The sequence below is a fragment of the Chryseobacterium oncorhynchi genome (genome assembly GCF_002899895.1).
Taxonomy (GTDB): domain Bacteria; phylum Bacteroidota; class Bacteroidia; order Flavobacteriales; family Weeksellaceae; genus Chryseobacterium; species Chryseobacterium oncorhynchi.
In genome coordinates, this window is the sequence record NZ_PPEI02000001.1 from 782,848 (window position 1) to 1,013,533 (window position 230,686).

The 230,686-nt window shown below is 36.0% G+C and carries 171 protein-coding genes and 1 pseudogene (1 of these 172 cut by a window edge); 82 read left to right on the top strand and 90 right to left on the bottom strand.

The features are described from left to right. Positions 1-24: 24 nt before the first annotated feature. The 3 genes from C1638_RS03690 to C1638_RS03700 form a co-directional block, all read right to left on the bottom strand. Positions 25-3,468 carry an RCC1 domain-containing protein gene (locus tag C1638_RS03690; RefSeq protein ID WP_109618286.1) on the bottom strand — a complete coding sequence of 1,148 codons (3,444 nt, stop codon included), beginning with the start codon at positions 3,466-3,468 and terminating at the stop codon, positions 25-27. 19 nt (positions 3,469-3,487) lie between these two features. Further along, on the bottom strand, positions 3,488-4,669 hold the full coding sequence (locus C1638_RS03695) for an autotransporter outer membrane beta-barrel domain-containing protein (RefSeq protein WP_123838328.1): 1,182 nt from the start codon (positions 4,667-4,669) through the stop codon (positions 3,488-3,490). 803 nt (positions 4,670-5,472) lie between these two features. Next, entirely contained in the window at positions 5,473-7,431 is a 1,959-nt protein-coding gene (locus C1638_RS03700; RefSeq protein WP_109618290.1) for a KUP/HAK/KT family potassium transporter, read from the bottom strand. A gap of 304 nt (positions 7,432-7,735) precedes the next feature. Here C1638_RS03700 and C1638_RS03705 point away from each other — a divergent pair, with 304 nt between their 5' ends. Continuing rightward, complete coding sequence (locus C1638_RS03705; protein WP_109618292.1) at positions 7,736-9,304, top strand: serine hydrolase; 1,569 nt, start codon at positions 7,736-7,738, stop codon at positions 9,302-9,304. Between the two features lie 144 nt (positions 9,305-9,448). Here C1638_RS03705 and C1638_RS03710 read toward each other — a convergent pair whose 3' ends face one another. Continuing rightward, positions 9,449-10,954, bottom strand: coding sequence for an amidohydrolase family protein (locus tag C1638_RS03710; protein ID WP_228428012.1), 1,506 nt, complete (start codon positions 10,952-10,954; stop codon positions 9,449-9,451). Between the two features lie 525 nt (positions 10,955-11,479). On the opposite strand from C1638_RS03710, the gene C1638_RS22240 reads away from it, so the two are divergent. From C1638_RS22240 to C1638_RS03720, 3 genes are all read left to right on the top strand, one after another. Continuing rightward, complete coding sequence (locus tag C1638_RS22240; RefSeq protein ID WP_165826492.1) at positions 11,480-11,635, top strand: hypothetical protein; 156 nt, start codon at positions 11,480-11,482, stop codon at positions 11,633-11,635. A gap of 200 nt (positions 11,636-11,835) precedes the next feature. Next, positions 11,836-14,790 carry a SusC/RagA family TonB-linked outer membrane protein gene (locus tag C1638_RS03715; protein ID WP_109618296.1) on the top strand — a complete coding sequence of 985 codons (2,955 nt, stop codon included), beginning with the start codon at positions 11,836-11,838 and terminating at the stop codon, positions 14,788-14,790. 8 nt (positions 14,791-14,798) lie between these two features. Next, the gene (locus C1638_RS03720; protein WP_109618298.1) at positions 14,799-16,262 is read left to right on the top strand and encodes a RagB/SusD family nutrient uptake outer membrane protein; all 1,464 of its coding nucleotides are present in this window, start codon (positions 14,799-14,801) and stop codon (positions 16,260-16,262) included. Between the two features lie 86 nt (positions 16,263-16,348). Here the strand turns inward: C1638_RS03720 and C1638_RS03725 are convergent, their stop codons facing one another. Next, a complete protein-coding gene (locus tag C1638_RS03725; protein ID WP_109618300.1) occupies positions 16,349-16,903 on the bottom strand; it encodes a hypothetical protein in 555 nt (184 codons plus the stop codon). A 495-nt stretch (positions 16,904-17,398) separates the two neighbouring features. Here C1638_RS03725 and bla point away from each other — a divergent pair, with 495 nt between their 5' ends. Both bla and C1638_RS03735 read left to right on the top strand, forming a co-directional pair. Further along, positions 17,399-18,292 (top strand): class A beta-lactamase, subclass A2, encoded by an 894-nt coding sequence (gene bla, locus C1638_RS03730; protein ID WP_109618302.1) that lies wholly within the window; start codon positions 17,399-17,401, stop codon positions 18,290-18,292. Positions 18,293-18,296: 4 nt separating this feature from the next. After that, positions 18,297-19,334 (top strand): serine hydrolase domain-containing protein, encoded by a 1,038-nt coding sequence (locus tag C1638_RS03735; RefSeq protein WP_165826493.1) that lies wholly within the window; start codon positions 18,297-18,299, stop codon positions 19,332-19,334. A 167-nt stretch (positions 19,335-19,501) separates the two neighbouring features. Here C1638_RS03735 and C1638_RS03740 read toward each other — a convergent pair whose 3' ends face one another. Continuing rightward, entirely contained in the window at positions 19,502-20,623 is a 1,122-nt protein-coding gene (locus tag C1638_RS03740; protein WP_109618306.1) for an acyltransferase family protein, read from the bottom strand. Between the two features lie 182 nt (positions 20,624-20,805). Between C1638_RS03740 and C1638_RS03745 the strand changes: the two genes are divergently transcribed. The 5 genes from C1638_RS03745 to C1638_RS03765 all read left to right on the top strand — a co-directional run bounded on the left by C1638_RS03745 (position 20,806) and on the right by C1638_RS03765 (position 24,945). Further along, complete coding sequence (locus tag C1638_RS03745; protein WP_109618308.1) at positions 20,806-21,870, top strand: sensor histidine kinase; 1,065 nt, start codon at positions 20,806-20,808, stop codon at positions 21,868-21,870. Then, on the top strand, positions 21,863-22,555 hold the full coding sequence (locus C1638_RS03750; RefSeq protein ID WP_109618310.1) for a LytR/AlgR family response regulator transcription factor: 693 nt from the start codon (positions 21,863-21,865) through the stop codon (positions 22,553-22,555). Before C1638_RS03745 ends, C1638_RS03750 begins: the two co-directional genes overlap by 8 nt. A 372-nt stretch (positions 22,556-22,927) precedes the next feature. Beyond that, positions 22,928-23,488 carry a hypothetical protein gene (locus C1638_RS03755; RefSeq protein WP_109618312.1) on the top strand — a complete coding sequence of 187 codons (561 nt, stop codon included), beginning with the start codon at positions 22,928-22,930 and terminating at the stop codon, positions 23,486-23,488. Between the two features lie 80 nt (positions 23,489-23,568). Next, complete coding sequence (locus C1638_RS03760) at positions 23,569-24,273, top strand: ABC transporter ATP-binding protein (RefSeq protein WP_109618313.1); 705 nt, start codon at positions 23,569-23,571, stop codon at positions 24,271-24,273. Positions 24,274-24,504: 231 nt separating this feature from the next. Beyond that, complete coding sequence (locus C1638_RS03765) at positions 24,505-24,945, top strand: hypothetical protein (RefSeq protein WP_109618315.1); 441 nt, start codon at positions 24,505-24,507, stop codon at positions 24,943-24,945. Positions 24,946-25,002: 57 nt separating this feature from the next. On the opposite strand, the gene C1638_RS03770 is transcribed toward C1638_RS03765, so the two are convergent. The 5 genes from C1638_RS03770 to C1638_RS03790 all read right to left on the bottom strand — a co-directional run bounded on the left by C1638_RS03770 (position 25,003) and on the right by C1638_RS03790 (position 30,656). Beyond that, entirely contained in the window at positions 25,003-25,803 is an 801-nt protein-coding gene (locus tag C1638_RS03770) for a patatin-like phospholipase family protein (RefSeq protein ID WP_109618317.1), read from the bottom strand. Between the two features lie 254 nt (positions 25,804-26,057). Continuing rightward, positions 26,058-28,001 carry a S9 family peptidase gene (locus tag C1638_RS03775; protein WP_109618319.1) on the bottom strand — a complete coding sequence of 648 codons (1,944 nt, stop codon included), beginning with the start codon at positions 27,999-28,001 and terminating at the stop codon, positions 26,058-26,060. 104 nt (positions 28,002-28,105) lie between these two features. Continuing rightward, positions 28,106-28,708, bottom strand: a complete 603-nt coding sequence (locus C1638_RS03780; RefSeq protein ID WP_109618321.1) for a hypothetical protein — start codon at positions 28,706-28,708, stop codon at positions 28,106-28,108. A 67-nt stretch (positions 28,709-28,775) separates the two neighbouring features. Beyond that, positions 28,776-30,164, bottom strand: a complete 1,389-nt coding sequence (gene lpdA / locus C1638_RS03785; RefSeq protein ID WP_109618323.1) for a dihydrolipoyl dehydrogenase — start codon at positions 30,162-30,164, stop codon at positions 28,776-28,778. Between the two features lie 228 nt (positions 30,165-30,392). Further along, a complete protein-coding gene (locus C1638_RS03790) occupies positions 30,393-30,656 on the bottom strand; it encodes a hypothetical protein (protein ID WP_228428014.1) in 264 nt (87 codons plus the stop codon). Positions 30,657-31,059: 403 nt separating this feature from the next. Between C1638_RS03790 and C1638_RS03795 the strand changes: the two genes are divergently transcribed. Further along, positions 31,060-31,941, top strand: a complete 882-nt coding sequence (locus tag C1638_RS03795) for a hypothetical protein (protein ID WP_109618327.1) — start codon at positions 31,060-31,062, stop codon at positions 31,939-31,941. 92 nt (positions 31,942-32,033) lie between these two features. Here the strand turns inward: C1638_RS03795 and C1638_RS03800 are convergent, their stop codons facing one another. The 11 genes from C1638_RS03800 to C1638_RS03850 form a co-directional block, all read right to left on the bottom strand. Continuing rightward, positions 32,034-32,981, bottom strand: coding sequence for a T9SS type A sorting domain-containing protein (locus C1638_RS03800; RefSeq protein WP_109618329.1), 948 nt, complete (start codon positions 32,979-32,981; stop codon positions 32,034-32,036). Between the two features lie 88 nt (positions 32,982-33,069). Next, positions 33,070-33,969 (bottom strand): TIGR01777 family oxidoreductase, encoded by a 900-nt coding sequence (locus tag C1638_RS03805; RefSeq protein ID WP_109618331.1) that lies wholly within the window; start codon positions 33,967-33,969, stop codon positions 33,070-33,072. Positions 33,970-34,034: 65 nt separating this feature from the next. Further along, positions 34,035-34,739, bottom strand: coding sequence for a YqjF family protein (locus C1638_RS03810; RefSeq protein WP_109618333.1), 705 nt, complete (start codon positions 34,737-34,739; stop codon positions 34,035-34,037). 46 nt (positions 34,740-34,785) lie between these two features. After that, positions 34,786-35,268 carry an SRPBCC family protein gene (locus C1638_RS03815; RefSeq protein ID WP_109618335.1) on the bottom strand — a complete coding sequence of 161 codons (483 nt, stop codon included), beginning with the start codon at positions 35,266-35,268 and terminating at the stop codon, positions 34,786-34,788. Between the two features lie 3 nt (positions 35,269-35,271). Next, positions 35,272-36,054 carry a fatty acid desaturase family protein gene (locus tag C1638_RS03820; RefSeq protein WP_109618338.1) on the bottom strand — a complete coding sequence of 261 codons (783 nt, stop codon included), beginning with the start codon at positions 36,052-36,054 and terminating at the stop codon, positions 35,272-35,274. Positions 36,055-36,065: 11 nt separating this feature from the next. Further along, entirely contained in the window at positions 36,066-36,878 is an 813-nt protein-coding gene (locus C1638_RS03825) for a DCC1-like thiol-disulfide oxidoreductase family protein (RefSeq protein ID WP_109618340.1), read from the bottom strand. 148 nt (positions 36,879-37,026) lie between these two features. Beyond that, positions 37,027-37,530: a GbsR/MarR family transcriptional regulator gene (locus C1638_RS03830; protein ID WP_076352193.1), complete on the bottom strand. Its 504-nt coding sequence runs from the start codon at positions 37,528-37,530 to the stop codon at positions 37,027-37,029. 208 nt (positions 37,531-37,738) lie between these two features. Then, positions 37,739-42,250, bottom strand: a complete 4,512-nt coding sequence (locus C1638_RS03835) for a TonB-dependent receptor plug domain-containing protein (RefSeq protein WP_109618341.1) — start codon at positions 42,248-42,250, stop codon at positions 37,739-37,741. Positions 42,251-42,253: 3 nt separating this feature from the next. Then, complete coding sequence (locus C1638_RS03840; RefSeq protein WP_123838329.1) at positions 42,254-45,022, bottom strand: hypothetical protein; 2,769 nt, start codon at positions 45,020-45,022, stop codon at positions 42,254-42,256. Positions 45,023-45,093: 71 nt separating this feature from the next. Further along, positions 45,094-47,337, bottom strand: a complete 2,244-nt coding sequence (locus tag C1638_RS03845) for a T9SS type A sorting domain-containing protein (RefSeq protein WP_109618345.1) — start codon at positions 47,335-47,337, stop codon at positions 45,094-45,096. A 13-nt stretch (positions 47,338-47,350) separates the two neighbouring features. Continuing rightward, positions 47,351-47,869 carry an RNA polymerase sigma factor gene (locus C1638_RS03850; RefSeq protein ID WP_109618347.1) on the bottom strand — a complete coding sequence of 173 codons (519 nt, stop codon included), beginning with the start codon at positions 47,867-47,869 and terminating at the stop codon, positions 47,351-47,353. A gap of 257 nt (positions 47,870-48,126) precedes the next feature. On the opposite strand from C1638_RS03850, the gene C1638_RS03855 reads away from it, so the two are divergent. After that, entirely contained in the window at positions 48,127-49,329 is a 1,203-nt protein-coding gene (locus C1638_RS03855) for a C1 family peptidase (RefSeq protein ID WP_109618349.1), read from the top strand. A gap of 108 nt (positions 49,330-49,437) precedes the next feature. Here the strand turns inward: C1638_RS03855 and C1638_RS03860 are convergent, their stop codons facing one another. Then, complete coding sequence (locus C1638_RS03860; protein WP_109618351.1) at positions 49,438-49,866, bottom strand: hypothetical protein; 429 nt, start codon at positions 49,864-49,866, stop codon at positions 49,438-49,440. 32 nt (positions 49,867-49,898) lie between these two features. Next, positions 49,899-50,405 (bottom strand): hypothetical protein, encoded by a 507-nt coding sequence (locus tag C1638_RS03865; protein ID WP_123838330.1) that lies wholly within the window; start codon positions 50,403-50,405, stop codon positions 49,899-49,901. Between the two features lie 251 nt (positions 50,406-50,656). On the opposite strand from C1638_RS03865, the gene C1638_RS22245 reads away from it, so the two are divergent. Further along, positions 50,657-50,815: a bacteriocin-like protein gene (locus C1638_RS22245; protein WP_165826494.1), complete on the top strand. Its 159-nt coding sequence runs from the start codon at positions 50,657-50,659 to the stop codon at positions 50,813-50,815. Between the two features lie 193 nt (positions 50,816-51,008). Here C1638_RS22245 and C1638_RS03870 read toward each other — a convergent pair whose 3' ends face one another. Next, positions 51,009-52,070 (bottom strand): NADH:flavin oxidoreductase, encoded by a 1,062-nt coding sequence (locus tag C1638_RS03870; RefSeq protein ID WP_109618355.1) that lies wholly within the window; start codon positions 52,068-52,070, stop codon positions 51,009-51,011. 165 nt (positions 52,071-52,235) lie between these two features. Between C1638_RS03870 and C1638_RS03875 the strand changes: the two genes are divergently transcribed. Then, a complete protein-coding gene (locus tag C1638_RS03875; RefSeq protein WP_109618357.1) occupies positions 52,236-52,619 on the top strand; it encodes a winged helix-turn-helix transcriptional regulator in 384 nt (127 codons plus the stop codon). Positions 52,620-52,629: 10 nt separating this feature from the next. Here C1638_RS03875 and C1638_RS03880 read toward each other — a convergent pair whose 3' ends face one another. Together C1638_RS03880 and C1638_RS03885 are read right to left on the bottom strand one after the other, a co-directional pair. Beyond that, positions 52,630-53,364 (bottom strand): HNH endonuclease, encoded by a 735-nt coding sequence (locus tag C1638_RS03880; RefSeq protein WP_109618359.1) that lies wholly within the window; start codon positions 53,362-53,364, stop codon positions 52,630-52,632. Between the two features lie 33 nt (positions 53,365-53,397). Further along, positions 53,398-54,132, bottom strand: a complete 735-nt coding sequence (locus C1638_RS03885) for a class I SAM-dependent methyltransferase (protein ID WP_109618361.1) — start codon at positions 54,130-54,132, stop codon at positions 53,398-53,400. Between the two features lie 163 nt (positions 54,133-54,295). Here C1638_RS03885 and C1638_RS03890 point away from each other — a divergent pair, with 163 nt between their 5' ends. Next, complete coding sequence (locus C1638_RS03890; protein WP_109618363.1) at positions 54,296-54,712, top strand: carboxymuconolactone decarboxylase family protein; 417 nt, start codon at positions 54,296-54,298, stop codon at positions 54,710-54,712. A gap of 55 nt (positions 54,713-54,767) precedes the next feature. Here C1638_RS03890 and C1638_RS03895 read toward each other — a convergent pair whose 3' ends face one another. The 6 genes from C1638_RS03895 to queA all read right to left on the bottom strand — a co-directional run bounded on the left by C1638_RS03895 (position 54,768) and on the right by queA (position 62,969). Further along, positions 54,768-57,200 carry an alpha-ketoacid dehydrogenase subunit alpha/beta gene (locus tag C1638_RS03895; RefSeq protein ID WP_109618365.1) on the bottom strand — a complete coding sequence of 811 codons (2,433 nt, stop codon included), beginning with the start codon at positions 57,198-57,200 and terminating at the stop codon, positions 54,768-54,770. Positions 57,201-57,609: 409 nt separating this feature from the next. Beyond that, positions 57,610-58,587: a polyprenyl synthetase family protein gene (locus C1638_RS03905; protein ID WP_109618369.1), complete on the bottom strand. Its 978-nt coding sequence runs from the start codon at positions 58,585-58,587 to the stop codon at positions 57,610-57,612. Positions 58,588-58,659: 72 nt separating this feature from the next. Then, entirely contained in the window at positions 58,660-59,538 is an 879-nt protein-coding gene (locus C1638_RS03910; RefSeq protein ID WP_109618371.1) for a hypothetical protein, read from the bottom strand. Positions 59,539-59,757: 219 nt separating this feature from the next. After that, a complete protein-coding gene (locus C1638_RS03915) occupies positions 59,758-60,702 on the bottom strand; it encodes a sterol desaturase family protein (RefSeq protein ID WP_109619075.1) in 945 nt (314 codons plus the stop codon). A gap of 76 nt (positions 60,703-60,778) precedes the next feature. Beyond that, entirely contained in the window at positions 60,779-61,813 is a 1,035-nt protein-coding gene (gene rlmN / locus C1638_RS03920) for a dual-specificity RNA methyltransferase RlmN (protein ID WP_109618373.1), read from the bottom strand. A 106-nt stretch (positions 61,814-61,919) separates the two neighbouring features. Beyond that, positions 61,920-62,969, bottom strand: a complete 1,050-nt coding sequence (queA, locus tag C1638_RS03925; protein WP_109618375.1) for a tRNA preQ1(34) S-adenosylmethionine ribosyltransferase-isomerase QueA — start codon at positions 62,967-62,969, stop codon at positions 61,920-61,922. Between the two features lie 244 nt (positions 62,970-63,213). On the opposite strand from queA, the gene C1638_RS03930 reads away from it, so the two are divergent. From C1638_RS03930 to C1638_RS03945, 4 genes are all read left to right on the top strand, one after another. Beyond that, the gene (locus tag C1638_RS03930; RefSeq protein WP_109618377.1) at positions 63,214-63,906 is read left to right on the top strand and encodes an AIM24 family protein; all 693 of its coding nucleotides are present in this window, start codon (positions 63,214-63,216) and stop codon (positions 63,904-63,906) included. A 207-nt stretch (positions 63,907-64,113) separates the two neighbouring features. Further along, a complete protein-coding gene (locus C1638_RS03935) occupies positions 64,114-65,511 on the top strand; it encodes a Gfo/Idh/MocA family protein (RefSeq protein WP_109618379.1) in 1,398 nt (465 codons plus the stop codon). Then, positions 65,501-66,409 (top strand): sugar phosphate nucleotidyltransferase, encoded by a 909-nt coding sequence (locus C1638_RS03940; protein WP_109618381.1) that lies wholly within the window; start codon positions 65,501-65,503, stop codon positions 66,407-66,409. Before C1638_RS03935 ends, C1638_RS03940 begins: the two co-directional genes overlap by 11 nt. Next, entirely contained in the window at positions 66,400-67,431 is a 1,032-nt protein-coding gene (locus tag C1638_RS03945) for a phosphotransferase enzyme family protein (protein ID WP_109618383.1), read from the top strand. Before C1638_RS03940 ends, C1638_RS03945 begins: the two co-directional genes overlap by 10 nt. Before the next feature lie 147 nt (positions 67,432-67,578). On the opposite strand, the gene C1638_RS03950 is transcribed toward C1638_RS03945, so the two are convergent. The 6 genes from C1638_RS03950 to C1638_RS03975 all read right to left on the bottom strand — a co-directional run bounded on the left by C1638_RS03950 (position 67,579) and on the right by C1638_RS03975 (position 74,527). Continuing rightward, the gene (locus C1638_RS03950) at positions 67,579-68,070 is read right to left on the bottom strand and encodes a DNA-deoxyinosine glycosylase (protein WP_109618385.1); all 492 of its coding nucleotides are present in this window, start codon (positions 68,068-68,070) and stop codon (positions 67,579-67,581) included. Between the two features lie 109 nt (positions 68,071-68,179). Then, complete coding sequence (locus C1638_RS03955; RefSeq protein ID WP_109619077.1) at positions 68,180-70,174, bottom strand: S9 family peptidase; 1,995 nt, start codon at positions 70,172-70,174, stop codon at positions 68,180-68,182. Positions 70,175-70,532: 358 nt separating this feature from the next. Next, entirely contained in the window at positions 70,533-70,877 is a 345-nt protein-coding gene (locus tag C1638_RS03960; RefSeq protein WP_109618386.1) for a phage holin family protein, read from the bottom strand. A gap of 113 nt (positions 70,878-70,990) precedes the next feature. Continuing rightward, complete coding sequence (locus C1638_RS03965; protein WP_109618389.1) at positions 70,991-71,413, bottom strand: PaaI family thioesterase; 423 nt, start codon at positions 71,411-71,413, stop codon at positions 70,991-70,993. A gap of 138 nt (positions 71,414-71,551) precedes the next feature. Continuing rightward, the gene (locus C1638_RS03970; RefSeq protein ID WP_109618391.1) at positions 71,552-73,102 is read right to left on the bottom strand and encodes a GMC family oxidoreductase; all 1,551 of its coding nucleotides are present in this window, start codon (positions 73,100-73,102) and stop codon (positions 71,552-71,554) included. An 18-nt stretch (positions 73,103-73,120) separates the two neighbouring features. Next, the gene (locus C1638_RS03975; RefSeq protein ID WP_109618393.1) at positions 73,121-74,527 is read right to left on the bottom strand and encodes an aldehyde dehydrogenase family protein; all 1,407 of its coding nucleotides are present in this window, start codon (positions 74,525-74,527) and stop codon (positions 73,121-73,123) included. Between the two features lie 103 nt (positions 74,528-74,630). Here C1638_RS03975 and C1638_RS03980 point away from each other — a divergent pair, with 103 nt between their 5' ends. The 3 genes from C1638_RS03980 to C1638_RS03990 all read left to right on the top strand — a co-directional run bounded on the left by C1638_RS03980 (position 74,631) and on the right by C1638_RS03990 (position 78,861). Next, positions 74,631-75,500, top strand: coding sequence for a helix-turn-helix domain-containing protein (locus C1638_RS03980; protein WP_109618395.1), 870 nt, complete (start codon positions 74,631-74,633; stop codon positions 75,498-75,500). 14 nt (positions 75,501-75,514) lie between these two features. Continuing rightward, a complete protein-coding gene (locus C1638_RS03985) occupies positions 75,515-75,937 on the top strand; it encodes a hypothetical protein (protein WP_109618397.1) in 423 nt (140 codons plus the stop codon). A gap of 314 nt (positions 75,938-76,251) precedes the next feature. Next, positions 76,252-78,861: a TonB-dependent receptor gene (locus C1638_RS03990; protein WP_109618399.1), complete on the top strand. Its 2,610-nt coding sequence runs from the start codon at positions 76,252-76,254 to the stop codon at positions 78,859-78,861. A 71-nt stretch (positions 78,862-78,932) separates the two neighbouring features. Here the strand turns inward: C1638_RS03990 and C1638_RS03995 are convergent, their stop codons facing one another. Continuing rightward, positions 78,933-80,432: a phage tail-like protein gene (locus C1638_RS03995; protein ID WP_109618401.1), complete on the bottom strand. Its 1,500-nt coding sequence runs from the start codon at positions 80,430-80,432 to the stop codon at positions 78,933-78,935. Positions 80,433-80,843: 411 nt separating this feature from the next. On the opposite strand from C1638_RS03995, the gene C1638_RS04000 reads away from it, so the two are divergent. Beyond that, positions 80,844-81,815: a helix-turn-helix domain-containing protein gene (locus C1638_RS04000; protein ID WP_109618403.1), complete on the top strand. Its 972-nt coding sequence runs from the start codon at positions 80,844-80,846 to the stop codon at positions 81,813-81,815. A gap of 108 nt (positions 81,816-81,923) precedes the next feature. Here the strand turns inward: C1638_RS04000 and C1638_RS04005 are convergent, their stop codons facing one another. Further along, the gene (locus tag C1638_RS04005; RefSeq protein WP_109618405.1) at positions 81,924-84,050 is read right to left on the bottom strand and encodes a type IA DNA topoisomerase; all 2,127 of its coding nucleotides are present in this window, start codon (positions 84,048-84,050) and stop codon (positions 81,924-81,926) included. A gap of 575 nt (positions 84,051-84,625) precedes the next feature. Here C1638_RS04005 and C1638_RS04010 point away from each other — a divergent pair. The 5 genes from C1638_RS04010 (at position 84,626) to C1638_RS04030 (ending at position 90,784) form a co-directional block, all read left to right on the top strand. Beyond that, complete coding sequence (locus C1638_RS04010) at positions 84,626-85,624, top strand: EamA family transporter (protein ID WP_109618407.1); 999 nt, start codon at positions 84,626-84,628, stop codon at positions 85,622-85,624. Positions 85,625-85,640: 16 nt separating this feature from the next. Next, entirely contained in the window at positions 85,641-86,669 is a 1,029-nt protein-coding gene (locus tag C1638_RS04015; RefSeq protein WP_109618408.1) for a methionine ABC transporter ATP-binding protein, read from the top strand. Beyond that, a complete protein-coding gene (gene metI, locus C1638_RS04020) occupies positions 86,662-87,318 on the top strand; it encodes a methionine ABC transporter permease MetI (RefSeq protein WP_109618410.1) in 657 nt (218 codons plus the stop codon). Before C1638_RS04015 ends, metI begins: the two co-directional genes overlap by 8 nt. Positions 87,319-87,453: 135 nt before the next feature. Then, positions 87,454-88,263, top strand: coding sequence for a methionine ABC transporter substrate-binding lipoprotein MetQ (gene metQ, locus C1638_RS04025; protein ID WP_109618411.1), 810 nt, complete (start codon positions 87,454-87,456; stop codon positions 88,261-88,263). Positions 88,264-88,522: 259 nt separating this feature from the next. Continuing rightward, positions 88,523-90,784 (top strand): glycoside hydrolase family 3 C-terminal domain-containing protein, encoded by a 2,262-nt coding sequence (locus C1638_RS04030; RefSeq protein WP_109618413.1) that lies wholly within the window; start codon positions 88,523-88,525, stop codon positions 90,782-90,784. A gap of 361 nt (positions 90,785-91,145) precedes the next feature. Here the strand turns inward: C1638_RS04030 and C1638_RS04040 are convergent, their stop codons facing one another. The 7 genes from C1638_RS04040 to C1638_RS04070 form a co-directional block, all read right to left on the bottom strand. Next, positions 91,146-93,317 carry an outer membrane beta-barrel protein gene (locus tag C1638_RS04040; RefSeq protein ID WP_109619079.1) on the bottom strand — a complete coding sequence of 724 codons (2,172 nt, stop codon included), beginning with the start codon at positions 93,315-93,317 and terminating at the stop codon, positions 91,146-91,148. Positions 93,318-93,642: 325 nt separating this feature from the next. Further along, positions 93,643-94,197, bottom strand: a complete 555-nt coding sequence (locus C1638_RS04045) for a DUF2652 domain-containing protein (protein WP_109618417.1) — start codon at positions 94,195-94,197, stop codon at positions 93,643-93,645. Positions 94,198-94,256: 59 nt separating this feature from the next. Continuing rightward, positions 94,257-95,669: an efflux transporter outer membrane subunit gene (locus C1638_RS04050; RefSeq protein ID WP_228428016.1), complete on the bottom strand. Its 1,413-nt coding sequence runs from the start codon at positions 95,667-95,669 to the stop codon at positions 94,257-94,259. Positions 95,670-95,686: 17 nt separating this feature from the next. Continuing rightward, positions 95,687-98,827, bottom strand: coding sequence for an efflux RND transporter permease subunit (locus C1638_RS04055; RefSeq protein WP_109618420.1), 3,141 nt, complete (start codon positions 98,825-98,827; stop codon positions 95,687-95,689). 9 nt (positions 98,828-98,836) lie between these two features. After that, positions 98,837-99,982 carry an efflux RND transporter periplasmic adaptor subunit gene (locus tag C1638_RS04060; protein ID WP_109618422.1) on the bottom strand — a complete coding sequence of 382 codons (1,146 nt, stop codon included), beginning with the start codon at positions 99,980-99,982 and terminating at the stop codon, positions 98,837-98,839. Between the two features lie 216 nt (positions 99,983-100,198). Beyond that, on the bottom strand, positions 100,199-101,113 hold the full coding sequence (locus tag C1638_RS04065; RefSeq protein ID WP_165826495.1) for an AraC family transcriptional regulator: 915 nt from the start codon (positions 101,111-101,113) through the stop codon (positions 100,199-100,201). Positions 101,114-101,303: 190 nt separating this feature from the next. Further along, the gene (locus C1638_RS04070; RefSeq protein ID WP_109618426.1) at positions 101,304-102,692 is read right to left on the bottom strand and encodes an MFS transporter; all 1,389 of its coding nucleotides are present in this window, start codon (positions 102,690-102,692) and stop codon (positions 101,304-101,306) included. 142 nt (positions 102,693-102,834) lie between these two features. Between C1638_RS04070 and C1638_RS04075 the strand changes: the two genes are divergently transcribed. After that, positions 102,835-103,305: an Lrp/AsnC family transcriptional regulator gene (locus C1638_RS04075; RefSeq protein ID WP_109618427.1), complete on the top strand. Its 471-nt coding sequence runs from the start codon at positions 102,835-102,837 to the stop codon at positions 103,303-103,305. A 691-nt stretch (positions 103,306-103,996) separates the two neighbouring features. Here the strand turns inward: C1638_RS04075 and C1638_RS04080 are convergent. Both C1638_RS04080 and C1638_RS04085 read right to left on the bottom strand, forming a co-directional pair. Continuing rightward, a complete protein-coding gene (locus tag C1638_RS04080) occupies positions 103,997-104,512 on the bottom strand; it encodes a phage tail-like protein (RefSeq protein ID WP_109618429.1) in 516 nt (171 codons plus the stop codon). A gap of 11 nt (positions 104,513-104,523) precedes the next feature. Further along, entirely contained in the window at positions 104,524-105,522 is a 999-nt protein-coding gene (locus tag C1638_RS04085) for a phage tail-like protein (protein WP_123838331.1), read from the bottom strand. A gap of 570 nt (positions 105,523-106,092) precedes the next feature. Here C1638_RS04085 and mnmE point away from each other — a divergent pair. From mnmE to C1638_RS04100, 3 genes are all read left to right on the top strand, one after another. After that, positions 106,093-107,478 carry a tRNA uridine-5-carboxymethylaminomethyl(34) synthesis GTPase MnmE gene (mnmE, locus tag C1638_RS04090; RefSeq protein WP_109618434.1) on the top strand — a complete coding sequence of 462 codons (1,386 nt, stop codon included), beginning with the start codon at positions 106,093-106,095 and terminating at the stop codon, positions 107,476-107,478. Between the two features lie 168 nt (positions 107,479-107,646). Further along, complete coding sequence (locus C1638_RS04095; RefSeq protein ID WP_109618435.1) at positions 107,647-108,528, top strand: AraC family transcriptional regulator; 882 nt, start codon at positions 107,647-107,649, stop codon at positions 108,526-108,528. 334 nt (positions 108,529-108,862) lie between these two features. Beyond that, the gene (locus C1638_RS04100; protein ID WP_109618437.1) at positions 108,863-110,326 is read left to right on the top strand and encodes a tetratricopeptide repeat protein; all 1,464 of its coding nucleotides are present in this window, start codon (positions 108,863-108,865) and stop codon (positions 110,324-110,326) included. 36 nt (positions 110,327-110,362) lie between these two features. Here the strand turns inward: C1638_RS04100 and C1638_RS04105 are convergent, their stop codons facing one another. Continuing rightward, entirely contained in the window at positions 110,363-111,667 is a 1,305-nt protein-coding gene (locus C1638_RS04105; protein WP_109618438.1) for a T9SS type A sorting domain-containing protein, read from the bottom strand. 651 nt (positions 111,668-112,318) lie between these two features. On the opposite strand from C1638_RS04105, the gene C1638_RS04110 reads away from it, so the two are divergent. From C1638_RS04110 to C1638_RS04130, 5 genes are all read left to right on the top strand, one after another. Beyond that, positions 112,319-112,960: a hypothetical protein gene (locus tag C1638_RS04110; RefSeq protein WP_109618440.1), complete on the top strand. Its 642-nt coding sequence runs from the start codon at positions 112,319-112,321 to the stop codon at positions 112,958-112,960. A 137-nt stretch (positions 112,961-113,097) separates the two neighbouring features. Then, the gene (locus C1638_RS04115) at positions 113,098-114,834 is read left to right on the top strand and encodes a phage tail-like protein (RefSeq protein ID WP_109618442.1); all 1,737 of its coding nucleotides are present in this window, start codon (positions 113,098-113,100) and stop codon (positions 114,832-114,834) included. Positions 114,835-114,880: 46 nt separating this feature from the next. Beyond that, on the top strand, positions 114,881-115,438 hold the full coding sequence (locus C1638_RS04120) for a hypothetical protein (RefSeq protein ID WP_109618444.1): 558 nt from the start codon (positions 114,881-114,883) through the stop codon (positions 115,436-115,438). A 284-nt stretch (positions 115,439-115,722) separates the two neighbouring features. Then, positions 115,723-120,213 (top strand): beta strand repeat-containing protein, encoded by a 4,491-nt coding sequence (locus C1638_RS04125; protein WP_123838332.1) that lies wholly within the window; start codon positions 115,723-115,725, stop codon positions 120,211-120,213. 62 nt (positions 120,214-120,275) lie between these two features. Continuing rightward, positions 120,276-120,809 carry a phage tail-like protein gene (locus tag C1638_RS04130; RefSeq protein ID WP_109618448.1) on the top strand — a complete coding sequence of 178 codons (534 nt, stop codon included), beginning with the start codon at positions 120,276-120,278 and terminating at the stop codon, positions 120,807-120,809. 439 nt (positions 120,810-121,248) lie between these two features. Here C1638_RS04130 and C1638_RS04135 read toward each other — a convergent pair whose 3' ends face one another. The 6 genes from C1638_RS04135 to C1638_RS04160 all read right to left on the bottom strand — a co-directional run bounded on the left by C1638_RS04135 (position 121,249) and on the right by C1638_RS04160 (position 127,185). Beyond that, the gene (locus C1638_RS04135) at positions 121,249-122,625 is read right to left on the bottom strand and encodes a serine hydrolase domain-containing protein (RefSeq protein ID WP_228428018.1); all 1,377 of its coding nucleotides are present in this window, start codon (positions 122,623-122,625) and stop codon (positions 121,249-121,251) included. A 31-nt stretch (positions 122,626-122,656) separates the two neighbouring features. Beyond that, complete coding sequence (locus C1638_RS04140) at positions 122,657-123,352, bottom strand: DUF1266 domain-containing protein (RefSeq protein ID WP_228428020.1); 696 nt, start codon at positions 123,350-123,352, stop codon at positions 122,657-122,659. A 24-nt stretch (positions 123,353-123,376) separates the two neighbouring features. Further along, positions 123,377-124,075: a hypothetical protein gene (locus tag C1638_RS04145; RefSeq protein WP_109618451.1), complete on the bottom strand. Its 699-nt coding sequence runs from the start codon at positions 124,073-124,075 to the stop codon at positions 123,377-123,379. 24 nt (positions 124,076-124,099) lie between these two features. Further along, complete coding sequence (locus tag C1638_RS04150) at positions 124,100-124,558, bottom strand: hypothetical protein (RefSeq protein ID WP_109618453.1); 459 nt, start codon at positions 124,556-124,558, stop codon at positions 124,100-124,102. A gap of 271 nt (positions 124,559-124,829) precedes the next feature. Further along, a complete protein-coding gene (locus C1638_RS04155; RefSeq protein WP_109618455.1) occupies positions 124,830-126,293 on the bottom strand; it encodes a serine hydrolase domain-containing protein in 1,464 nt (487 codons plus the stop codon). 151 nt (positions 126,294-126,444) lie between these two features. Beyond that, positions 126,445-127,185, bottom strand: coding sequence for a helix-turn-helix domain-containing protein (locus C1638_RS04160; protein WP_228428022.1), 741 nt, complete (start codon positions 127,183-127,185; stop codon positions 126,445-126,447). Between the two features lie 757 nt (positions 127,186-127,942). Between C1638_RS04160 and C1638_RS04165 the strand changes: the two genes are divergently transcribed. Beyond that, positions 127,943-128,425: a nuclear transport factor 2 family protein gene (locus C1638_RS04165; protein WP_109618459.1), complete on the top strand. Its 483-nt coding sequence runs from the start codon at positions 127,943-127,945 to the stop codon at positions 128,423-128,425. A gap of 19 nt (positions 128,426-128,444) precedes the next feature. On the opposite strand, the gene C1638_RS04170 is transcribed toward C1638_RS04165, so the two are convergent. After that, entirely contained in the window at positions 128,445-129,143 is a 699-nt protein-coding gene (locus C1638_RS04170) for a DUF1826 domain-containing protein (RefSeq protein WP_109619083.1), read from the bottom strand. Between the two features lie 562 nt (positions 129,144-129,705). Between C1638_RS04170 and C1638_RS04175 the strand changes: the two genes are divergently transcribed. The 7 genes from C1638_RS04175 to C1638_RS04205 all read left to right on the top strand — a co-directional run bounded on the left by C1638_RS04175 (position 129,706) and on the right by C1638_RS04205 (position 140,581). Then, positions 129,706-130,938: a helix-turn-helix transcriptional regulator gene (locus tag C1638_RS04175; RefSeq protein ID WP_165826496.1), complete on the top strand. Its 1,233-nt coding sequence runs from the start codon at positions 129,706-129,708 to the stop codon at positions 130,936-130,938. Positions 130,939-131,901: 963 nt separating this feature from the next. After that, positions 131,902-133,440 (top strand): phage tail-like protein, encoded by a 1,539-nt coding sequence (locus C1638_RS04180; RefSeq protein ID WP_109618463.1) that lies wholly within the window; start codon positions 131,902-131,904, stop codon positions 133,438-133,440. A gap of 294 nt (positions 133,441-133,734) precedes the next feature. After that, positions 133,735-137,886, top strand: coding sequence for a beta strand repeat-containing protein (locus C1638_RS04185; RefSeq protein ID WP_109618465.1), 4,152 nt, complete (start codon positions 133,735-133,737; stop codon positions 137,884-137,886). 68 nt (positions 137,887-137,954) lie between these two features. Continuing rightward, positions 137,955-138,467 (top strand): phage tail-like protein, encoded by a 513-nt coding sequence (locus tag C1638_RS04190; RefSeq protein WP_109618467.1) that lies wholly within the window; start codon positions 137,955-137,957, stop codon positions 138,465-138,467. A gap of 169 nt (positions 138,468-138,636) precedes the next feature. Next, the gene (locus C1638_RS04195; RefSeq protein WP_109618469.1) at positions 138,637-139,074 is read left to right on the top strand and encodes a transposase; all 438 of its coding nucleotides are present in this window, start codon (positions 138,637-138,639) and stop codon (positions 139,072-139,074) included. Between the two features lie 86 nt (positions 139,075-139,160). Next, positions 139,161-139,487, top strand: a complete 327-nt coding sequence (locus tag C1638_RS04200) for a transposase (protein WP_109618471.1) — start codon at positions 139,161-139,163, stop codon at positions 139,485-139,487. Positions 139,488-139,774: 287 nt separating this feature from the next. Next, the gene (locus tag C1638_RS04205) at positions 139,775-140,581 is read left to right on the top strand and encodes a phospholipase D-like domain-containing protein (protein WP_109618473.1); all 807 of its coding nucleotides are present in this window, start codon (positions 139,775-139,777) and stop codon (positions 140,579-140,581) included. Between the two features lie 73 nt (positions 140,582-140,654). On the opposite strand, the gene C1638_RS04210 is transcribed toward C1638_RS04205, so the two are convergent. Together C1638_RS04210 and C1638_RS04215 are read right to left on the bottom strand one after the other, a co-directional pair. Beyond that, entirely contained in the window at positions 140,655-142,520 is a 1,866-nt protein-coding gene (locus C1638_RS04210) for a T9SS type A sorting domain-containing protein (RefSeq protein ID WP_109618475.1), read from the bottom strand. Between the two features lie 76 nt (positions 142,521-142,596). Next, a complete protein-coding gene (locus tag C1638_RS04215; RefSeq protein WP_109618477.1) occupies positions 142,597-147,501 on the bottom strand; it encodes a PKD domain-containing protein in 4,905 nt (1,634 codons plus the stop codon). A gap of 483 nt (positions 147,502-147,984) precedes the next feature. Between C1638_RS04215 and C1638_RS04220 the strand changes: the two genes are divergently transcribed. The 11 genes from C1638_RS04220 to C1638_RS04270 all read left to right on the top strand — a co-directional run bounded on the left by C1638_RS04220 (position 147,985) and on the right by C1638_RS04270 (position 169,460). Continuing rightward, the gene (locus tag C1638_RS04220; protein WP_109618479.1) at positions 147,985-149,313 is read left to right on the top strand and encodes a putative hexosyltransferase; all 1,329 of its coding nucleotides are present in this window, start codon (positions 147,985-147,987) and stop codon (positions 149,311-149,313) included. Positions 149,314-149,408: 95 nt separating this feature from the next. Then, positions 149,409-150,422, top strand: a complete 1,014-nt coding sequence (gene glsA / locus C1638_RS04225; RefSeq protein WP_109618480.1) for a glutaminase A — start codon at positions 149,409-149,411, stop codon at positions 150,420-150,422. A 944-nt stretch (positions 150,423-151,366) separates the two neighbouring features. Beyond that, on the top strand, positions 151,367-158,410 hold the full coding sequence (locus tag C1638_RS04230; protein ID WP_109618482.1) for a type I polyketide synthase: 7,044 nt from the start codon (positions 151,367-151,369) through the stop codon (positions 158,408-158,410). A 19-nt stretch (positions 158,411-158,429) separates the two neighbouring features. Then, positions 158,430-162,695, top strand: coding sequence for a type I polyketide synthase (locus C1638_RS04235; RefSeq protein WP_109618484.1), 4,266 nt, complete (start codon positions 158,430-158,432; stop codon positions 162,693-162,695). Beyond that, positions 162,683-162,982, top strand: coding sequence for an acyl carrier protein (locus tag C1638_RS04240; RefSeq protein WP_002977699.1), 300 nt, complete (start codon positions 162,683-162,685; stop codon positions 162,980-162,982). The genes C1638_RS04235 and C1638_RS04240 overlap by 13 nt, the downstream gene beginning before the upstream one ends. Continuing rightward, positions 162,973-163,755: an alpha/beta fold hydrolase gene (locus C1638_RS04245; protein ID WP_109618486.1), complete on the top strand. Its 783-nt coding sequence runs from the start codon at positions 162,973-162,975 to the stop codon at positions 163,753-163,755. The genes C1638_RS04240 and C1638_RS04245 overlap by 10 nt, the downstream gene beginning before the upstream one ends. After that, on the top strand, positions 163,748-166,150 hold the full coding sequence (locus C1638_RS04250) for a glycosyltransferase (RefSeq protein ID WP_109618488.1): 2,403 nt from the start codon (positions 163,748-163,750) through the stop codon (positions 166,148-166,150). Before C1638_RS04245 ends, C1638_RS04250 begins: the two co-directional genes overlap by 8 nt. 3 nt (positions 166,151-166,153) lie before the next feature. Next, positions 166,154-167,437, top strand: a complete 1,284-nt coding sequence (locus C1638_RS04255) for a condensation domain-containing protein (RefSeq protein ID WP_109618490.1) — start codon at positions 166,154-166,156, stop codon at positions 167,435-167,437. Continuing rightward, positions 167,434-168,687 carry a condensation domain-containing protein gene (locus tag C1638_RS04260; RefSeq protein WP_109618491.1) on the top strand — a complete coding sequence of 418 codons (1,254 nt, stop codon included), beginning with the start codon at positions 167,434-167,436 and terminating at the stop codon, positions 168,685-168,687. The genes C1638_RS04255 and C1638_RS04260 overlap by 4 nt, the downstream gene beginning before the upstream one ends. Before the next feature lie 62 nt (positions 168,688-168,749). Continuing rightward, complete coding sequence (locus C1638_RS04265) at positions 168,750-169,235, top strand: hypothetical protein (protein ID WP_228428023.1); 486 nt, start codon at positions 168,750-168,752, stop codon at positions 169,233-169,235. A 54-nt stretch (positions 169,236-169,289) separates the two neighbouring features. After that, positions 169,290-169,460: a hypothetical protein gene (locus tag C1638_RS04270; RefSeq protein ID WP_317047555.1), complete on the top strand. Its 171-nt coding sequence runs from the start codon at positions 169,290-169,292 to the stop codon at positions 169,458-169,460. Here C1638_RS04270 and C1638_RS22605 read toward each other — a convergent pair. Further along, positions 169,458-169,565 (bottom strand): annotated as a pseudogene (locus C1638_RS22605) (XRE family transcriptional regulator); the annotation flags it as partial. The gene C1638_RS04270 and the pseudogene C1638_RS22605 sit on opposite strands and share 3 nt — an antisense overlap. A gap of 216 nt (positions 169,566-169,781) precedes the next feature. Between C1638_RS22605 and C1638_RS04280 the strand changes: the two are divergent. The 3 genes from C1638_RS04280 to C1638_RS04290 all read left to right on the top strand — a co-directional run bounded on the left by C1638_RS04280 (position 169,782) and on the right by C1638_RS04290 (position 174,212). Further along, positions 169,782-170,297, top strand: a complete 516-nt coding sequence (locus C1638_RS04280; RefSeq protein WP_109618495.1) for a hypothetical protein — start codon at positions 169,782-169,784, stop codon at positions 170,295-170,297. Between the two features lie 580 nt (positions 170,298-170,877). Then, the gene (locus tag C1638_RS04285) at positions 170,878-172,965 is read left to right on the top strand and encodes an McrB family protein (RefSeq protein ID WP_109618497.1); all 2,088 of its coding nucleotides are present in this window, start codon (positions 170,878-170,880) and stop codon (positions 172,963-172,965) included. Between the two features lie 5 nt (positions 172,966-172,970). Then, positions 172,971-174,212, top strand: a complete 1,242-nt coding sequence (locus C1638_RS04290; RefSeq protein WP_109618498.1) for an McrC family protein — start codon at positions 172,971-172,973, stop codon at positions 174,210-174,212. Between the two features lie 85 nt (positions 174,213-174,297). On the opposite strand, the gene C1638_RS04295 is transcribed toward C1638_RS04290, so the two are convergent. Beyond that, positions 174,298-176,769, bottom strand: coding sequence for a TonB-dependent receptor (locus C1638_RS04295; protein ID WP_123838333.1), 2,472 nt, complete (start codon positions 176,767-176,769; stop codon positions 174,298-174,300). Positions 176,770-177,422: 653 nt separating this feature from the next. Here C1638_RS04295 and C1638_RS04300 point away from each other — a divergent pair. From C1638_RS04300 to C1638_RS04315, 4 genes are all read left to right on the top strand, one after another. Continuing rightward, on the top strand, positions 177,423-178,556 hold the full coding sequence (locus C1638_RS04300; protein WP_109618502.1) for a 1-acyl-sn-glycerol-3-phosphate acyltransferase: 1,134 nt from the start codon (positions 177,423-177,425) through the stop codon (positions 178,554-178,556). Positions 178,557-178,869: 313 nt separating this feature from the next. Then, a complete protein-coding gene (locus C1638_RS04305; protein ID WP_109618504.1) occupies positions 178,870-179,898 on the top strand; it encodes a hypothetical protein in 1,029 nt (342 codons plus the stop codon). 3 nt (positions 179,899-179,901) lie between these two features. After that, positions 179,902-180,828 (top strand): hypothetical protein, encoded by a 927-nt coding sequence (locus tag C1638_RS04310; protein WP_109618506.1) that lies wholly within the window; start codon positions 179,902-179,904, stop codon positions 180,826-180,828. Then, the gene (locus tag C1638_RS04315) at positions 180,828-182,069 is read left to right on the top strand and encodes a hypothetical protein (protein WP_109618508.1); all 1,242 of its coding nucleotides are present in this window, start codon (positions 180,828-180,830) and stop codon (positions 182,067-182,069) included. The genes C1638_RS04310 and C1638_RS04315 overlap by 1 nt, the downstream gene beginning before the upstream one ends. Before the next feature lie 90 nt (positions 182,070-182,159). Here C1638_RS04315 and C1638_RS04320 read toward each other — a convergent pair whose 3' ends face one another. The 4 genes from C1638_RS04320 to C1638_RS04335 form a co-directional block, all read right to left on the bottom strand. Beyond that, positions 182,160-183,215 (bottom strand): serine hydrolase domain-containing protein, encoded by a 1,056-nt coding sequence (locus C1638_RS04320; protein ID WP_109618510.1) that lies wholly within the window; start codon positions 183,213-183,215, stop codon positions 182,160-182,162. Between the two features lie 107 nt (positions 183,216-183,322). Beyond that, the gene (locus C1638_RS04325) at positions 183,323-189,421 is read right to left on the bottom strand and encodes an alpha-2-macroglobulin family protein (RefSeq protein ID WP_109618512.1); all 6,099 of its coding nucleotides are present in this window, start codon (positions 189,419-189,421) and stop codon (positions 183,323-183,325) included. Between the two features lie 25 nt (positions 189,422-189,446). Next, positions 189,447-190,781, bottom strand: a complete 1,335-nt coding sequence (locus C1638_RS04330) for a toxin-antitoxin system YwqK family antitoxin (protein ID WP_123838334.1) — start codon at positions 190,779-190,781, stop codon at positions 189,447-189,449. A gap of 40 nt (positions 190,782-190,821) precedes the next feature. After that, positions 190,822-191,622, bottom strand: coding sequence for a tetratricopeptide repeat protein (locus tag C1638_RS04335; RefSeq protein WP_109618516.1), 801 nt, complete (start codon positions 191,620-191,622; stop codon positions 190,822-190,824). A 97-nt stretch (positions 191,623-191,719) separates the two neighbouring features. On the opposite strand from C1638_RS04335, the gene C1638_RS04340 reads away from it, so the two are divergent. Genes C1638_RS04340 through C1638_RS04355 form a run of 4 tightly spaced genes read left to right on the top strand, consistent with a single transcriptional unit; the run spans position 191,720 to position 194,355 of the window. Then, the gene (locus C1638_RS04340; protein ID WP_228428025.1) at positions 191,720-192,565 is read left to right on the top strand and encodes a WG repeat-containing protein; all 846 of its coding nucleotides are present in this window, start codon (positions 191,720-191,722) and stop codon (positions 192,563-192,565) included. Continuing rightward, on the top strand, positions 192,562-192,993 hold the full coding sequence (locus tag C1638_RS04345) for a hypothetical protein (protein ID WP_109618518.1): 432 nt from the start codon (positions 192,562-192,564) through the stop codon (positions 192,991-192,993). The genes C1638_RS04340 and C1638_RS04345 overlap by 4 nt, the downstream gene beginning before the upstream one ends. A 22-nt stretch (positions 192,994-193,015) precedes the next feature. Next, entirely contained in the window at positions 193,016-193,750 is a 735-nt protein-coding gene (locus tag C1638_RS04350; RefSeq protein ID WP_109618520.1) for a hypothetical protein, read from the top strand. A gap of 59 nt (positions 193,751-193,809) precedes the next feature. Then, positions 193,810-194,355: a membrane lipoprotein lipid attachment site-containing protein gene (locus C1638_RS04355; RefSeq protein ID WP_109618522.1), complete on the top strand. Its 546-nt coding sequence runs from the start codon at positions 193,810-193,812 to the stop codon at positions 194,353-194,355. Positions 194,356-194,433: 78 nt separating this feature from the next. Here the strand turns inward: C1638_RS04355 and C1638_RS04360 are convergent, their stop codons facing one another. Further along, positions 194,434-195,921 (bottom strand): serine hydrolase domain-containing protein, encoded by a 1,488-nt coding sequence (locus tag C1638_RS04360; protein ID WP_109618524.1) that lies wholly within the window; start codon positions 195,919-195,921, stop codon positions 194,434-194,436. A gap of 87 nt (positions 195,922-196,008) precedes the next feature. Further along, positions 196,009-196,590, bottom strand: a complete 582-nt coding sequence (locus C1638_RS04365; RefSeq protein WP_109618525.1) for a helix-turn-helix domain-containing protein — start codon at positions 196,588-196,590, stop codon at positions 196,009-196,011. 250 nt (positions 196,591-196,840) lie between these two features. Between C1638_RS04365 and C1638_RS04370 the strand changes: the two genes are divergently transcribed. The 3 genes from C1638_RS04370 (at position 196,841) to C1638_RS04380 (ending at position 199,192) form a co-directional block, all read left to right on the top strand. Beyond that, on the top strand, positions 196,841-197,476 hold the full coding sequence (locus tag C1638_RS04370) for a LysE family translocator (RefSeq protein ID WP_109618527.1): 636 nt from the start codon (positions 196,841-196,843) through the stop codon (positions 197,474-197,476). Positions 197,477-197,512: 36 nt separating this feature from the next. Continuing rightward, positions 197,513-198,388, top strand: coding sequence for an AraC family transcriptional regulator (locus tag C1638_RS04375; protein ID WP_109618529.1), 876 nt, complete (start codon positions 197,513-197,515; stop codon positions 198,386-198,388). An 81-nt stretch (positions 198,389-198,469) separates the two neighbouring features. Next, positions 198,470-199,192 carry a siderophore-interacting protein gene (locus C1638_RS04380; RefSeq protein ID WP_109618531.1) on the top strand — a complete coding sequence of 241 codons (723 nt, stop codon included), beginning with the start codon at positions 198,470-198,472 and terminating at the stop codon, positions 199,190-199,192. A 90-nt stretch (positions 199,193-199,282) separates the two neighbouring features. On the opposite strand, the gene C1638_RS04385 is transcribed toward C1638_RS04380, so the two are convergent. The 4 genes from C1638_RS04385 to C1638_RS04400 all read right to left on the bottom strand — a co-directional run bounded on the left by C1638_RS04385 (position 199,283) and on the right by C1638_RS04400 (position 203,580). Next, positions 199,283-199,861 (bottom strand): NAD(P)H-dependent oxidoreductase, encoded by a 579-nt coding sequence (locus tag C1638_RS04385; protein ID WP_109618533.1) that lies wholly within the window; start codon positions 199,859-199,861, stop codon positions 199,283-199,285. Beyond that, the gene (locus C1638_RS04390) at positions 199,861-200,883 is read right to left on the bottom strand and encodes a saccharopine dehydrogenase family protein (RefSeq protein ID WP_109618534.1); all 1,023 of its coding nucleotides are present in this window, start codon (positions 200,881-200,883) and stop codon (positions 199,861-199,863) included. Before C1638_RS04390 ends, C1638_RS04385 begins: the two co-directional genes overlap by 1 nt. 53 nt (positions 200,884-200,936) lie before the next feature. Beyond that, the gene (locus tag C1638_RS04395) at positions 200,937-201,503 is read right to left on the bottom strand and encodes a Crp/Fnr family transcriptional regulator (protein WP_109618536.1); all 567 of its coding nucleotides are present in this window, start codon (positions 201,501-201,503) and stop codon (positions 200,937-200,939) included. A 307-nt stretch (positions 201,504-201,810) separates the two neighbouring features. Further along, on the bottom strand, positions 201,811-203,580 hold the full coding sequence (locus C1638_RS04400) for an aminopeptidase P family protein (protein WP_109618538.1): 1,770 nt from the start codon (positions 203,578-203,580) through the stop codon (positions 201,811-201,813). A gap of 330 nt (positions 203,581-203,910) precedes the next feature. Here C1638_RS04400 and C1638_RS04405 point away from each other — a divergent pair, with 330 nt between their 5' ends. Then, entirely contained in the window at positions 203,911-204,348 is a 438-nt protein-coding gene (locus tag C1638_RS04405) for a DUF6526 family protein (RefSeq protein WP_109618540.1), read from the top strand. Between the two features lie 199 nt (positions 204,349-204,547). Next, entirely contained in the window at positions 204,548-205,657 is a 1,110-nt protein-coding gene (locus C1638_RS04415) for a DNA topoisomerase IB (protein WP_109618542.1), read from the top strand. An 8-nt stretch (positions 205,658-205,665) separates the two neighbouring features. On the opposite strand, the gene C1638_RS04420 is transcribed toward C1638_RS04415, so the two are convergent. From C1638_RS04420 to C1638_RS04480, 13 genes are all read right to left on the bottom strand, one after another. After that, positions 205,666-206,553, bottom strand: a complete 888-nt coding sequence (locus C1638_RS04420) for a helix-turn-helix domain-containing protein (RefSeq protein WP_109618544.1) — start codon at positions 206,551-206,553, stop codon at positions 205,666-205,668. 216 nt (positions 206,554-206,769) lie between these two features. Next, on the bottom strand, positions 206,770-209,016 hold the full coding sequence (locus C1638_RS04425; RefSeq protein ID WP_109618546.1) for a TonB-dependent receptor: 2,247 nt from the start codon (positions 209,014-209,016) through the stop codon (positions 206,770-206,772). A 184-nt stretch (positions 209,017-209,200) separates the two neighbouring features. Next, positions 209,201-210,088, bottom strand: a complete 888-nt coding sequence (locus C1638_RS04430; RefSeq protein WP_109618548.1) for an urea transporter — start codon at positions 210,086-210,088, stop codon at positions 209,201-209,203. 94 nt (positions 210,089-210,182) lie between these two features. Continuing rightward, positions 210,183-210,884, bottom strand: a complete 702-nt coding sequence (locus tag C1638_RS04435) for a hypothetical protein (protein ID WP_109618549.1) — start codon at positions 210,882-210,884, stop codon at positions 210,183-210,185. Between the two features lie 194 nt (positions 210,885-211,078). After that, entirely contained in the window at positions 211,079-211,867 is a 789-nt protein-coding gene (locus C1638_RS04440) for an urease accessory protein UreD (protein WP_109618551.1), read from the bottom strand. After that, positions 211,868-212,506, bottom strand: coding sequence for an urease accessory protein UreG (gene ureG, locus C1638_RS04445; RefSeq protein WP_106915183.1), 639 nt, complete (start codon positions 212,504-212,506; stop codon positions 211,868-211,870). Positions 212,507-212,588: 82 nt separating this feature from the next. Next, positions 212,589-213,278, bottom strand: coding sequence for an urease accessory protein UreF (locus C1638_RS04450; RefSeq protein WP_109619087.1), 690 nt, complete (start codon positions 213,276-213,278; stop codon positions 212,589-212,591). A gap of 4 nt (positions 213,279-213,282) precedes the next feature. Continuing rightward, positions 213,283-213,792, bottom strand: coding sequence for an urease accessory protein UreE (ureE, locus tag C1638_RS04455; RefSeq protein WP_109618553.1), 510 nt, complete (start codon positions 213,790-213,792; stop codon positions 213,283-213,285). Beyond that, positions 213,782-214,432: a hypothetical protein gene (locus C1638_RS04460; RefSeq protein ID WP_109618555.1), complete on the bottom strand. Its 651-nt coding sequence runs from the start codon at positions 214,430-214,432 to the stop codon at positions 213,782-213,784. The genes ureE and C1638_RS04460 overlap by 11 nt, the downstream gene beginning before the upstream one ends. 85 nt (positions 214,433-214,517) lie before the next feature. Then, on the bottom strand, positions 214,518-216,239 hold the full coding sequence (ureC, locus tag C1638_RS04465; RefSeq protein ID WP_109618557.1) for an urease subunit alpha: 1,722 nt from the start codon (positions 216,237-216,239) through the stop codon (positions 214,518-214,520). A 1-nt stretch (position 216,240) separates the two neighbouring features. Next, entirely contained in the window at positions 216,241-216,609 is a 369-nt protein-coding gene (ureB, locus tag C1638_RS04470; RefSeq protein WP_068944101.1) for an urease subunit beta, read from the bottom strand. A 12-nt stretch (positions 216,610-216,621) separates the two neighbouring features. Beyond that, complete coding sequence (gene ureA, locus C1638_RS04475; RefSeq protein WP_109618559.1) at positions 216,622-216,924, bottom strand: urease subunit gamma; 303 nt, start codon at positions 216,922-216,924, stop codon at positions 216,622-216,624. Between the two features lie 152 nt (positions 216,925-217,076). Then, positions 217,077-217,442 carry a hypothetical protein gene (locus C1638_RS04480; RefSeq protein WP_109618561.1) on the bottom strand — a complete coding sequence of 122 codons (366 nt, stop codon included), beginning with the start codon at positions 217,440-217,442 and terminating at the stop codon, positions 217,077-217,079. A gap of 410 nt (positions 217,443-217,852) precedes the next feature. On the opposite strand from C1638_RS04480, the gene pruA reads away from it, so the two are divergent. The 3 genes from pruA to C1638_RS04495 all read left to right on the top strand — a co-directional run bounded on the left by pruA (position 217,853) and on the right by C1638_RS04495 (position 220,422). Then, positions 217,853-219,478: an L-glutamate gamma-semialdehyde dehydrogenase gene (gene pruA / locus C1638_RS04485; RefSeq protein WP_109618563.1), complete on the top strand. Its 1,626-nt coding sequence runs from the start codon at positions 217,853-217,855 to the stop codon at positions 219,476-219,478. 324 nt (positions 219,479-219,802) lie between these two features. Further along, positions 219,803-220,009, top strand: a complete 207-nt coding sequence (locus tag C1638_RS04490) for a cytochrome C551 (protein ID WP_228428027.1) — start codon at positions 219,803-219,805, stop codon at positions 220,007-220,009. A gap of 209 nt (positions 220,010-220,218) precedes the next feature. Further along, complete coding sequence (locus C1638_RS04495) at positions 220,219-220,422, top strand: hypothetical protein (protein ID WP_109618567.1); 204 nt, start codon at positions 220,219-220,221, stop codon at positions 220,420-220,422. A gap of 404 nt (positions 220,423-220,826) precedes the next feature. Here C1638_RS04495 and C1638_RS04500 read toward each other — a convergent pair whose 3' ends face one another. Then, complete coding sequence (locus tag C1638_RS04500; protein ID WP_165826497.1) at positions 220,827-222,452, bottom strand: AraC family transcriptional regulator; 1,626 nt, start codon at positions 222,450-222,452, stop codon at positions 220,827-220,829. 293 nt (positions 222,453-222,745) lie between these two features. Here C1638_RS04500 and C1638_RS04505 point away from each other — a divergent pair, with 293 nt between their 5' ends. After that, positions 222,746-223,906, top strand: a complete 1,161-nt coding sequence (locus tag C1638_RS04505) for a thioredoxin family protein (RefSeq protein WP_109618571.1) — start codon at positions 222,746-222,748, stop codon at positions 223,904-223,906. Positions 223,907-223,991: 85 nt separating this feature from the next. On the opposite strand, the gene C1638_RS04510 is transcribed toward C1638_RS04505, so the two are convergent. Beyond that, positions 223,992-225,014 (bottom strand): 3-oxoacyl-ACP synthase III family protein, encoded by a 1,023-nt coding sequence (locus tag C1638_RS04510; RefSeq protein WP_109618573.1) that lies wholly within the window; start codon positions 225,012-225,014, stop codon positions 223,992-223,994. Positions 225,015-225,087: 73 nt separating this feature from the next. Between C1638_RS04510 and C1638_RS04515 the strand changes: the two genes are divergently transcribed. Both C1638_RS04515 and C1638_RS04520 read left to right on the top strand, forming a co-directional pair. After that, entirely contained in the window at positions 225,088-225,987 is a 900-nt protein-coding gene (locus tag C1638_RS04515) for a magnesium transporter CorA family protein (RefSeq protein WP_109618575.1), read from the top strand. Positions 225,988-226,073: 86 nt separating this feature from the next. Then, positions 226,074-227,660 carry a patatin-like phospholipase family protein gene (locus C1638_RS04520; RefSeq protein WP_109618576.1) on the top strand — a complete coding sequence of 529 codons (1,587 nt, stop codon included), beginning with the start codon at positions 226,074-226,076 and terminating at the stop codon, positions 227,658-227,660. A gap of 50 nt (positions 227,661-227,710) precedes the next feature. Here C1638_RS04520 and C1638_RS04525 read toward each other — a convergent pair whose 3' ends face one another. Beyond that, positions 227,711-228,241 carry an NAD(P)H-dependent oxidoreductase gene (locus tag C1638_RS04525; protein ID WP_109618578.1) on the bottom strand — a complete coding sequence of 177 codons (531 nt, stop codon included), beginning with the start codon at positions 228,239-228,241 and terminating at the stop codon, positions 227,711-227,713. Between the two features lie 91 nt (positions 228,242-228,332). On the opposite strand from C1638_RS04525, the gene C1638_RS04530 reads away from it, so the two are divergent. Together C1638_RS04530 and C1638_RS04535 are read left to right on the top strand one after the other, a co-directional pair. Continuing rightward, complete coding sequence (locus tag C1638_RS04530; protein WP_109618580.1) at positions 228,333-228,701, top strand: winged helix-turn-helix transcriptional regulator; 369 nt, start codon at positions 228,333-228,335, stop codon at positions 228,699-228,701. A 57-nt stretch (positions 228,702-228,758) separates the two neighbouring features. Next, complete coding sequence (locus tag C1638_RS04535; protein ID WP_109618582.1) at positions 228,759-229,268, top strand: hypothetical protein; 510 nt, start codon at positions 228,759-228,761, stop codon at positions 229,266-229,268. Between the two features lie 48 nt (positions 229,269-229,316). Here C1638_RS04535 and C1638_RS04540 read toward each other — a convergent pair whose 3' ends face one another. Together C1638_RS04540 and C1638_RS04545 are read right to left on the bottom strand one after the other, a co-directional pair. After that, a complete protein-coding gene (locus tag C1638_RS04540; RefSeq protein ID WP_109618584.1) occupies positions 229,317-229,862 on the bottom strand; it encodes a DNA-3-methyladenine glycosylase I in 546 nt (181 codons plus the stop codon). Further along, on the bottom strand, positions 229,862-230,179 hold the full coding sequence (locus tag C1638_RS04545) for a nucleoside triphosphate pyrophosphohydrolase family protein (RefSeq protein WP_109618586.1): 318 nt from the start codon (positions 230,177-230,179) through the stop codon (positions 229,862-229,864). The genes C1638_RS04540 and C1638_RS04545 overlap by 1 nt, the downstream gene beginning before the upstream one ends. 160 nt (positions 230,180-230,339) lie before the next feature. On the opposite strand from C1638_RS04545, the gene C1638_RS04550 reads away from it, so the two are divergent. Next, positions 230,340-230,686: the beginning of an alpha/beta hydrolase gene (locus C1638_RS04550; protein WP_109618588.1), read on the top strand. Its footprint extends 568 nt past the window's final position; the window shows 347 of its 915 coding nt (coding positions 1-347); it begins with the start codon at positions 230,340-230,342; its stop codon lies beyond the right edge, outside the window.

Consider the following 230,686-nt stretch of genomic DNA (forward strand, 5'->3'; position numbering starts at 1 on the left):
GATATTGTATTAAAATTTTAATGCTTATCGCTTAATCACTTTTACCGTTTTCACGAAGTCATTGGCTGCATTTACTTTTACCAAATAAACTCCTGATGGTAAAGCAGAAAAATCAATTGTTCCTTTAGTATCATTGATCGCTTTTGTAACTATCAGCTGCCCGGCAGCGTTGTAAACCGTTACCGAAAGAATCTTTTGATCAAAAGAAACCGTTAAGTCATTCTGTACCGGATTTGGATACACTTTCAGCTGATCCGACTGTGTTGAAACATCATCGACTCTCAAAACAGCACTCGTAGGACAACCAACAGGTACAAAAATTGTTCTATTAACAGTTATTCCATCTCCTATCTGACCGTAATCATTAAAACCACAGCCCGATAAAAATCCATTGGTACTTATTACAAGTGTGTTAAATGAATTTGCTGCAACAATTTTTCTATCAGTAGATGTTCCTATTTTTGTAGGAATATTTTTTGGAACTTTTGTACCATCACCTAGGTGACCATAGGTATTATATCCCCAACTCCAAAGAGTCCCATCTGTTTTGATTGCTATGGAAGAGCCATAATAGTCCCCTTTCACACTCTGCCAATCTGTTGCGGTTCCGATTTGTGTTGGATTCAATTTATCCGTTGTAGTTCCATCACCTAATTGTCCAGAGGAATTATCCCCCCAAGTCCAAAGTGTACCATCGGTTTTGATGGCAATAGTATGAGAAACTCCACCAGAAGCATTTTTCCAATTTGTAGCTGTTCCGACTTTTGTTGGAATAAGTTTTTCCGTTTTAGTTCCATTTCCCAGTTGTCCATTCGTATTACTTCCCCACGTCCACAGTGTTCCATCGTTTTTAGTGGCTATAGTATGATTTACAACAGCAGCTATGGTTTTCCAATCATTTGCTGTTCCTATTTGTATGGGGATAGTTTTGTTTATTTTTGTTCCATCTCCTAGCTGGCCATCTATATTAAGTCCCCAAGCCCAAAGTGTTCCATTTGATTTTAGCGCTACTGTATAATGATCCCCGGCAGCAATATTTGCCCAATCAGTTGCGGTTCCGATTTGTGTTGGAATATTTTTTGAAATTGTGGTTCCATCGCCCACCTGCGCACTTGCATTATATCCCCAACTCCATAGTGTTCCGTCAGCTTTAATGGCTACAGTGTGTGCGTATCCGGCTGCTATTTTTACCCAATTTTTTCCGGTTCCTAGTTGTGTTGGAGTAGTTCTCGTATTTGTAGTTCCATCTCCTAACTGTCCAGCACCATTTTTACCCCAAGTCCATAGCGTTCCGTCTGTTTTGATTCCTATCGAATGATAATTACCAACACTCACACTTTCCCAACAGCCAGTTTCAGTTGTAGGAAGTGTAGTAAAGGAACCTGCTGGTATCCAATTAACCTGACCAGATCCACAATTAGATGCCACCCACCAATAGTATGTAGTGTTCGGTAATAAATTTGTCAAATTGGTTGTAGCAGCAGGAGTAACTCCTTCTATACCTCCAAGAACTGAGTTTGTGCTATAAAGATACGAATAGCCTCCACTAGGAGCTCCAGTTGATCCTGTCCAGCTAAGAGTAGCCGTTTTTGAAGTAACATTTGTTGTTGAAAATTGTGTTGGAAGAGAGCAAATTGTAGGACAAGCAATAGAAATAAACGAATTTATATTATTATTAGCACCATTACCTAGCTGTCCAAAATAATTTTCTCCACAAACTTTTAAATATCCATCAATAGTCTTTACAAGAACATGATTCTCCCCCACAAAACTCTGCATATTGTCTGATGATGATCCTACTTGTGTAGGTAGCGTAGTATTAATACTTCCAGTTGTACCATTACCTAATAACCCTTTGGAATTGTTACCCCATGACCATAATGTTCCATTTGTTTTTGTGGCGAATGTAACACCGTTTCCAGCAGATATATTGTTCCAGTTTGTTTCCGTTCCTATTTGTATAGGTAAACTTTTATTAATGATAGTTCCGTCACCTAACTCACCAAAAGTATTACTTCCCCAAGCCCATAATGCCCCATTTGCTTTTAGTGCGATTGAGTGATAACTACCAGCAGCAGCACTTTTCCAATCCGTTGCTGTTCCGATTTGAACTGGAGACAATCTACTGACTTGAGTTCCATCTCCTAATTGGCCATAATAATTATATCCCCATCCCCAAAGTGTTCCATCTGTTTTGAGAGCAAAAGTATGCAGCGAACCTGGTTCTATACTTTTCCAATTAGTAGCTGTTCCTATTTGAGCTGGCACAAGCTTATTAGTAGTAGTCCCATCACCTAGTTGCCCATAATAATTATATCCCCAACTCCAGAGTGTTCCATCTGCTTTTATAGCAAACGTCTGATTGAATGAAACATGGATACTTTTCCAATCTGATGCAGTTCCTATTTGGGTAGGTACTTTTCTGTCTATTGTAGTTCCATCTCCCAGTTGCCCATAATCATTTCTACCCCAGCCCCATAATGTACCATCTGTTTTTAGTGCTATAGTGTGGCTAAAGCCAATACTAACGCTTTTCCAATCTGTTGCCGTTCCTATTAGGATCGGTGTATTTCTATCAACTGTAGTTCCGTTTCCTATTTGTCCAGAAGCATTGCTACCCCAAATCCATAAGGTTCCATCTGCTTTTATTCCTGCGGAAAACCCATTTCCTACACTAAGACTCTGCCAACATCCTGTAGGAGTTGGAGTTTCTACATTAATAACATTTTTAAAAACAGGCCCCCAAACACCTGCATTGTCTTTGATACGGATATTAAAGACGTGTAAGCCACTAGATGGCGAAGCAATTCCTGTTTTGGTCAGTTGCTCAAAAGAACTGTCAAAGTTCCCATCGGTAGCCAATACTGGAGTACCGTTTCCTGCTCCCGGATCGGTATCCCAGAAATATTCAGCCTGTGAAAGTGCCAGTAGCGTAGATGTTGGATTTTGCTGAACATCAATAACATTGGTAAAAACTGGTCCCCAAACACCCGTATTGTCTTTGATACGGACAGAGAATTTGTGCAACCCGTTGCCTGGTGTAGTAATCCCTGTTTTAGTAAGTTCTTCAAAAACGCTATTGAAATTACCATCAGCTGCCAATACAGGAGTTCCGTTACCGGCTCCCGGGTCAGTATCCCAAAAATATTCAGCTTGTGCAAGAGCAATTAGCGTAGAGCTCTGGTTTTGCTGAACATCAATAACATTGGTGAAAACTGGTCCCCAAACACCCGTATTGTCCTTAATACGGATGGAGAATTTATGCAAGCCGTTACCCGGTGTGGCGATCCCCGTTTTGGTGAGTTGTTCAAAGGCACTGTTGAAATTTCCATCAGTGGCCAATACAGGAATACCGTTTCCGGCTCCAGGATCGGTATCCCAGAAATATTCGGCCTGGCTTACGAACACTTGTGCAGGGCACAATATGACCATAAGCAAAGCGATGATACTATAGATATAATTCTTCATATTGTTATATCATTTAGTATTACTTAGAAAAACCGGATCCGTTAATATTCAAAGTACCACCATTAATAGATCTTGGAGTTACCAGATAGTTTATCTGTGGTTTATTGCCAACATTTGCCGGCCAATAATTTGCCCAACTGTTAGAGCCTCCATAATGTCCTGCATCGTTTCTCGTTAAATCTAAGTCTGTATATTTTATGTCAGGACTTCCCGCATTTTCATTCATACCTGTTAAAGTATAGGTCGTATTGTTAAAATTCATATTAACAGATCCTGAATTGTTGCTTTGGTTTATATTACCCTGTGTTACAAACGAATTAGTAAATACATTGTAGCTGGCTGTCACAGTCGCATTAGTACTGTTATTTTGAATACAAGCATTGGTTTGACCAACTGCAAAAGAAACAGCATTATTCATAATAGAAATATTTCCGGTAATTGTATTACTATTTAAACTAATGTACAAAGGAGCCACATCACCAATATTAGGGTCATAAACGGTATTGTTAATAATTTCGTTAAAACTGCCTGCTTTAATCCCATGAACAGAGATACGAGAGCAAAAATTATTATAGATTTTGAAACCATAACTTGTTTGTGTGTATGATAACACATTATCAACAGCATTACCATAAATCTCAACGTCAGATGTGGCTGGGCTGGTATCTACAGAAAGAGCATAAACGGCAATAAACTGTGCTTTGTTAGCAGTAACTCTTCCATGGGTAAAATTAATACTTCCTCTAACTGTACAACCTGAAATATTGGTGGTAGTATTGATTTGGTTAGTATAAACATTATTCAAATCACAGTTCAAAAGATTGATGGTTGTTCTTCCTCCAGACGTAGGTCCGCTAGCCGTGATATCGTTGATAGTATAATTCCCAGAGGTCAGATTACTGATGGTTACCACTCTCCCTACAGCCGGATTGATGGTAATGGTTCCTTTAATGAAATATCTATTATAATTAGTTTCTGAAACAAAAGTCAGCGACTTATTGATCGTGAGGTTTTCTATATAAGGGTCCCCATTTGTTTTGGGTTGAATGATAATACGATCTCCTTCTGAAGCCGCTGTGATGGCTGCACTTACCGTAGAATAAGCTCCGCCTGTTCCGCCATTTCTAACATATAAATCGGCTGCAAAAGCCATAGTACTCGATAGGCCTGCAAAGGCAACGATTAGTAGTTTTTTTGTCATAATAGTGTAAAAATTAAATGGTTTAATAATGATATTATCTGATTTTTAAATTGAATTCATACAAAAACAAAAGCTTTAATCAATGAATAAACGTTGATCTTAAAATTATTTTCGTCGATAAAATAGTGTTGTATCATACCTGGTAAAACAGCAATCTTCCTCACATCCTTTTTCTCTAATTGATAGCAGAATACCTGTCATGCTTTCATGGTTTAGTATTGCTTCCATCTGATTTGAGGAAATAATCAAATAAGCTATATTTTGGTTAAATACAACTTGTGGCTTTAAAGAAATTTTGAGGACTTACTGTTATTTCAAATTGTTGGAAACAATTAATGGTTACGAATTAGTAGATACCGTATAGTTGGGTTCATTTTCATGGTTTAATTAGTTTTCAGGTTTTGTTTTTAGTTTTAGTTTTTTGTAATAACAATATCATCAGTTATGATTTTATGTTATTGACTACAAAAGTATATTTTTCTTATTAAACATCAAATACTTAATAAAAAATAATAGCAATTTTATCATTATGTGGATATTATTACATTTTTAAAGGTTAAAATAAAAAGCTGATTTTTAAGGAGCCAAAAAATGGTCAGCCATGTGTCCGGCTTGTGGTATCTCTTCTGCCTCAACGTCTCCGTATTCGTACTTTACGAAAAGTTATCCTGTCTAACCATGATATACAATATGGAAAGTATGAAAAGATGGGATAGAAAGTAAAAAAGCAACTATATTTTTCAATACAGCTGCTTTTTTTATAGTTTATATTAGTAAGTTTTCTGAACTTTTAAGAATCAATTTTACATTTGAATCTTTCTCTCCAGCTTATTTTCTGCAAATGGAACAACAACCAATGGATATTGTTCTGTTTCAATATGGCTCTTATCCAGTCCAAAATTAATATAGTCTTTTACGGATAAATAGCGTAAATTATAATAGCCTTTCATGATGAAGTTTTTCCAAAATGGCATTCTGTTATCATAAGAAAGGAAGCTATCCATGATCATAAATTTAAAATCCCCTATTTTGTTTTGTTGGTATGCCTGTTCAAAAGATTCTTCGGCATCTACCTCATTATTTTCAAGCATATCATTAACCACCTGCTTGAAATAATAACCAATTCTTGGGTCTTCACGGAATCCTAGATCCAGTTGGATATAATAAACATCATTTCTGATCACCGTATCTACAGAATACTCCTGTCCATAGGGTACATCTAAAATATTAACATGAACAAACCAATAAATATCGGCACGTTTTGGAAGACCAAATTTTAAAATGGAATCCATTACTGTCTTTTCTATCTTTTTTTCTGAATCTGAAGTAGTGAGATAGACTAGATTAGTAGCATATTTTGGCAGATTTTCATCCGTACTCAGTTTAGTCAGTAACGGAAGATATTCAGACAGCTTCACAAAGGACTGAATATTGGACTTGATTTGTCTTCCTCTCCACCAAATGTACATCACTGCAAAAAGAGAAAGCCCTAGTATAATGGTTATCCATCCACCCTCTTTCACTTTTAGAAGATTGGCAGAAAGGAAACTTAATTCTATTGCTAAGAAAATTCCTGTAATGAGTATATTAAAAATAAAAGGAACTCTTTTGATACGCAAATAAGCATTAATCAAAATGGTACTCATCAGCATGGTCAGCGTAACACTTAAACCAAATGCGGCTTCCATTTTTGTGCTTTCTTTAAAGTAGAGCACCATTCCTACACAACCACACATCAAAAACCAATTAATTGCGGGAATATAAAGCTGTCCTTTCACATTACTAGGAAACAACACCATATGTTTGGGCCAGATATTCAGTCTTATGGCTTCGTTGATAAGGGTAAAGCAACCACTAATTAACGCCTGAGAAGCTATGATTGTGGCCAATGTAGCAATTCCTAAAGCCAGCCAGAATATTGACTTTGGAACAATTTGATAGAAAGGACTTAAACCACCTACTTCCTCTCCTACATGATCAAGAAGCCATGTAGTTTGGCCAGCATAGCACAAGATGAGTGCTACTTTTATAAAGATCCAGGTAAATCTGATGTTATTTCTTCCACAGTGCCCCATGTCGCTATATAAAGCCTCTGCTCCTGTGGTACAAAGAAAAATACTTCCTAATAACCAAAATCCTTTGGGTTCATTAACCAGCATTTGGTATGCGTAGTAAGGATTCAATGCTCTTAGGACTTCCCAATTGCTTCCTATCGCCATCACTCCTATTCCGCCAATAAAACCAAACCAGATGATCATTACAGGACCAAATACTTTACCTATTTTATCAGTACCAAATTGCTGAAACATGAATAATAGAATCAAGATTCCTACAATGACGGGAACCGTATCAAATCCTGGGACGACGGCCTGTACTCCCTCCACGGCTGACGAAACAGACATAGGCGGCGTAATAATACCATCAGCCATCAGAAAGGCGCCTCCTGCCATTGCAACAAAAACGAGCCATTTCCCACTGTATCTCCTAACCAGAGCATATAAGGAGAAGATACCACCCTCTCCTTTATTATCGGCCTGCAAAGTAATGAGAACATATTTGATGGTGGTCTGGAAAACAAGTGTCCAAAAAATACAGCTTAAACTGCCAAGCGCAATGGCTTCTGTGATGACCTTATGATGAAAAACGGCATTAAGCGTATACAGGGGTGAAGTCCCAATATCACCGAATACAATACCGATTGCGATCAGCGATCCTGCAAGTGTAATCCTCTTATGAAAATCCGAGGAATTATGTCCAGACATACTTTAGTTTTTTTTGCAAATTAAATCAAAATTTGCGTCGAAATGAGAATAGAAAATCTTTTTTTCATTCATGTCTCTAAAAGTAATCCAAAACCGCTTTATACAATGATTTGTAAAAAATATTAGTATCCGTAAGAATAATGCTTTTATATCTTACGTTCACCGAATTCTTATGCATAATTTAAAGTTGATTTAGTATTTTGAAGTTAGATTATTAATCGATAGCTTTGGTTCTGCTAATATCCACCCATCTCAAATCGTGAGGTTTAGTGGAAAATAAAACCATGATATAAAATAATCCATTATGACAAAAATAAAATTGTCTCTATTCATCATTACCATTACTACATTATTTGCAAGCAGCAATTTATCCGGCCAAATAACCTCTAAAGAAGTTGATGTTCTTGTTAACAACGCAATAGAAAAGTTCCATGTTGCAGGAGCAGCTGTAGCCATTGTAAAGGATGGGAAAGTAGTTCACAAAAAAGGCTATGGTGTAAAATCAATAGATACAAAATCACTTATTGATGAGCATACGAACTTTGAAATTGCCTCCAACAGCAAGGCTTTTACAACAGCTGCTTTATCCATTTTAGTAGATGAAGGAAAACTTTCCTGGGATGATCATGTTAAAAAATACATCCCTGAATTTAAAATGTACAATGATTATGTAACAGAAAACTTTACGATAGAAGATTTATTGTGTCACCGTAGTGGGCTTGGTTTAGGAGCTGGGGACTTAATGATGTTTCCTGATGGTACAGACTTTACCATTAAGGATGTAATAAAATCATTTCAGCATTTCGCACCTGTTTCTGGTTTCCGAACCCAATTTAATTATGACAATCAATTGTATCTGGTGGCGGGTGAAGTGATTGCAAGAGTAAGTGGAATGAGTTGGGAAGCTTTTGTTCAAAAACGTATTATGGAACCATTGCAAATGCAAAATTCTTTTAGCTCTATAAGCCAGGTAAAAGATATTAGCTTAATGGCTTCTCCGCATTCCTCAGAATCTGGTAGTATTAAAAAAATATCTTTATATGGAGCCATGGTAAATGGTGCTGCGGGAGGAATAGTCTCCAATGTTGATGACATGTCCAAATGGATGCTTGTTCAGCTAAACAAGGGTAAATATGGTTCAGGTTTAGACAAACAGCTTTTTACCAAAGAAAGACAAAATGAAATGTGGACCATCCATACTGTTGACCAGATTAATCCTAACCCGAGGTATAACCAACATTTCAATGGGTATGGTTTAGGCTGGAATTTATCTGATATGAAAGGAAATTTGAGTGTTTCTCACACTGGTGGCCTACCCGGAATGCTTTCTATTGTTACTATGATTCCTGATTTAAATTTGGGTATTATTATTCTTACGAACACAGAAAATGGGGGTTCCGGTGTTTTCTCATCGGTTAGCCAAACCATTATTGACAGCTATTTAGGACTTAATGATTTTGGCTGGGTAGATAAGTATGCCGCTTATTTTAAGTCTCAAAAAGAATCCGGAGATGATGTCACTAAAAAGGTTTGGGAAACGGTAAGTAAAGCAAAAAATACGACCCTAAAAAACGAGGATTTAATTGGGGTATATGAAGATAAATGGTTTGGAAAAATTGAAATCTTCTTAAAAGGAAATCAATTGTGGTTTAAATCGTATCGTTCACCAAAGCTAAATGGTCCCATGAGTTTTTATAAAGCAAATACTTTTGCTATTAAATGGGATTATAAAGATATGAACTGTGATGCCTTTGCCATGTTTAATTTAGATGAAGATGGAAAAGCTCAAAGCATAAAAATGAAAGGAATTTCTCCCAATATAGACTTTAGCTTCGACTTCCAGGACTTGAATTTACAAAGAATAAAAAATTAAACACAATTCAAATAAAGAAAACTAATATTGTAAAGTTTGCAGATAAAAAATAAGGTGAGTTTAGTAACTCACCTTATTTTTTATAGGTCTATCCGTTATTATTACAACAATTTTCTTATCATAAAAACATCTAGGTTTCTAATATTAGTTTAATTTCTTATTGGCTTGCTGGATAAAATCGTTCCACTCCTTATTCAAATGCTCTACTGCATTTTTTTTCTCATTTTTATTTAAAGAAGAATAATTAATTGAATTGAAAACAAGTTTTTTCAGTGCTTTTACATCCAGTTCCCAGTATACAAAAGCTACCCAAAAATCATAGCTAAGGCCATTGTACCCATACACAGACGGATCATCACTGCTAATGGAGCATTGTATCCCATTACTCATCAAAACTCTGGCAGGATGATTTCTTAAATCACTCACGTATCCTAAAACCTGATTACTAATAGGACTTACCTCAACCAGTTTATCTTGCTTTTTGATCAGCTCCATTGTTTTTGGAAAATAGATCAGATTAAGGCCATGTCCAATTCTCTGATTGTTCAGTAATGCAATATCCAGAACGTTTTTATTAAAGACAGAATTACTTTCGCCTGCATGAAGAAAAAGTGGCAGTTCTACCCCATACTTTTTATTGAGTTCATTGAGTTTTACCCAATTGTCCTGAAAGAAATTAATACTTTTTCCTGCGGCCTCATCAGCAACAAGATCAAAACCTGAGATCATATCCGGAAATTCTTTCTTGAGTTTGATAGCTGTTTCCAGTTCTTTTTCAATTCTTTCCTTATCGAAAAACTTAAAGCTTGAGTAAATTAATTTCAAGCTAAACTCAGGGTTCGACTGGTGCATTTCTTTAACAAGATCCCGTAAGTCTGTGATTGAAGTTTTTAAAGGATATTTTCCATGCTGAAAATCGTAGAGCTCTTCAAAAATATATCTGATTTCTACATGCTGCACTTTATCCTTTGCCAGATCCTGAAAGCCTTTTAAATAGTATTCTTTGAAAAAGGGACGGTAAGGTAAAAGCAGATTAATTCTTTGAAAACGTTTCTCAAACTCTATCCAATAATCTGTATAGGAACACAGGTTATCCCGTTTTAGGATAAGAAGGTCTGTTAATTCCTTTTCAAACTTAGGGTTTGAAGTGAGTTTCTGATTAAGATTTACAAATCCTTTTGGAACTTTTCCATTTTCGAAAAAAGCCATCTGACCAAAAATGAATTCTTTAGTATCTTCCTGATCATAAACATAACATTCTTTGTATTTTCTTGCTGCTTCAATCACCCATTTAGCATCTGCCAGACCTCCGCTATGGGTATGCAAAAGACCGCCTTTCGGCATGGTTTGAAAGAGACTAAATAGTTTACTGTCTTCTATTAATGGCTTTATTTCATTAAAAGAACGGTTATATATTGGTACTTTTTTCTTTTTCGTTTCATCAAGGAAGTCATTTCTTAGCTGAAATAGTTTTTTATCCAATATTATTTCAGCATCAGATAATTTTATATCGGCATCAAAAGCCATGGCTTCATTTTCTTTCTCTAATAACGTCCAGTTCTGTTGATAACCGGAATTTTCAATTGATCTATTTTGAGCCCCTAACAAAGGAAACCCCAATAGTAAAATATAAGTAAAGTATTTTTTCATAATAGTATTGAGCTTGCATTTAACAAAAAGCTTTGTAAATACAGCTATTCAAAAATATAATTATTTTTTTTTGTAAAAGAATTTCAATCTGAAAAACATATAACAACAACATTATTTGTAATCCATAAGCTTCTCCTAGCCCCGATAGTAACGGTTACCCCGCAACAGGCAGCAGCTTTCTGCATGGGCGTGAGGAGTATAAGTGGATAGCGGGATAAAGCTCCCTTATAATTTATTGGGCAACAAAATACGTAAAAAGTCCATAAAATCAATAGACTAATATTATTAATTTTTATTCATCTGTTAAAATCAATTTTTTTGAAATTTTATGAACATTTCCAACTAACAATGCAAAATATTGACAATCAACAAATTAATATATCATAAATTATTAAAATGCTTCATTTTTTCAATTACCCTACTAAATTAGTAGACTTATATGATATTTCTCATATGCCCTATTTGCGGGGGTTCACGAATAAATAAATAATTTTGACCCAGTTAAAAAAAATAAACTCTATTCTCATGAATAAGAATGACTTTAATTCTTACCTATACACTATCGTGGCTAAAGCGTCTGTTCAACTTCAATGTTGTACAGAAAATGGTCTTTCAAAACACAATATCAATTCTAAGGACATGTGTTTTGGATCTATGATGTGTAAAATGATGATGCCATAAATCCTCGAAGAAATATGCACATTATTGTAGGAATTAAAGCCCGATAAGCTCAAGGCCTATTTAATCCGGGTACACCTCCTCTATTTTAACATTTTCTTTCTATCACCTCCCTGAAAAAGGAGGCAGGGGATCTATTTTTCCTAATGGGGAAGATCAATAGCAATACACACATTCAATTTTTTAAACCTAAGATTAATATAATGAGAAAAAAACAATGCAAACTTGGTGTACTGGCCGTGCTCTTATTCGCAGAATATGGCTTTGCACAGAAAAAAGACAGTCTTTCTCAGGAGACCTCCATCAAGGAAGTGGTGGTGGTAGCCTTTGGGAAGCAGAAAAAAGAAGAAATAACAGGATCGGTACAGTCTCTAAAGACGAAAGACCTGTCTAATCTTCAAAATGGAAATGTTCTTCAGGGAATTGGAGGTAAGGTTGCCGGTGTACAGGTAATTTCTTCCGGACAACCCGGCTCCCAGCCTACGATAAGAATGAGAGGAATTGGTTCTATCAATGCTTCCAGTGATCCTTTAATTGTCTTGGATGGTATTCCTTACAACGGAGATCTGAACAGTATTTCTTCCTCTGATATTGAGAGTATTTCTTTTCTTGAGGATGCTTCTTCCAATGCATTATATGGTTCCAGAGGAGCCAATGGAGTTATTATTGTGAATACCAAGAGAGGTAAAAACAAAGGGCTGCATATTGAAGCGGATGTAAAAACCGGAGTCAATTTCAGATCCATTGAGGATTATTCAGTGTATACTTCTCCTCAGGATTATTATACTGCGTATTACAACAGAGCAAGAATTGGAGAGATTGCAAGGTTAACCCAACCAGGAGCAACTCCATCAGTCAATACACCCCATGAAGAGGCACTTAAAGCACTAAATGGTCTGGGATACAATGTATACAATGTTCCTTTTAGTAAATTAATAAGACAGGACGGATCCTTTAATCCAGATGCTCAGTTATTGTATCAAGATGACTGGAAAAAGTTACTTTTCAAACCTGCATTAAGGAGAGAAGCTACCGTGGGAATTAATGCTAGTAGTGAGCAACTGAAATCTTATACATCACTTAATTATCTGGATGACAAGGGCTATCTTATTTCCTCAGGATTTGAAAGATTCGGAATAAGGTCTAATCTGGATTATACGATCACTCCAAAGCTGAAATTAACAAGTGCTCTGTCTTATACTTATAGCCAACAGAACTTTGGAGAAACAGGTGGTTTTTCTAACCCGTTTCAGTTTGCCAGAAATATATCTCCTTTTTATCCTGTTTTCCTTAGGAACGACAATTATCAGATGTTGTATGATGCTGGCGGAAATCCCTTATACGATTATGGTGACGGACAAGGTCCCAATGGCGCTACAAGATCCTATGCCGTTTTTGAAAACCCTGTAGGGAACCTACAAAAAGATAAGTCTCAAACCACCAGCAATATTGCCAATATCAATCTGGGTTTAAACTATGAAATTGTTAAGGGGTTAGATTTCACTTATAATTTTGGAGCCTATCTTGAAAACTTAAAGAATCTTCAGTTTGGAAATACAGAAGGAGGAACTTCTTCATCTGTGGGAGGAAATATTTCTAAGGGATCTATATTTAAATATACTTTGAATCACCAGCAATTGCTTACCTATCAAAAGAAACTGGATAAGCACAGCTTTAATATTCTTATTGGTCATGAATTAAACAAGATAAAAAGTGAAGGATTCTCCGGAACAAAACAACAGCTTTTATTACCTAATTCATTGTCTTTTGATAATGCTGTAAAGATCACAGACCTCTCAGGAAATGGCTATGAATATGCTGTGGAAGGATATTTCTCCAGGTTACTTTATAATTATGATGGTAAGTATTTCTTTAATGCCAATATTCGTAGAGATGGTTCTTCTGTTTTTTCTCCGGAGAGCAGATGGGGTAATTTTTATGGACTAGGTGTGGCTTGGAACGTTACTAAAGAGAATTTCCTTAGAGACAACACTGTAATTAACAATTTAAAATTAAAGGTTTCTTATGGGCAGCAGGGAAATGACAACATCCTTCTGGATAGTACCACAAGAGACTACTATGCTTATCAGGATATTTATGGAATCAATAATTTTGGAGATGACAAACCGGTTCTGTCTCTTAAAAAACAAGGAAATAAAGATTTAAAATGGGAAACCTCTAAAAACCTGAATGCCGGTTTTGAACTTTCTCTTTTGAACAACAGAATCAACTTAAATGCTGATTATTTTGAGAGAAAAGTATCAGATATGATCTATACGCTTCCTTTGCCTATATCCAATGCGGGTTCTTATGTGAAGTATGGGAATATCGGGGACATGACCAACAGAGGAGTTCAGGCTAACATTAATGTAGATTTGGTTCATACAGAACAACTTCAATGGAATGTTTATGCCAATGCCACTCATTATAAAAACAAAATCACAAAGCTTCCTGCTGAACAAAGAAACACAGGACTTGTAACAGGGTTATTCATCTTAGCTGAGGGTGGAGACAGATATACCTATTACTTAAAAGAGTTTGCAGGAGTAAATCCTAAGAATGGAGACGCTTTATGGTATCGTACTTCCATCAATCCTACTACTCAACAGGCAGAGAAAACCATTACCAACAATTATAAGGAAGCAACCGATTATAATACAGGAAAATCAGCAATTCCAAAAGTATATGGTGGATTTGGAACGGATATTACCTACAAGAGATTCAGTCTGGCCGTTAATTTCGCCTACCAGTTTGGCGGATATGGTTATGATGATATTTACAGAAGCTTATTCCATTCTAATACTTACGGTTCTAATTACACAACTGATCTCGATAAAACCTGGACACCGGAAAATCCAAATGCAGCCTTACCCCGTGTTGACCTGACTTCTACTAGCCAGAACGAAAACTCAACACTTTATCTGATAAAATCAGATTATATCAGTCTTCAGGATGTTACATTAGGATATCAGCTTCCGGATGGTTTTGCTCAACAGGCGGGCTTATCAGGATTAAAGATTTATTTGACAGGAAACAATCTTTATCTATGGTCTAAAAGAAAGGGATATGATCCAAGAGCTTCCTTAACTGGAGTATCTGATCCATACAAATACTCTCTCTTATCAAGTGTTTCCCTTGGCTTTAAACTAACATTTTAAAAGAAATTATGAAAACAATAAAATACTTTATAGCAGCCATAGGTATCGGCCTCCTTACCAACAGCTGTGCCAATGATCTGAATACTTTACCGGAAAGTGATATTTCTGGTGAACAGCTGAATGACGATCAATCTAAACCTGAAAAAATCCTGGGCGGGATCTATCTGGATCTTCGAAGCAACGGAGCCGGAGGGACAACTCTTCATTCTGACTTTGGAATTATGGCTATAAAAGCAGGTGCAGACCTGATGTCTAATGATGTGATACAAGCTAAAAACCAGCACTTGGGAATGTTCTATAATTATGACGCCACCAATGCCAGTAATTCTGCCTCAGAGATCGTTTGGACCACTTTTTATGCAAGGATATTTGTAATTAATAAGCTTCTTGATGATTTAAAAAATGATAATAGTTCTAAAAATAGAGCCATTAAAGGACAACTTCTTGCCTTAAGAGCCTATTCCTACTTTTATCTCGTTCGCTTTTACGCCCATGATTATAAAGGACACCAGTCGGAACCGGGAGTGCCACTTGTTCTTACAAGCAGCAATCCTAATCAGGGACTTCCAAGATCAACAGTATCCGAGGTATACACACAGATTGCCAAGGACATAGAAGAATCTATTGTACTATTGGATAGCTTTGCACGTCCGTCCAGAGCCCAGATAGATCAAAGAACTGCAAAAGCCATTGCTTCTGAGGTATTTTTACAAACCGGAGACTATACTAAAGCAGGAAAGTACGCTGAGGAAAGTAAACAGGGTGTTGCTCTGATGACAGAAAATGAATACACATCTACAGGATTTTCCACCATCAATAATCCTGAAGTTATTTGGGGATTCCATAATACCATTTCTACGATGAGTATCGGAAACTATTATGCTTCTTTCTTCTCGATGTTTGATAATACCAATGAAGGATATGCCGGAGCTGCCCAAATCTACAAATTGATAGATAAGCGTCTGTATGAAGCCATTCCGGAAACAGATTATCGTAAAAAAGTATTCAATGGAAGTCAGGGAGCCAAGTATACATTTAACGGAAAAACAAAAAACTATCCTGCCTATGTAAGCTGGAAGTTTAAGGATCCTAGTCTTTTTGAGGGGGATTATATTTACATCAGAGCCTCTTCTTTATATTATGTACAAGCAGAAGCCTTTGCAAGACAAGGAAGAGAAGCAGAAGCTAAGCAGGTATTATTTGAAATTGCCTCCAAAAGAGATAAGGCCTATACCCTATCTTCAAAAACAGGAAATGAACTGATTAATGAAATCATCCTACAAAAAAGAATTGAACTTTGGGGTGAAGGCTACACTTGGTTTGATATGAAAAGACTCAATACTCCTTTAGAAAGAGTATATACAGGAACGAACCATACTTTTGGAAGATTTAACCTGACACCGGATAAATTCAGGTTCCAAATACCGAATAAAGAGATTAATAATAACCCACAAATCAAACAGAATGAATAGATAAAAATTAGCAAAAATTACAATTTTAATATATTTCAAGTAAGACACCATTTCAATACAAATGGTGTCTTTTTATTTAAATCTGGTTATTTTTCAGTGAGAAACCTGTATCGGACAATCAAAATATCAAGAATTCCAACACAGAAATAATAGAAACCACCAAACAGCATATTCATCAGGATATCCCTGTCTGAGTAAAATGTAAGCGAAAACATCGACAACAGTAAGACTACAAACCATAGCAACAGCTTTACAGCAAAAACACTGGCAATTCGTGCAATCATTTCTTCATCCTTTACCCTGAATGACTGAATAAGGCACTGAATCAATGTAATCACGTATCCGTAAAAAAGTTCTTTTTGTTCAAAAAGATCGAAAGTATAAAAATACAGAACCGGCCCTGAAAGAAGCAGAAGCCCAATAAGACCTTTCAGCAGAATGTTTGCTTTAAATTCCTTAGAGAAAATATAGGAAGCAAAAATAAATAAAGGATATACCAGAAAAACCGAATACAACATGTATTTATAAGTCAGAAGTTCCTCCGTTTCCTTTCCATCCGAAAGCCAAAATAATCGAAAATATAAAAACGAAAGGTAGAATGAATTCAACCAAAAAACAACTGACAACGGTCTATTTCTCATAGAATATGATCATAAATTTATGCATAATGAAAATAGTAAACGATCCTCAAGAAAGTTTGATCAATTTATAAAAAAAGATTATCCATAAAGCAATTAAATTTATAAAACATCTGTGGTTATAGGTTGTTCACAAAAAACAAATGACACCATTTATTTGAAATGATGTCATTTTATACAATCTTGATTATCAATAGAAATCTCTTTTCTCAATATCTATTGACTTTACAGCTACAAAATTTATAGCCACAACTATATTCATAACGCTTAATAAATGCTTTTCGTATTAGCATATAGAATTTTCATGGTTAATTATTCTGAAACTACTATTAAACATTGGCTTAATAAGTTTATAACTATGATTAATTAATTTACCATTAAAAACAAATCAAATCTATATTCAAAATTTATTCATAAAAATACCGAAGAACCATTAAAAGAAGAATAGGAAATACATATATTTGAAATCAAAAATCACTGTAAATAGCCATACACAAAATGAAGTCAAGAAAAATTATTTTCACCCTGTTTATCCTACTTTTAAGCCTACCCCTTTTTTCACAAACCCATACTAATCCGGAATTAAAAAAGATCATTGAGTCCATCATTGCAAACAAGAAAGCAGATGTAGGAGTATCCATTATGGAGGTTCCCCAGAAAGAGGTCGTACAGATTAATGGAAATAAGTTTTATCCCATGCTGAGTACTGTAAAGTTCCACATTGCCTTAGCCATTCTTCATAAGGTAGAAAAAGGTGAACTTTCTTTACAACAAAAGATTTATATCAAAAAGGATGAACTTTTGGAAAACACATGGAGCCCATTTCAAAAAGAACATCCTGAAGGTAATATTGAACTGACCTTAGAAGAAACAATGAAATGGATGGTTTCCTACAGTGATAATAATCTAACAGATATCCTTCTACGATTAATAGGTGGGCCTGAACCTGTTCAAAAATTCATTAACAGTAAAAATTTCGTCATTAAAAATAATGAAGAAGATATGCACAAGGATTGGGATTCGCAATTTATCAATACAATAACACCCAACGAAGCCACCAGATTACTTGAAAAATTCTACAATGGAAAACTTCTGAACAAAGAACATACAAAGTGGTTGTACACCGCTATGCTTAATAACGCATCAGGTGCCAAAAGACTTAAGGCCCATCTTCCCAAAAGCATTAAAATAGCCCATCGCACAGGAACTTCCTTTACCAATGAATCTGGAATGACAGGCGCTATAAATGATTTCGGGATCATTGAACTTTCAGATAAAAAAAGAATATACATTGCCGTTTTTGTACACGATACCTACGAAAAGTTTGAAAATGCAGAAGCCATCATTGCAGATATCTCCAAGGCAACCTATGATTATTACAACAAAAAATAAACCCATGATCAAAACAAAATTATTTTTCGCATTAACTATTTCTACACTACTATCCATCAATACAAAAGCACAAAAAAATAATCAATATTCTCATAAAATAGACAGCATAATAACCGCTTCTACTCCATTGAAATTTAATGGTGTTGTTTTCGTTTCTCAAAATGGAAAAACAAAATACCTGAAAGCCAATGGTTATAAGGATTTTGAAAAGAAAATTGCTTTAAAAACCGATGATCAGTTTGAAGTCATGTCGAATTCAAAACAAGTTACCGCTGTTTTAATTTTACAGGCAGCAGAACAAGGAAAGGTTGATCTTCAGACACCTATTAAAAAATATTTACCTACCATTACCCAATCCTGGGCAGATTCAGTAACCATACACCATCTTCTGAACCATACACACGGAATTGTAGATCTGGATAAACCCGTTGCATTCAAAGCCGGCTCACAATTCAAATACGGTAACTTATCCTACATGCTTTTAGGTGAAATTCTTCAAAATACCACCGGTAAAAGTTTTACAGAACTTGCAAGTTCTCTTTTCAAAAAGCTGAAAATGGAGAAAACATTTATTTATAATACTAAAAACAAGCAATCTCTTGTTCCGGGTTATATGAGTGATAATAATCAGTTCAAGAAAGTTGAAAATTCTTTTTTAAACGAGGACATTGCCCCTGCTGCAGGAGTTATTTCCACCGTTCAGGATCTTGCAAAATGGGATGATGCCTTATTTAAAGGAAAACTTCTTTCTCCAAAATTTCAAAAGCTGATTCTTACCCCTTCTACAACCTCTCAACATAATGTTTTTGGAAAAGAAAGCATGGGATTTGGATACAACATCAGGTTCATCAAAGAAGCAGGTCTTGATTATTATGCCGTGACAGGTCTTGGAGACGGATTTACATGCCTCAATGTATACTTTCCATCCACAGATACCAGTTTGATTGTTCTTGAAAATCAAATGCCAAAAAGTAGTGAACATTGGAGTTTTAAAGAAGCTGCCATCAAAAATACTGTTCTGAAAAGTATTACTTCAAAATAGTTCTGACAATAGATCAGAAACAACAATATAAAAAGGCAGTTCCTATCTTAGGGCTGCCTTTTCCTTATCTTAAATATTCTTATTTTACTACATTTCTACAATCCCTGCTGAAAATCAATGATTTTCTTGCGCCTTTGCGTTGATCCAAAAACAAATCTTTGAATAAATTACAGAAAATGATCTTTCAATACTTTTGACTTAATCACTGTAAAGGGCTTTTCAATCACAAACCTATACACTAAACCACCTGCAATACATGCTAGAAAACAGACAATCAAACATATACCATCCGAAGTCTGAATATCAAAACGGTCAAAAATATTCTGAACAATATGAATAATCCCTTTATGTGAAAGGTAAATAGCATAGGACAAAGCTGCCAATTGTGAGGTAATATAAAGTTTCTTCCGCGAAAGAAATGAAGATTCTGAAATAGCAGACATAACGATCATTCCGTAGCTAATAGCCACCAACGTGAACCCAAATACAGAAGCATTCTTTGAAGCCTGTTCATTGCAAACCCAAAAGGAAATTCCCAACAATACTACTCCCAAAAGAAAAAGCTTATTTCCTTGGCGATGAACGCTATTTTTAAAAAGCGAAGAATATTGCATTAAATACCCAATCAAAACACCAACTCCAAGTCCATCCAGCCTTGTATGAGTCGGATAGTATATTTTCATGTACCACAAACGCCAGAATTCCAAAGAATTATTATCCAAAACAGCAATAGTTTCATTCCAGGTTACCCACCTTAGCATCATCGAAAAGGCAATGAGAGAAACAATTAAAACAGCAAGATATTTAAACAGTTTTGTGGGCATTAAAACGAAGAGCAGTAAAGGAAGTATAAGATAAAACTGTTCTTCAATACACAAAGACCACGCATGGGAAAATGTTCCCTGATCAATGACATCTAACCCATAATTCTGAGTAAATGTAACAAACTTCCATAAAGGAGGCAATGCTTCTCTTTCTCTGAAAAAAGGAATGGTAAAATAAAGGAAAACAGTAAAAAGATAAGAAGGTATGATCCTAAAAAATCGTTTGATATAAAATGTTTTCAAACTGATTGCTCCTCGACTTTCAATCTCTCTAAACAGCTGACTCGAAATAAGGAAACCACTTAAAACAAAAAACAGATCAACACCCGTCCAGCCAAACTTCCCAACAGTTTCAACCCAACCAGGATGTTTAAAGGCACGATAATGATATAATAAAACCAGTAAAATGGCTAAAGCTCTCAGATGATCCAATCCGTAAAGCCTTTCAGGGCGTTCTGTTCTCATATTTTTTACTGCAAATATTATTAGATCTCTTTATATTTTTTAAATAGAGATACAGAAAGCAGCCCATCCAATGTCAATGGTAAAATATGCAGTCTGCATGCTAGTCGTTGTTATTGGTCATTATTTTGTTGTTCTTTACTCCATATTTATACACTTTATTTGAAGTTTTCCTATTTTTGAAGATGATGAAAACCGGAACAGGAACAGATTTTAGACAAACTTTATACTTCCAGCTATTCTTCTGGGTTGCTTTATTTTTGTTTGGAATTGCAAGATCCTATGGTGAATATAGTGATGGTATCCTTAAGGAATTGGTTATTTACAATTTCTGCCATTGGATTTTTCAGATTATAGGAGCCAATTTTATCTACTATATCTTGATTCGTCATTTTTTTGACCGAAAAAAGTATGTTGAATTTTCTATCGCACTTATAGCAAGCCTGTATGCTATTTCGGTGATCAACAGGGTTTTTATTGTTTATATGGCCGAACCTTTTTTCATCAATGAAACCAAAGATAGCCTTATAAGTATCTTTACAGACATTCAGTATCTTTTACTGCATTATACATTCCCGATTATCAGTGGAGCTTTTATCTTTATCTCGATCATGTTTTTCATACGGTATAAGGATGAAAAGGAAAATACCATAAAACTGCAAAAGGAAAAGACAGAACTGGAATTAAAATCTCTTAAATCCCAGCTTAATCCTCATTTTTTGTTCAATACATTAAATAACATTTATTCGCTTTCGATCACTAATTCTGAAAAGACATCCCAATCCATCAGCCAGCTTTCGGATATTTTGGATTACATTTTATACAAAGGCCAAAAAAAATGGGTTCCTATTGCTGACGAACTTACTATTATTGATAACTATATTGCCTTGGAAAGTCTACGGTATCCGGATAAAAGATTGAAAGTAACAAAACTGATCAATATAAAAACCTCTGGTTCCATCCCACCATTGCTTTATCTTACCCTCGTAGAAAATGCCTTTAAGCATGGTGCCGGAAAAAGTTCAGCGCAAACAGAAATAAAAATAGCAGTAGAAACCAATAACAAGAAGTCTATTTTTAAAATTGAAAATACTTTTGAGAGTAATGAAAACAGCAATGAAAGAGGAATTGGATTACAAAATGTAAAAAGGCAGCTGCAGTATCACTATCAAGAACATTTTATCTTCAATATTTCACAGGAAAACAATATTTTTAACGTTGAAATAATCACTCCTGCACACTATGATTAATTGCATCATTGTAGATGACGAACCTTTGGCAGCAACATTACTGGAAAACCACATTTCCAAGATTGACCATTTTAAACTGGTTGGAAAAGCGGAAAATGCCATGGAGGCCTATAAATTACTTCAGAACCAGGCCGTGGATCTGATGTTCCTTGACATTCATATGCCACACTTAAACGGAATTGATTTTTTAAGATCCCTTTCTCAGAAACCAAAAACTATTTTCACAACCGCTTATCGTGATTTTGCCATTGAAGGTTTCGAACTGGAGGCCATAGATTATCTTTTGAAACCTATTACTTTTGAACGCTTTTTCAAATCTGTAGAGCGTATACTCAGAAACGCTACTTCCAAAGATGATTTTATTATTCTAAAAACAGAGGGAATGCATCGGAAACTCGCCCTTTCAGAAATTGTTTATATAGAAAGCCAGGGAAATGATATTAAAGTAACAATGACATCCAATGTGAGCTTTATCTCAAAGAGTAAAATAACAGAACTGGAATCTGCTTTGGCATCAAAGGGTTTTGTAAGGATACACAGATCTTTTATTATCAATATAGAATTCGTTTCTGCTTACAATAATAATGAAGTTCTTCTGGGAAATCATCAGATTCCGGTCGGACGAAGCTATAAACAAGAATTTGATACTTTTACATCTAGTATATTAAAAAATAAGTTATTATAATTGTTTATTAATAACTTATAATTAATTATTAGAACATATTTAGTATTTAACTATTTTCAGTTCATCATTTTTTAATATTTCTTTAAATATTTTTTTATTTCACCCTTACAAAAATCTTTTTTCAAACTGTTTTTCAAGACATTACATTTAAAAACTTTCCATACATCTAAGTGGAAATATTCTAATACAAAAATATTCAAAACATTGATTAACAAACAATTAAATTTTAAAAACTCACTCTTTAATCAATCTTTACTATCTTATAGATATTAAAAAAAAGTATTACTTTTGTGTAAATGAATAAAATTGCTTTTTAGCATTTTTATTAGTAAATTTATGTGCACCAATTTATAAAACATTAAAATTCATCTTATGAGAAAAATAATTCTACTTATTACATGTATGTTCAGTATTTCAGTTTTCTCTCAGATTAAAGTGTTGAAAAATGAAAGTTTGGTGGAAATCGGCAAAGATAACTCTGTTGGTTTATACAAAAAAGAAGACAAATTTACGGTCAACTACCAAGACCTGAACACCAGCAACCTGAATACGATCAGATCTTTTTCTTTTCAAAACCTGAATGGAGACGTTGCAGGACTATATAAACTTATTCTGGACGGGTTTATCACTGTTCCTGATGAAAATGTAGTATTGGAGCTTCCCAATGATATTATTGAGCTTCATTATGAAAAGAACTACGGTCAACCAACCGTACAATTCATCCAATACATCAACAAAAACCGTAAATATGTTGGAAAATCACAGTTTCTAACACAAAAACAGGTTGATAAGATTTTTGGAAGAACCAACGGTAAGTATTCTATGTATGACAAGCCCGCTACCATTAACCAAGGTACGGCTACAAAAGGTACTAATACAGCTTCTACTGCTACCCCCGCATCTGGTGGGAGCAAGAAAAAAGCAAGAAAATAATTATAATTTAAAAATATTGCGAAACTCATTCCATCGAATGAGTTTTTTTATTTTATTTTTGCAGAAAGACATTAAAAATTATGCCGCTTCAGATTATCAATTTAACCAAAAAATTTGGTGAACAGACTGCCCTAAATAACATCAATATTTCTATTGACAAAAATGAGATCATTGGTCTTCTTGGCCCTAATGGTGCCGGAAAATCGACATTGATGAAATCCATTGTAGGAGCACTGAAAATTGATCAGGGAGAGATTATTTTTAATGACCTGAATATTTCCGAAAATGAAATCCAGAGCAAGAAGAAAATAGGTTTTCTTCCTGAAAACAATCCACTTTATCTGGAAATGTACGTAAAGGAATATCTTCAGTTTGTAGCCAACATCCATAAAATCTCTGAATCCAGAGTAGATGAAGTGATTGAACTGGTAGGAATTACTCCAGAAAAATCAAAAAAAATCGGACAACTTTCAAAAGGATACAAACAACGTGTTGGATTGGCACAAGCTATTATCCATCAACCGGATCTGTTGATTCTTGATGAACCTACCAACGGTTTAGATCCTAATCAGATTCTGGAAATCAGAAATGTAGTAAAAGAGATTGGCCAACAAAAGACAGTTCTGCTTTCCACCCACATTATGCAAGAAGTGGAAGCACTTTGCTCAAGAGTAATTCTTATTCATAAGGGAAATATTCTTCAGGACTGTCCTATTGATGAGTTCAAAGGCAAATTCAACAGCTTAGAAGAGGCCTTTGCCAGCTACACTGCTATATCTAATTAAAAATTCACCCTCTTTAAAAATCTTCTTTAACACTTAAAATTATTTAAGTGGCAACTCTTTATGTCCATAAAGCACATCTAAGTATTTAGAAATTAGACTTTATTCCTCTGAGGTTATAGCAAATCTTTCGATTTCACGGGTAATTATGTAGTAACTTTCTCATTATTATAATTCCAAAAAATGGCGCCATATTTGATGATGTTTGAAAAGTAAACCAATAACCATTATAATATGATTAAGTATTTCTTATTAGGAGCATTTTCTTTAGCTCAGTTTTCTTTTGTCTACGCTAAGGAAACCCCGAATGATTTAAAGATTGACAACATTTCTCTTCATTCTACTTTTCAAAAGATCCCTAAGACGGTAATTATTAAAACTAAAAAATTTAAGATTAGAATTGATAAACAGCCTAACGGTAAATATCTTTATCAATCCTGGAATGCCGGTGCAAAGATCACAGCTAAACCAAGCATGATTATCAGTGATGGGGAATTAATTCCTGATGGAACGGGAGGAAATTATTATATCAACTTCAATAATGACGGCCACAGCTATCAGGTTTGGAGAAATTACCTTACTGACTCAGCCAAAAAAGCGCCTTATACACTGGTCGTATATGATACAAATGATCAAGAAATTGTACGTCAGGACGGACAGGTTGTAAAAAATTAATATAAGATTAGTTTGAGCAGATGCTGGAAGAGAAACATCTTTTCCAGCATCTTTTTATTATGCGCCGGATTGGCTTAGTCCTATAAGAAAACGGCTGCCATCATAACTTTCTTTTGCGGCTTCATATCCTATATTAAAAATCTGTTCAAGACGGTCTTTTCCGCGTTCAAATGTTCCGTAGGTGGCCAGTTTTTGGGAAGATATAAACCAGTCACAGTAATCGAATTTTACCTTTTCTATTCTGTAAGAAAGGAGATCATAAGAACGGGAAACAATAGCCTTAATTGAATTCAGATCTTTGATTTTGGCTTCATTGGGTGGTGACACAAATACCCCAATAAGTTTATCACATTCATCTCTGATGATATCGGCAGGAAAATTATTCAAAACACCTCCATCACAGTACATTTCCTCTCCAATAATGTAGGGCGTTGTAATTCCGGGGATAGAACAAGAGGCTATAATGGCATCTACCACTTCAAAATCTCTATCAAAAATTTTCTGAGTTCCGCCAACCAGTTCTGTAGCTACAATCTTCACATCAATATCCAAATCGCCCAATTTCATATCATGAAAAATAGGCCTTAAATAGTTTCTGAAAATAACTGAGGAAACCAATCCCGGCTGGTTAAAAGCAAAATGCTTCCAATTGAAAAAATATACTGAATTGAAAAATTCCAGAATTTCATCCGGGCTTTTCCCGATGGCATGAAGACATCCAACAATAGATCCTGCACTACAGCATGAAAGAGTATCTATTTCTATATTTTTTTCCTTTAAGAATTTTAATACCCCTGCATGAGCGATGCCTTTGGTACCGCCGCCTGACAAAACTAGTCCTACTTTCTCAAAATTCATTGAATAAATGTATGAAAACAGCTTGAGATAATTAGGTTAATTTTTATAAATATGCTGATTTTAAAGTTATTTTAACAAAATCTCATTTTTAAAAATAAATGAAAATTACTTCTTTTTAAAAATTACTTAACTTAACTGATCATAAAATACACTGATATTTTGAGACAAATTAGTCATCAATCATAAAAAAACGCTCATAAATATTCAATCAAATATTCATGAGCGTAATGTATTTTATTTTTAGTCTAATACTCTTATTTCAACAAGTATTCCTGCATAAATCTGATCATTGCCAAACGCTGGAAATCTACATTTTCTTTTTTCCTGAATCCATGTCCTTCGTTTTTAGCTTCAAGATACCATACGGTTTTTCCTTGTCCCTTTAGCTTGTCACGCATTTGGACAGCTTCGGAAACAGGAACTCTTGGATCATTGGTTCCTTGTACAATAAACATTGGCTTTTTAATCTTATCAATATTATTGAGAGGAGCAATCTTAGTAAAGAATTCGGCCATTTTAGGAATTCTTTCATCCCCATATTCCACTCTTCTTAGATCACGTCTGTACTCTTCTGTATTTTTAAGGAACGTATTAAAGTCCGAAATCCCTACTACATCCATAGAGCATCTGATTCTATCAGCATATTCATACGCTGTAGCCAGTGTCATAAATCCGCCGTAGCTTCCACCTGTAATCATAATTCTATCCTTATCCAGTTCTGGCTGCTGCGCAACCCAATCTAATAAGGCTCCTATATCTTTCACAGAATTCATTCTCAGATATCCGTTATCTGCTGCGATATAAGTTTTTCCAAATCCTGAAGACCCTCTTACGTTAGGATAAATCAGGGCAATTCCCATTTCATTGGAGAAATAATTGGATCCCCCCAAAGAACTCGCCATTGATTGTCCCTCAGGGCCACCGTGAATAGAAATCAAGACCGGTCTTTTACCCGTGAACTTTGCTGACGCAGGATAATAAAAACCTGTAATTTTCATTCCGTCAAAGCTTTTCCAGTCAATCAATTTTGGAATAGCCATATCTGCGGGCTGCATTTCACCAAGTTCGCTTTCTGTCCATCTTTCAATATTCTGAGAAGCCATATCCATTTTATAGATATCCGAGCCGGAATTGGCTGTTGATTGTGAGAAATAAACCGTTTTTCCATCTCCGGAAAACTTACCTCCTCCGATAAGCCCTACAGGAATTTTACTCACAGCTGCATATTTCTGTGTATTTGTATCTAAAATATATAGTTTATTGATTCCACTTTCATTCGTAATAAAGGCAAGCTTAGACTTATCCTTGGATAAATCATAACTTTCAACATTCCATGGAATGGAAGTCGTCAGATAATTATTTTTTTTAGTTTTTAAATTAAAAACGGCCAGTCGACTGAACTCATTATCACGGTCTGTAACGTAGTAAATTTCATCCGGATTTTTCCCGAAAGAAGCATTAAGCTGAACAATTCCTTTTTCTTTTCGGTCTGTAATAGGCTCCAGTTTTTTTGTTTCCAAATCATAAAGATATAAATAGGAATCGTTAGCAGAAACATATTCTGTGATCAATAATTTTTTATTGTCATTAGAAATATCGTTGATTCCCCAACCACCACCTTTCAGTTCTAAAACAAGCTGGGTTTCTTCTGGTTTTAAAGGGTTCATATAATAAATATCACGATCTCCTCCATTTCTTTTGGTGGAAGTAAAATAAAGTCCGGAACCATCTTTTTTCCAGGTAATCCCACCGTTTTGAGACCTCCCGCCATCGGTAAGAAGTTTAGACTCCATCGTTTTCAAATTCAGGCTGTAAAGCTGTCCAAATTCATTCCCGCCTGTATCTTTTGAATACACAAGATATTCTCCTTTTATAGGCTCATAAGAACCCGTATTCACAGGCTCCTCAAAGAATGTAATTTGCTTTCTCGCACCCATTGGTGTAATGATCTTATGCAGCTGATTTGTTGAACCAAAACGAGTAACTGCAAGAATCTCTTTACCATTAGGATGAATATCTACAAGGCTTGCATTTCTTCCTTCTGAATATTTTTTAATGGCCTGACCTAAAGACTTTGGAATAGGCAATATATTTTCTGCAACGAGATTTTCGTTGGGAGTTACAAATTCATTTTTATTTTGTGCCTGGGAAAATATTCCCGCCAGCATAAAAAGGGCTATGATAGATTTATTTCTCATGTTAAATTTTTACCGAAATTAGTTATTTTTCACAAAAAAACCACAGATAAAATCTGTGATTGTGTGATTAGAATTTTTATTTATTTACCTTTCAAATAGGCACATTATTCATTATTATATAATTCAAGAACTTTGATAAGATCTTCATCTTTTTTTGATTTATCAACTAATGCCAGAAGTTCAGGATAATCTTTCAATTTTTCTTTAAGATTATTTTTAATACTAGGATTAAAAAAACCGGATTCATTGGTAAGCTTTCCATCTTTCTGATCAATTAGAAAATCTACTTTATTCATTTTGTAGCCAACCAGTCCAACGTAAAAGTAATCTCTATACCAACTTATTTTACCATGATATACTATTTCTATAAGACCAAAATCATTTTTAGCAAGATGAAGTGATGTTGAAGAAGTAAATTTTCTTATGACATTCTGAGGGTCTGTAACTTCCATATAATCAATATCAAATTCACTTATCACATTCTTATTTCCCAAAGAATCCAACATATTCACTTGTTTGATGTAAGTAGCGGCTGAAAATTTTTTGTTAGTAAAAATCCCAATATTTTGAACTCTTGTTTTGATCGTATCTGTAGAGTTTTTTAATACATATTTTACAGGAAAATGATTTTCTTTATACTGAAACTGCTTCTGGGAAAATACAAATACAAAGCAGAGTAAAGAAAATAAAAAGGTAATTTTTTTCATGAAAATCAATTAAAAAAGCTCAGAAAAATCTGAGCTTTTGTTATATAAATTTCTGTATAATTTCAGATTAGATGTGAATTACTTCACCGTAAGCTGCTGCTGCTGCTTCCATAATCGCTTCAGAAACTGTTGGGTGCGGGTGGATTGATTTGATGATCTCGTGACCTGTAGTTTCCAGTTTTCTTGCTACTACAGCTTCTGCAACCATATCAGTTACTCCTTCACCAATCATGTGGCATCCTAACCACTCACCATATTTAGCATCAAAAATTACTTTGATGAAACCATCTGTATTTCCGTTAGCAGTAGCTTTACCACTTGCAGAAAGAGGGAATTTACCAACTTTGATTTCGTATCCTTTCTCTTTAGCCTGCTTTTCTGTAAGACCTACTGAAGCTACTTCAGGGTGACAGTATGTACATCCTGGGATATTGCCATAGTCGATTTTCTCAACATGCATTCCTTTAATTTTCTCAACACAAGTGATTCCTTCTGCAGAAGCAACGTGAGCCAATGCCTGAGTTGGGATGATATCTCCGATTGCATAGTAACCAGGTGCTGAAGTTTCATACCATTCGTTTACTAAAACTCTACCTTTATCTGTCTGGATTCCTACTTCTTCTAAACCAATGTTTTCGATGTTTGCAGCAATACCTACAGCAGATAATAATACATCAGCTTCAAGAGTAATATTTCCGTTAGCAGTTTTAACGTTCGCTTTTACTCCTTCTCCTGTAGTATCAACACTTTCTACAGAAGCGTTTGTCATGATCTCAATTCCTGATTTTTTCAGAGATTTCTCTAAGTGTTTAGAGATTTCCTCATCTTCTACAGGAACGATGTTTGGCATAAATTCTACAACAGTTACTTTTGTTCCCATTGTATTATAGAAATCAGCAAATTCTACCCCGATAGCTCCAGAACCTACAACGATCATAGATTTTGGTTGTTCAGGAAGAGATAATGCTTGTCTGTATCCAATTACTTTTTTACCATCCTGTGGTAAGTTTGGTAATTCTCTTGAACGTGCCCCTGTTGCAATAATGATATGGCTTCCAGTATACTCAACTACTTTACCGTCTTTATCTGTAACAGAAACTTTTTTACCTTTCTGTACTTTTGCAGTACCAAGAATTACGTCTATCTTATTCTTTTTCATTAAGAACTCGATTCCTTTGCTCATTTTGCTGGCAACACCACGGCTTCTCTGAATTACATTCGGGAATTCAAAGCTAGCTTCCACTTTGTTTAATCCATAATCTTCAGCATGGTTGATATAATGAAAAACCTGAGCAGATTTCAATAAAGCCTTAGTTGGGATACATCCCCAGTTAAGACAAATTCCACCTAAGTTTTCTTTCTCGATAATTGCGGTTTTGAAACCTAATTGCGCTGCTCTGATTGCAGTAACATATCCACCAGGACCACTTCCAATAACAATAATATCGTAATTCATTACTTTAAAAATTTTTATGCGAATTTAAGGAAAAATATTGGATGTTTCATGTTTCTATAATCTGATCTTAAAATGTATAAACAAAGCTGTTTTTATTAAATTTTAAACAAAAAAAGAGAACACAAAACGCATTCTCTATCAATAAATGTTATTTTATATTGAAAATTTATCAAAATCTAAATTGGAAAAACAGTCGTTTTCAATTTTAAAAACTGTAAGAAATCTGTATTATTTAGCCTGTCTAAGCAATCGTTTTTCAGTGGCATATCTTTGATTTAAGGCTTTCATCTGATCTCTCTTCATCTGTTTGGTGGCAAGCGGATGATTAAGAATCAATTTTTTCTCAATATTGTATTTTTTGGTAATTTCCTGCATTTTAATATTTACCATTTCGCTTTTTGAAGGATGTGGAGGTTCTGGCGGACGTTTTTGGGCAGAAACATTCATCGATAAACCTAATAACAATACTGTTGAAATTAATAACTTTTTCATGATGTCTATATTTTTGAATGCTTTTAATCAATTTATGATCAATTAAATACATTCTGGTTTACATAAAATGTACATATATCATACCATTATTTTTTTTGTGGGTTAATAGCTCGATACAAATTCTTCTACTCTTTAAATTAAAATATGGATCTAACTGTATATGAAAATATACATAAAATGATGTAAAACAATTTAATTATCAGGAGTTATTAAATCCCATTTAATTGATATTTCCTATTAAAATTAGAAGATAAAAAATTTCCAACAAACAGATTCTAAACACTATAAAACATATCACTAAATAGAGATTACAATTAAAAGATTATAAAAAATCACTAAATAGTGTATTTTTAGATTATTTTTTTTATAATTTTGTTCAAACCCAATTAAAAATAAAAATGAAATGAAAAAATACATCTTGGTTCTTTTGCTTGGAAGTTTTTTTGTAAATGCACAAGTAGGCATTAATACAACATCCCCTAATAGTACTTTAGCAATAAACGGTTCACTAGGAGCTGGCTATAGCCAGGTTACAGCCACAAATTATACCATCCTGCCTACTGATCATTATATAACTTATAATGGAACAAATAATGCTACATTTACTCTTCCCGTTATAGGAACCGGGACTAACAGCTATACCGGAAGAATTTATAAGATTAAAAACATATCTACATTTGGTATTACCCTTCAGGCATCAAGTGGTAACACGCTAAGAATTGACAATACACCGGTTGCCTCGTTTGTAATTCCTACAGGAGCTTATGCTGAAGTAGTCAATAACAGTAATACCACCGGTGGAACATGGGATCTATCCTTTACGGTTCTTCCTAAACCTAGTAATGTGGAAATTTATGGAGCACAAGTATCCATCCCTCCTCATGGAAACGGATCACCTGGAGTTAATGACTGGTCAAACCATGCTGTTACTACTTACGACACAGGAACAGGAACCGATGTATGGTGGGTTATCAGTAAAGCCTCTGTAACCAATGCCCATACGGCTGCTTATTCTAATACAAGTAGAATGACTATTGTTTATGAGTATCAAGGAGCGCCATTCAATGTTACCAATATGTACCCTATTCTTACTGCAGGAAATAATTCCAGCTTCCCTGATGTATTTACGGCATCCTTTGTAAGTTTGGCCAACAATGGTACAAGTGGAAGAACAAGATTGACAGTGTCTGTTGCCCGTATAGACTTCGTTGGGACTAACGGAACTAATAACAGTAACTGGACAGGAACTTTCTTACTGAATCTTTTACTGGCAAGGAAATATTAGAGACTTTAATTACATATTTAACTATTACAAATACAAAAGGCTGCTTTAAAAGCAGCCTTTTGTATTAGGTATTGGTATAATAACTTTATTACCTATTTCTTAATGATCTTTTCTGTTGTTGTAAAATTATCCGTTGTTACTTTTATCATATAGTTCCCTGAAGAAAGGTTAGATATATTTACGCTTGATGATACAGCAGGTTTATCTACCACTCTTCCTGTCATATCCATTATTTCAATACTCTTAATATTTTTAGCATCAATATTAATGTAATCTTTGGATGGATTAGGATAAATACTTATTTTATTATTTTTTACAATTGTATGTTCTGAAGTATTTAAAGCTGCATCAGAAATTGCCTCGGTTTTATAATTATCAATTGTAAGTGATGCACTTGACATATGAATAAGTTCTAATCTTATTTTATTTTCCTTAATACTCTGATTAGGAATCACATTATATTGAGGATTGGAGGAGTTTAATATATAAGTATTTGTAGGAGTTTTCCAACTAACTTCACCTGTCTCAGAATTATAGGTATACGAAATTTTTACTGGATTCGATGAAGAGTTACTCAACATTACATCATAAGTAGTGACTGTATTATCCGATTTCTTTACAACCTTTGCTGTTCCATAAATAGGTCCATTGGAAGAGGCGCTTCCCGTCCAGATTCCAACTATTTGTTGACCATTGGTATCAAAAACACCAATGCTACCTGCCATATAAATATTAGAGTTTAAAATATCTATTTCTCCTTTTATGATATTATTACCTACCTGTCTATTATTCCATAAATTCTGAAAATTTTGGTTCTTCTGTATTTCCACTATATTCGGTACATGGCTATAAGGAACAGTGACCTTAAGAACTTTCTCTCCGTTTAATGGCAATGCTTCCAAAACGGGGGCAGGGTTTCCAACAACATACCAATCAGTAATTGTACCATTGGGATAAGAATTAAAATTTTCATCTTCCAATACTTGTGAATACCCTAAAGCTGATATCAAAAATGATAATAAAAAAATACTTTTTTTCATAATTAATTAGTTTTTTTTGTAAAGGGCCAAAGATAAATCTTTAGATACAAATTTCAAAATAATCTTTAGAGTTTAAAGGAAAAACTGACTAATTCTTAAACAGGTTAGCAACGACTTCTTCAAAGGTCGGATACAAAAACTGAAATCTGCTTTTCATCAGATTTTCAGGATAAACATTTCTACTTTTGAGTAATAACTCGGTTTCTGTTTTCAGGAATATTGATGCTAATTCCAACTGCCAGACGGGAGCATTCATTCCAAACGGAATGTTTATCTGTTTTCTAAGCTTTCCCATCATTTCTTCGTTAGATATTGGATTAGGAGCCGTTATATTGATTACACCGCTCATATTTTCATTTTGAATAATCCATTCTACGGCTCTGCAAAAGTCTTCAATATGAATCCAGCTTACCATTTGGTTTCCTCTACCCTGTTTTCCTCCTAAGCCTAATTTTGTAATCATTCTCAACTTCGGAAAAGCTCCTCCATTATTTCCTAAAACGATGGAAGTACGAAGTGCTACTTTTCGGGTTTCTTCATTTTTAATCTTAAAAAATTCTTGTTCCCAGCTTTTGCATATATTCATTGAGAAATCATCTCCAATAATGCCGTCATCCTCTGTATTCAAATGTTTTTCTGAATGCACGTAAATGGTTGCTGAACTCGCATTCAACCATACTTTTGGTTTAGCCGTACACAGATTCACTGCTTCCTGCAGCACTTTGGTACTTTCAATTCTTGAAGTATAGATTTCTTTTTTATTCTTTTCATGATAACGGCAATCCACTGATTTTCCTGTAAGATTAATCAGAACATCTGCTTGTTCAAGAATATTTTTCCATTCACCCATAGTTTTTGCATCCCAATAGATTTCATTTTTACGTTTGGGTCTACGGGTAAGAATATACACTTGACTTCCTTTTTCTGCAAAGTGTTTTTCAAGATTTTCACCAAGGAATCCGGTACCTCCGGCTATAATTATTTTCATTTCTATAGTTTTTAAAATTTGGGATATGAGAAGCAAAATTCTATCTAGAAATTATTTAAAACTTGTCATATAATATACTTCTTTGTTTTCACTTCTATTTCAGAACCTTCTGCAAGCATTACTGAAACAGGTTCCTGATGATTCAGACACTCAAAATTTTTTCCGTAGAGCTTATTGAAATCTATTTCTAATTGATGCTCTTTCACCTCATAACAATCCCATTTCGGGTGGCATACTTCATATTCGGAGGTCGTATTTTCCTTTTTGGTAAAACCAAAATAATGTTCTGTGATAAATTCAAATTCTGAGTTTTCCTCCATAGGCTTTGCCTCATTTTCTGCTTTAATCTGAATGGAATGCCAGCTTTTATCTTTCCAAGAGTATTTAATCAATAACTCATCTTCTTTCTCGTGAATCAGATTTTTCATAGGCATGGTATGATAATTTTCCTTGTACACAGAATTCGCCACAAAACTTAAAGCCGGTTTTGGAACAATTTCCTTGATGAAAACCACTCCTCTTTTCCAGATTCCGTTTTCTTTTTTCTTTACATAAAATCTGAGATTTACTTCTTCGAAATTGCGGTGAAAAGGGATTGGCAAACCTAATAATTTTGTATTTAAAAACATGAATCCTACTAAGCTTACGTAACATTTGCCTTCGTAGAAATCCAGTTCTGTTCCCTCAGGCAGGTATTGTAATAATAGGTCTGGGCTGATCTCGTAATTGATGATGGCTAGTTTTCGCCATTCGGCTTTTAAAAAATTCATAATTGGATATGTTTTGTAATTTGATGAAATGGTATTCTATGTTAGATTAAGTTATAATCTCTTGGCTGGTAGTCGTAGAAGTAGATTCTGCTCTATTTTTTATCAATTTATTTCTTTCCAACAGAAAATTTCGAAGATAGTTTTTAAGAAAAATTGTGTTGAAAAGCTTTCCCACAATTCCTAATGGAGATTCAAATTCAAAGATGTCTATCATAAGTGTCTTCCCATCTACTTTCTTAAAAATATGTTGATGATGCAAGGATTTGAAAGCTCCTTTCTGCATTTCATCGGTAAACTGGCTGGGTTTATCCATACTTATAATTTTTGTGGTAAGAGTTTGATAAACACCCAAATGTTTAGCTTTCCAGGTTACGGTTTCATTTTCTTCAATGAAACCAGATGTACGTCCTGCAATTGCTTTTTCATGCGTTCTAGAAGTTGATTCTTGGTGCAGATCGATATTTCTTGCCCAATCAAAAACACATTGAATATCAGCGTTGATTAGGGTTTCTAAATAAATTCTTGACATATCTCAAAAAGTTTGCTTTTTATTTAATTCAGGAAGTGTTCTGTCGATTCTCTCGGCCAACTCAGGAAGCTTGATGGTGGGAACTGCAGGAAAAAGATGATGTTCCATGTGATAAAACATACTGAATGTTAATTTATTTTTCCAGAATCCCCGTTGTGTTCTTGCTATATTGGGATCTTCATGGGTATCATGGTGAACGGTCCAGACTGCAAAAAAGGCCATTAAAAATTCTCCAAAAATCATTACAAATACATGGTAGATCAGAAAATGGATTTGAAAATGAAATACAAAGAATATAACAATAGCTATTGAAGCCAGTTCCAAAAACATATTTCTTCTGTACATTTTATTTGCTTTTTTAAAGGTTACTTTGTGAATCAGAAACATATGTTTGGGTCCATAAAGAATAGCTTCATACCATTTCATTGAGGCAGATTTCCCCTCATAATCTTCTTCAGAAAGGCAAAATTTATGATGCCTGATGTGATTGAATTTTACAGCATGAATGGATGCCATCATGGTAAGACTGTTCAAATACAGCGATAGCCAAGTTAGAAATTTCCCTGTTCCTAAAGAATTATGAAAACCATTGTGAACCTGCCTAAGCGCTGTCAGGAAATAAAATCCTGAGAATGGTAATGCCAGCCAATAATATTCATTGTAAGCTAAAAATAATGAGATCAAAAGCCATGGCAAACTGATATTGTTTTCGATCAGCATTTCTTTCACAGAAAGTTTTTTAAGGTCTTTCCATTCTACTGCTTTTATGAGTTCAATATGATTCATGACTTTACTATTTAAATGGTTGTTAAAATAATAATGGCTAGGGCTGTTATTCTGAATAAAATCCATGAAATGGTTGGAAAATAGTTCAGTTGTAATATCTTACATCTTCTTATATGTTCCAGAAACATAATGAATACTACTATTCCAAAGTAAATAAGGTAGAAAACAGGAGAAAAGCTTGTTATCAAGACTGGAATTAAAAGCAGCGTACCTATTAATGAAACCGTCATCATATTTCCAAGGTAATCCCAAATTTTTTCCTTTAAATAAGCCTTTAAAAATAGAGTTTGCCAAAGGATCTGTCCTAAACATACAGCAAATTCTCTGAAGAAATTCGGAGTTAGGTTCATCCCAATTTTTCCTGAAAACATACTTAAAATATAGGCTGAAAAAATTGCTACAAATGCCATGTAACCCAGTCTGTACTTTAAATTAAAATCCGGTACACAAGATTGTGCTGTATTATCTTTCTTTGAGGGAATGATCTGTTTTCGATTATAAGAAACAAAAGAATACATTTTTTTGAAAAACCAATATAGAGGTTGTATTCTGGCTATTTTTTCCAACAATGGAAATGAATTTCCAATGATTAAAAGCAAACTATCTAAACCGTAAGTCACTTTATTTTGGTTGTGATCTACTAAAGCTATCTCATTTTTTGCCCTGTCAAAATCTATCAGGCTTCTATTTCTGTAGGATAATTCCGTGAAAGCTTCCCTACCCTCCTCATCAAGCATTCCTGATTTTGTAAATCCTTTGGAATATATATTACACATCGGACATTCATTGTCATAGATTAATGTGTGGTTTTTGAGTGTTTTCATAGGTGATTATTTTAGGTTCTTCTATTTCTAAAGTAAAGGATCAGAAATAAATGGATAATAAAATTTTTCATAATTATTATTAATTTAAAACTTTCAGTAATTTTTGAAACTTAATTTGAAATAAAAAAGGACTTTCATCCTTTCTCATCTATTTCAGCAGGTTGGTAATCTTCCCTACCAGCCAGTGATCATCACTCTTTATGGCCAGATCCATAATATTGTTGATCTTCCCGGTTACAGAGCTGAAGTCATTCATTAGTTTGATAAATTCCTTGGCTTCCTCTGATTCGTCATCATCAATATTTCTTAGTTCTTCCAGAAAAGAAATTACCGGTTCAATCTCTCTCTTTCTACGTTCCTTGGTGATTTGTTTGAAAAGGTACCAAACGTCTTTTTCAGCGACAAAGTACTCTTTTCTATCTCCTTTTATAAATTCTTTTCTTACAATCCCCCAATCTATCAAGGCACGAAGATTCATATTAGCATTTCCTCTTGAAATTTCAAGTTGCTCCATTACTTCATCAGTAGATAGTGCTTTACCACTTGCCAAAAGCAAAGCATGCACCTGTGCCATGGTACGATTGATCCCCCAATTGGTAGCAAAGGTTCCCCAGGTCTGAATGTATTTTTCTTTTGCTTCTGAAAGTTGCATTTTGTATACTTTTAAGATTCTGATACAAATGTAATTATATTTTTTGAATTTTCAATAATTTTTGAAAATTAATTTAAAATTATATTTCTCTCTCCTAAAAGCAGACCGTTCAATCTTCTATAATAAAGATTTTCAACATATTCTACAGAAAGAATAAAGCCGTCTTACAGGTTGTAAAACGGCTTTGATTTATATTAATACATGTTACCTATGGATTAATTTTTGTGGTTATTCCCTGATTCCAATATTTTGATTCCGGCATATAATAAAGGTATACATTACTGGATTTTCCGGTATAGCTTCCTGCAAATTCTACCTTTAAATCAAGCTGAATGGTTTTGGTTTCTTCTGCATCGAAATGTTCCCAATATAACACAAGATAGTTGTCAAAAATCTCATAGTAAGAAATTTGTTTTTTATCAATCAAATCTTTTAATAGAGCGCTCTGCAAAGTCAATCCTGCAGGAATACCAATTTTGGCAACCGTCATTGGCAGTTGACCATTGATTTTGTTTTTAACAGTCACAGTCATCCTGTTTGTATCCCCCACTATAGACTTTTCAGATTTAAGCTTTGTTTCCAAGGTTAAAGGAATATCAGAACTTGCAGGAGCTTGTAAGGTATAATATTCATATTCTAACTTGTAAGGGAGTCCTTTTTTCTGTGGATAATAGTCTATATCAATCTGGTTTTGACCTGATTTATAAACAGATGCAATACTTATATTAGGTGATACAACTACATTATTTATTTTAATAGTAGGCTTATCATTTCCATAAAGTTTTTCATTTTTTGAAAAGAATTCGGATAGGGTTTGTATGGCTAAGCTTGTTGCCTGAGTGGAACCAAATCCGTAATGTCCATTATTACTCAAAAGTTTATCGACAGTTTCGATAATTCTTGGTTGATTTAGCTTTTCATCTTTCTGTAATGCTATCATATAAAGAGAAAGTGTTTCTGCATTGGCAGATATTCCACCTGAACCAGTAAATGTTGTTTCAGTTTTAAAATTCTGATCTTCAAATTGTTTATTCAAAATTATCATCAAATCATTGTATTCTTTAGATTTTCCTAAGTGAGCAGAAGCATTAGCCAACAAAGCCAATTGATAAGAGTCCTTTGTTGATAAAGCTCTTTTTAATGTCACCTGATATGTATCTTCAATTTCATTTTTAAAGCCAATTTTTGATAGTGCATACACAACATACATATTTCTGGACCATGAACGTTCAGAATAAGGAGCTGTTCTTGATTCATATTCCTTTCGTACTTCGAAAAGCCCGTTCCTATTTTTCTTTGACAAAATAAACGTGGAAAGTCCCTGAATAAGCTTTGGATCTACAACTACATACTTTTTCAGATCTGTAAACTCCATTAGAGCAAATGCAGAAAGACTTATGTCTGATTCAGCAGTACTGAAATATCCGATGCCACCATCCTTATTTTTATAGCTCAGCATTCTTTGGAATCCTTTTTTCAGATTTTTAATCACCAGATTCTCTGTAGAGCTATCAATTTTCTTGCTTGATTTTAAATAATCCAGAATAAAGATATTAGGATAAACTGTGGATGAAAGTTGCTCAAAACATCCATATGGTTCTTTTTTCAATCTTTCCAGATCCTCAAACATCTGCAGGCCAATATTCTCAAACACATAATAGGATGAATTGAAGCTACCGTTAATATATTCCGGAATACTGAACTTTATATCTTCAGTATTATTATTGATTTTTGAATAGTAATGTGGAAAACCTTTTTCTTCTACTTTCAATGGAAGAATCATCGTTTCCCGGAATTCTCCTGATCTTACTGTAAACTGAATATTGGAATTCACAACTTCATCGGTCTGCATTTTGACGAACAATCTTCCTGACTCCAAGGGTTTCAGAGTAATCAAACTGTCAGCTTTCATCAGTTTTACATAGTTGGGAACAATAACATCCATCGTCATTGTTCGTGTTTGCTGGGAATTGTTTTTAATAACAACAGGAATGGTGATTTCATCAGTTCTTGTAAGATATTGTGGGATTTTAGTATCAATTGAAATAAGACTTTGTGCCGCATACGTAGTTTCATCTCTTCCTAAAAGTCCGGATGCCGCAATTCCTTCTGTAATGACTCTAAATGTCGTGTTAGCATCAGAGTTATAAAATTCAATTTTTGCTTTACCATTTTTGTCTGTTTCTACTACCGGATTCCAGTAAAGGGCTTCTCTATAATCAAATCTGTAAGAAGTATTGGTAGTTTTATACTCAGGATAAGCAAATTCACGACTTGTTTCATAGCTGGCAATCTTATTGCTTGGTATTGCCATGATTGCAAAATAAGATTTGGGAGTAATATCTAATTGCATTTGTGTCAGACTATTCATAAAAGAATTAATGATAATAACACCATTGGCAGCCCTGCTTCCGTAGATGGATGTAGCTGCAGCATCTTTTAATACAGTAACACTATTAATATTGCTGGGATTGATCATTGTATTAAAATTTTCTACTGGTATTCCGTCTAAAACATACAATGGACTTTTGTTGGTTAATGAACCAATTCCTCTAATCCTAATATTTCCAGCCGACTCACCTCCTGTAGGTGTTATTGTAACACCAGCTACTTTCCCCTGTAATAAATATCCTAAATTAGGTTCATTGATTTCAGAGCTTTTGACAACGCTTACAGACGCTATAGTAGCTTTTTTATTCATACCATACCCTACAACAACAACTTCTTCAATCATTTTGTCACTATCCTTATAATAAGAAGAGTCAGATTTCTTAAATTGTGTAGAATTTTTTGTTAGTACCTCCTTTGGTTTCTCCTTGATTTCAGCTTCTTTTATGATCTCTTCTACATCTATATTGCTAAGCTTCTGTTTAACCAAAGGGTTAATATCCAGATTATAAGATAGAATTTTTATATTTATTTTATGCTTTGGCTGAAAGGATTTAGCTATTATTTTATATGAATCATTATCCCCCATGCCTGAGAAGTAGAATTTACCGTTTTCTGCCGTTGTTTGTTTAAGAATCTGTCCGTGGGATGTTTCTACAAGAAAAACATTGGCCTTTACAGGCTTTTTATTTTCATCCTCTACAACTCCGTATACTGTTCCTTTCTTTTCAGGAAGAAATTTGTATTTACCTGTTTTAAGAACTTCAGGGATAGGTTCAAAATATCGATACCCGTTGGTTAGCATGACAAGATCTAAACTTTTATCTGCTTTTTCTTCTTTTTTGTCAAAATAAAACTGCGGTTTTTCAATCTTCCCTCTCAATTCGGAATCCATCAGCAGCCACGAAAGGATATGATTTTGCTTATCATCAGCATATGTCCAAAGCTTATCATCTACCACACTGATTGCGAGGTTTGCCGGCAAAGGTTTACTGTTTTCATCTGTAGTTTCAATATCCAGAATTACTTTTTCCCTTGGCTGGTAAAATTTCTTTACTGGTACTATTCTTACATTCATTTGTTGGTTTTTATTGGTAAAAACAACACGTTCTGCAAGAGGAATATTATTTTCCAATATAGTAAATCTGCAAATTCCAATTGGAAGCTCTTTTTCCTGTAATTCAAATGAATTGATCCCGTTTTTTAATATCAATTCTTTGCTGTAAATTTCTTTTCCACGGAAATTTCCCTTTAAAACAATTTTCTTTTCGTGGGTAGAAACTATTTTAAATAAAAGTATATTGCGTTCTGTCCTGATGTTTAACGTTATACCATCATTTTTTACTACAGGGAGATTATAAACCTGAATTATGTTTTCCGGTCTTATTACTTTTGCGTAATAATTATCTCCTTTTTTAGGGGTAAAAAGGAAACTTCCCATTCCAAAATTATAAGCAGAAACCTCTTCTACTTTTTCATGATTCTGGTTGTAGATACCCAAAACAGCATCCACTGGTTTTTCAAATTCATCCAGAACTTTAAAGGCAATATTCTGCTCTATCCCGTTGATAAAAGTACCTCCTTCGGGCATGAATTTTACATTCAGATTATTCAAAACAATAGGTATATTTCTTGAAATAGATTCTGTAAACCCATCAAAATTGACCTTGATATTCAGAAGTACATCTGAAGATTTCAAAACCTTAGGAAGTTTAAACTTTAATAGAAATTTCCCTTCTTTATCTGTGATAATCTTTCCTTCTGAAACGGTTTCTCCATTATGCATCACCATATAATCTGCCTCATAGAAAGGAATAGGCAGATTATTCAAACTTCTCATGGAAAAATCTGCTGTCACTTCATCACCGGGCCCATATCCTTTTTTAGGAAAATCAAGCTTCATTAAAATTCTCGGTGATACAATTTTCTGTAGGGTAATTTCTTTTTCAAAGGCATTTTTACCGTCTTCATTCTGCATCCAGTTAGTATAAGCCCTGATCTTGTAAATTCCGCCTTTCATATCATCTGCGAAAGAAAAATTCCCTTGCGCATACCCGTTAATAACTTCATACTTTTCTTTTTTCAGGACACTTCCACTTGGATCAATGACTTCAAAATTAACAATCTTGCTGTCTTCTGCTGGAAGGTTGTCTGTACCTTTTACTACGTATATTTTAAAGTACATTTCTTCACCGGGCTTATAGAAGATATGATTGGTCTGAATGTAGGTTTTCTCTTTTTCAAAATCCTGAAATGAATGCTGAGCTTTCAAAAGTACTGATGAAAGCAACAGGTTCAGCAATATGATATATGATGTAAATTTGAGATTCATGGGTTAAAATTTAAATGAAACAATGCAACCAAATGTTTTAAAGGATGGAAGATTGAAAAAATCCAACCCTTTTCCATTATCTGTGTCATAAAAGTTCTGATTAGGATCCACTCCCTTATTGGCCTGCCAAAGCACAATGTTATTTATATAAAATGTCAACTTTAGAGACCTCCGGGTATTATTAATAGGAAAATTGGCAGATACAGAAATATTGTTGATCCTTACATAATCCGCTTTTTGTACATAGTTTTCTGCCACTCCCAAATAACCATATCTGGACCATTTGTTTTCCTGAACATTCCGATGAGGATCATAATAATCTACCGGAGTTTGATTGATATTTCCGTTAGCATGAACTCCCTGAAAAACATAATTCTTAATATTTCTTTCTTCTCCGGAATCATAAGAGCGGCCATAATAATCAAGAACTGCCTGTGTACCATTCCAAAGCTGACCTCCTTTTTTCCACTCCCAATTGATATCCAGTGAAAACTTTTTGTAAGATAAACTGTGATTGAATTTCATGACAAAATCAGGAGTAGGATCTGCTATAACTTTCATACCTTCTCCTCTTTTAGGAAAACCAGAATCATCAATAATCAATTGTCCATCAGGGTTTCTCTCAAAATAACTTCCCATTACAGCTCCCAAAACCTGCCCCTCTGTAAGGGTTTTATAAATATCCTGAAAACCAGAGACTGCGTTATTATTATAACCATAAGCAACTTGATTTACAATATCTTTATATTTAAAAAATGAAATTTTATTGGTAATAAAAAAATAGTTTCCTAAACGCAATCCATCATATGCAAAGTTGAATTCATACCCACTGTAGGTATGATCTGCCATATTTTTTATTTTTAACTGATTATTTTCAAATATGGGAAAAACATCATCTGTGATTTTCTTATTGAAGTACTCACCCTCAAGACTCATATAATACCCAAAGTTTAGTTTACCTCCAATCTTCCACTCTTTTGTATTGATATTGGATAGCCCTTTGAAACCTTCAGCTTCCTGTACTGGAAAATATTGATAATAATTTTCTGCTTTCAACAAAGTAGTTCCATAGGAAGCATATGATTTTGTAACCTCAGGTTCCGTACTCTGATGAATATAGCTTCCTGAAACTTTAAAGTCATAATTTCTCCAATTAAAAATATTATCAAACCTTATATAACCTGCAGCTTTTGGAAGCCAATAATTATTCCTATTTGAAGTATTGGAAATGTAAAATGAATTTCCAAGATTGAAATTAGCTCTAAAATCACCATCCTGAATTTCCATATTATAATTAAAAATATAATCCTGAGAAGTTCTTTGATAGATATACTTTTTATTGACAAAACTATTGTAAACATCAGATTTTATATCATTTAGGATAAAATTAAGATTAAATATATTATTAAAACTATAGTTCCCAAACTCATAGCTTGCTTTTATATTGGAATGATACAAGCTGTTATTCTGAGTTCTTTCGTTGGAGATTCCATTGATGAAACCATAGGTAGATGGCTGATATTGATCCAGATTCCAAAGAAAATTATTTTCATAGGATTGAATTATGTCTAATTTAAAATCTCCCCAGCTTTTATTAGCATTAAGACCAAACTGCCTCTGACGAGTTTGATAACGGTATTTATCATTCTGCATAGAAAGAAAAGATGGGTTATCAGCATATTGACTGTACCTCCTCTGCGATCCATCATTTAGCAATGCCTGCTGCTCGTTTGAAAACGAAATGGGAGTCAGTAATGAATTTTGATATATCCTATTAAAAAGCCCAATTCTATTGGCATTTGTAGCTTTATTTTCTTCATAATTAAATGAAAAGTCCACGATGTAACCTCCAAAATTTGTTTTGAGTTTTGTTTTAAAGGAATTAGTCAGATTAAACTGATCGATGAAATATAATTGATTTTTTTGCTGTCTAAGATCAAGTGTAAGCCTAAGCTTCTCGACATAATCTCTTTTAATGATGGTATTTATACTCAGTTGATTACTATTCCCAACCATAGCTTTAAACAGATTATTGTTATATCCTTTTGCCTGTTTAAGCCCATCAGTCCAGCTAATCAGCTTTCCATTCTGATCATACTTATAAGACTGGCCATCAAATGCCAGTGTAGAAATATCCGGTCCGAAACTAAACATTTCATCTGTTTCAGGGCCTTTCCAGGCAAGGTTGCCGTTCTCTGATCTTCCTTGAACATATCTGCCCTGGGTTGCCGGAATAGCATTATGGCTTTTAATATCCATAGAAGAAGTAAAGTTACCGTTCACTACTAATGTCCATTGACTTAGTTTTTTCAGGATATAAGTACTGTCTTTTCTTACCTTCAGTTTTCTTATGCCATTAAAGTCTTTGTCAGAATGTTTGCTTAAAATTGTTTTAGTATTATCTATGCTAAATTCGTCAATGTCTTTCTTTGAAACCTGGCTGTAGTATGCCTTGCTATAAATATTTTCAACCTTTTTATTATCTACCTGATTTTTCAGAATATTTTTTAATTCACTTAACTTATATGATGAAACTACCTCGGTATTCTTACCTTGATTCCATACTAAAGTATCGTAGGGTTTGGCAGCAATGATAGCAAACCCCTCAGCATCGGTAAATTCAGAGACTCCACTGTTTTTATTATAAACTTTTAGGAAGTTCTCTGCTTTATTTTTCTGGTTTAAAAATTTTCCTGAATAATATAAATTCGAGTCTTGTGCCTGCAATACCGTAATCGTAAACGGCAGCAGCAGTAAATAGTTTTTTTTCATCTTCATGGTAATGTTTCTCAAAATAAGGAAAAAAGAAATTCCCGGAGAAATTTCTTTTTCATTTTTTAGTATTATTTTTTAATGATCTTAAAGGTTTCCCAACTCATATTGGTCCGAATTCGGATCAAATAGATTCCCTCTGGATATGATGTCATATCAATAGTATTTTTGCTTTCATCTAAATTTTCCTTTTTCATAATAATTTTACCTGCAAGATCATAAATAAACAGTTCATCAATTATATTCGGTGATTTTATTTTGATCATTCCTTTTGTCGGATTTGGGAAAACTACTGTTTTGAAGTCTACTTGGTTGCTTATTTCCGTTTCCATTTTTTTATTGATATTTTCATTAGAAATTCCTTTGCTACACTCCGGAAGAGTTGCTCTTTGGAGGATTATCCTTAGTAATAGATCATTCAATTTTTCAACTTCATAGGAGTCGATAGTAGGTTTAATGTGATTATTTCCTATCCCACTATCATTGGTCAGAAATGTATAGGTTCCATTTGTGAGTAACGCAAAGTTTCTCATTAAATATTCGGTTTCCTTATTGGTACCACTTGCAGCTAAAGGAATAATGGTAATCCCTTTTTTAGCAGCATCTTTTATTTTATCATATAATTTTCGGACATTTTCTTCTGATTGGTGTGGCGGTGCATCCAAAATAAGGAACAAAATCTTGGTAGAATTTGTACTGCTCCATTTCAATTCATCAATGGAAACCTGCATTGCTTCTACTACAGCTTCCGGAGTATCTCCTCCCCCCGCAGCTTTTTGTTGCTTGATAAATTCTATTAGGCTCTCTGCTTTATCAGAAAAGTCAAATTTTCGGGTAATATATTCATCTCCTTTATCTCTATAGAATACAGAGCCATATCTTACTTCTGTATTTTTCAAACTGATTTCAACTTTTCTTAAGACATCCAACAACTCAGATTGTAAATAAGAAATCTCATCTCCCATAGAACCTGTTGCATCAACTACAAAAGCCAAATCCAATATCCTTTTTTCCAGACATGATTTATTCATAACAATCAGGTTTTGTCCATTTTTGAACTCCGTGACATCGTTATTTAAAATCTGGTCTGCGGCATCAGATAAATAATACTTTCGGGAATCTGAATTTTCGTTAGTCATCGGATTGATCCATAATTCTGCATTTCCTAAATTATCTGAAACAGCCTCCCAGATTACATTTTTCTTATCATCTAATAGCTTTATTCTTTCTCCTACAACCGGTTTCCTATCCTTATTTACCAATTGTACAGAAACTCTCCTATCAGCAAAAAACTTCCAGATATTTTTATATTGATCAAGGCTTGGTACTGCTATATCTTTCCAATAGTTCCATTTAGAAAAATCATTCACTTCTCCAGCGGTAAGTAGCCCTGCTTTTGGGAGCTCTTTTTCTTTTTCTATGGGTTTCTTTGGTAATTCCTCGATACTTTTTGAAGAAAGTTCTTCAAATTTTGCTTTTTCAGCTCCTCGTAAACGTTTTGTTCTTATAATAATTACCCCATTGCCTGCTCTGCTTCCAAATAATGCTGATGCCTCTTCATTTTTAAGAACTTTTATATCTTTAATCCTTTCCGGTTTTATAACACTTAAAGCTTCTGGATTTACAGGTAAACCATTCACCACAACCAAAGGTTTATGACTGCTTTCACTTATACTGCTTAGTCCTCTAATAGATACACTTCCATCTTTTCCTGACTTAGAAATGGATATTCCTGCAACATAACCACCTAGTTCTTTTGCTATGCTTACCTCACTAGAAGCAGTACTTATCGGTTCTTTCTTTTTACTCCCATATCCAGTGATTACAACCTCTTCAATAGCCCTATCTGAAGTTTCTAAATGGCGTTGAATAGGCGGCGGTAGAAATACAGATTGAGCACTTGGTGCTTTTAACGGTATGGGAACAGGATTACTATTAACCGCTAATTTCTCTACAATAGGATTAGACTTGTTTTTCTCTTTTTCTCTTTGAATATTATCCTTTGTTATGCTGTCTATAGTTGCAACATGGGTACTTACAACTTGTTCCTGTAAACTTCTGATCTCCACTATTGCAGGTTTTACAGACTCTACAGTATTATTTTTATTTAGAAAGTATAAGGCACCCAAACCAATCATCAAGCTAGCTGCAATCCCATATGGAAACCAGACAGGAATGATTCTCTTTTTTTCCTCTTTTTTATCCAGTTTTTCTTCAATCTTACCCCAAACTTTATCAAAACTGGGAAAAACCGTTGGTTCGTCTGAAAGCTTAGAAGCTTCATTGAATTTTTGATCTATATGATTATTTTCCATTGTTGTAAAAGTTTTAAATGTTTTGATTTACCAAAAGTTCCTGTAGTTTTTTTCGGGCAAAATTGAGCTGGGATTTTGATGTTCCCTCACTGATGGAAAGCATCGAAGCTATTTCCTTATGTGGATATCCCTCGATGGCAAATAGATTAAAAATTGCTCTACAACCTTCAGGAAGAAAATTCATTAGATTTAGAATATCTTTCTCAAAAGAAATATTTTCTACCGTTCCCTCTGAAGCACCCATAAAGTTTTCATCCAGGGAAATATGAAGGGCCTTATTAGCTCTTAATTTTTGAAGGCATTCATTAATTGCAATTTTCTTTGCCCAAGGTTCAAAGGTATCAGAATTCTGAAGCTGATTGATTTTTGTGAAGATCTTGTAGAATGTATCTGCCAATACTTCTTCTATATCTTCATCGTTTTTTAAATAGCGTCTGCAGACGGAGTACAGCTTGCCCGCCATTTTCTCATAGACTTTCCGCTGTGCATTGCGGTCGCTACGTTGGCATTCTAGTAATAATTCTCGTTCCATAGTCAGGAGTTATATTAGTATAGATGCTGGAACTTTCGTGAGGGTTGGAAACATAATAAACTTTTTTTGATATAAAATTGTAAAATCACAAAAAGAACAAATAGATTAATTCATATATTCTACCATTCTAGTCTTTATAAGATTTTGCCTTTCAGTACTTTTATTTTTCAACATTTTTTTAATTTCAAATTTAACTTTTCCTCTTGTAACAAATCTCTACTAGTAACGACTATTAATGAAATAATCTTTTTATAGTAATGAAAAATGCGAAAATTGCATCATTACTTTTTGTTTTGTCTGCAGGAAGTATGATGTTTGCCCAAGATGACTTAATCAATAAGTTAAAAAACAACCACTCACAAAATGCTAATTTCCAGTTCACCACACTAAAAGACGTTGGTGCAACTTCTGTAAAGAACCAAGGTTCATCAGGAACTTGCTGGAGCTACTCCGGAAATTCATTCCTTGAATCTGAAATGCAGAGAATGGGCAAAAAGCCTGTGGATCTTGCTGAAATTTTTACAGCAAGAAATTCTTACCATGATAAAGCGAAGTTATACGTTTTAAATAATGGAGCTATCAGTTGGGGTGACGGTGGAGAACTTCACGACGTTATCAATATGTACAAAAAATATGGTGCTGTTCCTCAGGACGCGTATTCAGGGTTGAAAGCCGGACAGACAACTAACAACTTCAAGGACATGCAGGGGAAATTAAAACCTGTTCTTGACAGTCTTGTTCAGGCTTCTTCTAAAGGAAAGCTTTCTGACAACTGGATGGATTCTGTAGATGCTATTCTTGATGAATATTTAGGAAAAGTACCTGCTAACTTCACTTATGAAGGGAAAAACTACACTCCTAAAACATTTGCTAAGGAAGTCGTGGGAATTAATCCTGAAGATTATGTAGAATTATCTTCTTATAAAGACTATCCATACTACCAGAAATTTGTAGTTCCAATTCCTGATAACTGGAGCCACGATTCTGACTGGAACGTTCCTATGAAAGATCTTACTGCAATTGTTGACAACGCAGTAAACAAAGGATATTCTATTGGTTGGGCAACAGACGTTTCTGAGCCGTATTTCTCATACAAAAATGGTGTAGCATATGTTCCGGATATGGATCTAGAGCAAATTAATGCAGAAAACAAACAGACTTTGTTTACAGAGCCTAAAAAAGATAAAACCATCACTGAAGATATGCGTCAGAAAGCTCTTAACAACCTTTCTACGACGGATGACCACGGTATGCACATCGTAGGTTTGGCAAAAGATCAGACTGGTAAAGAATATTATATGGTAAAAAACTCTTGGGGAGTAACGAATGACTTCGCAGGATATCTTTATGTATCAAGACCATATGTTGAGTACAAATCAACGGCTATTTTGGTTCACAAGAATGCAATTCCAAAGAGCATCCTTAAGCAATTAAAGCCAACCAAGAATATTGGTTTATAAGAAATCACTTCTGTCATTTTTGATGACAGTTTTAGATATTTAAATCTGTTAAAAACGCGCTTCCATAAGTTTGGAAGCGCGTTTATTTTTATGAATATGTCTTATAGGTTATTTTCCCGTCAGATGGAGAAAGTAATCTGCCAGAGAATATATTTTAGGCTTAGAACCTGCTTTATAATCAATGATCAACCATTTATTCTGAGATTCTTTTTTATCAAAAACATATTTTTCCTTTGGAAACTCAATTATTTTATGATCTGTAAAAATGATCTTATCGGGAGCTGCTTCATTTATTTCTGCAGAATAATAATTAGCATCATCAGCAATTGTATAGAAATTGTCTTCTCCCTGTTTTTTCTTAATATCTGCAATTTCCGCTTCATCAGGGCTCAGCATCAATATTGTAGAGCTAGTGATTATAGTATCCGCCTTTACTTTCTTATCTGAATTTTGAGTCAATGGTGACTTCCTTTCTGCTTTTTGACACGATAATAAGCAGGTTAATAATGAAAAAGATAGGCTTACGAAATATTTCATGGGCTTCATTTAAATGATTAAAAATTGTGTATTTATAATGTAATTGTATCCGGACATTTGATAAGGTGAGCCATTTTTTCTTTATGATTAAATGGATTTTCTATTTGAATATATTTTCCTGTCTTTTTATAATAAAAACCAAACCAGGTTAGGTTTATTCTGGATTCATCAATAAATTCAAAATAACCAACAGGTTTTTTTCTGTCCATGTTATCCCAATTTTTCATCTCTTTTGGTAAAGGGATAATGGGAGGAAAATCGGTGAAATAAAGTTCATATTTATTAATTCCCACCTTTTTAAGATCAGCATTCATAGAGAATCTTTCCAGTACAGTAAATTGAGCACTGGTGATTACTGATGAGATGTACACTCGGTTTCTTGCTTTACAACTTGAAGACCATACTCCTTCAATTGCCTTTACAGAAATCTCAGATATTGCTCTTCCTGCCAGTGGTACAGATTGTTGCTTTTCTTTTTGTTGGCCATCACAGGAAAATAGAAATAGTGACATCATTATTGTCAACAGTGTTTTCATCATAGTTTTTAATTTTTTAGAACCTCTTGAGCATAGTTTGGATTTATGCCATACTACAACAAAATTTTATTCCCTTTTTTTATTCTGAAAATTTATCTGAAATTGTTGCAAACTTATTTAAAGATAATGAGCCTACAAATAAAGGAAAAAATACATTACCATAAATCTCTTTATAATTATCTCACTAATTCGCGAAAAGTATTGCTGAATTATCAAAAAATACTACATTTGTAATGATCAACAAATTATTATAAATGAAAAATCTAAAGAAACTAGGAAAATCAGAATTGAGAAAAATCAATGGTGGAAATGCTCCTTCCTGTGAAGGCGGACAAATTGCTTGCCGTCATAAAGCTGAGGATGGCTTTCCTGCCTACTGGACCTGCGAATCTGCAGCACTTGGATGTAGGTAGATTTTAAAATTACAAAACCGGTCCTCAGAAATTCTGAAGACCGGTTCTTAATAAATAGGTGAAAATTAAATATAAAATAAAGTGAATTATGCTGATTAATATGATGGATGAATAATTAATTTCGCTTTACAAAAGAATAAATTATGCTGTAAAAAATTATCTGCAAAGCCTATTCATTCTTCTCCAATTCATATTAAAATAATACGCTCATACTTTCTGCTGAAAAGTCTAAAAGTTCCTCAACCTTTCCGTCCTTGATCTTTTTTACCCATTGGTGATCCTGTAAAATAGCACGTCCTACGGCAACAAGATCAAACTCCTCATTATCAAGTCTTCTCATCAACTCTGTAAGGTCTGTTTTTTCTGTTCCCTGACCTGCAAAAGCATTTAAGAAATCTCCGTTTAATCCTACAGAACCTACTGTAATGGTTGGTTGCCCTGTAATTTTCTTAGCCCAGCCTGCAAAGTTTAAATCAGAACCATCAAATTCCGGTTCCCAAAAACGACGCTGTGAACAATGGAAAATATCTACTCCGGCTTCTTTTAATGGTAACAACCAATCTTCCATTTCATTGGGTGTAAAAGCTAACCTAGTCTTATAATCCTGCTGCTTCCATTGTGAAAGACGGATAATAATGGTAAAGTCCTCTCCTACTGCTGCTCTGATAGCTTTCACTACATCTACAGCAAATCGGCTTCTTTCCTTTAAGGTTTTGCCCCCGTATTCATCAGTTCTTGTATTGGTTACTTCCCAGAAAAACTGATCAATGAGGTAACCATGTGCACCATGAATTTCAAGGCAATCAAACCCTAGATCTTTTGCAGATTTTGCAGAAGCTGCAAATTGTGCGATTGTATCCTGAATATCTTCAATAGTCATCGTTGAAGCCTTTTCCATTGGAACTAAAGGATAATCTTCAGACATTCTGGTATCTCCTACATGCCAGATCTGTGGTCCCATTTTACCACCATTCTGATGTACAGTGTCTATTACATTTTTCCAGCCGTTTAAAGCTTCTGTTCCGTAGAAATCCGGGATATTTTGTAAGTTTTTTGATCCTGGTCTGTTGATAACAGTTCCTTCAGAAAGAATTAGTCCTACTTCTGAGGCTGCTCTTCTTCCATAATAGTCTGCTATGTTCTGGGTAGGAACTCCATTGTCAGATTGTGCTCTGGTCATTGGAGCCATTACGATTCTATTTTTAAGCTCTAGATTCTTGTATTGAAACGGTTTAAATAATGATAATGTACTCATAATTTAAAATTGTATTTTATAATTGTTACACAAAGTAACTAATAATAGTTCGTTTTTGTATCTTTCATTGAAAAAATAGTGGTAACTTCGCAGTAACTTACATTAGTAACATTAAAGTAACGTATGAGATTTCGGTTTTATATAGTTTAAAAAAAACGTATCCCTATGAAAAAGAATGAATTAATGCAATACAGCTGTCCGCTGGGCAAGGCAATGGCCGCCTTGGGAAGCAAATGGAAACCCATCATTGTTCTGGTTATTAAGGACAGAAAATTACGCTTTGGAGAGCTTGCTGTACGCATTAATGTAATCTCCAGAAAGGTATTGACTGATCAATTGAGGGAAATGGAAAGCGATGGATTGATTATCCGTGAAGAATTTAAGGAACTTCCTCCAAGAGTTGAATATTCCCTTACCGAAAAAGGATTGGCATTGCTTCCAATTTTATATTTACTGGAAGAATGGGAGGCAAAATATCAAGTAAAAGGACTATACGATAAGGATTGTAGTCTGGTAGATAATAAAACGAAAAAGGCTGTCAATGTTTGATAGCCTTTTTCTATATAATCTTATTTTTAATAATTTGTCTTAATTTATCAATTGACATATCTTCTACATTTCGATGAAGCATTCTATGACAATTTGAACAAACAATTGCTAAGTCTTCTAATGCTGTTTTCTGTCTAGATTCATAAGTTGACAAAGGTTTTATATGATGACATTCAATAAATTCATATCCAATTTCTCCATATTTTTCATGAAAATCAAAATTACAAACTTCACATTCTAATTTTCCTTTTTCCTTTAGCACATTATTCTTTTTAGTCCTTATTAATCCACTATCTCTCTCCTTTAGTTTATGTAATTTATATAAAATCTCACCTTCAAAGCTTTCTTTAACAGAGCTATCAATCTCATCTTCAATTTTATAAAGCTTAATTAATGTTTCTTTTTCAAGGATTGAATCTAAAATCAAATTAGCAATTCGTTTCAATTCACTTCCTTTTTTATAAAATTCATTAAAAGTTTCTTCATCTAGCTTAGAATAACTGGATAGTCCTTGATTTTCATTATCTGCATCAATAGCCATAAAATTACTTAATTTCATTGCTACACCACTCGGGCTTCTGAAATTCAACTTTCTTTGTTCTTCAGAATATATTGGTAGTTTATTTAATCTTTCTGATAGCTCTATAACCTGAAAGTTAGTTTTGGTGAATAAATTAGAATCAAGCTCATAGTATAGATTTAAAGTTAAAATTAATTCATCTCTATGCCATCTAGGATTTTTCATGGAATATTTTTAAATGTAAAATTAGCTTATATATTATTTCTTTATAATCAGCATATTGGCAAAAGGTGTGATCTTTTTGTTCTCTGTTATTTTCAATCCGGAGGGCGCAATGGCGTTTTTCCATTGTTTCCAGCTTAAAAAGTGAAATGCTCCGATATTAAAGAAAATAAAATTGGTCGTATCTCTAAATTGCTCTGAAACAACAATGAGTCCTCCTTTCTTCAAAACCCTTTTAGCTTCCTTAAAGAACAAAACTCTTTTCTGGTGGTCCAGAACTTCATGGAGAGCGGTCACGGCAAGAATTACATCCTGAGATTCGTCTTCAAACGGTAATGTTTCTACAGCAATTTTTATTTCTTTGGGATTTGGGGGAAACGTTTTTTTAGAAACTTCAATACCACTTTCATGTTCATGTCTGTTTCCATAAATATCACAAACCGTAAGTTTCAAATGAGGATATTTCTCTTCCAACCGCATGGATAAAGGATCAAAACTAGCATGGATAAGGACTGCATTTTCAATTTTGTTCCAGTTGACGGTGTCTTCTAAATTATTGAGTTCATACAGATCAGAATGGTCATAAAGCCAATAAGAAGCAACTAGAGATGCTATAATATTTAAAACAATAAGAATACTCAATCCCCATAATAACCAGGTAAAAACATCGGAATGAAGCTGAAATGACAACATCAAAAGAAGAATGGAGACAACAACTCCAAGCAGGATTTTTTTATAGTTGAATAGAATAACTAATTTGGTAATTTTCATGGTAGTTTTTGATATCTCTTGATTTTCAAATTTACAAACTTATTCTGCAATAAAATTCACTTTATTTTAAAAAGCACTTTCAAAAAGGTAAGTATAGAACCAAAATGTAAGTATATGGTTTTTGAATTGTTTCTGATGCAACTTTGCATAAAAATTTTTCATTATGAATTATAAAGATATCGCTAAAGAAACCATTGGAAACCTGTATAAAGCTCATACAAGCATTAGGAAATCGGGCATTGATGAAAAGCTTATTGCCTTGGCAGAACTACGTGTATCTCAAATCAACGGATGTGCTTATTGTTGTAGTTATCATGCAAAAGAATTATCCAACTTTGGCTTTGATCAGGATATTATTAACAGGCTTCCGGGCTGGAAGCACACCAAAGTCTTCAATGATCAACAAAAGCTTGTTTTAAGCTGGGCTGAAGCTATAACCAACAATACTGATAATTGGCATGAAATCAAGAAAAAACTTACTGAACATTTTTCTAAACGTGAAATTGTAGAATTAACTGCCAGTATCACTTTAATGAGTACGCTGAATAAACTAAGGATTACTTTGGCTGAAGAAGATTAAAAAACAAAGGCTTTCAGAAATCTGAAAGCCTTTGTTGATATTATTTTAATCCCAATTAGAATATCGAAGGATATTTCTGAGGGTTTGTTTCATTAAACATTGCGTAGATCTTTTCTACCATATCGTCTGTAGATGGCTTGCTGAAATAATCTCCATCACTTGCATAGGCAGGTCTGTGATCATTTGCAGAGATTGTCAACGGATCTGAATCCAGATATCTGAAAGCTTTTTGCTTTTCAAGAATCTGCTGTAGGATAAATCCTGTTGTCCCTCCTTCCACATCTTCGTCAATCACTACTAATCTGTTCGTTTTCTTAACGCTTTCAGCAATTTCGTGAGATAAATCGAAAGGAATTAATGACTGGATATCGATAACTTCTGCAGAAATTCCTAGTTTTTCTAATTCATTAGCAGCTTCAGTTACCACTCTCCATGTAGAACCATAAGTAACTAATGTAACGTCTTTTCCTTCTTTTGTAACTTCGATTTTACCTACAGGCACAGTGAATTCACCTAGGTTATCAGGTTGTTTTTCTTTTAATCTGTAACCGTTCAGACATTCTACAATGATTGCCGGTTCGTCTGCCTGAAGCATTGTGTTATAGAAACCAGCTGCTTTAGTTAAACTTCTTGGAACCAATACTAAAATACCTTTTGAAAGGTTAAGAATTCCTGCCATTGGAGAACCTGAGTGCCAGATTCCTTCTAATCTGTGACCTCTTGTTCTGATGATCAATGGAGCTTTCTGACCTCCTTTAGTTCTGTAATGTACGGTTGCCAAATCATCACTCATACCCTGTAAACAGTAAAGAACATAATCCAGATACTGGATTTCAGCGATAGGTTTTAACCCTCTCATTGCCATACCAATCCCCTGTCCAAGAATTGTAGCTTCACGAATTCCTGTATCAGCAATACGTAAAGCACCGTATTTTTCCTGCATTCCTTCCAATCCTTGGTTTACGTCACCGATGTTTCCGGTATCTTCACCAAAAATTAATGTTTCAGGATATTTTTCAAAGATTTTATCAAAGTTATTTCTGATTACAACTCTTCCGTCTACATCTTCAGAACTGTCAGAGTATACAGGCTTAATTTCCTGAATATTTTCAGCTTTCCATTCAGATTGAGAGTATAGGTGAGATGAGTAGTTGTCTTTTTCTACTTCTGCTACTTCATTGTACTTCTGCATCAATTGGTTTCTCTCTGCAGAGTTTGTTCCTCTTGTAGCCAATAAAGCTTTTCTTGCTAAATGGAATACATCTTTCTTAGCTTTTGAAACTAATTTATTGAAATGAGTAATATAAGTTTCTACTTCAGCATTCTGCCCTTTAAGGTTTTCTACTAGAGGTAGAATAGACTGAACTAAATCCTTGATTGCGTTCTGATAATTATCCCAAGCTGCTTTCTGCCCTGTCTTAGCTTTCTTTTTTGCTTCTTCATCAATTGCATCTAATTCTTCGGTAGTAGCAATAACTTCTTCTTTTCCTTCAATTTCGATAGAATAGTTAAGAATCCACTCCCTGAATTTCACTAATCCATCAAACTCGGCTTCCCAAGTAAGACGTGCTTCATTTTTATATCTTTCGTGAGATCCTGATGTAGAGTGCCCTTGAGGTTGAGTAACATCTATTACATGAACCACTACAGGAACGCTTTCTGTTCTTGCAAAATGCTCTGCTTTAGCATAGGCATCTAATAATGCAGGATAATCCCAAGCTTTCACCTGAATAATCTCACATCCTTGGTTTTCTCCTTCTTTTCTTTGGAAACCGCTTAACATTTCGCTGATATCAGCTTTTGCTCTCTGGTTTTTTGTAGGAACTGAAATTCCATATCCATCATCCCAGATTGAAACGATCATAGGAACCTGAAGCGCACATGCTGCGTTTAATGTTTCCCAGAAATGACCTTCTGCTGTAGATGCATCCCCAATGGTTCCGAAAGCAATTTCATTACCCTCTTTTGAGAATTTTTCTGAACCGTCAAATTTCACACTTTTATAAATGGTAGATGCTTGAGCTAATCCTAATAACCTTGGCATTTGCCCTGCTGTAGGAGAAATATCTGAAGAAATATTCTTCTGTGCTGTAAGATCTTTCCAACTTCCGTCTTCATTTAAACTTCTTGTTGCGAAGTGTCCATTCATCTGTCTTCCAGCTGAAGCAGGTTCTCTTTCCACGCTTGTATCTGCATACATCTGCGCAAAGAAACTTTCTACTGTTAAGGCATCTATTGCTAATGCAAAAGTCTGGTCTCTATAATACCCTGAACGGAAGTCTCCATTTCTGAAAACCTTCGCCATTGCCAGCTGAGGAAGCTCCTTACCATCCCCAAAAATTCCGAATTTAGCTTTTCCGGTAAGTACTTCTCTCCTTCCGAGATAAGACATTTCACGAGAAATCCTTCCTAACTTGTAATCTTCAAGTATCTGATTTTTAAAATCTTGAAAGGATATTTGCTGTGTTTCAATATAGGTTGTTTGCATAGCTAAGTAAAAAAGTTTTTATTCTTCAAGTATTTTGCTAATATACAATTTTTAAATTAATTTTAATTTTTAATAATCTTTTTTAAAAATTTGATAATAAAAAAAATTGTAAAGATGGAAAAGAAATCACCTCATATACTGAACGCATCTAGTAATCTTTTAGGGTTTTCATTGATTATTATTACTTCTCTGAAAATCACTAAAATCAGCCGCAATACGTATTTAGACGAATTTGCAGGTCTTGCCTGCCTTCTTTTTGCATGCAGCTGCTTTTTTTCGTTCCTGGCTATCAGAACGAGAAATAAAAAGCGGGAATACACGTTTGAGACTATTGCGGATTATTTATTTTTAATCGCTTTATTTTGTATAGTCCTAGCTGTTATTATTGTAACCCTTAAAATTATTTAATTTAAAATTTTCGCTCAATTACATAATCCAGCATAATATGTAAAGATCTCCTTGCTTCAGAATCGGGAAATTCATTAAGAATATCCTTTGCTTTCTGCTGAAAATCTTTCATCACTGTAATCGCGTATTCCAAGCCACCGGAATTTTTAACAAATTCTATCAGTTCTTTTACTCTTTTGGGATTGTTATTATAACGCTTGATGGTATCAAAATAGTATTTTCTGTTCTTTTCATCCGCTACTTTCAAGGTATGAATTAAAGGCAGTGTCATTTTCTGTTCTTTAATATCAATTCCTACGGGTTTACCAATCACATTGGAACTTAAGTAATCGAAAAGGTCATCCTTAATCTGGAAAGCCATTCCTGTATAGGTTCCGAAATCTAACATTTTTTTAGCAAGAACTTCATCTGTACTGTTGGAAAGAACTCCAATTTCACAGCACGCAGCAATTAAAGTTGCTGTTTTTTGCCGAATAATTTCATAGTAAACATCTTCCGTTATATCTAATTTTCTGGCTTTCTCCAATTGAAGAAGCTCCCCTTCGGACATTTCACGGATTGTTCTTGAAATCACTCCAAGCAAGTCATAATCTTTATGGTCTGTAGACAATAAGACTGATTTTGATAAAAGGTAATCTCCTACCAAAACCGCAATTTTATTCTTCCATAACGCATTAATGGAGAAAAAATTACGACGCTTAAAACTTTCATCTACTACATCATCATGTACTAATGTAGCGGTATGAATTAATTCTATCATAGAAGCTCCACGATAGGTCTTTTCTGTAACATCTCCTACCAACTTGGCACAAAGAAATACAAACATAGGACGCATCTGTTTCCCTTTAGTAGTAACAATAAAACGAGTTACCTTGTCTAACAAAGGGACTTTACTCTGCATCGATTCATAAAACTTTTGCTCGAAAAGTTTCATTTCCTCATTGATCGGTTGCTTGATTTCTTCTACGGTATTTGCCACAATCTGCGAATGCTGGATGAATAATTATTAATTCTCACAAAGATAATTTTTTTCACTCAATTTTAAGAAAAATTAATCCTTGAGTTGCTCTTTTGGAACAAAATAAAGTGATGGCTTTGTACTACCCAACGGAGATTTGAACTTTTCTCCGGATAGATATATTCCGGTTTCATCTACAGCAACACCCTCAATCTGCCCTATTGACAAGGAACTTCCCAAGTAATAATGCTTTGGTCTTTCTTTAAAGAATATTCCCGGTTCGGTTTCAGTAAAAACATCTAAAAAGACTTCTGTCTTCTTGGTATACCCAACTAAATAGAGTTTTTTCTCAAAATAGGCAGCATCGGTTACCATAAAATTCGTTTTATAGGTTTCTGCTTTTACAGCATCCTGTTTTTCATTTAATTCAGGGTTTATTACGTAATGTACAGTTGCTTTTGAAGCCCATTCTTTTGTGAAAAGATGAAGTTTTCCGTTGGTATAAACCATGGCCTCCGCATCATAATCTGTATTAAAGTAGGTGGATTTATAATCAGTTTGTTCCGGATAATGAAATTTAATTTCCTTGACTTGCCCATTTTGTAGGCTGTCTCCCTGAAAAGGAACTTTATAAATGGTAAGATGTCTTCTGCTTCCGTCATTGTTTCCAAAGTCTCCTATATAAAAATGAGTTCCATCATTCGTCAAGGCTTCCCAATCAGTATTTCTGGCATTCACTTTTAGAGTCTTTACTACTTCTCCTGAAGTTTTATTGATTTCAAACAGTTCTGGAGCATTTCCACTATCATTAAAGGTGTACAATTTTCCATTAAAGAAATTCAATCCGGAAGTCTCCTGAATTTTATTATCCAAATAGTTGATTCTATATTTTTTTATTTTCAGGAAATCCGCCTGTTGAGAAAATGCAGTTTGAAAGGCAAGAAAAGCCAATAACAGAAGTGTTCTTTTCATAAGGTAAAATTATGAGTTTTATTTTTAAATAAGGAGATTTCGAGGGAGATTGTGCTTGATGATATTAGATTTGAATCAGAACAGATGAACAATTTTTGCAATTCCATCCGTTTAGGCTCTCAACTCTATTGCCTTTCATCATTTCTAATCCCTATACAGCAGAAAAACGAGCTTAAAAGCCCGTCTCTCCTATAGATTTTATTGATTTTTAATTTTAAATTAAGCAGTTTTCTGCTCTTTCAGGTTTTTCTCTTGTTCTTTTCTCGCCTGTTTTGCAAAGTATTCTTTCTGATATTGTCTCACCGTCTTCCCGGTACCATCATGTCTCCATCCTGGAGAATTGAAAATATAGTTGACTCTATCAGTAAATTTTAATCCAGGTTGCTTAATATCTTTCCAGATCTTTCTCCATTCATAAAAGAGAACGGTATCAGGTCTGTTGTCCGGCATTTTTGGATAGATTCCATATTTCACAGGAATATTGGGGTCTTCTTTTTGGAAAGTTCCGAATATTTTATCCCAGATAATCAAACACATACCCATATTTTTATCTAGATACTTAATGTTACAAGCATGATGTACACGGTGGTGAGAGGGTGTTACTAAAACATATTCTAAAACCCCCATGCTCTTCACAGTTTGTGTATGCACCCATGTTCCATACACCTGTCCTATTGCATAGGCAACCATAATGTGCCAAGGACTAAATCCTAAAAATGCCAATGGAGAGAAGTATAGGTATCTGTAAAGCGGTTGTAATACCGGACTTCTGAATCCTGTTGTAAGGTTAAAGTATTCTGAACTATGGTGAGTAATATGAACAGCCCAAAATGCTCTGGAACGATGATCCACATAATGTAGGACATAGTAGGCAAAATCTGTAACAACAAAACAAGCCAACAGGTACCAAATGCTAAGATCCCATGAAAAAAGTTTGTGATTATAAAAGAAAAACATCACCCCCATGGCAAATGTCTTCATAATAAGATCAAGACCAAAATTCATCAACGCCAGGTAAACGTTTGTTGCAAGATCTTTTCCATTATATAATTTCGCCTCTGAAACGTGGCTGTAAATCATTTCAGCTAAAATAACAATAGCAAATAACGGAACTGACCATGCATATACATGTTCTAAACCATTCTCGCTCATTAAACTCTCCATCATCACAAAAAATTTGTGCAAAGGTAGGGCTTTCGGTTATGTCTTAAGGAAAGGTTAAGGTCTTTTTAAGGAAATTTTAATCGGTGGTTTTGTTTGCTAATTGTCCGCAAGCAGCATCAATATCTCCTCCACGACTTCTTCTGACCATTACTGTAATTCCAGCATTTTCAAGCTGACGGATATAATTCTCCTCTGCTTGTTTGTTGCACTGGTCATACTTTCCATCACCAATCGGGTTGTATTGAATAAGGTTTACCTTACAAGGAACCTGTTTGCAGTACTTTATTAAAGCTTTAATATCTTCATCCCCATCATTAATTCCTTTCCATACACAGTATTCAAAAGTGATCACTGAGCCGGTTTTCTGATACCAGTACTGAAGCGATTCCATGATGTCTGTCAATGGAAATTTATCTGAGAAAGGCATGATCTCATTACGTTTTACTTCGATGGCTGAGTGAAGGGACAATGCCAGTTTCACACGGAGTTCATCATCAGCAAGCATTTTGATCATTTTTGGAATTCCGGATGTAGAAACGGTAATTCTTCTTGGAGACATTCCCAAGCCCTCAGGTTGGGTAATTTTTCTAATCGCTTCCACTACATTTTTGTAGTTCATCATTGGTTCTCCCATGCCCATGAATACGATATTAGAAAGCGGTCTGTCAAAATACATTCTGCTTTGGCTGTCAATAAGCGCAACCTGATCTACAATTTCAGCAACTTCAAGATTTCTCATTCTTTTTAGTCTTGCTGTAGCACAGAATTCGCAGTTTAGTGAGCAGCCTACCTGTGAAGATACACAAGCAGTAGTTCTTGTTTCTGTTGGGATAAGAACTGATTCTACTAACAGTCCGTCGTGAAGTTTCACTCCATTTTTAATGGTTCCGTCAGAACTTTTTTGAAGAAGATCTACAGAAACGGGATTAATGGTATATTCTTCAGCGATTCTTTCACGAAGAGGTTTCGAAAGATTCGTCATTTCATCAATCGAATGGAGGTTTTTACTCCATAGCCAATCATAGACCTGTTTCGCACGAAACGGCTTTTCTCCTAAAGACACAAAGTAATCTTTAAGCTGATCTAGAGATAATATACGGATATCTTTCATTTATTGTAAAAGTATAATGTAAAATGTACAAAGTAATAAACCGACGTATTTATTATATTAATTAAAAAACACATTGGACTTTGTACATTCTACATCAATACATAATTTATAGAATTAACATTGCGTCACCGTAAGAATAGAATTTATACTTTTCTTTTACGGCTTCTTCATAAGCTTGCATGATAAAGTCTCTTCCTGCAAATGCTGCAATCATCATGATCAATGTAGACTTCGGTGTATGGAAGTTTGTGATCATTGTGTTAGCTACTCCGAAATCGTGAGGTGGATAAATGAATTTATTTGTCCAACCATTGAAAGCAGAGATTTTTTTGTTTGAAGAAACAGAAGTTTCCAAAGCTCTCATTGTTGTAGTACCTACTGCACAAACTCTTCTGTGAGATTCTACTGCATTGTTGATAATAGCAGCATTTTTCTCATCAATGATGATCTCTTCAGATTCCATTTTGTGCTTAGAAAGATCTTCTACCTCAATTGGGTTGAAAGTTCCTAATCCTACGTGAAGTGTAACCTCAGCAAAATCAATCCCTTTGATCTCCAATTTTTTCATTAAGTGTCTAGAGAAGTGAAGACCAGCTGTAGGTGCAGCAACTGCCCCTTCCACTTTAGCGTAGATCGTCTGGTATCTTTCTGCATCTTCAGGCTCTACTGCTCTTTTGATATATTTTGGAAGTGGAGTTTCTCCTAATTCCTTTAATTTAGTTCTGAATTCATCGTAAGAACCGTCGAATAAGAATCTTAATGTTCTTCCTCTTGAAGTTGTATTATCGATAACCTCAGCTACCAAAGATTCATCTTCAGTGAAGAATAATTTGTTACCAATTCTGATTTTTCTTGCCGGATCTACCAAAACATCCCAAACTCTGGTTTCCTTATCAAGCTCTCTTAAAAGGAAAACCTCGATTTTAGCACCTGTTTTTTCTTTATTTCCATAAAGACGTGCAGGAAAAACCTTAGTATTGTTGAAGATAAACAAATCTTTCTCATCAAAATAATCCACTACATCCTTGAATAATTTGTGCTCGATAGTTTGTGTTTTTCTATCAAGAACCATTAATCTAGCTTCGTCTCTGTGCTCTGATGGATGTTCTGCTAATAATTCCTCAGGAAGATCAAAATTAAAATCTGATGTTTTCATTTTTTAAATTACGGTTTAAAAATTATTGAAATTACAAGGTGTAATTTTCGGAGTGCAAATATACGACATTGAATACCCCTTTGTCAAGTATTATTTACAATCAAATGTAAAACACTGACTACGCGGGAGTTTTTTAGACAAAAAAAGATTATTTTAGTCCCAAATTAAAAATAAGTTGGTTGAATCTGTAAGCAAAATTTACTTTATAGATATTCTCCACACCAACAGACATAAAATCATAACTATGAGCAAATATTCAATTGAAGCATTCATTAACGAAACAAAGGAGAATCCGCAACAAAGAGATTATTTCGAGCTGGAAACGAAACACCTTTTAGAAATCAACCTGAATAATCAGGCTGTATGGACAAAAAGAGGAAGCATGGTAAGCTATGTTGGAAATATTAATTTTGAAAGACAAGGAATGTTGTCAGGCGGTATCGGTAACCTTTTGAAAAAAGCAATCAGCGGAGAAGGTAGTAAACTGATGAAAGCCGAAGGAACCGGAAAGCTGTATGTTGCAGATTCTGGTAAGAAAGTACGTATTCTTTACTTGAACAATGAATCTGTCTGCGTGAACGGCAATGATGTTTTAGCCCATGAGCAAAGTGTAAAAAGTGATATCACGATGCTTAAAAGCATTGCAGGAATGATGTCTGGCGGCCTTTTTCAGGTAAAGCTTTCCGGAACCGGTCACATCGCCATCACTACTCACGGCGATCCTCTCACCTTGCTGGTAACTCCGGATACTCCCGTTTTCACAGATCCTAATGCCACTGTTGCATGGTCCGGAAATCTAAGCCCAGAACTTAAAACCAACGTTTCTTTTAAAAGCCTGATTGGAAGAGGAAGTGGTGAAGAGTTTCAAATGAAATTTTCAGGACACGGATGGGTTCTGATCCAGCCTTATGAAGAGGTTTATCTTATGGAGAAATAAGCATAAGTAGTATAATATAAAATGGCTGTCTTGGATTCTTCCGAGACAGTTTTTTTTTAAGAAGTTAGAGAATATAAGACTTGGAAATTATCCCATCTAAAACAAAATGACTCTTCAACACTCCCTCCCTCTCTAAATCTATCCCACTCAACAGCTCCCATTCCATCGTTGTTTGCAAAAGTTTTAATATATTTAGAAAAAAAATAGATGGACAATAGTACTTCCCGCAGAAGCTTTATCAAAACAGCAGCTTTAGCAAGTTTTGGGGCATTGGTTTTACCTAATTCCTTATTTGCCTATTCAAATGATTTTAAAACAGATAAAAAGGTCCGTGTTGGCTTCATTGGTGTAGGTCTTCGCGGGCAGGAGCATGTCAAATTACTGGCAAAGCGTAATGATGTAGAGATTGTAGCATTTGCAGATCCAGATAAGAGAATGCTGGCTGCTTCTCAAAAAATACTAAAAGACAATAATAAATCAGCTGCCCAGGAGTTTTCAAACGGTGAGTATGACTATAGAAGTCTTTTAAAATTAAAAACAATAGATGCTGTTGTTATTGCTACTCCATGGGAATGGCATCTTACCCAAGGTGTAGAAGCTATGCGTGCTAAAAAGATAGTTGGCATGGAGGTTTCCGGAGCTATAAAGCTTCAGGACTGTTGGGAATTTGTGAAGGTGTATGAAGAAACTAAGGTTCCTATTTTCATGATGGAAAACGTATGCTACCGAAGAGATATCATGGCTATCCTGAATATGGTTCGTAAGGGCATGTTTGGAGAATTGGTTCATGGAAGAGGCGGTTATCAGCATGATTTAAGAGGTGTCCTTTTCAACGATGGAGTTACGCCTTACAATTCCGGAGCTGAATTTGGTGAAAAAGGTTTCAGTGAAGCTAAGTGGAGAACCGATCATTATGTAAAACGCAACGGAGAACTTTATCCTACACATGGGCTAGGTCCGGTTGCCATGATGATGGATATCAACCGTGGAAACCGCTTAACAAGGCTCTCCTCGTTCTCATCCAAATCTGTAGGATTGCATAAATATGTTGTAGAACATGCTAAGGGCGGAGAAAATCATCCGAGTGCTAAAGTAAAATTCAATCAGGGAGATATCGTCACCACACAGATTGCCTGTGAAAATGGAGAAACCATACTCTTAACACATGACACCAGCTTGCAGAGACCTTATGATTTAGGATTCCGGGTGCAGGGAACAGAGGGATTATGGCAGGATTTCGGGTGGGGAGATTTCAACCAGGGAAATATTTATTTTGAAAAAACAATGAACCATAGTCACCGTTGGGATAATACGGAAAAATGGATGAAAGAATATGACCACCCCATGTGGAAGAGGTTTGAAAATACAGCTGCCGGTGCCGGGCATGGCGGAATGGATTTCTTTGTAATGAACACTTTTATTGAATGTATCAAACGAAATATAGAATTCCCAATGGATGTTTATGATCTTGCTTTATGGTACTCCATTACTCCATTGAGTGAAGAGTCTATTGCCAAGGGAGGACAGGTTGTTGATATTCCTGATTTTACTAACGGAAAATGGAAAACCCGTAAACCTGTATTTGGAATGACCGATGAATTCTAAAAAGACATTACTCATATTAGCAGGTGGATTGGGAAGCCGTTACAAAGGTCTTAAGCAAGTGGATGGAATACTCGATAATGGTTCGCCGATTTTGGAGTATTCTATCTATGATGCGCTGGAGGCCGGTTTCTCTAAGGTAGTTATTATTGTCAATCAATTAATTCCTCAAAGTTACATTGAACGGCTCAATGCAATATCTGAAGCAAAAGGTTTCGAACTTCATTGGGTATATCAGGAAATGAACAGCATTCCGATACAGGATTTTGATTACTCAGAACGTCAGAAACCTTGGGGTACAGGACACGCAGTTCTTTGTGCAAAAGAAGTAGTACAGGAGCCTTTTGTAATGATTAATGCAGATGATTTTTATGGCAAAGAAGCTTATCAACTGGCTTCAAAAGAAATAGATCTTCATCATATTTCAGATTTACAATTGGGGATGGCGGCTTATCCCGTAAGCACTACTTTGAGTGGCAACGGAACTGTTGCAAGAGGAATATGTACCTTAGATTCTGAAAACTTTTTGATAAAGGTAGAGGAACAAACATCTATTCAAAGGATAAACGATGCAATCATTTATACTGAAAACGGGGAAAGCATAGAAATTGCTCCTGACACCTTGGTTTCCATGAATTTTTTCATCTTTCATCCGAGTGTTTTCGCTTCATTGGAAGATTATTTTTATGATTTCATAACATCAAAACCTACGATAACCCAAGAGTTTTATATTCCCTCTGCTGTACAGAGAATGATTGATGAAAAAAGAGCTAAAGTAATGGTTAAGGCATCTCCGTCCCAATGGATGGGAGTAACCTACGCGGATGATAAAAAGAATATCAAGGATTTTCTGACATCCGAAATTCAAAAAAACAGATATCCTGAAGATTTATGGAATTAAAAGACATTATCATTCAATTTATTGGCACCGAAAATTGCATAATCTCTCCCATCAACAACGGGTTGATTAATACAACTTATCTTGTAGAAAATAAGGAAAACGAAGAAAAGTTTATTCTGCAAAAGATCAATCATCATGTTTTCAAACAACCGGAGATTATCATCAACAATCACTTAGCCGTTAACCAACTTCTTCAAAATAGCAAGTATCCATTACTCTTCATCAAACCCATTTCATCTTCCATCGGAAACTTCATTGTAAAAGATGATAATATGGAATCATGGAGAATGACCGGTTTTATAGAGGATACCAAAACTTTCTTTAAAATACCGGATTCCGCCACAGCTTATGCATCAGCAAAGGCAATAGGATGCTTTCTCAACGCGATTAATACCAGTACTCTACCAGATATCCAAACACCGATTCCTGATTTTATCAATTTTGAAAAAAGAATTTCAGATTATAAAGATTCTTTACATGGAGCTGACCGTACTTTACTAAATAATGCTTCTGCTGAAATTGAAGCTACCAACCAGCTACTATCACTGCCACAACGATGGATTGATATGGAAAAAAGTCATTTGCTTCCCAAAAGGATTATTCATGGAGATCCTAATGTAAGAAATATCCTTTTCAAAGAATCCAGACCTTTGGCTATTATTGATCTGGATACTGTAATGATCTCTACGTTGTTGTATGACTTTGGAGATATAGCCAGATCTTATACCAATACCACTAATGAAGATGATGGAACTGTTACAGAAAATTTCAATGCTGAAATATATCAGGCCGTAAAAGAAGGCTTTTTATTTGACTTAAAAGAAAAACTGGTTTCTGAAGAAATTGAAAATCTCGATTATGCAGCACAGGTTGTAATCTACATTCAGGCAGTACGTTTTCTGACAGATTATCTGAACGGAAGCACCTATTATTCTACTACATATGCTGAACATAATCTGGATAGAACAAGAAATCAGCTGGAGTTATTGAAAGGATTGAAAAAGTATTTAAAAATTGATTAAATTACAAAAGGTACAAAAGTTTTTTTTAAACACTTTAGTTATATTAAGTTACAGAATTCATGTATAATAAGTACCCGTAAGCTTTTCAGAACCTCTGATTTTCTTCTTAAGTGAACTTATTTATATTGTGTCATTTTGGAAAAAAATTCATTTCAAAAATTCAAGGATTTTCTTCCATTCTTCAAACTTTCTCTCAAAGGAAATGGTATGGAGTGGACTTGTAGACGGCAGTAAAAAAACAGGCAGTTTGTAGTTTTTTCCTAAAAGCTTTAGTAAGTTTTTATAGGATTTCCCTCCGTTACTGAAAATCGCTTTTATATTAGGATGTTCATCTAGCAGTTCACCAATTTGATTGGCTTCTTCATTTTTAATTTCAGAATCCAGGCTTCCTTTTCTTTCACAGGAATCAATGACATCCCAAAGGGCAATATGATGTTTCTTTAATACTTCCAGTCTTTTGCTATAATCTTCAGTAAATTCCTCATTCAGTAATTCCAAGATAATTTTCCAGAATTTATTTTGGGGATGGGCATAATATTGTTGCTTTTCCAATGATTTTACTCCCGGAATGGAGCCTAGAATTAAAATTTCAGACTGATCATCAATATGCGGTGGAAATGAGGAAATACGGTTTTGCATATTCAAATATATACATTTTGGCTAAAGCCATTGGAACTTTTTATAATAAAAAAAGCGGGCTAAAGCCCGCTTCTATTGATGTTCAGAATTAAAATTTGTTCTTTAATTCCTATAAAGTTTCTTTCAACCAGTCGAAGAATTCTCTCTGCCATACCAATCCGTTTTGTGGATGAAGTACCCAGTGATTTTCATTCGGGAAGTAAACCAATTTAGATTTTAATCCTCTTAATTTCGCTGCCTGGAAAGCTTCTTGTCCTTGCTCGTAAGGTACACGGAAATCAATTCCTCCCTGAACAATCATGATTGGCTTATTCCATTTTTCTACGAAGTTGCTTGGGTTAAACTCTGTATACGCTTTTGGCTGTGGTTTTTCCCATGGTGAACCAATGTCCCAGTTCGCAAACCAAAGTTCTTCAGTTGTTAGATACCAAGATTTCATATCAAATAATCCATCATGTGCAATGAATGTTTTGAATCTGTTTTCATGAATTCCGGCTAGCATAAATACGCTATATCCTCCGTAGCTTGCTCCAACAGCTGCCACTCTCTCTCCGTCTACATACGGTAATGTCTTTGCATAATCTGTTGCTGCAAGATAATCTCTCATGGGTTGTCCCCCCCAATCTTTTGAAATCTCTTCATTCCATTTTGTACCCCAGCCCGGCATACCTCTTCTGTTTGGAGCCACTACAATGTAATCGTTTGCTGTCATTAAAGCAAAGTTCCATCTTACGCTGAAATATTGTGTTAATGCAGACTGTGGTCCTCCCTGGCAGTATACCAATGTTGGATATTTCTTATTCGGATCAAAGTTTGGTGGATAATGGAACCATACCCCCATTTCTTTACCATCCGAAGTTTTTACCATTTTAAGTTCAGATTTTCCTTGAGCCAGCTTAGCATAAGCATCTTTATTGGCTTCGGTAACCTGCTTCATTTCTCCATTTTTAAGGTTTACAGAGAAAAGTTCTGTAGCATGGTTCACATCTGTTCTTCCTACTAAAAGTGAAGTTTTATTATCTGTAAAGATCTCATTAACGTCAAAATCCCCTTTAGTGATCTGCTGTACCTTTCCAGATTTAGAATCTAATGAGAAAAGCTGCTTTGTTCCTCTGTACGCTGCTGTAAAATAGATTGTTTTAGAATCTGCACCCCAAAGCACATCTCCTGAAACGCTGTCATCCCAAGCTGCAGTAAGATTAGTTGTCTTTCCAGACTTCCAGTCCATGATTTTTACATCATTTTTGTCAGCTTCATAACCATCTCTGGCCATACTTTGCCAAACCAATGATTTGCCATCCGGGCTGAATTTAGGATTAACATCGTAACCTTTGTTAGCTTCCGTTAGATTTTTAGTGGTACCCGTTGCCATATCATAGGCAAAAATATCAGTATTGGTACTTGTAGCATACTCCTTACCACTTTTAGGCTTTGTAACATATAAAAGCTGTGCAGAATCCGGACTCCAGATGAAATCCTCAGCACCTCCGAAAGGTCTTTGCGGAGAATCCCATGTTTTACCTTCTAACAGATCTTTAGCAACCTCTACTTTATCTGAAGTGTTCACAACAAATACGTGGTTGTATTTCCCTTCATTAAAGTAATCCCAGTGTCTGTGATTCAGGTCTGTATATACCTGAGCCGTAGTTTTAGGAGTATCACTGTATTTATCCTTGCCCATTAGTTTCTCTACCAAAACCTGCTTACTGAAAGCAATTCTCTTTCCATCAGGAGAAATAACTACATTGTCAGCTTCACCAATAGTGTAGAATTCAGCCCATGTTTTTCCGGCATCTTTTGAAAGATAGATTTTATCTCCTTCTTGCGCATAGATTCCGTTTTTATCCCATTGAATCAGGGCTTTTTTACCAAAATCAATTTTGGAAGACTGATTATTAAGAACATTCAGAAAGTAGTTCTCGTTTTTTGTTTTTTCGGTTTTCAGATCTACTTGTCCTACTTTATAGATAAGAGAAGCCTGATCCGGAGAAACTGCCTGCACTCCTACTTTTTTCAAAGTCCAAAGAATTTCAGGCGTCATTACTTGTTGTGCATTCATTAAAAGCGGAGCTGCCAGAGCCAGCAGACTGTACTTGAGTTTCATATGTTGATATTCATTTTTTAGCGGAATTATGAATTCTACAGATTTCAGCAATTCCTTTTATTAAATTCAAAGATTGCCAAAGTTAATATTTAAAATAAAAATTACCGAAAGAATTAACACTAAAGTTGATATTGTAAGGTAAAATAGTAAAGAAGACAAATAAAGTGGAGAAAGTTGATATGAGAAATTGAAAAAAGCACATAAAGTAAACTTGTAAATTTATCTTTACTTAAACTATCCTCTTCTAATCTCACAAATTCCAATATATTTTATACTTCCCCTCAAACTTTCTTGTTTTTCAACAAAAAAGCCCGTCAGTACGATACCAACGGGCTTTTTATTTTTATTTTCAAATCAATTACTCTCCATCTGAGAACATTGAGTTCGCCAGAGAGGTAACAATTGACAATAAGATACTAAAGATAAATGCCCACCAGAAGCCATCTACCACCATACTGTCTATAAAGTAATCAGCAATCAGGACAATCCCTGCGTTAATTACCAAAGCAAAGAATCCTAATGTAAGAATGGTAAGCGGAAGTCCAAAAAGGCTTAGGATAGGTTTTACAAATATGTTTAAAACCCCAAGTACAATAGCAAAGATAATTGCTGATGAAAACCCTTCAAAATGTACTCCCGGTAAAATTTTAGTTAAAAGATAGGCAACTATTGCAGTTACAAACAATCGGATAATTAAATTCATTTCTTATTTTTTTTAATAGTTATGGGGTGTATGGAGCAAAAGCCATTCCATTTCGAATAAAAAGATTTCATTAAAACTCTTTATTTAGGGAATATTTTACTCAGCATATATTGTTATCTTATTTTCATCATGGTCACCAATGACGTTGCCACATGGCTCTCAAAATCCGAGTTTTCATTCCGAATATAGATCTCTGTTCTTATCACACTTATTTTTGTTCCACCTTTGATGACATAAGACTTTGAAACCAGAGCATCTCCCATTGCCGGGCGCAGATAGTTTACTTTTAGCTCAACAGTTACCACGTAGCAATCTTCTGCATAATGACTCACAGCTGCATATCCTGAGGAAACATCTACCAAAGAAGCAATCATTGCTCCGTTAAACATTCCTGCTTTTCTGGTCATCATTTCCATCTTAGGAATTTTGATGGATACGAAATCAGTGTCCACTTCCAATAGCTTTGCTTTGTAGAATTTCAATGTTTCTGAACGGTCGAAGCTGTCTGTAATGAGTTTTCTCTTTTCTGGTGTCATGAATTTTATTTTTAAACAAAGGTAAGCTCTACGGCATTTTTATCTCAATTATATTTAGAAATTTAAACAAAAGATTCCAAAAAAGAGCCGTTAACAACTGGTGAAAACGACTCTTTATCTGCGCTTTTAAACGCTATCTCAAACTAACGATAACTTTTCATGAGTATTTGAAGTTTTCAGATGATGATCTTCCTTGATCATATCTGCTGCTTTTTCTCCTATCATAATTGCGGGTGCATTGGTATTCCCGGAAACCACATCCGGCATAATGGAAGCATCGGCTACACGAAGTCCTTTCACACCATATACTTTTAATCTCGGATCAACAACTGAATGGCTGTCTATTCCCATTTTACAGGTTCCGGTCATGTGATGGTAAGTAGAACATGACTTTTTGATATAATCGATTACTTCTTCTTTGGTTTTTCCCTCTCCTGGGTAGATTTCACCATCATTCCACTCTTTCATGGCTTCTGTTCTCCCCATTTCACGACAGATTTCAACACAACGGTAAAGAGCTTCCAGATCGGATTCCTCAGAAAGATACATGGGATTGATTTCCAGCGGTGAGGCAGGATCAGAAGATGTCAGTTTAATATATCCCTTACTTGCGGGTCTGATAAATCCGGCACAGAATGTGAACGCATTTTCCGGCCCTGTAAACCCGGGGCTGTAATAAGGAAGTCCCATAAATAATGGCTGCAGATCAGGGAAAACCATTTCTTCTTTACTTTTCCAGAATAGCTGAGCTTCCAGTAAATTGGCTTCAGGGGCAGGAATTTCTTTTTTAGCTTTAAAAATAACACTCGTCAGAAGATGATCCTGAAGATTTTTGCCCACTCCTTTCAAATCTTTGATTACTGAAATACCCACGGATTCCAACTCTTCTTTATCTCCAATTCCTGAAATCATCAAAAGTTTGGCAGATTCTATGGTTCCACAGGATACAATAACTTCTTTGTCTGCTTTTGCTTCCAGTACTTGTCCATTTCTGATATACTGAACTCCTACACATTGATCTTCTTCAAAAATTAATTTTTGGGCCAGAGCATCGGTTTGAATATCTAAATTCGGGCGGGATTTAACGGGATCTAAAAATGCTTTTGCCGTAGAACATCTTTTACCATCTTTTCCTACACTGAGGTGATTAAGTCCTGCTCCCCAGATTTCTTTATTAAAATCATCGGTTAAGGGATATCCTAATTCTTTGCATGCATCAATTGCACTTATTGAGATTGTATTTGGACGCTTAATCCTGCTTACAAAAAGAGGTCCTTCTCCTCCATGAATTTTGTCTTCACCATCTTCGTGAGTTTCTGATTTTTTAAAATAAGGCAAAATACTTTCCCAGTCCCAGCCCACACATCCATTATACGCCCAGTGGTCATAATCCTGTTGATGTCCTCTTATGTAGATCATTCCGTTGATTGAGCTTGAACCACCCAGTGTTTTACCACGGGGCCAATATCTGGTATTTCCTCCTGCGTTTTCCTGAGCAACGGTATGATACGCCCAATCTCTTTCTGTATTCCATATGGCAGGCCAACCAGACTGCTCCTGAACTTCAGAAACCTGATCATCCGGCCCTGCTTCCAGCAATAGTACATTTATATTTTCATTTTCACTTAATCTATTGGCTACTACAGCGCCTGCCGAACCTGATCCGACAACTATAAAATCGTATTTCATAAGTTTTAATTTGATTTGTTACTTTTTGATACTGATCACTTTAGGAACTGTTACAGCTTTCAACCCTTCGATTCCGAATTCTACGCCGTAACCGGACTGTTTTGCTCCTCCAAACGGTACAAAAGGGTGAATAGCACCATGCTGATTGATCCAAACTGTTCCAGCCTCGAGTTGTGCAGCAACTTTCTGAGCCTGTTCAGAATCATCGCTCCATACCGAAGCTCCCAATCCATTCTCAGAATCATTGGCTTTGATGATGGCTTCTTCTAATGTTTTATATTTGATAATAGGTAAAACCGGCCCGAATTGTTCTTCGTCTACGATTCTATCTCCATTATCAACGTTCCCAAGAAGCATTATCGGGATGAAATACCCGTCCAGATCCGGCTTTTGTCCTTTAAATCTGAAGTCCGCACCAATATTTTCAGAATCACGGATGAGATCCTGAATTTTATCATACTGCATCTTATTCTGTATTGGCCCCAAAACATTGGTTTCCTCTGCCCCATTCCCCATTGGAATATGAGAAGAGTATTCAGCCAAAGCATTCATCACTTTTTCATAGTCATCCTCATGTACATACAGTCTTTTTAAGCAGGCACAGGTTTGACCCATATTCAAAAAAGCACCCCAGAAAAGATTCTCCACGTGTTTTGCCACATCAAGTCCGGGTACAATAATCCCGGCATCATTACCTCCGCACTCCAACGTTAGACGTGCCATATTTTTAACGGAAGATTCAATGATTTTTTTTCCTGTAGCAATAGAACCTGTAAACATAATTTTACCAATTTCCGGATGTCCTGTAAGATAAGCGCCCACTTCACCTTTTCCCGTAACCACTTGTAAAATATCTTCAGGAAGTACGGTATTGATTACTTTTATCATCTCCAGACTGCAGAACGTAGTATATTCCGATGGTTTTATAATAACAGCATTTCCCATTCTAAGGGACGGAATAATCTGCCAGATAGCGATCATCAAAGGCCAGTTCCAAGGGGCTATTGCCGCTACAATTCCAATTGGATTTCTGTACAGAATATCTTTTCGGGTTTCGTCTTCAAAAACAATTTCTTCAGGTAAGTCAAGGGATGCAGGAACCTGCGTCCAGCCTACACAAGCCTGCATTTCAAAGTTGGCTCCCGGGCCACTAAGAGGTTTTCCTTGTTCTCGTGTAATCCATTCTGCCAGATATTTTGAATTGCTTTGCAGAGCTTCTGCTACTTTTAATAAAATCTGTTTTCTTTCTTCATCCGGTCTTGCTGACCATAGTTTTTGGGCTTTTTTTGCTTTTTCAATTTTAACCTCTATTTCTTCAACTGAAGTATTGGCTACTTCCCCAATAATCTCTAAAGTAGATGGGTTTAATGATAAAAAAGCAGTATCTACAGTATGGGATTTTTCTACGAATGATGTATTTTCCATTGTTCTAAATTATTTTGTATTTTACATAGCTCGAAAATGACAAAAACATGATATAAATCATTTGCTTATTCTCTATATTTTTTAACCTAAACTCTATGCTATAATGGAAAAGATCGAAGAAAGAACTGTTTTCAGTATTCCTTTCGGAGAATTGAATGTATTCGAAACGAATGTAGTATGCCATGATTTTCCTTTCTTTTTTGAAAAACCGGTCATCACTCTTATGTTGAGTGGCAATAAGATTATTCGTAGTGAGGAAGAAACTTTTGAGTTTAACGAAAGAAGTGTATTCATCCCTCCTTGTAATAAAGAACTGAGTATAGACATTCATCCAGCTTTCCGTGAGCCTACAAAATGTCTGGTATTAAATATAGAACAAGAATATATTGACAACGTTTTTTCCGAAGTTATCGAGAACTGGCATCCTGATTGGGACAGAACAGGAATTATGATGAAAGAGAATGCTGTGAAAAAATTTGTAAGCTCTGATGAGTCTTTATGGAGAAGTCTTACAAATCTTTATAACAGAAGAATAGACGACAGCATGTATGGAACATCGGATTTTTTGTTGAGTCTAAATCTTAAAGAGCTGATTTATGAACTGATGAAAACCAACGCAAAACATATCCTGCTGCATACCCATAAAGCAGAGAGTATGCAGAACGGTCTTCAGGAAGTGGTTTATTTCATCAAGCAAAATTACAGAGAACCTATTACGATCAAAAAGCTGGCACAGATAGCAGGCATGAGTGAAGCAAATCTGTTCAAAAAATTTAAGCATTCTTACAACTGTACCCCGGTAGAGTATATTATTCAATTAAGGATAGAGCATGCTAAACAGCTACTGATCACCAATCCGGAAATTGGCATTAAAAACATATGCTTTGAATCCGGATTCAATACTTTGGAATATTTTTACAGAAAATTCACTCAGATCACCGGAAAATCTCCGAAGAAATTTAAAATAAACTAAAGGAAAATAACCCTATGCCCTTAAAAAAAATCGTTACAATCGTAAGCTTTCTGCTCTGTTCTATTTTTCAGGCACAAACCCTGCACTTATACGGAGGGGCAGATCAGGATCAATATTTGGGATGTTTAAACTGTGATACTTTTGATAAAAACTCCATCTGGAACAAGTATAGTGATTATGGAAATGTATACAGTTCAAAATCGATCTGGAATTCCTACGGAAATTATGGGAGTTCATACAGTACTTACTCTCCCTGGAGCAGCTACGCCTCATATCCTCCGGTTATTGTTGACCAAGACGGGAATTTTTTCGGATTCCTTACCCTGAATACTTATAAATCTGAAAGATCGGAGTTGGAATTAGCGCACATTTTATGCAAATACCATGAGGATATCAAAACAGATATCGATAGGTGGTATGAAAAGTTGTTTAGATAATTACACTTTTATTCATTGAAGAGTCATAAATTTTCAAATAAATCTGTAAAATTGATAGCATAATTGCCCTAATTTTTAAATAGAAAAAATATAATTAACCTATTTCTAATCTATTCTAAAAAATTCCTTTTTACCCTATTTTCTACTTTAACAAACTGTAAATGTTAATTTTAATATAATTTAATATCATCGAAAGAATGAATGCTAATGCCAGTCGGCGTTATTCATGAAATCCATCAGCTAAGATTTAACACTCTATTAAGAAATAAATATCCATCTTTGCAGCCTTAAAATCAAACACGCTAGTTTATTTCATGAGCATTATTTTTAAAAAGCGACTACTTATAGCGCTTGTATTACCTACTGCCGCATTATATTACGGTCAGAGTACAAAGGATTCATTAGAAAAATCCAAATCTATTGATGAGGTGATGTTGGTGGGTAGAAACCTTTCCCAAACAGCCAAAGAAAGAAAGACACCTGTTGCAGTTTCCACTATTAAGGCAGCTGAAATTCAGGAGAAATTGGGAAATAGAGAATTTCCTGAAATTATGAAGTCTACCCCATCGGTTTACGTTACCAAAGTAGGTGGTGGATTTGGAGACAGTAGAATTAACATGAGAGGTTTTGATGGTGCCAACATTGCGGTAATCATCAACGGACAACCTGTTAATGACATGCAGGGAGGTACTGTTTATTGGTCTAACTGGACCGGATTGGCAGACATTGCAAGTACGATTCAGATTCAGAGAGGTCTGGGAGCTTCTAAATTTGTAGTTCCATCTGTAGGAGGAACTATCAATATTGTAACTAAGGCTACCGATTCTGAGCAAAAAGCAATGATAAAGGGAGAAGTGGGTAACGATAACTACTCCAGATTATCTGCTATGTACTCTTCGGGTTTAAAAAATAAATGGGCAACAACGGTATTGCTTTCTCGTTGGCAAGGTGATGGTTACATCAACGGTACAAAGGGGGAAGGTTACTCTTGGTTTTTCTCCACTGGATTTAAGCCGAATGAAAAACATGCATTCAATTTAATTGCAACCGGAGCACCTCAGGTACACGACACGAGAAGATCTTCTGCAACGGGAGCCAATGTGGCAACATTACAACAGTTTGAAACGTACGGAAGAAGATACAATCCACAAACAGGAATGCTGAATGGTTCTCAATTCAATTTAGCACCTAACTTCTACCATAAGCCGATTGCATCTCTTAACTGGGACTGGAATATTAATGATGCCTTGAAATTATCCACAGTGGTGTATGGTTCGTGGGGACGTGGTGGTGGTGGTACCGGACTTAACGGTTCCATTAAAAATGCTGGCGGACAAACCATGAACTTTATGAATTACGGACCGGCCGGAGATGGTACCATCAACTGGGATATGATTTATCGTTATAACCAAGGAGGTCTGGTAACAGATTACAATGGAAATAATTTCCAGAAAGGAACTTTTACAGCTCCTGCAGGTTCTCCAGCTGATTATAACGGACGATATGTAAGTACATTAAACGGAACCACTGGTATTGTAAGAAAGCAAAGTATTAATTCCCACGACTGGTATGGTGTAATTGCAGATCTTAATTACAAAAAAAACAACTGGACCTTTAACGGAGGTCTTGACCTTAAAACTTACAAGGGATCCCTTTATGACATTGTTACTGATATGTTAGGGTCAGATGCCTTATTTGTTCCTAATACAGCGAATGCTCCAAAAGGGTATTATATTAACCAAACTGTAAAGCCAGAACCACTTTCAAAGCTTAATGATGCTCAGAAAGTGTCTATCCACAACGAAGGCTTAGTAAAATGGGCTGGTGTATACGGAATGGTAGAATATAGCACTGAGAAGTTAAGTGCATCTATTCAAGGGTCAGTTTCTGAACAATATTACAAGAGAAAAGACTATATGCTGTATACTCCCGGAAATCAGGAAACCAAATGGTATCACAAAACGGGTTATATTGTAAAGGGAGGTGCCAACTATAACATAGATCAGCATCATAATGTATTCTTCAATACGGGGGTTATTTCAAGACAGCCATTATTCAATGCTTTATTCCCATCCAATCAAAACATTTATAACGATGCGAAGAATGAAAGAATCTTCTCTATAGAGCTAGGATATGGTTTCAAATCTCGTTATATCGATGTTAATATTAATGCATACAGAACGCAGTGGGATGACAGATTTATTTCAAGAACATTCAATGCAGGTGCTGCAGATGTTGCCAACTTCTCTCAATTGAAGCTTGGAAATGCTTATTACTATAATGCCTTAAATGTTGGACAGGTTCACCAAGGTATCGAATTGGAAACGAAAGCAAGACCTTTCTCTAACCTTAGATTGAGAGGAATGTTATCACTAGGTAACTGGAAGTACAAAGGAAATGCGAACTTCAACATTATTGATGTTCAAAACAACCAGGAAATTGCAGGAGCAACAGGGATCATTAACATTAAAGACCTGAAAGTTGGAGATGCTGCACAAACAACAGCAAGCATCGGAGCTGACTATAATATTACCAAAGCTTTCAGTATTGATGCGAACTGGGAATATTATGACAAATTATATGCGCAATTCAACCCGATTAACTTCCTTACTGAAGCAGCAAGAGAAAAAGGCGTTGTAAAATTACCAAGTTATAATTTATTTGACGTAGGGGCTACTTACAAGTTCATCATTGATCAGAAGAAGTCTTTAACGCTAAGAGCTAATGTATACAACTTATTCAACAAATATTATATTTCTGAATTAAGCTCCAATATTTTTGCAGGTGATAAAATTGCTAATGGTCCGGATGCAGGAAAAACGTATCAGGAAACAGGTAGAGTATATCAAGGTGTTGCTAATGGCAATACAGGATTCCTAGGTTTTGGAAGAACATGGTCTATTGCAGCCACTTTCAAATTCTAATACAGTATCATCTCAATAATGATTCAATTAAACCCGCCAATAATGGCGGGTTTTCTGATATTTATAATACATTATTGTAGTTGTTGTAATGCCCAGAATATAATATTTCCTGAGAAAATACTACCTCCGGAATTTGTCCCCTGAGTAGAACTTGGACCACATTGAATGGGTTTTGCTCCCATAACTCCCGCATAAGGCGTATAACAATCTGGGCCGGCACTCGATCCGCTACCTGGAAGAAATCCGCTACCACCACTTTGGGAAGAAAAAAACGCACCATCTTCTACCCAGAATACACCTTTATTTTTTACCTTGAATGCAGAAACAGAATTACCATTTGCTGCTAAAATCTGTACATTATTGCTTTGGCTTAATTTTGTTTTTGATATGGAATAACCACCACTTGCCTGATCTGCAAATTTCATCCCAGTAACATCTCCGAAAATACCTTTCAGGAAAGGATCGTTTGCAGGATCCGATGTAAAGAAATCTGCCATACCTGTAGTTGCATTTACAGCTGGATTATTGACAATATCGGCAGAAGTAAGGGTAATATCACCAATTAAAGAATTCAAAAGGCCAAGTGTATTATTCATACTACCCAAACCACCATAAAACTCAGTGGCAATCAAAAGCACTTTGCGAGGTGTATTTGCAAATGTGAACAATGATGATCTTTGAAGAGCGGTAATATCATTTCCACTTCTCCATCCCATTCCAATGATGTCGTAACTCATAATTGTAGATAAATCACCTGTGTCATTTAAGTCATCAGGTGCCATTGGTGAGCCATCTGTCCTTACAGTAGATGAAGAAAGAGGTCCAAAGTTGCTCCAAGAGTTCATAAAAGTAGTAAATGTTTGGCTTGAAAATTTATAAGAAGTATTGGTAACATCTCCTAGTTTTACGGTTGCCAAGGATTTTATTTTTTTGCTGACAATTGCTTTCAGCTGATCATCACAATGTTTAGTCTGCCCGTTCAGCGTCAGAACAAAAATATCAGTTCCCGCATTGACAGGAACACCGCTTCCGTACAAGAATACTGTTTTAATACCAGTAGTCGCAAACTCTCCAACCGAAGAGAAATAATATCCGTTATCCGGAGAAGAATATGCCCTAAAATCATAGGACCCGGGACTGGTTATGTTTACTTTGATCTTAATATATTCTGATGTTGTAAGCCCTGTATCTGTAGTATAGCTGCCATTAAGTGATATATCTGTAGAACAATCAATAGAACCGACATTAAACTCCGATGGTCCCAGTTTTCCGCAAATACTACTCCACTTGGAGCTTGTACCGTTCCAGTAATCGTAACAGCTTGTGTCTTTATTGTAGATAGTTAGCCCATTCTCTGCAGCTCCTAAAGACATGGTGTTTCTCTCTGCAGTAGTATAACGCTGAATAATAACCCCATTGAATTTGTCTGGTGCTGCAGTACTTGCAGGATCGATCCTTTCCGATATGTGCAACCCCGCATTTATGTTGGGCTTATCTGTACTGATACCGATTTGTCCAAAAGTTATGACGCTTGTGATAAGAAGCATTAGCAATAGTTGAATTTTTCTCATTTGGTTTATAAAATTATATTGTTTTATCTAATACAAAATGTATTGATACTCACATTAGAAGCATCAGTTTCATCTGATACAAAAAATTACGAATGGTTTATTTTTTTGATTACTTTTGCCTCGGTCAAATTGTCCAGATCTGCTATAATCAAATACTTTTAACATAATAAGAGACTGATCGTTAATTTGTTGGAATTGCAATATTTATCATCATTGTGTTTCGTTGCAAAAGTATGCCCCTATTAGAGGATTATGGAAATAAAAGAACCACAAACACAAATAAAATTCATGAATCCATTAAAGATTGTTAAACGCTATCATTATAAGGCAACAATAAACTGATACAAAACAGTTTACACAAATACAATTTAAAATTTCACTGATAAATTTGCTAAAATCAACACAAAGAAAATGGATAATGTCAAACTGAGAGAACAGGAAATACTAAGATTAAAAGAAGAACTATCTATAAGATATAGCTATCTAATGACTATTCTTTTATTATTGTTTGCTCTTATACACCTATTTATCTTTAAAGACAGCATAATGGGTTATTATTCCTTAGGCGGAGCGGTTTGTATATTTAGCTTTGTATATGTACTTGATACCTTTTTTCCGTCTGTTACTTTAAAAAATAGAGTTCAGGTCTACCTTATTATTGCACCACTTTATGTTTTTTTTCTCACCCTTTATTTCTGGAAAATTTCCATTGTCAATTTCTGTTGGTTTATACCTATTCCGCTCGGGGCATATGTCTATCTCGACAAGAAATATGGTTTCATTTATTCTATATATGCCATATTCATTGCAATGGTATCATTTTTCACGGCCCATTTTCTATCATTAGAACCCATCACAATATCTTACGAAGAGAACTATCGCTATACTGATTTTTTAATTTTTGGTTCTAACATTTTAATTGTTTACCTGTTCATTTATTATAAGGATAAGATAAGGGAACAAGAGCTTCTTTTTGTTATAGAAAAAAGAGAAAAAATTATACTTCCTGTTAAGCTAGAGGAACAAGATAATATGCCAGACGCAGAGTTATTGTTTGAAAGAATAGAAAATGAAATGATAACCAAAAGTCATTTTATCAATCCTAAATTTAGCCTTTCTGTGCTGAATACAATCCTAGAAACTAATAACACCTATACTTCAAGAGCAATAAGAAAAAAAGGATACTCTAATTTCAACACGTATGTAAATTCGCACAGGATAAACTATGTGAAAGAATTAATAGAAAAGAGTGATCTTGAAAAAGTAACCCTGATGTATATCTATACTGAGGCAGGATTCAACAACCAATCTACATTTAACAAAGCTTTTAAACAATGTATGGGAATGACGCCAAGTGAGTATATCCAGCGCATTAAAAAATAAATTAGTTCTCATTACGATGAACCAATTTACAATAAATAAAGAATCTAAAATTTCACACCTGCCCCCTATATATAGAGCAGGTAACACAGATCTTATGGCTCAGACTGCTTAAGAAAGCTGAACCTGAAAATCGTCTGCTAAAGAAAGAACACCCTCCGTTACTCCGTCAGAATGCGTACTGAAGCCTTTTAGCTTTGAAGTTTTCCCCTTTAAAACAAGATCCAAAAGTTGTTTATCTGAAAGTTTTTTTCCGAAAATATCAAAGGTAATTTTAAACCCACAATTCTTAAAATCTGAGCACCCCACAGCGGTTTTACCCTTGATCAGATTGTGCTCCTTACATTTCGGGCATTTCGTTTCTTCCCACGACTGAAGTTCTTTTTTCTGAGCGGGTTCTCTTTTTTTCTTTTCTTTAACCTCTTCTTTTTCTTCTTCCTGCAGGGTAATTACTTTCCCTTTGCCATCCACTACCTTTTTGGTAAGCTCAGTTACCATCTGGATCAGTTCTTCCTTAAAAAGATTGGCTTCATATTCACCTTTTTCAATTTTACGAAGTTTCGACTCCCATTCACCCGTCAGTTCCGGACTTTTTAAAAGCTCATCTTCAATGGTATCAATCAATTGAATTCCGGTTTGAGTAGCAATCAGGTTTTTCCTTTTCTTTTCGATATACTTTCTTTTGAAAAGGGTTTCAATAATGTTTGCACGGGTAGATGGTCTTCCAATACCGTTATTTTTCAAGAGTTCACGTAATTCATCATCTTCTACCTGTTTTCCGGCTGTTTCCATTGCCCTAAGCAGCGTTGCTTCGGTATAAGGCTTTGGTGGCGAAGTTTTTCCTTGGTGAATCATCGGATCATGTGGTCCTGATTCTCCTGCAATAAACTCAGGAATAGTCTGTTCTTCTTCTTTATCTTTTTCCTTATCGGTAGATTCTTCTTTAGGTTCTTTAGCATACACCGCTCTCCATCCCGGTTCCAGGATCTGTTTACCACTTGTTTTAAAAGGAATAGTTCCTACTTTGGCTTCTACCAATGTGTTGGAAATCTTACATTCCGGATAAAACACAGAAATAAAGCGCTTCGCGATCAAATCATAGATCAGCTTTTCTTCCCTGCTCAAATTTTGAGATGGTGGAACTTCTGTTGGAATAATAGCATGGTGATCCGTTACTTTTGCATCATCAAAAACAGCTTTTGATTTAGGAATCGGAGCTTCCAGTAATGGAGAAATCAGGTCCTGATAAAAACTCATTTTTCTAAGAATTCCTTCAATCTTCGGATAAAGACTTTCTGATAAGTAAGTGGTATCAACACGCGGATACGTTACGTGCTTCTTTTCGTAAAGACTTTGGATATAATTCAACGTATTTTCTGCTGAATATCCGTATTTTTTGTTGGCTTCAACCTGAAGTCCCGTTAAGTCAAAAAGCCTTGGGTTTTTCTCTTTTCCTTCTTTAATTTCAAAGGAAACAATCTCAAAAATATTTTCTTTAAGATATTCCAGTCCTTTTTCTGCCCGTTCCAATGTTTTCAACCTGTCAATAGCAGCATTGAAAATAACGTCACGGTATTTTGTTTTAAGTTCCCAATACTCTTCTGTGGTAAAGGCATCAATTTCTTTCTGACGCTGTACCAACATTGCCAAGGTTGGAGTTTGTACCCTTCCGATGGAAAGGACCGCTTTATTCCCTCCAAATTTCTTTGTAAAAAGCCTTGTTGCATTGATTCCCAGTAACCAGTCTCCTATTGCCCTTGCATTTCCGGCCAGATAAAGATTTTTATAATCTTCTGCAGGCTTTAAGCTTGCAAAGCCCTCCTTGATTGCTTCTTCCGTCAATGACGAAATCCATAAACGCTGAATAGGCTTGCTGCATTTTGCCTTTTGCAAAACCCAACGCTGAATGAGTTCTCCCTCCTGCCCGGCATCCCCGCAGTTGATGACCTCATCACATTCTTCTACTAGTCTTTCAATCACTTTAAACTGATTTTCAACGCCTTTATTCGGGATCAGCTTTATTCCAAAACTGCTGGGAATAATAGGAAGCAAAAACAGATTCCAGGATTTGTACTGGGGACCGTAGTCGTGAGGTTCTTTAAGCGTACAGAGATGTCCAAACGTCCATGTCACACAGTATCCGTTCCCCTCCATATAGCCCTGCTTGGATGTGGTAGCGCCTAATACTTTAGCAATATCTCTGGCAACACTGGGTTTTTCGGCAATACATAATTTCATGAACTCGGGATTATTGAAAGACTGCAAAAATCGGGATTTTTTTTGACTTTGCAAACTTGGTTATAGGATGAGGACCGACAATTTAAAGACTTAAAAATCAAATTTCACATTAATCAAGAGTTTTATGGTACTTATTCCATCAATAATTGCAATCTGTTTTGTATAAAAACCTCAATATTCAATTTTAATCTTGATAAAAAAAATAAAATAATTTTAATTCTAAACTAGTTTTTTGAATATTAATAAAAATTAAAACACCAATAAACAACTGATTTACTGATAATTAAAGTTTATAAATAAAAAAATATAACAAAAAGTCTATAATTTTAATAGACTAATAAAAATATATGTTCTATATTTGCAACAGAATTTAGGGAAAAGCAAATAAATGAAACCAAATACTAAGAATAATACAATAAAGAAACATACCATCAAAATAATGATGATGTGTAATTGTATGCCTATACATAAAGAACTTCGTGGATGACCTTACTTTTATATGACATATTTTTAAAGGCTCTACCACGTGTAGGGCCTTTTTCATTTCAACAATTTACACATTAAAAAATTACAAAATGAGCAATTCTAAAAACAGATGGCTGATACCACTGGCATTTACAAACATCTATGTAATATGGGGAATTACGTTTTTAGCTATTTCATTTGGCTTAAAAGGTTTTCCGCCATTCATTCTTTCGGGGCTAAGATTTCTGGTAGCAGGAATTCTGATGATTGGGTACCTCCTATCCAAAGGAGAAAAACCAAACTCACTCATTAACTGGAAGAAAAACGCAATCACGGGGGTACTTATCCTTACCGGAGGAACAGGTCTTGTGGCTTGGGGTGAGCAATATGTGACAGCTTCGGAGGCAGCTATTTCCATTGCAACCGGTCCGTTTTGGTTTATTGCCATCGACAGAAAAAACTGGAAATATTATTTTTCGGATAAATTTATTCCGATTGGACTAGCCATTGGTTTTGTAGGGTTGATTCTATTCTTAAAAGGAAGTGTGAATTCAAGTGCAGCACATGCCGTAGCGAACGGCCAAATCCGTATCACAGCATTTGTGGTATTGGCATTAAGTTCTATTGCATGGGTTTTAGGGTCTTTATATTCTAAGAAAAATCCGGCTTCACAATCTACATTTATGAATATTGCACAACAACTTATTGTAGCAGGAGCAGCATCTTTTCTTATTGCCTTATTTAGAAAGGAATGGACGGGTTTTTCGGTTTCAGCAATCCCATTATCGGCATGGTTGGGAGTTCTGTTTTTGATCTTCTTTGGATCTATAGTCGCTTATTTGTCGTACATTTGGCTCTTGTCCGTGAAGCCCGCTGCATTGGTAAGCACCCATACCTACATTAACCCTATTGTTACAGTTATTGCTGGATGGATTGTGGCCAACCAGAGCATAAATGGCGGCCAGCTCTATGGTTTGGCAGTCATATTGCTGGGAGTACTTCTGACTAATGTCACCAAGTATTTCAAACTTTCAAAACGGTCAAAGGTCAAAATCAGAAGAGTTAAAAGATTATTTAACAGGGCAGGCAAGCGATATCAGCCTATTTAAAAAGATAAACATCAGAATGATAGAAATCAGAAACATATCAAAAACATTCCACCAGAAAAAACAGTCTTTCAAGGCTCTGGATCAGGTGAGTCTTACTATAGATAAAGGGGATATCGTAGGAATTATCGGGTTTTCCGGTGCAGGAAAAAGTACGCTGATCCGTACTGTAAACTTATTGGAAAGACCAGATGAAGGACAGGTAATTATTAATGGAAGAGACTTTACCCAATTAAGTTCTAAACAATTGGCTGAGGAACGTAAAAAAATCGGAATGATCTTCCAGCACTTTAATCTTCTTTCTTCAAGAACCGTTTTTGATAATGTAGCACTTCCTTTGGAACTGGATCATCTCAGTAAAGATCAAATCAATAAAAAAGTCAACGAATTACTAAAAATTGTAGGTCTTGAAGATAAGGCCCATGATTATCCTAGGAGTCTTTCGGGAGGTCAAAAACAAAGAGTAGCGATTGCAAGAGCATTAGCCAACGATCCTCACCTCTTACTTTGTGATGAAGCAACGAGTGCCCTTGACCCGGTGACTACACAATCTATTTTACAATTGCTAAAGGATATTAATCAAAGACTTGGTATAACCATTCTTCTGATTACCCATGAAATGGATGTTATAAAGGCTGTTTGTAATCACGTTGCCGTTATAGATCAAGGAAAATTATTAGCAAAAGGAACTTTAAGTGAGATCATTTCGGATAGAAAAAATCCGGTGATCCAACAATTTATAAATTCAGACATCATGACCCTGCCACAGGAACTCAGTAACAGACTGCAGAAAGAGCCACAGGATGGTTTATTTCCGCTGGTCGAAATAGAACTTAACGAAAACATAAGTGTTGAACAACTTCTTTCAACTTTATATAATGAATACAAAATCCCTTACAAACTTTTGAAAGCGGATGTAGAATATTTTGGAAACTCCAACTTTGGAAAATTATTGCTGCAACTTCAGGGAGAAGCTGAGAAAAACCAGCAGGCCATCTATTATTTTAATCAAAATAAAATTCAAAATACAGTAAAAGGATATGCTTAGTGATACGGTAATTGCCCTTTTGGCAAAAGGAACCTGGGAAACGGTTTATATGACATTTGTGTCAGGTTTTTTTGGTTTTGTTTTAGGTCTTCCGGTGGGAATTCTGTTGTTTTTAACAAGAAAAGGACAACTGCTGGAAAATGTAGCCTATCACAGAGCTTTATCTATTTTGGTTAATATTTTTCGTGCCATCCCATTCATCATCTTAATTGTATGGATGATACCTTTTACAAGGATTTTGGCAGGAACTTCCATTGGAGTAAATGCGGCATTGGTTCCATTAAGTGTGGGAGCAGCTCCTTTTATTGCAAGATTGGTAGAAAATAGCCTTATTGAGGTTCCTCACGGCTTGATAGAAACAGCCAGAGCCTTAGGCGCTTCACCATTTCAGATTATCAAAAAGGTATTGCTACCGGAAGCGCTTCCATCATTAATTAATAACGCCACCATCACTTTAATCACATTGGTAGGTTACTCTGCAATGGGTGGTGCTGTAGGAGCCGGTGGATTGGGACAGGTTGGATATCAATATGGCTACATCGGTTATGATATTGTAATCATGAACACCGTTTTGATATTACTTGTTCTTCTTGTATTTATCATACAGTTTATGGGAGACAGATTATCTAAAAAGTTTGACCATAGATAAGTTTGAGTGTAGAAGAGTATTAGAGCTTGAGAATTCTTGTGAGAAGAATTTTGAGATCCTGAATGTAAATAAAATAAATTCTACTCATTTACCAATTTACTTTTAGCACTTTTACCTTTAAAATAAAAAATCAGAATGAAAAAAATAAAAATCATAGGATTATTAGCAGCCGGAGCATTTCTTTTTAGTGCCTGTTCGGGGAAAAAGGATGACCCCAACTTTATCAGAGTGGGAATTACCTACGGGCCGGAGCAGGAGGTTGCTGAAGTTGCTAAAAAAGTAGCGAAAGAAAAATATAACCTTGAAGTGGAACTGATTCCTTTCAATGATTATGTAGTTCCCAATGAAGCCTTAACCAATGGTGATATTGATGCCAATGCTTTCCAGCATCTTCCCTATTTGACTGAACAATCAAAACAAAGAGGATATAATCTTGCTGTTGTAGGAAATACTTTTGTTTATCCTATCGTTGCCTATTCAAAAAAGATTCAAAATATCAGCCAATTGCAAAATGGAAGCACCATCGTTATTCCCAACGATCCCACCAACGGCGGACGTTCATTACTTCTATTGCAGAAAAATGGTTTATTGAAATTAAAAGACGGCATCGGATTACTTCCAAAAGTTACTGATATCACTGGAAACCCAAAGCAATTGAAAATCATGGAAATTGAAGGAGCGCAGATTCCTAGGGTTTTGGACGATAGAGATGTTGTTGTAGGTATTATTAACAACAATTTTGCAGCCCAGGCTGGTTTAGATTCTGAAAAGCAAGGTATTTTTAAAGAAGATAAAGATTCTCCTTACGTTAATCTCATTGTGACAAGACAGGATAATAAAAACAGCCAAAAGGTAAAGACCTTTGTAAAAGCCTTTCAATCTGATGAAGTAGAAAAGAAAGCTAAGGAAATCTTTAAAGGAGGTGCTGTAAAAGGATGGAATTAAAGTTTGAAGACCTGAGGGTTTTAGAGTAAAAACTTGAATATTGAAATTTTAAGTAGATCATTTCAAATTTCACCTCTGTATATCATGCTTTGTGCATTCTGCTGAAGCTAAATTCACCCCTCCTATTTCTTCACTTCTAATAAAAACAAACTGTCAACAAATCTGTAGGCAGTTTTTTTATGGTAAAAAATTTATTTTCTCAATTTGAGATAATAAAAAAATTTTCTTTATTTTTGCTTTAATCCAATAAAAAGGCAATATGTTAAAGAAAACCGCCATTGTAAGTTTATTCACCTTTATTTCTGTTTCTTATATGGCCCAGAACAATACTGTACCCGTTTATTTAGATGAATCTAAACCGGTAGAACAACGTATCCAAGATGCCCTTTCCAGAATGACACTGGAGGAGAAAGTGGCTATGCTTCATGCACAATCAAAATTCAGTTCACCAGGTGTTCCAAGATTAGGAATCCCTGAATTCTGGACTACAGACGGACCTCATGGGGTACGCCCTGAAGTAATGTGGGACGAATGGGACCAAGCAGGATGGACTAATGACTCTATTATCGCCTACCCTGCCCTAACAGCTCTATCTGCTACATGGAATAAGAACATGTCATGGAACTATGGTAAGGCATTAGGAGAAGAAGCCCGTTATCGAAAAAAAGACATTCTTTTAGGACCTGGAGTTAACATCTACAGAACTCCTTTAAACGGAAGAAACTTTGAATACATGGGTGAGGATCCTTATTTAACCTCAAAAATGGTAGTCCCTTACATCAAAGGGGTACAATCTAACGGGGTGGCAACATCTGTAAAGCATTTTGCATTAAATAATCAGGAAATGTTCCGCCATACCAGCAATGTAAATGTAGATGACAGAACACTTTATGAAATTTATCTTCCGCCTTTCAAAGCAGCAGTAACTGAGGGGGATTCCTGGACAATCATGGGAGCTTATGATCTTTATAAAGGTCAATATGCAAGCCAGAATCAATATCTTTTGAATGATATCTTAAAGAAAGAATGGAATTACAAAGGCGTAGTAGTTTCCGACTGGGGTGCTGTAAATAACACTGAACAAGCCATCCATAACGGACTGGATCTTGAATTTGGAAGCTGGACAAACGGTCTTTCTGCCGGAACAAAAAACGCTTATGATAATTATTATCTGGCAAAACCTTATCTCGATTTAATTAAAGCAGGAAAAGTAGGAACTACAGAATTGGACGACAAAGTAACCCGATTACTCCGTCTTGCCTACAAAACCACAATGAACAGAAACAAACCTTTTGGAAATGTCGCTTCTGAAGAGCATAAGGCGGTAGCAAAAGAAATTGGAGAGGAAGGAATTGTTTTGCTTAAAAACCAAGGAAATGTACTTCCTATAGACATCAACAAGGCTAAAAAAATTGCCGTTATTGGTGAGAATGCCATTAAAATAATGACCGTGGGTGGTGGTTCATCATCATTGAAAGTAAAATATGAAACACTTCCTTTAGATGGTATTAAATCCAGATTCGGAAAACAAGCCGATGTACAATATGCAAGAGGTTATGTAGGAGATATCGGTGGAGAATATAATGGGGTAAAATCCGGGCAAGATCTAAAAGATACCCGCTCTGAAGCTCAACTATTGAACGAAGCTGTTGAATTAGCAAAAAAATCTGACTATGTAATTTTTGTGGGTGGACTGAACAAAGCAGACTTCCAGGACAGTGAAGGAAATGACAGAAAAAGCTACGGCTTGCCATACAATCAGGATAACGTTATTGCAGCTCTTGCAAAAGCGAATAAAAACCTTGCAGTGGTTTTAGTTTCAGGAAATGCTGTAGCCATGCCTTGGATCAAAGAAGTTCCAACTGTTTTACAATCTTGGTATCTGGGTTCTGAAGCTGGAAACTCTATCGCTTCTGTTTTAGCAGGAGATGCCAATCCATCAGGAAAGCTTCCGTTTACATTTCCGGTAAAACTGGAAGACAATTCAGCCCATCAACTTGGGGAATACCCGGGAAATAAAGAAGAATTTGCTGCAGGAAAAGGAAAAGATCAGAAAAACCCAATCAATATCACCTATAATGAAGGTGTTTTTGTAGGATACCGTTGGCATGATACCAAAAACATTAAGCCTCTTTTCAGTTTCGGACACGGTTTGAGCTATACAACCTTTGAATTTGGGAAAGCAAAAGCGAATAAAACAACACTGTCACAGAATGATACCATTACCTTTACCGTGACGGTTAAAAATACAGGAAAGAAAGCCGGTGCTGAAGTTGCCCAACTTTACATCAGTGATTCAAAATCATCCGTTCCCCGTCCTGCAAAGGAACTGAAAGGGTTTGAAAAAGTATATTTAAATCCAGGTGAACAGAAAGAAGTAACTTTTACAATCGATAAAACAGCATTAAGTTATTTTGATGCTGGAAAACACGATTGGGTTGCTGAACCTGGAGATTTTGAAGCATTGATCGGAAATTCTTCAGATGCCATTAAAACAAAAGTGAAGTTTACGTTGAAATAATCTAAACAAGAAGTTGATAAAATGAAGACGGAAATTAATTTGTAGAAATGTTGTAAAGCAGGTTTCATTTTTGGGACCTGCTTTTTTGTTTCTCTTGCTGATCAAACAGATAACACAGATTTTTCACATGAATCTACATAAGTTGAGTAAGCTTAAATTATTAAACATTTCCTTAACTATTCTTGAAAGCTTAAAAACTCTTAATGGTTCAAATTTTATAAAATCTCTTGCAGATCAAGCTGATGACGCAGTTTTTTTTGAGTGTATATTTTATCATTATAAAAATTGGAGCATTGAAATAAGTAAAAAGCAGGTCTCAAACTGAAACCCGCTTTTATATTTAATTTATCTAACATTTATTCTATTTCGCTCCCCCAGCATTTTTCTCTACATCGGTTTTGGTGTTTTCTTTTACTTTCTGGTTTCCGAAACGCTTTACAAAGGTAATATTCACTCCGTACCAGTCCCACAATTCATATCTTCTTACTGTTCCTCCCTGATTGTAAGTGATATCATCAGAATAAGGTCGTTTGAAAATATTCATCAACTGTATACTGGCTTCCATTTGTGTTTTAGGAAATATTTTGGTGATGGAAATATTATGGAATACATTGGTGTTATTAGCCTGGGTATTTCCATTGTTCTGATTGGAAATTTCCATCCATGCGCTCAGGTTGATGTTCTTATTGAAAAGATTGGTATAAGAAAGGTTGGCAGAACCACCCCAATAATTGATATAAGCTTTTCCACCAATATCATTCTTCAAATTGAAATCATGATTATCGATATAATACCACCCAAATCCGACATTTAGATTCAGCTTATTTTTAAGAAAATTCTGATTGGTATTAGCAAAAATGTAATATTTCTCAACTCTTCCATTGAAGTTTCCGGGATAAGACACATTTCTTCCGCCTTCACTGGTATAAGTGGTCCAGTAATCCTGATTGGTATACATATATCTTGCAGAAATAAAATACTTTTTCAGGATTCCAAACTTCAGGTAAAGCCTGTCATTAGGGTTAGGATTCAAGTCCATATTTCCTCTGGAATACGTTCCGTCAATGGATGGCGTTAAAAAAGGATTGAATTCCGAATACCAGGGTCTCCAGATTTTGCGGTCGTAAGTAAGACTCAAATCATATTTATCTGAGAAGCTGTATTTCAGCAATAAATTAGGAAGAAAAGTACCGTAGTGATCTTTTCTTTCAGTTCCTGCTACATCTTGTCTTGTCTTAAAATCAATATATTCATATCGAAGTCCAATTCTGGTTTCCAACTTCTTGAAAAATGTTCTACTATAATTAGCATATACAGAAGTGATATTATCTTCATAATGGAACTTATCTCTTGTAGAAAGCCCTGCATACTCAGAAGTCCCAAGACTGTATCCATAAAGGTTATTAGGAATAACATGGTTGTTGAATTCTGTTTTTGCTCCTACTTCCATAGTTCCCCAGGATTTTCCTAAAGGTTGGGTATAATCCACTTTCAGGTAGTAATTACGCATCTGGGCATTGTTTATAGATCCTATTTCTTTAGCCTTAGGATCGTTCACTATTGTTTTATTGATGAGATCATTATTATCATTTCCGGAATAATTGGTCCCTAGATTTACATCCAGAATTCTATTTTTCTCTTTATCATAATATTTATAAAAAACATTGGTACCCAGGTTACGATAAAAACCATTAGCAGTTTGAGCCTGATGATAATTTACAAAGTCTTTTTTATTATAATCATACTCTCTTCCGTCAGTATTGGACCATGACAAGTTTCTACTCTGATTATATTCAAGAACAAGCCCTATATTATTTTTATCATTCAATGCAAATTCAGAAGTTGAGGAAAGTGATGGGGTTTCACTTTTTGAAATGGTTTCATAGCTTAAATCTCTGTTCAAAGTATTGTCTGCATAAAACACAATGTTACTGGAGCCTTTTTGTACGTAGTTATTATTGGCATAACTTCCAATCAGAGTCTGAGTAAATTTCTTCTTATGATAATTCAGGTTAAAGTTAGAATACTGTGTATTTTTTGTACTCTGTCTGTTGCTTAGTGAAATACTTCCTTTTAATCCTTCATCATCACGTTTCTTCAAAACAATATTAATAACGGAACCAGTAGCTTCATATCGTGAAGACGGGCTAGTGATCACTTCAATCTTCAATAGATTATCCGCGGGAATGGTTTTAAGATATTCTTTTAATTCCTTACCTGTAAAAACAGATTTTCTGTCATTAATATATACAGTTACCGACTGTCCTTCCGCCTTTACAGCATCACTGTTATCAATGCTTACCAGAGGTGTCATTCTCAGAACATCCCATGTTGTATTTCCGGCTACAATGGCACTGTTGGCCACATTAAAGACAGTCCGGTCTACCTTAGATTCTACTGTTGGTTTTCTGGCAACCAGCGTAACGGCTTCTATTTCTTTCGCTTCTGCTTTTACAGTATCCTTTACAGCCTGGGTTTGAGCCAGCGCCAAAGAACCTGTTAATAATGCAATTGGAAATAATATTACTTTCATGAGAGATTTTAGTTTATCTATAAGACCACTATAACCTAACATTTGTTACATCGAAAAATGTGGAAAATTGAAATAAATATCTATGTTTTAACAATTTACATATTTCATATTTAGGAATAATTTAAAGAAATAACAATTATTAAGATAAAATAAACAACCAAATACTCCTATATCAAAAACATAGACAAAAAAAATTATAATAGTAATCATTTCCATTAACCAAACTTTAACATATTTATTTTCATTTTACCCATAAAAAAAGCCCGGATCTCACCCGGGCCGCTAGCAATAGCAAATTTACAAGGATTAAAAATTAAAAAATATGCTAGTTTAAACTTTCAAAATATTGGATAACACCTACTTCCGGCAGATGAAGCTTGTCCTTATTAAAATCAGGTTCCTGATTTTTGCTGCTTTCCAAAAAGGAATTACTGAATAAAGCATAGGACGGCTGTTCTGCCCAACCGTTTTTCAAAAGCTGATGAGCTTCCACAATTGGTTTCCCATACAATTTTCTGAAATTTCCGATATTGTATTGTGAAAATGCTCCATAATGAACAATAAATTTCAGAGATAAATCAATGGTTGTCCCTAAACTTTTACTCAGTTCCTTTATTTTTTTGTTGAATGCATTTCTCATTTTCCAAAGCATCTTTGAAATACTCTGGTAAGACGGATTTTCATCGTATCGATAAAATAAAATAGCGTCTCCTTCAATTTCTGAAATCTCAAAATACTGATCATTCATATCAATCAGTGTAGAAAGTAGTTGTCTTACAATATATTCTCCTGTATACAATTTTGTATTGAACACAAACTCGGTAAATCCGCTAAAGTCCGGAATTAGAATGATACCCTCTTGTATATTTGTATTCTTCATAATGATTATGGATTAAAAACCTGCTGCATCCTTACAGACGAAGCAGGTTTAATTTTACTTTATTGCCATCCGCCCCCTACAGAACGATAAAGCGCTGTTATGGCATTCAATCGTTGAGCTTTCAGGGAAGCCAGCTCAAGTTCAATCTGAAGCTTATTGGTTTGAGCAATGATTACCTCCACATATGTTGCTGAATTGTACTTGAATAACAAATCAGCTTTCTTTACAGCATCATTAGACTTTACAACCAATCCTTCAGCGATTTTCTGTTGCTCTTCCAGCTTTTGGATTTGCACCAAGGCATCAGAAACCTCTCCTACCGCTTTTAAAACAGACTGCTTAAATCCTATTTCAGCCTGATCAGCCATTACCTTAGATTGTTCGTACTGAGTCTTCAATTGCTTTCCATTTAAAATTGGCTGGGCAATAGCTCCGGCCACCATTCCGAAAAGAGATCCGGGAACACTGAACCATTTGCTGATCTGGAAAGCATTCACACCCCCTTGTGCTGTAATATTCAATGACGGATACATATTCATTTTTGCAACATGAATGGCAGCTGCACTTTTTCTTACCTCAAGCTCAGCGGTTTTCACATCCGGCCTGTAACTTAATAATTCCAAAGGAACTCCCGCTGAAATACGATCCGGAGACTGAACATTATTCAGACTGGCACTTCTTTCAATTTTTCCGGGCATAGATCCGGTTAACAAACTCAATGCATTTTCCTGTGTTGCAACCGAACTTTCGATAGCCGGAATAGATTTCAGGATCTGATCTTTTACAATTTCCTGTTGTTGTACCGCCAAAGCAGTTGTCATCCCTAATTCTTGCTGTTTCACCAAAAATTTCAATGTATTATCAGCGTAAGTCAGATTGGATCTTGTAATTTCTAATTGAGTATCCAGCATCAATAGGTTATAATATCCCTGAACTACAGCTGCCACCACTTGTGTTTTTACCGCCTTTGCTGCTTCCTGGGTTTTAAGATACTCTGCCAATGCCTGTTCCTTTCTTCCTTTAATTTTCCCCCAGATATCTGCTTCCCATGAAAAATTGAGGGCTGCAGTATAATCTTCCATATACCTTTTACCCATAAATTGTCCTGCCATCATCCCGTTCATACTATTATCCGAAGGACGGTTGATATTTCCGTTTGCAGAAGCACTAATGGTAGGTACATTTCCCCACTTGCTTTGAGTGTAGGCCAATGAGGCAAATTCTATCTGCTTTAAAGCTACCTGCAGATCATTATTCTGAACCATTGCCTTATCAATCAAACCAACTAAAACCGGATCCTTGAAAAAATCCTTGTAGCTGATCTTGGCTATGTTTTCGTTTTGCTCTACAACAATACTGTCACTTCTGAAAGCTTCAGGCATCTTCACTTCAGGCTGTTCATACTTCTGAACTTTGCAGGAAATGGCCGTCCCTGAAATGAATGCGATATATGCTATATTTTTAATTTTCATTTTTAAAATCATTTGAATTAATATTCCCAATCCGCATCTGTTACCACGCTTCCATTTATTTTTTCATGCAAAGCCTGGAATACTACAAAAAGAACCGGAACAATAAAAATTCCTAAGATGGTTCCAAAAAGCATCCCTGAAATAGCAGCATATCCAATAGAATGGTTACCCATTGCTGACGGGCCTACTACAAATAGCAACGGTAATAATCCGGTAATAAATGCCAGTGAAGTCATTAGAATAGGACGCAGACGTGCTTTGGCCCCCTCAACAGCTGATGCAATAAGGCTTTTTCCTGCTCTACGTCTCTGAATGGCAAATTCTACAATCAAAATACCGTTCTTCGCTAAAAGTCCAATCAACATAACTAAAGCAATCTGAACGTAAATGTTATTGGATAATTCTGCGAAAGTAATTCCTACGAACACCCCTGATAAACCTACCGGAATAGCGATTAATACAGCGAATGGAAGAATATAACTTTCATATTGAGCTGATAAAAGGAAGAACACGAATATGATACACAACCCGAAAATCATTACTGACTGTGAGCTGGAACCTGCTTCTTCACGACTCATTCCTTTATAATCATAAGTATATCCCGGAGGAAGCACCTGCTTGCTTACTTCTTCCACTGCTGCCATGGCCTGACCTGTACTGTAACCAGGAGCAGCCATTACCGTTAAGTTAGATGAGTTGAAAAGGTTGAAACGGTCTACCACTTCAGCACCTGTTACCTGTTTTAAGCTTACCAAGGTGTTGACAGGTACCATCTGACCTAAATTATTCTTTACGAAAATTCCGTTCAAGGATTCTTTATCCTGTCTTGTTTCCGGAGTAGACTGTACCAATACTCTGTAATATTTTCCGAATCTGTTAAAATCTGAAGCCTGAATACTTCCGTAATACCCTTGCATTACTCCTAAAACATCAGATACATTAACTCCAAGCTGAGCAGATTTTACTTCATCTACAAGCACTTCAAATTGCGGATAAGTAACATCAAAAGTGGTAAAAGCCACTGCAACTTCGGGTCTCTGCATCAAAGCACCCATCATTCCGTAGGAAATATTTCCAAGATTCTGAAGCTCACCGTTGGTACGATCCTGAAGTACAAGCTCCATACCGCTGGTATTTCCGAAACCATCAACCGTTGGGGTATTGATGACAAGGAAATTGGCTCTTTTATCCTGAGAAAGCATTCCCTGTGTTTGTCCGATAATGTCATTAATATTGTTAACCGCTCCTCTGGCTCCTGATTTTTTCAGTTTAACGAAAATAGAAGCTGCTGAAGATGACATGGAACCACTGAATAGATTCAGTCCGTCTACCGAAATTACTTTATCTACTGCCGGATTTTTCATCAAAAGGTCTTCTGTATCAGAAACCACTTTTGAAGTCCTGTCCTTGGATGCTCCAGGTGCAAGGTTCGCTGTAACAATGATAAAACTCTGATCCTCATCCGGAATAAATCCTTTGGGAGTTGTCATCGACATCCATGCAAACAAACCTCCGAAAGCTACAATGATAGCCAATGCAATCCATTTTTTCTTTAAAAGGAACAGTACTGCTTTCCCATAACGGAATGTCAGCTTATTAAAGCTCGCGTTGAATCCTGCAAAGAAACGATCCTTAAAGTTCATCTTTTCATGAGTCCCACCATGGTTTTGCTTTAAGAACAAGGCACACAAAGCGGGACTCAGCGTCAATGCATTGATAGCTGAAATCACAATCGCAATGGCCAATGTTAACGCAAACTGTTGGTAGAATAATCCTGTGGAACCACTCATAAAGGCTACCGGAACGAATACCGCAGACATGATAAGCGTAATAGAAACAATGGCTCCTGTAATCTCACTCATCGCAGACATGGTTGCAGCCCTTGCGTTCAGTTTTTTGTGTTCCATCTTGGCATGAACCGCTTCTACCACTACAATGGCATCATCTACTACAATACCAATAGCCAATACCAATGCAAACAATGTCAAAATATTGATCGAGAATCCGAAAACCTTCATAAAGAAGAATGTTCCTACAATAGATACGGGAACTGCAATAGCCGGAATTAACGTTGAACGGAAATCCTGAAGGAAGATATATACCACGATGAATACAAGAATAAATGCTTCTATCAGGGTATGAATTACCTGTTCTATGGATTGATCCAATGCTTCTTTCGTTGCATACGGAATTTCATAACTCATTCCCTCTGGGAACGATTTTTCAAGCTCTTTCATTCTTTCCTGAAGAGCAATCTGTACTTCATTGGCATTTGATCCTGCCATCTGGAAGATCGCCATCGTTACCGAAGCCTTTTTATTGAAGTTAGAAGAAACCGTATAACTGTAAGCTCCAAATTCTACCTTTGCAATATCCTTTAATTTTAAAACAGAACCATCGTTCAGTGCTTTTATCGTAATATTTTCATATTGTTCAGGTTCGGTGAATTTCCCTTTGTATCGAAGAACGTACTCCATCACCTCTTTACTTCTCTCTCCTAGTCTTCCGGGTGCCGCTTCCAGGTTTTGAGTCTGAATAGCACGGGAAACATCGGATGGCGTAAGGTTATATGAAGTCAGTTTATTCGGATCCAGCCAGATACGCATTGAATAGTCTTTGTTTCCGTAAACCATGGCATCTCCTACTCCTTTCACCCTTTTCAGCTCCGGTACAATATTGATCTTCGCATAGTTTTCAAGGAAAAGATCATTCATTGAACCGTCTTTACTGGTCAGGGAAACCATCGCAATCATACTGTTCTGCCTTTTCACCGTGGTAATTCCCGCTTGAATAACCTCAGCAGGAAGCTGGTTCGTCACCTGTGCTACCCTGTTCTGAACGTTAATAGCAGCCTGATCGGGATCTGTACCCAGCTTAAAGATCACGGTGATGCTTAATGTACCATCATTACTTGCTGTAGAAGTAATATAATCCATATTCTCTACTCCATTAATTGCATTTTCCAATGGGGGTGCCACAGATCTTGCAATTGTTTCAGCATTAGCACCCGGATACGCAGCGGTTACCATAACGGTAGGCGGTGCAATATCCGGAAATTTTGTAATCGGCAGGCTGACCATACCGACAATCCCGAGAATAACCAGCAACACGGAAATAACCGTTGCCAGTACGGGTCTTTTTATAATTTTCTTTAACATGATTTCTTCTTACGATTTTTTCTGTTGAGCATTCTTCTTTTGCGCCACTACAGGAGTTCCTGGCTGTAATCTGTCGAAACCGGAAACAATGTACTGATCACCAGCTTTAAGCCCTTTGGATACGATGAAGTTATCACCAGCTTTTCCATTCACTTCTACAGGTAGCATTGCTGCTTTTCCATCTTTGATGGTGAACACAAAAACTTTATCCTGAATGGTTCTGGTAGAAGCAATCGGAAGCAATACAACATTGCTGTAGAACTGATCCAGTAAAATCTTTCCTGTATTTCCGCTTCTTAAAAGATTGTTCGGGTTATTGAATTTTGCTCTTAGGGTAATGGAGCCTGTCGTTTTATTGAACTGTCCTTCCACTGCATCAATTCTTCCTGTTTCAGTATATTTTTCACCACCGGAAAGCAATAAGGATACTGCCGGTGTATTTTTAATCACCTCATCAATACTACTTCCTACATATTGTTTCTGAAAATTATTAAAGTCATTTTCACTTAAGCTAAAGTAGGTATATACCTGATGAATATCTGAAAGTAAAGTAATTGCCTCCTGATTACCAGGAGTCATCAAGCTTCCCAAACGATAGTTAAATCTTCCGATAAACCCGCTTACCGGAGCTTTAATCGTAGAAAAATTAAGATTAATCTTTGCGGATTCAATAGCAGATGATGACTGGCTTACAGCTCCTCTTGCTGCATTATATGCTGCCTCAGCCTCTTTTACCTGAATATCGGAAACCATTTTATTCCTAAAAAGTTCCTTTTTTCTATCCAAATCAATCTTAGAAGTCGAAAGATTAGCCTGTGCTGTAATTAAGGCTGCCTGAGCGCTTTTCAACTGTTCCCCGAATATCTGGTCCTCAATTTTAAACAATGGCTGCCCTGCTCTTACATAATCGCCCTCATCTACAAAAATCTTGCTTAGATATCCTGTTATCTGAGGTCTTATTTCCACATTGGAGACCCCTTCAATAGATGCAGCATATTCTCTGGAAACAGAAGCGTCTCCTTGTTTTACTATGTCTACAGGGAGTTCCGGTGCCTGCTGTTGATAAGATTGGTTTTGGTTGTTTTTCCTACATCCCGCCAAAATGATGAGCGAGAGGAAAAGTATGGTTGATTTCTGAATAAAAAATCTTTGCATAACAATAGTCCTTTTAAATTTTCCGGACAAAATTCGAACGAAAAAAATTCAATAGGATTATTCAAAAAACCCCTTGTTTTGTCAAAAAGACTCCTTATTTTCAAAAACATGAGAAATATCACTTATAGACAAAATAAATAAGATATTTTCATATTTTAAATCAAAATTATTCGGTAATTTTATCAAAAAGACACCTGTAATACAACAATCTCATTCTCAATACAAATCGTCTTTCCGGTATTCTAAAGGTGATCTTCCGGTATGCTTTTTAAAAAACTTACTGAAAGACGCCTGATCTGAGAATTTAAGCTGTGCAGCAACTTCATTAACGTTGAGATTGGGATTTTTAAGCAATAACCTTGCTTCTACAGCCAACACCTGATGAATAATATCCCGCGGACTTTTGAGCATTGTTTTATTAATGACCTTAGTAAGATATTTTCGACTGATAAATAACCTGTCAGCATAGAACTGTACATTATGCTCTTCCTTGAAATGCTCCTGAACCAATTTAAAGAAACTGGTGGTAAGTTCATCCTCTCTATGGGTAACCACATGTGGCTTCTCAATCTTCTTAAAGTAATTGTCTATTTCATAAATAACCAGTGAGAAATGATGCCAGATCATCTCATTAAAGTAATAGTTATCCTTTTCCTTGTTATTCAGCACTTTCAATTCATCAAGGTGAAAATCCAGCTTTCTATACAATTCAGGCTCGTTTCTGATAATATGAGTAGGATCGGATGACAGACTTTTCAGAACATTATTGGATTTATAATTAAAACCAGCCTGGGAAATAAAGTCTACTGAAAAGAAGATATATTTTGCATCGTAATCATCAGCAATATTATCAACCCAAAAAGTTTCAGCCATCGGACAAAAAACAAGATCTCCTTTAGAAACCTCATATCTTTTATCATCAAGTCTAAAGCTCACACTTCCTTTCTGTACTAGAAAAATACAGAAATAATCTGATCGGTAAGGCATATTAGGCTTAATGATGTAGTTGGCCTTATCAATTTCCATCACGACAAATTCTTTAATCCTAAGATCAAATTCTACCTGTTCCAATACTTCATCAAAAGCCAACTGTGAAACAAAACCGGGTTCTTTTGGGGATTTTTTCGCCATTGAAAATGGGTTAAGGTACGCGAAGGTAGTAAAAAAGGGATAAAAGCAGAGAAAACTAATCATGAAAAATTACAGGTGAATATCTTATTTGTGGTTTTGTGATTTTATGTTTTCTACCAACAAAAAAAAGGAACCGACACTTAAGCACCGATTCCTCATCATATAGTTTGTGTAATTTTAAGGCCGCTTATTATGAAACGGCAATTTCTGTCTGCTTCACTTTTAAGCTTTTTATTATAAAATAGAATAACATTCCGAGTGCTAAAAGAGCGTAACTTATCAAAATAATGAGATTTAAGCTTCCTACTGAAAATTCTGAAGGAAAGATCTGGCTCATTAACGTCATGAAAGACAATCCAATCCCTGCACCCAGGAAGTAACTTGTAGAACTCAAACTTGATGCCAATCCGTAGCTGGAAGGTTCAACATCCTGAATTCCCATTACCGAAAGGGCTGTAAAGCAAAATGTCATTCCAACTCCTGATATACATGCGGATCCCAGCAAAACAACAGTCAAGGGATGTCCTGTATAAACTGATATGAGTAACAGCAAGCCACCCATCAGCATAAAAGACCATCCGAAACCTCCCATTTGGGATGAGTTCAGTCGTTTTGAAACATGGGGTAAAATAAACTTAGCTGTTAAAGCAGATATAATACTGAATGGAACAAGCATCAATCCCGCAGAAGCAGCACTATATCCCATATCTTTCTGAAGCATTAATGAAATAAGGAATAAAAACCCAATAAAAAACGCTCCCAGCGTAAAAAATACAGCATTAGAAACCACCAATGAACCGTGCTTAAATAATTTCAGATCAAATAATGGCTCTGCAACAGATTTTAATCTGTAAAATACCATTACTAAAAGCAATACAGCAGCCACCAATGAACCAATTACCAGAAAAGGTTGTTCTTTAATATGAACTAATTCATGGGTCCCATAAGTGAGGCTCAATAGCCCAACCACCATTAATATCCCGGAAATAACGTCTGTTTTCTGCGCGGTCTCATTTTTCTCATCTTTTGGCAAGTAATAATAGGATAATATTAATGTGATTAAAAGGATAGGCACATTAATAAGAAAAACCCAGTGCCAGCTTAGATAAGTACTGATAATTCCACCTACAGAAAGACCACTTCCTGACCCAATGGCTGCAAAGGAACTGAAAACTCCTATCGCACGGTTTCTTTCCTGCTCTTCTCTGAATGTATTGGTTACAATAGACAGTGCCGATGGCATTACCAATGCAGCGCCCAATCCTTGTAAGGCTCTAAATAAAGCCAGCATTTCAAAGCTTGAGGACAACCCCGCCCCTAATGAGGTTAACATAAAGATTAACGCACCCAATAAAAACATTTTCTTTCGCCCTATCTGATCTGAAAGCTTTCCGCCAATAATTAAAAAGCCTCCAAAAAATAACACATAAAGCGTCTGCAACCATTGAACTGTTCCTGCGTCAATATTAAACTGTTCCTGAATAGAAGGAATTGTTAAATTAATAATGGCAATATCCAAAGCTTCCACAAAAGTTCCTACTGATGCTAAAATTAATATTATATTCTTCCTTGTATCCATGTATTCAAATTTCCTGCAAAATTAAAATTAACAGAACATATGTGAAAATTTTATGTTAAATTTGGAACGATGTTGAAAATTTAATTATTTAAAAAGAACAAAATACCTGAAATAGTAAAATAAAACATATAAAACAGAACAAATGGCAACAGAAAATTATATTCCAGATGAAAAAGATCTCTCTATTCTTCGAATTCTTCAGAAAGATGCTAAGATGAGTGTTCGTGACATTTCAGCAAGAATCAATCTCAGTCCCACTCCTACCCATGAACGTATTAAACGTATGGAAAAACTGGGAATCATTAAGGAATATACTGCCGTAGTAGACCGTAAAAAAGTAAACAAGGGAATGATGGTTATCTGCATGATTGCATTGAATGTTCACAATAAAAAAACGGCAGGGAAATTTATCGAAGAAGTAAGTAAGCTGAAAGAGGTTGTGGAGTTTTACAACATCAGTGGAGATTTTGATTTTATGCTAAAAATTCTGGCTCCCAACATGGATGAATTCCATGAGTTTTTCATCAATAAGCTATCGGAAATAGAGGGTATTGGCCAGACAAAAAGTATTTTTGTAATGAATAGCATTAAAGAAAGCGCCCAGATTGTATAAGATTTAACATCAATGTTTTTTGGAGCCTAACTTTAATATACCATTCGTATTAAAGACCAATAAGCATCATAGTAACATTTATTACCTTATCGATTACTTCCTATTATTCATCACTCTACCAACACTTCCAAGCAAAAATACAAATATTTAGGAACCAATTAATTAAAGTAAAAACAAGTCCCATGTTGTAGCTGTGTAGTAGGTTGTTTTTTGGAAATATCCATCATTATTAAATAGGTTTGCAGCACTAGAAAAACAAACCGAAAAATATCACAAAGAAACATCAAACTCATATTTTAAAATCCAGGGATTACTTCTAAACCCCTCCCTATTGCTTGAATTTAAATTTAACAAAACAAGTAAGTGGTGGAAGATTTTAATAAGCTAAACAAATATCACCAACAAGACACAAACTGAAAAAAAGAGGCCTATATCAACACAAGACTTTATGATGAACCAATATCTGTAAGCTGACTAAGCCAAGGATATTACATCTACATTATTTGTTTAATCATAAGAGATTGCACTTTTTAAAGTTGTGATCTCTTATTTTTTAGCACATAGAAGATTTAATACCCAAAAGCCTCCATCACTTCCATTTATAAAAAAGCATTGGTATAAATCCTATACCAATGCTTTCATACACATTATAAACTTATATGCCGGCATTCCCGGAATATCTTATATCGGATTATTTCCAGTAATTCCAAACTGTACCATCAAATATTGCCAATGTCTTACTGGTTGTATCATAGCACATCATTCCTGGATATGGACTCTTTACATTAACATGAGGATTTGCAATTTGAGGAAGAACCATTGCTTTATCAGCAGATTCCAATACCAAAACCCCATCTGCAACACTGGATGAAGCTCCAATAATAACACCTTTTCCCACCTCTGCAGAATTATTAGCAACAACAGCTGATGAGTTTCCAGCATCAGACAAAGGTTTCCAAACATCATTTTCGTATACCTTAACCTTATTATCCGTCACATCAAACACAAATGTACCATTAACCAGAGTTCCGGTAGGCAGCCCAGAAGTAGCAGGAAGAATCAAACCTTTTGTGTTTCCAGATGAATTATTAAAATCCAGAACCGTACTAGCGCCATCTACCACCTGCTTCCCTAATGCTACCTGAGCAATAGATAAATTAAAGAAAACAAGAGCAATTGCTATGCTTATATTTTTTATATTTTTCATATTATTTTAAGTTAATCGTTACAGCTTCTTTCTACGCACTTCCATTCGGTACCGTTATAAAGCTTCACACATTTATCCTGAATATCATACAACAACATCCCTTCTTTTGGATCAACAATAGCATCCCCAATTTGCGGAGTCTGGCTTACATGCTGAACTCTTGTAATCACAAAGCCTTTATTTTTTGCTTCCATAGCAAGAAAACCATTGGGAACATTTTCAGGCCACGCATTTGCTTTCTGCTGTATTGTAATTCCGAATTTGGTAAAACCATCCGGGGTTCCCGTAGCAGCCGGTTTCGTACAGAATGAATCTAATTCGTTAATAATCGCAGGAGCATTACCACACACGCCTTTATCATCTGACAACCCAGTTGGCCATAAAGACGGACACATAGCCGATGTCGCATTAGGACCACAGAAACTAGACGCTCCGGCACCAAGCCCTACAACAGACCCCATAGCAATTGTAACAATCTCACTATCATCACTGATTACAGAATTACCTCCACCCCCACTTACATCTGCCTTGGCAATACAATAAGCCTTAGCATTAGGAGCACCTACATATTTAACAGATGGATAGGTTGTTGACTGCTGGGTAAAGGTTCCACATATCTCCACAGCACTCCAGCTACCCATTTCAATTATAGAAGTTCCGGTATAAAGTCCTCCAAAACTTGGATCTCCCTGAATAACAGATCCGGTAAGGGAAATAAAAGATTTTGTTCCTAATTTGATTTTTGAATCTACCTTAGACCCGAATGTTCCAATAGTAATAGATCCGGTAGATATAACACTGGCCCCGTCATTAATTTCCAGATCCCCCATTACCTGAATCCCAGAAACCTGAAACTGCCCAGACTGCACAATAAGAGTCGCTCCATTAGGAATAGTAACCCCGCTTGCCATTGTATAATTTCCATTGATACAGTATGTATTTCCGCTTGTCATAATCTGCCCGGTATAGGGCGTACACTGAGCACCGAGTACCCCATAAAAAGCAAGCATTAATAAAAAAATGATTTTTTTATTAATTTGGAAAAAAATTAAGTTATTCATATGTATTTAAGTTAAATTAACAAATTATTCGCGATTTAAAGTCAATTAAATAACATTTTAATATCGCCGCAAGCCTAATCAACAATTAACATACCAAACTTCATTTAACAACTAAATATCAATACACTATTGCATAGAAATTGATATTTATTAAATAATATCTTTTTATAACACACAATTTGGAAACAAATACTAAAAACTAGAAAACATTATTTTATTGATATAAAATTAACACATATCCAAGGTATTTTTTTATATTATTTAAAATTTCAATGTTATTATCATTATTATTAATTTTTCTGCAATAAAAAAACACATCAATCTTTATGAATTTTATTAAAAAACAAAACTACAAGTATTTTATTCGCAGTTATCAAGAATAACATTAAAGACATCATCCTTACAGCCCCGATAGTTTTAAACTATATATGTTTTTCATAATTTTAAAAATCAAAATAATAGATAATCTACATTATTATTTGCGCTAAAAATTTATATTAAAAAGCTTAAATTTGCATCATGAATAACGAGACCATTTGTGCACTAGCTACAGCTAATGGAATAGGTGCCCTAGGTATTATCAGAGTATCTGGAGACAATGCTTTACCCATAGTTCAAAAGTGCTTTCCTGCAAAAAAACTGGAAAAACAAAAATCCCATACCATTCACTATGGATATTTTATGGATGGAGAGGAAGCTATTGATGAAATTATGCTTTCTATTTTTCTGGCTCCGAAAAGTTTCACTACAGAAAACTCTGTGGAGATTGCTTTTCATGGTTCGCCACACATTGGGAAACGTATTCTTGAAACACTTATTAAAAATGGAGCAAGAATGGCTAAAGCAGGGGAATTTACTCTTCGCGCTTTTATTAATGGCAGAATTGACCTTTCCCAAGCAGAAGCCATTGCTGACGTTATTGCTTCTGAAAATGAAGCGTCCAGAAAGGTAGCCATTAACCAATTAAAAGGTGGAATTACCAATGAAATCTCGTTATTAAGAACTGATCTGCTCAATTTTGTTTCTTTAATTGAATTAGAATTAGATTTTGCAGAAGAAGATGTAGAGTTTGCAGACAGAACTGCATTGAGCGGATTATTAGATAAAATAGAACTCAAGTTAAATTCTCTTATTGAAAGCTTCCAGTACGGAAATGCCATCAAAAACGGAACTGCCGTAGCCATCATTGGAAAGCCTAATGCCGGAAAATCCACTCTTCTGAATTCTCTTCTGAAAGAGGAAAGAGCAATTGTAAGTAATATTGCAGGAACAACGAGAGATACGATTGAGGAAATTCTTCATATCAAAGGCCATGCTTTCCGACTGATTGATACTGCTGGACTTCGTGAAACAGTGGATGAAATTGAAGCTATCGGAGTAAAAAAAGCTAAAGAAAAGGTAGAAAATGCCAATATTCTTGTTTATCTGGCAGATGCGGCAACCGAAAACTTTTCAGAGGATATTGAAATGATTCAGTCTCTTTTGAGAGAAGATCTGAAGTTGATTATCTGTGCAACAAAAATTGATGAAGTTACTCCTACCAAATACGAAATGGTAGAAGATATCTTCAGAAATGCCATTTCTCAAGAGTTTGATTTCATTAAGATTTCAGCGGTTGAAAACCAAAACATCCAAGATTTGAAAAATGAACTTTCATCCTATGTTGAGCATTTAAAAACTGAAGAAAATAATGTTGTAATCACCAACCAGCGTCATTTTGAAGCTTTACAGAAGTCACTGGATGCTGTAGACAGGGTAAAGGAAGCTATTTCTTTCCAAATTTCCACTGAGCTTCTAGCTTATGAACTGAGAAATGCACTAGAACATCTTGGTGAGATTTCCGGGGAAGTTACGAATGATGAAGTATTGGGAAATATTTTCTCTAAGTTTTGTATCGGAAAGTAGACCGTATTTTAGATTGTATGTTGATTACAATAATACCAATCACTATATTAATAAGTTCAATATCACTCACTCTAATTTTATTTAATTGACTATTTACAATACCTCAAAAATGATATTAGTTAAAAATTAAAACCATTTTTTTTATCTTTATATCATAATTAGATCTCAATGCAAGAGTTTGATATTGAACCTTTTTTATATGCGAATGGTAGTAAGCAATGTATAAATACTAAAACATTGTCAGAATTGATTTTGGCAAGACCTATCGAATTGTTCAGACCGCATAAAACATTATTCTATGTAATTCATCTTTTCGAAGAAGGACAGGGAAAACATTCGGTAGACTTCAATACTTTTAATGTCGAAGAGAAATCTATTCTTTTTCTGTCTCAGAATCAGATCAATCAATTCCATCAGCCACTTGATTATAAAGGTAGGGTGTTAATTTTCACCCAGAGTTTTTTTTGTAAAAGCAATCAGCATACACATTTTTTCTGGACGTCGGCATTGTTCAATGATCCGCTGGGTTTGCCTTATTTTAAAATTAAAGAACGATATGATGAGGTAGCTTCTTTATTTAATTTCATAAGCAAGGAACTTGAAAGACCTTACTCGGAAATACAATCTTCAATTTTAAATAATTACTTGTTTAATATTTTACTGATTGCTGAAGAAATTTACAAACCACAAGAAGCTACACTGAGCTTACATAATAACAGAATGTTGGTTTACAGGTTTAAATCATTAGTTAATAGTAATCTTACCTCCAAGCACAGTTTGAAATACTACGCTGAAAAGCTGAATGTTAACTTAAGAACACTGCAGAAAGCATTTCAGGAGATTGAAGGAAGTACACCAAAAAAATGGATTACTGATCGTTTAATTCTTGAAATCAAAAGAAATCTTGCCTATAAAGAATCCAGCATAAGTATCATTGCTTTTCAGTTGGGATTTAATGAAATCAGCAATTTTACGACTTTTTTTAAAACACATACGGGGATTACGCCTAAGCAATTCAGAAATTCAATTCAGAACACATTCGCTTTTTAATAAATTTCATTCGCTTTTTTGTAATAAAAAAAGATTGTCCACTGTGTAATTTTGTAATCTTAAAACCAATAGATTAGTCTAATGAGAAAAGATTATCAAAATAAAATTTATTCTGCAGATGCCTTTATTTTAAATTAACAAACTTAAAATCAGACAACTATATCTGAGTATGCATGTAATGGGTACCTAAGTACATGGTGTGGTTTATGGCATTACTTTGCAAATTGTGCATTTTTGTGAGTTCAAAATAACCCACTAATTAATAATATTTCGTTACAAATCTTTTTTTTCAATTTTATATTTTTCCAGAACCTAAAAAACACAATCTTTTTAAATGTATAAAATCCAGTTTATTATCATTTTTTTCATATTTCCTTTTCTATATTCTCAAACCACTTATTCATCAAAACAAATAGACAGCCTGCTGACATCCACTGAAAAGCCGAATAATTGGGATTTAAAGAAGAATATAGACTTTCTGAACAACATATATAGAGAATCCGAAAAAATAAAGTACGAAAAAGGAATGTACAGTGCGCTTACTAAAATCAGCGATTGGTATATGTTAAAGGCACAATATAAAAATGCCATTCCTTACTTTGAAAAGATAGAAAATCTACAGCTAAAGAATCCGGATAACATCAAGTATAAAATTTATACACTTCAGAGTAAAGCTTTTGCTTTTACTAATTTAGGCTTGTATGATGATGCGCAAGTAGCAATTGGAAAATCATTGAGTCTGGCATATAAAATAAATGATAATGATAAAAAATCCCGGTTTCTAGGGAAAGCTTATGATCTCAAAGCAGCACTTTATATTGAACTAAAGATGCCCGAGGACTCTGTATTGCTTTATCTGAAGAAATCAGCAATTCAGTATCAGCAATTAAAGGATAGTCCGGAGAGAAAGAACTTATTAAATTCCGCTTACATTAATATAAGCACTAGTTTTTTTGAAGCAAAAAAATTAGATTCGGCGTTATTCTATTCACAGAAAGTAATAAAAAACAAGCAAATAAGTGATGAGGTCAAAACTTCTGTTTTCCAGACTTTAGCACAAATATACCGGGAAAAAAATAATTGGGACAGTGCATTTTATTATTATAAAAGCGCAGAAGCAATATCTGCTAAGCTAGGTAATCCTATAGATTTAAAAACTATTTATCAAACACTCACCGAAATGTATGATAAATCCGGAGATAAGGAAAATGCCTTAATCTATGCTAAAAAGTATTCTCACTTATCTGATAGTCTTAATGTCATTAATAAACAAAGCGCAATAGTAGCCAACAAAAACATTAAAGAAGATTTAAGGGAAGAAAATGAATCACAGCAAAAGCACTTGTATTGGATCATAGGAGGCATTATTGTAATGCTGGTTTCTCTATCATTACTGTCTGTATATATTTTTAAAAACTATACGAAAGAAAAGAAATCCCGTCAGGAAGAAAAAACCATTATTGAAGAAAAGACAAAGGAGCTTGAACAACTGCAATCTAAAGTAAATGATTCTTTTGGTGAGATTCTATCTCTTGCTAAAAATAACAGTCCTGCTTTTTTGTCAAGATTCAGAGAAGTGTATCCTGGATTTTGTGAAAAGATTATTCACATGTGCCCGGATGTTCATAATTCCGAACTCACTTTTTGTGCTTTTATCAAACTGAATCTTTCTACAAAAGAAATTTCAAACTATACATTTACCTCAGTTAAAACGGTACAAAACAGGAAAACGAGATTACGGAAGAGATTCAATATTCCCTCGAATGATGACCTGTATGTCTGGTTTAATAATCTGTAAAAAAAGCCACTCTTTTAAGAGTGGCTTTTTAAGAATTTATTCTTTAATAACTTTCAGTATTTCTGTCTTCCTGTCTATCACTGCCTTTAGCAGATAGATCCCTTTGGATAGATTGCTGATATTAATTTTTCTATTTTTGATCTCTTTCATCTCAAGAACATTTCTGCCGGTCATATCATAAATTTTCACATCGGAAATAGTATTTGCACCGACAATATTCAATATATCTTTTACAGGATTTGGATAGATTGATATTTGTTTTTTACTAATAGTATTAACTCCTAAAAACGAGTCGGGAACTTCTATGCGGAATCCTAGCATAGTACCATTTTTCATTCCCCATCCAGTAATATACTTTCCGTTGGAAGATATATCTGTAGGTAAGATAAAATTAATACCTAATGTATCCAATCCTAAGCTTGCGACATACTGACTGAGAAGCATACTTCCGGTAGAAGGTGTCCAGAAGAAGCTTTCGTTGGTATCAAAAGTGGGATTAAAAGCATCTCGGTAATAGCCTACCACTTTAGTGCCGTTAGAATTAATACCTGTAGGATAACCTGTATGCGTTTGGGTAGTTACATTAATGGGTGGGATTGTGATGACTCCGGAGGTTTCATTCCAGATAGTAGCCGACTGATCGTAGCTGTTTGCTATAGCCCAGTTACCGTCATCAGACACATTCGTAACATAAGTCATTGGCATTCCATTATTATCAATAATCATGGTAGGTGTGCCATTTTTCCATACAGTACCCATCATTTCTCCAAATTGAGAATTGAGAAATCCTCCAATTACATTTCCGGAGATGCTGATGCCATTGGCACCTCCTCCTTGTGGAGAATTGATTTGCAATTCGGTTGTTCCCGCTGCTGTTTCCCATTTTGTAGGAAGAGATACCTGTGGAGAATTTGCTGAATATCCTCGTCCCACAATATAATTCCCATTACCAGACATTGCAAAAGCACTGCCGATAGTGCCGGAAAAATCATTACTCCCCCCTCCTACGTAAGTACGAATCTGAGTACCTACATCATATAAAGTGAATTCATTCAGGTTGGTAGCAGGGTTGGTACTTGTAAATGCTGCTTTTGTCCCATCATTAGAAATATCCGGATCACCAGAGTAAGAAGATCCATTTGAAACATCACCCATATTTACAAGTGCGTTTCCTGGTGTCCACAAAAAGTTAGAGTTTTGATAAATTCCTACAACAGTTCCAGTATTAGATACACTGCTCGGTTGTAAGTTATTTCCTAGTATAACAACTTGCCCGTAAGCATTTGAGAAAAAAAGAGCACCCATCGAAAGCACAGCTATTTTAGATAGAATTTTTAGCATAATTTAGATTTTTGTTATTGTGTTAGGTTTTATTTTGAATGGAGAAACAAGCTGGGATATTTTCATCTATAACGTAGCATCAGGGAAAGATTCTTACTGAGCTTTAGCATAATAAAAATATCAGACAATGATTTGCCATAATTCTTTCATATAAAACGGGGTATTAGGCTCACAAAAATGAACAATTTCAATAACAATACTGTGAAATAGATTCATATTTAGGTACCCATTATATCCATAGTCTTTCATAACTAAATGATCTTAAGTATATTAATAAATATGCAAGCTGCATAGTTGAAAAAGTATATTAAAATTAGTTCATCTGCGATATAACCCATTTTTCTTTACAAGAAGTTCACCATCCATCCATCGTATTATTCATGAGTGTACAAATTTATCTATCATTATATCAGATTGTTAAATTTCATTATGCATATAATGGGGAGATAGTTATTGTGATTACACTGTAGTTAATATTCAAATTCATTGCATCAAAATAAACACACACACATTATTGAAAAAAAAAGACACATTGATTTCAGCAACAGTATTATCTGCTTTCTCATACGCACAAACTGGTGTTAATGAATCTACACCATTACTTTATTGCTTTGTAACAAGATCCTTTTAACAAACATCAATTTAATTACTTTGCTTGCCAAAAAAACATATTTCTATTCAGGAAACATTCGGCTTTTCAGTAGAATGCTTTTTTTGTGGGCTTTTGTGTACAGCATTCCGATAGTTGCCCAAGCTTTCATCATTAATAAAAATATAACCCAGCCCAAAGAGGATCTTATTTTTATTACGAATTCTGTTACAGACAGTAATGATTATGAAAAAAAGAAGCCGGAAAAATACCCGATACAGAATATCAATAGTTCTCGAATATACATTATAGGAGAAACATCCTTATTTGGGGTTGATAAAATATTCAACGGTTATATTGCGCATGTAGCCCCCTCCTCATCTTCTGAAAAGCATTCCCTTACAATAGCGAGAAAACAAGAGAGTCAAAAAAAGAAAATTCCTCCTGCAATATCTCAGGAGTCAAGGGAAAATCTTTTTACTTTGAGAAGTCCTGTACAAAATGAAAGTCCTTTTGAGACCATTACTAAAACAGCTAAAGTATCTTTAACTACGCAGCACAATAAAGGAACAGTCTGTTTTCCAGGTTATATTTCTTTTTTTGAGATGATTTTCAAAAGACCTATTTCTCTCTTTTACAATAACGAATACTCGTTTGCAGAGAAATTCTTTATATCTGATAGGGCGCCTCCATTTTGGGTTTAAAAATGACTCAGAACTTATTCGCTTATCATACTATGTTTATTGATATGCAGGCTAATACAAAATTTTGGTAAACAGATGGTATTGTGGTCATCCGGAAAATCACTGTTTCACATATCAATTAATCAAATTTAAATCAGATGAAAAAATCTACTCTATTTTTAGGAGCTTTGCTAAGCTCTGGCTTCCTTTTTTCTCAGGTTGGGGTTAACACAGACCAGCCAAAAGCAACATTAGATATTATGGCATTCCCTTCAGATGCTACCAAAACAGATGGCTTTATAGCTCCTAGATTAAAAGGCTCTGAGCTGAAAGCTAAAGATGCATTGTATGCAGGATCTCAAACGGGAGCCATTGTTTATATAACCGAAGCATTATTGCCTGCAGACACTACAGTAAAAACAATAAATGTAACCTCTACCGGTTATTTCTATTTCGATGGAACGATATGGCAGAGAATTGGTAACGGTACTACACTTTCTACCGAGCCTTGGAACATACAAGGCACTACAAACCCCGCGACTGCTAATACACAAAATATCTATCAAACCGGGAGCATAGCTGTCGGTAAAAATAGTGTATACGTTAACGGTGCAAATCCTGTAATGCTGGATGTGGAAGGTGCTATACGCGGCGGCACAGGACATATAGGACTTGTAGGAGTTAACTCTATTGCTTTGGGTGAAGAAAACACAGCTTCGGAGACTAATTCCGTTGCTATTGGAACCGGCAATACAGCATCAGGTAGTCAGTCAATAGCTTTAGGTTCTGGAGTAACAGCAAGTGGCGACCGTTCTATAGCTTTGGGAATTGGTGGAGAGGCAAGCGGAAAATATGCAACCGCAATGGGATTGTCATCTAATGCAAGCGGAGAAGCCTCAACAGCAATGGGAAGCATTACCACAGCAAGTGGGTATGCCTCAACAGCGACGGGAGAATATACCACCGCAAGTAACAATTTTGCTACAGCAACAGGAGAAAATACAACAGCAAACGGGATAGCTTCTACTGCTGCAGGTAGAAGTACGGTTGCCTCTTCTATGACCGAATTTGTGGTGGGGCAGCTTAATGCCATTACAACAGGAAATCCAAACGATGTGATGGGAACTGATGCTGCTTTTCAGGTCGGTAATGGAGATTTTAACACAAATGTCTCAAATAATGCAATGACAGTCCTTAAAAGTGGTAAAACCGGTATCGCGATCACAGGAATAGAAGCAACTGCAAAACCTACTGAGTTCTTAGATCTGGGCACTGGTACAGCCAGAGTCCGTCACCTTCCTGCAAATGGAGCTGCTAATGCCATCTATACTCAGGGTAACGGCACTGCTTCTGCCACGCAGAACCAAACCTTTATGGCTACCAAAACTGTAGTTGCAGATGCTAACGGAGTGTTGGGTTATGTAGACGGATTACCCGGGACCAATCCTTCAGGTGTCCAAAACCTCACTTATGCAAGAAAAACAGTAAGCCCGCTTACTACCACTACCCCTACAGATTCTGAAGTAAGCATCGGAAATATAACCTTTAGGTTCAACGGAACATCTTCCAGTGCAGCCAATATTGAATATAAAGTATCCCAATCCAACCATGTTACCATATTATACCATAAAGGAGGAAATGGAGGTACAAATTTAGAAGAATGGGGAAGACAGGCTTCTGTAGCAGGAACCTGGTACAGCCTTACCGGTGAAGTAGGAAACGCAACAAGAGACATCAATCCTGGCAATAGAGATATAGCCTACTCCATCATAACATTACATAATACCAAAGATGTTTATCGTGTAACAGCAAATACGAATGGGGATATTGCTGCAAACGGAGCAGTGCCGGCAGTAGCTTCTTCTATTACATTATTTGTAGAAAAGTTACAATAATTAATATCCAATTTTTTCAGTTCCCTGTAAGTGATTAAACTGAGAAATGTACAATGAAATAAGAAAAACAATTATTAACAAGCACAAACACAATATCATGCCTTTCTTAAATTTTGAAAGCCGTCATTTTTCCCAGGTAGAAGAAACGGACATAAAAGCTGCAATGCAAACATTACAAACATTACTATCTGGTAAACTTGCTTCGCTTACGTCCGAAGAACGCCAGCAATATGGCAGCATCAACGAGCAGAATAAGCTGATGGTAAACAAGGTAAAAGATTACCGTGATGCACAGCCCCAGCTCAGCAGTCCCGATGTGAACTGGGAAGAATTCGGGAAAGATTATGGCAGCCGCAGCTTTCTGCAAAATCTGTTTGAACAGTTGGGTGAGCTGGCGAGGGGTGTGGAAAATGCCAAGATCCTTCACGACTGGGACAATTACCAGGCTTCCCTTACCGACTACCAGTACACCCGCTATAGGAATGATGCCGGCAGTGCAGGCTTTCATACCAAACAACAGGAGATTGGGCAGTTCTTTTCCCGCACCGGAAGTGGCAATAATGGTGGCAGCGGTACAGAAGATCCTCCCACACCGGAAGGATAATACTCATTTAGCGTTCCCAGATCCATCGTTGAGGTAAATCAACCCCAAATTCGAGGTTCGCAACCACAAAAATATGGCTCCGAATACCGATTCTGTGGTTTTCAACCTGAAAAAGGATACTGCATAAGTTTAAACTTGCAGACCCTTACCTCAATAATAAGGTTAATAACCGCAAAAAAGGATTTCAGGATGCTAAAATAAAGTTTCTGATAAGTTAATAACTCCTCAGAAATTGTGATGAATGAAAAAAGATTTAAACCTAGCTAATTCAAAATGATTAAAAAATGATTAAACGACTACTATTAGGCTTATTCATAGTAATAAGTTATATGAATCTTGATGCCCAATGTACGGCAGAACGGATCACAAATCCAAATTTGGTTGGAGGACCAAGTTTTAATTGGAGTGGTACAGGCTGGGATCTGAGCAATCCCGACGTAAGTTCTTATAGTGCCGGAGGAGGAATAATCTTTCGGAGAGACAGTCAACAGAATAATAACCTTAGTCAAACGATTAATAATGTAAACCCACAGGGAAATACATCTCCTGTATTTACATTACAGGTGGGGCCTTATGATTCCGCTCCCGCCACTTTATCACAGCCTATGACATTTGAGATGTCTTACGCCGGCACATTATATATGCGTATCAGTACCCAATACGGTGTATCTGCAAGTGCAGCCGTTACTTATTTCAATGGCGCATCGGGCAGTCATTCTACTGTTCCCATGCTACCATCGGGAACTTCATCAGGAGTGACTGCAACAATGACGGTAATGCTTCCAAGCAATGTTACCAATTCTGGCTCGTTAAATTTCCGTTATAATACAACTACCGGAATTCCGGGTGATGACATCACGTTGCGAAGCGTCAGTCTGACAACGACCATAGTTACTCCAACTCCTACCATTTCAGCAGGAGGAGCAACGACATTCTGTACAGGCGGAAGTGTAATTTTAACCTCTTCTTCTACAACCGGTAATCAGTGGTACAAAGACGGAGCTATCATTTCAGGAGCAACAGCGCAAACCTATACAGCCACTACTTCAGGAACTTATACTGTAATTGTAACAACTGGCGGTTGTGCAAGTTCACCTTCTACAGGAACAGTGGTAACGGTAAATCCAATACCTCCAACTCCTACCATATCGGCTGGAGGAGCAACGACATTCTGTGCAGGTGGAAGTGTAATTTTAACTTCTTCTTCAGCAACAGGTAACCAATGGTACAAAGACGGAAGCATTATTCCAGGAGCAACGGCACAATCCTATATTTTCAATACTTCCGGAACCTATACTGTCATTGTAACAACTAGCGGTTGTTCAAGCGCAGCTTCTGCAGGAACAACGGTAACGGTAAATCCTACACCGGCAACTCCCAGTATCTCTGCAGGAGGACCAACAACATTCTGTACAGGTGGAAGTGTAGTTTTAACCTCTTCTTCAACAACAGGTAACCAATGGTACAGAAACGGAAGCATTATTCCCGGGGCAACAGCACAATCCTATATTTTCAATACTTCGGGAACCTATACTGTCATTGTAACAACTGGCGGTTGTTCAAGCGCAGCTTCTGCAGGAACAACGGTAACGGTAAATTCAATACCTCCAACTCCTACCATCTCTGCAGGAGGGCCAACGACATTCTGTACAGGCGGAAGTGTAGTTTTAACCTCTTCTTCAGCAACAGGTAACCAATGGTACAAAGACGGAAGCATTATTCCCGGGGCAACAGCACAATCCTATATTTTCAATACTTCGGGAACCTATACTGTCATTGTAACAACTAGCGGTTGTTCAAGCTCAGCCTCTGCAGGAACAACGGTAACGGTAAACTCAATTCCGCCTCAACTGAATGTTACGGCAGGAGGCCCGACAGCGCTATGTACAGGCGGAAGCGTTCAGCTTACTGCAGATTATAATACTACAGGTGCTTACCAATGGTATCGTAATGGTACCATAATTCCGGGAGCTATTTTTTATCAGTATACTGCCACTACAGCAGGAACTTATACAGTTACAAGAGAACTGGGAGGATGTACTAGCCCTGCTTCTGCTGGAGTGAATGTTACGGTTAATATTTGTCAGCCCAATTTCGGCAATTGTAGTGCGAAAATGTTCTTAACTCGTGTAGTATCTGGTGTTTCTACTTTATATGAGGTAAATTATGCAACCACACCATTTACATACACCTCACTAGGCACAGGGACATTACCTCTCAATGCTATGGTATTCAATCCATTGGATAATTATCTGTATGGTTTATATTATGGGGGGGCTATTCTGGGCGGCTATAATCACCTTATCAGGATCGGATCGGACGGCAGCACTGTTGATTTGGGATCTGTAAGTGGTGTTGATGCTTTCACCTCTCATGATAATGGCGCGATCTCTCCGTCCGGTGATTTTTATGTAATAGGAGGAAATAGTTTTAATGAGCTGTACAAGATCAATATAGCAACACGTACTGCAACTACTATTAATATGAATATGGGAGTCCAAGCTGCTGATATCGCTTGGTATAATGGTCTTCTGTATGGGATTGATAATGGAAAGCTAGTTAGCATAAATCCTGTCTCAGGAATAGTAACAATCGTCGGTAATTCCTCACCATCGATAGGTGCCGTAGCAGTATGGAGCTTTAATAATGCTTTATATGTTACCAATGGAAGCATAATGTATATCATAGATCCTGCTACGGGGGCAGCTACTGTAGCAAGTTCGGCACCCCCTGAAGCTGCCGGTGATGGTGCAAGTTGCCCAACAGCATCAATCAAGTTGGATACTGACTTGTCAGTAACTAAAACCAATACACCAGCATCAGGAGCAAACGATCAGGCTAATGATACATATATACCTGGCGAAATACGCAAGTATACTGTGGTTGTCAGTAATTCTGCAACCGGTTTTGGTGCACAAAATATTACAGTTAATGATCCTGTTCCTGCGGGTATCAATGCAGCGACAGTAAGCTGGAAATGTACACCAACTTCAGGTGGTGCTGTTTGTGGAGCGGCAATAGGTACAGGTGCGCTTAACGATACAGGTCTGGCCCTGCCGCCGGGAGCTGTAGCTACGTATGAAATAACAATGACAGTACCTACAACCTTTACCGGAGCATTAACGAATATAGTTAGTATTACCCCGCCAAGCAATATCAATGATACCAATGCGACTAATAATACTGCAACGGATACGGATGTAATGCCATATAACTGTTCTGGGAAAATATATTCATTGGATAATAATGGAGAAATCAAAGCATTTACTAACCCGGTATCTTCTGGCGCATTAGGGGCTGTTATTAATACAACACCATATCCTGTTGCAACAACTGAAGCCAATGCATTGGGATATAGCAACCTTACCGGCAAATTTTATTATGTACAAACCCAGGGTGGTGCTGTTGCTAATAATACTTTTGTTAGTTATGATCCGATAGCCAACACCTATCAGACGTTGGCAGGTACAAACGGATTTATTTACAGAGGTACAGTTACTAATGATGGAACCGGATATTATGCTATAACGCAAGGTAATACTTTAAAATATTATAATATTTCTGCAAATACTTGGACCATTATTACCAATAACTATGTAGATCAGAATGGAAATAATCTTAACACGATTATGTCTACTTATAATGGAGGAGATATCGCAATGGATGGAAATGGTGATTTGTGGATTTTGGCAGGCACTGTATCAAGTCCAACAGCATATATTTTCAGAGTGAAAAACACGGTCCCTACCACAAGCCTTGGTGCCACACCATTAGTCTTAGAGCAGATAGCAAAACAAGATATAGGAAACAGCCCGAACGGAATTGCTTTTTCGGCAGCCGGAGAGCTTTTGATTACTAATGCTTCAACATTATTCAAAATGAATAATAATTTCTCGATTGTTTCGATAGGTCCTGTTACAAACGGAGCATCAGGAGATTTAGCAAGCTGCGCATATCCGATACCTTTTGCAATATCTGATTTTGGGGATGCTCCGGATACTTATAAAACGGTGCTTGCGTCTAACGGTGCACAGCATACAGTATCTCTGTACGATGCTACCAACAATACGTCTGCACTTATGATAGGAAGCAAGATCGATTTGGAAAATGATGGTTTTCCAAATGCCAATGCCAATGGTGATGATACCAATAATATTAATGACGAAAACAGCGTAACCTTGCCAGTATTAACTACAGTTGATACTTCATACAGTATTACGGTACCGGTAGTAAACTCTACAGGTGTAGGAGCGAACATCAAAGCCTGGATTGATTTCAATAAAAATGGAATTTTTGATGCTGCTGAATCTGTTACTGCTGTTGTTGCAAATGGGGCTACCAGTGTTACATTGACATGGACTGCTCTTTCGGGGCTTACATTAGGAGATACGTATTACCGTATAAGAATAGCAAAAGTTAGTTCTGAAATTGCTAACCCTACAGGAGTGGCAGTTGGTGGAGAAGTAGAAGATGGTAAAATTACTATTTCTGCCCCATCATATTGTACCAAGCCAGGAGATTTTTCTCTAGCAGGCATTCCGACTAAAATGGGTATCACTACCCAAACGAAGCTTACGGGCTGGCCGGAAAACGTACCGAATGGGCACATTACTTTAGAATCCAAAGAAAGCGGTTTTGTCATTACAAGAGTAGCGCAGTCATCTGCCGTTACAGATCCTAAAGAAGGGATGATCGTATATGACATTGCAGCCCAGTGTGTAAAACTGTACAATGGCACAGCATGGAAATGTATCCAGAGAAGCTGTAATAATTAATTCTAACCCGGTCTTGTTGGGGTATTAATATCCCAACAAGGCTTTTAAAACAATAAAATAAAATGAGAAAAACATTATATGCATTTGCATTTGCTTCACTTTCATCTTTTATGTTTGGGCAAGTGGCAATAGGAAAACAGTCTGTAACGGGTACAACTACCATTTTAGATTTTGACAATGCAGCGGGCAATACCAAAGGGATTATTTTACCAGCGGTAGAAAATACCAATACTGCACTTGCAGCAACCGTAACAGATAACAATGGAACTTTCCTTTTTGATAAGTCTGATAAAAAGGTAAAGATGTATGAAAACAGCCAGTGGGTGACTCTCTCCGATACGGGAGCTGTTACTACCGCACTAGCAGCAAACAGTAATACATCTTCTGAAAACGGAAAAGGAGTAATTATTGGAGCTAATACAACTCCTGCAAAAGGAGTATTGGTACTTGAAGGAGCTACAAAAGCAATGATTCTACCACAAGTTGCCAATCCGCATACCAGCGTGAAAAGCCCATATCCCGGGATGATGTGCTATGATACGGTAAGCAAAACAATTGCTGTATTTGATGGTGTAAACTGGAATTATTGGAAATAAATTTAACATTACCAACTCTTTTAGCCGGGCATTATTTTATACTTAATTACATTTTTTTTTCATAAGTTTTTTCCAGCCCGGCATTTTTCTAAAGCTTATAATATATTGTCTGACCTCCCTGATTCATATATTATAATAGACTCAAAAACAACAGATGATGAGAGAAATGGTTGCAGAAAGCAGGATAGAAATATCCTGCACTGTAATTAATTTCTAACGAAAACCCAATCATATAGTAACCAAAAAAATCATTTAGCTTGAAGAAGCCTGATTTCGGGTAAGCTAAAATAATTATGCTTATTGAAAGCTACATTTAAAGGGTTCTTTGTATTATTAAAAAGGAAAGTCTTCAAATTAGATTGTTATCTTAGTTTGAAGACTTTCCTTTTTGAATTACATTCCTGCTTAAATAATTATAGCATTAGGGTTATGGTTGTAGCTAATTGTTATTTAAAATAGTTTTTTTTCGTATTTCCACTACCCCAGCCTTAGTCAATTTAATACTAGAGTATTTTCCATGGGTATCTTTAATAAATTCAACGGTTCGGTTATCATCATCTGATCTGAAGAATTTATTGTCTGATTCCGGAAACAGTTCAATATCAAAGTCTTTATAATAGAGCTTCCCGTTTTTTTCAATGATTTTAATATCTTCATAGCTTCCCGTAAAGAGCTTATAAAGAGACATATTGTTTTTATTAGCTTTCTGATGATGGTATGGAAGCTCCACATCTTTACCAAAGCATATTGCAGCTAATCCATACGCAAGCAAGTAAGATGGAGACTGATTATTAGAAAGAACAACGATAAGCAAATCATCATCTGTATAACGGTTGAGAGAAGTCATTGCTCCGAAAAAACCACCGTCATGAGCAATTAGTCGATGTCCCTGATTATAAAATGGATTGATCAGAAAACCATATCCGAAGTTTTGTTCGTTATATGAAGTAAACATCACTTGCTTCATTTTATCACTTAAAACTACTGTACCGTACAGAGCCTTATCCCACTTTAGCAGATCATCCGCTGTTGAATAAATCCCATCATGTCCAATATTGAACACCCAATTGATATATGGATTTTTATTATAATTTTTCCCTGTCCTGATATATCGGTCAGCCATATTGGGTATCACTTCGTCATTGGTTATAACGCCTGTTTCATTCATTTTCAGAGGATCAAAAATATTCTCTTTTAAATACATCGAATAGCTTTTGCCACTTACTTTCTCTATAATGCGTGCTAGCAGATAATAACCAATATTACTATATGAAATCTGCTCTCCGGGTGTAAATAAAAGTTCTTTTCGAGCAATATAATTCAATACATGATCCTGAGTTAAAGAAACTTGGTTAAGGTAAAGTTCATCAAAATCCATTGGAAGCCCCGACATGTGAGAAAGCATCATATGAATTGTAATTTGATCACCTTTTGGAAAACCAGGAAAATATTTGTTTAGAGTATCGTCAACGGATAAAAGTTTACGCTCTGCTAATTGCAGAATAGCTGCTGCCGTAAACTGTTTGCTTACTGAAGCCAAGCTGAATTTTGTATTGACAGTTGTTTTTATCCCCCATTCGTAGTTCGCGTATCCATAAGCCTCCCGTAAAAGTAAAGAATCCTTTTTTACGATCAATACAGTCCCGCTAAACCCATTGATATCTGCCTGGGCTTGCATATAACTTGACATTTTTTTAGAGAGACTCATTTTATTCTCGGTTAAACTACCTTTCTCCTCGATTGTTTTGGTTTGTGAAAAACCATTGAGAGGGAGTAAGCTAATTCCTAAAAAAAATAATACTTTTGAGTTTATCATGCTTGTTAGTTTTGAACATATTTTTTTCTAATCAAATGTATATCTTATTTTTGAGTGGGCTTTGTTTTTTATTCAATAGGTCATTTGCAATCTGTACCATTCCATTATTACTGCCTCCACTCCAAATTGCCCTTCCAAAAATATAACTCGTTGTATATTCTTTCCAGGTGCTGCAATATCTTTTCAATTCCTGATGGGATTTTGCTAAATATTCTACGAATTCTTTTTCAGAAATATGATCTAATTCGTAGCAGCAACGTGCTAAAAACACACCTCTTCCATAATTCCAACCGCTATCTTTTATTTCTTTTAACTGAGCAAAATCTGTGATAATATTCTGCTCAATTAATTCAGGAACAACATTATTCAGTTTTCTGAAAAGGCCTAAATAATAGTCAAAAACTTTCTCTTCGTTTGGTATATTTGATCTTAGAATATCAAAATAGTTTTCTGAATTTTCAAATGCTCGATATACAGTATCAAGATTTTCATCTTGATTTCTTGTGTGCAAGCTTTGGAGAATTTCTATAGCTTGATGGTGGTCTGATATTCCCCAATAGGTGTCAACTAACTTTGTAACATCTGATTTGTCTAAACCTGTTTGATAAGAATTCAAGTATGCCGACTGTTGTTCGGCATACATTGAACCTATGAGCAAATGATCTAGAAAATAGCCACTTACAATGTTTTCATCATTTAATCGTATGCTTTTAAATGAATTTAACAATTTTGAAAAAAAACCCATATCACTTTAAGTTATTTTTAGGTTTGAAAATTTATCTTGTAAGATTTTGACGAATTTTTCACCAACTACCTGATATTTTGCTCTTGTTTCTAATTGTTTTTTTAGATTGAGCATATCTTCCGGATCCACCATATAATTAAGTCTATCATGAATTTCAAGAGATAAAGGACTTCCGTCAATATCAAAAGTGATAACATGTGTTTTGGGTAAATATTCTTCTGATGATTTTGCATAAACACCCAATTGCGATTTCAAAACACCTCCATACTGGAGTTTGGCTGTTTCAATTCTAAAATTATCAAATACAATGTGTTCATCTAATTCGCCAACGGTATCAGTGCTGAAAAAATGTAAATCGTTTCCGCTTAAAACCCAAAAACAATCTGTTTCAATTCTTTTAAGCTTTACTCCTATTGCAGATAATGCTACATTTTTTATCCCATCAGTTACAAGCTCCTGTACTTTGTTGGTTATTGACTGAGGAACAGATGCAGAAGTAAAAGCATCAATGGGTTTACCTCTCATCCATTGTGTTAATTTTGAAAAATCCTGTGCTAAAAGCTCTTGTTTGTATTGGTTGTATTTATTTCTTTCAGAATCTAAGTTAATTTCTGATTTTGCGGTTTTATGTTTTTTATTCATGATGATCATGAAAGCAATACCTGCAATTATTAATACGACTGGAATTAAAAATAATGTGTTCATTCTTTATTGGTTTAAGTTTTTTGTTTAAATGTTTGTTGGATTTATTTTTTTAGGCTTGTCTTTAGAAAAAATTCCATAAACGATGAGTCCGATAATCAATAGTATGATGAGTTTCCCTCCATATTGTGTGTAAAGCCCAAGCTTCAAAAAATTTTCTTTATCTAATTTATTTTCGCTCACTATCTGATCAAGCTCTTCATTAGTTAATTCGAAATATTCATCACTATCTTTTTTTGCCAAAACCAATTTGGGTTCCTGCGTTATCCAAGCTGGAATTATCCAGGCAATATTATATTCCTGGTGCATTCTTGCTAAATCCAGGTATTCTTTTGAGTCTTTACTCACAGCATACTTCTCCGTGTCGGGTAAATCTGCTATAATTTCTATTTTGTCAATTTTACCAAACGGAATTTTTGCTTTTGCTGATACAAAATTTATTGTAAACATTGAAACAAAAGATAATAAGAGAATTTGTTTTATCATTTTTCGATATTTGATTTTGGCTCATATGTACAATCAGACAACATTGTTGGATGTTACAATGCTTATATGCCTGAGAAAAGTATTGTTGAGCTATTACTAATTTATGGTTTTAACTTATGGATAAACTGTTCTATTTCAGATGGACTTAGTTCTGTTCTTGTGTCTGTTGCCTGTATATTTTTCAATAGTTTAATATGGGCAACTCTTAAAGCATCTTCAGCTTTCACCTCCTGATCTGGAAGTCAGTAGTTTTTTCATGAGATATCTGTATTTATTTTTTAGTAATTTGAACCTCCGCCTTCATGGAATCTCTTGTTAAGATGACAGAATTTACTTTTCCATTACTGAAATCAAATTTTAATACGTTCGGATAATCTACAATTTTAAAAGTCCCATTTTTCAGATACTGCAATTCGTTCTCATTTTTTCCTTTAAAATATCCCAAGAATAGAGATTCAACATAGAGACGGTTATTCTTTTCTACAATTTTAGTATCTGCACCCTGTCCATAAAGAAAATCGTTATACGTTCCGATAAGTTGCTTTTTTAAACTCAAAGGGAGTTCCTGAATGTCTTCATTGGATATTTTCTTATTCCAGTTCATTAGGGTCAGAAGCTTTATGCGGGCATCGTTCATCACGGGAATACGATTAGGCTTTTCACCATTTGCAAGAATTACAAAACCATTTCCATCTTCCATAGTAGCAAAAATACTCCCTCCCACTCCAGTATTAGAACCATTGCACGTAAACCAGTCATAGTTGTTGTAAGCAACAGACTTTTGCCATCCATAGCCCCAACCTCCAACGGCATTTTTTAAAGCTGTTACTTCTGTTACTTTTTTGGCGACCTGATGAGAGATTACTTTGTTATTTTTATTGCGTAAAGCATTTTGTATCTCAATAGAAAGCTTAGCCAAATCTGTAGGGGTAGACCATACTCCTGATGCTCCAATTTGCGGTGTAATAGGTAAGCCTGTTTTAATAACTTTTCCATCTTTATCGTGAACAGAAGCAACATTTGTTGGAAATCCTTTTTCATTAGGCTGTATCATGGTGGTATTCGTCAAGCCAAGAGGCGAAAAAAGATGTTCTTGTGCTAGTTCTGCAATAGATTTATTCAAAGTATCTTCTAATGCCATTTGAACAATTACATATCCCCCACCGCTATATTCAAAGCTGGTTCCCGGCGTGAACAGGAACTCAATTTCCTTATCGTATCTTGGTATTTGTCCTAAAAGACTTTGTTTTATAGTTGGAATTACATCTCCCTCATAATAGTCCGAAAACCCACCTTGGTTTGTCCCCGAAGTATGATTAAAAAACTGTTTCCAGGTTGGGCTATTATTTTCTGTAAATTTACTTTTTGGTAAATGCCATCGTTTTAAGTACTTATCAATAGGCTCATCCAGGTTAATTAAGCCTTTTTCTTCAAGAATATGGCAAAGAAGTGCTGTGATTGGCTTTGTAATTGATGCTGTAGAAAAAGCAGTGTTTACATCCAATTTTTCTTTAGAATTCATTGATTTCACTCCTACCTGATTTGAATATACAATCTTGTAATTTTCAAAAACAACAAGGCTCACCCCCGGAAGCTTATACTTTTCTAATTGTTGTTCGACTTTTAAACTATCTGTAAGAAATCTAAAGTCTTTTTTTTCTGCAAAAACTTTTCTACTTGTTTGGCAACTTGAAACCAGTACCATAAGGATTAGTAAGTAAAAGGTGCTTTTCATTGTATCGTATTTTGGTTAAAAATTTATTTCGATACAAAGATGTGGAAGACATTAAATGTATGCGACCGAATAAAATTAATCGATCACATTTATTCAAAAAAATAGGTGCGAATCTTTCAAAAAAAGGTACGAGTAATCACAAAATACTGAATTACACACTTTTGCGATAAAAAGTAGGTGTATTTCCGGTGTGTTTTTTAAAAGCAGTATTAAAAGAAGATTTTGAATTAAAGCCAACTTCATACAAAATTTCAAGGATGGTTACCTTACTTTTTGTATTGTCTTTTAAAATATTCATCGCACTCTCGATCCGATAGGTATTAACAAAATCATAAAAATGCTGTCCTAATTGATGATTGATTAAAAGAGACAGGTCCCGAACAGGAATTTCAGTCTCTTTAGAAACATCCTGAATGGTTAGTGAGGAGTTAAGATAAGGTTTTTTCTCAACCATATATTTTTTTAAATTCAAGAGTTCTTCATTATACTCTCTTTCATGTTCTGGTGATTGTTCATTGTTTTTTTCTTCGGAAACAAGCTCGGAAACAAGCTTTAGTTTTGAATCAATATTTCTAAAAAGACCTGGATTATTTAATGCCTTAAATAGATACCAACAGAAAATAAAGAGAGAAGATATCCAAAGTCCGATCTTGATCCATTCCGAAATGTATGGATAATCAGAAAACTTAAAGATGTTTTTTAAAAGAGCTACCGTATATAAAATGGTCAATACAATGGTAAACTGAAATAGCCAATTATAGGAGTTGATGCTTTTCCCTGCATAATTTTCAAGATAGAGTTTCTTTGATTTTCTTAGCACCCTAAAAACAGCAATGATGTATATAACGATCTGAAGATGTATTAAAATATGAATGAATTGGAACTCTATCATATTTTGGCGATTCTGAATAAAACTCATTTTCGATGCTGCATCTACAGCATAAAAACGAGGAAGCAAAACCAAATTAACAATTAAAAAGGGAAGCAGATGTAGTAAATATTTCGGCTTTAACTTAAAATCAGAGTAACAAACTGATATTATATAAAGATAAAAGACAGGAATTTGTAGGAAAGCGAAAGTGGTCCTAAACATTCCCAGGTTTGATGGGGCATCAGTTAGCATGTTAAACAAAGGCTCACTAATATCTATTGCATTTAACAGTAAAAAAACAGCAAACAAAGAATTACTTGTTTTGTACTTTGTTTTAAGTGTAATCAGGAAAAATGCAAGAAACAAGGAAATGAATAAAGAGATTATATTCACAATAATTAATAAATTAATTTTATCCATTTCTTACTATTCTTTGTTTATTATTAGTTTATTTTCAGACCTTGTATTATAATCTTTACAATCTCTTTAGATTTAAAATCTGACAGATGCAAATATAAAAATTAGATTGACATTTCCAGCGTTTTTTTATTATGCAAAGCAATGTGTACTTATGTCGTGCAGGGAAAAAGATCATCCAAGTCACTTTCTTAAAACATGCATTGAATTTTATCACAAAGCTACTATTCTCTTTTACTTTGAGTTACGTGTATTTTTCAAATTTTCATTAGGTATATTAATTTGTTGGAAAACTTTAGATCAGTAGAAAATTTAATGCTTAGATTTACTCAATAAACCGATCTCATCTTTACCTGAACCCATGAAAAAAATTATATTAACAAGATTTTTCTCTATTACACTGTGTTGTTTATTGTGGTCACCGGTTTTTTCTCAAACAAAACCTTACACACCTGTTTCTAAAGAACTGTATAATACAATTATGGAGAAAGACAGCATACTTTTCAACGTGGCCAATAAAGGAGATATTGATCAACTTAAAACCTTTTTTACCAAAGACCTTGAATTCTTTCATGATGTTGGTGGTTTGGCAGGATATGAAGAGACTGTTGATAATTTTCGGAGAGTGGCTAAAAATTATTCGTACACCAGAAGAGTACTTGTACCAGACAGCGTGGAAGTATACCCTATTAAAGATTATGGAGCTATCCAATCAGGATTGCATCAGTTCTGCCGTTTAGAAAATGGAATTTTAACCCATTGTGGAACTTTCAAGTTCGTTCATATTTGGAAACATACGGAGGAGGGCTGGAAAATTTCAAGAGTTGTCAGCTATGGACATTAAAGAATATCCATCAATTTTTCTAACAAATCAGCAGCAATCGGTATTCACCATCCTTTTCAACAGGTGCGCGATGTACACAAGGTAAAACCTTTTGCTCCGGATGATCTACAGTTAATCTCCAAAGATGTCCTAAGCCCAAATTAACAGGTTTTGCATTTGGTTTAGGAGAATAATGAAGATCAAAATAATATTCTTTCAAAAACGCTTCAAATTCATCTTCTGTACCGTTGTGTAATTCTTTCAGCTTTTCCCTAATTTCCGGAATCAAAATCTTTTGCATTGCTTGATCATTAGGCAAGATATCACTTGCTGCACCATAGTAAGTACATAAAAAAGTATCAGTACTGACAGGTGAGCGATCTACATGATAGGAATACACATCTGTAGAAATAAAATCAAACTCGTCGTCTCTTTCATAGCTTTTAAGCAAATTAAGAGAGGGCACTGCTCCAAAATCAGTTAATGCCTGCAAATCCTTTAAAATAACTTCCCGTGCAGCACTTCCATCTTCCGTTAGCTGTAGTTCTAAAAGATCTTCAACAGAAATTTCCGTAACATTTTCTTTTAATTGAAGTTTAGACACAATTTCTTCAAAATCTCCATGTAAGCTTCTATGCCAACAAAGCGCATTGTTATTCCCATGAAAATCAGTATTTACCAGCTCTGAGAAACTGGAAACCATTTCAATTTGATTATTGTCAGCAAATGTATTGTCCATATATGTAAGAAAATGTCTGATCATTTAATTCCAGACAAAAATAATGAATAAAGGGTTGTATAGGTTCTATACGAGCAAATAAATATAGAAAAAAACAAGCAAATACTGCCTTTATAAATTTATATATTGGTAATCAAATTCCTACCCATTCTCATATACATATTATTTTGAAGTGTGATTGCAATTCAATATCTTAGTATTTGTAAAAAAAATAAAATACAAGACACTTTACATAAGAATTCACATCTACATCCTTAGAATAGTAAAATTTAATTATTATTCTCGCTTTTTAATAAATAATTTGAATATATAATCATTTTTAATCTAAACACAATTAATGAGATACCCGTACGTAACGAAAACATTAGTCTTACTGATTTTTTTTTCGAACTTTCTCTTTTCTCAAACAAAGCAAGAAATTGACAAGTCCTTAAATACAGAAAACAAGGGTTGGAATGCACAGAAAAATATAGATTTTTTGAATTCAATTTACCAATCATCTTTAAAAATTGGTTATGAAGCAGGTATATGTAAATCTCTTTTTAAAATCAGCAATTGGTATATGCAGAGAGGAGAATACAAAAACGCGATTCCTTATCTTGAAAAGTTAGAAAACCTCTCCATTAAGAATTCAGAAAACTATAAATATAAAGTAAGAGCTCTACAAAGTAAAGCATTTGCTTTTACAAATTTAGGATTTTATAATGATGCGAATACAGCTATTGATCAATCTCTGTTAGAAAGTGAACAATTAAAGAAAGATGATGGAAATTTCGCCAAAGGAAATGGATACGACTTAAAATCAGCTCTTTATATTGAACTAAAGAAACATGAAGATTCAGTCTTATTTTATATAAAGAAATCACTTGCATACTATCTTAAAGTCAAAGACAAAATAAAAAGAAAGGAAGGTACAATAAAGGCATATATTAACATTAGCACAAGCTTTCTGGAGAAAAAACAAATTGATTCAGCTTTATTTTATTCCTATAAAGTCTTATCAATGAAAAATATTGGGGTAGAATCAGAGTCATATGTTTTACAAACTATTGGCTCAGCTCATATACAAGGAAATCATTTGGACAGCGCTCTTATTTATAATAAAAAATCAGAAAAAATATTACAAATAACAAAGGATCCATTTGCTTTGAAAGCCTGCTATCAAAATCTTTCAGAAATCTATGATAAGCTCAACAATAAAGACAGCGCTTTAATTTACAGTAAAAAATACGGGAATCTGGTAGATAGCCTATCTCTGGAGGATAAAAAAGATGCCGGTATAGCATCCCAAAATATAAAAGAAGATGTTCAAACAGAAAGTCAAAAGAAGCAATATTCCCTATATTGGATAATAGGAGGTGTAATTGTTCTGCTAAGCTTAACGTTATTATTCTCCTGGAATCTTTTAAAAAACTATCTCGGAGAAAAAAAGACAAGCCTAAAAAAGAAAAAAATTATTGAAGAAAAAGAGATTGAGCTTGAAGAATTGAAAGGTAAAGTAAATGATTCTTTTAAAGAAGTTATCGAGCTTGCCAAAACCAATGATCCCTCTTTTCTTGGAAAGTTTATTGAGGTATATCCTGAGTTCTGCAACAAGCTCTTGCAAATATGCCCGGACCTATTGAATTCTGAACTATCTTTTTGCGCTTACCTTAAACTTAACTTTTCTACAAAAGAAATAGCAGAATACACTTTCGTCGCTCCAAAGTCAGTACAAAACAGAAAAAATCGCATCAGAAAAAGATTGAACATTCCCTCTGATGAGGACTTATATATCTGGATCAGTAAAATATAAAATATCATACACCCCAATCGATTATACTATCTAAAAGGGTGATAAATAAAAAAGACGGCTCTTTCGAGTCGTCTTTTTTTTATTCTTTAATGATTTTTATCGTTGTATTTTATTATCAAATTTCCTCTCCAGTATATAACCTCTCATTAAAAGTTTATTCATAGGAATCTTCCCGTTTTTTATTTCGTTTACATCCGGTACTTTTCTTCTTTCTATATCTTAGATTTTAACGTTATCATTATTTTTTTTTGACATAATATTTGTATTTCCCTCTCAAATAGGTAAAAACACACATACCCTTTAGATACCCAAAGCTACTTAAATTATTGATTTTCAATACAATATAAAACAACAATACCCTAGAACAAGAAAACAACTAACTTTTTCTATAAAAACACCATACATATAATAAGAGTTAAAATCCAGAAAATACATTAAATCAATTGATTTTAAACTACTTAACGCGAATAGGTATCTAATGGGTACTAGCAGATTTGTTCCATAACATGCTCTTTACCTAAGTTCGCATCGAGAAAAAAGAACAATCGTAAAATTTTAGAATTATTTAAGATTTCAATTAATTTTTCAGAGCATAACTCCCTCAAAAAGCTCAATTTTTAAATGAATACTATGATACTCTAAATGCAACCCTTTGGGGTTCATTTGTTTTTTTTATCAAAATAAGTTCAGGCTACACAAAAACACACATTCTAAAAACACATAAGCCATTATGATGAAAAATTCAATCTTCACAACATCGAGCTTATTTACATCCCTCTGGGCTGATATTTATCTATCAGCTCAGGTTTCAGAGCACACCTTTATTCACAGACTTCGAAAATGCCTGCGTGCACCTCCTATATATTAACAGCTTACTTTATTATCAGCCAGAACCTATGAATTGTGAGATCTTAAATGTATTTATTATTTCATCTTTTTATTAATTCTTTATACATGCATACAATGAAAAAAAATATTATAGCTATTTCATCATTTGTGTTGAGTACGTCTGCCTTTGGGCAGGTTGGTATTAATACGGCAATTCCCAATGCTACTCTGGATATTACAGCAAGTCCTTTAGATCTTTCTAAAATAGACGGTTTTATTGCACCTAAATTAAAGGGTTCCGAACTAAAAGCTAAAGATGCATTGTATGATATTCCTCAAACAGGAGCCATTGTTTACATCACTGAAGTTCTTCCCCCGGCAAGCGTTACGCCTAAAACAGCAAACGTAACCACATTAGGGTATTTTTATTATGATGGCACTAAATGGCTACCAATTGCAGGAGTTACTACAGACGACTGGCATCTCACTGGTAATTCGGGAACTACGCCTGGCACCAATTTTATAGGAACTACTGATGACAAAGATATCATCTTAAAAAGGAATAATGTTCAGGCTGGTTGGCTCGGTACTACGAATACTACTATAGGAAATAATGCAATGCTTTCAACTATCACCGGAGCAAACAATTCGGCATTTGGCCGGGCTGCAGGATTTGGTAATAATGCTGGAAACAATAATACAATGTTGGGTTATCAGACAATGTACCAATCAGTAGCAGGTTTTGGAAGTAGCAATGTTGCTGTAGGTGCAAATGCTTATAGCGGAACTTTCATAAGTACAGTTGGAGCAGGTTCTAATAATACTATTGTTGGGGCAAACGCTGGACAATTAGTTACTGGGAGTAAAAATACATTCCTAGGAAATAATGCTGGTTTTAAAAATGTACAGGAAACATTATCAGGAAGTAACAATACTCTTATTGGTGCAGACACTTATCTTCCTACAATAGCAGGTAGTAATCAGCTAAACATTAATAATGTCATCTTTGGAACGGGTCTTTCGGGAACTACTACAGTTCCTCTAGGAAATATTGGTATAAGAAATAATGCTCCTACTGAGGCTTTGGATATAGATAAAGGAAATTTACGTATCCGTACCATCACCAGTAATATCGGAGGTAGTGGTGATAAAGTAGTAGTAGCAGGCTCAACAGGAATCTTAAAAACAACAACTTTAGATGTTGTTTCTGTTCCGTTACCTGCCGTTATTTCTTTAAATACTAAAATAACTAATTTTCTGAATGGTGTGGGATCTGGAGGAACGCAAACATTAACCAATATGGGTATTGTAAAAAATGGAATTCCAGGCTTTTCATTAAATACAGCTACTTCGAATGTAACAATTCCTGCAGGAACTTATCAAATTAGTTTTGTATATGAAGGCGTGCATGATGCTACAGGATGTACACTGAGTTCTTATTTTGTAGATTTTCCTGATGGAGGCGGTACGCAAAGAGTTCACTCTACAGCTGCACACAATGAAGGAGTTCCATCTAATCATGGAGGTACAATTACTTATACAGCAGTAATTCCTTCTACAAGAACGTGGCAGATAAGTTTAGGACGTGGTGCTTCCGGAAACTGTTCAGCATTACCGGGTAATGATTTGTTCGCAAACTCTACACAAGTTACTTTCTTCAGGATAGGAGATTAATAAAACTAATAAACTTTAAATATATACATCATTACACTTTATAATAATTATTAATATTTAGGAGAATATAGAAAATAATGCAATTTTAAATTAATTGATACAACCAATTTAAAAACAAACACTAATCCCTAATTTTTTTTGATCTGGGCAGGTTTAATTAGAATATTTTCTAATACTATTTCTGCCCAGTATTTTTAACCTAAAAAAACGACAAAACTTTCAAGCTAAGATATTATAATAGATATTCATTGAAGAGAATAGCTTTAATTTCATAAAACAAACACAAAAAACACAATGATAAAAAACATTTTTTTAGCTTTATTATTTCTGATAGGCTATACGAATTTATACGCCCAATGCCTTCCTAACCCCAATGCAAAACAATCGTGGTGGTTTGGGTATGGATCCAATGTCAGGACCGGCAGTGGTGGGTCTACCATGCCAGGAGATAAAATAAGAATCGATTTTAATGGTGGAACAGCTACCCTAAATAATCCAACTTTCGGGCAAGGTGACAAGACAATGGGATATGAAGGTTATGCCGTAGCCAACGATCCTGTTACAGGAAATCTGTTATTCGGAACCGATGGATACTATGTTTACAGAGCATCAGACGGAGCTAAGGCTACTGGAGGAGGAATAGGAAGTAACGTTTCTACGGGAGATGCTGCTGCAATTATTCCCGATCCTGCCGGGACAGAGGGGCGTAACTATATTGTTATAGGAAATAGTAATACGGGAAGTGTAGGAGGCTCGCTAATTGGAGGAAAGTATGATCTACAAACCAATACAGTATCAGGAATTACCACATTCGTAAACGGTACTACTACCGAGGGGATGGAGGTCATCCCTAAATCTACAAACAGCAGAGAATCCTGGATAGTAGTTCTCAACCAGAATAGCACAGTGACAGTGTATGAGTATAAGCTTTCCGGCTTTAATCCTACACCTATTTCTACATACACATTCCCCGACAGTGCAACACCTCTTACGGGAGAATCCATTAGCTGGATACCCCAGCAACCCGATAAGATCTTAATGAGCAAAAGTAAAGTAATTGTTCTTGCCAATTTCAATCGTGCTACTGGAGTCATTTCCGGGCAACTTGCTAAATTTACAGGAAACGATATCAAAAGCTCCTATGGACCGGCGTTGTCTCCAAACGGAAGATATATCTACTATGCGGATATATTAATGGGACCGTTATATCAATTCAGATATTATGATATCACGACTGGTACAATGACCTCTATTCCTTATTCCAGATCAATATATGGGATGAGAGTAGGTCCGGACGGAAGGTTGTATTTCGCAAACAGTAGTAACGGAACCACAATTTACTTGTCATACATTGATGACGCTAATAATCCGCCGAGTATTGCTGCAGGTATTTCTGATTTTAATACGGGAGGGAGGAATTCTTCTCTCAAATTACCAAAAACATATTGGACATCGACAAGCATAGATATTCCAACAGTAAGTACAACGGCGGCCACTTGTTTCGCCAATGGAACAGCAACAATAAATAACTACAATGCTTCTTATACATACAATTTTACACCAGCAGGGCCAAATGTGGGTGCAGGGGGTATAATATACGGGATGACGGCTGGAACAAGCTATACTGTAAAAGCAGATTTTAGTGGATGTACATCTGCAGCAAGTAACTCGTTCAGCATTGCAACACAACTTACTGGCGGATCTTGTAATCCATGTACAGCAGAACGAATCGCCAACCCTACTCTTATACAAACTGCCGGAAGCTTTGCCAATTGGACTTTACTTAATTCTGATGTAGGAACTTCTCCCAGCCAAAATGGTGTAGTATTTATTAGAGATGGTCAAATTAATGATCTTACGCAGAATATAACTAATGTTAACTCACAAGGTAATATTTCTCCAACATTTAACATTGGTGTAGGAGCTTACGATGCACTTAGCCCTGTAGATAGTAAAATGGCATATCTTGAATTTTATTATGCCGGAGTACCATATATGCGCATAGAAACCAGAAATGGAGTAACAGCAGGGGGTGCCTATGTGTATTATTATAATGGTGCAAGTGGTAATTACAACAGAATACCTATGAATGTAACGGCAAATATTGCGAACATAACCGCTAATATTGCATTAAAATTACCTGCTAATGTACCCAATTCCGGGCAATTAAAATTTTATTATAATGGTTCCGGAGCTAAACCTGTTGATGATTTTTATCTTGGTCTCGTTAGCCTGAGTACTACTATAACTATACCAACACCTACTATTTCTGCTAGTACTGCAACTACATTCTGTACAGGGGGAAGTGTAATTTTAACTTCTTCTTCAGCAACAGGTAACCAATGGTACAAAGACGGAAGCATTATTCCCGGGGCAACAGCACAATCCTATATTTTCAATACTTCGGGAACCTATACTGTAGTTGTAACAACTGGCGGTTGTTCAAGCGCAGCTTCTGCAGGAACAACGGTAACAGTAAATCCTAAACCGACAACTCCCACCATATTGGCTGGAGGAGCAACCACATTCTGTACAGGCGGAAGTGTAATTTTAACTTCTTCTTCAGCAACAGGTAACCAATGGTACAAAGACGGAAGCATTATTCCAGGAGCAACAGCACAGTCCTATATTTTCAATACTTCGGGAACCTATACTGTAGTTGTAACAAATGGCGGTTGTTCAAGCGCAGCTTCTGCAGGAACAACAGTAACAGTAAATCCTAAACCGACAACCCCAACCATATTGGCTGGAGGAGCAACCACATTCTGTACAGGCGGAAGTGTAGTTTTAACTTCTTCTTCAGCAACGGGTAACCAATGGTACAAAGACGGAAGCATTATTCCCGGGGCAACAGCACAATCCTATATTTTCAATACTTCGGGAACCTATACTGTAGTTGTAACAAATGGCGGTTGTTCAAGCGCAGCTTCTGCAGGAACAATAGTAACAGTAAATCCTAAACCGAAAACTCCCACCATATTGGCTGGAGGAGCAACCACATTCTGTACAGGCGGAAGTGTAGTTTTAACTTCTTCTTCAGCAACGGGTAACCAATGGTACAAAGACGGAAGCATTATTCCAGGAGCAACAGCACAATCCTATATTTTCAATACTTCAGGAACCTATACTGTAATTGTAACAACTGGCGGTTGTTCAAGCGCAGCTTCTGCAGGAACAACAGTAACGGTAAACCCAGCACCGCCTACCCTAACTGTTTTAGCGGGAGGTCCAACGACATTCTGTACAGGAGGAAGTGTTGTTTTAACTTCTACTTATAACACGACAGGAGCTTATCAATGGTATAAAGATGGTGTACTGATCCCAGGGGCTATTTATTATCAATATACTGCTACAGCTTCAGGTGTCTATACTGTGACAAGAGAATTAGGAGGATGTACAAGCCCTGCTTCTGCTGGAACAACGGTAACAGTAAATCCAATACCGCCTACTCTAACCGTTTTAGCGGGAGGTCCTACTACTTTTTGTACAGGAGGAAGTGTTGTTTTAACTTCTACTTATAATACTACTGGAGCTTATCAATGGTATAAAGATGGTGTACTGATCCCAGGGGCTATTTATTATCAATATACTGCTACAGCTTCAGGTGTCTATACTGTGACAAGAACATTAGGAGGATGTACAAGCCCTGCTTCTGCTGGAACAACGGTAACAGTAAACCCAGTACCGCCTACTCTAACCGTTTTAGCGGGAGGTCCTGCTACTTTTTGTACAGGAGGAAGTGTTGTTTTAACTTCTACTTATAATACTACTGGAGCTTATCAATGGTATAAAGATGGTGTACTGATCCCAGGGGCTATTTATTATCAATATACTGCTACAACTTCAGGTGTCTATACTGTAACAAGAACATTAGGGGGATGTACAAGCCCTGCTTCTGCCGGAACAACAGTAACTGTAAATTTAGTTCCCGCAACCCCAGTAATAACAGGTAATAAAACAAGTATCTGTACAGGAGAAAGTATTACGCTAAGTATATCTGTTACTGCAGCCTCTTACCAATGGTATAAAGACGATGTTCTAATTCCTGGAGCTGTTTCTCAAACGTATGTTGCAACATTAACTGGTAATTACAAGGTTCAAATAGTATCAGGAACTTGTTCTGCAACATCAGCAAATTATAATATCAGTAATTCATCAAATTGTTATTGTACAAAACCCGGAAACTTTTCTACAGGAGGTCTCATTACTAAAATTGGGATTACAGGAAAAAGTAAAATAGCAAGTTGGCCGGAAAGAGTGCCCAATGGATTCATTGCTTTAGATTCAGATACTAAAGGGTTTGTTATTACAAGACTTCAGAACTCCGGTATGGTTCCAGCAGCACAATTAAAAGAAGGAATGCTTATTTATGACATTGATGCTGATTGTATTAAACTTTACAATGGAGCTACATGGAACTGCATCAAAAGAAGCTGCAACGAATAATTTTTTAATACTTCGTCTTACCTGTAATCTCAGGTTATGGGTAAGGCTTTTCTCTTTAAATAAAAAAAATGAAAAAAATAATATATAGCACTATCATTTGTTTGTTTACTCAAATAACATCAGCTCAGGTAGCAATAGCAAAAGAAAACGTTGACGGAAATAATACTATTCTTGATTTCAATAGTACCCCAACAAATACTCTGGGACTTATCCTTCCTGCTGTGAATAGCTTAACGGCATTAACGGCAAGTAACAATGGGACTTTCTTGTTTGATAAAACGGATAAAAAGGTTAAAATGTATGAGAAAAATGGATGGGTTCCTCTTTCTGATGCAGGAGACGCCAGCGCAATCATTCCTAATTCTACCCCTGAAATTGGTAGAGAAGTTATTATAGGAGCTCCGTCTAGTCCTGCTAAAGGAATTCTTGTTCTAGAATCTAATAATAAGGCATTGATATTACCTAAAGTATCAAACCCTCATATCTCAGTAAAGAGTCCCTATCCGGGAATGCTATGTTATGATACTGCCAGTAAGTCTCTTGCGGTATTTGACGGAGTTAACTGGAACTATTGGAAATAAATTGAAATAGCAGAGAAATATTTTTAAAAGCGTCAGTATCTAGCTATTAACCAAACAGTTTATAGATTGATAATAGATTTATATAGCTTTTCTAAAGTGTATGGGTATTATCAGAGTATGGTTTACAAAAGTTATTTTATTATAGAAATTTTTAAAATTTAAAAAGTAAATGGAAAACTTTAAAAACATCCATATTGGATCACTTATTCGTCAAAAAGTTGAGGAAAGTGAAATAGAAATGGATAGAATGTGCAATTTTCTGAAATGTTCTGAAATGGAAATCGAGAAAATGTATAACGAAATGGATCTGCCAACAAATACTCTTTTAGTTTGGAGCAAACTATTGGAATATGATTTTTTCAGAATTTATACTCAACATCTAATTCTGTATTCTCCTCCTTCATTATTATATTCAAAAGAGCAGAAGTTTGAAAATCAAAATCCTTTGTTACCCAAGTTCAGAAAGAATATTTATACTATAGAATTAATTGATTTTATTCTTGAAATGATTCAAACAGGAGAAAAGACAAAATCTCAGGTTATTAGTGAATATGGGATTCCAAAAACAACTCTTTTTAAATGGATTCAAAAATATAGCAAGAATTGAAAGTTTTAAAATATCAATAACCAAAAAGTTAAGCATCATAGACAGGTTAGCTGAATAATTTTCTACCTAATATTAAAAAATACATTATGAATACATCTCAACCTAATTACAAAAGAATTTATACAGATATTCTTGACAAAAAATTTTCTCATAAGAAAACTGAATGTCAGAAGCTTCTTAGAAAGCAGAAATTATCGGCATTGGATGTTATAGAATTGAATAAAATAATATACGGTCAAAATACTGATGGTACTGAAGATAACCAAAAACATCGTTCTTACTCTTCATCAGATATTATTCAGATGTTGGATTATCAAAAGAAATATAACCTCAATAATACTCAATTAGCCAATCATTTTAAATTAAGCAGGAATACTGTTGCAAAGTGGATAAAAGACTTTGGTTTAAAATAGATTATACATTTTTTAATATCTGAAGTGGTACTTCTTCATAAAACTTGTTGTTTATTAATCCGTGCTCTGGAAAGCTAAATGTTTTCCGGAGCATTTTCATTTATCAGAAAGATTGTGACTGATAAAAAGCTAAATATTTTTTACGGAAAACCATAAATTATATATTGAAAATACCTGTAAGTTTGGTAACAGAAAAACAATCTTAAAAAAACAGATCCAATAAGTTGTTTTAAGAAAAATGTATATTTGCCCCCCTGTAATCAGGAGAAAATTTAAGAAATAGAAAAGTGTCTAAAGAAAACAAAAGATTTTATTTTAGAATTGATACCGAACCCAGTGAAGCGATTGAAGTTTTTGTGGGGCAAAATGCAGGAACTCAATTAAACAATGACATATTGAATGCCAAGGAGGAAGTTTTAATTATTTCGCCTTATATAGATGAAACAAAACTGGATGACCTCATCGCCTTAAAAAACAGGAATGTAAACGTAAGATTAGCATTTAGTGATCTGAGACCAGAGCAATATACGAATATTCTCCGAAAGCTGATTTATCAGCATAAAGTAACTGATATAAAGAAAAAAGAGAAAAGAGAAAGTCAGAAAAACATGCTTTTCTTCTCCTCTATTATATTATTTTGTCTGGGAATTTTTTCACTTATTTATTTCGGGATGCATGTGATAGATGACTTGAAAGATTCAAATAACTTCCTGGCTATACTTGTTTCTCTCGGATCTTTTTATGGGTTTTATAAATGCTGGGAGATGAAAGCAGCCGTTGAAAAAACAGAAATTTACACTTATCATTATTCTGAAACGTTGAATTTCAAGTATGTACGAAATAGCCGATATGACAACAAATTCGTTCATTCAAAAATTTATGTGATAGATCGAAAAATTGCTTATCTCGGTTCACTGAATTACACCAAAAGTGGCTTTACTACTAATTTTGAATCCCGCATCAGAATTACTCAAAGAGAAAAAGTAAATGAGTTGGTCCACTTTGTTCATGACATTTTTGAAGATAATATCAACCTCAAAAAACACGAACTTTTTTATCTTGGAAAGAAAATCTATAGTGAGGAAATGTATTAAGGTATATCTATAAAAAAACAGCGGTCTTTTTGAAGACCGCTGTTTTTTTATAGATATTTTGAATTAGAAGAGATTACTTCTTCATTATCTTCTCTGTTACTGTTGCAGATTTTGTTTTTAGCTTGATGTAGTAAATTCCTGTTTGAAGAGAGGATAATACTAATTGCTCCTGAGCCATACTTAAAGCCCCTTGCTTTACAGATTGTCCTGTAGCTCCATAAATCTCATAGGAAACTAAAGGCTCTTTACTTTTAATATAAAGAACATCCTGCACAGGATTTGGATAAACCTGTATTCCTACCTGAGAAGCTGAAGTTTCTACTACTGATAAACTGCAAGCAGACTTGGCGTATTTTGCAAAAAATGACTGAGATTTACCTCCTGTTACGTTAACAACCATAGTATCTACACCATCATTGGAAGCGGTAAATAACTGGTCCTGAAAAAAACCACCCAGTAAGTAATTACCATCCTTATCTACTGCAATGGCTGTAAATTCATCCTGAACTTCGAAATTACTATGGATTTCCTCGGCTCCTATCACAGCACCATTATCTTTGTTAAGACGTACTAATAAAGGATCTGATAAATCTCCGTTAGGACGTACCATAGAGTAACTTCCCCATATATCACTTTTACTTGCCTTGGCAAAAGCTATTTCGTTTCCGTTAAGAACAATTTTTCCTTTCATAAAACGATATCCGACGGAATTTGTGAAACCATCAGGAATCTTCGTCCATTTAACTGTTCCATCTGCAGTAAGCCTCATAACAAAAGGCACCTGCCCCTGATAAGATGGTACCGGAAAGGTATAATTTCCAAAAGTAGCGGCAGTAGTTCCTGTGTAATAACGTCCTGAAATATAAATATCTGAAGAACTTGTATCTTTTATAATGGAATGAATTTCATCATCCATAAAATTTGGCAAATCAGTTGTAAATTCTTTTCTCCATACCTCTGATCCATTACTGCCATTGAAAGCAAGCAAATAGGCATCTTTTGTAAACGGAATATCATTGTATGCAAAGCTAGCCAAGATGCTACTATAATCTCCGTACATCCTTTTGCCTGCAAGATAGTAACGGTCTAAACTTTCATCATACATCAAATTCACTTTTCCATCTGCTACTCCTACACTTAAGTCTCCTGTGATGGGAAGCAACAAGGGAGTGGCTGGTGTCATATTCCCATTATTATAATTGAATTTAACTAAATAATATTGATATGATGTAGTATAGCTAGCTGGTACTGTAATCAACCCATCTAAATGAGTTCCTGCTCTAAAACCTAAAATGGCATGAATATTTTTGGAAGAATCCATATACATCATTTGAGTATCAGATTGACGTAAAGCCAGGCTTACATCTCCCTGCAAAGGCTTACTCCACGCCAATACACCATTGGATGTATTGAATTTCAATAAATGACCTGTTTTACTTCCCGCATCTACGGTATTCTGATCAACAAAATTAATAAAAGGCATGGCATGAGAATCATCAAAGTGTATAGGAACAGAAGTTGGATCGCTAGCATATGCTTCATTAAGAAAGCGCCCCATGATATATAATCCGCCATTATTATCTACCTCTATGTTCCAGGCAAATTCATTGAATCCACTACCACCTATGGTTCTTGACCATCTTATATTCCCCTGACAGTCTGTAGAGAAAAGAAGAAGATCACGGAGTCCATAGCTGGTCACGGGTGTACCATCTAAATTTTGCCCTTGCGTCCATATACTTGCCAGATAATAAGCATTATTATTGTTGTCTACTACAATATCCCTTATGGATTCGTCATCTAAATACTTAAAAAAATCTGAATCATTACCCGTTTGGCCCCCAGCTTGTTTGGCCCATTGCCATTGATAATTTTGGCTAAAGGATAATAACGGTAACATCAAAAACAGTATCCATAATTTGCTTTTAGATTGTATCATAAAATTTCATTTAGTTATTACATATTATAAAAAGCAGTGTCCTCCGAAGAGAACACTGTTTATTTAAATAGTTTGATTAATTTTTAATCAGTTTTCCTTGCAACGATGTGTCGCCCGTTTGTACAATAACAATATAAGTACTCTGCAACCAGCTAGAAACATCTACATCTACCTCACCGGAGGATGTTTTCAGTTCCTTACGGAATTTGATATTGCCCATGGCATCAAAAACTGTAATCTGTTTTGCCAGCATTTTTTCATTGCCAGTATTATACGAGATTTTCACTTTTTCCTTTGCAGGATTTGGCATCATTTTCAGAGATGAAGCTGAAGTAATACCTACTACTCTATCTGTTTTTACTGGTGCCGGTTTACCTATAACTCCAACCTGAGCAATAAATTTGCAGTCTCCCTGACCCATAAACAAAATATCATCATTTCCTCCTGGGAAATTAGCATTTGGATAGAAAGCCAATGGATTAGAATTCATATCATAAGTACCTCCTGACGGAATCGTAATCATAGATGGGAAGTAAGTACCATATCCATTAAGGCTGGAAACTGTAAGCGTTACTGCCTGGCTTCCTCCATTGAAGATGCTTCCGTGAACATTATAATGATCACCATCCCACTTGAATGATACAATTTCAGAACTCAATCTACAATCTGTTTCTATTCCACATTCTTTACCTGGGAAATAGTTCATTGGACCTGACTTAAATATACATCCAAAATGTCCTATCTGTAGGTTGTAAGTTCCTGATGCATCAAAGTATAATGGATGGATAACATCATTAATTCCACTTTGAATAGGATTTCCAAACAGTTGCCATTGATGAGAATCAAAAACACCTTTTGGACCTAAGATATAACGATCTTTACTTCTGCACTCATCATAGCAACCCGTAGGGAATACCCACATTAAGCTTTCAATACTTAATGGTACGGTTACCTGATTAGATATCTTACAACCACTTGGTGCTGTATAGATTACTTCATATACACCGCCTTCATTTACAAAAATAGTTTGTCCGGTCATTCCATTACTCCAGTTATAATCTCCTGCAGCTGGTCCTGATGCGGTTAACCTAATTTTGTATGGTTGGCAGCTTTCTTTAAAATAAGACACAGTAGGCTGTGCCGGCGGGTTGCTAACAGTAACAGTAAATGTTTTCGATGCAACACAACCTCCAACTCCAGGATAACGAACTTCTAAGGTATAATTATAAGTACCTGCTGCCAATCCTGGTGTAGTATAGCTGATTGGATATGGCGCTGATGTCCAAGGTACTACTACAGAAGAACCGTTACTCCATTGATATTGCAATGTATTATCAGTTACAATACCATTTAATGTTACAGAACTTCCTGCACAGATATTGGATTTTCCTGATATGCTAACAAATGGAGCACCTTTCAGGGTTACTATTGCCGGATTACGGCTCATACTAAAATCTTTACAACCTTGTGCTGATACAAGTACCGGCCAATAGCTTCCTGATTGTGTAGGAGTGAAAGATATTGAGTTAGGCGCTCCAGGTACCTGTACAGAACCATTCATCCAGATATAGCTAGATGGGAAACCTAATGTTGGATTATATACAATAGGCTGAGCATTTCCTTCACAAGCGGTGAGGCTTGATGGAGAAAGGCTACCACCAAAATCAGCACTTAATACGCTAATATTTTTGTCTCCAGAACTGTAATGACATCCCTGAGGGGTTGTAATTTCTAATCTGATGGTTTTTGGACCAGCTGAATTAAATGTAATATAAGAGTATTGTCCCGGAGCTACATAAGAAGTTCCGTCAAAATGCCAGGTATATGTATTAGCGGGGTCATAATTTGTCGGAGAGAAAGTCCCCACTTCCCCTGCACAAAGCCAAGCCGGAACCATGAAGTTTGTACTAGGAACTGGCTTCAATGTAATAGTCTTCGTTACAGTACATGGTGGTATTGCTAATGACGGTGCAGACATCGTCATAGTAAATGTATATGTACCCGGCGCTAGATTATTGTAAGTAGCTGTTTGTCCGTTCTGAACTGGTAGTCCTGCTCCACTAAATGAGTACACAATAGCACCTGGATCGATATCAAATATCGTAGAACTATTGTACAAAGTAACATTGTACCCATTTCCATTACAAACCTGACTAATATTAAACTTAGGCTCATAATGTTTCTTTATTTCTCTATTGAAGCTATACCAACATGAACCGTATCTAAGACGAACAGTCACAACATGCACTCCTGCAAGATTAGTATTAAATTCAGCTGTATTCAATCCTTGTGCACTCACCAAAGTAAGTACGCTGTCAGATCCCCACTGAATTTCATCTGGAGGAATGGTAGCATTTAGATTATTAACCTTAATGGTATTACAAGCTGTCCATTGTGGAGTAAATGATACCTTAGGAGGTGCTGTACAACCAGTACCTGTTCCACAAGACTGGATTACATTTACATTTTGTGAATAAACAACACAACCGTTGATATCTTTAGCTCTTACTCTGTAGGTCCCGAATATTGGTCCCCCTGAAATAGTGAAAGCTTCAGTATTAGCACCCGGTATATCTACACCGTCATGTTGCCACTGCCACTCAACAATATTGGTAAGTCCTGTAGAGCTGTTGGCTGTAAGTAAATAAGCAAACATACCAGGATCACAAACGATAATATTATACACTGGTGAAATCGTAATGATCGTTTCAGGAAGTATAGTAAAGTTAGCGGTTGCTGTAGGCTTGTAGCTACATCCGTTAGTCCCGCCATATGAAACTGTAACTAACTGAGAAACATCTACTCCCGTATTATTTTGGATATATCCGTTATTTGGGAACGTGTATGTTCCGGATAAGTCAAAATTAGCTGGATGAGTTGATCCATTACTAAAAGTGAAAGTCACATCTGTTGCTGAAGTAATCGTTCCCTGATTAACAGTGAAAGTAAGGTCTGAACCTAAGCAAACCTTTCCAACATTCGTAAAGTTAATGACAGGAAGAGTAAGCTTAGTTACAAGCATTTTAATCTCTCTTGTTTGCCCACACTTGATAATCTTCAGCTTTAAATAAGTAGAATTCGTTGAACCTGCAATTTCATTTAGATTTACAGTAACAGCAGAAGTTCCTTGCCCCGATGCAAAACTTCCAAAATTAGCACTCTCAAAGCTCCATTCCATAAAATCAGGAACAATACCATTCAGATTTGCAATGAATGTTTGTGTACTACTTGGACAGAAAGGTCCCGAATTTGATTTAATGCTGATAGACTTAAGGTCTATTGCCTTAATTTTCGTTCTTATTCCTGCAGAAAGACAACCTGCAACTCCTAATGTTCTGTTTTGTACAGACACATCATATGGTGTAGTACCAGGAGTAAATATAACCGTTACTGAAGCTCCGGCATTACTCCCCTGAATTGTACCGTTTGTAACACTCCATACAGGTACCATTCCTGGATCAACTGTATTAAGTGTATACACATAAGGTCTTCCAGGACACACTGTTCTCTCTCCAACAATGGATCCAGAAGGTGCATTTGGAGTTTCTATTACTTTAACAAAAAGTGGTTTACTTTCGCAACCTCCTCCTTGCTTAGTTGCAGTAATTACATAAGACCCAGCTACTGGGAAATCATATGTAAAAGGTGCTGCTCCTATCGGCTGCGTTACAGGTACTGATACCCCGCCTAAAGTTACAGCCCAAACAACAGGCACGTTAGGTGTTGCTGTAAATGTCTGGGTTCCTCCTTTACAAATTTCACTTTCTCCCCCGCTTATTACTACCGGCTCCTCAACAACAATCGTTTTTATAGCCTCGCCACCACATAATAATAAAGTATTAAAATATTTAGCGGTAAGTGTATAAACACCAGGCTGCGATCCTGTGAAAAGAATTTCATTTCTCTGTTGATTGAATGTCAACTGACCACCTCCAGGTCCTGTTACATTCCAGTCAATCTTAGTCGTTGGCCATTGAGGAAGTGAATATTTGTACTGAGTGTTAGCACATACTACAGCCTCTCCCAAAATTTCTGCTTTCCTTAAAATTACTGGAATTTTAATGGTAGTCCATTCCGGACAAGCACAAGCAGATCTGTACATTACATATCCAAAACCATCCTTAGGATCTACATGATCCCATATTACTTCAATTTCATTACCATTGTGGCCTACAATTGCTCCTCCAATGACTTCCCACTCTCCTTTCTCACATCCGTCCTGCACACTATATTTTTCAACACTGCCTTCGCATACCACAGAGGCACAGTTAATTTGTACAGGGGGAGCTTCAAGGATCTCAATATCTTTTTTAAAAGTATGAGAACATCCACATTTGTTCGTTACCGTTAACCTGATATGCTTTGGTCCCGCAGTAGTATATGTAAATGAGGGTTCAAAAGCCGTTGAAGTCGTATTATTGTCATCCCCAAATTCCCAAAAATAATTGACAATATCAGCCCCACCATTCTGTTGAGAAAGATTATCAAAATGAATTTCGGTATTTTTACATGCTGTTTTTTCCAGATTCATCAGTTTGAACTCCGCAATTGGAGTATTGATCTTTTCAATACAGATGTTCTGGGTTTCAGTATTTCCGTTGGTAAACGTTATTACTGCTTGTATTGCACCGCCTCCTGAGCTTCCCCAAGCGACGTCTGCTTCAGTGTTTCCAGTACCGGGAACAACTGTTAAAGTTCCTCCAGGGGCACTCCAAAGTATACTGGAAATACTTCCGCCAACTACTTTGTACCTTACCGTACTGCCCGCACAGACACGGACACACTCGCCAGGTTTAATCATTGCGGAGCCAATGATATTACTATCTTCTCCTTTATCTCCCCGGAATTCCTGGCATCCGACTTGGGAGTTCCAAGTAATGTGGGTTAATGTTTGAGCTTGTAGTCCCCACGGCACTAAAAGCCAGCACAGTAGTAGCCATCTAAAAATGTGATGCCTACCCAAATAAGTGGTGTTTTTCATGGTTATTAAAAATGTATTAATTTTCGTTTGGAAATTAATAAAAAAAATAACACAAAAATCATTTAATAGTGAAAAAGATACAGCTTTTACGTGCTAAACATCAATAATATACCCATATTCCTACTTATATGTTATTTCACGCACTTTATAGTTATTGATAAAGATCAATTTATTTTTCATTCCCGAATGAAATCAATGTATTTTTTTTGTTTTTAAGTGTGTTTTAAAGAAAAAAATTAACCAAATAAACACATCAAACTTCAAAATAAAACAATTAAAAGAAAAATGTTATAAAATTTTCATTAAAAAAACAAACAATATGCTTTCATTATGAAATGGACATATTGAAACTACAATTAATCAGGAATGGGAAGAAAAGAGAATTGAAAAAGTAAAACCATTTCCAGTATCTATAGATAAATCCAGAATTATTTACTTTATATAGTAAAAAGAACTTATTTTGCGAAAAAAAGCACAGGAACAATGCCCAAATATCTTAAGGAAGTCATAATAACTTTAGTAGTAGTGTTTTCGCGATTGCCTTTTATTTTCAATAGCCTGGGTTCTGACTTAGATGCCTGGAGGGAAGTTTATACCGGAAAAGTATGGCACGAAGAACACATTTACAATGTTTCACGATTTCCCGGATATCCTTTTTCAGAATTTATCTATTCATTAATATATGATTGCCCTTATTGGTGCATCAATTTACTGTCGGTTTTGTTCACCGTTGGCTGCTGCCTCTTTTTTTTCAGAATCCTGGAATTCTTTAAAATAAAGCTTTCCTTTCTCATATCTCTTGTACTCTCCTTTACACCAATTATCTATATTAATAGTACAGTGGCAATGGAATACAATTGGTCATTGTTTTTTTTACTCGCCTCTGTTTACTCTATCCTGAATAAAAAACTCTGGGCAGCCTCTATATTTTTCGGATTGATTGTAAGTACAAGATTTAACAACATCATTTTCCTACCTGCTTTTCTTTTTCTTACCTATTGTTATATTGGAAAAGATATTAAAAAGATTCTTCAATTTTCTATACTTTCCATACTCTTTACATTCATTTTCTTTTTACCTGTTATTCTGAAATATGGAACTCATTTTTTGCAAAGTTCCGGAGCTTCAGAAGTTTCCTATCCTACTTTAGTGAGTTTAGGAACACTACATGTATATGGAACTTTGGGAATACTAGCAATATTCTTAGCTTTAGTCATACAGCTTTTCAAAGGCAGTTTTCAAAAGGTAAAAAACCTGTACAGAGATCACTTTATGCTGTTCTGCATTATAATGATACTATCCAATTTAATTTTCTTTCTAAAATATCCACTGGAAGCAGGGTACTTAATACCCTCAGTCCCTTTTTTACTTATTCTTTTACAAAATGTATTAGAGCCAAAATTGATGAAAATTGTATTATATGGATTCCTTATTTCTCCCTTTTTCATTCATATCAATACAAATAAAGTTAACCTTAAAGGAATTGTATTTGTGAATGAGGGTTATGAAGATCAGGAATTAGAATATTGCCAGAATTTGATTAAAAAAATAGAAACACTTTCCAATAACACACCAGGAATCTTTCATGTAGGAAATTTCTCTGAACAGATTTTACTGATGGGTAACTTTAGCAAGAACAACACAATAAATATCGTTAAAAACCTTACTCAAAAAGATAAAGAAGACATCGTAAGTAAAAAACGCCCCCTTTATTACATCAATACCGTAGACGGCAAAATAGAAAATGACAAAAACCATATGCTTAAGCAACACGGAATATTGTTCTATAAGGATTTTGAATTAGTGAAATAAACTGCAGGTGAAGAAGAATAGCCCACAAAAAAATGAAATATCTTATCTTTGTTTTTCGAGGATTATCATTAAACTTTTATTCGAAAATATTCTACATGAAAAAAAATAGCTTTTTATTTTCTGCAAAAGGAATTCTTATTGCAGGGTTTTTATCTCTAAACACCGTAATGTATGCTCAGAAAACAGCAGATATTTCAACAATTTCAGAAAAAACCTTAAGCAGTATTCTGGAAAAAAACAGAACATACTATGCACAAGGCAAAGTTGCCGACTATATTCCTGAGTTGGGAAAGATGGACGCTAAAGCCATTGCTTTTTCCGTGGTAGATAAAAACGGTAAAGTCTTTAATTCTGGTGATGTTCAAAAGAAATTCACCATGCAGAGCATCTCCAAAATCATTGCATTAATGGTTGCCGTAAATGAAAAAGGTGAAACCAATGTTTTTGATAAAATGGGTTATTTTGGCTCCGACAGACCTTTTAATCATTTTTCAAATCTTGAAACAACAGGAAAACCACTTAATCCAATGATGAATGCGGGAGCTATCCTTACCACTTCCCTGATCTCCGGAGACGGAGAAAAACCTTTCCTTAAGATTTTAGACATGGTTCGATATATTACCAAAAACTCAACCATTGATTACAGCAAGTCTGTTTATGAGTCCGAAAAATCCACAGGACACCGCAATCGCGGAATGTTCTACCTGATGAAAAACAATGGACTCATCTCTGGAAATGAAGATCAACTGGATAATTATTTTAAACAATGCTCCATTGAACTAACAGCAGAGGATCTGGCTAAAATTGGTTATTTCTTTGCCAATCAATGCGTACGTTTTGATGGAGACTCCACCTATAAAAATGCAGAAATTGCCAAACTAATAGAATCACAAATGCTGACGGCAGGGATGTACGAATTCAGTGGAGAATATTCAAGAACAGTCGGTCTGCCAAGCAAGTCTGGAGTTGGCGGGGGAATTACAGTAAGCGTTCCGGGAAAAATGGGTATTGGTGTATTCAGTCCGGCCTTAGATCAACATGGAAATTCATTGGCGGGATATCACATGATTTTAGATCTTGTAAAACAATATAATCTTAGTATTTTTTAATTTTATCCAGAACTTCTCTTGGATATAGATTAAAGTAAATTCAATACATGAAAATTAACTCATTTGGATAAATCTTTACCCTCATAGAAACTCCATAGTACGATTAATTTTTACCATTTTTTATAAATCAAAGCAGCTTTTCGCTGCTTTTTTTATGTTTATATTTCATATTTCCGTAATAATTTCGACACCCTTTCATAAAGTTACCTCCTTTTTAATTCACTCATCCGCGAAGATAAGTCTCCAACAAGAAAGTGAAATAATTCCCACAATGGTTAATAATACCATATAAATCAATTTAATACAAATTTGATAATCATTTTTTCCTTTTTAAGCCTTTCATTTTTTATAGATTTTACAGGGAAATTATTGATATTATCTTTTCGTAATATAAAAAAACAAATCTCTACTTTTTGAAATATTTTATTTTTTATTCCTATATTTGCTTAACATTTCTTTAACTATAATTAGTTATAATTATAGTTACTCAGATTGTGCCGGCATATTTACAGTGAATAAGAAAATAAATCGCATACTTTAATAGCATTTGAACAATCATTATTTTTTTGTTAAAAAATCATTATTAAATTTCATTTATGATTAAAGATATAGTATAATTTTATTATTTTTATTCACCTATAATAAATAATAACTATTTATAGCTATTGTATTGATGTTTTGTAATGAAATAGTAGATTAATATTTTAACACTAAATGCAATGAAAAACTTGACAAATATTAGGCTAATGCCTTTTGAAAAGCCGGACTATCACTTTATCTCTAATAATTATAGAGACCCTCTACCCTTGTTGATAAATAATCAACAAAAAATCTTTATAATTAAAAATATAATAAAACCAATTTTATGATTTCATAAGAGAACATTCCTCTTTATTTCAAAGAGTTATGAATTTTTATGAAGTTTCTTACTAACATATCACGCCATGAAAAACTTAACCATTATTGGACTAACGCCTTTTGAAAGGCCGGATGTCAACCTTATGCCTAAGCTGCATCAGGCAGGTATCTTTCCCGTTCTAAGTTTGGGACAGGAATTGGCGCCCGCCGAGGAAGCCTTAAGTCGACTTGACCAATTAGATATACCGTCTTGTGGTATCTACATTTCTAACGAAAAACTTACATCGCTTCAAATTCCTGAGAAAGTGACCTTTGCAGTCATACCCGCAGGAATGTTGATCAACCAGAACTCGAATCTTACCGTAATTTATCAGGTAAGTAGTCTGGAAGAGGCCAAACAGGCTGAACATTCAGGAGCAAATGGAATTATCATCAAAGGAAATGAAGCAGGAGGCCAGATTGGCTATGAATCTACATTTGTGCTGTTTCAGCGAATTATCAAGGAAATTCAAAGCATTCCTGTATGGGTACAAGGAGGAATAGGACTCCACACCGCTGCAGCTGTAAAGGCTTTGGGAGCAACAGGTATCGTACTGGATAGTCAGCTTGCGTTATTTCCTGAAAGTTCTATTCCTAAGGACATCAAGGATTTATGTTCAAAACTGAATGGAACAGAAACAAAAATCATTGCTAATCATCGTGTACTCGTGAGGCCTAACTCACCTGCACTGCCTGAAAATATCAATTCTGAAGAACTTAAGCAATATTTTACAGATCTTGATATTAGTAAGAGTTATATCCCGATGGGGCAAGATATTTCGTTGGCAGTAGATTTATATGAAGAATTCAAAACGCTGAAAAAAATGACTTTTGGCTTTAAGGAAGCTATGTATGGTCACTTAAAGCAGGCAAAAGCTCTTCAGGTAATTGACCAGAATAATCCTCTGGCACAAGAACTTGGTCTTAGATATCCAATTGCACAAGGCCCAATGACTCGTGTAAGCGACGTTCCTTCATTTGCCAATGCTGTAGCAGAAGCAGGAGCCTTACCTTTTGTTGCATTATCACTACTTAAAGGTAATTCTGCAAAATCCTTAGTGATGGAAACGAAAGAGCTTGCCGGAAATAAAACATGGGGTGTAGGTATTTTAGGGTTTGCCCCTCAGGAATTAAGAGAAGAACAAACATCATACATTCTTGAAGCAAAACCACCGGTAGTTCTGATTGCAGGAGGAAGACCGGCGCAGGCCAAGGTATTTGAGAAAGCAGGAATAAAGACATTTCTGCACGTTCCATCTCCTGCCCTACTTGATATTTTCCTTAAAGAAGGAGCTAAAAGTTTTATTTTCGAAGGACGCGAATGTGGTGGCCATGTAGGCCCATTATCAAGCATGGTTCTTTGGGAAAAACAAATTGAACGTATTTTAAAAGAAGACCATCCGGAAAATATCAGTGTATTTTTCGCGGGCGGAATCCATAACGACTTTTCAACAGCTTTTGTTTCTATTATGGCCGCTCCATTGGCTGCCAGAGGCGTAAAAGTTGGAGTATTAATGGGAACTGCATATCTCTATACTCAGGAAGCTGTACAAACCGGAGCTATTCAGGAAGAATTCCAGTTACAGGCTATGCAGGCCAAAGACACCGTTTTATTAGAAACAGCACCGGGGCACGAAACCCGTTGCTTAAATACAGCTTTTGCACACCATTTTACTACTGAGAAAGCCAAGCTTTTAGCTGCCGGAGCAGATAAAAAAGAAGTTTGGGAGCAATTGGAAAAACTCAATGTAGGACGCTTAAGAATCGCTGCTAAAGGCATAGAACGTCAAGGAGATCAATTGGTTAACATCCCAAAAGATGATCAACTTGACCTTGGCATGTACATGATCGGGCAGATTGCTACGATGCATAATAAAGTTCTTTCCCTTGAAGAACTTCACCAGAATGTAAGCGTAAATAACTACGATTATATCCAAAACGCCGCATTATCAGAAGAACCAACATCAAGCGAAAAGCCATTAGACATCGCTATTGTAGGTATGGAATGTATTTTCCCCGGAGCCAAAAATCTGGAAGAATTCTGGAGAAATATTATTCTGGGAAAAGACAGTGTTACAGAAGTTCCGGATGAAAGATGGAGCAAGGATCTTTATTACAATCCTGATTCAGACGGGCCAGATGTTTCGCATTCCAAATGGGGTGGATTCATTCCAAAAATTGATTTTGATCCATTAGCATTCGGAATTCCGCCACAATCCCTTGCAGCCATTGAACCTACACAATTATTAACATTATTGGTTGCAAAACGCGCTATGGAAGATGCTGGATATGGTGAAAAGCATATCAACAGAGACAACATTTCTGTAATTATTGGCGCTGAAGGAGGCAATGACCTTGCTAACAGCTATAGTTTCAGAGGATATTATAAACAAGTATTTGGCGAGCTTCATGAAGAAGTAAAAGAAGCTTTTCCACACACCACAGAGGATTCTTTCCCGGGTATTTTGGCCAATGTAATCGCAGGTAGGATTACGAATCGTCTTGATCTTGGTGGAAGAAACTTCACTGTAGATGCAGCTTGTGCTTCTTCTTTGGCAGCTATTGATTTAGCTTGTCAGGAACTTGTACTGGGCAAATCAGATATGGTTCTTGCCGGAGGAGCAGATTTACATAACGGGATCAATGATTACCTTATGTTTTCAAGTACCCATGCGCTTTCCAGAAAAGGAAGATGCGCAACATTTGATAGTGATGCAGACGGGATCGCCCTTGGAGAAGGAATTGCCATCCTTGTTTTAAAAAGATATGAAGACGCCATCAATGATGGAGACCGTATTTACTCTGTAATCAAAGGTGTGGGTGGATCCAGTGATGGTAAAGCCCTAGGATTAACTGCACCTAGAAAAATTGGTCAGGTAAGAGCATTGGAACGCGCTTATACTCAAGCCGGAATCAGTGCTGCATCTGTAGGATTGGTAGAAGCTCATGGTACAGGAACTGTAGTTGGAGATAAAACAGAGTTAAGTGCTTTAACAAATCTATTCAGCCGTTCAGGTGCTTTACCGGGACAGACTCATTTAGGTTCTGTGAAGACACAGATTGGACATACTAAATGTGCTGCAGGATTAGCAGGTTTAATCAAAGCTTCTCTGGCAGTTTACCATGGTATAAAACCACCAACCCTTCACCTTCAAAAACCTAATGCTTACTATAACGCACAAACAAGTCCTTTCTCTTTCCATGCAGAAACTGGATTATGGACTGAAAAGAACCGTTATGCAGGAATCAGTGCTTTTGGATTTGGAGGAACAAACTTCCATACGGTCATTGCCAATCATCCGAAACAAGATGATTCTATTGCAATGCAGTCATGGCCTTCAGAATTATTTGTATTCCGTGGGGATACTTATGAAGAAGCCAAAGGGCAATCAAGCCAAATCAAAGCTTTATTAGAAATCAATGATGGGATTCCATTAAAAGATATTGCTTACAGTTTAAGTATAAGCTCAGAGAAATCAATTCAGTTCAGTATTGTTGCAGATACTGCTGAAGATCTGATGATGAAACTTGAATTAGTACTGCTGGGAATAGAAACAAAAGATACGTTCACCGTTAATAAAAAAGAGGGAAAAGTGGCGTTCACATTCCCTGGACAAGGGAGTCAGAGAATCAATATGGCCCGTGACTTATTCGTCGTTTTCCCAGCCATGCGTAAGCTTATTGATGACTATCCTGAACTTGAAAAAGTGGTTTTCCCATCAAAAACTTTTAATGAAGCTGATTTAAAACAACAAAAGGAAACCATTAAAGATACCCGTTTAGCACAACCACTTTTAGGAATTGTTGATCTTGCATTAGCCAAATTCTTAGAAACACTAGGAATCATTCCGGACATGCTGGCTGGCCATAGTTATGGTGAATTACCGGCTTTATGTTTTGCAGGTGTATTTAGAGAAGATCAATTGGTAGATTTAAGTATCCAGAGAGCACAGTCTATTTTAGATTCAGTAGAAGGCGGAGATCCGGGTTCAATGTTGGCAGCAAGTGCTAGCCACGAACGTTTACAACCTATTATTGCTCAGGTAGAAGGATGTTATCCGGTTAACTTCAATGCTCCAACTCAATGTGTTATTGCAGGAAGTACGGAGGCTATTAATAAGCTCTTGGAAGTTCTTAAACAAGAGGGCATTTCTGCTAAGAAGCTGGAAGTAGCGTGTGCATTCCACAGCCCGCTATTGGCAAAATCTAAAAGTTTATATGCTGATGTATTAAAAGATATTCCTTTCCAGGAGATGCAAATCCCTGTTTGGTCTAATACTACAGCAGAGGTATATCCGTCTAGCCCATCAGAAATCAAAGAAAGACTGACTGACCATTTGGTACAGCCTGTAAGATTTGTAGAGCAGATGCAAGCAATGTATAATGATGGAGCAAGAATCTTCATTGAGGTAGGTCCTGGAAAAGTTCTTACCGGACTGGCAAAATCATGTATTGAAAAAGATCAGTTGACCTTATATGTAGAAGATAACAGCCGTAATAAATTTACCCACTTGCTTTGCATGTTGGCTCAATATTTAGGAACAGGACGCACTTTCAACATTGAAAAACTTTTCGATGGACGTAGTGTTCAGATTATTGATATCAATCAGCCTGAACTTTACAAGAAAAGTCCTGCCATCTGGCGTGTTAACGGACAAGCTGCACATCCGACAACAGGTACACTGCCTGCTAATGGTGCACTACCCATTTTAACTCCTATTTCCATGAACAATTTTACTAATAATACCCAGCCCCCTGCACCGGAAAGCTTATCCACAGCGGAACGTATGCTGCAGGAATATTTGAACAGCATGAAATTAATGATACAGGCACAACGTGATGTGATGCTTTCCTTTATGGGACAGAATCCTCAGATAAACCCAATGCCTGTTTATAACACTCCAATGCCTGCTTCTACCCCTGAACGTACTATTCCTGTACAACCTGTTTATCAAGAAAGAACAGTGGCAGTTGCTGCTTCTGCGGTTGCTGTAAAACCGGCTCCTACAAGAGATATTAAATCATTATTATTACAGGTAGTAAGCGATAAAACAGGATATCCACAGGAAATGCTGGGCATGGAAATGGATCTTGAAGCCGACCTGAGTATCGACTCTATCAAAAGAGTAGAAATTATAGGAACTCTTCGTAATGAATTGGGAACATTATCAAACGGTAATGCCAATGAAGATACCGTTATGGAACAATTGGCAGGAATCAAAACCCTAAGTGGATTGGTTTCATGGCTTACTGAATTCTCAGGAGCAGACACTACAACTACCCCTGAAAAAAATATCACAACAGCCGAAACTAAAGCTTCAAAACCACAATCTTCATCAGCTCTATCACTAGAAGATCTTCAAAATGCTATTCTGAATATCGTAAGTGAAAAAACAGGATATCCAAAAGAAATGTTAGGGTTAGACTTAGATTTAGAAGCAGACCTTAGTATCGATTCTATCAAGCGTATGGAAATCATTGCAGATCTTAAAAACAAGATCGGTTTTGGGGAGAACCTTGATCAGGCCGATGATGTCATGGAAAAACTGGCAGCCATTAAAACACTTCGTGGGTTAGCAAGCTGGATCAGCGAAATGAGTGGTGAAAACAATGAAGCCAAAGATGAAGTAAAGGAAATCAACACTCCTGAACCTACAAACAATGTATTATCACGTCTTCGTTTTGACATTACTCCTACAGACGCTTCTTTAGTGCAAAATACGGAAGTTCTACAGGGAAAACACTTTGCAATCACTCAGGATGACAGTAAGCAAACCTCAGCCATCAAAAACGAACTGGAAAAGCATGGAGCAATTGTAGAATTAGTAGACACGGAAAAAGATCTTTCAAATTTTGACGGATTGATTATGTTAGACCTATTCTCATCAACTGATAAACCAAGTATTATCGATCATGTTGATTTGATTAAAAAACTGGATTTTGATAAAGTAAAGTGGGTTTATCTGATCTCTGACATCACCGCTAATCTTCAGGAAATAACGGATGCGAAATCATTGCGTCATCATCAGGGTTATCCGGGACTTTTCAAAAGCTTAGCAAGAGAATTTGACCAAACGACTTGCAGATTAATCAGTCTGAGTACACCTCAGGAAATGGATCAAATCGCTGAAATTACGCTAAAGGAGATCCTAACCAACGATAAACCTGCTGAAGTAATTTATAAAAATGAAAAAAGACACAGAGTAGACATTATCCCGTCACCGTTGTCAACAAGCTTAAACGAAGCCCATATTCAGTTAGATCAGAAATCCGTGGTCTTGGTACTTGGAGGCGCACAGGGAATCACTGCAGAATTGGCAAAACATATGTCTCAGGCTTACCCATGTACTTATATTCTGGTAGGAAGATCTGCAGATCCAAGAAACGAAGCATCTGCTTTGAAAGAATTCGAAGGAATGAAAACCAAAGAGGAAATTAGAGCATTTCTCATCAAATCCGGAAGATTCACTTCACCTGCTGAAATAGAAAAAGAAACAACAAAAGTATTCAAAAACAATCAAATCCTACGTACTATTCGTGATATGGAAGCGCTTGGAAACACAATCGTCTACCAATCATTGGATCTTTGTGATGAACAAGGTTTGAGTCAACTGATAAGCAGTATATATGAAAAATATAACCGTTTGGATGGAGTTATTCATGGAGCAGGTCTTTTAGAAGATAAATTGTTCAAACAAAAGACAACTTCTTCTTTCGGACGTGTATTTGATACCAAAGTGAAGCCGCTACGTGTACTGGCAGAGCAACTTCGTACAGACTGTCAGTTTGTAGTGCTGTTCTCAAGTATAGCATCTGTATACGGCAACAAAGGTCAGACAGATTATGCTGCTGCCAATAGTGTATTGGATGATTATGCCAATGCTTTAAACAAAAAATTAAAAGGAAAAGTGATTTCCATCAACTGGGGACCCTGGAAAGGAGCCGGAATGGTTTCATCAACCCTTGAAACAGAATACGAACGTAGAGGTATCTCCCTGATTCCATTGGATGAAGGAAAGGAAATCTTCCTTAATGAGATCAAATACGGAACTGAAAGCCAGGTGCTGATCATGTCAGGAAACAATTGGTAAACCTCTGTACAAAATAAGTATGAAAAAAACGGATGTTGCTGTAATTGGCCTATCTTGTGTCTTTCCGGGGGCACAAGATGCCAATACTTTTTGGCAGAATATTGTCAATAAAGTAGACTCTACCCAATCGGCTCCGGCTGATAGGATAGATCCGGTACACTTTAGTGATGCCACCAACCCTGTCGATCGTTTCTATTGTAAACGAGGCGGGTTTATCCCTGACTATGAATTTGATCCCACAGCATTTGGAATATTACCACTCGCTGTAGAAGGAACAGAACCAGACCATTTATTAACCCTTGATTTAGTTCAGAAAGCATTGGAAGATGCAGGCGTATTTCAAAAGAATACTTCCCTTGAAAAAACAGGAATTATTATAGGTAAAGGAAACTATACCGGCCCTGGAGCTACCCGTGCCATAGAAATTGTAAGAACCGGAGAACAGATTTCCTCATTATTACAGGAATTACTGCCTCAGGTATCTTCTGCTGATATTGAAAAAGTAAAGCATGCTTTTCAGGAACGTAAAGGACGTTTCGCTGCCGATACTGCCATGGGACTGATTCCCAATCTGGTGGCTTCATTGGTAGCCAACCGCTTTGATCTGGGAGGCGTTGCCTTTACGGTAGATGCCGCTTGTGCCAGTGCCTTAATTGCCGTAGATCATGCTGTACAAGAACTTCAGCGAGGCCGTTCCGACATTATGATTGCTGGCGGTGTACATACAGGACAAAATGCTGCTTTCTGGAGCATCTTTGCCCAGTTGGGAGCCATGTCCCGTCAAGAAAAGATCAAGCCATTCAGTATGGATGCTGATGGATTATTGATTGGGGAAGGGTGTGGTTTTGTCGTTTTAAAACGACTGGAAGACGCCGTTCGTGATCAGGACAAGATCTACGCTGTTATTAAAGGCGTGGGAGTAAGCAGTGATGGGAACGGAACCAGTGTGATGAGTCCGTCCGTAAAAGGCCAACTGAAAGCTTTGGAGCAAGCCTGGATTAATGCTGATTTAGACAAAAATAAAGTCGGTTACCTTGAAGCTCATGGTACCGGAACTCCGCTTGGAGACAAAACGGAACTTCAAACCTTAGCACAGTTCTTTGGAAAAGAAGAAACTGCTCCGGTTGCAGGAATTGGGTCTGTAAAGTCCAATATCGGACATGCGATGCCCGCTGCAGGAATTGCAGGGTTGATTAAAACCTGTTTAGCATTACATCACGATACTTTGCCGCCAACATTATATTGTGAAAACCCAACTGCAGACATGCAGAACACAAGATTCAAACCTGTACAGGAAGCCAAAAACTGGTCAAAGACAGGACTTCCAAAAGTAGCAGCAGTGAATGCTTTCGGATTTGGAGGAATCAACGCACACGTTGTTTTGGAAGGCTATGATATGCCGAAAAAAGATCATGTATTGATATTGGCAAGACCTACCCATGAAGAATTATTGTCTGCATTACAAAATAATGAAACGACCATTGGTGAAGGAGATTTCAGGGTTGCGATATTTGATCCAACACCTGCAAGAATAGAAAAAGCACTTAAAATTGTCTCCAAGAACATCACTTGGAAAAACAAACAGGATATTTGGTACACCTCTGCCCCATTATTAAAAGATGGCGGTAAAGTTGCCTTTGTATTTCCGGGCTTAGATGGTCTGGCAAAAGGCGAAGTAGACAGCGTTAGCCGTTATTTCGGATTAACAGCGCCTATAGAAACTGAAGGTGAAGGACTTTTAACCGATGCTTTAAACATCTTCAACAACTGCAGTATCCTGGATAATTCTTTGAAAAAACTGGGAATCATCCCTGATATGAACGCAGGACACAGTTTAGGAGAATGGCTGGCAGGATATTCATCCGAGTTGGCAGAAGCCAATTCTGTAAAAGCACTTATTGATGTGCTGAATCCTGAAACATTTGAATTAAAAGACTCCAAATTCATTGCTATCGGAGCCGGAATTGATGTAGTACAACCTTTTATTGCTGAAATTTCAGATCTATATGTATCCAATGACAATTGCCCTAATCAGGTGATTCTTTGTGGCAGTAATGCTGCTTTGGATGAATTGGTACCTCAATTAAAATCAAAACAGATCTTCCATCAGGTTCTGCCTTTCCAATCCGGATTCCACTCTCCTTTTATCGCCGATAAACTGGATGTGATTCTTGCAGGAATGGAAAAAGCCCAGTTTCAGAAAACAAAGATCCCGTTATGGTCTGCAACAACACTGGAACCATATCCGGCAGATCAGGGAGCCATCAGAAAACTGAGCGCAGAGCATCTTGTTGAGCCTGTTCGTTTTCGCGAACTTACGGATAAATTATACGAAGAAGGGGCAAAAGTGTTCATTCAGGTGGGAACCGGAGGTTTAATTGGCTTCATTGATGATACCTTGAAAGGAAAAGCATTCAGCACCATTGCTGCCAGCGTTCCAACCCGTTCTGCACTGGCACAGTTACAACGTGTAGTAGCCTCATTATTTGTAGAAGGAAAAACGATAGCTCTTGATTTTCTGGAGATTCGGAATCATTCGAAAAGACCATCAGGAAAAGGCATTAAACTGGAGTTAGGCTCTCCTATTATCCGTAATTTTAAAGAAGTTAAAGCTTTAGCTCAGTCTTTTGATACGCCAAAACAATATACCGCAAACGCTTCAGCTATTGCCACAAAAAGCGGACATCCGCTGGTACAGGCATTTCAGGACAATGTTGCAGACATGATCCGTATGCAGGAAGAAGTCTTGACTTTATTCCAAAATCGTCCGGAAATAACCATCTCTCGTCCCGCTCAGGTTGCTCCTGCAGCACAACAGATCGCTCCAAAAGCACCAAGAAGTACAACTTTCTCGAAAGATATGTATGTGACCTTAGAAAGCCACCCTTATCTTATCGATCACAGCTTATTGAGACAGCCTAAAGGTTGGGCTCATGTAGCAGATATGGAACCGGTTATTCCGATGACGATGATCTTTGAGCAGCTTGCAGAAATTGCAGAAGCACAGATCCCAGGAACACTGGTTCATAAAATCATGAACGTAAGTGTATTCCAATGGATGAACGTGGCCAAGCCTTTTGAAAAAACAGTAAAAGGAGAATGGCGTTCCCAAAACCACGCTTATCTGGATATTGAGAACTTTGTGAATGCAGAAGTTGTATTAAAATCCTCTCCTGTTCCTACACTTTCTTTCAATCTTTCTATTGGAGATCTTTTACCTATTGAAAGAACACCTGAAGAAATCTATGATGCACACATGTTCCATGGTGATCAATACCAGGGAATCATTGAAGTTTCAGCAGTTGGAAATAAAGGAATCGTAGGTAAAATTAAAGGAAATGGCGGAAAAGGCTCTTTACTGGACAATGCAGGGCAATTATTCGGGCTTTGGCTTCAGCTTACATTAGTAAAAGACCGTATTGCATTCCCTGTAAAGATCAGAGACATTGAATTCTTCGGAGATATGCATGATCAGAAAGGTATTTTTGAATGTACCTGTATGCTTACAGAGCTTAATGATGAATTTGCCATCGCAGATATCATCCTTAAAAGAGACGGAAAAGTTTGGTGCGCCATTACAGGCTGGCAGAACAGAAGACTGGAGATTGATGCTGCTCTATGGAATGTTTCCATGTCACCATTGCACAACCGCCTTTCTGAAGAGATTGCTCCGGAAGTATTCTTCTTCCATCAGGCCTATACCAGAGTCGCTTCATGGGATTTTATCCTGAAAAGATATTTTAACCAGACGGAAAAACAGCATCATCAGCAATTGTTACCCAACAAAAAGAAAAACTGGATGGTAAGCCGTGTTGCCGTGAAAGATGCCGTAAGAAATCTTCTTCGTCAGGAAAAAAATCATGCCTGCTTCCCGATCACCTTTGAAATCCGTTCCGATGAAGTGGGGAAACCTTACCTCATCAGTGATTTTACAGAGGATATTCATATTTCTTTAGCTCACAAAGGAAAAGAAGCCGTGGGAATCGCGAGATATGGAAAATCTGTAGGAATCGATATGGAACTGATGGAAGAACGCAGCTCAGGATTCTATGATCTGGTATTTACGGACAACGAATTAGCCTTATTAAAAGACAGAGATCAGGCAGAATGGACCACCCGTTTCTGGGTAGCCAAGGAAGCTTACGGAAAGTTCTTGGGAACAGGACTGAAAGGAAATCCTAAAGCCTTTGAAGTCGAATTGATAAAAGACGATCACTTGTGGATCAACAACATTGAAATCAAAACTATTAAACATAAAAATTATATTATCGGATGGACACTGTAAACGCAACATTAAAAATGAACCACGAAGAACTTTTTACTTTATTAAAAGGTTTTATTACTGAAGTGATAGGTGCTGAATTTGTAGAAGAAATGGATATTACTCCTGAAAGTTCATTCACCAAAGATCTTGAAATGGACAGCATCGAGATTGTCTCTTTCTCTGAAAAGATCAAAGCGCATTTTGGCGATCAGATCGACTTTACAGGTTGGTTATCTTCTATGGATCTTGACCAACTAATCAATCTTGACCTTAGTATGATCATCAATTATATCTACGAATGCCAATAATCACTGTCAATAACAGACAAGTTCATATACAGGAACTCAACAAAGGAGCCGAACAAACCGTGGTACTGATCCACGGTATGTTCAGTAACCTGTCCATTTATTATTTTAATATTGCTCCCATTCTGGCGCAGCATTTCCATGTGGTCATGTACGATCTGAAAAGTCACGGTATGAGTGAGCGTTTCACGGATGGATATGATCTCGAAAATATGTCATCCGATCTGATTGGTTTAATGGATCATCTGCAACTGAAAAAGGTACATCTTGTTGGTTATAGTTTTGGAGGTTTAATTGCGTTAAAAACAGCATTACAATATCCCGACCGTGTCAATCAACTGGTGGTAATGGAAGCTCCGGATCCTCAGGACGAAAAAGCCCGTAACATCATTGATGAATACAGCAAGGAATTCCTTGAGCATTATGTGGCTAATTTTACAGATACTACCAAAGTCCAGATGGGCAAAAGACAAATGGAAAAGAACCATCGTATGTATGAGTTTCTGTTTAATCAAACCAGTATCAAAGCAGATATGATTAAGGAAAAGCATTTCCTTGATGAAGCTGATTTCAATGAATTAACAGCTTCCACATTATTGCTTTACGGTGCTGAGTCCAACTGCAGACCTACAGGAGAATGGCTGCAATCTCAAATCGGCTCGTCCGAACTTGAATTAATTCCCGGCGATCACAATATTCCGATTCAGGAACCTAACCTGATAGCGGAAACTATCGCTCAGTTTTTATCTAATATCTTAACGAAGAACCATGGCTAAATTTGCATTTATAGTTCCACCATTGACAGGACATGTCAATCCTACCCTAAGCATCGGTGCTACTCTGTTGGAAAGAGGACATGAAGTAGCCTGGATCAGCCTTGACCCGACTTTGGAGGCTAAATTACCTGCGGGAGGAAAATTATTACTGATCCAATACGATCAGACCGACGAAGAAAAGAAAGAAAGCGAACAATATCTTGATATTATTTCAAAAAAAGTAGTGTACGGAATCGACAGCGTCAAGTTCCTTTATGAAGAGGTTCTTATCCCATTGAACAGACATTGCTATAAAGGAATTGTTGCTTTATTAAAAACATACCAACCCGATTTGATCATTGGTGATCACCAGTTATTTGCAGCCCCGGTTGCCGCAAAAGCATTGGGAATCCCTTATGCCACTTCCGTTACCGCTCCGGCTGCCATTAAAATCATGAATGAGCTGCCTAAGGTACACGAATGGGAAGTAAATCAAATCGTTGCATTACAGGAAGAACTGGGAGTGAATGAAAAGCGTTCCCTTGCTACTTCTGACCTTTTAACCCTTGTTTTAACCTCTACGTATTTCTTTGGTGAAATGGAGGATCTACCCTCTCAGTATCAATTTACAGGTCCCGTTCTTACAGAGCGTCGTATCTCTTGTGAATTTGATTGGGATCGGTTAAAAAATGCTACCAACAAAAAGATTTTAGTAAGTATCGGAACCACTTTCGATCATGACCATAAAAAAGCATTCTTCCAAAAGGTAGTGGATGCATTTAAGGATGAAGATTTAACGGTTGTCGTGGTTTCAGATCCGCAACTTTTTGATCAGTGGCCGGATAACTTTATGGTGTATCAGCAGGTTCCTCAATTGGATCTGTTGCCTCATCTTGACGGGGTAGTTTGCCATGGCGGTCACAATACTGTTTCCGAAACATTATCCAATGGTATTCCTTTAGTGGTGATCCCTATTGCGTACGACCAGTCACATGTTGCAGGACGTGTGGTGCGTACAGAAGCAGGTGAGAGACTTAATTTCAACAGATTTAAAGCCAATCATTTAAGAGAAGCTGTACAACAGATTTTAAACAATCCGAGTTACCGTGAAGCTGCTCAAAAAGTAGGACAATCTTTTGTAGAAGCAGGAGGTGCAGCTACTGCAGCCCATTTATTGGAGCAGGCTATCTCAAAGGCTTCCAAACCTGAAAAACCATCTAAGTTTTTATTCGTTATTCCTCCATTCTTCGGACATGTAAGCCCTACGTTAAGCGTTGGAGCCAGCTTAATTGCCCGTGGCCACGAAGTAAAATGGTTTGGGATTACACCTTTAGACAACAAACATATTCCTGAGGGAGGTTCTTACTATTATCCTGAAGAAGACCTTATTCCGTATCAGGAAGAAATCGCCCGTATTTTAAAGAGACAGGATGACGGACCGGCATGCTCCGGACCTGAAGTGATGAAACTGGCACTGGAAGAAACCTATGTTCCTTTTGCCAAAATGATGATGCCGGGATTAACCAGACTGACAGAAAGCTGGATGCCTGATGTAATCGTGAACGACTGTATCACCTTTGGAGGTGCCTTATTTGCTCACAAACACAATATTCCTTGTGTAACCACAACTCCCGTTCCACCAGACGTAATGGGAGATACCGAAAAAAGTGCTCCTAAAATCTGGGAATGGCAGCAAAATCTAATCAAAGACTTACAAAAAGAAGTAGGAATTCATGAGGAAGGTATTTACATCCATTCTCATAAACTGAATATGGTTTTTACCTCACAAACCTTTGCCGGATTTGAAACCGTTCCTTCTCATATGAAGTTTGTCGGTCCAGTGAAAGGACGTCCAAACGATGCTCCATTTGACTGGGATAAACTGAATGCATCTACCACTCCAAAGATCTTTGTATCATTGGGAACATTATTGGTAGACATCAGAAAAGCTTTCTTTGAAAAGATCATTGCAGCATTTGCAGAACAGCCGGTTACCGTAATTGCCGCTACTCCACCGGAAATCTTTGAAGAATGGCCGGATAATTTTATTGTAAACAGCTTCGTCCCTCAATCCGCAGTAATGCAGCAAATGGACATGGTGATCTGCCACGGTGGATTCAATACTGTTAATGATACATTCCGTAATGGCTTACCAATGTTAATCACGCCTATTGCCTATGATCATTTTCATATTGCAAAATTAATTGAGCAGGCAGGCTGCGGAATCAGTATCCGATACAAAAGACTTCGTGTAGACGCCCTTCGTGAAACCGTTTTTGAATTATTGGAAAATCCTAAATACAGAGCCGCCGCTCAGGAAGTTCGTAATACATTCACGCTTGCCGGAGGAAATGACAAGGCGGTAGAACTGTTAGAAAATTTTGTACACGAACATTCAACATTAGCTTCAGTGTAGCCTATGAATCAACCTATAAAAAGAAGATTGCTATTTGGTGAACGTATGTTATTAGGGGACGGAACAGAACCTTTTAACGCGGTCATTCCTTTCAGACTGAGAGGTACCTTTGCATTAAAGGATATCCAGCAGGCTTTGGCCCAAATTCAGAAAAAGCATCCTTGGTTAAGAGCTCTTATCAACCATGATGAGAAAAATATCCCTTGGTTTGATGTTCCGGAGAAATCCCTTTCTATCCCGATTCGTATCGTGATTAGAAAAGGAGAAGACCACTGGAAAGAAGAATCCAAAAGAGAATGGCATACCTTATTTGATTATCAAAAACTTCCCCTTATCCGATTTGTATGGATCAAAGGGGAAGAAGTTTCCGATATGCTTTTTGCGTTCCACCACTGCTTATGCGATGGTGGTTCTGCAATGGCTTTCCTCCATGAGTTTTTAAAAGTGTTGGATAATTCGTCTGCAGATATTGGTGCAGAACAGCCTATCATGGGAATTCAGGATGTAGTGCCGGCTCATATTTTAAACAGCCGCAGACAAAAACTAAAAGCCAGATTTATTGGCCGACTGGCAGCTACAGCCATCAAATACATTCCTACAGGCAAGAAAACAGTTGATAGACAAGACGATTATCTGATCCATTGGAAAGTAGATGAAAAAGTAAGCCAGCAATTGATTTCCTATTGCAAATCCAATGAAGTGACCGTTAACACGTTCCTAAGTGCAGCTTTACTTCAGGCATTCAAAAAGGTAAAAGGCTCAGCAGCATTTAATAAAATTTCCTGTCCGGTAGACATCAGACGTTTTGCAACCCAGATCAAGAATGACCATATCTTCGCCTTTGGATTGATGATTGTGGTTTCTGCGAACGAAAAGATGAGCTTTCTGGAAAACCTGCGCTCCATGCAATCCTCTGTGGAACGTAAAACATCCAAACTCAATCCTTATATTACCATGATGGTGATGGAATCCGGACATGATGCTTTGACTAATTTCACCAAGCTCTTAAAGAACGGAAAATCTTCCAACGACTGCATGTTTTCCAATCTGGGACGCATTCAGATTCCTCATGAATATAAAGAGTTTACAGTGGATACCATTTTCAGTCCGTCTGTCATTGGACCATTGGGCAATACAACCACTCTGGTGGTTTCTACCTACCGCGGAAAAATGGACTTTTCCTTTGTAGGAAGTGAAGGATATTTACCTTATACCGAAGCAATGGCCATTCGGGACGAGGTGATGCAGATCATTAAAGTACAACTGGAATATATACCCGTATCATGATCAAAAGAAAACTAATGATGGTGGAAAGGATCATGTATGTAGATCCTGAAACCCCCGTAAATTGTGTATTTGCCGCTAAAATAAAAGGAGAAATTCCGGAGGAGAACTTTAAGACTGCTCTGGAAAAAATCCAGAAAAAGCATTCATTACTAAGAGTAGTTGTAGATACCAAAAGTGAAAAATATCCCTTTTTTATAGAAGAAAAGGATATTGCACCTATCCCACTCCGTATTGTAGAAAGAAAAACGGATCAGGACTGGCTTCTGGAATCTCAAAAGGAATGGAAAGTTTTGTTTGAAGATGAAAAGAAACCCCTTGCCCGAGTGGTTTGGGTGAAAGGACAAAATGTTTCTGAAATTTTTTGGGCAATCCCTCACTGCATCTCTGACGGAACAACAGGGGTGACCCTTATGCAGGAACTTCTCCAGCTTTTGGATGATCCCTCTTTTGAGCTACAGCCTTATCAGCCGTTCTCTTCAGTCAATGATTTTCTACCCCCGAATTTCAACGTAAAAAGTAAGAAATACAAAGCCAATCTATATCTCCTTTTTGCAAGATTCTTCTTTCTTCTCCAACGAAAAAGTAAAAAGAGAAATCTCGGACAAGACTATGTTCTTCACCGAAAACTAGACCCTGAAACCACCTCAAAAATCACTGAGAAATGTAAAACCAACGGAGTTTCTATACATGCTTTACTTTGTGCAGCGTTTATGCAGGCATTTCAGGAAGTAAAAGGTGCTGAGGCTAAGGGTAAAGTCATCAGTCCGGTAGATGTTCGTCATTTCATCCCAGAAATCAAGCAGGATCATTTATTTGCCTTTGCTCCAACTGTTGATCTGTCTTTAAAAAAGGGAAACTCTGATCTGATCAACAATGCGCGACAGATTAAAAACGATCTTATTCAGAAAATAAAGAAAATGGAAGCTCGAGAGCTTCTATGGATGGGAGAACAGATGCACCCGATTGTTGACCGTATGATTTCTATGCTGAAGTCAAGCAATGGCGGACATGATGTAACCCTCTCCAATATGGGTAAAATCAATATTCCAAGAGATTACAACAACTTCAGTGTTGAAACCATCTTCAGCCCAACGGTAGCATTCCCATGGCTGAACTCAAATACTTTGACGACGAGTACCTACAACCATCAGATGGATTTTATATTTTTGTCCAACGAAGACTTCCTGCCCAAAGCGGAAGCCGCTATCATAAAAGAGAAAGCCATTGCGCTTATGACCGCCACCGTATGAAATTGAAATTTAAGCCGAAGCCGCCCAAAAAGCTCAAAAAAACCACCCTCAAACGCTTTCTCATGAAGCGGACAATTTACTATGTCCTCCCGAATGTATTTTTTAATTTCATTATCGCTTATGCAAGTTTCAAGGAATTGGGGTACACCCATTTCTTTTCAGGAGAACAGAATTTAGCCCGTCTTACCTTACCTATGGCCTTATTTCTCCCTGTTGTTCTCACCATTGATATCCTCAAAAGAGTAACCGATGCCGCCGGACAAGGCGCCATTGAGTTTACCGTAGATGAACAGTTGAATATTAAAAAGCTAATGACCAAGCTGAGCATTCTACATGGTATCATTACCTGTTCTCTGGTATTAGCTATGCTTTTCTTAGGACAGTATAATTTCTCAAAGGATTATAAGCTGGATGCTACGGCAATGGCTGTGGTAGTGGGTGTATTAGCTGGGATTTTGTCTGTGGTGTTTGTGTATTTGCCGGTGTGGAGGTTGAGGAGATGGATGTGTAGGCGAGCGCAAACTGTAACTGTGGACTTAAACGCATAGTTTATTTTTGATACATCCATATCTTTGATAGTATCATATGATTTTATCAAAGATATGAAACCTCCCTATACTATTACAGACAACATTTTATTTTTAGTGGCTTCTATTTCTGAAAAAATAGGAGAAATCAATGCTTCCCATCTGTATAAACCTGTAACTGAATTAAGGAAAAAGAACAGGATTAAAACCATTCAGTCTTCCTTTTCAGTAAAAGGTCTTCAATAATTTCTTCCCGTTCCAGTCGTCCCCAAGGTCAAGAGCAAATCTTTCCTGCTTGATGCCCAGCATTTCCCTGGATCGTTTTACATGGCGCCGTTGATGTAAATTATAAGCATAGTCTTTATCTCACAAAATTGATACGTATCTTTAATTTCTCATTTCCCTCTTTATAATATCATTTTTTCCATTAAAAAGACAGAAAATAAAAACCTAATTATAGGGTTTCTATTTTCTAATGAACACATGTCGAAAATCTTATACTTTATTGGTTTTCTATACATTACACTTCCTATATTTGAAAACACTAACACTCAAAAACACAATATTATGGCACTAGACAATTTAATCAGTTTAAGCTTTTCAAAAAGTGACTTGGAAACCATTGACAAGGCCCTTCAGGACATCCAAACTGTACTTACAGGAAAAACAATCAACCTTACTCCCGACCAAAGACAACAGTATGGAAGAATTGCAGAGCAGAACAAACTTTTCGTGAACAAGGCAAAAAGCTATATGGAGCAATATGCGAATCTGGTTCCCTCATTTATCGACAAAGCAGAATTCGACAGGGATTATATCGCCAGAGAACAGATTGAGCAACGCTTACAGTTGTTTGACTCCCTCAATGAACAGTTTTCTGACACCAAGGTATTACTGGATCATGACAATTACCATAATGCCATCAGCTTTTACAGGAATGTAAGATTCCTTTCCGAAGAAAATGTTCCGGGAACCAATGTGATTTATGAAGACATGAAACAGTTCTTCGTAACCTCATCCCCATCCACTCCCCCCGAAGCTACACAACGCCCAGCAAACAACAGTGGCAGCCAGCCCGAATAAACATTGAGAATAATAATGATAACCAGAGCACGTGAAAACGTGCTTTTTTTTATGAAAACAAGCCCAGAACAGTCTGTAGACCGTTCTGAAGTCCCTCGAGAGACTTTTATAAGGGGCTGGAGGGACTTGCATAAGGGGTTAGAGCCACTTCAGAAGCCCCTTTAGCCCCTTATGTAACCGGGTTTACCCCCTTACCTAAGGGGGTATAGCCCCCTTCTCAAGGGGATGGAGACCGTTCGGAACTGGCTGCAGGGGCTTATTGAAGTGGCTGGAGGCTCTTTGTAACGAGATAACGTCTTTGGAGTATCTTATTAAGGTAATTTTTGCTAAAAAATTGCGGTTTCCCGTAGGGAAAAATTAAAGATTTTTATTATAATTGTATTCTATAAACTACAAATCCATGAAAACAAATACTATTTCCTGTCTTATATGAAGGTATAAATATATCTGACACTGACATACTTTACATTCTATTTCTTATTTTCAGTTGAGTTCTTTCATATTATAACACTCCAAACTCATAACAAATAATAAGCAACCGTAATAACCTTATTTCATTAAATTATCTACACAAAAACCAATGACAAACTCAGAACATTATAAATTAAAAGAAGAATTTCTCAATGAATGGCCATTATCCAGAATTCAGGATTTAAAATTAGAGGAATATACTAATCTGGATAAAACGTCCTTTTGCTACTGGGTTGAAGCAAAGACTAATCTTTTAGGAAGTATTTGGGGAGGTTCTGCTTACAAATTTGGCATTTACAAACGCAGAGATATAAATAAAGAAGTACTTAACGGAAATAGAGTGACAGATAATGAATATGCCTGGCATTCAAAATATGGTAAAACAAGAGGTGAAGCATTTGCCACAATTAAATTAATTTTATTAGAAATTGTTGAGAGTGCACAAAATAATGATCTGGAGAGTATAGATAAACTTAACCTAGGGGATGCTTACAAATGGAAAATTGCTTTTTTATACAACGATTTTAAAATTGTTAATATCTATAAATGGGATAATTTATATAATGCTGCTGAATTTTTAGGTTTCGATGGGGATATTAAAAGTTACCCGGCATTAAATAGTTTTATTCTGCAAAAGAAACAACCCGGACAAGATTATTTTGATTTTACTCAGCTCCTATGGAATAAAAGCGAAACAGAAAATAATGAGTTTATAAACAATGAAGAAAACGAAAGCTTCGATCTTAGCTATCCTAATCAAATTTTCTTTGGCCCTCCTGGAACCGGAAAAACCCATAAAATCAATTCTTTTTTAAACTCAGCTAAAAAGCCCAAAACTAAAGAACCAATTAATACAATAAAAGTTGATCGCCATAAAACATTCTGGCATCTGGCTCCCGGACAAGGAGGATATTTGTGGAATGACCTGAAAAATGGCAACAGATTGGGCTACGAATGGTGCTCTGTGAGTCTAGGTAATCTAAATGACCTGGATAAAAAACAAACAGAAAATTTCAAGATGAGAACCTATTTTTCGGATGTAAAACAAGGAGATTATCTATGTATTATCTCTGGTAAAAAGTTCTATGGTATCGCTGAAGCACTTCATGGTTATGACTTTTCCAAAGCTATTGTAAGTGGTTTTGACTTTCAGACTATTGAAGTAAAATGGGTTAAAATTTTTGACACTCCTGAATTATTATCTGCTTCTTACACTCCTACCTTTGGTAAATTGAATGGAGGTAAAAGATGGAACTCCTTAATACAAGCATTACAGGAAAATAATATTGTTTTTGATGACGACACCACTACTATTGAATCTGCGAAACCTGTTACCCAATCTAATAATAGTATTTTTACAACCTTTCATCAATCTTTCTCTTATGAAGACTTCATTGAAGGAATCAAGCCAGATTTAGATGACAATGATGAAATAAAGTATAATATAGAAGACGGCCTCTTTAAAATTGCATGTGATAAAGCGGCTAATCTTGCGGGATTTGAAGATTTAAGCGACGCATTAAAAAGTCCAAAAGAAATTGTTAAGGCAAAATTTGAAGTGAGTGAACCATTCTATCTTTTTATTGATGAAATAAACAGAGGAAATATTTCTCAAATATTTGGGGAACTCATCACTTTAATTGAAAAAGATAAGCGGTTAGGCCAAATTAATGAAACAAGGGTTACTTTGCCCTATTCTAAAAGTGAAATTCAGTTTTGTGTTCCTCCCAACCTATATATTATTGGAACAATGAATACTGCTGATAGAAGTGTTGAAGCTTTAGATACTGCTTTAAGAAGACGATTCTGTTTCACTGAGATGCTTCCTGATAGAAAGGTGGTTGAAGATAAAGCATTTAATGATTACCCACGGGCAGATATTATGGAAAAAATCAACACCCGAATTGAACTACTATTAGATAGAAATTATACTCTGGGCCATTCATACTTTATAAAAGAAAATTTTAAAAATTCTTTCCAAAATGAGATAATACCTTTGCTCCAGGAATATTTCTATAGTGATTATAGCAAAATTGGATTAATTTTAGGAAGAGGATTTGTTAGAGAAAAGGCAAGACCTAAGGATAAAGAAATTTTTGCTGATTTTTACGGCATAGATGATATTGACATTCAAAAATCATTTGAACTAATTTCGTTTGATGAATTAAATTTTGATGATGCAATAAAACTTTTATAAAGAATATGGTTCCTCATAAAAGAATACAGGTCTACGAACATAGTTTTTTACGAATAGGCGACAAAGGTTTTGATACACTACATTTTGTAGCATTATCAAAATTGAATGCTCTACACAATTACCAATATTTTGATCTTAAGCACAATGGCATTGTGTTCAAACAATATGTTGGTGTAATACAGGTTGAAGGAATTGTTATAGAGATTCTTCCTAAGATTGATCGTTATGAATCAGAAGAAAATAAAAAAAAATGGCAGAGTGTTCTTATAGAAATGTTACGTGTAACTAAGAAATTAAAGATTCAAGAGGTTGGTCAGGCGAATGTTGCGAAACAATCCATAACCCTCTTGGATATTTATTTTGAATGGTTTCTCAATGAAGTTCAGCTATTAGTACATCAGGGATTAATAAAACAGTACTATAAACAAACGGGAAATGTAAAAGCATTAAAAGGAAAACTGGAATTTGCAATGCACATTCAGAAAAACATAGTTCATAAAGAACGCTTTTACACGACCCATCAGATCTATGAAAAAGATCATCTCATTCATCAGATTTTAGGACAGGCATTAGATATTATAACTCGTTTATCCAAAGGAACCTACCTTTATAACAAATGTAAAACAGTACAGTTAGATTTTCCTGAAGTAAAATCAATTAAAGCCAATGAGAGTACATTCACTAAACTTATCAAATCTAGAAAAACAGCACCTTACGAAGCTTCTCTTTCAATAGCCAGGCTCATCATTCTAAACTATGCTCCTAATATTTCCAATGGATCAGAGAAAATGTTGGCTTTATTATTTGACATGAATAAATTATGGGAGGAATATATTCTAGTTCGTCTGAAGCAGGCATCCATAGATCATAATATAAAAGTTTATGGGCAAAATTCTAAGACATTTTGGAGTAATATTTCAATACGTCCGGATATTGTATTGGAGAATGATGATGAACAATTTATTATTGATACTAAGTGGAAAAATATAGACAACAATAAGCCATCAACGCATGATTTGAGACAAATGTATGTCTATAATGAATACTGGAAAAGTAATAAATCACTTTTATTATACCCATCAAACAATGATGATTTCAATGGTTATACAGATTTTGTAATGATTGATGATATGGTTGACAATCATAAGTGTGGCTTAGGGAAAATTTCTATTTTTAAAGATTGTAATAAATTATTAAATGATCAGATAGGATCAAAAATATTAAAGTGGATAAGTGAAATTAAGTAACAATATTGACTAATTCCATTAATGTATTGAATAGAATGTTTTTTAATAATAATTTCAATTATCCACTCAAATGTACCATCAAAAACTATCCTCCTGTTCCCGGTCCATTCAAATACTCATTACTAATATCTTTTTCCTTTTTGAAATCCATTTTTCCAAATTTATAACTGAAGCTGATTCCAAAGGAACGATAAGGCAGATCTCTTACAGAATAAGAATTATAATCTCCGGTATTTACCGTGGTTACCTGTCGGATGTATTGGTTGAAAGGATTGGTAATGGTAAATCCAAGGCTTGCTTTCTTATTCCAGAATTCCTTTCTGCCAGCAAGAGTATATGTGATTGATTGTGGATTTTTTCCTTGTATATTTTTAGCTGCCGAATTGTAATTTCCAAATACTTCCAAGATAAAGTTCTTGGGAAACTGATAGTTAAGGTTCAGATTGACACGGTAACGCATTCCCATATCTAAATTTCCTACATAAATCTGACTCACAATATATCGGTGAAAGACCATCATATTACTTCTCAGATTCAATTTATTATGGAAAAAAGGAAGTGAAACAGACACAATTCCACCGGAATTATATTCCTTTCCTATATTATCTCTTGCGGTAACGGATACATTGGTGTATTCAATACCGTTAGCTGTAAATACGGGATAAAAAGTAGTGATTTGTTTTAAATCCTGACTGTTGATACGCTCTACCAGTGAGAGTGAAATATTACCTCCGTTGGTAAAGTTCTTTGTGTATCCCAGCTCCATATTGTCTCCAATTTCAGGTTTCAGTGCAGGATTTCCTGTCGTAATATTATGAGGATCACTCACATTCAGGAAAGGGTTAAGCTCAGTATATTCAGGACGTTCTACTCTTCTTGTGTAGGACAGTTTCAATGTTTCGCCACTCTCAAACTTGTGGGATACAATAAAGGATGGAACCAATAAACCATAAGACGGGATATTCGTATTAGGAAAATCAATTGTAAGTGTCGTATACTCATATCGAAGTCCTGCTCTTACATCCAGCCAATTCAATAGTTTAAGCTTTGAAGAAAAATAAGCGGCATAGATTCCCATATCATAATTTAGATGATACGACTGCAATGGATCTGATTCATACTGCCCGGATGAAGTATTCAAAATATGAACGTCCGTAGCATTGGTAATATGCTGCTGTACTGTTTTGGCTCCCATTTCAAAGACAATATTATCATTCAGAGGATGTACATAATCTATTGACAAATTATGGCTATTGTCGGTTCCCGGATTACTTCCTGAAATACCATTGTAAGGAAATACGGCTCCGGATAAACTTTGGGTTTGCATATAGCTGGTCTTGGGAGAACCATAGCTGAATACATAGTCTGCCGTAAGCTCCTGCCCCTCTTTTTTGAACGTTTTTCTAAAACTTAGACTTCCATCTACAGAACGAACAGAGGATTGATTATCAGAAGTTCTGTACCCAATGACAGACTCCACATTGGAGGTATTATAATCCGTGATATATTGCTGTTGATTGATCAGCCCTGTACTTGTATTCGAAAAGCTGTTAAAGGAAAGTGAACCACTTAAAGCGCTGGATTTGCTAAGACTCCAGTCAAATCCCAGTCCGGTACGGTATCCATGTCTTTCAAAATCAGTATAACCATCCTGCAATAAATGGGTACTGGTATTGGAAGCAACATCTCTGGAAGTTCTGTCCTGAAAAAAAGGACTCTTAGCCTTTAGTTGGGCATTGCCACTAAAAAAGGCATTCATACTGAAACTATTGTTTTTATAATTCAGATTCAGAGAGCCGGTTTCAAATAAGGTTCCTGCGGTAGCATTCACACTTCCGTTAATTCCTCTTACTTTATTATCTTTTAAAACAATATTAATAATCCCTCCGGTACCCTGTGCATCATATTTTGCTCCCGGACTGGAAATGACTTCAATACTTTTGATCTGACTTGCCGGAATGGAAGCCAGTGCATCTGCAAGACTGTTTCCGAATATACTTGATGGCTTTCCGTTAATCAAAAATCGAATATTAGAGTTTCCCTGAAGTTCAACATTCCCATCTGCATCCACTGTCACCTGAGGTACTTTTCTCAAAACATCAATGGCTGCCCCATTCTGAGAGGTTACATCATTGGCCGCATTAAATACAATTTTATCAACCTTATTTTCAATAACAGATTTTTTGCCCACGATTGTAACTCCCTCCAAAGCAGTCTCTCCATTCACTAACTGAATATTCCCAAGCGTAATATCGGCCGTGTTGTTATTAACCTGAATGTCGGTGGTAGTTTTGTTTTTATACCCTGCATAAAAAACAGCTACTTTATAAATCCCTGATAAAATATGATCCAGTGAGAACTCTCCTTTTTCATTGGAAGTTGTTCCGTTTACTTCTTTATTGTCCTGATTGAGGAGGCCAATACTTGCGTTTCCTATTGCATTTCCCGTATTGGAATCTACAATTCTTCCGCTTATTTTTCCCTGCCCGTCTCCTTGTTGGGCATTGACCATCCCTACTGAAAATAGTAAGGTCCATAAAATTGATAATTGTTTCACCGTGATATTAGCATTAATCTGCTGCAATAATAGAGATCAATTTAGTAGAAATTCTGAATTATCAATTAAAATGATACCATGCAATATGATATTACTATTTAAACTTTTAGATGATCACCACAAAAGATTTAAACACTTAAGTTATTGTAAGTGACAATATTGCGCGTAAACAAGTACACGTAAGTTTTTGAAAATCTTTGATTTTCTTCTTATGTGAACTTTCCTATATAGTATGATTTTAAACTAACTTACGTGAACTAAAGTGTTTCAAATAAAAGCTTTTGTGGTTACAATTATTTTTTTTTATAATCACCACAAAAGTCACAAAAGAATTAAACACTTGAGCTTTTGTAAGTGAAAATATTGCGCATAAATAAGTACACTTAAGCTTTTTGAAAATCTTTGATTTTCTTCTTATGTGTACTTTCCTATATAGTGTGATTTTAAACTAGCTTACGTGAACTAAAGTGTCTTAAAGAAAATCTTTTGTGACTTTTGTGGTTATTTAAAAGAGTAAATTACAGTGTTTCATCAAATTCAGCAGATGATTTCTCTAAGTTCTACGCCATTCATAATACTTTAACATCCTTTATACCCCATCCCCAGATAAATTTTCGTTCTTTTGCAAAAAGTTTTAATTTTTAAATAATTGCATGTCAAAGTTTGATGAAATCCGGTATTTCCATGATCATGAAGTGAATGAAGCACTAGGAAGTATAGCCCGCGATCCTATGATGAAAGCGCTGATGAACTTTACTTTTCCAGGGGTAGACGAACAGGTTTGGCTGGAACAGTTCAAAGAGGTTCATTCTATCAGTGACTTCCAGCATCATTTTGTGGCGCACACTATCCGTCAGATCCTTGCCAAGAGTTCTGAGGGCTTAACGACTTCAGGTTTTGATCAACTTGACAAGAACACTCCTTACCTTTTCATCTCAAATCACAGAGATATTGTACTGGATACGTCATTGCTTAATCTGGTTCTGCTGGAAAGCGGCCATATTATGACTGCTTCAGCTATTGGTGATAACCTTGTGAAAAGAAATTTTCTGAATGTACTGGCTAAACTGAACCGTAATTTCCTAGTTCAAAGAGGATTATCTCTTCGTGAACAGCTTAAAAGTTCACAAACCATGTCAGAATACATTGATCAGCAATTACATCATGAAAACCGTTCTGTATGGATCGCCCAGCGCGAGGGCCGTACTAAAAACGGGAATGATGCTACCCAACAAGGGGTCTTAAAAATGCTGGCCATGGCATCCGGGGATCAATCATTGACCGATTATTTTAAGACATTGAAGATTGTTCCGATATCCATTTCCTATGAATATGATCCTACAGATTCCCTAAAAATGCCTCAACTTTTAGCGCAACATAGAGAGGAAGAATACATTAAAGGTAAAAATGAAGATTTCATGACCATGCTTAGCGGAATATTAGGACAAAAGAAGCGAATTCATATTCATGCCGGTCATGTAATTGATAAGGAATTAGATGATATCGCAGCTAGTATTGACAATAAAAACAAACAGTTGCAGGCTATTGCACAGGTTATTGATGATTCAATTATACAGAACTATAAGCTTTGGCCTACAAAATACATAGCTTATGATCTGATTCATAATACGGATACGTATGCTTCTCAATATACAGAACAGGAAAAACAATTGTTTATCCGAAGACTTGAGATGCGTATCTCTTCTTCTGATGCTATTTCTAAAGAGTATTTCCTTACCATGTATGCCAATCCACTGATTAATAAAAGAAAATTAGAAGAAAACTAGTTGTAAGAAAAACATTTTCTCAGATTAATACAAATATTGATGGACACTTTTTTAAGTGTCCATTTTTCTTTATGAATACACGTTTTCACCTACACCCTATACAGTATTTTTTTTACACATCTATATTTTCCTAATCTGCTTAATCTGCACAATCTGCGTGAGCTTACATGGATCAAAACACGATTCAAGTTAAATTAAAGGCCTCTACGGATTATGGTTTCCCGTAATTTTCTTCTACCCGTTGTTTGTAGTTTCGAGCATTATAAAACAAGGTGTTTTTATAAGCTTTAGTTCAACAAACAACGACTACATTATGAATAAAAAAACGACTCCTGCAGATCTCTTTTTGGGAATTCTTGCATTATTACTGATCAGTGTAAGCTTTTACCAGACCTGGCTCGGGCTACAGCAGATCTTTGGTCCGGCATCCTTTGTCATAGCCTTAGTTTTATCATTATTACTCCTCTTTCTGTGCTGGATGCTGAGAAATGCTAAACTGGAAGGAAAACCTACCGGAAGCCTTGTCGGAATCTATGTATTTATTGCCTCTTTCTGCTTTATTGCCAACTTCAATGCTTTATATACAAGGTTTATGAAAACCGATATCTATACGGATGAACTTCGTGATATCAATAAAAACTTCACTGTTCTTGACAATGATGTGGAATCAAAATTAAGCTATAAATATACTAAAGCAACGACTCAGGATATTGAAACCAAGAAAAAACAGCTGATGGAACAGATCAAAGATCCGGGGAATAAAGGAATAGGAACCCGTGCTCAGTTATTGATCAAGGATATAGAAAAACTAACAAACCAAAAGATCGATTTACTGACTCCTGTTGGTGATGACTACGAAGACCTTTCGGAAAGAATGGGAAAACAGATTGATAATATTATCTCAGACCTGCCCCCTGGCGAAAAAGCATTGCAAACGAGCATCAACAACGCATCAGCCAAATGGAACAAAAGCATTCAGGATCTGCTTCTTTTATCAAAGAAAGAAAAAGATGACCTATCACAAGGATTAATTGATGAAGCTCTTTCTGATTATAATAAACTGGGCAGCAGAGCACAGACTATTCTTGGAAATGAAAAAATTCACTTTGAACCCATGGTTTCAAAGACCCAGCAGGTTGGAAAAATTGGTTTTGCATTTGAACATGCCATTAAAAACTTTGGAATGTATCAGTTTGTGGTGCTGGCAGGATGTATTTTACTTGATTTTGTGATCGTTATCATTATTTTATTGGTTACAGATTCTGGAAATTACAATGGAAGCAACGGCAGAAGTGTATTTAACAATAAAAGAAGCGGTAAAACCATCATCCCTAATAACTAAGCTATGGAAACCAATGACAATTTAAAACCTCTGTCTTTTGAAACTGAAGAAGCCTTAAAACCTCTTTCCTTTGAATTTCAAAATGATCCCCCAGAAGATTTTGTTCCTATTGCCAAGACCATCTCTAATGATCTTAAAAATAAGGAAAGTAACTTTGTATTCTTCTTTGGAACTGCAGAATCAGGAAAATCTGTTATTCTTTCCTCCATGCTTTACTATCTCAGATCGTATGCCGGAGTGTTGAGACCAAAGCTTGGAACTCCCAACTCTAAGGAAGCCAATGTACTTCTCTCTGATTTTTTTGAAAACATCCGACAGGGAGTTCTTCCCAACAGAACCACAAGGGATCAGGTGACCCGTCTGGATCTTGTTTTTGAGCCTAATAACAGATCGAAAAGAGTGGTTCCGATAGATCTTACCTTTCTGGAAACCTCGGGAGAAAACCATAAAGACATCAGAAGAGGTGGAAGCTATCATAGCAGCATAGAAACGTTTCTTAATGCCAATATTCCGCTTACATTTATTATTGTTACCAGTTTTGAATCTGCCTATAAGGACGACTCCTTAATCAATGAATTTCTGGATGAACTGGAAAGAAAGGGTAAAAATTTAAAATCCGTGAATGCCATCCTTGTGATTTCCAAGTGGGATAAGTCCGGAAGAATGGATGTGGAAAGCGCTGAAGCCCTCGACAATTTCATTTCTGACCATTTGCCAATGACTTCGCAGCGTATTGACACATATGGCCTAAGCAAAACGTATTACACGGTAGGAAGTGTTCAGAATGCAACGGGAAGTGAAAAAATAAGCTTGTTAAATCTATCCACAGCGGAAGTGCTCTCCAAATGGCTGTACAGAAGCATTGTGGGGTATGATCTGGATTATGAAGGAACATTTTGGGAACGTTTAAAATTTAGTTTTACAGATTAATGAACAGTACTTATTTTTTCTCTGCATTTGGTACATTCGGAAACCCGAATGGCTTCCGGCAATCCTTTTTTTTAGGTGGAAATAAAGCCATAGCCAAGGAGATCCGAACGTTTGACTTGAAAACGGATGCCATTAAACTGTTTCCTCAAACAAGTATTTATTCTATCCGAAAGGACTACGCCGGAGGAGGCAACCTTATCTCCTACTCTGTTTATACGTTTGCTAAAGAGCAAAATTCGGACAGAGGGGGTACATTTATAGGTTCCGGTTTGCTCTTCGCCGGAAAGGTGGCCTCAGAAAGTCTTATCATCAATACGTTGAATGAATTTCAGGATCATCTTGAAAAAAATAACCTTTCAGACAGCATTATTACGGTCAATCATTCTGATCAGTTTTCCATCCATAAACCTAAGGATTTTGATAAGATAGGGTTCAATGTCCGTGAAATTGATGACCTTAGTTTTACCCAAGGCAGCAATAGCTACCTCGTTGTTTATTGTGAAACCAACCCGGCACAATTGCAAAATTTCTTTAGTCAGTCCATTGAACTTTTGAGTGTGTATGATACGATTTACTTTACCCAAAGCCATGAGATTGGAGAGTTTGTAAGGCAAAAGGGAATTTTCAGGATTGTAGATGCCAATGGATTTAAAAAGGAACTGGAGAATCTTCATGAAGAGAGAATCCGGGAAATTAAAAACGCCATTGCTGATCTTGAAAAAGAAAAGGAAAGCTTAAAGGATGAAAGAACGAAACTGTTTGAAGATCTCAACAGGCAGATTGCACAGAATGAAAGACGACATCAGGAAAATGGGGCTAAAATAAAGGAATCCAAAAGCGGAATTGAGGTTATTAGAAAGGAATACGACCAGTATTCCGGAAAGATTGATGAAGTCATCAAAAGCCTTACATCAGATGGAAAGGTAGAAACTGCGAAGAAAAGACACCAGGAAAATAAAAGATCATTTGCCCATATCATCAATCAGAATAAAAATATAGAATCAATTTCTCCTTTTTCTTCCAGTGTTGCAAGAAATCAAGGGAATCCAAAGAATAACCATCCCTACGCAAAGGATATTGCTGAATTTCACAGTTCAGGCAGAAATAATGAGAATAAAGAATTCAGACCGGATGGTTTTAAGATCGCTACAGTGATATTAGCACTACTCTTGGTTGGCGTTCTCGTCTTATGTTGTATGTGGATGCCGAAAGAATATTCTACAGTATTTACAATCCCTTAAAACTTGTTATTTATTAAAAGTGTATATATTTTCTACAAAAAGCTCCTCTCTGGTAACAAAGAGGAGCTTTTATGATCTGTAGTCTTAGCTTTATTTTTGTGAAGAATCAGGGCTTTTATTTTTTAAAACGGAATAGATAGCCTCTGAGATCTCAGGAAGTTTTCCACTGTAACTATTGCTTAATAAAATGATTGTTATCTTATTTTCAACATCCGAAAACAAGGTTGCTTCAAAACTTCCTGCTCTTCCATCGTGGAAATGTTCTTTCAGTTTTTTATCCTCAAATTTTGCATTACCCAATGCTGATTGACTATCCGGAATATTAAAACTTTGCCCCAATTCATATATTGAGTTTTGGTTGACCATTTTTTGGAAATGCAGACCATCTGCCCATTTCAATAAATCCATTGTGGTAGTATAAGTACCACCGGTAATAGGTAATTCTTCTTTATCCGGAACTAATTGATTATTAAATCCTTTTGCTATATTTTTTTCATTTGCAATGGGCGTCATGATGGAAGCATTCATTTTCAAAGGCTGAAATACAAACTTTTTGATATAGGTTTTATAAGGCAAACCTGTTACATGCTCAATAATAAACTGTCTCAAAAAAAGATTGTTAATGTTATAATCATACTCAGTACCCGGAGTAAAAGATAACTGATTAGCCAGCATTAGACCGTTGAAAATGTCTTTATCATTTTTAACAGTCTTCCAGTTTACATTGGGGATTCCACTTGTATATTGCAATAGATCTTTAATGGTGACTTCATTGGCCCAATCAGGAAGTTCAGGAATGAACTTAGAAACATGATCCGATAGCTTTAGTTTTCCCTGTTCTTCTAATTGAAGCAAGGCTACAGCACTAAACTCCTTAGTAATTGAACCTAAATGAAATCTATATTCATCTGTTAATGTATTGGTCTTTGCAGCATCGGTAAATCCAAATGAAGCCTTATAAATGATCTTATTATTTTTTGAAACCAAAACATTCCCATTAAACGCACCCTTTTCATGAGCAGATTTTATTATTTGATCTAATTGATTTACTTCTTGTTGAATATCCTTTTTCAGATTCTTAACTTTTTGACTAAAGCAAAATAGACTGAGGCATGAAAAACTTAAAATTAAAAAAGATCTGAACATGTTTTTTTAGAATTTATTTTACTAGTTTCTCCAAATATAGTCTTTATTTCAATGCTTATGAAAGTGATGTCATAGAAAGCTTTCTTGTCTTTTTACACAGTAACACCTTACTTCACAATCTTCACCCTTATTCCCTCAGAATGTGCACCCATTGCCGGAGCATACATATTTTGGAAAGATGTGATTCCGTTTGAAAAATCACCGATATTATTCGCTTTCAATTCGTATTCAAAAACATAGGTTCCTTTTGGCAATGAATTGAAAAAGAAATGAGTAGCAGCATCTTTGGTACTTTCGTAATATCCTGCTCCATTTTGCCATTTATAGGTAGAAAGAACATTGACAGGTTCAAAACCACTTGCTCTCATGTCTTTCAGGTGAATGTATTCCATATCACGATCGGTACGAATAACCAGCCTTACCATCACCAGATCACCCAGCCTAATAGGATTTTCCGTACTTATTTCTTTAAGTGTACTTTCATTGCCGTTGAATGTTTTCAGGAAAAGCTTCTTTTCAATAGAAACATTGGAAGAATTGTGCGCCATTACCTTATCCATATTTTCATAATACAAACGGTACATTCCGCCCCATGCCACTCCCGGACTGCTTTTTTGAATCTCCAGCTTTGCTTTTTCAGGGGTAATATCTTTCCAGTAATAGGATTTTTTGAAGAATCCAGCTTCTGAAGTTTTTGAAAGATCATTGGTCGGGAAAATGGTCTCACTTCCCAACTTCATGGTAATGCCTTTTTCTGCATCCTGCCACGATTTTCCGTAGTTCAGTAAAGCATACACAGCTTCTGTAGTGGACTTTGTTGTCCCCCAGCCCTCTGTTTGCTTGTTTTTTAAAAGCCATACTTTCATTTCCTCAACACTATTCAAATCTCCAGGCGTTATTTCCGAAAAGGCTTCTATCAGCATTGCCTGTGTTTCTATGGGTGCCTGATACCAGTACCAACCGGAGTTATTATCCTTCCAATACATTCCGTTTTCCTCGGAGTTTTTTGCTTTTTTCTTCAGATCAGCCACACATTTTTTGGCTAAATCATGATAACCATAGCGTTGCAATAGTGTAGTAATCATGGCCTGATGATAAAGACTATATTCCTCAAAATCTTTCACATAGGTATTCGCCAAAGTATTGAGTACTTTTTTCACTTCAGACGGAATTTCCTTTTGGGTCCAATAACTTCTGTAATAGAAATAAGAGGTATAATCGTTTAAATCCAGTTCTTCGTTTCGTTTTTTTCCTTTAATGAATTGGGTATCATATTCCTTATCCAGATAATCTATGCTGTTTTTGATAACACGGTTGATTTCATTGGTAAAATATTCTCCGGATTGGCCTTTCAGCATTTTATTAAGCTTTCCGAATCCGGCAAGGATATGTCCGGAAATGGTTTTATCCTTTCCACCTCCCGGAAACCATGAGAAACTTCCGTCAGGATTTTGTCGGTCAACAAGATCACGTTGTGCCTTTTTAAGATCACGCTGCATTTTGTTCAGATTAAAGAAGAGAGCAAGCTGCTCCATCTGTTCCTTTTGATCCTTAATTCTGCTTAGCCAAGGTGTTTCCCCGATAAGGATTGTTTTCAGGTTTTCATTGGCTTCTAAAGGATTGGATGGCATTTCCTTGGCATTCCATTCATCAAATATTTTCTTGATCTTTGGAGAAGAATTCATGATATAGGTTGAAAGCATATTTCCGTATAATCTACTGAAAAGCTGTTCTGAACATTCGTATGGAAACGTTCTCAGATAAGGAATAGACATCACTGCAAACCATAATGGATTGGAGGTAAGCTCTACACTCAGATTGAAATTGGCCGCTGAAGAAGATGCGTTATTCAGTAAGCCATTCATTGTATAGCTTTTGTTCTGACCTTCCTTAATGGAAATCGGGATAGTTTCCGTTACCAGCATTCTGTCGGAAAGTATTGGAAGAACATTCTCTTCTCCATCAGAATAATTATTTGTTTTTGCTAAGATTTTATAGCCAACATGATCCACAGCATATGGAATTTTAATATTCCAGCTTGCCTGTGTTGATCCTTTGGAAGCCACAGTCATTTTTTTCAGAGAATTGGTATTTAAAAATGCTGAGTCTAAAGGTTTTGAGGTTTCCGGATCGAAAAGGTAAAGTATGAGATCTCCTTTCAAGTCCTTATCTGACAGGTTATCAATTTTTGCTGAAATCTGAACCTCATCCCCTTGTCTCAGGAATCTTGGCGGGTTCGGGGTTACCATCAGTTCCTTTTGGGTTTTGGTCAAAAATTCTGCTGAACCTGTTTTCAGATCCTTGGTATGGGCAAATAAGATAAGTTTCCACTGGGTAAGTGCTTCCGGAGAGGTAAATTCCAGCTTTACATTTCCTTCTGAATCTGTGTAAAGATTGGGTAAGAAAAATGCAGTTTCATCCAGATTGGTCCTTGCCTTTACATTGTTAAGCAATTCCTCTTTCATTGCTTTTTTCGATGTTACTATAAAAACTTCTCTTGAAGCGGTATCTCCGTATAAAGCTACCGCTTCAGTAGGGCTAAGTTTTTTGATGTCTGCTATTTCGTCTTCAGGAAGATTTTTATCCATCAATTTTCCGTCAACAACATACATTGGATTAAGTTTCTTTCTTTTATAGGTCTGTAACGTTGGCTCATCGGCTACCCTGCTCATCACTTCCATGGCTGAAACTTTAGAATAGGTCCTGTCAAAAATCATTATAGCGGTATACTGGAAATAAGGGAGCTGCGGTATAGGATACTGCTCTGATTTTATAGAATATCGGCTACGGCCAGTGCTAAAACCCGTTGACTCAAAAGAAACCAGTTCATTAAAGAAATTATCTCTTCCCCAGCTATAATAATCATAATCTGTGTAGTAATTATTGGAATAAGGCACATAGTGACTGAAACTATACTCATTTTTTGCAAACTGATCCAGTGATGCATCGTACATGGAAGCCAAAACCTCAGCATTGATCTTCTCTTTATCTTTTCCTTTGATGGTGAGAATCCACTTTTCCGGAACGCCCGGTTGAATTTTATCCCGGAACACCTGAGTGGTAATCTCCAGATTCCTGTTAACATTTTCCTTAATATCAAACTTGATGTTTCCTTTCGCATAATCGTTATCATGAACAAAATCATAATCCAGATAAAGCATTCTTTTCAGGTCAGTATCCGTAACAATAAAGGAGATATTGGCACTTCCATTTTTCATGCTAATCTGTTGATAGTCTTCTTTCTTGTTATTTCGGGTAAACCTATAATTCACAGAACCTTCTTCAAAATCGGAATAGAAAGTTACCGTAGCTTTTTCGCCGACTTTGTAAGATTCTTTATCTGTACGAACTCCGAAATAAGCAGGCTTTCCGTTTCTAAAATTTACATTATCAAGAACTTCAATAACCTTAAAGGTCTTGATGGTATCATGATCTACTATAGATTCTGCTTCCACTAGATATTTTCCCGGTTCAGGATTTTTATTCAGTGTAATATTTTCAGTTTCTGAAGTATTGAATTGTTTTGAAAAAACAGTTTTACCCTTTTGAGGTTTAGCGTTTTGATTATAGCTGATATAGGGAAAATAAATGTCAAAAAGTTCCTTATTATAGTATGAGTAAGATAAAGGCTTTGCAGGAATATCTTCAGTTCTATATCCATTATCTGAGTTTTTTCTAATGAACTTTGGGAGAAGAATCTTGTTTTCTTCCTCCAGTTTACTAATGGTAAGATTTCCTTTGGCTGTTATTTTCTGATCATTGAGATTATTCACCGATATTTTCAGGGATTCCCATTCATTCTGAAGCATCTGTTCTGAGCTTTCAATATTGATTTTAGCCTTTACATCACCGATATTAATGACGGCTTGGTTGCTTTGGGATTCACCGTTAACATCGGTCACATAAAATGAAACGGAATAACGGTAGTTAGTTTTGTTTTTATCAGACTTTTCCTCTGCTTCTGCATTAAACGAAATATTGAAATTCCCATTACCATCTGTGGTAGTCTCGCCATGGGCAATATCAGTTTCTTTTTCCTTGTAATTTGGATAGTAATAACTGTCAAAATAGCTTCTCCAGAAATAAACTCTTTGTCTCTTAACTTCATATTTTACGGTGGCTCCGGAAATATCTGCTCCAGAAAAAGCCTCAGCCTTTCCACTCACCTTTACGTTCTCTCCAAGTTTATAAGCCTCCTTTACCGGACTGATGGCTACACGAAACTTTGGCCTTTTGTATTCTTCCACCTTGAAATACTTACTCTCCTTAGCATAAGAATGCTCCTTTTGTCCTGGAATTTCTCCAAGATCTGCTTCCATGATGATAGAATAATTCCCCGTAGTTCCGGAAGACGGAAGGGTGAATGCTCCTGTAATACTTCCGAATTCGTTTGTTACAGATTCAGCCTTGGACACTTCCTCATAGTTTGAGTTCATAATCCTCACCATTACTTTTTGCTTGGGAAAAATCGTGGTTTTGTCATAGTATTCCTGCTTCAGAATTCCCTTGTAAAACATCTTTTGGCCAGGGCGATAGATAGCACGGTCTGTAAAAATGATAAAGCCTTTATTTACAGGCTCCCTAAATTGCTCTTCACTCTCTTTTATATCCTTGATCTCATCATAATTTTTGTCAATGATAAAATATTTTTTCAGGTGAGGAAAGTATATAATGCTGCCATAATACCTTCTCTCCTTTGACTTGGGCAAAGAAAATATTCCAAGCTTATCTGTACTGCCTTTCCCGGTTTTGATCAGCTTATTATCCTTTCTGTTATTGAATTTATGTTCATATTCATTGGTATTCTGATACATGATATACTCTGCGTTATCAATACTTTTTCCGGTCTTGGTATTCATGGCCTGAAAGGTTACTTTCGCATCATCCTCAAATCTTTTCACATAAAATAAATCTGAAACTACAATTCTGTCGGTTCTTCTCGCCTCTTTCGACAGCGTAGTGATATCGTACATTCCTTCTTCCAGAGGCGGAATGGCAAGCAGGGTTTTATGCCGTTTGTAATCGTTAAACTTTTTCAGTGGAAATGTCTCGGAACGGAAATTCTGATCCGCAAACTGAGGATTAATAAAATAAACATATTTTTCACTCACCGAGTATTTGTTCCAAATGGGCTCTTTATCAAAATCTATCTTCCCCGATATTTTATTCAACTCTATTTTTACTTCGTCTGTATTTTTATAAGTGGTCTCTAATGAAATGTACTCCCCTGGCAGATTTCTCTTAGGTATTTCGATCCCCACTTCTGAACTTTCAAGCCCATTAATCAGTCTTTTACAATGGTTACTCCAATCTGATAATGGGATACGATCAATTGCTTTTTGGCAAAGTTGATGAGCATTCAGAAAATTGTTTTCAGAAATTTCCTGTTTTGCCAGATTGGCTGCCTGAAACAGAAGATATGCGGAAAACGGTTCCTTAGGATAAGAATCGGCCAACACTTCCAACTGCTGTAACTGCTTCTTCACATCCCCTTCTATTTCGGTACTTTTAAGATAAAGCAATGCTGTTTTATCATCATCATTGGTATGAAACTGATGTAAATTGTTCTTAATTTCTGCTATTTTTTTATTTGCAGAATTATCATAATCAAACGGCAGTCCTTGCAGAAACTTTAAATAATCTGTTGCAACAAGATCATATAATGTGGGCCTATATTTTGTGAATTCCAATTGATCTATTAATCGATTCCAGAGTTGTGTTTTTTCCTGCTGCAGTATTTGTCTGTTAGAAAGTGACTGGCTGTACAGTTGGTCTGCTTCCCTGTAAAAATCATTCACTGCCCATGTTTTATAGTCTTCGGGAAGCTCATTAAGAGGTGTAATGTCTTTTTTCTTTGCTCTGCTGGTATATCTTCCGATATAGGAAACATATTTGTTCGCCAGATAATATTGATAAAGAGCCTTACGCAATCCTTTTGATTCATTTACTTTTTTTCGGAGGATCAGGATCTGATCGTTATCGGTTCTTATATTCTCATCATTGGAATCATAATAAGCATTAACTACTTCAAAAATTTCTTTCTGAATAGAATCTCTTGAAGACATTTTAGGAGCTGAATGATCTATTTTTTGCTTTGATATTCTGGTTTTTAAAGGCTTAGTCTCTTTATACACCGGAATCTGTGAGAATATAGGGACTGAAACCAATAATGATAACGTGAGCAATATTTTGAATGAAAATTTCATGATAATTAAGTTTTAAAATAGGACGTTATTCCTGAACAAAGTTTGGAATTTCAATCAGGTCACCGGATTTTTTAGGAATGAAATATCCCCCGTTCCTCCTAAGAATCATATATTTCCCGGGAACCAGGCTGATGTAAATTAATACAGATTCCTTATCATTGGTTTCTCTTTTTCCTGAGGATGAATACCGTATCGTTTTTCCCATAAAATCAGGGGATGAAAAATACAATTGTTCTGAAACCGGCTTGTTTTTAAGATCTAAATTGTTCCATTTTCTTTTGGAAAACTTCTGAAAGATCTTTTCTTTGGATAAACTCTCAATCTCTGAAACCGGAATAAAAGTAGCTTCCGCATCTTTATAGGTATCTAGCGGTCCCCAGACATTGTTGTGGGAATAATCTCGCTTCAATCTCATAAACTGAGTTCCTTTCTCCTGAAAAAAATGATAGCTTATTTCTCTGTACAAATCATCTGTTGGATGCTTTTCCAGAAAATGAACCGTCCCGCGATAAAGAATCATAAAATGTACATTCTCCATATTTACCTCGGAAAACGGAAAGCTTTTGTATTCCATATAAGGAGGAGGCTGGGCAATGGCACTCTTTTGTGTCCGGTAATAGAAATATTTCCCGTTTTTCATTTCTTCTTCAGGATAAAAATAAGAGGTACTATCCAATTGCTGAATAAGATTGCCGTCTTCATCAAAATTCTTTTCCAAAATAAGGTTGTCATTTTGATATGAATATTCTACAGCTGTCTTCAGGTTTTTCTTCCAGTAATATACACGTTTGTATTCTCGGATTTTCTCTTCTTTTTCCGGAAGACTTACCCGTTCTTCAGATTTATCTTTCTTGTTGTATTTGGAATATTCATTTTTGGAATAGCTATGTCCTTCGGTTCCTGATTCAAGATATCCATTTTTATAAATGGCTTCTCCCAAAATGCTTCCATCGGGTTTATATTCAATGGTTTTTCCGGATTTCAGGCTGTCGCCATATTCCACGGTTTTCCAAATTTTACCATCATCAAAATAGTACGTAAGTTTTTTCTGTTTGGTTTTATTGAGGTAGGATTGTCCCGATCTGTCTTCTTCATCGGAATCAAACCAAAAGACGTCTCCAATTCTGTTTTTTTCATCTCCATCGGCAAAATACCCCTGCATCTGAAGTATATTTCCTTTCATGTAATAATCCCGAAGCAATTCTACATTTCCAGATTTTGGAAAAGGAAGCGGACGGTAATATATGGCAGTGGATTTTTTGGTTTCTTTCCAGTTAGAATCAAAATAAATGGTCTTTGCCTGCGCAGAAAAATGAACAGGAATATAAAATATCCAGAAAAGTAAACAGTACTTTTTCATCATGTGTTTGTTTTTTTTATTTTAAAATACCACATAAAACTTAGAGATTCAATGATTTATAGAATTCTGTTTTCATAATATTTTTCGAAAAATACTCTTTATTTAAGGCTAGTGCATTCCAAAAAAGAATTTTCTTTCCCCTGAAAGTAAACTCCAAGAAATAATCAGGACGTACTACAAAGGTTTTCAATGCTTTATCAATATCTTTCTTCAGTTTCTTTTTATCATCATTCTCCGCCATGGCAATGATCCCTTTTTCACCTAATGCATAATTCCACTGGGAATTGATCAAGGCCAAAAGATAGCCATAAGCCTCATCTTTCCGTCCCAGATTTTGGTATACTTTCACCAGATCATATTCAATTCTGTGGGAATCTTTTTCTACAGTGGTTCCGCTCACACTAAATAGCTGATGTTCTACAAGTGCCTTGAGAAAATACTTTTCTGCCTGTTCATAGTCCTTTTTTCCAAGAAATACATCAGCCAGAGAATGGGATGCAGTATGGTTGATATTCACAATTTCCTCATCATAATTATCTTTATATCTTTTATCAATCTTCAGGTCTGTAAAATAGCGCAATTCCTCAATATAGTTGGCAATATTGGTTCTTTCCAGTTTATCTTTGAGGTGAGATGTATATTGTATCAAGGTTGCATCAGACTTGTAAGGTTCCTCTTTTATCAGATATTTTAGGCCTGTCCGAAGATCATCTACTCTATAATTATGATACAACGGATTAGCAAGTGCAACGCTGTCCATTCTCTTTCTAGTATTGTCAGCCTGTGAAAATACAGTTTGTACAGTACCTGTAAAAAGGATCCAGCCTAGTATGGTTTTCATTATTAGTAATCTTATTTTTAAAAGTACAAAAAATAGCATGAATGGAGTCAAAACAATATTATGTACATTTAAGGAGTGACAAATGCTTAATAATATGATGAAGAAAACGATAATTTCAATGCTTTTATCCTTTCCCTGCTTTTTGATATTTGCACAAAAGTATCCTGAACTGTTTCCTGTAAGTGACAGAAAGAAAGGATATATTGGTTATTATCTTGCAGATGGTACCAATGTGGTTCCGCCACAGTTTTGCAGTGCTTCCAATAATACAGATGGTTATTATCTGGTTTCCAAGGCTGACCATGAATATGAGGAATCAGGAAGAAGAAAAGAAGAGCATATTCCCAATACTGAAAAGTTTGGTATTCTGAACAGAAAAGGAGAATGGATCATTGGTTTTGATAATAATTACAGCATGATTGGCCTTACAAATGGCTTTATCATGGTTTATAAAAATGATCTGAACGGAATTGTAAATGATAAAAATGAAATATTAATCCCTATAGAATATGAAACTCTTGATCCGATGTACAGCAACCTTATTGCTGCTAAAAAGAACGGCAAAAAAGGGATAATAGACATTCATAACAAGATCCTTATTCCTTTTCAGTATGACGAAATTTATGGTTTTCATCTTGTAAAAAGTAAGAATCAATATCATGCTCTTGTTAGAGTTGGAGATCAATGGGGTGTAATTGATGAAAAAGGAAAATACATTGTAGAATTAAGTGATACAGAACTTGTTACTCTTACGGATACTTCTGTTATTATTCAGAAAAACGGATTATATGGTCTCTCTGATTTTAAGCTAAAAACAATTATCCCCGCCGAATACACTGAACAGCTCTTTACTGGTGAGGAGATACAGCTTTTGAAGAACGATGTCTACTATTATTTCAGTCAGGAAGGAAAACTGCTCAGAAAGGAAAAAATAAAGAAATGAAACAAAAAATATTAATTCTTATAGCCATTACCACTGGATTTTTCCTGTCATCGGCACAAACGTTAACATCTTCCAATATTTGGTACGATGTAATGCCCAATGGAGCGAAAGCAGACAGTCTTTTAACCCAAAAAGGATTTAAACTCAAGTATTCCGGACCAAAAAAAATGGGTGGTAACTTAGCTTGTTATTTCAATAAAAAATTTGATGAATGGTTATTTATTAATGATAATGAGCAGGGTAAAACCACGCAGATATCTTATCTTCTACCTACTTTAAAAAAATACCAGAAAAATCAGACTGAAAAGAAATTGTTATTAATGGGTGAAGAAGTAAATCCTCTGGGAAAAACCTATCAGGAGGGCAAAATATATTATCATCTTACCTATACCTTTGAAAAAAGAGAGACCCCTTCGGCGAAGAATTAAATATAACCAAATCAGAATTCCAATGAAATTACTAGTAGCTATTACCCTTTTATCAGCTCTAATTTTAAATAGCTGCAACAAGGCCAAACAGGTTTCAGGAACTTATATTATGCAATCAGAAATGCTTCCAAAAGTCAATGGATGTTGTACCAATACGGAAATAATACGGTTAAACGAAGACGAAACTTTCAGTATGTATCAGCAAAATGACCAGGGGGATTATACTACCAATGATTTTGCAAAAGGAACATTTCAGCTTACAAAGGGGCTTGTTTCTCTGAAGCCTGATTCCATCAATACTCATCTTGATCTTTCAAAGGCAACGTTTAGAAAAGACCATGCAAATCACGGCTTAGACTACCTTACCAGACTGGATAATAAAGCAAAATACCATAAAATGGATTTTGAAAAAGCAGACTCCTTATACATTCGACGTGTTAATTCTGATAACAGGGAAAGTGAAGAAATAACGATAAAAAAAGATGGTACCGCTCGCTATGTACTCTATTCGTCTGACCAATCTCAACATACAATGGCACACACCAAGAATAAGAAGCTTACCAAAGAGCAGTTCCGGGAATATGTAAAAGCCATGTCCCAAAGTAGTATTTTTCAACCAGGAATAACCTCCAAAAAGTATGAAATTTCTTTGTTACTGAGTATTTCGGAACAAAACATTTCACTCTACGATCACAATAATATTGATAAGAAACTGTACGATTTCTTCTTTGAGAAAGTGCGTAGCTGGGTAAAGTAAAAACTTTAGTATGGATAAGACTCATCTTAAAATATTATCTTCGTAAAAAATTTGACAAAATGAAAAAAATAATATTTCTGGCTTCTGCTCTTCTTGTTTTGAATTCTTGTGTGGTAAGAACTGCTACAAAAGTAGTTTCGGGAGCTGTAAATATAGGCTATAAAGCGGTAAAAGGAACGGTAAACGGAATCAGCTGGGCTGTAAGCAAAGCCAAAGGAAAAATAGATGAGGACCGACTGGACGGAACATGGAAAGTGGTAGGGGTTTATCGTGGTTCTTTTGAGGATTTTTCTAAAGATCAAAATCCTGACGGTTCATTTACTTCAGAATGTGTCGACAGTTTTGATCAGATTATTTTTAAAGCTAATAAATCTAAATTCAAGCCGGTACATTGCAGTTCTGAGAAAGAAGACTGGGTAAAATATTCTCTGGAGTTTGGAAAAAACCCTTTAACCAAGGAAAAGGAGAATTATATTGAATACAACTCCAACAATTATATTTCAGTTATTGATGTTAACAACAAAACTATGGTTCTGGAGGGTAACCTGATGCCTAAAATGGCTTTTTCCGGTGCCAAGTTATATCTTTTGGAAAAGGTAAAGTAGAAACATCTGCTTTAAAGTAAAATATAAAAAAGTCTGCTCCTATTTTTAGGGAGCAGACTTTTTTTATCAACCTTATCATTATCTGTTTTCTATATCAACAATTTTCTTTCCCTGTGCTCCCAGGTAATGAAGAACTAGCTTTTCATATACTTTGTAGCCATCATCCACATTGGTAAATATCAGGATTCCTTTTCCTGTTTTTGGGAATACAAAGGCAATACATCTTGTTCCTTTATCAGCTCCCCCATGAGACAGCGCATAGTCACCATTTCCAAGATCATATACTGAAAATCCCAATCCGAAATAGACATCTTCCTTTATTTTCGACTGTTTTTTGATCATTTCCTGAAATACTTCCGGATTCAGATCTTTTCCTTTCATAACATTAACCATGAAGTTTCCATAATCCTCTATCGTTGTGTGAAGGTCATCTGCAGCATTAGCTGTTTTATTCTTTTCTGTTGGGTAAGGTTCTCCTTTTTCATTATACCCAATGGCAAACCTTGATTCATTGGTGTTTTGATCCCAGATATAATTAGTGTCACTCATTTTAATGGGTTGAAAAATAAGTTCCTGAGCAAGTTGTTCCAATGGTTTTTTGAATTTATTTTCCAGAGCTTTTCTAAGGTATTCAAAGCCCTCTCCTGAATATTGATATTTTGTTCCCGGATCAAATTGGAAATTCAGTTTTTTGTCTGCATTCATCCATCTCCAATTGGGAAATCCGGTCTGATGGCTCAGAATAAGTCGAGTCGTCAGTTTTTTATGTCTCGGATCATTGGCAATATCCGGATCTGTCCAATAGGCATCAAGAGGTTCATCCAGTTTCCAGTTTCCCAGACTTATCAAGTGTAATGCAACCATTGCGGTTACAGGTTTGGTAAGAGAGGCCACATTGAAATAGGTGTTATAAGGTGCCGAAACATTCTTTTTTATTTCTCCAAAAACCTTTACCTGCTTCAATTCTCCCCCATCAATAATTCCTAATCCAAGTGTTGGGATTTTATTTTCCTTTAACCAGTTTTCAATTTCCTGATCGTTTTCAAAGATTATTTTCTGATCATTAGCTTCCTTAGAATGGTGATCAAAGCTTAGCGATCGTTTCAGCTTCCAGTCTCCATTTTCTAAAGTCCAGAGATTGGTGAACTTGGCTCCTCCAACTAATTTTTCAGGTTGATTTTTTTCTTTTTCATAAAAGACATGATCCCCATTCTGAATGGCAGCATAGACTTTTCCATCTTTATATAACGGATAAATTTGAGTCGTTTTATCCACCAGAACTCTTTTGGCTCGATAGGTATCCGGATCTTTACATAATCCATTTTTAAAATCGGTCATGAATTTTTTTTTATCGGAAAAGCCATCTTTATCGTGATAAAATTCAAGCCCATCGCTTAGCAGAATTTCTGTCTGTTTTATATTACAGGTATTGAATCCTACCGAAAAAAGTAAACTATCTTTTGAAATAATTGTTCTGTAAAGAGGATCTTTTTTTTCGATTTGCGCATGGATACTGCTAAAAAACAGAATGAAGAAAAAGAGAATAAATTGAGCAGACTTTGTCATTGTTATTTTTTTGACAAAGATTATATTTTTAAGTGTTTTTTGACTAAAAATGAACCCGACAAAAACCCGACAATGCCCTGACAGAAATTATATCATACTGAATTTCAACCTGTAATATAGTTTTTTATTTCTATCAATCTCTGCGGCATTACGAAGAATAATAAATACATTGGAAAGCACAATAAAGATCATCAGTACCAATGTAAACTGTCTTCCAAGCTTTAAAAAGATCCCCAACATGAATACGATAGGTGCCATAACTGTCCATATCATCTGAACTGAAATAATCTGTCTGGCTAAGGTGTTTCTTTGCCTCATTTTAAACATCAGAAGAAACGGAACCAGAATATTCAATGGTGGCAACAGAATGAATAGCAGGGAGGAAAGATTGATTATTTTGATCTGGGAATAATTGATATCGGATTGCTCTTCTTTTACTTCTGTTATGATGTTATCGTCTATTACCTCAGCCTTTTCAGGAGTTATGGCTATATCCTGTAACAAAATTTCGTCTATCTCCAATGCCTGTACAAGAACCCTTAAGGTATGCCCCTTTGGCTCTGTTCCAGCCTCTATCCGCTGAATTGTTCTGACAGAAATCTTGGATTTCTCTGACAATTCTTCCTGAGTAAGATTCTTCTGTTCTCTTGCGGTTTTTAGCTTGGACATAGTTTGATATATTCTAAAAAAGAGGTGTTTTTTAATCAATTTCTGGCAGCTAATTTACAGCTTTTTCAAAATTAAAAACATACAATAATGGAAAGAATTGGCCTCCCTTAATCAATGATTATAATAATGGTATCAGAGATATTTCTCACAGTTGAAATAGATGTTATTTCTATTGATTTTTTATTAATTATTGATAAGAATATTGCTCCTTGTCTTAATTAATGAGACATTTGCATAAAAAATAATTGAAATGATACCCTTTCATGAACTCTTCTTTTTTATTCTGGCAGCGCTTGTCTTAGTGATTAGCCCTGGACCAAATATGATTTATTTGATTTCAAAATCAATTACTCAGGGAAAGAAGTCCGGTTTTATTTCGCTGGCAGGAGTCGTTTGTGGCTTTTTGTTTCACATTGTTATGGTCTCATTTGGTTTAACGGCTGTTCTATTGGCTGTTCCGTTTGCCTATACAGTTCTTAAAGTGTTAGGAACGATTTATCTTTTATATTTAGCTTATCAGGCTATTAAACCTAACAGTAAAAATATTTTTGATGTTGAGCAAAGTAGTTCCTATGACAGCCCTAAAAAGCTTTTTACGGTTGGGTTCTTAACGAATGTACTCAACCCGAAAGTGGCTGTCTTCTATTTATCTTTTTTTCCGCAGTTTATCAAGCCTGAATACGGCTCTGTATTCACTCAAAGTCTGGAGCTTGGTGTTGTTCAGGTTTTCGTAAGCTTTAGTGTTAATTTTGTGATTGTCCTTACGGCAGCAAGAGTGGCGGTATTCTTTTCCCATAATCCGATTTGGATTAAAGTACAAAAGTGGTTTATGGCCAGTGTATTGACTTATCTAGCGGTGAAAATGGCATTTTCAAAGGCTAAATAATGGAGTATCGTAAATTTTACAATATCAATTCAAGAGATGAAGCAGTCTATTCCAACCTATGATTTAAGTGACATTTCCCAGCATTCTTTTCTTATTGAAAGAATGGAAAAACGCAGCAGCAGTTCGGAAGATAAGCTTTTGGATAAGGGGATACATCGCGATAATCATTATATTTTCACCTGCATGGAAAGCGGACATGTAAGAATGATGGTGGATTTTAATATTATGGAAGCTCAGAATCCTACCATTTTCTGTGTATTACCCGGACAGGTACATCAAGGGCTTTTAATGGAAGATGTTTATGGATGGTTTATAGCGATTAAAGCAGATCTCGTTCCGGATGCAGTACGTTCTGTCTTTGAGGAATCTTTGGAGATCATTCAGCCTCTCCCAGTTGATACAAGCTGGATTGAAAAGCTGAATAATATTGCCAACCTGCTGTATGTTTCTTATACCAATGAGACATTTACTACTTCCAAGCAGGGGTGTTTAATTATCCAATCGTTGCTTAATGCCCTTACTGGTATGTTTTCCTTTATTTATTCGTGTGAGAACTATTCAGAAATATCCGGTGAAAGTAGAGCATTACAACTGACAAGAGCATTTAAAATATTAGTAAGGAAAGAATTCAAAACCCTGAAAAGTCCATCAGAATATGCAGAGACTTTAAATATCTCAAGGGGTTATCTTACAGAGGTTATTCGTGAAGTGACAGGAAAACCGGCACAACACTGGATTCATCAGGAAGTTTTAATGGAGGCAAAACGATTACTGGCTTTTACCCATCTTACAGTAAAAGAAATAGCCTATGAATTGGGATACAGTGATCATACTTATTTCAGTCGTTTATTTTCAAAGCTGGAAAGCATATCACCATCAGAATTTCGAGCAAAAACACAAAACAGATCATAAACCACGAATAGTCCAATCAATTCCCTGAAACGGCTATCGGTATATTTCAATTTTGCAACGTCCTTTGCAATAAAAATATTTATGTCTAGTTTACCAAAATGGGTCAATGACACGATAGAAAATGTCTGGTCCTCAAAATTTAAATCCTGCACCGTTGCTGATATAGAAAATATTTCTCCTAATCTTCGTAGAATTCGTTTTGCAACAGACTTAGAGGATGTTCACTTCGAGCCGGCCTTTGCCATAGGTATAAGAATTAATGATCGGGATTTCCGTAACTATTCTCCTTTCAATTTTAATAAAGAATCAGGAACTTTCGATGTTGTATTTCATCTTCATGACACCACAGCTGTAGGAAGTGATTTTGTAGCCCGTTTATCCATTGGAGATCCTATAAAAATGTTGATGCCAAGAGGCAAGCGTTTTTTTGATGCCAATGCTAAAATTCATTTCTCCATAGGTGATGAAACTTCATTGGGGAGTTCACTTTCCATTAAAGAGGCTGCAGAAAAGTCTACCTGTTCTTACATATGTCTTCATGAGCTTGAGGAACCAGCTGCCTTGGAAGCACTCAGTTTATATGGCTATCATGCTCCTAAAAACAACACAATGGGTATCATAGAGGCTCTAAATGATTTTTTACAGGAAGAAAAGCAGGCGGTATATAACAATGAGGTTATTTTCTATCTCACCGGAAATGGAGAAAGAATGTCATTGCTCCGAAAGTTTCTTAAAGCTAAGGACGTGGCTCCGAAGTGCATTAAATCACAGGCTTATTGGATAGAAGGAAAGAAAGGGTTATAAAAAAACAAGTCCGATTCCTGCAACTTTAGCATAGTAAGGTTACAGGAATCGCAGACTATTTTTAGCTCAACCTCATCTGTGAAAAAGTCTTTATTTTAACCCTCTTCCAAGTCCTCTCACCCTTTCCAGCCATTTCGCCCGTTGCTCTTCTTTAGAATTCCTGATAATTCCTAAATAAGTCACCTTTACCGGTTTTACCCCACAGAATTCCAAGGTTGATTTTTTCAACTGATTAACACTTGGTTTTCCATAGACAAGCCAATAATACCAACCCGGCTGATCCAGAGTTGTGATGATATGCGCTGTTTTTCCTTTTAAAAGTTTATCCCACCATACCGAATTTTCTCTGTATTGATAAGCAAATCCTGGAAGAAATAGTCGATCTATAAAACCTTTCATAAGAGCCGGCAAACCACCCCACCACACCGGATGTAACCAAACCAAATGATCTGCCCACTTAATAATTTCCCATGCTTTTATCAAATCTGGCTCCAACTCCATTCTTTTTTGATAACCAAACTGTAGATTAGGGTTAAAATTGAGATCAGCAATGATAATTTCCTTTATTTCTGCACCTGATTTCATGGCTCCTTCTTTGTAGGCCGAAGCTACTCCAAAATTGAAAGATTCCTTATTGGGATGTCCGTTGATAATGGCTATTTTTTTCATTATGATAGGTTGATGTTAATCGTTTCATAAGCATTAAGCTGCGCCAGTAATGACAATGGTTCATGCAATTGATGGCTAAAATACACCTTATTTTCATGAGGGTTTCGTGCCAGTTCTTCCGCATGCAGAACGGCAGACAATGCAGTCAGTTCTGCCTGTCCCTTTGTACTTTGCAGACTTAGTTTCTTATTCCCGCTTTTGTCTTTTACAATAATTTCAAAGACAGCCTTATCTCCATTTCCACTGGACCCGAAAATCATTTTTCTTTCCTTTAAAGATAAGATATTAAAGATTCTTAAATATTGAAAACTACCGAGCAGCCAAGTAATAAACTTAGAATTATAAGTCATCTTAACACTTACAGTAGGTATTCTTTCTATTTTGTTGAGGATATAAAGGTCCGGAACATCAAAATTATAGGCACTCCTTTTCCCTATCCCAAAGGAAAAATCAAAGGTTTCAGTATCTAAAAAGTGTCTGATAGAAATAGGTTTATCATTTTTATAATCATGGAAAGGAACGGCCACATTTTCTGCCATAAAGTGAGCAGAACTTTCGCCTGCCAGATCTTTAACAGAATAGTATACGAAAAGCTTCACCTCCTGAATGGTATTCGTATCCTGTGAAATAGTATTGACCAGCCCCGGTACAATACCGCCCATCCAGCCGGAACTGAAGACAATTCTACTGTTTATGTCTGAATTCCCTGCGATGTCATAGGCTTTTGCCAGATCGGGAGTGGGTTTTGTAATATCTAAGTAGTCAATATTATTCTTGATCGCATAACGCAAAACCTCATCAGACTTATCATTCACTGACAGAATAATCAGGTTTATTTTTTTTTCAGAAATAATCTGAAAAGAAGCAGGGTTCGTTACATCAATTTTCAAATCCCGCTCTGTCTTTCCGCCTTTTCTTCCTCCTATAAAAATAGTCACATGAGGGTTTCTTGATTGTAATATACGGGCAATAGTCTTGCCTACCAGTCCGTTTCCTCCAATGATGAGAATATTGTGCTCCATATCTTTTTTTTACAAAATTATAGAGCTAGGAAGCCAATAAACAGGACAAATGTCTAAAAAGAAATTTCCTTTCTGATACGGCTTAAGTGTCGCTGAGTAATCCCCAAATAGGACGCAAGATACTGTAACGGAATTTTTTGAATATAGTCCGGATAGTTTTCCAGAAGAGCTGCATAACGTTGGGAGGCACTGTCTCTCTGAAGCTGGAAAAACCTATTCTCAAGCTCAAGGTATTCTTGTTCAGCAATAATTTTTAAAAACTTGGTCCAGTTAAGATCATCCTGTACAATGGCATCCATTGATTCTTTTTTAAGAACCAACAGTTCTGCATCATTAATGGCCTGCATATTTTCTTTACTGAGAGATCCGGAAATAAATGATGAATACGCCGCCATGAGTGTGTTAGGAAACCTGAAACAGTAGGTCATATCTTTTCCGTCGTCAGAAAGATAAAAAGAACGAAAAATACCGGACTTAATAAAAGCAACCTCTCTGCATCTTTCGCCCTCGTGGATGAAATAGTCATTCTTATTTACTTTTCTAAGCTCAAAAAGCTGTAAAAACTCCTCAATCTCTCTTTCTGAAAATAGATTAAAGCTTCGAAAAAAATCATGTACCATTGTTTCAAGTTTCTTGTACGGCGAAAATAAATAAAAAAAATCATCCCAGAGTGGGATGATCAACCGTTTTGAATTTACTAAGTTATTGTATGAAGATATGAATGATGTTTTGTTGTCACAAAGATAAATACAGTCTAATTTCCCCGCATCAGGGGAATCCCTAAAGTTTTATCCGTAAAAATACGGTTGTATAAATGAAAAAGCCCTGCAAGAAATACTTACAGGACTTTAGCTTATCTAACAATTATTTTGTTTAAAATTGAGGTTTAAGGCTCAATATCAGATTTTAATGTTTAAGTCTGGTTTATTAAAGTGGGCTTACCAGCTGTAAGAACCATTCTTTAACTTCTCCATCCAAATGAGGACCTATTTTTTCCTCACATGTTTTGTGGTAGCTGTTCAACCATTCGATTTCTGTTTCTGAAAGAATTTCTTTAACAACAGTATCTTTAAAGAACGGGCAGAACGTTAATGTTTCAAATTCATAGAATGTTCCGTGAATCGTTTTTTCTGCTTCTTTCACTGCAATAAGGTTTTCATGACGAATTCCGTATTGTCCTTCAAGATAATATCCAGGTTCGTTAGAACAAACCATTCCCGGAAGAAGATCCTGCGGGTTCAAATCTTTTCTGATGTTTTGTGGCCCCTCGTGAACATTCATGAAGCTTCCTACTCCATGTCCTGTTCCGTGGTTGAAATCTTTCCCTTCCATCCATAACGGAAGTCTTGCAATGGCATCAAGGTGTACCCCTTTTGTTCCTTTCGGGAACTTTACCATTGATAAGCGAATTAATCCCTGCAATACCAATGTAGAGTTTCTTTTGAACTCTTCTGATGGCGTTCCTAATGCAAAAGTTCTTGTAATATCTGTAGTTCCCTCAAGATACTGACCTCCTGAATCTACAAGGATCGTTTCTTCGTTGGTTACCTCTTTACTTCCTTCTTTCTTTGCAGAATAGTGCATGATAGCACCATTATCCTTATATCCTATAATGGAACCGAAGCTTTCTCCTACAAAGTTTTCTCCTGCAGCACGGAAGCTTCTCAGTTTTTCACCGATGGAGTATTCATTCATTGCTTCTTTTCCTGCATTGTGAGTTAACCAGTAAAGGAATTTTACCATGGCTACTCCATCTCTTACCATTACTTTTCTGAAACCTTCCAATTCAGCTTCATTTTTCTGGGCTTTCATCAGGTTTCCAGGAACCGGAGCCTCGATAAATTGGTTATCTGCCTTTAATGTTTCAAAAATCTGCTGGTTACTGTTTGGAGAAACCAATACTTTTTCATTTTTGAATTTTTTCAGATAGTTATAGAATTCTTCGTAAGGCATCATTTTTACGAAAGAATCATCCATTTGTTTTCTGGCTGCTACTTCAAGTTTTTCCAAACCTGTGAATAGAACAGCATCATTTTTAGTGATTACAATGTATCCTAAAAATACCGGATTGCTTTCTACATCGCTACCTCTCAGGTTAGAGGTCCATGCTACATCATCCAGACTGGAGATGATATGAACAGTTGCCTCTTGCTCTTCCATCTTCTGACGGATAGCAGAAAGTTTATCAGCCACAGATTTACCGGCTCTTTCTACAGGATGTACAAAGATCGGATTAGTAGATGGGGTTCCCCTTTCTTTCCAAACCTCCTTTAAAAGAGGAATATCAGCAAGGGTAATATTTTTTGAATTAAATTTTTGCGAAAGCAGTTCCCAATTGGCATTAGAAGCAGCTAAGGCATTTACAGCCACTTTACCTCCGGCAGGAATTTCAGAAATAATCCAATCGATATAATTGGGAGTCCCTTCCATTCCGTCTTTGAAAAGGTCGATTCCTGAACCGTCCAATTCAAAGGCTGCTTGTGTAAAGTATCTTCCGTCTGTCCAAAGTCCGCCTTTATTTTGGGTAATTACCACAAAACCGGCAGAACCTAAAAATCCTGAAAGCCAAGATCTCTCCTGCCATTCTCCAGGAAGGTATTCACTCATATGAGGATCTGCAGAATATACTATAAATGCATCAACATTATTTTTCTGCATTTCCTCACGAAGCGCAGCAACTTTTTCCTTTGAAGTCATTCTTTTCTTTTTTAAACACCGAAAGTTACGAAAAATTTGAAGTCAAAGAGTTAAATCAACGTCCTATTTTCCTTAATAATCTGTTATTTTTTTATTAATTCTGGTGGCCGGCATTAATCGGTATATCTGATCATTGAGTTTGAAAATTGTATCTCTTTTAGGATGAATGGTAACTCGCTTATTCGATTCTATAATATTTCTTTATTTTTCTTTTAATACTTAAAAATTTTCAATGAATTAAATAAAAAACCAAACATATTTCATTGCACAAAACCTATTTAATTATTAAAATAATAAGTTTTTGGAAAGATTATTGCTGTATTCTACGATATGAAACAGCAGAATTACAAAAATCACAGGAAGTTTTATCCACCTCATCATTTTATCTATCTTCCTTTATTGATCATATTAGAGATATTTGGAATCTATAAAATAGGGAGCGATCCTGATAATAAGCTGATCTGGAGCCTATTTTCTATTGTGATATTTCTGCTTTTTTATCTTGCGTTTATGACAAGGCAGCATTATGCTCTTGGGCTTCAGAATCGTATGATAGTTCTTGAGTTCAGGCAACGGTATTTCGAGATTTTCAATAAAAGATCTGATGAAACGGTTGAAAAATTAAGATTTGACCAAATTGCGGCCCTAAGATTTACGTATGATGATGAATTTAAGGACCTTTTATACAAAGCACTGAATGAAAATATTTCCGGGGATGAGATCAAGAGATCTATTAAAAACTGGAAAGCTGATCAACTCAGAGTTTAATACGCCAACAAAATATAAAGCTATGAAAAAGTGGAGCTTTTACAGTATAACGATATTCAGTTTGTTGACCTTAACAGGCTGTACAGCGGTTGAAACAATTTTTAAGGCTGGAATGTGGTGGGGAATTCTCCTAGTCTGTGTAATAGTAGTGATTCTTTTACTGATTTTTTCGAAGGGTAAAAACTCTTAACCATTTTCTATGGAGGAGAATACAGATTTGGAGATGATCTCTCACCTTAAGCCATCAAAGATTGTAAAAATCATGAAGGATCCGGAAGCTTCTGCAAAGGCGGTACTCGTATATACCACCGATGCAGAAAATACCGGAATTACTCGTAAAAAAAACGGTAAAAAGTATTCTTATTACAAGGATGGCAAAAAAATAAAGGAGAAAGATGAAATCACTAGAATTAATAAGCTGGTGATTCCACCTGCCTGGGAAAACGTATGGATTTGTGCGTTGGAAAACGGGCATCTTCAGGCAACAGGTTTCGATGCAAAACAAAGGAAACAGTATCGCTATCATCCTTTATGGAGCGCCTTGAGAAATCATACAAAATTCTACAGAATGCTGCAATTTGGGTATGCACTACCGGATATCCGACTTCATATAGAACAGGACCTCGCCTTGAGGACCTTTGAAAAACGTAAAATTCTTGCACTGATTGTAAGTCTATTGCAAAGAACCAATATCCGTATTGGCAATAATGTTTATGAAAAGCTATATGGTTCCTTTGGCCTTACTACATTAAAGGATAAACATGTAAAAATCAAGGGACAAAAAATAACATTTTCATTTAAGGGAAAGAAAGGGGTTATGCATCAAATAGATCTCAGGAGCAAAAAATTGGCGAGACTGGTACAAAAATGCAAAGATATCCCAGGAAAGGAGCTTTTTCAATATTTTGATGAGGAGGGAAACCTACATTCCATAGATTCCGGGATGGTGAATGACTACATCAAGGAAATAAGTAGCGAAGATTTTACCGCCAAGGATTTCAGGACTTGGTCCGGAACTGTAAGTGCATTGATTGCCTTTAAGGAGATTGGATATGCAGAAAACGATACCCAATATAAAAAGAATGTAAAGGAGGCATTGGATATTGTTGCAGAACACCTCGGAAACACCACTGCCGTTTGCAAGAAATACTATGTACATCCCCTGGTTATCAATCTTTATGAAAACAATACGATCAAAAAATATCTTGACGAATTGGAAATTATTGAAGAAAATGACGGAAAAGCTGATCTAACGCAAGAAGAAAAGCTTGTTCTTAAAATTCTGGAAAATGAAAAAATAGTCGTTTAAAATTATATTTACTTAGAAACCCTGGTTTTCAAAAACTGAGTTCTGTATTCTTTCGGGGTAATGCCTGCTATTTTTTTGAAAAGCTGGGTAAAGTGGGACGCGGTATGAAAATTCAGTTCATAGGCAATCTCTGCAATATCCTTACTGGAATGAAGTAATGCTTTACTGTAATTGATATCAATCTCATTAATCCATTGTTTTGGTGATTTCTGGGTCACGCTTTTTACACATTTATTCAGATAACTTTCTGTTACAGATAGTTTATCAGCATAGAATGCCACTCGCTTTTCCCCGACATGATATTTGAACAAAAGATCCCGAAACTGAAGAGACAATTCCATAGGGCGTGTCGCAGATTTGTGATGGGTATCTGAATCTGTACTCAGCATTTTAATCAGAATAAGGTGAAGCATGGTGACTACAACATCATTAACATTAAGATTGCTTAGCCATAATTCTTGTTCCATAATGAGAAGAAGCTGCGTAATGGTTCCATACGTAAGGCTATCCAGATTCAGGAAAGGCGTCATGAAGAAAATACTGCTTTTGTGCTTGGGGAGCTCCTGTTCAGACAGAATATTATTTTCGTAGGCAAGAAAAAAACCTTCAATATCATCAGATAATTCCACAGTTGCTGTTATTGTTCCCTGCTTAATGAAGATCACCCCTCCTTTTTCAGCATGGTATTCCTTATTTTCAAGATACTGTTTAATATGTCCCTTGGTAACGAAAATAATAAAGTTAAAAGTTGTACGGTACGGAATGACCGGCATAAGAATCCCTTTAAGATAATTCTCTATCCGATAAAGCTGTATATCCGAATTATTGACTAATATTTTCTCCGCGATATTCGGTAGAAACAGTTTTTTGTATTGAAAATTGGATAATACTTCCATGATGAATTGATTATTACAAATTTAATGCTGAAATTGATTATATGGGTACGTTTTGTACAATGTCGGATGTAAAATGTATAATATATAGATAACGTTATCAATAATTGTTGTTATAAAAGGAATTTTTCTTCTTATTTTAATTATACTCCATTTATTTTAGGCTACTTAGTAAATAATGATGCCCATACATTATACATTATACATTATACATTATACTTAAAACTTATAGTACACTCCTACTCTTACCCCAAACGGGCTTCCCGGTGTGTAAGTAAGATCTGTGATAGGCTCTGCTTCTCCTTTCAACTGGGTTTCTGTTGCAAACTGTGCTTCATTCCAGTTTACATTGAAAAGGTTGTTAACCTGAATATTCGCTCCCCACTTCTGACGGTTGTAGGAAAGCATCAGATCATTTACGAAGTAAGCTTTTGTCTTGATGCTGTTATCTTCCACGGCTGGTCTTTCTCCAAGGTAACGATACTGAAGTCCTAATGAGAAACCGTTCAGGAAGTCCCAGTTTACAGATCCTGTACTGGTCACTACCGGTGCCAATGGAATGTAATCCTGGCCTTTTTCTTCTTCGATGAATCTTCCGTGGGAGTAATTGATATCGGCATTCAGGTAAAAGTTTTCCAATGGCTGAAAACGAATTCCCAGATCGGCTCCAAAACGTCTTGATTTTCCGGATGGTTCTACCACGGCATCATCTCCTACATATACAAATTCCTGCTGCAGATCCATATACCAAACGGCAGGAGTAATAATAAGCGATTTGAAAGGGTGTAATCTTACCCCAAAATCGGCACCAATGGAATAAGGAAGGGTATTTTGGTTTTTATTTGGAACCACTACTCTCAGGTCATTGGAGTGGAAGCCCATTCCTGTTTTCAGGAACCACATTACGTTATCGTTCTGTGCATAGGAGAAGTTTAGTTTAGGACTTAGCCTTGTTGCTTCCTTAGATTGTCCGGATGGTAATTGTTCTGCATCCAAAAGGTTATGCATATTGAAAATAAAATGATCTACTCTCAATGCAGGATTGATTGTCCATTTTCCTGTTTTCCAAACTAACCCTGTGTAGGCATGAAGATTGGTTTCCGTTCCGTTTACGTCTGACATTTTGTTGAGTAATAGATCTCTGTGATAGACGTGGTTAAGCTGTAATGTATTGATATCATCATTTCTTAATCCTATTCCGGAGGTCCAGTTCAGTGAGCTGTTGGGAAGCGAGAAACTTTTGGTATACTTCACTTCTGCACCGTAGATATTTCTTCCGTCTGTCTGCTGAATTTCATCTCCGTGATCTTTATCTTTTAAGTAAAAGGTAAAATCGGAATAGAGGTTGAAGTTATATTTTGAATAAAAAGCCATGGCATCTATCTGCTCAGAAGGCGAAATAATATGCTTAAAATTCATCTGAAGATTTGTTCTGGAAGTCTTCCCGCCTTCAGTAGGATCTATGCTCCCCCATCTGCCAATAATTCCCTCGTCTACGGCACGTTCAGGGATTTGGCCTGAGGCATTCCATGAAGAATTGAATGTTGAAAACTGAATATTGAAATAATCGTTATCAGTAAGCCATTGGTTATACTTTCCGAAAATATTGACTCTGTTAAAGTTCTGTTTTACATCAAAAGGTCCGTCCGTATAGTTGTATTCCGCAGCGATATAGGCATTTTTTCTGCCCAGATCATCATGCAGAATATTGAACATTCCCAATACTCTTTTGGAATTAAATGATCCTCCCTCCAGCTTGATCATACTATTTTTCAACCCATTATAAGTTTGAAAATCAACATATCCTGCCGTGTTAAAATCTCCACGGTCCATATAATAAGCTCCTTTTCCGAAATCAATATTATTCACTGTTTCAGGGATCACAAAATGTAGGTCAGAATATCCTTGTCCATGGGCATGAGAAACAATATTTACAGGCATTCCGTCTACATTTACACTTACATCTGTACCATGATCTGCATCAAATCCTCTTAAAAAAAGCTGTTCTGCTTTTCCACCTCCGGCATGCTGTGCAATGAATAATCCTGGTACTTTTCTCAACAGATCCTGTGCTGAATTGACCGGAAATTTATTCAGGTCAACTTTGGTGATGGCAGACAGAAATGAACTGTGATTGATGGCAACTTCTGAAATCTGAAACGGTTTATGCTGTAGAAAAATAACTTTATTTTTATCTTCATCATTGGTAACTACCCATTTTACCTCATCATATCCCTGACGGCTAATCACCAGTGTATCGGGAAGAGATTTAACAGGAATGGCAAAGGTACCATCTGTTCCTGTATGGGTATGGCTATTTCCGTGGTCGTATTTTACCAGGGCATCTGCAATGGGAAATTTGTCATCTGCATCTTTTATTAACAGCTGTTTTTCTGCTTCCTGAGCCATTGTTTTACCACTGAATGCCATTACCAGAAATACTGCTGCTATTTTAGTTATCTTCATTTTAATCTTTTTTTGAAAAATGTACAATGCATTTCTGATTCTAAGCTTACCTTAGAAATACTGTACATTAAGTTTGTTAATTCTTTTATATAATTTTAATCTTTTGACTTATGAATGTCTGCTTAGAGGGCTCTTATTGAATTGTATTAGTACAATTTCTGTCTAATAAAACTCAAACCCGGCGCTATCCTTTTACCTTTATAAAAAGCTTTTGAATGAAAAGTGTAATCCATGTTCCTACTACAAATGGAAATGTGAATACACCACCCACCACACTCAGATAGTTGTTATCAACCAAGAAATCATCGACTACAATAGTTAAAACAACTGCAATAAGTACCCATAGCCCATCTGTCTTTTTTACCCCCGAAAAGACAATAGCAGAAAGAACGGCATTGAATCCAAAGAGTCCCATATGGATTTCTTTAATAGGCTCCCCATTCAGCTGTGATAATCCAGCACCAAGAATAGAAGCTGTAAGTCCATATAATGCAGCAACTGGAGAACTGATAAAAACAGCAATGAAGAAAATCATCCCTGAAAGAACTCCTCCTTGAAATATTACTTCACCAAAACCATTAGTACAGGTAAGAAAATCATCATATTGAGTAGGTACCACTTCACTACTTAACATCGCAGACGGCGGAATATGGGTAAAATGATGCAACGTAAATACTAAGACCCATGTAATAATAATGAAAGGAAAGGTAAACACCGGAATTTTCTTTTGAATAAAAAAATGCTGAACAATGGCTGCCAATGCCCCACCCAACACAATAAGAATCCAAATTAATAGGGTCGTCTGAAATAAAAATGATAGTGCTACCCCTACAAGTGCCGCACTGAAGCCGTACAGTCCAGCATTGATTTCTGAATGAGCATATTTAAGCTTCATGGCGGTAAAGGTTCCGGCTGCCGTTGAAAGCAAAACTGCTACCCCACATTGCCAGCTTCCCATAAAAATTCCTATGAGAAACAAAAGCCCGGTCCATCTGTTTTCCTGAAGCATAATTTGCCCAATCCCTTTTAAAACATTGTCTACAAAGGGTAGTTTTTTAAAAAATTCGTCCATAGTTTTTTTTGTATAATGTATTTTATATAATGAGAGGTTAGATTTCAGGCTGGAGTTTATAGTTGAAAATTATTGCTACCACTCTCCAACTCACTTACCATCCCAGAAAGACCATTCCTACTCCGCAAACTGTTACCACAGCTCCGCTGACAACTCCCATATATCTTTCAAGTTTTTCGGTATTGAATAGTGTTGAGTAGCCATAACGGCCTAAAAGAACCATCCCAAGCATCGTGAGTACCGTAGTTACTGTAAATGAAGTAACAAGCACTATAATCTCCGACATAGAATGCTTTACTCCAGAATAAAATAATAAAGGAATCAAAGGTTCACTTGGCCCCATTACAAAGATCATAAAAAGGACAAGCGGCGTTACTTTTATTCTTTTTTGCGGCATTACCACTTCACTGTGATTATGCTCATATACATACACATCATCTCCCATTACATCAAAATGTTTATGAGGTTTGTTTCTGATGGCCTGAACCAGCCCATATACCAGATAAACTCCCCCGAAAATAAGCAGTGCCCATCCTGAAAAATTTCCCCTGATATCCTGAAACCATGATATTTTATTCAGCTGCCATCCTAAAAACACACCGATAAATCCTAAAATCAAAGAACTTAATACGTGTCCTAACCCACAAACAACGGTTAAAACTGCTGTTTTCATTCCGCTCCATTTCTTGGATTTTGAGATCACAATGAACGGCAGGTAATGATCCGGTCCTGATGCTGTATGTATAAAACTTATTGAAACGGCACTCAAAAGAAGCGCCCAAACTGTACTATCCATTTTCTATGTATTCTGTTATTCCAGATTCTTTGTTAAGTTTTGGGTAAATCTTTTTTCTATTGAACATTTTTCTCGCAGATTTTGGAGATTTCGCAGATGACTATGCTTGAGTTCAATGCGAAAATCTGATCAATCTGCAGTTTTTTTTAATATTCAACTATACTCTCAACCTACATAAGAATCATTTTAATTTTTTATTCTAAAGACCAGAGAATTTCCTGAATATGAAGAAAGAAATTGTACATCAATTCTCCTCCATGCCCCAAAGCTCTTACTACAAAACCATTCTCTTCCATGGCAGAAACTCCTACCTCCATTTCTTCAAGATGTACTGAAGCTGCCTCCACAATGGTTTCTATCAACCCATTCTTGTCTACATTCTCCTTTGTGCTGTAGAATATCAAAGTTCCCTGATGGGTATATTGTTCCAGGTTTCCAATGCTGCTGATGGGAATCATATCAGGCTGAATCACTACATTATCTTTCACTACCAGTTTATTTTGATGGTAGATTTCCATAAGGTTTTGAAAACGTTTCAGCTTGAAGACTTCTCCATAGTGTTTCCTTCCGCAGGTAATAATCTCACTGATGATAATCTGGCTGTTTTTCCCGATCTGAACATTGGCTTTACTTTTAAAGTTAGAATCTTCATGAGGAACAATGGGATGCGGAACATAGGCGAAAGACGTTTCATCCTCCATGGTAACATTCAGCTCCTGAAGTGCCTTATCTTTCATATTGAAAAGCCTCTGATACGATTGTGACTGCAACTGAAGAGAAGCTCCTTTTTCAAGGGCCACATCAAGGTGATAATGGTCTCCATCCAGAATTCCGGGAGAAGAACTCATTATCATCTGATACAGTTTTTTATCGCTTTTTCGTTGTCCTACAGAAACAACCCTGAAAGGAAGTGAAACATAAAGATCTTTCACATATGATTCTCCTCCCTTGAATCCTGCGATAATATTTAAACGACTATCCATTTATCTTACAAGGTTCGGTTCTTCAATTTCTTCTAAAAGAGCATATTTTTTAATCCAACCGATTACTTTATCCAGCCCTTCATCTGTTTTAAGATTGGTAAATACGAATGGATTTCCTTTTCTCATTCTTCTGGCATCATTCTCCATTACTTCCAGACTCGCTCCAACATAAGGGGCAAGGTCAATCTTGTTAATGATCAATAAGTCTGATCTTGTAATCCCTGGCCCTCCTTTTCTAGGAATTTTTTCTCCTTCTGCAACGTCAATGATAAAGATAGTAACGTCTGCAAGGTCAGGACTGAATGTCGCAGAAAGGTTATCTCCACCACTCTCAATAAGAACCAATTCAATATCCGGAAAACGTTCTGCCAGCTCATCTACTGCTTCAAGGTTCATACTTGCATCTTCACGAATGGCAGTGTGAGGGCAGCCTCCTGTTTCTACTCCAATAATTCTGTCGTGTGGAAGAAGACTATTTTTAGCCATAAATTCAGCATCTTCCTTGGTATAAATATCATTAGTAATTACTCCAAGATCATATTTCCCGAATAATTTTCTGCTTAAACGTTCTAGCAATGCAGTTTTTCCTGATCCTACAGGTCCTGCTACCCCTACTTTTATATATTTTCTATTTTCCATTTTTTCTAAAATTTATTTTGTTTTTAACGCTGGAGCGCTAAGGTTTTTATTTAACAAAGAATCCTTTCTCCTTTTCAACGATCTACGACATATAAAGTCTTGAATAAAGCCTTTCATGCTGCATACATCTGATGTCAAAAGCTGTATTACAAAGCCCTACCATATCCCTGTCCAGTTCCATTGTTTCCCAGACTGTTTTTTCCATTACAGGATACAGGGAAAAGAGAATATCCTGCCCGTCAAGCTGCCCCAGCGGAACCAACTTCACTGCATTCGTGATCATTCCCGCAACAGAGGTATAATAAAAGCCCAACAATGCTTCGTATAAAGGAATTTTCATTAAATAAGCATATACCCCGAACACAATACAGTAATGAGAATTGGCTTCCTTGTTTTGAATTGCTTTTTCAAAGGCTTCCATAAAAGGAAAATTATCTCTTCTCTTAAATATCTTGATCAGCCTTAACCCCAATTTTTGGCTGGCCTGGCGAATTTCTTTAGGGCATTTTATGGCATTGCATTCATTATCCAGCTTTAACAGTAATTGTAAATCATCATTTTCTGCTGCTTTATAAGCCAGTTTTACAAAAGCTCCGTCATTGAATTTAAGGTTGTACTGAAGCATGTTTTGCACAAATTCCTTTGCTGTTGCCAGATTATGGACAATTCTTTCCTGTACATAGGTTTCCAGTCCGTTAGAGTGGGTATAACCTCCAATCGGAAGTGTTGGATCTGCAAGATGAAGCAGACTTGACAAAAAATTGATATTCATAGTATTATTCATCTTTTGGAGCTGCCATTTTTAAGATTTTAGTAAAGATTGTTGATCCAAGACTTCCATGTCCGTGAGGCTCTACATTGGATTTAAGAAGATTCAACAGCTTTACGGTTTGTTTTTCCGGTTTGAAACCACTTGCTTCCAGCCATCTGAACATGGGCATTTCAAAAGGAAGCAGCACTTTATCATCCTGAATGAAAAGCGGAATGTGCTTGTTTCCGATTTCATAACATACGGTTCCCATTTCCAATAGAGAACCCGGTTCCATTACAATAGCATCTGTCTCCAAAACATTGATCGCTATTACTTTTTCTGCATCCTCAAAAAGAATATCACCCTCACGCAAGCGTTGTCCCTCTTTAAGAAATTTGATGGCTATATCGGTTCCCAGTCTGGTTTTTTTGCGTTGGATCCTTTTGGTGGTTTCAAACCATTCCAGATCCAGATAATCTATCATTTTTTCTGTAGGATTTTCGGTTAGGTTGCCTATGGTTTGATTAATTATCATCTTTTTTCGATTTTTTTCTGAAGTCAAAGTTTTTAGAAATGCCTACTCCGAATGTTGAACCACTGATTCCTGCCACATAGCTTTTGGTCCAGCCCACCTCTTTTACTTTGGTCTGAAGCATAGAAAGCTCAGCAAATTTGAATTTCAGGGCCCATCCACTTCCAAGCAATATCCCGATTAAAGGATAAGCACGAAGACGGAATCCTGTAAAGTTCTGCATAGAGTCTGCTGTTCCGGACACCTGCTGTCCCCAAACATAATGAGCATCTACCTGTCCTATCAGCACGAAATATTTTCCGAGCATCAATGATGGGCTATACCAAATTCCTGCTTCATTTTGCTTATACACAACATCATGATTAACAGAGTTCTGAGAATATGCATAATTGACTCCAACAAGATCATTATTGTTGATGAAGTACCCTACTCCAAGCGGGGCGCTGGAAACAGTACTGCTGCTGCTGGATGGTGTAGTTACTTTAGAGTAATCCAATGAACCGTAGACCATAAACTGCCCTTTTGGGCCGTCTTCATCACTTTTAAGTCTGTGCCCTCCCAGCAACTGAGCGTTTATATTCCCTGAAAGCATAGACAATCCGGCTAGTGCAAATGAAAAAACTGTTTTATTTAAATATTTCATTCTAAACTTATTCTATAATTATTTTAAATTTTGCTTGAGTAAATCTTATAGGCACTGGAAGCCTATAAGATCAGTCAGGTTTATTTTAGAACAAGTAATACAACTGTGTTAAAGGAAGTTTCTCCGCCGGTTCACAAGTGATATATTCACCGTCTACCGTTACTTTATAGTTTTCAGGATTTACTTCAATTAAAGGAGTCTTGTCATTATGGATAAGGTCTGCCTTGGAAATATTTCTACAGTTTTTTACCGGAAGAATCATTTTTTCTAATTTGTAAGAAGCAATGGTTCCGTTATCGATAGAAACCTGAGAAACAAAGTTGGCACAAATACCAAACTTAGCTTTTCCGTGGGCACCAAACATATTTCTGTAGATAATTGGCTGTGGCGTTGGGATAGATGCATTTGGGTCTCCCATTTTAGCGGCAATTACAAATCCTCCTTTTACAATCATTTCAGGTTTTACTCCAAATAATGCAGGTTTCCAGATCACTAAATCTGCTAATTTCCCTTCTTCAAGAGATCCTACATATTCTGAAATACCGTGTGCAATGGCAGGGTTGATGGTATATTTCGCAACATATCTTTTTGCACGATAATTATCGTTACCGCTATCTTTATCTTCTGCTAAATCACCTCTCTGCTCTTTCATTTTACTGGCTGTCTGCCAGGTTCTTGTGATGACCTCACCCGGTCTTCCCATTGCCTGAGAATCGGAACTCATGATACTGAACACTCCCATATCGTGAAGAATATCCTCTGCTGCAATCGTTTCAGGGCGAATACGTGAATCTGCAAATGCTACATCTTCAGGTATATTCTTGCTCAGGTGGTGGCATACCATCAACATATCTAAGTGTTCATCAATAGTATTGATTGTGTAAGGACGTGTTGGGTTTGTAGAAGCCGGTAATACATTGGGATACATTGCTGCTTTAATGATATCCGGAGCATGCCCTCCACCAGCACCTTCTGTATGGAATGTGTGGATTACTCTTCCATTGATTGCTCTCATTGTATCTTCCAAGAAACCTCCCTCGTTTAGAGTATCTGTGTGAATGGCCACCTGAACGTCATATTTGTCTGCTACTTTTAAGGCTGCATCTATCGTTGCAGGCGTTGCTCCCCAGTCTTCATGAATCTTTACTCCTAAAGCACCTGCTTCCACCTGCTCTTCAATAGGTCCTTCTTCAGAACAGTTTCCTTTCCCAAAAAATCCAAGATTCATTGGATATTCTTCTGCTGCCTCAAGCATTTTCTGCATATTGAACTTACCCGGAGTAACCGTTGTAGCGTTAGTTCCATCATTAGGGCCTGTTCCCCCTCCGATCATTGTGGTGATTCCACTATACAAAGATGTTTCGATCTGTTGTGGACAGATATAGTGAATATGGGTATCAATACCTCCGGCTGTTACGATATATCCTTTTCCTCCGTGAACTTCAGTTGAAGCTCCGATAATCATATTAGGAGATACACCATCCATCGTATCAGGGTTACCTGCTTTTCCGATTCCTACGATTTTACCGTCTTTAATTCCGATATCCCCTTTTACGATTCCCCAGTGGTCAATGATTACTGCTCCTGTAATACAAAGGTCTAAAACACCTTCATCTCTTTTGGCAGTTACGTTTTGTCCCATCCCGTCACGCACGGTTTTTCCACCTCCGAAAACGGCTTCGTCTCCGTAATGGGTGAAATCTTTTTCAATTTCTATGATAATTTCAGTATCACCCAGCCTGATTTTGTCTCCTGCTGTTGGACCTAATATATTGGCGTATTGTTTTCTGTCTACGTGTAAGCTCATCTTAATGATTTTTAAAGTTTAACTCTTCAACTTTTGCAAGGCTTGCTTTTTTCTGATCTTCAGAATCTACCTGTCCATCAACTAAATTATTGAAGCCCATTGCTTTTTTGGTTCCTCCTATTTCTACCAGCTCCACTTCCTTTTCTTCTCCCGGTTCAAAACGAACTGCAGTACTTGCTACAATATTCAGTCTCTTTCCGAAAGCTTTTTCACGGTCAAAGCTCATGGCTTTATTGACTTCAAAAAAATGGAAATGTGAACCTACCTGAATAGGACGGTCTCCAGTATTTGTTACTTTTATTTTTACAGTTTCTCTGCCTTCGTTGCAGATAATTGTACCTTCTTTTACAAAAATTTCTCCTGGTATCATAATAAATAGGGATTAGCGGATTGGGTTGTGTACGGTTACCAGCTTGGTTCCATCAGGAAAAGTGGCTTCTATCTGAACATCGTGGATCATTTCTGCCACGCCCGGCATCACATCATCTTTAGTAAGAAGATTGGCTCCGTCCTGCATCAGTTCAGCTACTCTTTTTCCATCTCTTGCGCCTTCAAGCAAAAAATGGCTGATCAATGCTATTGATTCTGGATAGTTTAGTTTAAGGCCTCTTGCCTTTCTTTTTAGAGCAAGCTCTCCTGCCAGAAATAGCATAAGCTTCTCCGTTTCTCTCGGTGTTAAGTGCATAGTATTTTTTATTTAAAATTGGGCAAACAGTATCTGGTCTGCCTTGTCGTAAAGGCAAATAAGAAGTGTTCAGAAATTTAAAATTGGAAAATGACTTTTATAGATCTGTACATTAATACAAACCATAATTCATCATTAAAATATAAAAAGGATTAGCAGCCTGCTATCTGCAGGGCATGATACAGAATGTATCTGGGTGCTGTAATATAGGTACCGCCTTGAACAGCCGCCACCTGTGCATTATAAGAATAATCTGCAAAAAAATAGTGTAGCCATTGTTCTGCAAGTATTGAATAATCAAATTTTACTTTCTCCCAATCATTGGAATCCTGTGCATCCTGCGCATCTGAAAAACTATAAATTTCAGGCTGGGTCTGCTGATCCGATTTTTGCTGAAGAAGATGAATTTTTGATAAGACATCAGAGTATGGTTCAGTTTTCCCTTTATGTGCAAAAAGACTTACACATAAAGCTGAGAAAAATAATACAAAAGAGAAAAATATGACTCTTTTTTTCATACCTGTTAATAATGATGTAAAATTAGAGTAATCTTAAAAGGTAGGCTATCAAAAAATTTATTTAAAATGTTCAAAATCGCAACAAATGCAATTTTAATGAAAATTCACATTGACTCATAATCGCCTTATTTACAACGATTAAAAAGAAAAAGCCAACTATGACAAATATTTTTTTGTCGCTATTCATATAATTACAACATTTATACTTCTATTTTATTCTCTTCAAAACATTAAATGAAATTATAAGATATTACTTCTTTTCATTCTCAAATACATAATATTTACCACTTATTGATTGACAAAAAAGTTTATTTCATAAAAACATACGGTATTTTTTTCTTTCCTTATAATTATTGTAAATTTGTATACAACTTACTTATTTAATTTTAATAAAAATAATAAAACGTAATATGTCAAAAGCAATTTCGCAAGTACCATTAGCGGTAAATGAGCCGGTAAATTCTTATGTACCGGGATCTCCAGAAGTTAAAAGCCTTATCAATACCTACAAGAAAATGTGGGCTGAAAAGGTTGAAATTCCAATGATCATCAACGGAAAAGAAGTAAAAACTGACGAAAAAGTACAGCTTCAGTCTCCACAGGATCATGCTCATGACTTCGGATTTTATTACAAAGGTGGTATGCAGCATGTGGATGACGCTATCAACGCGGCATTGGCAGCTAAAGAAGATTGGAACAACCTAGGTTGGGAACAACGTGCAGCTATTTTCTTAAAGGCGGCTGATCTATTAGCTGGTCCTTACAGAGATGTTATCAATGCAGCAACGATGATCGGACAGTCTAAAAATGTACACCAGGCTGAAATTGATGCGGCTTGTGAGTTTATCGACTTCTTAAGATTCAATGTAGAGTTCATGACAGAAATGTATTCTGAGCAACCAGTTTCTGACGACGGAATCTGGAACCGTGTAGAATACAGACCATTGGAAGGATTCTGCTTTGCAGTAACTCCTTTTAACTTTACAGCGATCTCAGGAAACCTTCCTACTTGTATGGCAATGCTAGGAAACGTAGTGGTTTGGAAACCGTCTGACAAGCAGGTTTATTCTGCAAAAGTAATCATGGATGTATTAACTGAAGCGGGTCTTCCTGCAGGGGTAATCAACATGATCTTCACGGATGGAAAAGATACTGCTGAGAAAGTATTGGCTCACAGAGATTTCGCAGGTCTTCACTTCACAGGTTCTACAAAAGTATTCCAGGGAATGTGGAAAATGATCGGTGACAATATCCATAACTACAGAACATACCCAAGAATTGTTGGAGAAACTGGTGGTAAAGACTTTGTAATTGCTCACCCATCTGCTAACGTAGAAGCTGTAGCTACTGCTTTGGTAAGAGGAGCTTTTGAATACCAAGGACAAAAATGTTCTGCTGCTTCTAGAGCTTATGTTCCTAAGTCTCTTTGGGCTGATGTGAAAAAAGTAATGGAAGCTCAGATGAGTACTATTAAAGTAGGTACTCCGGAAGATACTTCTAACTTCGTGAATGCTGTAATCGACAAAAATTCTTTCGAAAAATGTAAAGGATATATCGACAGAGCGAATGCATCAGCTGAAGCGACTGTAGCCATTGGTGGAACATGTGATGATTCTAAAGGATGGTTTGTACACCCAACTGTAATTGAAACTACAAACTCTCAATATGAAAGTATGGTAGAGGAAATCTTCGGACCTATCTTATCTGTATTTGTTTATGAAGATAAGGACTGGAAAGAGACTCTTAAGGTGGTTGATTCTTCTTCTCCTTATTCATTGACTGGTTCTGTATTCTCTCAAGACCGTTACGCAATTAATGAAGCTTACAAAGCTTTAGAAAATGCTTCAGGAAACTTCTACATCAATGATAAACCAACTGGTGCTGTAGTAGGACAACAACCTTTCGGTGGTGGTAGAGCTTCAGGAACTAACGATAAAGCTGGTTCTAAGATGAACCTTCTAAGATGGACATCTGTAAGAAGCGTAAAAGAAACTTTCGTTTCTCCAAAAGACTACAAATATCCATACTTAGGGTAATTCATAAGTAATAAATAATAGGCAATGATAATAATTGTCTGTTCTTTCATACAGCCTCGGAACTTCGGTTTCGGGGCTTTTTTTATGAAAATGATTCAAAAATTCAAAGTTTAAGGTTTAAAATTAGCCACAGTCAGAAAAGAAATTTATTCCTACCATACTAATACTCTATTACTCAAAACCTCCTCACCACGACACCTATTACCTGTTACCTAACATCTTTTAACAAACTTTACCTATATTTTACCATTTCACTACCCCTGTTAGGAATGGTTATTGATTTTTTACTATTACACCCCAAAATAAAATAGTATGAAAAAGTTATTGCTAACAGCTATCGGCGTAGGATTATTTGCAGTGAGCTGTGGAACCAAGGAGTCGTCTATGTCAACAAGTAACAGTGATTCAACAGCAGTAGATAAGGCACAAAAGGCGTTACCTGCTACAACTGATACTACGACTACAAAAAAGACGAATCCTGACAATATGAAGATGAAAACGGATTCAACGACGGCGACTTCTGTTAAATAGAATTGCACACGTTTATTTTAAAAATGGAAAATCTGTAGATGAAATGGCTACAGATTTTTTTTTTGATCTTAAGGTTTTAACTAAAATTAAATTTATCTTTTATGGAAATGAGCTAAAGTCCACGCCTAGTGAAATTTAATAGTAAGATCTTCTAAAATTTTATAAAAATCACTATATTTGATTAACACCAAACATTAAAAAGTATTCGTATGAAAAAATTATGGATCGGAGCATTTTTCGGACTTCTTTTCCTTGGAAGTTGTGCTCAAAACAAAGAAAAAAGAGAAGAATTCAAGGATGCCCATAATAAGGATTCTCTAGTAAATAGAATGGGAGATTCTGCTGTGGCTAATTCTGAGCCGTCACCAATAGATGCTTCAAAAACAAAAACCGACAGTACAAAAGTTAAATAAATCGCAAATCCACAGATGATCTGTGGATTTGCACTTAAAAAAACTTGACTGAAAAAAACCGGGCAATCAACCCCGATTATATTGTATAATCCTTATTCCTTGTCAGAATAGAATTTTTTTAGCAGATAAAAAGAGGAACAGTGATGATCTCATAACAATGAAATATGCACGTGCTCCCTATCTAATGTTTCATGGTTTGGCTTGTAGCGTATTGAGAATTTATCTTAACTTTTATTTCAGAAGAAACAGAATAGCTTCGAAGATAAAATTAATGAGCTGCATTATGATTGTATTCATTCCCGTAAAACTGTCGCAAAGATAGGATAGCAGCAGGGTTACATAAAATAATAGGTTATCCATTTTCGTGAAAAGCGGTAAGATAGAATGAAAAAAAATATTATTTCTTAATCATTTTCACGAAAATGAACACCTTTACCTGTTTGATTTTCAGTATCAAGATATTTAATATAAGATGATGGGGAAAAATCAGTAACCGCCTTGAATACAGCAGCAAACTTACTGTGTGAAGAAAAGCCACATTCATCAGCAAGGATACTGATCTTATACTGTCTGTACTTTTCGTCATTAATCAGCTTGTCTACAATATAATTAATCCTTAATCTGTTGATATAGGTTTTGAAATCTGCACTTTTGTGCTGATTGATTACATAAGAAAGATATTTTGTATTGGTATTAAGTTCACCCGCCAGAAAAGAAAGAGACATTCCCTTATTATTATACAGGTTTCCTTTTTCAAACCTTTCAAGAAGTTCAAGCAGTTTGGCTTCTGTTTCGGAAGTCATCAGAGAATCATTTCTTTTTCGGTCTGCTTCGCTGTCCTTTTCGTCAATTTCTTCTACAGATATATTTGAAAATTCAGAATGCTCAGAATGTTTTACAAGCTGGGTTCTACTGCCGCTAATCATGTTCACCTGAGTTCTTATGATATTCCTAAGTTTCGAACGTTGCTTTTTTTGTTTTGTTCTGAAAAATATAATCAAACCAACCAGAGAGGCAAACAAGATAACAATAGCAACATTCTTGGCGATACTCATTTGTCTATTTCCTTTGTTTGTTTTACTCACCGAAGCATTGCTTTTTCCTACAAATTCTTGGTTACGAGCAGCAATACTATCATATGTTCTTACATATTTCACAGCATACAAGGAAGCTTTAAAATTATCTCCGGTCCCTTCATAATAATCATTGATGTTAGAATATACAGCTTTTTTAAGCTTTAGGCTTCTGGAAGTATCTGCTATTTTTTCTGCTTTTTTTAGATAAAGTTCTGCGTCTTTCCAGTTTTTCTGCTTCAGACGAATCCCACCCAATCCGTTATAAACTAATCCTAGGGTACAGCTACCTTCTTTAAGTAATTCTTCTGCTTTCTTGTAATAGCTTTCAGAAACATTATAATCATTGAGTTTAAAATAAACATCTCCCAATAACTGATAGGAAGCGGCTAAGGTTCGGTCTTCATTCTGACTGTTTATTTTCTCAAAATTCTTTAAAGAAAGTTCAATATGCTCTATGGCATTTACATAGCTTCCCACCTCCATTTCATAGAAAGCCATCTCCTGATTCAATAGCCCCTCTACTTCATTACTTTTTTGAAAATCAGAAATTTTTCTTGAAGCTTCCAGTCCTTTGGAAATGTATTTTTTTGCTCTTTCGTATAACCCTACCTGTCTATATTGCCGCGACAATAATCTGCTTACACGGGCCATCAATTCGGCATCATTCATCTGATTGATGAGCGAATGGGCATTTTCACTATAACATATCGCTTTTTTAATTTCCCCTGCATGATGATAAAGTTCTGATGAAAGGAAAAGACTCTTTACTTTCTCTTCCGGCTTTTGGGCAGACATATAAAGCGAATCGGCCGTCTTGATAGCCTTGCTTAAATCCTTATAGGCAGTGATGGAGGAAGTTCTTTCACAAGCTTGGTCGAAGCTGTTCTGTTTTTGGGCAAATATGGGGATTGCTGTGATCAGCAAAAACAAAATTCTCAGTAGATTATTAGACATAAAAAAACAAATTATTATTCTATAATAATTCATCATTTTTTCACGAGGTGTCTTTTTGTTTTTTACAAAATTAGCAATATTTTGCTTTTGAATGAAATATTCTTCTGAAATTTAATCATTTAACTAAAAATGCATTTTACATTAATTTTAACAATAAGTCTAAAACAATAGATGATTTTCTTTCATATGACTCTATACCTATATTAAAAACAAAGTTCACTGATAATTATTTTCAATATGACCTGCTTAAATGTCATCATATTTATTACATTTGCAGGGAATAAAAAGTTTTTATGAAAAAATTAGCGATACTTTCTTCTCTATTTATAGGTGCTCTAGCATGGGCACAGGGAATCAAATTCGAGGAAGGCAACTTTGCCTCTATCCTTGCCAAGGCTAAAAAAGAAAACAAATTAGTCTTTATAGATGCCTATGCTTCATGGTGCGGACCTTGTAAACTTATGGTGAAAAATATTTTCCCACTTAAGACTGTGGGTGACTACTACAATTCTCACTTCATCAATGCTAAAATTGATATGGAAAAAGGTGAAGGAGTAGATATTGCAAAGAAATATAATGTAAAGGCTTTCCCTACCTATTTATTCATTGATGGTAATGGTGAAGCTGTACATAGAACCCTAGGGTATGTTGAAGAAAAAGACTTCATTCAGTTTGCAAAGGATGCTGAAGATCCAAACAAGAGACTTACTTCCCTGAAACTGCAGTTTGAAAAGGGAGAGAAAGATCCTGAATTTTTAAAAAACCTTGCCGGGCTTACAATGTACAATGATGCTGAGTTTGCGGGCAAAGTACTGGACCGTTATTTTGCACAGAAAAAAGAGCTTGACGAAGATGATGTTCAAATACTTCTTGCAGGAACACAAAGCACAGAAAGCCCTTTGTATAAAATCTTTCAGCAAAAAAAGAACGACATTGTAAAATTCTTCCCAGAAGATAGATATGAAAAGTTTGATAAAAGTGTTAAACTGAATACAATTTCTAAAAAAGCCTACAATGCAGATACAAAAACCTGGAATGACAGTTACTTCATAACAGAAACTCAAAAATTAATGAGTAAGGAAGATGCTGAAAAGGCTCTAAAAAGAGCGAAAGCCAGCAGAGCTTTAAAGAATAAAGATATTCCAACTTATGAAAAATTAGCTCTGGAAATCTATCAGGATTATTCTGCGGCAAGCTCTGGTGAGCTCAATTCATTGGCTTGGAACTTTTTTGAAAACATCACCAATAAGTCTTCATTAGAAAAAGCAGTAGCCTGGGCACAGGAGTCTGTAAAGAAAGATCAGAATTTCGCCAATACAGATACCCTGGCTAATCTTTACAATAAAATGGGAGATAAGAAAAATGCAAAAATGTGGGCTGAAAAATCTATTGAACTGGCAAAGAGTTCAGGAGAGGATTCTTCTGATACAGAGAAACTATTAAAAAGCCTTTAATTGGTAATCTATAAAACGAAAAAACCGCAGATTGTTCTGCGGTTTTTTTATGTTGTATCCTGTTGATAGCTCTTTTCTGCTCTGATTAGTATTCAAATAGAACACTCCCCCAAGTAAATCCACTTCCAAAGGCAGAAAGAAGTACTAAATCTCCTCTTTTAATCTTACCTAGTTCAATGGCTTCACTTAATGCAATTGGAATGGAAGCTGCCGTTGTATTTCCGTATTTTTGAATATTATTAAAGATTTTATCATCCGGAAGGCCAAACTTCTGCTGTACAAACTGAGCAATTCTAAGGTTCGCCTGATGTGGGATAAACATGTCAAGATCCTCAACTGTTTTTCCTGCCTTATTTAAAGCTTCCATCATCGTCTCCGGAAATCTTGTTACCGCATGTTTAAATACGAAGTTTCCGTTCATGATTGGGTATACTTCTTTATTCGTTACATTTTCCGGTTCTTTTCTCATTCTGTCGCTCCAGCCAAACTTAGAACCTGGGAACTGAGTACAAAGTTCATCAGCATATTTACCTTCAGAGTGCATGTTTACGGCTAAAATATCTCCAGCATTTTCATCTTCTGTTGCAGAAAGCACAACCGCTCCTGCTCCATCTCCGAAAATAACGGAAACACCTCTTCCCTCATCAGAAAAATCCAATCCGAATGAATGAACCTCTGCCCCTACAACAAGGATGTTTTTATAAATCCCTGACTTAATGAACGCATTGGCAACACTCATAGAATATACAAATCCTGAACATTGGTTTCTCACATCTAAGGCTCCAATGGTATCACATCCCAGCATATCCTGAAGCAATACTCCACATCCAGGAAAATAATAATCCGGAGAAAGTGTTGCAAAAACAATGTAGTCGATATCTTTAGCTGTTAAACCTGCTTTCTCAAGGGCTTTTTCAGAAGCTTTAAATCCCAGGTAAGCTGCTGTTTCCTGAGAGTCGTTTCTGTTTTTTCTGTGTCTTCGTTCCTTGATGCCTGTCCTCTCCGTAATCCATTCATCATTGGTGGTCATTAATTTTGCTAAATCATCATTTGTAACAACATTATCTGGAACATAAAATCCAACTCCTTTTATTGTACTTTTAATCATATAGTTTTTTAATTTTGGCAAAGATAAAACTTATTTAACACATACTTTTTCAAAATATTAGTATTTTTACTTTATGCCAATTGATACGATATACAGAAGCACCCACTGTGAATGGGTAGATGTAGAGGCTCCTACTGCAGAAGACCTAAAATTTCTTCATGAACGATACGAAATCAACAATCTTCTTTTGGAAGATACTATAGACCCCAATCACCTTCCAAAATATGAAGAAGATGGAAATGTAAAGTTCTTTCTTCTCCGTGAAAGCACAGAACTGGAAAGGAAAAACCTGAATACCATAAGTGATATCAGTACAAAGATTGCGATTTTCATACTGGATAAAACCATTATTACCATCCACAGGATGAAAACCAGAAGTATTTCTGAAACGAAAAAAAAGATTTCAGCAATACAGGAAGAGGTTACTCCTCAAAAAATAGCTCTAATGATTGCCATATTGATCATGAAGAGCTTTGATGATGAGTCTATAAGCCTTTTGGAGACCATGGATAATATTGAAAATGAAATATTCCTTAAAAACACCAATCATACCAGCCAGATCCGAAGATTATATAAATTGAAGCGAAAATCGGGGCTGAACTCTCGTGTATTGGTCATTTCCACTGATGCTATTGACAAATTCAAGCTTTTGAATTTACAGGATTCAGAAATTGTAGATTTAAAAGATAAGCACAAGGATGTAGTAGCCGATTTTGATCATTTGAATATACAGATAACCAATCTTATTTCAATGTTTTTAGCTCTTTCTGATCAGAAAGCCAATCAGGTAATGAAAGTTTTAGCAATTTACTCAGTCTATTTCTTACCAATTACTTTCATTGCCGGAGTATATGGGATGAACTTTGATAATATGCCTGAACTTCATCATAAATATGGTTATTTTATCACAATGGGCATCATGTTAACGGTTGTTGTCAGTACATTCATTTATGTAAGACGTAAACAGTGGTAACATCCTGAAATTAACATGGAATAAAATGCTGCTATCGTTGAAAAATAAAAAAGCTTAATTTTTCGGCACCACCAAAAACAAAATACATGAAAACTGAAGACCTCAATATAATTCTGGGAGATGATTCTCTTTCGCAGGCATCCAAGGATAAACTTATTGCCTTACATGAGAATATTTCAGCCAAGGAATTTTCTGATCTTCTGGATCAGCATGGGAATCAGTATATAGAATTTGTACAGGAAGGCGGCGGTGTTTGGGGAAGTGCACTGGTAGGCTATCTTTATGGTCTCGAAACTTTTGGAATTCGTTTTTTAAAAGTAGCAGGAACCAGTGCAGGAGCTATCAATACGATGCTTATCGCAGCTTGTAAAACTAAGGAAGAACCTAAGAGCAAGCTCATTAAGGATATTCTTTTTAGTTGGAACTTTGCCGATTTTATGGATGGGAAAACATATGTAAAAACAACCCTCCATGCCATGCTTAATAATAAGGACTTTTTCAAAATCAATGCTATTATTGCAGCAGTTCTTTTCATTATTCTGGTCAGTATTCCTTTTGCTGTATCCTCAGAAACCATACAGAGTGCCAAGCTCATGTTTCTGATCCCTCTTGTTCCGGCTGTCATTTTATTTTTTTGTATCAAAAAATTGTACAACAACTTCAGAAAGGAGAACAGCGGACTCAACCCGGGAAATATTTTCATGAATACCATGGAAAGAGCTTTGGATGATTTTGGAATCAAAACCGTAGCCCATCTCAACGAAAAATTCATCCAAAAGGAGCGGGATCTTAACCTCAGCTATCGTTATGGGAATAATCAGGAGTATTATACAATGGCGTTAAGCAGCATTGATAAAATTAAAACCAAAAATCAGGAACATATTGATCTGACAAGATATAAGATTTTCTATGACAGTGTTGTGAATAATGATTATTATAAAAACAATCCGTTTTACCTGCTTCAGTCTGAATATGTTGTCATTACTACAGATATCAATGCCAAAATAAAGGTTGAACTTCCAACAATGGCCAATTTATATTGGTCTGAAGAGGAATTGAAACACGCCAGTCCGGCTGAGTTTGTAAGAGCTTCCATGTCTGTTCCATTCTTCTTTGAACCTTTTCAGAAAAGAATTGATAAAACGGAAAGCTCCATAAAATATGCATGGAGATATTGGATGAATACCAAACAGGAAGACATTAATCCGGTTGGTGTTTTTATTGATGGAGGCAGTATTTCTAATTTTCCTATTGATCTGTTTCATGCCGATGAAGTTTTTTATCCGAGAATGCCTCTTTTCGGGGTTCAACTGACGAGTGATTCTGATATTCTTTCTGAAAAAGGAAAAACAAGTAGGGAAATTCTTAAATCCCCTTTCAGCTATGCCGGAAATATCATCAGTACACTAAAAGGGTTCAATGACAAAACATTCCTTACCAAGCACACTTTCTACCGTTTGTACAGCATACAATCTGTAAACTGCGGAACCAGCAGCTGGCTCAACTTCTTTATGAAAAAGGAAGAGAAAGAAGATCTCTTCAACAGGGGATTTCAGGCTGCCCTTGACTTCCTTAACCTATTTGACTGGGAAAAATACAAATACGAGAGAATGATGCTTACCATGAAGGAGAAAAAAATCCTGAAAGAAGAAGATACTCCAACTGTGGGATAGTGATTTTCGAAAAGCCTCCATCCCACAATTGCAGTAAATCATTTTTAAATCTAAAGAGAATCCAGAAACTCCAGATACATCGGAACACTATTTTCAATCCATTCCTCAGAAGAATCACGCTCTATACCATAGTATACAAAAGGTTCTTCGTATTTCGCTTTAATATAATCAAAGGTCAGCTCATAGGGACGGAAAAGTTCATTCATCGTGTACTTATATTCTCCTGACTTGCTGTAGCCTTCTTTATCAATTCCTGCAGTAACAGCCAATGACATTTTTTTTCCCTCCAGTTTAAATCCGCTGTTACTCCCATAAGCCCAGCCATACAAAACAACCTCATCAAGCCATTGCTTTAACATTGGCGGACTGCTGAACCAGTAGAAAGGAAACTGAAATACAATTTTATCATAGGATTCCATCAACTCCTGCTCTCTGGCTACATTAATTTTTCCGTCAGGATAAGCTTCGTATAATTGATGAACTGTATATTTTTCAGGATATTTCGCCAATTCCTCGATCCATCTTTTGTTAATGATTGATTTTTCAATATCAGGGTGTGTGACAATAACTAATGTTTTCATTATGTTTAAATTTCTATCGCAAAATTACGATACGTAACTTACATTTTGTACATTAGCAACCTATTGTATGGTACTATAAAAAATGTAAGTAATGACTAAAATAAAGGAAACCTCAACCAATTTCGCCAATAAGAAAGCCCTTGCTGATGAATGTCCGGAGATCTATGCCTCTAATATTATCGGTGGTCAATGGGCACTTGCCATCTGCTGTTATCTGATTAATGGCAAAATGAGATTTGGAGAATTAAAGAAACGTCTTCAAAACATTACAGAACGCATGCTCACTCTTCAACTCCGCAGATTAGAGGATGATAAAATCATTACAAGAACCGTGTATGCAGAAGTCCCACCACGGGTAGAATATGAACTGACAGATATTGGTTATAAACTAAAACCTATTATCCTGGAATTTGAAAAATGGGGGAAAGAGCATAAAGAACTTTTAGAAAAAAGTAAATAATTCTTTATTTTGTTATTTTACGTATATTTAATACTATTAAACTCACAAATTAACAAAATGAAAAACCTAACTTTTTTAATTACCCTCACTACTACTATTTTCCTGGGAACATTTGTAAATGCACAAAAAATTTCTGATGGTCAATCCATAGATATCAATGGAATGAGTGTCACATTTAATATCCTCAACAAGGAAAGTGTTGAATCCGGAGGAAAACAGTATGACCGATATAAAGTATCTGCAACTGTGAAAAACACTTCAGAAAAGGCATATAATATCAGATTGTCAGCATTTCCACAGATTGTCAGCAATACCAACCTTATAGAGTTAGACTGCATCAATGCAACCGGAGCAAGGCTTACTTCTAAAAAGATTGAACTGAAGATGAAAGCTCAGATCATCAATGTTACTTATTCTGCCTATGACAAATCCGGAAAATTTACAACCAGCACCATTCCTGTAACCGGAAGTTATTATTTTGATCCGGGTGATACCATTAGTGACAACGCCATTTTCATTGTTCCTCAAGGTGAAAAACCTGACGTTTCCGTAAGAAATCTAAGATAAGAAATATGCCGACCGATTTTCTTGTCGGCATGTCTTTATTCTATCAAATTACTTCCACAAAGGTTTTTGTTCTAAAACTTTTGAATGAATAGGACAGGTTTCATGATGTGCCCCTTTCAAATATCCTGTACTCATCAAAAATTCGTTAACAATTTCTCCCCCTGTAAATTTAAATGTCTTCTTAAAGAGCTTCATCCATTCCTCTAATGTTTTAGGATGATGATGCTCCAGCCATTTTTCAAATGAACCAAATTCTTTCTGCAGCTCAATAATAGTTTTGGCATTTTCAATAGCAGCATTCACTTTCAATTTATTTCGAATAATGCCGGTGTCATTCAATAATCTTTCTCGGTCTTCTTCCGTGTAAGCTGCTATTTTTTTGATATCAAAATTGTGGTATGCTTTTCTGAAACTTTCTTCTTTTTTCAGAACTGTTTCCCAGCTCAGACCTGCCTGATTGATTTCCAAAATCAGTCTTCCAAATAATTCATTATCATCATGAATAGGAAATCCATAATAATTGTCGTGGTAATTTTTGTGCAGCTCTCTTCTACTTTCAGGCTGCATACTTTCTATTGCTAAACAATAACTCATTAGAATATATTTTCTGTTTTAGTTAAGAATTTCTCCAGGGCTTCTTTGATATCAATTCCTGTACGGTCTGCCAGAACGATCAGCCACCAGATATTTTCTGCTAATTTATGTTCCAGTTCTTCCGCCGAATCTTTTTTCAGCCATGTTTTCTCATGAGACATTACATTTCTCCCGACCAATCCTGCATCAGTAAGGTAAGCAAGAGCATCTTCTTCCAATGTCCATTGGGTTTCGTTACCTTTTATTTCCAGCTGATGATACTTTTCCCGGATGTCTAAGGAGCGTTTTATGATTTTATCAAAATTATTTGTGTCCATATTTTGTTTTTTTATGTAAAAATTTCAGGGTATAAAGATAAATCAGGATTGTGACAACTGTTAGTCAGTAGTGCTTTTATTTTTTATCATTATAGAAACTGAATATGCTTCTATAATTGCTGAAAATATTTAGTAGTTTAGGCTTTTCAAAACTTCAACTATGAAATTTCTCTTATCCGTTCTGTTTTCTCTATTTTTAACTTCTATAAATGCTCAAAATATATACTCCAAGGCTTATGGAAATAAAAAGAATCCTGCTGTAATTTTTATTCATGGCGGACCGAGTGGAAATGCTACTTTATTCGAAGGGACAACTGCCCAAAAACTAGCCGATAAAGGATTTTACGTTATTGCCTATGACAGACGTGGAGAAGGGCGATCCAAAGATGAGAATGCAACAATGACTTTCAAGGAAAGCTTTGAGGATTTAAAACAGGTTTATAATACCTATAAAATCAAGAAAGCACATATTCTTGCCCATAGCTTCGGAGGAATTATCGGAACATT

Coding starts and splice junctions, on each gene's coding strand:
- C1638_RS03735 (WP_165826493.1), top strand. CDS start 18,297: ATGATCAAAACAAAATTATTTTTCGCATTAACTATTTCTACACTACTA.
- metQ (WP_109618411.1), top strand. CDS start 87,454: ATGAAAAAAATAAAAATCATAGGATTATTAGCAGCCGGAGCATTTCTT.
- C1638_RS04390 (WP_109618534.1), bottom strand. CDS start 200,883: ATGGAGCACAATATTCTCATCATTGGAGGAAACGGACTGGTAGGCAAG.
- C1638_RS04380 (WP_109618531.1), top strand. CDS start 198,470: ATGTCTAGTTTACCAAAATGGGTCAATGACACGATAGAAAATGTCTGG.
- C1638_RS03700 (WP_109618290.1), bottom strand. CDS start 7,431: ATGTCTGGACATAATTCCTCGGATTTTCATAAGAGGATTACACTTGCA.
- C1638_RS04135 (WP_228428018.1), bottom strand. CDS start 122,625: ATGATAAACTCAAAAGTATTATTTTTTTTAGGAATTAGCTTACTCCCT.
- C1638_RS04245 (WP_109618486.1), top strand. CDS start 162,973: ATGCCAATAATCACTGTCAATAACAGACAAGTTCATATACAGGAACTC.
- C1638_RS04055 (WP_109618420.1), bottom strand. CDS start 98,827: ATGTTAAAGAAAATTATAAAAAGACCCGTACTGGCAACGGTTATTTCC.
- rlmN (WP_109618373.1), bottom strand. CDS start 61,813: ATGAAAGATATCCGTATATTATCTCTAGATCAGCTTAAAGATTACTTT.
- C1638_RS04120 (WP_109618444.1), top strand. CDS start 114,881: ATGTACAATGAAATAAGAAAAACAATTATTAACAAGCACAAACACAAT.
- C1638_RS03945 (WP_109618383.1), top strand. CDS start 66,400: ATGGAATTAAAAGACATTATCATTCAATTTATTGGCACCGAAAATTGC.
- C1638_RS03775 (WP_109618319.1), bottom strand. CDS start 28,001: ATGAGAAATAAATCTATCATAGCCCTTTTTATGCTGGCGGGAATATTT.
- C1638_RS04415 (WP_109618542.1), top strand. CDS start 204,548: ATGGAGGAGAATACAGATTTGGAGATGATCTCTCACCTTAAGCCATCA.
- C1638_RS04320 (WP_109618510.1), bottom strand. CDS start 183,215: ATGTTCAGATCTTTTTTAATTTTAAGTTTTTCATGCCTCAGTCTATTT.
- C1638_RS04370 (WP_109618527.1), top strand. CDS start 196,841: ATGATACCCTTTCATGAACTCTTCTTTTTTATTCTGGCAGCGCTTGTC.
- C1638_RS04115 (WP_109618442.1), top strand. CDS start 113,098: ATGAAAAAATCTACTCTATTTTTAGGAGCTTTGCTAAGCTCTGGCTTC.
- C1638_RS04180 (WP_109618463.1), top strand. CDS start 131,902: ATGAAAAAAAATATTATAGCTATTTCATCATTTGTGTTGAGTACGTCT.
- C1638_RS04075 (WP_109618427.1), top strand. CDS start 102,835: ATGGCAACAGAAAATTATATTCCAGATGAAAAAGATCTCTCTATTCTT.
- C1638_RS04270 (WP_317047555.1), top strand. CDS start 169,290: ATGAAACCTCCCTATACTATTACAGACAACATTTTATTTTTAGTGGCT.
- C1638_RS03810 (WP_109618333.1), bottom strand. CDS start 34,739: ATGAATTTTTTAAAAGCCGAATGGCGAAAACTAGCCATCATCAATTAC.
- C1638_RS04145 (WP_109618451.1), bottom strand. CDS start 124,075: ATGAACACATTATTTTTAATTCCAGTCGTATTAATAATTGCAGGTATT.
- C1638_RS03950 (WP_109618385.1), bottom strand. CDS start 68,070: ATGCAAAACCGTATTTCCTCATTTCCACCGCATATTGATGATCAGTCT.
- C1638_RS04015 (WP_109618408.1), top strand. CDS start 85,641: ATGATAGAAATCAGAAACATATCAAAAACATTCCACCAGAAAAAACAG.
- C1638_RS04130 (WP_109618448.1), top strand. CDS start 120,276: ATGAGAAAAACATTATATGCATTTGCATTTGCTTCACTTTCATCTTTT.
- C1638_RS04010 (WP_109618407.1), top strand. CDS start 84,626: ATGAGCAATTCTAAAAACAGATGGCTGATACCACTGGCATTTACAAAC.
- C1638_RS04280 (WP_109618495.1), top strand. CDS start 169,782: ATGGCACTAGACAATTTAATCAGTTTAAGCTTTTCAAAAAGTGACTTG.
- C1638_RS04105 (WP_109618438.1), bottom strand. CDS start 111,667: ATGCTAAAAATTCTATCTAAAATAGCTGTGCTTTCGATGGGTGCTCTT.
- C1638_RS03750 (WP_109618310.1), top strand. CDS start 21,863: ATGATTAATTGCATCATTGTAGATGACGAACCTTTGGCAGCAACATTA.
- C1638_RS04255 (WP_109618490.1), top strand. CDS start 166,154: ATGAATCAACCTATAAAAAGAAGATTGCTATTTGGTGAACGTATGTTA.
- C1638_RS04385 (WP_109618533.1), bottom strand. CDS start 199,861: ATGAAAAAAATAGCCATTATCAACGGACATCCCAATAAGGAATCTTTC.
- C1638_RS03850 (WP_109618347.1), bottom strand. CDS start 47,869: ATGGAACGAGAATTATTACTAGAATGCCAACGTAGCGACCGCAATGCA.
- C1638_RS03915 (WP_109619075.1), bottom strand. CDS start 60,702: ATGGAGAGTTTAATGAGCGAGAATGGTTTAGAACATGTATATGCATGG.
- C1638_RS04525 (WP_109618578.1), bottom strand. CDS start 228,241: ATGAAAACATTAGTTATTGTCACACACCCTGATATTGAAAAATCAATC.
- C1638_RS04185 (WP_109618465.1), top strand. CDS start 133,735: ATGATAAAAAACATTTTTTTAGCTTTATTATTTCTGATAGGCTATACG.
- C1638_RS04240 (WP_002977699.1), top strand. CDS start 162,683: ATGGACACTGTAAACGCAACATTAAAAATGAACCACGAAGAACTTTTT.
- C1638_RS04440 (WP_109618551.1), bottom strand. CDS start 211,867: ATGGATAGTCGTTTAAATATTATCGCAGGATTCAAGGGAGGAGAATCA.
- C1638_RS04220 (WP_109618479.1), top strand. CDS start 147,985: ATGCCCAAATATCTTAAGGAAGTCATAATAACTTTAGTAGTAGTGTTT.
- C1638_RS04495 (WP_109618567.1), top strand. CDS start 220,219: ATGAAAAAATTATGGATCGGAGCATTTTTCGGACTTCTTTTCCTTGGA.
- bla (WP_109618302.1), top strand. CDS start 17,399: ATGAAGTCAAGAAAAATTATTTTCACCCTGTTTATCCTACTTTTAAGC.
- C1638_RS03795 (WP_109618327.1), top strand. CDS start 31,060: ATGAAAAAATACATCTTGGTTCTTTTGCTTGGAAGTTTTTTTGTAAAT.
- C1638_RS03790 (WP_228428014.1), bottom strand. CDS start 30,656: ATGAAAAAGTTATTAATTTCAACAGTATTGTTATTAGGTTTATCGATG.
- C1638_RS04395 (WP_109618536.1), bottom strand. CDS start 201,503: ATGGTACATGATTTTTTTCGAAGCTTTAATCTATTTTCAGAAAGAGAG.
- C1638_RS04285 (WP_109618497.1), top strand. CDS start 170,878: ATGACAAACTCAGAACATTATAAATTAAAAGAAGAATTTCTCAATGAA.
- C1638_RS04420 (WP_109618544.1), bottom strand. CDS start 206,553: ATGGAAGTATTATCCAATTTTCAATACAAAAAACTGTTTCTACCGAAT.
- C1638_RS04325 (WP_109618512.1), bottom strand. CDS start 189,421: ATGAAATTTTCATTCAAAATATTGCTCACGTTATCATTATTGGTTTCA.
- C1638_RS04500 (WP_165826497.1), bottom strand. CDS start 222,452: ATGTCTAATAATCTACTGAGAATTTTGTTTTTGCTGATCACAGCAATC.
- C1638_RS03770 (WP_109618317.1), bottom strand. CDS start 25,803: ATGAATTTTGAGAAAGTAGGACTAGTTTTGTCAGGCGGCGGTACCAAA.
- lpdA (WP_109618323.1), bottom strand. CDS start 30,164: ATGAATTACGATATTATTGTTATTGGAAGTGGTCCTGGTGGATATGTT.
- C1638_RS04170 (WP_109619083.1), bottom strand. CDS start 129,143: ATGGACAATACATTTGCTGACAATAATCAAATTGAAATGGTTTCCAGT.
- C1638_RS03705 (WP_109618292.1), top strand. CDS start 7,736: ATGACAAAAATAAAATTGTCTCTATTCATCATTACCATTACTACATTA.
- C1638_RS03870 (WP_109618355.1), bottom strand. CDS start 52,070: ATGAGTACATTATCATTATTTAAACCGTTTCAATACAAGAATCTAGAG.
- C1638_RS04460 (WP_109618555.1), bottom strand. CDS start 214,432: ATGAAATATTTAAATAAAACAGTTTTTTCATTTGCACTAGCCGGATTG.
- C1638_RS22240 (WP_165826492.1), top strand. CDS start 11,480: ATGAATAAGAATGACTTTAATTCTTACCTATACACTATCGTGGCTAAA.
- C1638_RS04540 (WP_109618584.1), bottom strand. CDS start 229,862: ATGAGTTATTGTTTAGCAATAGAAAGTATGCAGCCTGAAAGTAGAAGA.
- C1638_RS03780 (WP_109618321.1), bottom strand. CDS start 28,708: ATGAAAAAAATTACCTTTTTATTTTCTTTACTCTGCTTTGTATTTGTA.
- C1638_RS04200 (WP_109618471.1), top strand. CDS start 139,161: ATGAATACATCTCAACCTAATTACAAAAGAATTTATACAGATATTCTT.
- C1638_RS04045 (WP_109618417.1), bottom strand. CDS start 94,197: ATGAAGAATACAAATATACAAGAGGGTATCATTCTAATTCCGGACTTT.
- C1638_RS04230 (WP_109618482.1), top strand. CDS start 151,367: ATGAAAAACTTAACCATTATTGGACTAACGCCTTTTGAAAGGCCGGAT.
- C1638_RS04450 (WP_109619087.1), bottom strand. CDS start 213,278: ATGAATATCAATTTTTTGTCAAGTCTGCTTCATCTTGCAGATCCAACA.
- C1638_RS04545 (WP_109618586.1), bottom strand. CDS start 230,179: ATGGACACAAATAATTTTGATAAAATCATAAAACGCTCCTTAGACATC.
- C1638_RS04365 (WP_109618525.1), bottom strand. CDS start 196,590: ATGTCCAAGCTAAAAACCGCAAGAGAACAGAAGAATCTTACTCAGGAA.
- C1638_RS04235 (WP_109618484.1), top strand. CDS start 158,430: ATGAAAAAAACGGATGTTGCTGTAATTGGCCTATCTTGTGTCTTTCCG.
- C1638_RS03815 (WP_109618335.1), bottom strand. CDS start 35,268: ATGTCAAGAATTTATTTAGAAACCCTAATCAACGCTGATATTCAATGT.
- C1638_RS04360 (WP_109618524.1), bottom strand. CDS start 195,921: ATGACAAAGTCTGCTCAATTTATTCTCTTTTTCTTCATTCTGTTTTTT.
- queA (WP_109618375.1), bottom strand. CDS start 62,969: ATGAAAACATCAGATTTTAATTTTGATCTTCCTGAGGAATTATTAGCA.
- C1638_RS03965 (WP_109618389.1), bottom strand. CDS start 71,413: ATGACACCAGAAAAGAGAAAACTCATTACAGACAGCTTCGACCGTTCA.
- C1638_RS04195 (WP_109618469.1), top strand. CDS start 138,637: ATGGAAAACTTTAAAAACATCCATATTGGATCACTTATTCGTCAAAAA.
- C1638_RS03765 (WP_109618315.1), top strand. CDS start 24,505: ATGATTAAGTATTTCTTATTAGGAGCATTTTCTTTAGCTCAGTTTTCT.
- C1638_RS03910 (WP_109618371.1), bottom strand. CDS start 59,538: ATGAAAAGAACACTTCTGTTATTGGCTTTTCTTGCCTTTCAAACTGCA.
- C1638_RS04070 (WP_109618426.1), bottom strand. CDS start 102,692: ATGGATACAAGGAAGAATATAATATTAATTTTAGCATCAGTAGGAACT.
- C1638_RS03980 (WP_109618395.1), top strand. CDS start 74,631: ATGGAAAAGATCGAAGAAAGAACTGTTTTCAGTATTCCTTTCGGAGAA.
- C1638_RS04510 (WP_109618573.1), bottom strand. CDS start 225,014: ATGATTAAAAGTACAATAAAAGGAGTTGGATTTTATGTTCCAGATAAT.
- mnmE (WP_109618434.1), top strand. CDS start 106,093: ATGAATAACGAGACCATTTGTGCACTAGCTACAGCTAATGGAATAGGT.
- C1638_RS04150 (WP_109618453.1), bottom strand. CDS start 124,558: ATGATAAAACAAATTCTCTTATTATCTTTTGTTTCAATGTTTACAATA.
- C1638_RS04005 (WP_109618405.1), bottom strand. CDS start 84,050: ATGAAATTATGTATTGCCGAAAAACCCAGTGTTGCCAGAGATATTGCT.
- C1638_RS03805 (WP_109618331.1), bottom strand. CDS start 33,969: ATGAAAATAATTATAGCCGGAGGTACCGGATTCCTTGGTGAAAATCTT.
- C1638_RS03840 (WP_123838329.1), bottom strand. CDS start 45,022: ATGAAAAAAAACTATTTACTGCTGCTGCCGTTTACGATTACGGTATTG.
- C1638_RS04260 (WP_109618491.1), top strand. CDS start 167,434: ATGATCAAAAGAAAACTAATGATGGTGGAAAGGATCATGTATGTAGAT.
- C1638_RS03855 (WP_109618349.1), top strand. CDS start 48,127: ATGAAAAATGCGAAAATTGCATCATTACTTTTTGTTTTGTCTGCAGGA.
- C1638_RS04355 (WP_109618522.1), top strand. CDS start 193,810: ATGAAAAAAATAATATTTCTGGCTTCTGCTCTTCTTGTTTTGAATTCT.
- C1638_RS03690 (WP_109618286.1), bottom strand. CDS start 3,468: ATGAAGAATTATATCTATAGTATCATCGCTTTGCTTATGGTCATATTG.
- C1638_RS03865 (WP_123838330.1), bottom strand. CDS start 50,405: ATGATGAAAACACTGTTGACAATAATGATGTCACTATTTCTATTTTCC.
- C1638_RS03975 (WP_109618393.1), bottom strand. CDS start 74,527: ATGGAAAATACATCATTCGTAGAAAAATCCCATACTGTAGATACTGCT.
- C1638_RS04125 (WP_123838332.1), top strand. CDS start 115,723: ATGATTAAACGACTACTATTAGGCTTATTCATAGTAATAAGTTATATG.
- C1638_RS04160 (WP_228428022.1), bottom strand. CDS start 127,185: ATGATAGAGTTCCAATTCATTCATATTTTAATACATCTTCAGATCGTT.
- ureA (WP_109618559.1), bottom strand. CDS start 216,924: ATGCACTTAACACCGAGAGAAACGGAGAAGCTTATGCTATTTCTGGCA.
- C1638_RS03755 (WP_109618312.1), top strand. CDS start 22,928: ATGAGAAAAATAATTCTACTTATTACATGTATGTTCAGTATTTCAGTT.
- C1638_RS04515 (WP_109618575.1), top strand. CDS start 225,088: ATGCCAATTGATACGATATACAGAAGCACCCACTGTGAATGGGTAGAT.
- C1638_RS03745 (WP_109618308.1), top strand. CDS start 20,806: ATGATGAAAACCGGAACAGGAACAGATTTTAGACAAACTTTATACTTC.
- C1638_RS22245 (WP_165826494.1), top strand. CDS start 50,657: ATGAAAAATCTAAAGAAACTAGGAAAATCAGAATTGAGAAAAATCAAT.
- C1638_RS04330 (WP_123838334.1), bottom strand. CDS start 190,781: ATGAAAAAGTACTGTTTACTTTTCTGGATATTTTATATTCCTGTTCAT.
- C1638_RS04520 (WP_109618576.1), top strand. CDS start 226,074: ATGAAAACTGAAGACCTCAATATAATTCTGGGAGATGATTCTCTTTCG.
- C1638_RS04250 (WP_109618488.1), top strand. CDS start 163,748: ATGGCTAAATTTGCATTTATAGTTCCACCATTGACAGGACATGTCAAT.
- C1638_RS03930 (WP_109618377.1), top strand. CDS start 63,214: ATGAGCAAATATTCAATTGAAGCATTCATTAACGAAACAAAGGAGAAT.
- C1638_RS04040 (WP_109619079.1), bottom strand. CDS start 93,317: ATGAAAGTAATATTATTTCCAATTGCATTATTAACAGGTTCTTTGGCG.
- C1638_RS04080 (WP_109618429.1), bottom strand. CDS start 104,512: ATGAAAAATATAAAAAATATAAGCATAGCAATTGCTCTTGTTTTCTTT.
- C1638_RS04300 (WP_109618502.1), top strand. CDS start 177,423: ATGTCAAAGTTTGATGAAATCCGGTATTTCCATGATCATGAAGTGAAT.
- C1638_RS04425 (WP_109618546.1), bottom strand. CDS start 209,016: ATGAAGATAACTAAAATAGCAGCAGTATTTCTGGTAATGGCATTCAGT.
- C1638_RS03760 (WP_109618313.1), top strand. CDS start 23,569: ATGCCGCTTCAGATTATCAATTTAACCAAAAAATTTGGTGAACAGACT.
- C1638_RS04435 (WP_109618549.1), bottom strand. CDS start 210,884: ATGGATAGTACAGTTTGGGCGCTTCTTTTGAGTGCCGTTTCAATAAGT.
- C1638_RS04265 (WP_228428023.1), top strand. CDS start 168,750: ATGAAGCGGACAATTTACTATGTCCTCCCGAATGTATTTTTTAATTTC.
- C1638_RS03720 (WP_109618298.1), top strand. CDS start 14,799: ATGAAAACAATAAAATACTTTATAGCAGCCATAGGTATCGGCCTCCTT.
- C1638_RS04535 (WP_109618582.1), top strand. CDS start 228,759: ATGAAAAACCTAACTTTTTTAATTACCCTCACTACTACTATTTTCCTG.
- C1638_RS04155 (WP_109618455.1), bottom strand. CDS start 126,293: ATGAAAAGCACCTTTTACTTACTAATCCTTATGGTACTGGTTTCAAGT.
- C1638_RS04065 (WP_165826495.1), bottom strand. CDS start 101,113: ATGGCGAAAAAATCCCCAAAAGAACCCGGTTTTGTTTCACAGTTGGCT.
- C1638_RS03940 (WP_109618381.1), top strand. CDS start 65,501: ATGAATTCTAAAAAGACATTACTCATATTAGCAGGTGGATTGGGAAGC.
- glsA (WP_109618480.1), top strand. CDS start 149,409: ATGAAAAAAAATAGCTTTTTATTTTCTGCAAAAGGAATTCTTATTGCA.
- C1638_RS03935 (WP_109618379.1), top strand. CDS start 64,114: ATGGACAATAGTACTTCCCGCAGAAGCTTTATCAAAACAGCAGCTTTA.
- C1638_RS03830 (WP_076352193.1), bottom strand. CDS start 37,530: ATGCAACTTTCAGAAGCAAAAGAAAAATACATTCAGACCTGGGGAACC.
- C1638_RS03985 (WP_109618397.1), top strand. CDS start 75,515: ATGCCCTTAAAAAAAATCGTTACAATCGTAAGCTTTCTGCTCTGTTCT.
- metI (WP_109618410.1), top strand. CDS start 86,662: ATGCTTAGTGATACGGTAATTGCCCTTTTGGCAAAAGGAACCTGGGAA.
- ureE (WP_109618553.1), bottom strand. CDS start 213,792: ATGATAATTAATCAAACCATAGGCAACCTAACCGAAAATCCTACAGAA.
- C1638_RS04350 (WP_109618520.1), top strand. CDS start 193,016: ATGAAATTACTAGTAGCTATTACCCTTTTATCAGCTCTAATTTTAAAT.
- C1638_RS03825 (WP_109618340.1), bottom strand. CDS start 36,878: ATGAAAACACTCAAAAACCACACATTAATCTATGACAATGAATGTCCG.
- C1638_RS04335 (WP_109618516.1), bottom strand. CDS start 191,622: ATGAAAACCATACTAGGCTGGATCCTTTTTACAGGTACTGTACAAACT.
- C1638_RS04290 (WP_109618498.1), top strand. CDS start 172,971: ATGGTTCCTCATAAAAGAATACAGGTCTACGAACATAGTTTTTTACGA.
- C1638_RS04165 (WP_109618459.1), top strand. CDS start 127,943: ATGAAAAAAATTATATTAACAAGATTTTTCTCTATTACACTGTGTTGT.
- C1638_RS03710 (WP_228428012.1), bottom strand. CDS start 10,954: ATGAAAAAATACTTTACTTATATTTTACTATTGGGGTTTCCTTTGTTA.
- pruA (WP_109618563.1), top strand. CDS start 217,853: ATGTCAAAAGCAATTTCGCAAGTACCATTAGCGGTAAATGAGCCGGTA.
- C1638_RS03895 (WP_109618365.1), bottom strand. CDS start 57,200: ATGCAAACAACCTATATTGAAACACAGCAAATATCCTTTCAAGATTTT.
- C1638_RS03845 (WP_109618345.1), bottom strand. CDS start 47,337: ATGGAAAATAATCATATAGATCAAAAATTCAATGAAGCTTCTAAGCTT.
- C1638_RS03885 (WP_109618361.1), bottom strand. CDS start 54,132: ATGAAAATTACCAAATTAGTTATTCTATTCAACTATAAAAAAATCCTG.
- C1638_RS04345 (WP_109618518.1), top strand. CDS start 192,562: ATGAAACAAAAAATATTAATTCTTATAGCCATTACCACTGGATTTTTC.
- C1638_RS03955 (WP_109619077.1), bottom strand. CDS start 70,174: ATGAAACTCAAGTACAGTCTGCTGGCTCTGGCAGCTCCGCTTTTAATG.
- ureB (WP_068944101.1), bottom strand. CDS start 216,609: ATGATACCAGGAGAAATTTTTGTAAAAGAAGGTACAATTATCTGCAAC.
- C1638_RS03960 (WP_109618386.1), bottom strand. CDS start 70,877: ATGAATTTAATTATCCGATTGTTTGTAACTGCAATAGTTGCCTATCTT.
- C1638_RS04405 (WP_109618540.1), top strand. CDS start 203,911: ATGAAACAGCAGAATTACAAAAATCACAGGAAGTTTTATCCACCTCAT.
- C1638_RS03990 (WP_109618399.1), top strand. CDS start 76,252: ATGAGCATTATTTTTAAAAAGCGACTACTTATAGCGCTTGTATTACCT.
- C1638_RS04100 (WP_109618437.1), top strand. CDS start 108,863: ATGTATAAAATCCAGTTTATTATCATTTTTTTCATATTTCCTTTTCTA.
- C1638_RS04305 (WP_109618504.1), top strand. CDS start 178,870: ATGAATAAAAAAACGACTCCTGCAGATCTCTTTTTGGGAATTCTTGCA.
- C1638_RS04310 (WP_109618506.1), top strand. CDS start 179,902: ATGGAAACCAATGACAATTTAAAACCTCTGTCTTTTGAAACTGAAGAA.
- C1638_RS04175 (WP_165826496.1), top strand. CDS start 129,706: ATGCAGAGAGGAGAATACAAAAACGCGATTCCTTATCTTGAAAAGTTA.
- C1638_RS03725 (WP_109618300.1), bottom strand. CDS start 16,903: ATGAGAAATAGACCGTTGTCAGTTGTTTTTTGGTTGAATTCATTCTAC.
- C1638_RS03880 (WP_109618359.1), bottom strand. CDS start 53,364: ATGAAAAATCCTAGATGGCATAGAGATGAATTAATTTTAACTTTAAAT.
- C1638_RS04400 (WP_109618538.1), bottom strand. CDS start 203,580: ATGACTTCAAAGGAAAAAGTTGCTGCGCTTCGTGAGGAAATGCAGAAA.
- C1638_RS03695 (WP_123838328.1), bottom strand. CDS start 4,669: ATGACAAAAAAACTACTAATCGTTGCCTTTGCAGGCCTATCGAGTACT.
- C1638_RS04375 (WP_109618529.1), top strand. CDS start 197,513: ATGAAGCAGTCTATTCCAACCTATGATTTAAGTGACATTTCCCAGCAT.
- C1638_RS03715 (WP_109618296.1), top strand. CDS start 11,836: ATGAGAAAAAAACAATGCAAACTTGGTGTACTGGCCGTGCTCTTATTC.
- C1638_RS04030 (WP_109618413.1), top strand. CDS start 88,523: ATGTTAAAGAAAACCGCCATTGTAAGTTTATTCACCTTTATTTCTGTT.
- C1638_RS03875 (WP_109618357.1), top strand. CDS start 52,236: ATGAAAAAGAATGAATTAATGCAATACAGCTGTCCGCTGGGCAAGGCA.
- C1638_RS03740 (WP_109618306.1), bottom strand. CDS start 20,623: ATGAGAACAGAACGCCCTGAAAGGCTTTACGGATTGGATCATCTGAGA.
- C1638_RS03800 (WP_109618329.1), bottom strand. CDS start 32,981: ATGAAAAAAAGTATTTTTTTATTATCATTTTTGATATCAGCTTTAGGG.
- C1638_RS04085 (WP_123838331.1), bottom strand. CDS start 105,522: ATGCTTGCTTTTTATGGGGTACTCGGTGCTCAGTGTACGCCCTATACC.
- C1638_RS04050 (WP_228428016.1), bottom strand. CDS start 95,669: ATGAAAATTAAAAATATAGCATATATCGCATTCATTTCAGGGACGGCC.
- C1638_RS04530 (WP_109618580.1), top strand. CDS start 228,333: ATGACTAAAATAAAGGAAACCTCAACCAATTTCGCCAATAAGAAAGCC.
- C1638_RS04480 (WP_109618561.1), bottom strand. CDS start 217,442: ATGAAAAAAAGAGTCATATTTTTCTCTTTTGTATTATTTTTCTCAGCT.
- C1638_RS04060 (WP_109618422.1), bottom strand. CDS start 99,982: ATGCAAAGATTTTTTATTCAGAAATCAACCATACTTTTCCTCTCGCTC.
- C1638_RS03995 (WP_109618401.1), bottom strand. CDS start 80,432: ATGAGAAAAATTCAACTATTGCTAATGCTTCTTATCACAAGCGTCATA.
- C1638_RS03860 (WP_109618351.1), bottom strand. CDS start 49,866: ATGAAATATTTCGTAAGCCTATCTTTTTCATTATTAACCTGCTTATTA.
- C1638_RS04430 (WP_109618548.1), bottom strand. CDS start 210,088: ATGGACGAATTTTTTAAAAAACTACCCTTTGTAGACAATGTTTTAAAA.
- C1638_RS04340 (WP_228428025.1), top strand. CDS start 191,720: ATGAAGAAAACGATAATTTCAATGCTTTTATCCTTTCCCTGCTTTTTG.
- C1638_RS04505 (WP_109618571.1), top strand. CDS start 222,746: ATGAAAAAATTAGCGATACTTTCTTCTCTATTTATAGGTGCTCTAGCA.
- ureG (WP_106915183.1), bottom strand. CDS start 212,506: ATGGAAAATAGAAAATATATAAAAGTAGGGGTAGCAGGACCTGTAGGA.
- ureC (WP_109618557.1), bottom strand. CDS start 216,239: ATGAGCTTACACGTAGACAGAAAACAATACGCCAATATATTAGGTCCA.
- C1638_RS04210 (WP_109618475.1), bottom strand. CDS start 142,520: ATGATACAATCTAAAAGCAAATTATGGATACTGTTTTTGATGTTACCG.
- C1638_RS03970 (WP_109618391.1), bottom strand. CDS start 73,102: ATGAAATACGATTTTATAGTTGTCGGATCAGGTTCGGCAGGCGCTGTA.
- C1638_RS03820 (WP_109618338.1), bottom strand. CDS start 36,054: ATGAATCATATTGAACTCATAAAAGCAGTAGAATGGAAAGACCTTAAA.
- C1638_RS04095 (WP_109618435.1), top strand. CDS start 107,647: ATGCAAGAGTTTGATATTGAACCTTTTTTATATGCGAATGGTAGTAAG.
- C1638_RS04000 (WP_109618403.1), top strand. CDS start 80,844: ATGGATAATGTCAAACTGAGAGAACAGGAAATACTAAGATTAAAAGAA.
- C1638_RS03890 (WP_109618363.1), top strand. CDS start 54,296: ATGAATTATAAAGATATCGCTAAAGAAACCATTGGAAACCTGTATAAA.
- C1638_RS04190 (WP_109618467.1), top strand. CDS start 137,955: ATGAAAAAAATAATATATAGCACTATCATTTGTTTGTTTACTCAAATA.
- C1638_RS04215 (WP_109618477.1), bottom strand. CDS start 147,501: ATGAAAAACACCACTTATTTGGGTAGGCATCACATTTTTAGATGGCTA.
- C1638_RS04315 (WP_109618508.1), top strand. CDS start 180,828: ATGAACAGTACTTATTTTTTCTCTGCATTTGGTACATTCGGAAACCCG.
- C1638_RS03835 (WP_109618341.1), bottom strand. CDS start 42,250: ATGAATCTCAAATTTACATCATATATCATATTGCTGAACCTGTTGCTT.